General features: G+C 43.5%; 238 protein-coding genes and 6 tRNA genes (2 of these 244 running past the window's edge). 98 read left to right on the top strand and 146 right to left on the bottom strand.

Translation table 11 applies throughout. The features are described from left to right. From AC4JOV_RS06130 to AC4JOV_RS06145, 4 genes are all read right to left on the bottom strand, one after another. Positions 1–2284 carry the 5' portion of a cation-translocating P-type ATPase gene (locus AC4JOV_RS06130; RefSeq protein ID WP_229936023.1) on the bottom strand. It extends 422 nt beyond the left edge of the window, so 2284 of the gene's 2706 nt are visible here — the first part of the coding sequence; the start codon lies at positions 2282–2284; its stop codon lies off the left edge, out of view. Positions 2285–2418: 134 nt separating this feature from the next. After that, positions 2419–3372, bottom strand: a complete 954-nt coding sequence (locus AC4JOV_RS06135) for a ribonuclease Z (RefSeq protein ID WP_229936022.1) — start codon at positions 3370–3372, stop codon at positions 2419–2421. Position 3373: 1 nt separating this feature from the next. After that, positions 3374–3931 carry a CDP-alcohol phosphatidyltransferase family protein gene (locus tag AC4JOV_RS06140; protein ID WP_229936021.1) on the bottom strand — a complete coding sequence of 186 codons (558 nt, stop codon included), beginning with the start codon at positions 3929–3931 and terminating at the stop codon, positions 3374–3376. A 10-nt stretch (positions 3932–3941) separates the two neighbouring features. Further along, complete coding sequence (locus AC4JOV_RS06145) at positions 3942–4166, bottom strand: DUF2905 domain-containing protein (protein WP_229936020.1); 225 nt, start codon at positions 4164–4166, stop codon at positions 3942–3944. Positions 4167–4352: 186 nt separating this feature from the next. Here AC4JOV_RS06145 and AC4JOV_RS06150 point away from each other — a divergent pair, with 186 nt between their 5' ends. Next, positions 4353–5135 (top strand): thioredoxin fold domain-containing protein, encoded by a 783-nt coding sequence (locus tag AC4JOV_RS06150; protein WP_229936019.1) that lies wholly within the window; start codon positions 4353–4355, stop codon positions 5133–5135. Between the two features lie 15 nt (positions 5136–5150). Here the strand turns inward: AC4JOV_RS06150 and AC4JOV_RS06155 are convergent, their stop codons facing one another. From AC4JOV_RS06155 to AC4JOV_RS06165, 3 genes are read right to left on the bottom strand one after another with little or no spacing between them, the layout of a single operon-like run. Then, the gene (locus tag AC4JOV_RS06155; protein ID WP_229936018.1) at positions 5151–5609 is read right to left on the bottom strand and encodes a hypothetical protein; all 459 of its coding nucleotides are present in this window, start codon (positions 5607–5609) and stop codon (positions 5151–5153) included. Between the two features lie 23 nt (positions 5610–5632). After that, entirely contained in the window at positions 5633–5944 is a 312-nt protein-coding gene (locus AC4JOV_RS06160; RefSeq protein ID WP_229936017.1) for a YqfO family protein, read from the bottom strand. Next, positions 5945–6565, bottom strand: coding sequence for a DUF2238 domain-containing protein (locus tag AC4JOV_RS06165; protein ID WP_229936016.1), 621 nt, complete (start codon positions 6563–6565; stop codon positions 5945–5947). An 81-nt stretch (positions 6566–6646) separates the two neighbouring features. Between AC4JOV_RS06165 and AC4JOV_RS06170 the strand changes: the two genes are divergently transcribed. Both AC4JOV_RS06170 and AC4JOV_RS06175 read left to right on the top strand, forming a co-directional pair. Then, positions 6647–7834: a cation:proton antiporter gene (locus AC4JOV_RS06170; RefSeq protein ID WP_229936015.1), complete on the top strand. Its 1188-nt coding sequence runs from the start codon at positions 6647–6649 to the stop codon at positions 7832–7834. Next, positions 7827–8354 (top strand): O-acetyl-ADP-ribose deacetylase, encoded by a 528-nt coding sequence (locus tag AC4JOV_RS06175; RefSeq protein WP_229936014.1) that lies wholly within the window; start codon positions 7827–7829, stop codon positions 8352–8354. Before AC4JOV_RS06170 ends, AC4JOV_RS06175 begins: the two co-directional genes overlap by 8 nt. Here the strand turns inward: AC4JOV_RS06175 and AC4JOV_RS06180 are convergent. The 5 genes from AC4JOV_RS06180 to AC4JOV_RS06200 all read right to left on the bottom strand — a co-directional run bounded on the left by AC4JOV_RS06180 (position 8351) and on the right by AC4JOV_RS06200 (position 12789). After that, positions 8351–9106 (bottom strand): NYN domain-containing protein, encoded by a 756-nt coding sequence (locus AC4JOV_RS06180; protein ID WP_229936013.1) that lies wholly within the window; start codon positions 9104–9106, stop codon positions 8351–8353. The two genes, AC4JOV_RS06175 and AC4JOV_RS06180, sit on opposite strands and share 4 nt — an antisense overlap. A 2-nt stretch (positions 9107–9108) precedes the next feature. Then, a complete protein-coding gene (locus AC4JOV_RS06185; protein WP_229936012.1) occupies positions 9109–9549 on the bottom strand; it encodes a rhodanese-like domain-containing protein in 441 nt (146 codons plus the stop codon). A gap of 125 nt (positions 9550–9674) precedes the next feature. Further along, the gene (rsmD, locus tag AC4JOV_RS06190; protein ID WP_229936011.1) at positions 9675–10277 is read right to left on the bottom strand and encodes a 16S rRNA (guanine(966)-N(2))-methyltransferase RsmD; all 603 of its coding nucleotides are present in this window, start codon (positions 10275–10277) and stop codon (positions 9675–9677) included. A 24-nt stretch (positions 10278–10301) separates the two neighbouring features. Continuing rightward, on the bottom strand, positions 10302–11624 hold the full coding sequence (locus AC4JOV_RS06195; protein ID WP_229936010.1) for a C40 family peptidase: 1323 nt from the start codon (positions 11622–11624) through the stop codon (positions 10302–10304). 91 nt (positions 11625–11715) lie between these two features. After that, positions 11716–12789, bottom strand: a complete 1074-nt coding sequence (locus AC4JOV_RS06200; RefSeq protein WP_229936009.1) for a mandelate racemase/muconate lactonizing enzyme family protein — start codon at positions 12787–12789, stop codon at positions 11716–11718. A 114-nt stretch (positions 12790–12903) separates the two neighbouring features. Between AC4JOV_RS06200 and AC4JOV_RS06205 the strand changes: the two genes are divergently transcribed. Next, positions 12904–14238 (top strand): BamA/TamA family outer membrane protein, encoded by a 1335-nt coding sequence (locus AC4JOV_RS06205; protein WP_229936008.1) that lies wholly within the window; start codon positions 12904–12906, stop codon positions 14236–14238. Between the two features lie 333 nt (positions 14239–14571). On the opposite strand, the gene AC4JOV_RS06210 is transcribed toward AC4JOV_RS06205, so the two are convergent. Then, positions 14572–15699 carry an IS481 family transposase gene (locus AC4JOV_RS06210; protein ID WP_229936007.1) on the bottom strand — a complete coding sequence of 376 codons (1128 nt, stop codon included), beginning with the start codon at positions 15697–15699 and terminating at the stop codon, positions 14572–14574. A gap of 359 nt (positions 15700–16058) precedes the next feature. On the opposite strand from AC4JOV_RS06210, the gene AC4JOV_RS06215 reads away from it, so the two are divergent. Then, positions 16059–16661, top strand: a complete 603-nt coding sequence (locus AC4JOV_RS06215) for a YfbM family protein (protein ID WP_229936006.1) — start codon at positions 16059–16061, stop codon at positions 16659–16661. 240 nt (positions 16662–16901) lie between these two features. Here the strand turns inward: AC4JOV_RS06215 and AC4JOV_RS06220 are convergent, their stop codons facing one another. Beyond that, positions 16902–17189, bottom strand: a complete 288-nt coding sequence (locus AC4JOV_RS06220) for a hypothetical protein (RefSeq protein WP_491522203.1) — start codon at positions 17187–17189, stop codon at positions 16902–16904. Between the two features lie 52 nt (positions 17190–17241). Between AC4JOV_RS06220 and AC4JOV_RS06225 the strand changes: the two genes are divergently transcribed. From AC4JOV_RS06225 to AC4JOV_RS06245, 5 genes are all read left to right on the top strand, one after another. After that, positions 17242–18042, top strand: a complete 801-nt coding sequence (locus AC4JOV_RS06225; RefSeq protein ID WP_229936005.1) for a DODA-type extradiol aromatic ring-opening family dioxygenase — start codon at positions 17242–17244, stop codon at positions 18040–18042. A gap of 292 nt (positions 18043–18334) precedes the next feature. Then, positions 18335–18640 carry a hypothetical protein gene (locus AC4JOV_RS06230; RefSeq protein ID WP_229936004.1) on the top strand — a complete coding sequence of 102 codons (306 nt, stop codon included), beginning with the start codon at positions 18335–18337 and terminating at the stop codon, positions 18638–18640. A 74-nt stretch (positions 18641–18714) separates the two neighbouring features. Further along, positions 18715–19221, top strand: coding sequence for a DUF1007 family protein (locus tag AC4JOV_RS06235; protein WP_229936003.1), 507 nt, complete (start codon positions 18715–18717; stop codon positions 19219–19221). Beyond that, positions 19218–19982, top strand: a complete 765-nt coding sequence (locus AC4JOV_RS06240; RefSeq protein WP_229936002.1) for a nickel/cobalt transporter — start codon at positions 19218–19220, stop codon at positions 19980–19982. Before AC4JOV_RS06235 ends, AC4JOV_RS06240 begins: the two co-directional genes overlap by 4 nt. A gap of 134 nt (positions 19983–20116) precedes the next feature. After that, entirely contained in the window at positions 20117–20959 is an 843-nt protein-coding gene (locus AC4JOV_RS06245) for a hypothetical protein (RefSeq protein WP_229936001.1), read from the top strand. 167 nt (positions 20960–21126) lie between these two features. On the opposite strand, the gene AC4JOV_RS06250 is transcribed toward AC4JOV_RS06245, so the two are convergent. After that, a complete protein-coding gene (locus AC4JOV_RS06250; RefSeq protein WP_229936000.1) occupies positions 21127–22287 on the bottom strand; it encodes a DUF819 family protein in 1161 nt (386 codons plus the stop codon). Between the two features lie 106 nt (positions 22288–22393). On the opposite strand from AC4JOV_RS06250, the gene AC4JOV_RS06255 reads away from it, so the two are divergent. Then, on the top strand, positions 22394–23071 hold the full coding sequence (locus AC4JOV_RS06255) for an Hsp20 family protein (protein ID WP_229935999.1): 678 nt from the start codon (positions 22394–22396) through the stop codon (positions 23069–23071). A 52-nt stretch (positions 23072–23123) separates the two neighbouring features. Here the strand turns inward: AC4JOV_RS06255 and AC4JOV_RS06260 are convergent, their stop codons facing one another. From AC4JOV_RS06260 to AC4JOV_RS06275, 4 genes are all read right to left on the bottom strand, one after another. Then, a complete protein-coding gene (locus AC4JOV_RS06260) occupies positions 23124–23912 on the bottom strand; it encodes a patatin-like phospholipase family protein (protein ID WP_229935998.1) in 789 nt (262 codons plus the stop codon). Between the two features lies 1 nt (position 23913). Then, positions 23914–24147 (bottom strand): hypothetical protein, encoded by a 234-nt coding sequence (locus tag AC4JOV_RS06265; RefSeq protein WP_229935997.1) that lies wholly within the window; start codon positions 24145–24147, stop codon positions 23914–23916. Positions 24148–24233: 86 nt separating this feature from the next. Next, complete coding sequence (locus AC4JOV_RS06270) at positions 24234–27053, bottom strand: helicase-related protein (RefSeq protein ID WP_229935996.1); 2820 nt, start codon at positions 27051–27053, stop codon at positions 24234–24236. A 45-nt stretch (positions 27054–27098) separates the two neighbouring features. Further along, positions 27099–27425 carry a hypothetical protein gene (locus AC4JOV_RS06275; protein ID WP_229935995.1) on the bottom strand — a complete coding sequence of 109 codons (327 nt, stop codon included), beginning with the start codon at positions 27423–27425 and terminating at the stop codon, positions 27099–27101. Between the two features lie 215 nt (positions 27426–27640). On the opposite strand from AC4JOV_RS06275, the gene AC4JOV_RS06280 reads away from it, so the two are divergent. The 5 genes from AC4JOV_RS06280 to AC4JOV_RS06300 all read left to right on the top strand — a co-directional run bounded on the left by AC4JOV_RS06280 (position 27641) and on the right by AC4JOV_RS06300 (position 30768). Beyond that, complete coding sequence (locus AC4JOV_RS06280; RefSeq protein ID WP_229935994.1) at positions 27641–28957, top strand: DEAD/DEAH box helicase; 1317 nt, start codon at positions 27641–27643, stop codon at positions 28955–28957. Further along, positions 28954–29286 carry a DUF6172 family protein gene (locus AC4JOV_RS06285; RefSeq protein ID WP_229935993.1) on the top strand — a complete coding sequence of 111 codons (333 nt, stop codon included), beginning with the start codon at positions 28954–28956 and terminating at the stop codon, positions 29284–29286. Before AC4JOV_RS06280 ends, AC4JOV_RS06285 begins: the two co-directional genes overlap by 4 nt. Positions 29287–29327: 41 nt before the next feature. Beyond that, a complete protein-coding gene (locus AC4JOV_RS06290; RefSeq protein WP_229935992.1) occupies positions 29328–29462 on the top strand; it encodes an entericidin EcnAB in 135 nt (44 codons plus the stop codon). Positions 29463–29471: 9 nt separating this feature from the next. Further along, positions 29472–30239: a hypothetical protein gene (locus tag AC4JOV_RS06295; protein WP_229935991.1), complete on the top strand. Its 768-nt coding sequence runs from the start codon at positions 29472–29474 to the stop codon at positions 30237–30239. Positions 30240–30324: 85 nt separating this feature from the next. Then, on the top strand, positions 30325–30768 hold the full coding sequence (locus tag AC4JOV_RS06300; RefSeq protein WP_229935990.1) for a hypothetical protein: 444 nt from the start codon (positions 30325–30327) through the stop codon (positions 30766–30768). Positions 30769–30980: 212 nt separating this feature from the next. On the opposite strand, the gene AC4JOV_RS06305 is transcribed toward AC4JOV_RS06300, so the two are convergent. Further along, positions 30981–31865: a sulfurtransferase gene (locus tag AC4JOV_RS06305; protein WP_229935989.1), complete on the bottom strand. Its 885-nt coding sequence runs from the start codon at positions 31863–31865 to the stop codon at positions 30981–30983. Positions 31866–32335: 470 nt separating this feature from the next. On the opposite strand from AC4JOV_RS06305, the gene AC4JOV_RS06310 reads away from it, so the two are divergent. Both AC4JOV_RS06310 and AC4JOV_RS06315 read left to right on the top strand, forming a co-directional pair. After that, positions 32336–32989: a TetR/AcrR family transcriptional regulator gene (locus AC4JOV_RS06310; protein WP_229935988.1), complete on the top strand. Its 654-nt coding sequence runs from the start codon at positions 32336–32338 to the stop codon at positions 32987–32989. Positions 32990–33019: 30 nt separating this feature from the next. Then, positions 33020–33625 (top strand): class I SAM-dependent DNA methyltransferase, encoded by a 606-nt coding sequence (locus AC4JOV_RS06315; protein WP_229935987.1) that lies wholly within the window; start codon positions 33020–33022, stop codon positions 33623–33625. 31 nt (positions 33626–33656) lie between these two features. On the opposite strand, the gene AC4JOV_RS06320 is transcribed toward AC4JOV_RS06315, so the two are convergent. The 3 genes from AC4JOV_RS06320 to AC4JOV_RS06330 all read right to left on the bottom strand — a co-directional run bounded on the left by AC4JOV_RS06320 (position 33657) and on the right by AC4JOV_RS06330 (position 36097). After that, the gene (locus tag AC4JOV_RS06320; RefSeq protein WP_229935986.1) at positions 33657–34241 is read right to left on the bottom strand and encodes a Tll0287-like domain-containing protein; all 585 of its coding nucleotides are present in this window, start codon (positions 34239–34241) and stop codon (positions 33657–33659) included. 66 nt (positions 34242–34307) lie between these two features. Further along, a complete protein-coding gene (locus AC4JOV_RS06325) occupies positions 34308–35258 on the bottom strand; it encodes a methyltransferase domain-containing protein (protein WP_229935985.1) in 951 nt (316 codons plus the stop codon). 53 nt (positions 35259–35311) lie between these two features. After that, complete coding sequence (locus AC4JOV_RS06330) at positions 35312–36097, bottom strand: EF-hand domain-containing protein (RefSeq protein ID WP_229935984.1); 786 nt, start codon at positions 36095–36097, stop codon at positions 35312–35314. 126 nt (positions 36098–36223) lie between these two features. Here AC4JOV_RS06330 and AC4JOV_RS06335 point away from each other — a divergent pair, with 126 nt between their 5' ends. Continuing rightward, positions 36224–37462: a BaiN/RdsA family NAD(P)/FAD-dependent oxidoreductase gene (locus AC4JOV_RS06335; protein ID WP_229935983.1), complete on the top strand. Its 1239-nt coding sequence runs from the start codon at positions 36224–36226 to the stop codon at positions 37460–37462. 21 nt (positions 37463–37483) lie between these two features. Here the strand turns inward: AC4JOV_RS06335 and murU are convergent, their stop codons facing one another. Beyond that, positions 37484–38152, bottom strand: a complete 669-nt coding sequence (gene murU, locus AC4JOV_RS06340; protein WP_229935982.1) for an N-acetylmuramate alpha-1-phosphate uridylyltransferase MurU — start codon at positions 38150–38152, stop codon at positions 37484–37486. 172 nt (positions 38153–38324) lie between these two features. On the opposite strand from murU, the gene AC4JOV_RS06345 reads away from it, so the two are divergent. Then, entirely contained in the window at positions 38325–39299 is a 975-nt protein-coding gene (locus AC4JOV_RS06345; RefSeq protein WP_491522204.1) for a hypothetical protein, read from the top strand. Between the two features lie 125 nt (positions 39300–39424). Next, positions 39425–39898 (top strand): REP-associated tyrosine transposase, encoded by a 474-nt coding sequence (locus AC4JOV_RS06350; protein ID WP_229935980.1) that lies wholly within the window; start codon positions 39425–39427, stop codon positions 39896–39898. 137 nt (positions 39899–40035) lie between these two features. On the opposite strand, the gene AC4JOV_RS06355 is transcribed toward AC4JOV_RS06350, so the two are convergent. Together AC4JOV_RS06355 and AC4JOV_RS06360 are read right to left on the bottom strand one after the other, a co-directional pair. Next, positions 40036–40962 (bottom strand): aminoglycoside phosphotransferase family protein, encoded by a 927-nt coding sequence (locus tag AC4JOV_RS06355; RefSeq protein ID WP_229935979.1) that lies wholly within the window; start codon positions 40960–40962, stop codon positions 40036–40038. Positions 40963–41064: 102 nt separating this feature from the next. Continuing rightward, on the bottom strand, positions 41065–42138 hold the full coding sequence (locus tag AC4JOV_RS06360) for an anhydro-N-acetylmuramic acid kinase (RefSeq protein WP_229935978.1): 1074 nt from the start codon (positions 42136–42138) through the stop codon (positions 41065–41067). A gap of 103 nt (positions 42139–42241) precedes the next feature. On the opposite strand from AC4JOV_RS06360, the gene AC4JOV_RS06365 reads away from it, so the two are divergent. Continuing rightward, entirely contained in the window at positions 42242–42706 is a 465-nt protein-coding gene (locus AC4JOV_RS06365; RefSeq protein WP_229935977.1) for a cupin domain-containing protein, read from the top strand. 5 nt (positions 42707–42711) lie between these two features. Here AC4JOV_RS06365 and AC4JOV_RS06370 read toward each other — a convergent pair whose 3' ends face one another. The 5 genes from AC4JOV_RS06370 to AC4JOV_RS06390 form a co-directional block, all read right to left on the bottom strand. Continuing rightward, positions 42712–43356: an HAD family hydrolase gene (locus AC4JOV_RS06370; protein WP_229935976.1), complete on the bottom strand. Its 645-nt coding sequence runs from the start codon at positions 43354–43356 to the stop codon at positions 42712–42714. A 3-nt stretch (positions 43357–43359) separates the two neighbouring features. Next, on the bottom strand, positions 43360–44124 hold the full coding sequence (locus AC4JOV_RS06375; protein ID WP_229935975.1) for a TIGR01458 family HAD-type hydrolase: 765 nt from the start codon (positions 44122–44124) through the stop codon (positions 43360–43362). A 111-nt stretch (positions 44125–44235) separates the two neighbouring features. Further along, positions 44236–44580 (bottom strand): zinc ribbon domain-containing protein YjdM, encoded by a 345-nt coding sequence (locus AC4JOV_RS06380; RefSeq protein WP_229935974.1) that lies wholly within the window; start codon positions 44578–44580, stop codon positions 44236–44238. Positions 44581–44595: 15 nt separating this feature from the next. Beyond that, complete coding sequence (locus tag AC4JOV_RS06385; RefSeq protein WP_229935973.1) at positions 44596–45216, bottom strand: DUF2238 domain-containing protein; 621 nt, start codon at positions 45214–45216, stop codon at positions 44596–44598. 90 nt (positions 45217–45306) lie between these two features. Continuing rightward, complete coding sequence (locus AC4JOV_RS06390) at positions 45307–45648, bottom strand: hypothetical protein (RefSeq protein WP_229935972.1); 342 nt, start codon at positions 45646–45648, stop codon at positions 45307–45309. A 197-nt stretch (positions 45649–45845) separates the two neighbouring features. Between AC4JOV_RS06390 and AC4JOV_RS06395 the strand changes: the two genes are divergently transcribed. The 4 genes from AC4JOV_RS06395 (at position 45846) to AC4JOV_RS06410 (ending at position 49068) form a co-directional block, all read left to right on the top strand. Next, on the top strand, positions 45846–47426 hold the full coding sequence (locus tag AC4JOV_RS06395) for an FMN-binding glutamate synthase family protein (RefSeq protein WP_229935971.1): 1581 nt from the start codon (positions 45846–45848) through the stop codon (positions 47424–47426). 163 nt (positions 47427–47589) lie between these two features. Continuing rightward, a complete protein-coding gene (locus AC4JOV_RS06400) occupies positions 47590–47880 on the top strand; it encodes a hypothetical protein (protein ID WP_229935970.1) in 291 nt (96 codons plus the stop codon). A 102-nt stretch (positions 47881–47982) separates the two neighbouring features. Further along, complete coding sequence (locus tag AC4JOV_RS06405; RefSeq protein WP_229935969.1) at positions 47983–48396, top strand: hypothetical protein; 414 nt, start codon at positions 47983–47985, stop codon at positions 48394–48396. A gap of 219 nt (positions 48397–48615) precedes the next feature. Further along, positions 48616–49068, top strand: coding sequence for a hypothetical protein (locus AC4JOV_RS06410; protein WP_229935968.1), 453 nt, complete (start codon positions 48616–48618; stop codon positions 49066–49068). A gap of 62 nt (positions 49069–49130) precedes the next feature. Here AC4JOV_RS06410 and AC4JOV_RS06415 read toward each other — a convergent pair whose 3' ends face one another. Next, complete coding sequence (locus tag AC4JOV_RS06415) at positions 49131–49523, bottom strand: NifB/NifX family molybdenum-iron cluster-binding protein (protein WP_229935967.1); 393 nt, start codon at positions 49521–49523, stop codon at positions 49131–49133. Between the two features lie 113 nt (positions 49524–49636). Then, complete coding sequence (locus AC4JOV_RS06420) at positions 49637–50719, bottom strand: PQQ-dependent sugar dehydrogenase (protein WP_229935966.1); 1083 nt, start codon at positions 50717–50719, stop codon at positions 49637–49639. 132 nt (positions 50720–50851) lie between these two features. Here AC4JOV_RS06420 and AC4JOV_RS06425 point away from each other — a divergent pair, with 132 nt between their 5' ends. Further along, complete coding sequence (locus AC4JOV_RS06425) at positions 50852–51127, top strand: DUF4389 domain-containing protein (RefSeq protein ID WP_229935965.1); 276 nt, start codon at positions 50852–50854, stop codon at positions 51125–51127. A gap of 61 nt (positions 51128–51188) precedes the next feature. On the opposite strand, the gene AC4JOV_RS06430 is transcribed toward AC4JOV_RS06425, so the two are convergent. The 10 genes from AC4JOV_RS06430 to AC4JOV_RS06475 all read right to left on the bottom strand — a co-directional run bounded on the left by AC4JOV_RS06430 (position 51189) and on the right by AC4JOV_RS06475 (position 63957). Then, positions 51189–52121 (bottom strand): AEC family transporter, encoded by a 933-nt coding sequence (locus tag AC4JOV_RS06430; protein WP_229935964.1) that lies wholly within the window; start codon positions 52119–52121, stop codon positions 51189–51191. A gap of 310 nt (positions 52122–52431) precedes the next feature. Further along, a complete protein-coding gene (gene acs / locus AC4JOV_RS06435; protein WP_229935963.1) occupies positions 52432–54387 on the bottom strand; it encodes an acetate--CoA ligase in 1956 nt (651 codons plus the stop codon). A 37-nt stretch (positions 54388–54424) separates the two neighbouring features. Further along, on the bottom strand, positions 54425–55036 hold the full coding sequence (locus AC4JOV_RS06440) for a 3'-5' exonuclease (protein ID WP_229935962.1): 612 nt from the start codon (positions 55034–55036) through the stop codon (positions 54425–54427). Positions 55037–55039: 3 nt separating this feature from the next. Beyond that, positions 55040–56866: a putative nucleotidyltransferase substrate binding domain-containing protein gene (locus AC4JOV_RS06445; protein WP_229935961.1), complete on the bottom strand. Its 1827-nt coding sequence runs from the start codon at positions 56864–56866 to the stop codon at positions 55040–55042. A 48-nt stretch (positions 56867–56914) separates the two neighbouring features. Continuing rightward, positions 56915–58582 (bottom strand): cation acetate symporter, encoded by a 1668-nt coding sequence (locus AC4JOV_RS06450; protein ID WP_229935960.1) that lies wholly within the window; start codon positions 58580–58582, stop codon positions 56915–56917. Between the two features lie 11 nt (positions 58583–58593). After that, positions 58594–58899, bottom strand: coding sequence for a DUF485 domain-containing protein (locus AC4JOV_RS06455; protein ID WP_229935959.1), 306 nt, complete (start codon positions 58897–58899; stop codon positions 58594–58596). Positions 58900–58962: 63 nt separating this feature from the next. Further along, positions 58963–60324 carry an OprD family outer membrane porin gene (locus tag AC4JOV_RS06460; protein WP_229935958.1) on the bottom strand — a complete coding sequence of 454 codons (1362 nt, stop codon included), beginning with the start codon at positions 60322–60324 and terminating at the stop codon, positions 58963–58965. A gap of 314 nt (positions 60325–60638) precedes the next feature. Next, the gene (locus AC4JOV_RS06465) at positions 60639–61298 is read right to left on the bottom strand and encodes a response regulator transcription factor (protein ID WP_229935957.1); all 660 of its coding nucleotides are present in this window, start codon (positions 61296–61298) and stop codon (positions 60639–60641) included. Continuing rightward, the gene (locus AC4JOV_RS06470; RefSeq protein ID WP_229935956.1) at positions 61279–62895 is read right to left on the bottom strand and encodes a sensor histidine kinase; all 1617 of its coding nucleotides are present in this window, start codon (positions 62893–62895) and stop codon (positions 61279–61281) included. Before AC4JOV_RS06470 ends, AC4JOV_RS06465 begins: the two co-directional genes overlap by 20 nt. Before the next feature lie 15 nt (positions 62896–62910). Beyond that, the gene (locus AC4JOV_RS06475) at positions 62911–63957 is read right to left on the bottom strand and encodes a bifunctional 3,4-dihydroxy-2-butanone 4-phosphate synthase/GTP cyclohydrolase II (RefSeq protein ID WP_491522205.1); all 1047 of its coding nucleotides are present in this window, start codon (positions 63955–63957) and stop codon (positions 62911–62913) included. A gap of 193 nt (positions 63958–64150) precedes the next feature. Between AC4JOV_RS06475 and AC4JOV_RS06480 the strand changes: the two genes are divergently transcribed. The 3 genes from AC4JOV_RS06480 (at position 64151) to AC4JOV_RS06490 (ending at position 64457) form a co-directional block, all read left to right on the top strand. Further along, positions 64151–64225: transfer RNA gene (locus tag AC4JOV_RS06480), tRNA-Gln, on the top strand. A 33-nt stretch (positions 64226–64258) separates the two neighbouring features. Continuing rightward, positions 64259–64335: transfer RNA gene (locus AC4JOV_RS06485), tRNA-Met, on the top strand. A gap of 45 nt (positions 64336–64380) precedes the next feature. After that, positions 64381–64457 (top strand) — tRNA-Met (locus AC4JOV_RS06490). A gap of 247 nt (positions 64458–64704) precedes the next feature. Here AC4JOV_RS06490 and AC4JOV_RS06495 read toward each other — a convergent pair. The 11 genes from AC4JOV_RS06495 to AC4JOV_RS06545 form a co-directional block, all read right to left on the bottom strand. Continuing rightward, the gene (locus AC4JOV_RS06495) at positions 64705–65061 is read right to left on the bottom strand and encodes a hypothetical protein (RefSeq protein WP_229935954.1); all 357 of its coding nucleotides are present in this window, start codon (positions 65059–65061) and stop codon (positions 64705–64707) included. Between the two features lie 145 nt (positions 65062–65206). Further along, on the bottom strand, positions 65207–65620 hold the full coding sequence (locus tag AC4JOV_RS06500) for a hypothetical protein (RefSeq protein WP_229935953.1): 414 nt from the start codon (positions 65618–65620) through the stop codon (positions 65207–65209). Beyond that, the gene (locus tag AC4JOV_RS06505; RefSeq protein ID WP_229935952.1) at positions 65610–66026 is read right to left on the bottom strand and encodes a transposase; all 417 of its coding nucleotides are present in this window, start codon (positions 66024–66026) and stop codon (positions 65610–65612) included. Before AC4JOV_RS06505 ends, AC4JOV_RS06500 begins: the two co-directional genes overlap by 11 nt. A gap of 146 nt (positions 66027–66172) precedes the next feature. After that, positions 66173–66526, bottom strand: a complete 354-nt coding sequence (locus AC4JOV_RS06510) for a hypothetical protein (RefSeq protein ID WP_229935951.1) — start codon at positions 66524–66526, stop codon at positions 66173–66175. A gap of 406 nt (positions 66527–66932) precedes the next feature. Further along, positions 66933–67307 (bottom strand): hemagglutinin repeat-containing protein, encoded by a 375-nt coding sequence (locus tag AC4JOV_RS06515; RefSeq protein ID WP_229935950.1) that lies wholly within the window; start codon positions 67305–67307, stop codon positions 66933–66935. Between the two features lie 124 nt (positions 67308–67431). Further along, a complete protein-coding gene (locus tag AC4JOV_RS06520; RefSeq protein WP_229935949.1) occupies positions 67432–67782 on the bottom strand; it encodes a hypothetical protein in 351 nt (116 codons plus the stop codon). Further along, positions 67766–68839 carry a hypothetical protein gene (locus tag AC4JOV_RS06525; RefSeq protein ID WP_229935948.1) on the bottom strand — a complete coding sequence of 358 codons (1074 nt, stop codon included), beginning with the start codon at positions 68837–68839 and terminating at the stop codon, positions 67766–67768. Before AC4JOV_RS06525 ends, AC4JOV_RS06520 begins: the two co-directional genes overlap by 17 nt. A 326-nt stretch (positions 68840–69165) precedes the next feature. Beyond that, a complete protein-coding gene (locus tag AC4JOV_RS06530) occupies positions 69166–69300 on the bottom strand; it encodes a helix-turn-helix domain-containing protein (protein ID WP_229935947.1) in 135 nt (44 codons plus the stop codon). A 401-nt stretch (positions 69301–69701) separates the two neighbouring features. Then, entirely contained in the window at positions 69702–70046 is a 345-nt protein-coding gene (locus AC4JOV_RS06535) for a hypothetical protein (RefSeq protein ID WP_229935946.1), read from the bottom strand. Positions 70047–70084: 38 nt separating this feature from the next. Next, entirely contained in the window at positions 70085–71047 is a 963-nt protein-coding gene (locus AC4JOV_RS06540; RefSeq protein ID WP_229935945.1) for an IS30 family transposase, read from the bottom strand. Positions 71048–71087: 40 nt separating this feature from the next. Next, positions 71088–71378: a hypothetical protein gene (locus AC4JOV_RS06545; protein ID WP_229935944.1), complete on the bottom strand. Its 291-nt coding sequence runs from the start codon at positions 71376–71378 to the stop codon at positions 71088–71090. A gap of 632 nt (positions 71379–72010) precedes the next feature. Between AC4JOV_RS06545 and AC4JOV_RS06550 the strand changes: the two genes are divergently transcribed. After that, positions 72011–72085: transfer RNA gene (locus tag AC4JOV_RS06550), tRNA-Gln, on the top strand. 31 nt (positions 72086–72116) lie between these two features. Continuing rightward, positions 72117–72193, top strand: a tRNA-Met gene (locus tag AC4JOV_RS06555). 285 nt (positions 72194–72478) lie between these two features. Here the strand turns inward: AC4JOV_RS06555 and AC4JOV_RS06560 are convergent. From AC4JOV_RS06560 to AC4JOV_RS06710, 31 genes are all read right to left on the bottom strand, one after another. Then, positions 72479–72733 (bottom strand): DUF3862 domain-containing protein, encoded by a 255-nt coding sequence (locus AC4JOV_RS06560; RefSeq protein ID WP_229935943.1) that lies wholly within the window; start codon positions 72731–72733, stop codon positions 72479–72481. A gap of 54 nt (positions 72734–72787) precedes the next feature. Next, entirely contained in the window at positions 72788–73375 is a 588-nt protein-coding gene (locus tag AC4JOV_RS06565) for a cytochrome b/b6 domain-containing protein (protein ID WP_229935942.1), read from the bottom strand. A 121-nt stretch (positions 73376–73496) separates the two neighbouring features. Then, entirely contained in the window at positions 73497–73682 is a 186-nt protein-coding gene (locus AC4JOV_RS06570; protein WP_229935941.1) for a hypothetical protein, read from the bottom strand. Between the two features lie 58 nt (positions 73683–73740). Next, positions 73741–74262: a molybdopterin-dependent oxidoreductase gene (locus tag AC4JOV_RS06575; protein ID WP_229935940.1), complete on the bottom strand. Its 522-nt coding sequence runs from the start codon at positions 74260–74262 to the stop codon at positions 73741–73743. Further along, positions 74259–75065, bottom strand: a complete 807-nt coding sequence (locus AC4JOV_RS06580; protein WP_229935939.1) for a class I SAM-dependent methyltransferase — start codon at positions 75063–75065, stop codon at positions 74259–74261. Before AC4JOV_RS06580 ends, AC4JOV_RS06575 begins: the two co-directional genes overlap by 4 nt. Positions 75066–75248: 183 nt before the next feature. Further along, positions 75249–76298, bottom strand: a complete 1050-nt coding sequence (locus AC4JOV_RS06585) for an ABC transporter substrate-binding protein (RefSeq protein WP_229935938.1) — start codon at positions 76296–76298, stop codon at positions 75249–75251. Further along, positions 76295–77104 (bottom strand): substrate-binding domain-containing protein, encoded by an 810-nt coding sequence (locus tag AC4JOV_RS06590; RefSeq protein ID WP_229935937.1) that lies wholly within the window; start codon positions 77102–77104, stop codon positions 76295–76297. Before AC4JOV_RS06590 ends, AC4JOV_RS06585 begins: the two co-directional genes overlap by 4 nt. After that, the gene (locus AC4JOV_RS06595) at positions 77104–79101 is read right to left on the bottom strand and encodes a TonB-dependent receptor plug domain-containing protein (RefSeq protein WP_229935936.1); all 1998 of its coding nucleotides are present in this window, start codon (positions 79099–79101) and stop codon (positions 77104–77106) included. Before AC4JOV_RS06595 ends, AC4JOV_RS06590 begins: the two co-directional genes overlap by 1 nt. 250 nt (positions 79102–79351) lie before the next feature. Continuing rightward, on the bottom strand, positions 79352–79744 hold the full coding sequence (gene exbD / locus AC4JOV_RS06600; protein WP_229935935.1) for a TonB system transport protein ExbD: 393 nt from the start codon (positions 79742–79744) through the stop codon (positions 79352–79354). Further along, a complete protein-coding gene (gene exbB / locus AC4JOV_RS06605) occupies positions 79737–80177 on the bottom strand; it encodes a TonB-system energizer ExbB (protein ID WP_229935934.1) in 441 nt (146 codons plus the stop codon). The genes exbD and exbB overlap by 8 nt, the downstream gene beginning before the upstream one ends. A gap of 18 nt (positions 80178–80195) precedes the next feature. After that, positions 80196–81167, bottom strand: coding sequence for an LLM class flavin-dependent oxidoreductase (locus AC4JOV_RS06610; RefSeq protein WP_229935933.1), 972 nt, complete (start codon positions 81165–81167; stop codon positions 80196–80198). After that, the gene (locus AC4JOV_RS06615; RefSeq protein WP_229935932.1) at positions 81164–82177 is read right to left on the bottom strand and encodes an ABC transporter substrate-binding protein; all 1014 of its coding nucleotides are present in this window, start codon (positions 82175–82177) and stop codon (positions 81164–81166) included. Before AC4JOV_RS06615 ends, AC4JOV_RS06610 begins: the two co-directional genes overlap by 4 nt. Before the next feature lie 2 nt (positions 82178–82179). Further along, complete coding sequence (locus AC4JOV_RS06620) at positions 82180–84366, bottom strand: TonB-dependent receptor (RefSeq protein ID WP_229935931.1); 2187 nt, start codon at positions 84364–84366, stop codon at positions 82180–82182. Next, positions 84367–84975, bottom strand: a complete 609-nt coding sequence (locus AC4JOV_RS06625; RefSeq protein ID WP_229935930.1) for a globin domain-containing protein — start codon at positions 84973–84975, stop codon at positions 84367–84369. Positions 84976–84985: 10 nt separating this feature from the next. After that, positions 84986–85618, bottom strand: coding sequence for a class I SAM-dependent methyltransferase (locus tag AC4JOV_RS06630; protein ID WP_229935929.1), 633 nt, complete (start codon positions 85616–85618; stop codon positions 84986–84988). A 10-nt stretch (positions 85619–85628) separates the two neighbouring features. Next, positions 85629–87692 (bottom strand): TonB-dependent receptor plug domain-containing protein, encoded by a 2064-nt coding sequence (locus AC4JOV_RS06635; RefSeq protein ID WP_491522119.1) that lies wholly within the window; start codon positions 87690–87692, stop codon positions 85629–85631. A 38-nt stretch (positions 87693–87730) separates the two neighbouring features. Beyond that, entirely contained in the window at positions 87731–88507 is a 777-nt protein-coding gene (locus AC4JOV_RS06640) for an ABC transporter ATP-binding protein (protein ID WP_229935927.1), read from the bottom strand. After that, complete coding sequence (locus tag AC4JOV_RS06645; RefSeq protein WP_229935926.1) at positions 88498–89520, bottom strand: FecCD family ABC transporter permease; 1023 nt, start codon at positions 89518–89520, stop codon at positions 88498–88500. Before AC4JOV_RS06645 ends, AC4JOV_RS06640 begins: the two co-directional genes overlap by 10 nt. Positions 89521–89583: 63 nt before the next feature. Further along, entirely contained in the window at positions 89584–90573 is a 990-nt protein-coding gene (locus AC4JOV_RS06650; RefSeq protein WP_229935925.1) for an ABC transporter substrate-binding protein, read from the bottom strand. Positions 90574–90583: 10 nt separating this feature from the next. Further along, complete coding sequence (locus AC4JOV_RS06655) at positions 90584–91300, bottom strand: energy transducer TonB (protein WP_491522120.1); 717 nt, start codon at positions 91298–91300, stop codon at positions 90584–90586. Between the two features lie 349 nt (positions 91301–91649). Beyond that, positions 91650–93452: a penicillin-binding protein 2 gene (mrdA, locus tag AC4JOV_RS06660; protein WP_229935923.1), complete on the bottom strand. Its 1803-nt coding sequence runs from the start codon at positions 93450–93452 to the stop codon at positions 91650–91652. Next, complete coding sequence (locus AC4JOV_RS06665; RefSeq protein WP_491522121.1) at positions 93449–93829, bottom strand: hypothetical protein; 381 nt, start codon at positions 93827–93829, stop codon at positions 93449–93451. The genes mrdA and AC4JOV_RS06665 overlap by 4 nt, the downstream gene beginning before the upstream one ends. 70 nt (positions 93830–93899) lie before the next feature. After that, positions 93900–94382: an N-acetyltransferase gene (locus AC4JOV_RS06670; protein ID WP_229935921.1), complete on the bottom strand. Its 483-nt coding sequence runs from the start codon at positions 94380–94382 to the stop codon at positions 93900–93902. Next, entirely contained in the window at positions 94379–95002 is a 624-nt protein-coding gene (yihA, locus tag AC4JOV_RS06675) for a ribosome biogenesis GTP-binding protein YihA/YsxC (protein WP_404820129.1), read from the bottom strand. Before yihA ends, AC4JOV_RS06670 begins: the two co-directional genes overlap by 4 nt. A gap of 19 nt (positions 95003–95021) precedes the next feature. Continuing rightward, entirely contained in the window at positions 95022–95486 is a 465-nt protein-coding gene (gene lptA / locus AC4JOV_RS06680) for a lipopolysaccharide transport periplasmic protein LptA (protein ID WP_229935920.1), read from the bottom strand. A gap of 31 nt (positions 95487–95517) precedes the next feature. Beyond that, on the bottom strand, positions 95518–96030 hold the full coding sequence (locus AC4JOV_RS06685; protein WP_229935919.1) for a hypothetical protein: 513 nt from the start codon (positions 96028–96030) through the stop codon (positions 95518–95520). Further along, positions 96021–96518, bottom strand: coding sequence for a KdsC family phosphatase (locus tag AC4JOV_RS06690; protein WP_229935918.1), 498 nt, complete (start codon positions 96516–96518; stop codon positions 96021–96023). Before AC4JOV_RS06690 ends, AC4JOV_RS06685 begins: the two co-directional genes overlap by 10 nt. Then, complete coding sequence (gene hisB, locus AC4JOV_RS06695; protein WP_229935917.1) at positions 96515–97087, bottom strand: imidazoleglycerol-phosphate dehydratase HisB; 573 nt, start codon at positions 97085–97087, stop codon at positions 96515–96517. The genes AC4JOV_RS06690 and hisB overlap by 4 nt, the downstream gene beginning before the upstream one ends. A gap of 22 nt (positions 97088–97109) precedes the next feature. Then, entirely contained in the window at positions 97110–97892 is a 783-nt protein-coding gene (locus tag AC4JOV_RS06700; RefSeq protein ID WP_229935916.1) for a septal ring lytic transglycosylase RlpA family protein, read from the bottom strand. Between the two features lie 109 nt (positions 97893–98001). Next, complete coding sequence (locus AC4JOV_RS06705; protein ID WP_229938357.1) at positions 98002–99099, bottom strand: lytic transglycosylase domain-containing protein; 1098 nt, start codon at positions 99097–99099, stop codon at positions 98002–98004. 1 nt (position 99100) lies between these two features. Next, complete coding sequence (locus AC4JOV_RS06710; protein WP_229938356.1) at positions 99101–99871, bottom strand: TatD family hydrolase; 771 nt, start codon at positions 99869–99871, stop codon at positions 99101–99103. Positions 99872–100071: 200 nt separating this feature from the next. Here AC4JOV_RS06710 and AC4JOV_RS06715 point away from each other — a divergent pair, with 200 nt between their 5' ends. Next, on the top strand, positions 100072–100290 hold the full coding sequence (locus AC4JOV_RS06715) for a cold-shock protein (RefSeq protein WP_229938355.1): 219 nt from the start codon (positions 100072–100074) through the stop codon (positions 100288–100290). Positions 100291–100319: 29 nt separating this feature from the next. Here the strand turns inward: AC4JOV_RS06715 and AC4JOV_RS06720 are convergent, their stop codons facing one another. The 3 genes from AC4JOV_RS06720 to AC4JOV_RS06730 form a co-directional block, all read right to left on the bottom strand. Beyond that, positions 100320–102356, bottom strand: a complete 2037-nt coding sequence (locus AC4JOV_RS06720; protein WP_229938354.1) for an ATP-dependent helicase — start codon at positions 102354–102356, stop codon at positions 100320–100322. A gap of 3 nt (positions 102357–102359) precedes the next feature. After that, the gene (locus AC4JOV_RS06725; protein WP_229938353.1) at positions 102360–102698 is read right to left on the bottom strand and encodes a hypothetical protein; all 339 of its coding nucleotides are present in this window, start codon (positions 102696–102698) and stop codon (positions 102360–102362) included. 75 nt (positions 102699–102773) lie between these two features. After that, positions 102774–103325, bottom strand: a complete 552-nt coding sequence (locus tag AC4JOV_RS06730) for a hypothetical protein (RefSeq protein ID WP_229938352.1) — start codon at positions 103323–103325, stop codon at positions 102774–102776. Between the two features lie 244 nt (positions 103326–103569). On the opposite strand from AC4JOV_RS06730, the gene murA reads away from it, so the two are divergent. Together murA and AC4JOV_RS06740 are read left to right on the top strand one after the other, a co-directional pair. Next, positions 103570–104838 (top strand): UDP-N-acetylglucosamine 1-carboxyvinyltransferase, encoded by a 1269-nt coding sequence (murA, locus tag AC4JOV_RS06735; protein ID WP_229938351.1) that lies wholly within the window; start codon positions 103570–103572, stop codon positions 104836–104838. Between the two features lie 156 nt (positions 104839–104994). After that, the gene (locus AC4JOV_RS06740) at positions 104995–105456 is read left to right on the top strand and encodes a CZB domain-containing protein (protein WP_229938350.1); all 462 of its coding nucleotides are present in this window, start codon (positions 104995–104997) and stop codon (positions 105454–105456) included. A 25-nt stretch (positions 105457–105481) separates the two neighbouring features. Here AC4JOV_RS06740 and truD read toward each other — a convergent pair whose 3' ends face one another. Next, on the bottom strand, positions 105482–106555 hold the full coding sequence (truD, locus tag AC4JOV_RS06745; protein ID WP_229938349.1) for a tRNA pseudouridine(13) synthase TruD: 1074 nt from the start codon (positions 106553–106555) through the stop codon (positions 105482–105484). Positions 106556–106746: 191 nt separating this feature from the next. Between truD and AC4JOV_RS06750 the strand changes: the two genes are divergently transcribed. Both AC4JOV_RS06750 and AC4JOV_RS06755 read left to right on the top strand, forming a co-directional pair. After that, a complete protein-coding gene (locus AC4JOV_RS06750) occupies positions 106747–107679 on the top strand; it encodes a sensor domain-containing diguanylate cyclase (protein WP_229938348.1) in 933 nt (310 codons plus the stop codon). Positions 107680–107806: 127 nt separating this feature from the next. Further along, a complete protein-coding gene (locus AC4JOV_RS06755; RefSeq protein WP_229938347.1) occupies positions 107807–108271 on the top strand; it encodes an FKBP-type peptidyl-prolyl cis-trans isomerase in 465 nt (154 codons plus the stop codon). Between the two features lie 718 nt (positions 108272–108989). On the opposite strand, the gene AC4JOV_RS06760 is transcribed toward AC4JOV_RS06755, so the two are convergent. The 6 genes from AC4JOV_RS06760 to AC4JOV_RS06785 all read right to left on the bottom strand — a co-directional run bounded on the left by AC4JOV_RS06760 (position 108990) and on the right by AC4JOV_RS06785 (position 116637). Continuing rightward, positions 108990–110168 carry a YbfB/YjiJ family MFS transporter gene (locus AC4JOV_RS06760; protein ID WP_229938346.1) on the bottom strand — a complete coding sequence of 393 codons (1179 nt, stop codon included), beginning with the start codon at positions 110166–110168 and terminating at the stop codon, positions 108990–108992. Between the two features lie 435 nt (positions 110169–110603). Then, on the bottom strand, positions 110604–110885 hold the full coding sequence (locus tag AC4JOV_RS06765; RefSeq protein WP_229938345.1) for a hypothetical protein: 282 nt from the start codon (positions 110883–110885) through the stop codon (positions 110604–110606). A 463-nt stretch (positions 110886–111348) separates the two neighbouring features. Beyond that, positions 111349–113007, bottom strand: a complete 1659-nt coding sequence (locus AC4JOV_RS06770; RefSeq protein WP_229938344.1) for a hypothetical protein — start codon at positions 113005–113007, stop codon at positions 111349–111351. A 553-nt stretch (positions 113008–113560) separates the two neighbouring features. Further along, complete coding sequence (locus tag AC4JOV_RS06775; RefSeq protein WP_229938343.1) at positions 113561–114322, bottom strand: glutamine amidotransferase; 762 nt, start codon at positions 114320–114322, stop codon at positions 113561–113563. A gap of 156 nt (positions 114323–114478) precedes the next feature. Next, positions 114479–115627, bottom strand: coding sequence for an iron-containing alcohol dehydrogenase (locus AC4JOV_RS06780; RefSeq protein WP_229938371.1), 1149 nt, complete (start codon positions 115625–115627; stop codon positions 114479–114481). 266 nt (positions 115628–115893) lie between these two features. Continuing rightward, positions 115894–116637, bottom strand: a complete 744-nt coding sequence (locus AC4JOV_RS06785; RefSeq protein WP_229938342.1) for an SDR family NAD(P)-dependent oxidoreductase — start codon at positions 116635–116637, stop codon at positions 115894–115896. Between the two features lie 106 nt (positions 116638–116743). Between AC4JOV_RS06785 and AC4JOV_RS06790 the strand changes: the two genes are divergently transcribed. After that, positions 116744–117184 (top strand): MarR family winged helix-turn-helix transcriptional regulator, encoded by a 441-nt coding sequence (locus AC4JOV_RS06790; RefSeq protein WP_229938341.1) that lies wholly within the window; start codon positions 116744–116746, stop codon positions 117182–117184. On the opposite strand, the gene AC4JOV_RS06795 is transcribed toward AC4JOV_RS06790, so the two are convergent. Genes AC4JOV_RS06795 through AC4JOV_RS06820 form a run of 6 tightly spaced genes read right to left on the bottom strand, consistent with a single transcriptional unit; the run spans position 117178 to position 120726 of the window. Beyond that, complete coding sequence (locus AC4JOV_RS06795; RefSeq protein WP_229938340.1) at positions 117178–117594, bottom strand: cyclophilin-like fold protein; 417 nt, start codon at positions 117592–117594, stop codon at positions 117178–117180. The genes AC4JOV_RS06790 and AC4JOV_RS06795 overlap by 7 nt on opposite strands. 20 nt (positions 117595–117614) lie before the next feature. Next, a complete protein-coding gene (locus AC4JOV_RS06800) occupies positions 117615–118061 on the bottom strand; it encodes a carboxymuconolactone decarboxylase family protein (protein ID WP_229938339.1) in 447 nt (148 codons plus the stop codon). A 51-nt stretch (positions 118062–118112) separates the two neighbouring features. Continuing rightward, complete coding sequence (locus AC4JOV_RS06805) at positions 118113–118349, bottom strand: carboxymuconolactone decarboxylase family protein (protein WP_229938338.1); 237 nt, start codon at positions 118347–118349, stop codon at positions 118113–118115. Between the two features lie 3 nt (positions 118350–118352). Then, the gene (locus tag AC4JOV_RS06810; RefSeq protein ID WP_229938337.1) at positions 118353–118799 is read right to left on the bottom strand and encodes a cupin domain-containing protein; all 447 of its coding nucleotides are present in this window, start codon (positions 118797–118799) and stop codon (positions 118353–118355) included. A gap of 22 nt (positions 118800–118821) precedes the next feature. Beyond that, complete coding sequence (locus AC4JOV_RS06815) at positions 118822–119550, bottom strand: SDR family NAD(P)-dependent oxidoreductase (RefSeq protein WP_229938336.1); 729 nt, start codon at positions 119548–119550, stop codon at positions 118822–118824. 12 nt (positions 119551–119562) lie between these two features. Next, a complete protein-coding gene (locus tag AC4JOV_RS06820; RefSeq protein WP_229938335.1) occupies positions 119563–120726 on the bottom strand; it encodes an NAD(P)-dependent alcohol dehydrogenase in 1164 nt (387 codons plus the stop codon). Positions 120727–120874: 148 nt separating this feature from the next. Between AC4JOV_RS06820 and AC4JOV_RS06825 the strand changes: the two genes are divergently transcribed. The 3 genes from AC4JOV_RS06825 (at position 120875) to AC4JOV_RS06835 (ending at position 123269) form a co-directional block, all read left to right on the top strand. Beyond that, complete coding sequence (locus AC4JOV_RS06825) at positions 120875–121774, top strand: AraC family transcriptional regulator (RefSeq protein WP_229938334.1); 900 nt, start codon at positions 120875–120877, stop codon at positions 121772–121774. A 260-nt stretch (positions 121775–122034) separates the two neighbouring features. After that, the gene (locus AC4JOV_RS06830; RefSeq protein WP_229938333.1) at positions 122035–122676 is read left to right on the top strand and encodes a hypothetical protein; all 642 of its coding nucleotides are present in this window, start codon (positions 122035–122037) and stop codon (positions 122674–122676) included. Positions 122677–123065: 389 nt separating this feature from the next. After that, a complete protein-coding gene (locus AC4JOV_RS06835; RefSeq protein WP_229938332.1) occupies positions 123066–123269 on the top strand; it encodes a hypothetical protein in 204 nt (67 codons plus the stop codon). A 101-nt stretch (positions 123270–123370) separates the two neighbouring features. Here the strand turns inward: AC4JOV_RS06835 and AC4JOV_RS06840 are convergent, their stop codons facing one another. The 3 genes from AC4JOV_RS06840 to AC4JOV_RS06850 form a co-directional block, all read right to left on the bottom strand. Beyond that, a complete protein-coding gene (locus tag AC4JOV_RS06840) occupies positions 123371–125104 on the bottom strand; it encodes a protein adenylyltransferase SelO (protein WP_229938331.1) in 1734 nt (577 codons plus the stop codon). A gap of 426 nt (positions 125105–125530) precedes the next feature. Next, positions 125531–126283 (bottom strand): nucleotidyl transferase AbiEii/AbiGii toxin family protein, encoded by a 753-nt coding sequence (locus tag AC4JOV_RS06845; protein WP_491522122.1) that lies wholly within the window; start codon positions 126281–126283, stop codon positions 125531–125533. Beyond that, positions 126276–126806, bottom strand: a complete 531-nt coding sequence (locus AC4JOV_RS06850; protein ID WP_229938329.1) for a hypothetical protein — start codon at positions 126804–126806, stop codon at positions 126276–126278. Before AC4JOV_RS06850 ends, AC4JOV_RS06845 begins: the two co-directional genes overlap by 8 nt. A 481-nt stretch (positions 126807–127287) precedes the next feature. Between AC4JOV_RS06850 and AC4JOV_RS06855 the strand changes: the two genes are divergently transcribed. The 5 genes from AC4JOV_RS06855 to AC4JOV_RS06875 all read left to right on the top strand — a co-directional run bounded on the left by AC4JOV_RS06855 (position 127288) and on the right by AC4JOV_RS06875 (position 131277). Continuing rightward, positions 127288–128385: a tyrosine-type recombinase/integrase gene (locus AC4JOV_RS06855; protein ID WP_229938328.1), complete on the top strand. Its 1098-nt coding sequence runs from the start codon at positions 127288–127290 to the stop codon at positions 128383–128385. Further along, positions 128382–129590 (top strand): hypothetical protein, encoded by a 1209-nt coding sequence (locus AC4JOV_RS06860; protein ID WP_229938327.1) that lies wholly within the window; start codon positions 128382–128384, stop codon positions 129588–129590. Before AC4JOV_RS06855 ends, AC4JOV_RS06860 begins: the two co-directional genes overlap by 4 nt. Before the next feature lie 98 nt (positions 129591–129688). Continuing rightward, the gene (locus tag AC4JOV_RS06865; RefSeq protein ID WP_229938326.1) at positions 129689–129928 is read left to right on the top strand and encodes a helix-turn-helix transcriptional regulator; all 240 of its coding nucleotides are present in this window, start codon (positions 129689–129691) and stop codon (positions 129926–129928) included. A gap of 226 nt (positions 129929–130154) precedes the next feature. Next, a complete protein-coding gene (locus tag AC4JOV_RS06870) occupies positions 130155–130574 on the top strand; it encodes a hypothetical protein (RefSeq protein ID WP_229938325.1) in 420 nt (139 codons plus the stop codon). Further along, positions 130567–131277, top strand: coding sequence for a hypothetical protein (locus AC4JOV_RS06875; RefSeq protein ID WP_229938324.1), 711 nt, complete (start codon positions 130567–130569; stop codon positions 131275–131277). The genes AC4JOV_RS06870 and AC4JOV_RS06875 overlap by 8 nt, the downstream gene beginning before the upstream one ends. Positions 131278–131595: 318 nt before the next feature. Here AC4JOV_RS06875 and AC4JOV_RS06880 read toward each other — a convergent pair whose 3' ends face one another. Continuing rightward, positions 131596–132675: a DUF4236 domain-containing protein gene (locus tag AC4JOV_RS06880; protein ID WP_229938323.1), complete on the bottom strand. Its 1080-nt coding sequence runs from the start codon at positions 132673–132675 to the stop codon at positions 131596–131598. 107 nt (positions 132676–132782) lie between these two features. Between AC4JOV_RS06880 and AC4JOV_RS06885 the strand changes: the two genes are divergently transcribed. Together AC4JOV_RS06885 and AC4JOV_RS06890 are read left to right on the top strand one after the other, a co-directional pair. After that, complete coding sequence (locus tag AC4JOV_RS06885; protein ID WP_229938322.1) at positions 132783–133052, top strand: hypothetical protein; 270 nt, start codon at positions 132783–132785, stop codon at positions 133050–133052. 93 nt (positions 133053–133145) lie between these two features. Continuing rightward, positions 133146–133976, top strand: coding sequence for a hypothetical protein (locus tag AC4JOV_RS06890; RefSeq protein ID WP_229938321.1), 831 nt, complete (start codon positions 133146–133148; stop codon positions 133974–133976). Between the two features lie 46 nt (positions 133977–134022). Here the strand turns inward: AC4JOV_RS06890 and AC4JOV_RS06895 are convergent, their stop codons facing one another. The 4 genes from AC4JOV_RS06895 to AC4JOV_RS06910 form a co-directional block, all read right to left on the bottom strand. Further along, complete coding sequence (locus AC4JOV_RS06895) at positions 134023–134262, bottom strand: hypothetical protein (RefSeq protein WP_229938320.1); 240 nt, start codon at positions 134260–134262, stop codon at positions 134023–134025. A 75-nt stretch (positions 134263–134337) separates the two neighbouring features. Beyond that, on the bottom strand, positions 134338–135624 hold the full coding sequence (locus tag AC4JOV_RS06900; protein WP_229938319.1) for a PBSX family phage terminase large subunit: 1287 nt from the start codon (positions 135622–135624) through the stop codon (positions 134338–134340). After that, positions 135614–135970, bottom strand: coding sequence for a terminase small subunit (locus tag AC4JOV_RS06905; protein ID WP_229938318.1), 357 nt, complete (start codon positions 135968–135970; stop codon positions 135614–135616). The genes AC4JOV_RS06900 and AC4JOV_RS06905 overlap by 11 nt, the downstream gene beginning before the upstream one ends. A gap of 17 nt (positions 135971–135987) precedes the next feature. Continuing rightward, entirely contained in the window at positions 135988–136539 is a 552-nt protein-coding gene (locus AC4JOV_RS06910; RefSeq protein ID WP_229938317.1) for a hypothetical protein, read from the bottom strand. 402 nt (positions 136540–136941) lie between these two features. Between AC4JOV_RS06910 and AC4JOV_RS06915 the strand changes: the two genes are divergently transcribed. Together AC4JOV_RS06915 and AC4JOV_RS06920 are read left to right on the top strand one after the other, a co-directional pair. Beyond that, positions 136942–137865, top strand: coding sequence for a hypothetical protein (locus AC4JOV_RS06915; protein WP_229938316.1), 924 nt, complete (start codon positions 136942–136944; stop codon positions 137863–137865). Next, positions 137858–138484: a hypothetical protein gene (locus AC4JOV_RS06920; RefSeq protein WP_229938315.1), complete on the top strand. Its 627-nt coding sequence runs from the start codon at positions 137858–137860 to the stop codon at positions 138482–138484. Before AC4JOV_RS06915 ends, AC4JOV_RS06920 begins: the two co-directional genes overlap by 8 nt. A 154-nt stretch (positions 138485–138638) precedes the next feature. On the opposite strand, the gene AC4JOV_RS06925 is transcribed toward AC4JOV_RS06920, so the two are convergent. Beyond that, positions 138639–138729, bottom strand: a tRNA-Ser gene (locus AC4JOV_RS06925). Positions 138730–138885: 156 nt separating this feature from the next. Between AC4JOV_RS06925 and AC4JOV_RS06930 the strand changes: the two genes are divergently transcribed. Further along, the gene (locus AC4JOV_RS06930; RefSeq protein ID WP_256444121.1) at positions 138886–139011 is read left to right on the top strand and encodes a hypothetical protein; all 126 of its coding nucleotides are present in this window, start codon (positions 138886–138888) and stop codon (positions 139009–139011) included. A gap of 33 nt (positions 139012–139044) precedes the next feature. Here AC4JOV_RS06930 and pyrF read toward each other — a convergent pair whose 3' ends face one another. Continuing rightward, a complete protein-coding gene (gene pyrF, locus AC4JOV_RS06935) occupies positions 139045–139737 on the bottom strand; it encodes an orotidine-5'-phosphate decarboxylase (RefSeq protein ID WP_229938314.1) in 693 nt (230 codons plus the stop codon). A 207-nt stretch (positions 139738–139944) separates the two neighbouring features. Here pyrF and AC4JOV_RS06940 point away from each other — a divergent pair, with 207 nt between their 5' ends. The 10 genes from AC4JOV_RS06940 to carB all read left to right on the top strand — a co-directional run bounded on the left by AC4JOV_RS06940 (position 139945) and on the right by carB (position 152032). After that, positions 139945–140478 carry a peptidylprolyl isomerase gene (locus AC4JOV_RS06940; RefSeq protein WP_229938313.1) on the top strand — a complete coding sequence of 178 codons (534 nt, stop codon included), beginning with the start codon at positions 139945–139947 and terminating at the stop codon, positions 140476–140478. Between the two features lie 143 nt (positions 140479–140621). Next, on the top strand, positions 140622–142517 hold the full coding sequence (locus AC4JOV_RS06945; RefSeq protein ID WP_229938312.1) for an NAD(+) synthase: 1896 nt from the start codon (positions 140622–140624) through the stop codon (positions 142515–142517). Next, entirely contained in the window at positions 142496–143098 is a 603-nt protein-coding gene (locus tag AC4JOV_RS06950) for a hypothetical protein (protein ID WP_229938311.1), read from the top strand. The genes AC4JOV_RS06945 and AC4JOV_RS06950 overlap by 22 nt, the downstream gene beginning before the upstream one ends. Positions 143099–143108: 10 nt before the next feature. Then, complete coding sequence (locus tag AC4JOV_RS06955) at positions 143109–143771, top strand: DUF502 domain-containing protein (protein WP_229938310.1); 663 nt, start codon at positions 143109–143111, stop codon at positions 143769–143771. Positions 143772–143861: 90 nt separating this feature from the next. Continuing rightward, positions 143862–144311, top strand: a complete 450-nt coding sequence (gene fabZ / locus AC4JOV_RS06960; RefSeq protein WP_229938309.1) for a 3-hydroxyacyl-ACP dehydratase FabZ — start codon at positions 143862–143864, stop codon at positions 144309–144311. A gap of 11 nt (positions 144312–144322) precedes the next feature. Continuing rightward, positions 144323–145114, top strand: a complete 792-nt coding sequence (lpxA, locus tag AC4JOV_RS06965; RefSeq protein ID WP_229938308.1) for an acyl-ACP--UDP-N-acetylglucosamine O-acyltransferase — start codon at positions 144323–144325, stop codon at positions 145112–145114. Then, positions 145104–146330: an ATP-dependent Clp protease ATP-binding subunit ClpX gene (gene clpX / locus AC4JOV_RS06970; RefSeq protein ID WP_305799971.1), complete on the top strand. Its 1227-nt coding sequence runs from the start codon at positions 145104–145106 to the stop codon at positions 146328–146330. Before lpxA ends, clpX begins: the two co-directional genes overlap by 11 nt. A 21-nt stretch (positions 146331–146351) precedes the next feature. Then, entirely contained in the window at positions 146352–147386 is a 1035-nt protein-coding gene (locus AC4JOV_RS06975) for a rod shape-determining protein (RefSeq protein ID WP_229938306.1), read from the top strand. Continuing rightward, the gene (mreC, locus tag AC4JOV_RS06980) at positions 147376–148422 is read left to right on the top strand and encodes a rod shape-determining protein MreC (RefSeq protein ID WP_229938305.1); all 1047 of its coding nucleotides are present in this window, start codon (positions 147376–147378) and stop codon (positions 148420–148422) included. Before AC4JOV_RS06975 ends, mreC begins: the two co-directional genes overlap by 11 nt. A 349-nt stretch (positions 148423–148771) precedes the next feature. After that, complete coding sequence (carB, locus tag AC4JOV_RS06985; protein WP_229938304.1) at positions 148772–152032, top strand: carbamoyl-phosphate synthase large subunit; 3261 nt, start codon at positions 148772–148774, stop codon at positions 152030–152032. Positions 152033–152174: 142 nt separating this feature from the next. On the opposite strand, the gene AC4JOV_RS06990 is transcribed toward carB, so the two are convergent. Beyond that, positions 152175–152816, bottom strand: coding sequence for a hypothetical protein (locus tag AC4JOV_RS06990; RefSeq protein WP_229938303.1), 642 nt, complete (start codon positions 152814–152816; stop codon positions 152175–152177). A gap of 154 nt (positions 152817–152970) precedes the next feature. Here AC4JOV_RS06990 and AC4JOV_RS06995 point away from each other — a divergent pair, with 154 nt between their 5' ends. Both AC4JOV_RS06995 and AC4JOV_RS07000 read left to right on the top strand, forming a co-directional pair. After that, positions 152971–155385 carry an EAL domain-containing protein gene (locus tag AC4JOV_RS06995; RefSeq protein ID WP_491522123.1) on the top strand — a complete coding sequence of 805 codons (2415 nt, stop codon included), beginning with the start codon at positions 152971–152973 and terminating at the stop codon, positions 155383–155385. A 108-nt stretch (positions 155386–155493) separates the two neighbouring features. Beyond that, complete coding sequence (locus AC4JOV_RS07000; RefSeq protein ID WP_491522124.1) at positions 155494–156111, top strand: class I SAM-dependent methyltransferase; 618 nt, start codon at positions 155494–155496, stop codon at positions 156109–156111. 47 nt (positions 156112–156158) lie between these two features. Here AC4JOV_RS07000 and AC4JOV_RS07005 read toward each other — a convergent pair whose 3' ends face one another. After that, a complete protein-coding gene (locus tag AC4JOV_RS07005) occupies positions 156159–157727 on the bottom strand; it encodes a SulP family inorganic anion transporter (protein ID WP_229938300.1) in 1569 nt (522 codons plus the stop codon). A 166-nt stretch (positions 157728–157893) separates the two neighbouring features. On the opposite strand from AC4JOV_RS07005, the gene AC4JOV_RS07010 reads away from it, so the two are divergent. The 3 genes from AC4JOV_RS07010 to AC4JOV_RS07020 all read left to right on the top strand — a co-directional run bounded on the left by AC4JOV_RS07010 (position 157894) and on the right by AC4JOV_RS07020 (position 159561). Further along, on the top strand, positions 157894–158316 hold the full coding sequence (locus AC4JOV_RS07010) for a DsrE family protein (RefSeq protein ID WP_229938299.1): 423 nt from the start codon (positions 157894–157896) through the stop codon (positions 158314–158316). A gap of 415 nt (positions 158317–158731) precedes the next feature. Further along, the gene (locus AC4JOV_RS07015; protein ID WP_229938298.1) at positions 158732–159166 is read left to right on the top strand and encodes a Sua5 YciO YrdC YwlC family protein; all 435 of its coding nucleotides are present in this window, start codon (positions 158732–158734) and stop codon (positions 159164–159166) included. Continuing rightward, positions 159166–159561 (top strand): HIT family protein, encoded by a 396-nt coding sequence (locus tag AC4JOV_RS07020; RefSeq protein ID WP_229938297.1) that lies wholly within the window; start codon positions 159166–159168, stop codon positions 159559–159561. The genes AC4JOV_RS07015 and AC4JOV_RS07020 overlap by 1 nt, the downstream gene beginning before the upstream one ends. Positions 159562–160085: 524 nt before the next feature. On the opposite strand, the gene AC4JOV_RS07025 is transcribed toward AC4JOV_RS07020, so the two are convergent. Continuing rightward, positions 160086–160811 (bottom strand): hypothetical protein, encoded by a 726-nt coding sequence (locus tag AC4JOV_RS07025; RefSeq protein ID WP_229938296.1) that lies wholly within the window; start codon positions 160809–160811, stop codon positions 160086–160088. Between the two features lie 25 nt (positions 160812–160836). Then, the gene (locus AC4JOV_RS07030; protein WP_229938295.1) at positions 160837–161202 is read right to left on the bottom strand and encodes a hypothetical protein; all 366 of its coding nucleotides are present in this window, start codon (positions 161200–161202) and stop codon (positions 160837–160839) included. Between the two features lie 245 nt (positions 161203–161447). On the opposite strand from AC4JOV_RS07030, the gene AC4JOV_RS07035 reads away from it, so the two are divergent. Both AC4JOV_RS07035 and AC4JOV_RS07040 read left to right on the top strand, forming a co-directional pair. Continuing rightward, complete coding sequence (locus AC4JOV_RS07035) at positions 161448–162653, top strand: molybdopterin-dependent oxidoreductase (protein ID WP_229938294.1); 1206 nt, start codon at positions 161448–161450, stop codon at positions 162651–162653. An 18-nt stretch (positions 162654–162671) separates the two neighbouring features. Then, on the top strand, positions 162672–162995 hold the full coding sequence (locus AC4JOV_RS07040) for a sulfite:cytochrome C oxidoreductase subunit B (protein ID WP_229938293.1): 324 nt from the start codon (positions 162672–162674) through the stop codon (positions 162993–162995). A gap of 62 nt (positions 162996–163057) precedes the next feature. Here AC4JOV_RS07040 and AC4JOV_RS07045 read toward each other — a convergent pair whose 3' ends face one another. Genes AC4JOV_RS07045 through AC4JOV_RS07055 form a run of 3 tightly spaced genes read right to left on the bottom strand, consistent with a single transcriptional unit; the run spans position 163058 to position 167625 of the window. Next, positions 163058–163702, bottom strand: coding sequence for a TrmH family RNA methyltransferase (locus AC4JOV_RS07045; RefSeq protein WP_229938292.1), 645 nt, complete (start codon positions 163700–163702; stop codon positions 163058–163060). Beyond that, the gene (locus AC4JOV_RS07050) at positions 163699–165048 is read right to left on the bottom strand and encodes an AAA family ATPase (RefSeq protein WP_229938291.1); all 1350 of its coding nucleotides are present in this window, start codon (positions 165046–165048) and stop codon (positions 163699–163701) included. The genes AC4JOV_RS07045 and AC4JOV_RS07050 overlap by 4 nt, the downstream gene beginning before the upstream one ends. Positions 165049–165090: 42 nt before the next feature. Continuing rightward, on the bottom strand, positions 165091–167625 hold the full coding sequence (locus AC4JOV_RS07055; protein ID WP_229938290.1) for a cation-translocating P-type ATPase: 2535 nt from the start codon (positions 167623–167625) through the stop codon (positions 165091–165093). Positions 167626–167750: 125 nt separating this feature from the next. Here AC4JOV_RS07055 and AC4JOV_RS07060 point away from each other — a divergent pair, with 125 nt between their 5' ends. The 4 genes from AC4JOV_RS07060 to AC4JOV_RS07075 all read left to right on the top strand — a co-directional run bounded on the left by AC4JOV_RS07060 (position 167751) and on the right by AC4JOV_RS07075 (position 171376). Further along, the gene (locus AC4JOV_RS07060; protein ID WP_229938289.1) at positions 167751–168386 is read left to right on the top strand and encodes a hypothetical protein; all 636 of its coding nucleotides are present in this window, start codon (positions 167751–167753) and stop codon (positions 168384–168386) included. 61 nt (positions 168387–168447) lie between these two features. Further along, on the top strand, positions 168448–168966 hold the full coding sequence (locus AC4JOV_RS07065; protein ID WP_229938288.1) for a hypothetical protein: 519 nt from the start codon (positions 168448–168450) through the stop codon (positions 168964–168966). A gap of 72 nt (positions 168967–169038) precedes the next feature. After that, entirely contained in the window at positions 169039–170166 is a 1128-nt protein-coding gene (locus tag AC4JOV_RS07070; RefSeq protein WP_229938287.1) for a site-2 protease family protein, read from the top strand. Between the two features lie 250 nt (positions 170167–170416). Further along, a complete protein-coding gene (locus AC4JOV_RS07075) occupies positions 170417–171376 on the top strand; it encodes a tetratricopeptide repeat protein (RefSeq protein WP_229938286.1) in 960 nt (319 codons plus the stop codon). Between the two features lie 386 nt (positions 171377–171762). Here AC4JOV_RS07075 and AC4JOV_RS07080 read toward each other — a convergent pair whose 3' ends face one another. Beyond that, positions 171763–172590: a thiamine-phosphate kinase gene (locus tag AC4JOV_RS07080; protein WP_229938285.1), complete on the bottom strand. Its 828-nt coding sequence runs from the start codon at positions 172588–172590 to the stop codon at positions 171763–171765. Positions 172591–172778: 188 nt separating this feature from the next. On the opposite strand from AC4JOV_RS07080, the gene AC4JOV_RS07085 reads away from it, so the two are divergent. The 7 genes from AC4JOV_RS07085 (at position 172779) to AC4JOV_RS07115 (ending at position 180398) form a co-directional block, all read left to right on the top strand. Then, a complete protein-coding gene (locus AC4JOV_RS07085) occupies positions 172779–173846 on the top strand; it encodes a DUF5644 domain-containing protein (protein WP_229938284.1) in 1068 nt (355 codons plus the stop codon). Between the two features lie 157 nt (positions 173847–174003). Then, the gene (locus tag AC4JOV_RS07090; protein ID WP_229938283.1) at positions 174004–175719 is read left to right on the top strand and encodes an FAD-binding protein; all 1716 of its coding nucleotides are present in this window, start codon (positions 174004–174006) and stop codon (positions 175717–175719) included. A 12-nt stretch (positions 175720–175731) separates the two neighbouring features. Continuing rightward, a complete protein-coding gene (locus tag AC4JOV_RS07095; RefSeq protein WP_229938282.1) occupies positions 175732–176727 on the top strand; it encodes a succinate dehydrogenase/fumarate reductase iron-sulfur subunit in 996 nt (331 codons plus the stop codon). Between the two features lie 9 nt (positions 176728–176736). After that, the gene (locus AC4JOV_RS07100; RefSeq protein ID WP_229938281.1) at positions 176737–177624 is read left to right on the top strand and encodes a CoB--CoM heterodisulfide reductase iron-sulfur subunit B family protein; all 888 of its coding nucleotides are present in this window, start codon (positions 176737–176739) and stop codon (positions 177622–177624) included. 103 nt (positions 177625–177727) lie between these two features. Continuing rightward, a complete protein-coding gene (locus AC4JOV_RS07105; protein ID WP_229938280.1) occupies positions 177728–178159 on the top strand; it encodes a heme-binding domain-containing protein in 432 nt (143 codons plus the stop codon). An 80-nt stretch (positions 178160–178239) separates the two neighbouring features. Continuing rightward, positions 178240–178626, top strand: a complete 387-nt coding sequence (locus tag AC4JOV_RS07110; RefSeq protein ID WP_229938279.1) for a class II SORL domain-containing protein — start codon at positions 178240–178242, stop codon at positions 178624–178626. A gap of 809 nt (positions 178627–179435) precedes the next feature. Further along, entirely contained in the window at positions 179436–180398 is a 963-nt protein-coding gene (locus AC4JOV_RS07115; protein WP_229935945.1) for an IS30 family transposase, read from the top strand. Between the two features lie 59 nt (positions 180399–180457). On the opposite strand, the gene AC4JOV_RS07120 is transcribed toward AC4JOV_RS07115, so the two are convergent. Next, positions 180458–180886 carry a Fur family transcriptional regulator gene (locus tag AC4JOV_RS07120; protein ID WP_229938278.1) on the bottom strand — a complete coding sequence of 143 codons (429 nt, stop codon included), beginning with the start codon at positions 180884–180886 and terminating at the stop codon, positions 180458–180460. 43 nt (positions 180887–180929) lie between these two features. Further along, positions 180930–181547 (bottom strand): GTP cyclohydrolase II, encoded by a 618-nt coding sequence (gene ribA / locus AC4JOV_RS07125; RefSeq protein WP_229938277.1) that lies wholly within the window; start codon positions 181545–181547, stop codon positions 180930–180932. Positions 181548–181833: 286 nt separating this feature from the next. On the opposite strand from ribA, the gene AC4JOV_RS07130 reads away from it, so the two are divergent. Further along, positions 181834–182214 (top strand): PaaI family thioesterase, encoded by a 381-nt coding sequence (locus AC4JOV_RS07130; protein ID WP_229938276.1) that lies wholly within the window; start codon positions 181834–181836, stop codon positions 182212–182214. A gap of 84 nt (positions 182215–182298) precedes the next feature. Continuing rightward, positions 182299–183102 carry an ion transporter gene (locus tag AC4JOV_RS07135; protein WP_229938275.1) on the top strand — a complete coding sequence of 268 codons (804 nt, stop codon included), beginning with the start codon at positions 182299–182301 and terminating at the stop codon, positions 183100–183102. 87 nt (positions 183103–183189) lie between these two features. Here the strand turns inward: AC4JOV_RS07135 and AC4JOV_RS07140 are convergent, their stop codons facing one another. The 3 genes from AC4JOV_RS07140 to AC4JOV_RS07150 all read right to left on the bottom strand — a co-directional run bounded on the left by AC4JOV_RS07140 (position 183190) and on the right by AC4JOV_RS07150 (position 185249). After that, positions 183190–183981: an ABC transporter ATP-binding protein gene (locus AC4JOV_RS07140; protein ID WP_229938274.1), complete on the bottom strand. Its 792-nt coding sequence runs from the start codon at positions 183979–183981 to the stop codon at positions 183190–183192. A gap of 283 nt (positions 183982–184264) precedes the next feature. Next, on the bottom strand, positions 184265–184717 hold the full coding sequence (locus AC4JOV_RS07145; protein WP_229938273.1) for a DsrE family protein: 453 nt from the start codon (positions 184715–184717) through the stop codon (positions 184265–184267). A 1-nt stretch (position 184718) separates the two neighbouring features. Next, a complete protein-coding gene (locus tag AC4JOV_RS07150; RefSeq protein WP_229938272.1) occupies positions 184719–185249 on the bottom strand; it encodes a carboxymuconolactone decarboxylase family protein in 531 nt (176 codons plus the stop codon). 82 nt (positions 185250–185331) lie between these two features. Here AC4JOV_RS07150 and AC4JOV_RS07155 point away from each other — a divergent pair, with 82 nt between their 5' ends. The 3 genes from AC4JOV_RS07155 (at position 185332) to AC4JOV_RS07165 (ending at position 186987) form a co-directional block, all read left to right on the top strand. Then, a complete protein-coding gene (locus AC4JOV_RS07155) occupies positions 185332–186009 on the top strand; it encodes a MerR family transcriptional regulator (protein ID WP_229938271.1) in 678 nt (225 codons plus the stop codon). 211 nt (positions 186010–186220) lie between these two features. Further along, positions 186221–186577, top strand: coding sequence for a hypothetical protein (locus tag AC4JOV_RS07160; RefSeq protein WP_229938270.1), 357 nt, complete (start codon positions 186221–186223; stop codon positions 186575–186577). Positions 186578–186657: 80 nt separating this feature from the next. Continuing rightward, a complete protein-coding gene (locus AC4JOV_RS07165) occupies positions 186658–186987 on the top strand; it encodes a hypothetical protein (protein WP_229938269.1) in 330 nt (109 codons plus the stop codon). Between the two features lie 42 nt (positions 186988–187029). On the opposite strand, the gene AC4JOV_RS07170 is transcribed toward AC4JOV_RS07165, so the two are convergent. The 4 genes from AC4JOV_RS07170 to AC4JOV_RS07185 form a co-directional block, all read right to left on the bottom strand. Continuing rightward, positions 187030–188034 (bottom strand): AAA family ATPase, encoded by a 1005-nt coding sequence (locus AC4JOV_RS07170; protein WP_229938268.1) that lies wholly within the window; start codon positions 188032–188034, stop codon positions 187030–187032. A gap of 100 nt (positions 188035–188134) precedes the next feature. Beyond that, the gene (locus AC4JOV_RS07175; protein WP_229938267.1) at positions 188135–189517 is read right to left on the bottom strand and encodes a hypothetical protein; all 1383 of its coding nucleotides are present in this window, start codon (positions 189515–189517) and stop codon (positions 188135–188137) included. 167 nt (positions 189518–189684) lie between these two features. After that, complete coding sequence (locus AC4JOV_RS07180; RefSeq protein WP_229938266.1) at positions 189685–190158, bottom strand: ComF family protein; 474 nt, start codon at positions 190156–190158, stop codon at positions 189685–189687. 101 nt (positions 190159–190259) lie between these two features. After that, a complete protein-coding gene (locus AC4JOV_RS07185; RefSeq protein WP_491522125.1) occupies positions 190260–191081 on the bottom strand; it encodes an SIR2 family NAD-dependent protein deacylase in 822 nt (273 codons plus the stop codon). 68 nt (positions 191082–191149) lie between these two features. Here AC4JOV_RS07185 and AC4JOV_RS07190 point away from each other — a divergent pair, with 68 nt between their 5' ends. Further along, positions 191150–191617 carry a DsrE family protein gene (locus AC4JOV_RS07190; RefSeq protein ID WP_229938264.1) on the top strand — a complete coding sequence of 156 codons (468 nt, stop codon included), beginning with the start codon at positions 191150–191152 and terminating at the stop codon, positions 191615–191617. 80 nt (positions 191618–191697) lie between these two features. After that, positions 191698–192522: a peptidoglycan-binding domain-containing protein gene (locus tag AC4JOV_RS07195; protein WP_229938263.1), complete on the top strand. Its 825-nt coding sequence runs from the start codon at positions 191698–191700 to the stop codon at positions 192520–192522. 46 nt (positions 192523–192568) lie between these two features. On the opposite strand, the gene AC4JOV_RS07200 is transcribed toward AC4JOV_RS07195, so the two are convergent. From AC4JOV_RS07200 to AC4JOV_RS07210, 3 genes are all read right to left on the bottom strand, one after another. Continuing rightward, on the bottom strand, positions 192569–194962 hold the full coding sequence (locus AC4JOV_RS07200) for a Lon protease family protein (RefSeq protein ID WP_229938262.1): 2394 nt from the start codon (positions 194960–194962) through the stop codon (positions 192569–192571). Positions 194963–195040: 78 nt separating this feature from the next. Continuing rightward, the gene (locus AC4JOV_RS07205) at positions 195041–195385 is read right to left on the bottom strand and encodes a hypothetical protein (protein WP_229938261.1); all 345 of its coding nucleotides are present in this window, start codon (positions 195383–195385) and stop codon (positions 195041–195043) included. Between the two features lie 88 nt (positions 195386–195473). After that, positions 195474–196112, bottom strand: a complete 639-nt coding sequence (locus AC4JOV_RS07210; RefSeq protein WP_229938260.1) for a class I SAM-dependent methyltransferase — start codon at positions 196110–196112, stop codon at positions 195474–195476. Positions 196113–196176: 64 nt separating this feature from the next. Between AC4JOV_RS07210 and AC4JOV_RS07215 the strand changes: the two genes are divergently transcribed. Next, on the top strand, positions 196177–197277 hold the full coding sequence (locus tag AC4JOV_RS07215; RefSeq protein WP_229938259.1) for a TRAP transporter substrate-binding protein: 1101 nt from the start codon (positions 196177–196179) through the stop codon (positions 197275–197277). Between the two features lie 3 nt (positions 197278–197280). Here AC4JOV_RS07215 and rlmB read toward each other — a convergent pair whose 3' ends face one another. From rlmB to fabI, 3 genes are read right to left on the bottom strand one after another with little or no spacing between them, the layout of a single operon-like run. Beyond that, positions 197281–198078 (bottom strand): 23S rRNA (guanosine(2251)-2'-O)-methyltransferase RlmB, encoded by a 798-nt coding sequence (gene rlmB, locus AC4JOV_RS07220; protein WP_229938258.1) that lies wholly within the window; start codon positions 198076–198078, stop codon positions 197281–197283. Further along, a complete protein-coding gene (locus AC4JOV_RS07225) occupies positions 198062–198409 on the bottom strand; it encodes a four helix bundle protein (protein ID WP_229938257.1) in 348 nt (115 codons plus the stop codon). Before AC4JOV_RS07225 ends, rlmB begins: the two co-directional genes overlap by 17 nt. Positions 198410–198459: 50 nt before the next feature. Then, the gene (gene fabI, locus AC4JOV_RS07230; RefSeq protein WP_229938256.1) at positions 198460–199284 is read right to left on the bottom strand and encodes an enoyl-ACP reductase FabI; all 825 of its coding nucleotides are present in this window, start codon (positions 199282–199284) and stop codon (positions 198460–198462) included. A gap of 85 nt (positions 199285–199369) precedes the next feature. Between fabI and AC4JOV_RS07235 the strand changes: the two genes are divergently transcribed. After that, positions 199370–199864 carry an asparaginase domain-containing protein gene (locus tag AC4JOV_RS07235; RefSeq protein ID WP_229938255.1) on the top strand — a complete coding sequence of 165 codons (495 nt, stop codon included), beginning with the start codon at positions 199370–199372 and terminating at the stop codon, positions 199862–199864. 26 nt (positions 199865–199890) lie between these two features. On the opposite strand, the gene AC4JOV_RS07240 is transcribed toward AC4JOV_RS07235, so the two are convergent. Then, positions 199891–200925: a coproporphyrinogen III oxidase gene (locus AC4JOV_RS07240; RefSeq protein WP_229938254.1), complete on the bottom strand. Its 1035-nt coding sequence runs from the start codon at positions 200923–200925 to the stop codon at positions 199891–199893. A 174-nt stretch (positions 200926–201099) separates the two neighbouring features. Here AC4JOV_RS07240 and AC4JOV_RS07245 point away from each other — a divergent pair, with 174 nt between their 5' ends. Then, on the top strand, positions 201100–201450 hold the full coding sequence (locus AC4JOV_RS07245) for a hypothetical protein (RefSeq protein ID WP_229938253.1): 351 nt from the start codon (positions 201100–201102) through the stop codon (positions 201448–201450). Here the strand turns inward: AC4JOV_RS07245 and queC are convergent. After that, positions 201434–202126, bottom strand: coding sequence for a 7-cyano-7-deazaguanine synthase QueC (queC, locus tag AC4JOV_RS07250; RefSeq protein WP_229938252.1), 693 nt, complete (start codon positions 202124–202126; stop codon positions 201434–201436). The two genes, AC4JOV_RS07245 and queC, sit on opposite strands and share 17 nt — an antisense overlap. 329 nt (positions 202127–202455) lie before the next feature. Between queC and ybeY the strand changes: the two genes are divergently transcribed. Further along, positions 202456–202881 carry an rRNA maturation RNase YbeY gene (gene ybeY, locus AC4JOV_RS07255; protein ID WP_229938251.1) on the top strand — a complete coding sequence of 142 codons (426 nt, stop codon included), beginning with the start codon at positions 202456–202458 and terminating at the stop codon, positions 202879–202881. 315 nt (positions 202882–203196) lie between these two features. After that, on the top strand, positions 203197–204132 hold the full coding sequence (locus AC4JOV_RS07260; RefSeq protein WP_229938250.1) for a calcium/sodium antiporter: 936 nt from the start codon (positions 203197–203199) through the stop codon (positions 204130–204132). Positions 204133–204452: 320 nt separating this feature from the next. Here the strand turns inward: AC4JOV_RS07260 and AC4JOV_RS07265 are convergent, their stop codons facing one another. After that, a complete protein-coding gene (locus tag AC4JOV_RS07265; RefSeq protein WP_229938249.1) occupies positions 204453–205037 on the bottom strand; it encodes a transglutaminase-like domain-containing protein in 585 nt (194 codons plus the stop codon). A gap of 212 nt (positions 205038–205249) precedes the next feature. On the opposite strand from AC4JOV_RS07265, the gene AC4JOV_RS07270 reads away from it, so the two are divergent. Continuing rightward, positions 205250–205684, top strand: a complete 435-nt coding sequence (locus AC4JOV_RS07270) for a hypothetical protein (RefSeq protein WP_229938248.1) — start codon at positions 205250–205252, stop codon at positions 205682–205684. A gap of 73 nt (positions 205685–205757) precedes the next feature. Here AC4JOV_RS07270 and AC4JOV_RS07275 read toward each other — a convergent pair whose 3' ends face one another. The 4 genes from AC4JOV_RS07275 to AC4JOV_RS07290 all read right to left on the bottom strand — a co-directional run bounded on the left by AC4JOV_RS07275 (position 205758) and on the right by AC4JOV_RS07290 (position 211981). After that, positions 205758–206282 (bottom strand): hypothetical protein, encoded by a 525-nt coding sequence (locus AC4JOV_RS07275; protein WP_229938247.1) that lies wholly within the window; start codon positions 206280–206282, stop codon positions 205758–205760. Between the two features lie 99 nt (positions 206283–206381). After that, complete coding sequence (locus tag AC4JOV_RS07280) at positions 206382–208094, bottom strand: Aq_1262 family (lipo)protein (RefSeq protein ID WP_229938246.1); 1713 nt, start codon at positions 208092–208094, stop codon at positions 206382–206384. A gap of 125 nt (positions 208095–208219) precedes the next feature. Continuing rightward, the gene (locus AC4JOV_RS07285) at positions 208220–209989 is read right to left on the bottom strand and encodes an Aq_1262 family (lipo)protein (protein ID WP_229938245.1); all 1770 of its coding nucleotides are present in this window, start codon (positions 209987–209989) and stop codon (positions 208220–208222) included. Positions 209990–210100: 111 nt separating this feature from the next. Beyond that, entirely contained in the window at positions 210101–211981 is a 1881-nt protein-coding gene (locus AC4JOV_RS07290; RefSeq protein ID WP_229938244.1) for a PhoX family protein, read from the bottom strand. Positions 211982–212199: 218 nt separating this feature from the next. Here AC4JOV_RS07290 and AC4JOV_RS07295 point away from each other — a divergent pair, with 218 nt between their 5' ends. Continuing rightward, on the top strand, positions 212200–212367 hold the full coding sequence (locus AC4JOV_RS07295; RefSeq protein WP_229938243.1) for a hypothetical protein: 168 nt from the start codon (positions 212200–212202) through the stop codon (positions 212365–212367). 7 nt (positions 212368–212374) lie between these two features. Here the strand turns inward: AC4JOV_RS07295 and ppsA are convergent, their stop codons facing one another. Then, complete coding sequence (gene ppsA, locus AC4JOV_RS07300) at positions 212375–214774, bottom strand: phosphoenolpyruvate synthase (RefSeq protein WP_229938242.1); 2400 nt, start codon at positions 214772–214774, stop codon at positions 212375–212377. Positions 214775–214886: 112 nt separating this feature from the next. On the opposite strand from ppsA, the gene AC4JOV_RS07305 reads away from it, so the two are divergent. From AC4JOV_RS07305 to thiI, 5 genes are all read left to right on the top strand, one after another. Then, positions 214887–216284 (top strand): MBL fold metallo-hydrolase RNA specificity domain-containing protein, encoded by a 1398-nt coding sequence (locus AC4JOV_RS07305; protein ID WP_229938241.1) that lies wholly within the window; start codon positions 214887–214889, stop codon positions 216282–216284. A gap of 1 nt (position 216285) precedes the next feature. Further along, positions 216286–218889 (top strand): cation-translocating P-type ATPase, encoded by a 2604-nt coding sequence (locus AC4JOV_RS07310; protein WP_229938240.1) that lies wholly within the window; start codon positions 216286–216288, stop codon positions 218887–218889. After that, complete coding sequence (locus AC4JOV_RS07315; protein WP_229938239.1) at positions 218886–219818, top strand: NAD(P)-dependent oxidoreductase; 933 nt, start codon at positions 218886–218888, stop codon at positions 219816–219818. The genes AC4JOV_RS07310 and AC4JOV_RS07315 overlap by 4 nt, the downstream gene beginning before the upstream one ends. Then, complete coding sequence (locus AC4JOV_RS07320; protein WP_229938238.1) at positions 219811–220623, top strand: LOG family protein; 813 nt, start codon at positions 219811–219813, stop codon at positions 220621–220623. The genes AC4JOV_RS07315 and AC4JOV_RS07320 overlap by 8 nt, the downstream gene beginning before the upstream one ends. Positions 220624–220768: 145 nt before the next feature. Further along, the gene (thiI, locus tag AC4JOV_RS07325) at positions 220769–222229 is read left to right on the top strand and encodes a tRNA uracil 4-sulfurtransferase ThiI (RefSeq protein ID WP_229938237.1); all 1461 of its coding nucleotides are present in this window, start codon (positions 220769–220771) and stop codon (positions 222227–222229) included. Positions 222230–222285: 56 nt separating this feature from the next. Here thiI and AC4JOV_RS07330 read toward each other — a convergent pair whose 3' ends face one another. The 4 genes in view from AC4JOV_RS07330 to AC4JOV_RS07345 are tightly spaced (at most 4 nt apart) and all read right to left on the bottom strand, a layout consistent with a single transcriptional unit that may run on beyond the window. Further along, positions 222286–223443 carry a Wadjet anti-phage system protein JetD domain-containing protein gene (locus AC4JOV_RS07330; protein WP_229938236.1) on the bottom strand — a complete coding sequence of 386 codons (1158 nt, stop codon included), beginning with the start codon at positions 223441–223443 and terminating at the stop codon, positions 222286–222288. Between the two features lie 4 nt (positions 223444–223447). Continuing rightward, entirely contained in the window at positions 223448–226945 is a 3498-nt protein-coding gene (locus tag AC4JOV_RS07335; protein WP_229938235.1) for an SbcC/MukB-like Walker B domain-containing protein, read from the bottom strand. Continuing rightward, a complete protein-coding gene (locus tag AC4JOV_RS07340; protein ID WP_229938234.1) occupies positions 226945–227649 on the bottom strand; it encodes a DUF4194 domain-containing protein in 705 nt (234 codons plus the stop codon). Before AC4JOV_RS07340 ends, AC4JOV_RS07335 begins: the two co-directional genes overlap by 1 nt. A gap of 4 nt (positions 227650–227653) precedes the next feature. After that, positions 227654–228941: the 3' portion of a Wadjet anti-phage system protein JetA family protein gene (locus tag AC4JOV_RS07345; RefSeq protein WP_229938233.1), read on the bottom strand. It continues 101 nt past the right edge of the window; 1288 of the gene's 1389 nt are visible here — the last part of the coding sequence; its start codon lies off the right edge, out of view; the stop codon is at positions 227654–227656.

Here is a 228941-nt window from a genome sequence, read left to right on the forward strand (position 1 = left end):
GGGGCCGCGGAGCTCTCCGCATCGTATGCTCTTCTGTAGGTTCAAAAGCCAGGGCGATCCCCAGTGTAACTGCCGTGATCATATTGACCCAGAGTATCTGGATCGGTGTGACAGGGAGACTGAGCCCGAGAAGGATCGCAGCAATGATCGTCATCGCCTCGCCTGCATTGGTGGGGAGTGTCCAGCTGATCACCTTTTTCAGATTATCATAGACAGTACGCCCTTCGCGTACGGCAGCGACAATAGAGGCAAAATTATCATCGGTCAATACGATTTCAGCAGCCTCTTTAGCTGCTTCCGTACCGGTTTTTCCCATGGCGATACCGACCCCTGCACGTTTGAGGGCAGGAGCATCGTTGACCCCGTCACCCGTCATCGCTACGGTCATACCGGAGGATTGCATCGCCATCACAAGGCGCAGTTTATCTTCAGGACTTGTACGTGCAAAGATCCCTGTCTCTTTGATCACTGAGGGGAGGGTATCATCATCCAGCTTTTCAAGCTCTATCCCGGTCAGGACCCTGTCACTATGGTGCAACCCCAATTGTCTCCCGATCGCGGATGCAGTCAGGGCATGGTCACCGGTGATCATTTTTACCTCGATACCTGCACGGTGGCACTCTGCAATGGCGTCTATCGCTTCAGCCCTGGGAGGATCGATCAGTCCTGCGAGTCCAAGAAAGATGAGTGAGTCTGTGATGTCATCGTGTTCAAGTACCGTATGGTCCGGCTGGACCGGTTTGAATGCAAATGCCAGCAGCCGCTCTCCCTGTGCGGCAATGGTATCGGCTTCCTTCTGCCAGAAATCCTTATCTATAGGTTCTGTATCCTGCCCGCCGCAGCGCTGCATGGTGCACAGATCAAGTAGTGTTTCGGGTGCGCCTTTGACGAATATAAAGGCATGTTTCTCATGATTATGGTTGAGGGTGGCCATATATTTGTGCCTGGTATCAAAAGGGATCAGATCCGTACGCTGCCAATCATCTCTTGTCTTTTGGAAAGGAATCCCGATTTTGCCAGAAAATGCAAGCAGTGCTCCCTCCATGGGGTCACCTTGCACACTCCAGAGATTGTTCTCATGGAGAAGTTGGGAGTTGTTGCACAAAACGGCTGCTCGTCCGATCTCTTCAAGTTCCGGATAGGTGCTGAGATCAGCCGGTTTTTCATCGGCCAGTACTTCTCCGGAGGGTTCATATCCGGTTCCGCTGATCTCAAACCGATGCCCGCAGGTCACGAAAGAGACGACATTCATCTCATTACGCGTCAATGTCCCTGTCTTGTCTGAGCAGATCACAGAGACAGAACCGAGAGTCTCTATCGCCGGAAGACGCCGTACAATGGCATTTCGCCGTGCCATGGCCTGTACACCGACAGCCAGTGTGATCGTCAGTACCGCAGGCAGGCCTTCCGGTATCGCAGCGACAGAGAGTCCCACAACCGCCATGAAAGTTGTGCTAAAGTCCTGGTGCAGCACTGCATAGCCAAAAAGAAGGATCAATGCCGCTACAGCAAGAATAAAAAGCGTAAGCAGTTTCGCAAAATATGCCATCTGAATGACCAACGGTGTCTGGAGTGTCTCCACAGTCGAGAGCAGGCCGCTGATACGTCCGATCTGCGTCTGTGCGCCTGTCGCGACGACCACCCCTGTGCCTTCACCGCTCGCTACGGTCGTCCCGCTGAATGCCATACTGAAACGGTCCCCGAGAGAAGACTCTGCTGCGACAGCCTCAGCACGCTTCTCTACCGTAGTCGATTCTCCTGTAAGTGCGGCTTCCTGGATCTGAAGTCCATGGGTCGTTAAGAGGCGCAGGTCAGCCGGCACCTTGTCTCCGGCTTCAAGCAGTACGATATCTCCGGGCACCAATGCTTCGGCCATGATATGCTCACGTACCCCTTCGCGGATCACGTTGGCACGCAGTGCCAGCATATCTCTGATGGCATCCATCGCCTTTTCGGCTTTCCCTTCCTGCAGAAAACCGATCAATGCATTGATGATCACCACCGCAACAATGACAGCCGTATCTACAACGTGTCCAAGGAGTGCGGTGATGAGTGCTGCACCCAGAAGTACATAGATCAGGATATTATGAAAGTGAGAGAGAAAACGGAGCAGGGGGTTGGGGCGTGCCGGTTTGGGCAGTTCGTTCGGTCCGAATGTAACTGCTCTCCCTTCAGCACTTTCCCGGCTCAACCCTTTTGTGGTCGTATTGAGTGACGCGAGTGTCTCTTCGGCTGATCTATGGTGCCAGTCATCAACCGATTGAATGAAGTTTTTGTCTATCATGGGGAAATCCTCATATGTTCTCTGAAACTTCTGTATACATTACTAGCTGAACCTAAATCCTCTGAGTATACAATAAATAATGGTTTAAGACAAGCAATCATTCGTCACGCTCTTCATTGAAAGATCAGGAGAGATTAAAGCGGTATGATAATGCCATCCCTGTTGAGCAGATAGGTGTCAAAATCATTTGCAATGAAGAGGTTTCCCTTGTAGTAACGCGCCAGTTCCTTCTCGACCGCTTCGATACCGATCCTGCCGTTTGCGTTATAGCGGGGGTTGATATGCGTTGCGATCAGGTTTTTGACACAGTGATCCTGGGCACATCTACCCAGATCTTTTGCCGTCGTATGCTGTACTTTGACCGGAAGATGGTCATAGGTCTCCTGCAGATAGGTGCACTCATGTACCAAAAGGTCTATCTCTTCGAGGTAATCGCCCATGATCTCGGGTACAGCATTGTCACCGGCTATGATCACTTTTCTGCCGATATGCGGTTCAAGCATAAACGATTCAGGAGAGATGGTCTCACCGTTGACTACGATCTTTTTCCCTCTTTTAAGCTCTCCGAAAAGCGGTGAGGGCTCCACTCCCTTCGCTCTCAGCTTCTCTTCATCAAGGCGGTTGGAGGTATCGTTCTCTTTGATAGAAAAGGCATGACTCTCTACAGAGTGAATCAACGGTAAGACCTTCAGGGTAAATTTATCAAAGGTATATTCATCGTAGGGGGTATACTCTATGATCGTCAGTTCGTAGCCCAGTTTCTCATAGCTGATATCCTTCATGACGCACGCTATGAATTGTCTGATGCCGATCGGCCCGTAAATGGTCAAAGGGTTGAATGCTTTATCGAGCTTTTTGGAGGAGAGAAGCCCAGGCAGCCCATAGTAGTGGTCTCCATGCATATGGGTGATGAAGATCGTACTGAGTTTACCGACCGATAGCCTGCTGCGTAAAAGCTGGTGCTGCGTTCCTTCCCCGCAGTCGAAAAGGTACCATTGGGTATCCTGGTCAAACTCCAGGCCCAGTGCGCTGACATTCCTCTCTCTTGTCGGTTTTCCGGCACTTGTCCCCAAAAATGTAAACTGCATCTTATCTCCTTGATTTCAGTGCATGCCAAAGTGAGTGAATATTGGTTTGTTCTTTTTTCAACAGCAGTGTGATAGCCATGTTCTCTACTGTTTCTATGAGCAAAAAGTAGACAGCCCAGTGAAAGACCATCGGTTCTTTAAAAAGCAGCAGTATCCCCACACCCGCACCCATGAGTATCGCAGAGATCTTCGTGATCCATGTATGATAGGAGGCGAGTTTACCGAACTTGATCAGCGAGAAGAGAGCAGGGACCGCATAGAGTACCGCTGCTGCACCGATATAGGAAAGCTCGTTTCGTATGAGCTCCGGCCAGAGCCACCAGGCTGCTCCGAGTGTCGAGATATAGGTGAGGACATCGCCGTAGGTATCCAGACGTGCACCAAGCGTAGTGGTCTGACGGAGTGCACGGGCGATAAAACCATCCAAGGCATCAGAGAGCAGCATCGCACCCAAAATGGCATAAAAGAGTGTCGGCATACCTAGCCAGCCGCTAAGCAGCAGAAAAGGTGCAGCGATGATACGAAACAGGCTTAAGAGGTTGGGGATATTCCAGGTCATCCACATCTCCTTACTTTAGATATTTTCCAAAAAGATAAAAAAGAAGAGACAAAATCACACTGATGATGATTGATGTAGTGATAGGGAAATAAAAAGTAAATCCCTCCTTTTTGATAGTGATATCACCGGGCAGTCTCCCCAGATTATAGGGGAGTTTGTCACCGAAACTGAGTAAAAAGCCGATGGTGAGAATAACTATCCCCATGATCATTAATACTCTTCCAAACTCTGCCATGTCCGCTCCTTACAGGTATTATAACAAAGTAGGGAGCAATATGGTTACTGTGAAAAGATTTTTGAATGAACTCTTACATCTGAAAAGTAGATCTTTGCTACGTTATAATGTCAGTTTTAAACTGATATTTTATCATCACAAAGGGGGTATCCTCTAAAGAGATGTACCAACGTAAGAGGAGAAAAGATGAAAAGACTCATGATCTGGATGGGAGGTGTGCTCTCCCTGTTTGCCTCAGAGGGGGCAGAAGTTTTTGACAGGCACTGTGCTTCGTGCCACAGTTATTATCTGCCGATGCGTCAAGTGATTGCAAATGCCGAGCAGAATAACACCCTGCTGCAGCTCAAAGCACCCACGCTGAACCAGCTTTCATTCGGTATGAGGTTGAATGTCGGTGACAGAAAGGCCGATGAAGAGTCTCAGCGAATGGAGGTCGAGGAGTATCTCGCATCCTATATCGCTTCACCTGAAAGGGAAAAGAGTGTTCTGCCCAAAGAACTGACATATTTCTACCCGGATATGCCCTCCATGCACGATCTGCTTGATGAAGAGCAGATAGAAGCGCTGAGCAGCTTTATATTTGAGTATGCGGAAGAGATGATCGAAGCACACAGTGCCAAGGTCTATACGTTTGAAGAGGCGGTAGAGAGAGCAAAAGAGCAAAAGAAGGTCATTATGATAAGAGGGGTGCTGCCTTTTTGTAAATGGTGTATCAAAATGGACAGAGAGGTGATGGTGGAACCCGAAGTACGTGCACTCCTGGATGAATCCTTCGTGGTGGTCAAAACCAATGTAGTGACAGAAAAACTTCCGCTCGGTATGAAGTCTCTGGGGACACCCTCTTTTTATTTTATCAAGAGTGACGGAGAGACGATCATAGATCAGTTGAACGGTTATGGCAATAAAGAGGAGTTCTTATCACTGCTCAGGGGGATACTGGAAGCGGCAAAGGAGCAACCCAACCTATAACACGCTTTCGTTGGCTCAGAAGAGTTCTCTCTTCTCCTTTCTTCGTTCATCTCCGCGATAGGTTTCATTGTTGATCTGAGTAAGATCCCTGAAGTCGTTTCGGAGGCTGACGCCTGCCATCTCTTCAAACTCCCGAAACTCTGTAGCCTTGACCCAGAAGGAGACCTCTGTGACATGCACCATATGCCACTTTTCATCAAAAACTTCTTTCTGAAAGACCACGTAGGCTGCAGCAGTCTCTTGCGTATCGTTAGCGTTAAACTTATAGCGCAGAAACTTCGGAAGAAGTTCCAGTGTTTTGATCTGATCTATCTTGTTCTGTTTTGCTTTTGCGATGTTCGCTGTCTCTTCCGGAGGATACTCTCCTTCAAAATATTTACTGGTAGGTACGCGTTTGAACGTTCTACCCGGTGGATCAGGGATAAACTCTTTCTCCTCTTGTGTTCCAAAGAGTTTTTTGATCAGTCCTATCATTCCGGTTACCTCTATTGTTTTTTTTAAAAATCTTCCATTTTGAATACTTCGTAGGCCACCTCTTCATAGGGGTGCGCCTCTTTCAGTGTCTCAATGGCAAGCGTCATGAGCTCATCCCTGCAGATCATCTCTACCTTGTACTCTTCGACTTTTTCGACTTCTCCGAGCGTGCCGATATACGGAGCCGCCTTTTCAATGGGCTTGAATTGCCCCGTACCCAATGTTTCAAAGCTGCACTCTTCATAGTTTTCATATTTTCCTACACCGATCTTGAAAAGTGCCTCTTTCACCGCTTCTTTCGCTTCTACCGGTACAAAAAAGTTCAGTTTATACAATTACGCTTCCTCGCCTTGCTCCTGTTTTTTACGCATCCGGAGTACCTTATCATACTGTTTATAGAAAAAGAAGTTGATCAATGCACCGATGATCGCAACCAGGGTATCTTTCTGTGCATCCCATATATCACCCTGTGTACCCAAAAATGCCAGACCAAGCTCAGGGTGAAAGGTCACCGCAGCCAGCCATTCAAACATCTCATAGACGGTAGCAATGGAAATTACCGTGGTAAGTGTAAAGAAGAGTGCTGTTTTGAGCGAACTGATACTCTGTGTGATCATCTCAAAGAGTATCCTGAAGAGCAACAACCCGAACAGAAAGTGTACGACCCTGTCAAAGTGGTTGCGCTCAAACCCAAAGAACTGGGTGATCGCATCAAAGTGCTCCATCTCGGCATAAGTATAGTGTGATCCCAGAGAGTGCAATGAGGCGAAGATCAGAAGCAGTACGATACTGACCAGGGAGTAGTGGTGTCTGCTGTCCATCCAGATGATAAAAGGGAAAAAGAGAAAGACCAACACATTTTCAAGCAGCCAGTCTGCACGGTACTTGGGATTAATGGCCATGATGATCCACACCATCATATAAATACTATAGACAACCTTATGCGATTTTGGCACCTTTTTACTCCTTGTTACTGTTATTATACCACTAATCATAGATTTGTTATAATGAATAGAGAGAAAGAGAACAGGGAAATAATGCAAACACTTTTATATATAGGGATTATCTTTTTGTTAGGTGCATTGATGCAGTGGGCAAGTCCGAAAGTCGGTCTGCCCAAAGTAGTCGGATATCTTTTTTTGGGATTGTTGATCGGTCCTGAACTGTTGGGGATCATACCCCTCAGTTTTGTGGAGGGGTCACATGTCGTGATCGACCTTGCCCTCTCTTTGATCGCTGTACTGGTCGGGGCGAATCTGAAGTACCAACGGGTCAAGGGGTTGGGAAAACAGATCATGACCATTACACTTTTTGAAGGGCTCTTTGCATTTTTGGCGGTCAGTATCGGGTTTTATCTCTCTTTGAGAGTGCTGGGAGGTTCTGCAGAGTTTGCTATCCTCTTGGGAGGGCTTGCAGCCGCAACGGCTCCCGCTGCAACGATCGCCATCACCCACGAACTGAAAGCCAAAGGAAAATTTACCACTACATTGTTGGGCGTGGTTGCACTGGATGATGCCCTGGCACTGATACTTTTTACCTTCGCTGTCATGCTTGGAGGTGTATTTATCAGTGGGGGTGAGCTTACTTTCAGATATCTGTGGGAAGTCGTCTGGATGATCATCCTGAGTGCCTTGCTGGGAGGGATAGGCGCGTTGATCTCAGTTTTGATCGATAAGCTTTTTGAACATCATAAAGGGATGGAGACCATCTCTACACTGGGGATGGTCTTTATCGTCTATGCATTGAGTGCACAGTGGGAACTTGAACCGCTTTTCAGTGCACTTGTGATGGGGGTGGTTATGACCAATGTCTCGGATGATTTTGACCTGGTAGAAGAGGAGATAGACAATCATCTTGAGGAGATCATCTTTATGCTTTTTTTTATACTCTCAGCGATGCACCTTGACCTCAGTACACTTCTTACGATGCCTTTGGTCGTCATCTCTTATGTCGTTTTTAGATTACTTGGAAAAGTAAGCGGTGTATGGGTGGGTGCAGGAGTGTCCGGTGCCGATAAGCAGGTCAAAAAATACCTGGGGATCGGGTTGATGCCTCAGGCCGGTGTCGCGATAGGATTGGCACTTTCACTCCAAAATGAACCGGCCTTTGCTTCGATCGCACCGACACTGCTTCATGTGGTGATCGCAACCACGGTGATCCATGAGTTTTTGGGACCTATTGTTACACGCTATGTATTGAAAAAGTCAGGAGAGACGCATGCATAAAGCTATCAAGATCAAAACAGGAGACATTACCAAAGAGAAGGTCTGTGCGATCGTCAATGCGGCAAACAGTTCGCTCATGGGAGGCGGCGGTGTGGATGGTGCGATACACCGGGCAGGCGGTCACGCTATCCTGGATGCGTGCAGGGAGATCAGAAACAGCCGTTATCCGGATGGGTTACCTACAGGTCAGGCAGTTGCGACAACTGCCGGGGCTATGGATGCCTCCTATGTCATCCATACGGTCGGACCGGTTTTTGGAAGTTGCGGCAGTGCGTGTGAAACACTGCTGGCATCCTGTTATACCACTTCACTCAACGTTGCACTGGCACTTGGATGCAGAGATATCGCATTTCCTGCGATCTCCACAGGTATCTATGGATATCCTAAAGAGGAAGCAGCACGTATCGCCTATCAAAGTGTCAAGGAGTTTCTGGAAGAGGGGCAGAAGATCACTGTCTATTTTGTTTTTCACAATGAATCGGATAAAACGGTTTTTGAGAAGAGTATCCAGGGAGTTTAAGAGCTGTAGCGCTTATCCCTGATACTCATCTGTTTGCTGTTCTCATCGACGTAGATATCAAAAAGATCGATTTGGTCGATGAGTTGACTCAGCTTTTTATACCCGTAGTTGATCGGGGAGAAGGAGGAGTTGTTGTTGATATACTGACCGATATCGGCAAGATTTGCCCAGCCGTCATCCTCCATCGTCTGTTCTACGGCATTTTTAAGCAGGTTGACCAGCCAGCCGTCCTGACGCATCTCCGCACCGTTTTTGCGTTTTGCAACCTGGACTTTCTCCTCAGGCGTAGGACTTTTGGTGTATGCATTGCTCATCAGGTTTTCAGTAAAGATAAACTGGGAACATGCTGCCATAAAGGGTTTAGGGGTTTTCTTCTCACCGAAACCGTAGACCTTGATTCCTTCAGCCTGTACACGCATCACTACGGGCGTAAAGTCCGAATCACTGGTAGCGAAGGCAAATGCATCGATCTGCTTGGTATGCAGCAGGTCCATCGCATCGATCGTCATCAGGATATCGGTGGCATTTTTGTTTTTGGAGTAGTCAAACTGCTGGATCGGTTTGATCGCAAGTTCCAGAAGCTTATCTTCCCAGTTTTTGAGATTGTCTTTCGTCCAGTTTCCATAGGCCTGGCGGATGTTGACCACACCGTACTTGCTCAGTTCGTTAATGATCCCGTCCAAGGCACGGTGTGAGATATTGTCACTGTCTATAAAGAGGGCGATATGTGACTCTTTGTTTCTTGTGGACACGGTCAGTTACTCTCCATTTTGAAGTAGCCTATATAGTTTTTGATGACTTTTCCTGAGCGTACCCAGCTTTCGATACCGCCTTCCAGGTTGGAAACATTATTAAATCCAAGGTCTTTAAGGGTTTTGGCACCCAGAATTCCCCGGGCCCCCTTGAGACAGTAACAGACGATATGTTGATCACTCAGGTCGACTAACTTATCATCGATGGCAAACTCAAGCTTGCCCCGCGGGATCGTGAAGATGGTCTTGGCAGGAATGACGCCCGAAGCAAACTCATCCGCTTCACGTACATCGATAAGTACCATCTTCTCCAGATCGATCTCATCGGGTGTGACCTGAGGGATCTCCTCCTTGGCTTTCTCCAAAAACTCTTTGAGGTGCCCTTTGATCTGGCTCATATCACAACGTGCGTAATACGCTTCCAGCTTAACGTTTTTTTCCATACTTCTGCTCCTTTTTATGATAGAGATAGTATAGCGATAAAGAGGGGGATTTGTAAAGTGAAAAGAGATGTTAAAGGTGTTATATTTGCAGATATCAGCGTGCCTCTTTGGCACGCTCTGTAGTGTTATAGTGTCGGCTGATAGTAGGTGAGGGTACTGCGCCCGAATTTTTTACGCTTGGTTTGTGTGAGTTGGCCGACCTGTTCGGGCATATCAAGGTTGCTCATATGCTCGACGATCACCATTTCACAGACTTCAGGCTCGATCATTTCGATCAGGTCGATCGTTTTGTCATAGACCTCATCCATCCCGTCACGTGTAGAGAAGGGAGGATCGAAATAGAAATAACTCTTTACCCCTGATCTTTTGACCATATCGTAGATGGTTTCAAACTTCTCAAAGCTGTCTCCGAAGAAGAGATGCGTATGCGCCGGATCGATATTTCTTGCATTGTTCTCAAGGATACGATAGGCGGTTTTGTTATACTCACTGAAGTAGGCATCGCTTGCCCCTCGGCTGAGTGCTTCAAGGCCTACTGAGCCTGAACCGCCGAATACCTCAACAAAATTTTTGTCTATGATATCGAACTGCAGGGTATTAAAAAGGGACTCTTTGAGGATACCCTTGGAGCTTCTGGTGGTGTCTATTGCAGGGATCTCAAGTTTTTTACCCTTGTGTTTTCCTGCATTGATGGTGGTTGTAAATACTTTGATGCGTTCTTTTCTCATAACGGGATTTTAGCGTAACTCCCGTTAAAACGTCACAATATTCTGCAATGTATTGATCAGTTTGCTCTCTTCTCGTACATCAGAACGCTCTTTCCCCGGTTCCAGGGAGGTGATGATAGTCCGCCCCGTGATGAGTTTGGTTCTATCTTTTTTGCGGATCCCCCAGTAGGTATGCATAATGACGGGTTCGCCTTTGTACTCACCCATATAGAGTACGACATGCCCCGGAACATGGAGTAGGGAACGGAAGGGTTCAGCCTCTTTGATGATCTTGCGTTTTTTGAAAGGCTTCTCCAGCCCTCTGATAGAGATTTTCTTTCCGTCCTCAGCCTGTTTACCGGAATTTCTGCGGAGAAATATACCAAAGACTCCCAAGAAGTCACGTGTCGTGGCAGAGCAGTCTCTACACTCATAGCTCCCGCCCCAACCGTAAGGTTCGCCATAAAACTCTTTGGCAAGTTTTGTGACGTTTTCAGGGGTGAAGGCCAGAGGCTTACGCGCAACAGTTTCGGTCTTTTCCGCACGGAGTTTTTCTATATGGGCATGGCCTTTATGGTCACGTGATGCGATCAGATAATGCTTTTGGTCTTTCGAGATCGGGAAGAGGGCACCCAGTTTGACGAGCGAGTATGGTTTTTGATCTTTGAAGATACGCAGGTTATCCTTGATGCTCATGGCGTAGTTGCCGTTTTTGAATGCTCTGATAAAATCATTGCCTACCAGTGCGATATCTTTTACCTTTACCCACCCGAATGCGTAGGCCCCCCGGACAAATGCCCACCGGTTGTCCCTGGAGAAGTGGGAGACATAGAGCGGTACATTGATATGATAGGCTGAGTTTTGGTTATAGTCAAAAGGAAACCCTTCCCCCGTTTTGCTCGGATCGCGGTAAAAAGCTGTTGCAGTAGGCAGTGCCTTTACATCGGTACGACGGATCGTGATCGCTTTATACCCTTTGGTATCAAGTGCATTCATATTGGCATTGTGGATCCACTTTTGATAGGAAGATGGGGGAATGATTTTCCCGTCCTCTTTGTAGATCGGTTTTTTGGTGATAAAACGTATTTCCCATCCGAAATCCTGCTCAGGGATATCGATCTTTTTGAGCTCCCAGGGTTTGAAGTATTTTTCATTGAAAAGTGCATCAAGCTCTTTTTGTTCGTTTTTATTGAATGGTTTGAGCTGATTGGCATAGTATGCCGGGTCCTGAGGGATATGTTTCATGTCGGCAACGACATTTTTGGGCATCTTGTCTATACGTGATTTCTCACGATGACTCTCTTTGAGCATATATTCAGCCTGAATGGTAGTGATCACAAAGAGGCCAAGCAGTATCAGTCGTTTCATCATAGTACTTTTTCTTTTATTCTAATAGGGTTTGATTAATAGATGGTATATAGAGCAGGGAGAAGAGGCAAAATCTCTCTGCTCTGTTACTTTAAGAGATAGCGTCTATCCCCAGACCGATCTCATCAGAGAGCAGAAGGTTACTCTCATCAAACAGGATAGTACCGCTTACAGGATTGTGTGCGAGGAGTGCCGCCCCGTCCAGATCTATCATCGTAATGGTGTCCGCTTTCGCAGAGGCTACATGCAGTGCCCCGGCAATGGCGATCGGTCCTTCGAGCATACACCCAAGCATACACTTCACCCCGTACTTCTTACAGAGGTCTGCCAGTTCAAGGGCTTTGGAGATCCCGCCGCACTTATCGAGCTTGATATTGATATAGTCCACTGCATCGTGCTCCAGCAGTCTTTTGGCATCATTGAGCGAAAAGACCGACTCATCGGCAAGCAGAGGGGTTTTGACGGCATCTTTGATCTGCTTTAGGCCGTCGATGTCGTCTGCTCTGAGCGGCTGCTCGATAAACTCTGCGATGATCCCGTAGGATTCGATCTTCTGGAGCAGTGTGATCGCCTCATCTGCTTCCCATCCCTGGTTGGCATCGAGTCTCAGCCTGATGTTCTTCGGCAGCGCTTCATAGATGGCGATGATACGTTCACTGTCCTTGATGGGATCATCGCCGATCTTTATTTTGAGTGTATCATAGCCGATACTCACGGCATGCAGGGCATCGGAGATCATCTTTTGGGTTTCATCCATACTGATCGTGATATCGGTTTTGAACGTTCTTTTAGACCCGCCGAGTAGTCTGTAGAGCGGTAGATTCCCAGCTTTTGCTCTCAGGTCATACAGTGCGATCTCAAGGGCGGATTTTGCCGTGGTATTGTGCAGAAGCTTAGTGTGTATATTTTTTAATATAGTATCGAGTTCGCTGATCTCTTTCCCGATGATAAACGGTTTGAGATAGTCGATAGCAGCCTTCATCGTATCGATCGTCTCACCGGTGATCACAGGAGTGGGAGCTCCCTCCCCGTAACCTACTGTACCGTCATCACAGGTCATGATGACGACGAGGTCTTCAAGCGTATCTACACGGCGCAGAGAGGTGATAAAGGGGGTCTTGAGCGGGGCGGTGAGAAGGGTGGTTTTGATATCAACGATTTTCATAGAAGTGATGATACAGCAGAGTGACTTAATTATAGTAAGGGCAGATCTTTGAACGCATCATCACTTCTCTGCTTCTAAGGTTTTTAGAGGTGGCCGATAGCTATAATGACTATTATGCAACTTAAAAAACTCTCATGTATTACACTATTGGCATCCTCCTTGGTGGTAGCGGAGTCTACAGAGCATTCGACCTCTCTTGCTGATCTGCTTTTCTACAGGGATGACAATCTGATCCTTCTGCCCTACGGGTTTAGTTCAGAGTCTATGGGTAGGGTAGGAGGTGCAGGTGCGATCATACAGGGGGTATTGCAGCCTCAGACGACATTGGTCCTCAGTGCTTTCGTCAGTTTGAAAGAGGATGTGGTGGTCAATGGTGAGGAGAAGAGTGAGTATACCAGAGGGGGTTTCTATCTGCTGGATAATTTCGGCGTGCCCGGCAGCGACCGTCTCTTTTTCAGCTCTTACGGGTTTCTCACCAAGATGCCGAGACAGAACTTCTACTTTGACAGCAGCCATGACTCCAATGACAAGGATCTCCTTGTAAGCCCGGCTACCAACAACATGATCACGGGGATGTTGAGTTATGTACTCCCCTGGGGTGAGGGGATCGACAATCCGGAGGGGGTGTATGAGATTGAAGAGGGTTTTGCAGTAAAGCGTGAAAATGCGGGTGGTGGTCTCCCTTTTGTGACAGGCAGAACAAGTATAGGGTTCACACTATTCTATCAGCATCAGAGCATCGACAGTTTCTTCGATGCACTGGGTGCAGGGATAGATGCACCTGCAGAGTGGAACAGCAATGGATTAAGGCTCTTTTTGTCCCATGACAATACCGATTATGAAGATAACCCCTCACGTGGTTACAGCTTTTTCCTTCAGTACTCCAGAGACTTCGGCAAGTTTGACAGCCTGCAGAGCTGGGACTTTCTGGAGTTCAAGGCCAGCAACTATGTTGATCTGGATACCTTCTCCTTCACACGTCAAAATGTTCTGGCACTTAACTTCTGGACGGCATACTCCTTCAGCTGGGAAAATGACAGTGAACTTCGTCCCGGTATAGACGCACACCGGCCCCCTATGTGGGACGGGCCGCGACTGGGAGGCTTTATGCGTATGAGAGGATATGACTCGGACAGGTTTGCAGACAAGGCTGCGATCTATGGTACGGCGGAGTACCGTATGATATTGGACTATAACCCCATCAAAGACGGTACGTTTGGTGAGTTGGCTGCCGAGAATATCCCGCTAGACTGGTTCCAGGTCGTCGGCTTCGTAGAAGCAGGGCGCGTACACGACCGCTACAACACCGAACTGCTGAGTGATATGAAGGTTGACGTGGGGATCTCACTGCGCTCCATGGTTGCCGAGATTCCTGTACGTGTAGATGTAGCATACGGGAATGAAGGGGTAGAGGCATGGCTGATGGTCCATCATCCGTTTGATTTTTAAGTTATCATCTTTTCCTATCAAAATATAGTAGGATAAAATGTCCTCTATTATCGGAATATTCTGTTGTTTTCAAGCCAGAGAGAATACCGTAGGTCGGGATGCCCTCATCCCGACAGAGAGATGAGCGGGCATCCGATGGTAATGTCGGGGTAGGGATACCCCGACCTACAAAAGATGTTTGGCAGTACCAAGCCTACTCTCGCCCCGATGGAGACGAAAAAACTGACAGCTTTATTGCTACTGACTCGTTCCCATCGTGTATAGTCAAGAGACATAGTTTACAACTGTAAAGGGACATCCTTTACACTTTTAACTATTGTAACCAAGAGGGATTTATCTATCTCTTAAATCCAAAGTTTTAATTTTTTGGTGACAGTAATATACATCCAACAGGCCATCGGTTTTTGTAGGACGCAGGGCGACATATTGACTTTCTAATGCTCTGCTAATCGTAAATACGATACCTTGAACACTAAGTTTCCCATCCCTGTTTATTTTTCTTACCGTATCATTATAGTCATACTCAATTGGAGGTAATGTTTCGGGATAGCTTCTTGGACTTACCTGGTATCTGGAAAGAGGCGTATTCATATCAAGGGCTTCATGAGGTCTTTGTGTATTATAGATATTTCTCCACTCTCTAAAAACTTTTGAGACCTCTTCTAAGTTAGAATAGTGTCTATGGTTTAATAGTTCTACTTTGAGTGTTCTATGAAATCGTTCATCTTTCCCCTGTGTTTGCGGATGATAAGGTCTGGAGTGTGAGACCTTAATACCCAAACGGATAAGCCATGCAGTAAGTGCTGTTAGCTGGTTTCTGTCATGACCGGCCCATGGAGCTCCATTATCCATAGTCATTCTTTTAGGCAAACCGTATGCTCTAAAGGCTTCAATCAATGCAGCCTGTACAATATTGGTACGCTCATATAGACAAGCCTTCAATACGATAGAATATCTTGAATGATCATCAAGTACCGTTAATGGATAACATCTTTGCGTATCCATCTTGAACCAACCTTTAAAATCCATCTGCCATAGATCATTAGGATACGGATGTTCAAATCTAATATAGGATTTGGATTTATCTGAAGATACCTGATCGATACATCCGTTGCGTTTTAAAATATTACTTATGGTGGTTGCACTGGGTATATGACAATAACCCATATCTTCTAATCTTCTCTTGAGTTTACGCCCACCCCAGCTAGGGTGTTTTACTCTTAGATCCAAGATTAACTTCTCTATCTCTTTGCAGGTTTTATTATTTGACGTATAAGGTCTTCGGTTCTTATCTTTGAGACTGGATAAATTCCCTTCTTCATATCTCTTTAACCATTTATACCCTGTAGGCCTTGATATGTTAAACCTTTTACACAGTTGTGAAAAATTGCAATTTTCTTTGCGTGCAAGTTCTACAAACTCATATCTCTCTGACATTTTTGTTCTCACTTTCCATGCCATCAGTCTCTCCTATCTTCTTAGATAGAAAAAACTCTAGCTTTTATTTTAAAAAGTGTAAACTATGTCCCTTTACACCTGTAAAGGATGTCCCTTGACTATACACATCGTCTCGATGGGAATGCAGACTAGAATATAAAGTGTCATTAAAGGTTTTATTCTTTCATTCCCAAGCCGGAGAAGATACCGTAGGTCGGGATGCCCTCATCCCGACACAGAGATAAGACGGCATCCGATGGTAATGTCGGGGTAGGGGTACCCCGACCTACGGGTCCGGAGGGATTGTTGTATCTTATTAGGTTATAATGGTTGGATATGCATTACCACGTGAAACGTGTTAACGAAGAAAAAGGAAAATAAAAATGGGCATGTGTTTAGCGCTTCAGAGTGTGTCTGATAATAATATTGAGAAGATTCTTGAGTCTCCGCCATTGATTTGGAGGCTCATAGCACCAGATGATCCTGAAATATATCTCGAAAGTGTGGACAAAGTAAAGAAAGGAATATTTGCGAGGCTATTTGGTAAAAAGAGCGTTGAACCAAGACAGGCGATCCCTAATTTGGAATTTGTCGAAGGTAAAAATATAGATGGTGACCTCGATAAATCATGGCACGGCATACATTACTGTTTAAACAAAACGGATTACGAAGCTGAGGCACCCATGGATTTTATCACGGTTGGTGGACAAACAGCTGGAGAAATTGAAGTAGGTTATGGTCCGGTCAGGTTATTTGACAGCAAAACAGTGAAGGAAATCGATGGGAAGCTCTCTAAAGTTACAACAGAACAGCTGCACAACAATTACGATCCCGGTGATATGGAGAGATTAGACATATATCCGAATATTTGGGAAAGAGATGGCGATGAAGGATTTGAGTACATTTCAGAGTATTTTGAATCTCTAAAGTCATTTATTTCAAATTGCTCAAAACAGAACCTGGGGATGGCACTCTATCTGTGCTAGTTGTTTGCTTCGTTACCACGGTGTCCGTGGTAATGCATATAGCAGATAAATCCAGCTGTAACCTACGAATCCATCGTTAGATGGCAGGATAATATTCAGTGGTCCTTCCCACGCGAAGCATGGGAACGAAACTTCCACTATGATATTGTATAGTCACTCCAAGGGCACTTCCTCCTTTTGGTCAGGGCGCATTCCCGATCAGGAGATCGGGAACGAGTCAGCAATACCCATGAAACCAAGTCATAGTCTCTGCATCTCACCTACGGAGAGGTGAGACGAGGCAAGGATATATTGGATATAGAGATATAGGTGTCTGGTGATAGTAAAGGATATAGGTGTCTGGTGATAGTAATAGTGCTTTTCTCTTGTCCCCAATCCGGAGAGAATACCGTAGGTCGGGATGCCCTCATCCCGACAGAGAGATAAGACGGTATCCGATGGTAATGTCGGGGTAGGGGTACCCCGACCTACAGGTCCGGAGGCATTGTTGTATCTTATTGGGGTATAATGGTTGGTATGCATTGCCACGTGCAACGTGCTAACGAAGAAAAACAGTTTACGATGCAGCAAAGGAACTTTGATGAAAAACAGACCTCAGGTACTCTATCTCTCCCATGGCGGTGGCCCTTTGCCGCTTCTTGGCGACAGAGATCACAAAGAGATGGTTTCCTGTTTAGAGACAATTGCCTCCAAGTTAGTCAAACCTTCAGTTATTTTAGTCGTCAGCGCTCACTGGGAGGAGAAGATACCAACCGTTACATCGGGTAGCGAGCCCTCCCTTATCTATGATTATTACGGCTTTCCGGAAGAGTCATATAGTATCCAATATCCTTGTAAGGGAGAGCCGATACTGGCGGGTAAAGTCCATAAAGCCTTGGAAGATGCCGGGATAAAAGCGGCCCTTGATAATAAACGGGGCTTTGATCATGGCCTCTTTGTCCCTCTAAAAATAATGTATCCAAATGCTGACATCCCATGCATCCAGCTCTCTTTGGTCAACAGCCTTAACCCCTTGGAACATATCAAGATCGGCCGGGCACTTCAGGAGTTGGAATATGATAACCTGCTTGTCATAGGATCAGGCTTTTCATTCCATAATATGAGAGCATTTTTTACTCCTGAGACTCAGAAGTCGAAATATCAGAATGAATCCTTCGAACAATGGCTGATCGAGACCTGCTCCGATCAGAATATAAGTGAAGAGGAAAGAACGCAAAGGCTTATCCACTGGGAAGAAGCACCCTTTGCGCGTTACTGCCAACCGAGAGAAGAGCATCTGTTACCATTGCACGTGTGCTATGGGCTTGCCGCTAGCAGCTGTTCAGAGTATTTCGAATTAACTATACTCAATAAAAGATCAAGTATGTACCTGTGGTTTTAATCACAGGATATTTGACATTCCCGGCCCGGGAGAGAATATGAGGAGGTAGGTACCCGGCGGATTCCCTTATTAGAGAATGTTTTATGCTATTATAAGAGGTGAAAATGCATGACCACGTGCAGTGTGGTAATGAAAAAAGTTCCTTTCGTAGTCAGGTGTAATTGGAGATTGAATGAATGATTCAATGGTTAAGTTGTTTTTGTTTTGCATGATAACACTCTTCTCGTCATCTTTTGTATCTGCCGCAGAGCCCAACCTATCCAATTTTGAGTGTATTTTCGAGAGGCACTATGTGGCTTATCTTGATAAGGATAAAACGGAGCTTTATAACAAAGTACCCACCCAACTCTCTTTTATCGGGGAGATGACCACGACTGCTACGCTGGGCCTGGATGCGACGACACGCGCTACAAACTCAACAACATGGAGTCTGGTCATATCTGATGCTACGGGTGCAAAATACATAGGTAACAGTGGTGATCTCTTAACCATTTTTTATAAACCTGGAGCGGGTTTTGGAGAGTATGAAGCTTCCCTGCAGTGGGCGATCTCCGGGTATGCTTTCTCCTCAATAGGAAGCTGTATAGGCAGGCCGTAAATAGTGAAAAAGTTGATAGATAAAAAACTCCTTTAAAAACGCAATATTTAGCTATTTCGGTTATAATCTTCATCATGAAAATAGTGATATCTCTGCTTGTTTTTACTTTAACGCTTTTCGCCCACCCCCATGTGTTTGTCGATGTCTATCCCAAGATAGGGAAAGATACGATCCAGCTGCGTTGGGTCTTTGACGAGATGACCTCCAATATGCTGATCATGGACTACGATGTTGATCATGACAATGCATTCTCTCCCGCCGAGAGCGAGATGCTGGGGAATGATATCTTTGCTTCTTTGAAAGAGCACGACTACTACACCTACTTTTTCAAAGGGGAAGAGCAGCTCTCCACCGGTGATGCACGGGATTTCAGCGCTTCTATCCAGAGGGCGCAGCTGGTCTTTATCTTCACGTTGCCGCGTCCTGCCGAGGCGGAAACGATCCGCTTCTTTGATATAGACAATATGACCGCTTACCAGGTCACGGAAGCCTTTGTCAAAGAGGCAAACCCGGGGCGTTCCTTTAGGATCTATGAGCATGAATATGAGTACTACTACGCTTATGTATTGGAGTTGAAATGAGTGAACTTTATGCCTCGCTGCTGCACACGATCACCCTTTGGCAGTATGAACTCAACAAACTGGTCTCGGGAAACCTGAAAAACCTTGATTCACCGGAAGGGCTTACCGCCGCGTTGACCGTGATCGGTATCGCTTTCGTATATGGTGTCATCCATGCAGTCGGGCCGGGACACGGCAAGGCACTGGTGGGGCTCTACTTCCTGCGCGAAGGCGGAAGCTACAAGCAGGCGCTGAAAATGGGGTATCTGATCGCCACTGTCCACGCGCTCTCGGCACTGACGCTGACATTGGTGATCTACTACCTGATAGATGCACTCTTTTCCAGGAGTTTCCGCGAGTTCAGCGGCTACTCCATGATCGCCTCGGGGGTACTGATCATCCTGGTGGGATGCTACCTTGTCTACGAGAGCTGGAAAGATCGCAATGAAAAAGAACAGGCAAAGATTTCAAATCGCAGCAGCTATGCGGTAGCCTTTTCGGCAGGGATCGTACCCTGTCCAGGCGTTATGACGATCACGCTCTTCGCTCTCTCGATGGGACATGTTGCTGTTGGAGTGGTGAGTGCATTGGTGATGAGTATCGGTATGGGACTGACGATCTCACTTGCAGGTATCGCTTCCGTTGCCGTGCGGAACAGAGGGAAACGGTTCCTGGGAGGATACGGCTGGCTGCTTCAGCTTGCTTCGGCACTGCTTGTGATCACTCTTGGAGCGCTGCTGCTTCTGGCAAACCTCCAGCCGGCAAGCCCTTTCGGGCGGTAGCAAGCGGCCGGCTTTTTCCCCATCTTTATTTTTTGTGAACTTTTTTTACTGATTTATAGAAAATAACACTTATATCACGTTCTATCGATATAATTATTTTTCAATTTTATTCTTTATAAAACAGGGGGAAGAGAATGAAAAAAAATTGGATCAGTACGTCTGTCATTGTAGCAGGTGTCTTATTTTCAATCAATGGCTGTGGTGGTGGAGGTGGCGAAAGCGACCCTATAATAATAGAGCAGAGTGACTCTGAAGTCAATACCGAATTCAATGCACTAGGCGAAAATGAACTGGGCTTTTATGGCAAAGATGTCATCTTGGGAAACAATGCACTCGGTGACGCAACAACTTGGAATATTACTTTTGATGACGAGATGTTGGATCCTGAAGGGATCCAAATGAAATTTGACGAAGATACCATTCTATTTAAGAATGCAAGTGATGTTTCATGGTATGATTCAGGTATATACGGGGTCAGTTCGGATGGAAGTCTGATGAAATTTGATCAGGGATATTATATAGAAATCCTGACTGCATACACAAACGGATGTTATGATGCCCAGTTTTATGCTATAGAAGATATGGATGAATTTGCTATTACGCTGTGTGCACCAAATCGGCAAATCTATCAGGAGGTGCCGGTGACCGGTGAAGCAGCATCGATTCTTGTGGGTAAAAGCTTCTACTATACAGATGCATGCCAGGATGATGAGGATGGATACTCTATGAACACTTTTGAGGAGAGCAGAGTGTTAGATATAGAGTACACGTCTGACGGTGAAGTGCTTTATACTGATGAAGCTTCAGTAGGGTATTCGGGAAGTACATTTATTTTTCTGCACGACGGTAAGGTCGGAAAATGTGAAGTAACCCGCCTAGAGAAATCAGTAGAGCTTGATTGTAATTACAATTCGGGACCGATCTATCTTTGGGATACGATCGCAGATGCAAAAGCAAACCCAATGCCTGATGTATAAAATATCAGCTCACCCGAGTCAGAGGGGTTTCCTTCTGACTCGGGAAACGTAAATCTGATGGTGTAAATTCTAAAAAGTCGATTTATGCCAATACCAGATGCGAAGATTTAATGCTTTTAAGCGCATTTTCTTATCTTAGATAAAGTTTTCATAGTTTCTTTAAAACCTTATCTGCCTATCATCTCCAACACTTTTCCCACCATCAGACCGCCGAAGGTCCCCAGGATATATCCCATCATCGCCATTAGTATACCGATAGGGATCAGGGCTTTGGAGTAGGCTGAAGCGAGTATGGGTACAGAGGCGACGCCTCCGATGTTTGCCAGGGATGCGACTCCGAGGCTGAAGAGGTCCAGTCTGAAAAGTTTGGCGAAGAGTACCATGACCGTAGCATGGACCGCTATGATGAGAAATCCTGCCATGATATAGAGCGGCGCCTCGGTGAGTTCGGCAAAGTTCGCCCGGCTGGCAATGAGTGCTACAAGCAGATAGAGCATCATATTGCCCAGTCTCATCGAACCGGAGAGCTTTGCCAGCGGGGTCATCGCCACTCCTATCCCGGCAAGTGTCGCAAGGATCACGATCCAGGTGGTCTGGGTCAGGAAGTCCGTGGTCGGAAGCAGGACAGCCAACCACTGTGATGTCACAGAGATAAGCCCCGCGGCACTGAGCAGGGTAAAGAGTGAGAGGGGCGTACTCTTTTCTTCTGTGTGGTTGAGCGAGAGTTTCTCTCCTATTTCATCGATCACCGAGGTATCTGACCTGCTCCATCGGTTGAAGTGCTTTGCAAAGGGTACAAGGGCAAGGAGGATCATCACCCATACCGCATAGTCGATAGAGTCGATAAGCAGGGCATATCCCATCTTGCTGTCTGGTACATCCAGTGCCCCCTGAATCGCCACCATATTACCCGTACCGCCCATCCATGAACCGCTGAGTGCTGCAAACGCCCTCCAGGAGTCAGGTTCAAAGTAGGTATGCAAAAGGGCAAACATGGCGATAAACCCTATGCCGATACTGAGTGAGGCGAGCAGGAAAGTGAGTATCATCTTTTTGCCGAGTTTGGCGATATGGCGGATATCGGCAGAGAGAAGCAGCAGAAAGATCATGGCCGGAAGCAGGTTGGCTTTGAGTGTTTTATAGGTGGCGGTGATCTCGGTTGTCTTTTGCCAGACACCCAGTGTAGAGAGAAGCATCACCGTAAAGTAGAGGATCACGATAGAGGGGAGGTACTCAAAAAGCTTTGCCTCTGTCTTCTTTTCTATCAGTACGATAGATGATGCCACCACTACCAGTAGTACAATATACTCCAATCCACTCTCTATCACGGTATTCCTTTCTGCGCTTTAGAGCTATTATAGCGTGTGTCATCTCATTTAAAAAAGATTAACCTAACTTTTTTATAATTTTTGAAACGACAGTAAGGAGTATCAGATGTTAAAAAACAAAATTTCACTCTTACTTTTACCGGTGTTGAGTGCAGTGACTTTGCAGGCAAGTGACCCTTTCCATAATGAGCCTTTTTTTGATGACCCGTTCGGTGATGACCTCTTTAAAGAGATGTATGAGATGCAAAAAGAGATGGACAAGGTCTTTGAACGTATGCATCAGCGGATGGAGAAACGTTCACAACAGCTCAACCAGCCCAATATGCAGTTTCATCTGCCTTCGATGACACCCTCAAACGGGAGTATCTTCGTAGATAAAGGGACACACTACCTCTATAATACAGGGGTAGAAGCCGATAAAGAGAATGAGATCAACCTCTCTGTCAGAGACGGGATCCTCACATTCAGGGCCAAGGTGACACATCGATCAAAGAGCCAGCAGCAGGGAGTGCAGTCACAACAACGCTACACCTCTGTGATGCAGCGTTCTCAGAGTCTTCCCGCAGATGCGGATGAGCACAGTATCAAGATGGAGGAAGAGAAGGGGATGATCGTTGTAAAAATCCGGAAGAAAAAATCATTGCAGAAACCAACACCTGCATCTAAAAAAGCACCTAAAGCTGCAGAAGAGAAGAGGGCAACCGATCCGAAGAAACCTACATTGATGCCTTTGGACAAGAACAAAACGTACCATAAGGTACCCCATACGGCGACAGAAGTCTAAATCATTAACGCATACCGGTTACCTGAAGATCATCCCTTCGGGTAGGCGTGCTTCAGCCTTCTAAAAGTCCCATTCCAAGGGCTCTTATCTCCGAAGTTTTATGAAAATGAAAAGTTTTATATTTTTTAGTATCAGGCTCTATAAGGATACACTTTTTCTCTAGATTTCTCAGGTGTACCTGTGTTTGGTTGTAGATAAGCAGTCTCATGGACTTTTCAAACATCTCCAACACATTATTGGTTTTAAAAAAGTTATCGGGAAGATCGTGACGAAATGAGTGTTTCCCAAGTACGTCAACCGCAAGTATCATCTCATGCGTTGCTTCATTGACCCCCAGGTTTTCGCATAAAAACCCATCGGCATAGGCAGTCTCTCCGATGATATGTTCATCAAATATCCCCGGAATTGCCATCGTACAGAGCAGGGCATCTCTGATCAAAAGATCATCACTGCTTGTGAAGACTCTCTTCTCGCCTGTATGGAGGTTGGTAGCGATCAGTTTGAGTGGTATAGCAGTATCGCACATCTTTTTATCTCCGAAGATGTCGGCAAAGATGCGTTTTATCTTACCATTGGAGACGACGGCATTGCCGTTCCATGAGAACTTGACCCAGTTGAGAAGTCCGGAAAAGTTTTCTATATGCCGATAGATCTCTGCTTCACTCAAGCCTATGGCTGCACATGCACCGATGATCCCGCCCATACTTGTACCGATAATCTCTGCTGGTTTGATTCCCTTGGACTCGAGGTCATGAAGTACACCTAAGTGTGCGATGCCCAGTGCACCGCCACCGGCAAGCACTAGAGAGAAAGGGGTATCATGAAGCGTGTTACTCATCATCTTATGCCTGGCTCTCCCAACTTTCAATCTCTCTGATCTGTTGACCCAGTGTTCTGATCTGCGTTGCCAGTTTTTCTCTTTTATTTTCGATCAAACTCTCTTCAAAGTTATCTGCTGCATATTCAAGATCATTTTGATAACTTTTATACTCTTTCAGAAGTGTGGCCTTTTGGGCAATGAAGCTCTCTTTTTGTGTTATGAGCTCTTTCTGTTCTTCAGTAAGCGGTGTATGCAAACGTTACTCCTTATTTATATTTTTGGAGAGAGGCAAAGCCGGTCTCTCAATGTATCCTTAATGGACGGTTTAAATGTTTAGTTGTTTTATTTTCTGCGGCGGCTTCGGTAACTACCGCGTTTGGATGAACCGTAACCGCCTCTGCTTCCCTTGCTGTGACACTCGTCACAGATGGAGAATCGGTAAGAGAAGTCTAGCACTTTTCCGCACTTTCTACATGTTTTGGTGAAGCTCCCTTTCTGCAGGGATTTCTCAATGAACTGGTTGAGCCTTGCTCTTGCATCGATCGCTTTTTGCGTATCTTCGAAGAGATCAGGGAATTTGAAACTCAGCCATAGATAGAGAGATATCTCGCGCACACGGTCTTCCGCATTGAGCAGCATATCATTGGTCTGTGCAAATGCAGGCAGGTCTCTTGGCGGAATGTAAAGCACCTTCCTGCCTGCTTCGATCTGTCTGATATAGCGGTGAAAGACCGACTCTATATAGGGTGAGGAGATACTTGCCGGTGCACAGGAGAGATAGAAACGTGTTTTAAGATCCAGTTCATATTCGCTGACGATGGATGCGATCTCCAGCATAGAGTCGATATTGGCAGCGACAAACGGTCCTTCAAACTCCATATTGTCTGCAAAGAAGCCCAGGATTTCGAGGATATTATCCGTCTCCAGGATCTCTCCGATCAAGAGAACATGCTCCAGGCTGGCCATCACAGAAAACGGGAGTTTGAGATCGGGCAGGGGAGCGTGAAAAGCCTCCTCTATCGTATAGAGTATCGACTCATCGAGCGCTCCGACATACCCCTTCTCTTCGATACCGTAGCGACCTGCACGTCCGGCGATCTGCTTGACCTCTGTTGGAAGAAGTTCACGTCTCCGCAGCCCGTCAAACTTATTGTCTTTGGCAAAAAGGATCGTCTTGATAGGGAGGTTAAGCCCCATAGCGATCGCATCGGTTGCGACCAGGATATCACTCTCTCCCTCCCTGAAACGTCTTGCCTCTTCACGTCTGACTTCCGGTGAGAGGTTTCCGTATACGACAGAGACACGGTAGCGTTCACTGAGCCTTTGCTTGAGCGAGAGCACCTCTTTTCTGGAGAAGGCGACAATGGCGGTTTTGGGTTCGATCTGCTTGATGGAAGTAGGTTGCTTCATCACTGCCAGTTCGTTTTTGCGTTCAAAATGTTTAACAACAAGCTCCTCTTCCAAGTATTCGCATATCTCTGTTACCGCTTCAAGTGCGTCAGACGAACCGGTCAGGATCACTGTTTTAGCCGGGGCACCGATCAGCGCATTGGCCCATGCCCACCCTCGGTCACGGTCTGCGATCATCTGGATCTCATCGATCACACAGACATCCACATCCACGCTGCTGTTCATCATCTCAATCGTGGAGGAGATATGGGTTGAGGCTTCATCGATGATCTCCTCTTCTCCCGTGATGAGGGAAGCGTGTACCCCTTCTGCTTTGAGACTTTCATACCCTTCCAGTGCAAGCAGACGCAGCGGAGCGAGGTAGTAGCCGGTTGTTGACTCTTTGAGTGCCTGAAGCGCACTATAGGTTTTCCCCGAGTTGGTAGGACCTACATGGAAGATGATCTTTCGTTTCAATTCACGCGCAAGCGGGAAGAGCCTCTTAAAATCACGGATCGTTTTTGCCAGTAACTCTTCTCGTTTCTGTCTGGCAAGCAGGGGTTTGAGATACTCTCCGAAGTGGAAAAGGATACGGCGTTTGGACTTCTCTTTGAACTTCAATGTCCGTGATGAGAGCACCTGTGCTTCTATATAGCGAACGATGAATCCCTCGATCACCTCCTCATCCACCTTGAGGGTACCGCACATGTCACGCATCTCTTCATAGGTCTCTTCGACGGCAAGTTTAAAGTGTTCAAGGAGTCTGTCGTTGACATCATTGAGCTCATCTTTGACAGGAAGCTCTTCCCCACGCCAGATAAAGTTATAGAGCAGCGTCTTCTCATAAGAGACAGAGGTCATATAATAGAGTGTTGTACCAAAGAGCGCATAGTTCTTCTCTTTTTCTATCACGATATGATCGATACTTTCGAAAATATGGTACTTGTCACTTATATTATTTAATATCTCTTCAACGGTTTCGAACGCTATCGGTGCATGGTAGAGGTTCTCTTCAGGTGCCAGACCTTTTAAGGCTTTGGTCATCTCCTCCTCAGTGAGGTAGGGGTGATGATAGGCTTTGAGATGGGTAAGAAAGATATCAAGAGAGGCTTTTTTCTCCGCGTAGACCTTCTCTTTTATTTCGTTTAGTATCGTTTTGATCTCCTCATCACTCTTTTCCCATATCTTCTCCATAGGGATAGGATCAGAGATACAGAGCAGCTTCTTGGTAAAGTCATGCTCTTTCAGACAGAAGGTAAAACTTTCATAGAATGTCATTTCATTGAGACTGTTGAACTGCACGTCCAGGGCTTTTTCGAATGAATGCAAACGTCCCTTGAGACGAAGATAGCCGAGCTTTGCGATCACCTTCTCTTTCGTGATCTTTGCAGGACGGGCATCAATAAACGCATCAAGTATCCTGTTCTCTTCATCCTTGGTATGTTCAACCCCTTCAAGCAGTTGGAGTATCTTCTCAACCTTATCTATATGGGCAGGGGCATTGTTCCCCTTCGGTACAGCCCTGTATGGCTGGGTCAGATAGGAGACGATCTGTTCTCTGGTCTTGTATCCCTCTTCGCTCCAGACACGTCTCAGTGCCCGGATCATCTCTTCGCGTTCGAGTTTCACCATCGGTATCTCCAAAAACATCACCAGTTCGATAAGTTTGTCATCATCAAGCATGGTAACACCCTCGTCAAAAGGGAGCCCCTGAAAATAGTTTCTGATTTTATTGTTGAGTTTTATAAAGTGTTTTTTCTTTTTTTTGGCCATCAATAGTCTTAGTAAATAGTTTTTATTAAGTATAACATAGATGCGTTAGTCTAACGTAACGATATCTACCAATTCTACCCCTTCACACTCTTTTTTGATACGTTTATGTTTACGTGCATCCTCTTCTGCCAAAACAAGGATATCGGCAAAATCATTTTTACTGACAGTGAACTCATAGACCTCTTTTTCAGTTTTGATATAGAGTGACGCCTCTTCATTTGAGGTAAGTGTCAGGTTTCTCATCCCTTTTGCAAATTCACTTTTGATTGCTTTGGCTACTTTTTCATTTGATAGAAGCTTTGAGAGGGTTACCTCAAGATTGACGTCGTTGTTGCACATAACGGTATAGCTGACTTTCATAGATCCTTCCACCTTAGACTCCTTGGTATACGTTTATTGGATATGCGATCATATCGTATATTGTACGGTGAGTTGCAAAATATGTCAAATCGTCATATTTCAAGTAAGGATATACTTACATTATATAGCTACTTTTAAAGATCACGGGAGAGCAACGCCAAGGCAGTTGAAAACTTATGCTATAATCCCGTCATTATATGGGCGATGCCCAACAAAGGCGACACTGCATGTCATTTTCTACCTTGGGACTCTCCCAATCTCTACTTAAAGCCATCAAAGAGACAGGATATACGAAACCTACTCCGATACAGGCCCAGGCTATTCCGCTTATCATCCAAAAGAGGGATGTATTGGCTGCTGCACAGACCGGTACGGGGAAAACCGCCGGTTTTACGCTGCCTTTGCTTGAAAGACTGAGCCAAAGCAAACCTAATATGAATAAATATCAAATACGTGCTTTGGTGCTGACCCCGACGCGTGAGCTTGCTGCACAGGTGCATGAATCCGTCAAGACCTACGGAAAACATCTGCCGTACCGATCGGCAGTGATCTATGGCGGGGTGGGGATCAACCCACAGCTTGCCACGATACGAAAAGGGGTGGATATCGTCATCGCCACACCGGGAAGACTGCTGGATATTGCCGGAAAAAAAGGGATAGACTTTTCTAAACTGGAATGTTTGATCCTTGATGAAGCAGACCGCATGCTTGATATGGGGTTTATCCATGATATCAAGCGCCTGATCAAGATGATGCCATCAGAGAGACAGACGCTTCTCTTCTCTGCTACATTTTCTCCCGAGATTAAAAAGCTTGCTTCCGGACTGCTTAAAGAGCCGGCAGTTGTAGAAGTGGCACGTGAAAACAGTACGGGGGAACAGATATCTCAAGTGGTACACTATGTGGACAAACACCGAAAAAGAGAACTGCTTACTCAGCTGATCAAGACGAAAAAGTGGGAGCAGGTACTGGTATTTACCCGTACAAAACACGGTGCGAACAGACTCAGCAAGCAGCTTGAAGAGTCCGGTATCAAAGCTGCTGCCATCCACGGTAACAAAAGTCAGGGAGCAAGAACAAAAGCATTGGCAAGCTTCAAGGCAAAAGAGATACGGGTGCTTGTGGCAACAGACATAGCAGCGCGCGGGCTTGATATAGACCAACTGCCTCATGTCGTCAATTTTGAACTGCCGAATGTACCTGAGGACTATGTTCACCGTATCGGAAGAACAGGACGGGCAGGGAATGTCGGGGAGGCAGTCTCACTGGTTTGTATCGATGAGCTGGATCTTTTGGCCAATATAGAAAAGCTGATCAAAAAAGAGATCAAAAAGGTGGATATCCCAGCTTTCGCTCCTGATCCGAATATCAAAGCCGAACCGATACAAAAAGGCAGATCCCAAAAACCAAAGAGGGATCAGCATAAAAGCGGGTCCCGTTCAAACCGCTCGGAGAAAAAAGAGAAGAGTGAGAGTAAAGAGGGACGAAGAGGCAACAGCCGGAACAGAAAGAGTAATAAAAATAATAGAGGAAACAGATCATGAAAAAAATATTTAAACTGCAAGATGAGAAACGACACCCGGACCGTATCGTAGAAGCGATCAAACACGAGATAAGAAAATATGTCAAAAGAGAACGCAGAAAAAAACTTCCTGATGCAGAGAAAATGTTCTGGGATTTTGACTGCAAGTTCGGAGAGAATGCCCAGAGTGCAGAGGTTGTTACGTTCAATGACATCATTGCAGGTCTGGATGGTGCTGCCAAAGCAGGGTGGAGTGAATGTTATATCGAGATCTTGAGCAGAGCCGAAGTAAAACCTCCGAGAGCTGTGACTCCTACTACATCAGGGGATGAAGGATCAGATACGCTATAATACTGCGAAAAATCATGAGGAGATCGATGATGAATAAACTTATGTTAACTATTTTAGCACTTTTTATCGTTGGCGTATTCAGCGGCTGTTCAAAAACATGGTCAGGTATCAAAAGTGACAGCAAATCAGCATGGAAAAATACAAAATCTACCATACATGAAGCAACTGCAGACTAGGGTGTATAGGTGCAGGATAGATACGTTGCGGATGTAGGAGACTTTGGAAAGTTCCAACTCTTTCGTTACCTCTTCAATCATCAAGAGAGCCCGCTTGACGGAAAAGCCCTGGCTCAGATCTGGTTCATGCATCAGGGAGAGGATGAGAAGAACAATGACGGCAGGCATATCGACTACTTTGAACGTATGATGGGGAGTGATGAGTACCTGGAGTACTCACTGATGGATATACTGATGCGCGACAAGCGTGAAGTGACTGAACTCGAAGAGATGAAACTGCTGAAAAATGCGATCTTCTACTATGATGAAGTCCCCAAAGCCCTGGAGGATAGATACCTCTGGCTCAATAAAGCACTGACCTTTGCTTCAAAATCACAGATCGTAGCGGTCGCTCCCGATAATGGTATGGCACTCAAGTGTAATAGGGCAGAGCGGTGTTTCGAATATCTCACTCTCAGTGATCATTATAGACAAAAGGTCTATCCTCATAAATATATCTTTACCGATGAAGTAAGTTACTTCTACAGACTTCCTCACCTTGAGATATGTATCGTCTATCAGCACCTGAGCCGCTGTTTTGCGCATGATGAGCAGATTGAGAGTCTGCTTGGTTCCCTGAAATCAGAGTATAGACATGTGATCGCGATCAAGCATAAGCCGTATTCGCCGAGAGTCTTTTTCTTTTTATGTAAATCCGGGATCATACTGGAAGCACTACAGATGAGACTGAAAGCGTTTGAAAAAAGTTTCAGTGAATTCTGGCAGGTGTTTGAATAAAAATAAATTTACGGATCTTAATTGTTGGTTAACCTTATTTATCTATGATATAGATAATAGTTGATTTCATAGAAAGGGGACCAAGATGCACAAACACAACATTTTAACAATCACACTGATCATTTCCGGGTTGGCACTCAATCCTGTAATGGGTGAAAATACAGATCATCGCAAAATTACCTACAGCAAAGTGAACCATACGTTTATCATAGCAGGCATTGCAGATGTTTTGCAGAGTCGCGGCGTGGAAGGAAAAGCTGCCGAGTCATTGGCCAAGGCACTGGTAGATGAAAAAGATGGAATGTTACTGATGGCAATCGCATATAGTCTTGAACATCACGGCATTGTGACAAAAGAGGAAGTAATGACCTATCTGAGTCAAGCGGCACTGCATAAACGGAAACTGGACTTTAACAGTTATGATCAGTTGATCGGTATGGTTGAAAAGATCAAACAAAAACCGATAGATGAGCATACACGTAAGAAGTTAAGAGAACTGGCAGAAGTAAATCAAAAGTTATTTGTGTAGAGATACACAGATAACCGGCCCGGTTTGGTCAATAATATCTATTGGTTAACATAATATAAAATATATTAAAAAAATAAAAACACTCTTTCCATATATAATGATAGGATGATTTTAGATTTAGATAGATCAAAAAATTTTGCAGTTATGAAAAATGAAAGCTGAGAAAAAAATAAGTGTTACTACTATATATATTGTAGTCTCCAAAAAGGAGCCTACTTTTGAAATACCTCATAGGAGTACTGGATCATTGGCGTATCTTCAAGGTTTCCCCACTCTTTCATGGAAGCATCATAGAGCCTGACATGTTTGTATCCAAGTACGCCGCTTAAAACGAAATAGTTGAATGAGGTCTCAAGTCCACCGGTACAATAGACAATGACTTCATTCTCCTTATCAAGCTGATACCCTTGTGTAAAAAGCTTCTCTAACTTTTTAATATTTTTTAATTTGTAATCATTGTCTACCGAGTAGTTCCATGAGTAGCTCATCGCTCCTTTGATATGTCCATCCCTGGCTACAGTAGCTGTCGGTGTGATCCCCAGGTATTTGTCACTCGGTCTGGCATCCAGCATAGGAAGTTTTCCGATATGGTTTTCCACATAGACTCTATCGGCAATGCGTGCCGGATCTGTTTTTACCGTATAGTTACTGCTTTCTGTTTGGGCAGTATATCTATCAAGTACTGCACCCTCTTTTATCCATGCCTGTTTACCACCATCCAGTAGTGCTACATTTTCAATCCCATGATAATGCAGTGCCCAGAAGATATAACTGGCTTTGAGAAAATCTTTTGGTGTCTGGATATCTGCATAGAGAACAACATCAGAGGATCTGTTTATCCCCAGACTTTGGATCTCGTTTTGGATCTCCTGCGGAGTTCTGACACTGATAAACGTACCGTTGTTCATTCTCCATCTGTCGATCGTGGTATGCAGCGCATGTTTGATATGTCCCGATTCATAGCTTTTTTTACTGGAGACTTCTACAATGGTTAGATTTTTATCATCCAGGTGTTGTTGAAGCCATGTTGTATTGATCAATGGTTCGATTGCAAATGCAGCAACAGAACCGAGAAGGGATAGTAGAAGAGTTTTCATTTGTCACCTTTGTAATTTGTTTTATGTATTCTAGGAAAGAGATACTTAAAGATAGATATTCTCAAATGATAAAATTTATCTTTATGTCTATTTAGTAAAAATTCTATCCCTTCAGTCTAAATATATTTAAAAATATTAAACATATCGATACGCTAATGAATAAAATTGGAACGATAGTAGATCGATCGGTCTCATGAGGTAGCAAAATTGTATTAAAAGAGTGGGAGAATGTGCTTTTATTCGGAGAGGTAAAAAAATAATCCCCTTCAAAGCCCCTAATATAGGGAATAGATAAGGATTTAATGAACAGTTGTTCAGATAATAAACTGTAGGGAAAAAAGAATATGAACGTTTGTTCATAAAACAATCTTGGAGTATTTTTAAATATGAACAGTTGTTCATATACAGAAAAGGTGATACCCTTGACAAATGAACAGTTGTTCACTATAATGCTGTCCAAAGGAGCCAGAATGTCCGAACAGAACGTGAATACAGCCCTATCTAGGGGTAGTAAAACCAAGAGTAAAATACTGAAAACATCACTTAAACTCTTCTCTTCCAAGGGGTACAAAGCAACTACGGTAAGAGATATAGCCGGAGCTATGGGAGTAAAGCAAAGCGCCCTCTATAATCACTTTAAAAACAAAGATGAGATACTGGAAACACTGGTTTCTGAGTTAACCTCTTCCGCTATTGTGCAGATATTTGCCGATAAAGAGGCTCAGGAGCTTCATAAACAGGGAAAATCGCTTTTAATGAGTATTGCCACTACTTTTAAGCTTATTGGCTTTGACGGGCAAAATGAGGCCCTTTTCAAGCTTTTGATGCAGGAGATATACCGTAATGAGCGTATCAGAGAGATCTATAACGAACATTTTTACCAGGAAAACGTCAAAAAGCTCTCAGGACTCTTCTTTGCTATGATGCAGGAGGAGATGATCAAGTCCGGTGATCCTCTATTATTGGCCAATGAGTTCTTTTCACCCCTCTTTTTCTACCAAATGCAGGTTTCTTTGCTAAAATTAGATAAAAAATCGACCTCTTCGGTAGTTTCAATGTTCGAAAAACATGTTGATCTCTTCTGGGAGAATATTAAAATCGAGAAACAAGAGACACTATTTTAGGTAGATACTAATTAATATTAAGGAATATAGATGGAAAATAATGATCTTTTTGCACATAAATCAAAGAGTTGGGATATGAATAGCAAGCGAGTCAAGAATGCAAAGGCGATCGGCGATCTTATAGTAAAAAATATTAAACTGGACAAATCCATGAATGTGATGGATATGGGTGCCGGAACCGGTCTTCTGAGCTATTTTATCGCCCCTTTTGTAGATAAGATCGTTGCCGTGGACAGTTCTCCTTCCATGTTGAAGGAGTTTGAGAGCAAATGTGATGAGTTTGCCTGTAAAACAGAGGTGAAACATATTGATATTTCCGAATATGATGAACCGGAATCCTATGATGGGGTGATCTCATCGATGACGATCCACCATATAGAGGATACCCCTGCTCTTCTAAAAAAGCTTTATGGAATGCTCAATGATGGTGGATTTATCGCTTTGGCAGATCTTGATACTGAAGACGGAAGTTTCCATAGTGATAATACCGGAGTGTTTCATTACGGATTTGACAGACATAAATTGGCAGAGTATGCATCTGAGGCCGGATTTAGTGAAGTGGCTTTCTCTACGGCCAGTACGATCAGTAAGCCGCATGGAGATTTTACGGTTTTTTTAATGACCGCGATAAAATAATATTTTAAAATATAAAAATAAGGGGTATCCCTTATTTTTCTGCAGTTTTCTTGATCTCCGCGACGATCACACCTCTTAAATCACCTGCCTTAAAGCCCATTGCCTGATCTTTCGGATAGCTGACAGTGATCATCTCTTGAATCTCTTTACTGACATTCTGACCATGACATTTCAGACAAACCCCATTTGTTACCAGCGGTTTATAGACTCTTGTCGTATTGCCCTCTTCTACGACTTTGATATCCTGTGGGGTAAATGTTTTCGCTTCTATCGCTGTGATGTAGCTTTCCATCACAGCGATATCCGTTGCATCCGCTATATTCTTTTCATTACGCGTTTTGAGTGCAGTTCTTCTGACTTTTGCATAATCCGGGAGCGCTTTGTTCACCTCTTCTGTGATCTCCATCGCTTTTGCGGTACAAAAACCAAAAGCAGCAACAGCTGTCGGGTCTACTGTCATATGTTCTTGAAGTTCACTCTTCAGCGTGCCGCCAAGTTTCTTGATGTAACTTACACCCTCCATTTTGATGTCTGCTGGTGTGATAGAAGCATTTTGATCCGCTGCATAAATAGAAGTAGCAAGCAGAGATGAGAGTAATAACGTTGGTAATTTCATTGTATGATCCTTAGGTTTATCAATTAATTTTATCTGAATTATAAGTACCGTTTCTTAAAATAAAATTTAACGGTTTGTTTTTGGGGTAATTTTGGTTGCTGTAAGGAAGATATACTCTTTTCCTGTTAATGTGACCCGAAATTTATGCTGCTGCAGATATTTTTTGGCAAAAATGACATCATTGAAGAGCAGTGAGAGCTCACTCATTGCATAGTTTGGTGCTTTTGCACCATAGAGCATCTCTCCGCCGATCCATCTACAGTTTGGAAAACCCAGGATCATAGCACCCTGCTCTTTCTCCAGAAAGTTTTGTACCAGCTCCATCAAAAAGGGCTTGAAGTTAATCGAAGGACTTTGCAACGTGCCAATGGAGATGATCAGATCAAACGACCCGAGATTTAAACTCTCCAGTGCGTTGATATCTTCGGCATAAAGTTCGACATTTTCTTCAGGCAGCAATGATTTGGCATAGGTGATGGCACTTTGAGAGTGGTCGATACCTACCAGGTTTATCTTTTTATAAACGGCATCATCCAGGTGTGCTTTGATCGCTAGAAACTCATCCCCCCGGTTGATCCCGAGGTTTAAAATCCGATTTTTCTCTGCCACTTTCACATTGTTTAACGCTTGAAGATAGTAGTAGAGGAATGCGGGCTCCTCCATTTTGTTGATATTGAAAAACAGAGAATCAGTGCCGTACTTCTCTTTTTTGTCCTCATTGTCAGTAGTATGAAAGGTGTCTCTCTGCAGTTTTTCAAAGTGCAGTGTGATAAAGGGGTAGCTGCTGCTGTGAGGTGTCAGCATCTTGCAGTGAAGCAGTTGAGCAAGATCTGCCCAGCTTTTATATCCATGATAGAAGTATTCTCTCTCTTCTATCACGATCTTTTCTCCGGCGTATCTACCGCCTTCATCGGGGTCAAGTACATCAAATGAGATCACATCACCCGGTTGAAGTGATCTGATCTCCTGGTGCAACTCTGCAAATATCTCTTGCATCGTCTGGTTGGTAAATTTCAAATTTATGCCTTATTGAGTAGAGTAATTATAATGTATGATTCACTTTATACTCTCTATCTACCACACTTTCCATTGGCGCATTTTCCATTCGCACCTTTGTTTTTCATCCTCATTTGCTGCTGATGTGCCTGAAACTCATCCTGGGTGATTTTCCCGTCTTTATTGGTATCGATCTCTCCGAAAGAGGGAGCATCTCCTGCATTTTGAAGCATTCTACCCTCTTCGGCACGTTGATTCATACGTTTTTCACGCGCTTCCTGAAACTCTTTTTCGAGGATCACACCGTCATTATTAAGGTCACTGTCTGCAAACTGAGACATCTGCATCATACGTCTAGGTTTCGTTTTTCCCATACCGTTTCCGCATTTACCCATTTTCCCTTGCGGGCCTTTGTTTTTCATTCTCATTTGCTGTTGATGTGCCTGGAACTCATCCTGGGTGATTTTCCCGTCTTTATTGGTATCGACATCCGCAAACATCGGTGCTTTGCCTGCGTTTTGAAGCATTCTGCCCTCTTCGGCACGTTGGTTCATACGTTTTGCACGCGCTTCCTGAAACTCTTTTTCGAGGATCACACCGTCATTATTAAGGTCACAATCTGAAAACTTGGACATCTGCATCATGCGTTTGGGCTTCATTTTTCCCATGCCGTTTCCGCATTTACCCATTTGTCCCATACCCATCATACCAGCACCTCTATACTGCTGTCGTTCCTGTGGAGTCATAGACTGCATACGCTTTTGCATCTCTTGAGCAAGCTCATCCGTTGAGACCTGCGAGAGGTCGGCACCGAAGCCGCTGGACACCAAGAGTGACGTGATCATAATAAATTTTTTCATAGTATGCTCCTTTATATAATGATATTTAAAATATTATAGTTTCTTATCCTTAAAAGGCAGCTATAAAGAGTCCCGTATACAACTTTTCGGTATCATTCCCGTAATACTTTTTGAAGGATCTTTATCGTGGCCTCTTCTTATGATCTTATCGTTATCGGTTCGGGTGCAGCAGGTATGATCGCTGCGATCACTGCGGCACGTGAGGGGAAAAAGGTCTTGCTTCTGGAAAAACTCTCCCAGGTCGGTGCCAAGCTCAAAGCGACAGGCGGAGGACGCTGCAACCTGACCAATACCTTGGACAACGAAACTTTTATGAACCGTTTTGGCCGTGACGGACGTTTCATGATGCCCGCACTTGAGCAGTTTGATCACCATGCCCTGATCGAATTTTTTAAAGAGATCGGCGTAGAGAGTCATGCCCCCGATGGTTTCAGGGTATTCCCTGTGACGCACAGCTCCGGCACGATCATCAATGCTTTGAAGAGTGAAATGGAGCGTCTTGGCGTAGAAGTCAGGTGTTCACAAAAGGTAGAAACACTCGAGCATGACGGGTTAAAGGTCATCGGAGTGCATACAGGGGATACACACTATCTCGCTCCACATGTGATCGTCGCTACAGGCGGTATGGGATATCCGATGCTGGGTGCGGAGGGGGATGGCTATCTGTTGGCAGAGTCTACCGGACATAAGGTGACAGAACTTTATCCTGCGATGATGCCGCTCAAAACAAAAGAGCACTGGGTTGCTGAATGCAGGGCGGATACCATCGCCAAGGTGACGATGCATGTAGCATTGAAAAAGTATAAAAAGCTCAAAGCCACAGGTGATCTTATCTTTACCAAAAACGGGATACGGGGTCCTGTAGTACTGGACTTCTCCCGTGAGATCACTCCGCTTCTGCAAAAGTTTGAGGAGGTACCGCTTCTGATGAATCTCACAAAAGGGATGAACGAAGAGGAGATACGCGCCCACTTCAAAAAAGCGCTGGAGAAGAATCCGCATCAAAATACACTTGATCTGGTGAAGACGTTGCTTCCCGAGTCTGTCAGTCTCGAACTATGCAAAATGGCGGAGATCGATCCCGACCTTGCGCTTTCCAAGCAAAAGGGTGCTGCAAGAGACACGCTTTTCAAACTTTTGGCCTGGACACCGCTTACGGTAACGGGGCATGACGGTTTTAAGATGGCGATGATCACGCGTGGCGGCGTCAGTCTCAAGGAGATCGACCCCTACACCATGCAGAGCCGCAGACTCGAAGGGCTCTACTTCTGCGGTGAAGTGATGAACCTGGACGGGCCGTGCGGCGGGTATAACCTGCAGTGGTCATTTTCCAGCGGTTATTTGGCAGGGAAACTGTTGGGATAATTTTTCAGAGGCACACTTGGATCAGCTTCTGCTGAAAAGCTCGGCGTTCAGAAGTTCCAGGCGTTCCGGAGTACCGATATCCAGCCACTCTCCCTCATAGAGCTCACCTGTGACTTTCCCCTCTTTCATCGTTTTTCTCAGTAAAGGGGCAAGTGCTGCTTTGCCGTAAGGAAGTCCTTCAAAAAGTTTGGGAGAGTAGTACCCTATCCCTGAAAAAGTATACTGTTTTGCATCGACCACCTTCATCCCCTCCAGTGCAAAGTCCCCTTCAGGATTGTGTGCGGGGTTGGGTACGAGGATAAGATGCGCCAGTGTATTTTCGGCCAAGCTGATGATATGGTCAAACGCGTAATCGCACCAGATATCGCCGTTAACGACCAGAAAAGGCTCATCTCCAAGCAGCGGTAAAGCCTTGATGATCCCCCCTGCACTCTCCAGTGGACCTTCATCCTGTTCATCCGAATAGGTGATCTTCGCACCCCATTCGCTCCCATTCCCCAATGCTTCAGGGATCTGGTAACCCAGGTGTGCGATATTGATCACGATATCAGTGATCCCTTCATGCACCAGACGTTCTATGTGCCATACGATAAGAGGGATACCACCTACTTCAAGAAGCGGTTTTGGGGTTTTATCTGTAAGAGGACGCATACGGGTACCCAGACCCGCGGCAAGGATCATCGCTTTCATATTAATGTCTCCTTTATCTCACTTCTGAGGTCAAAACGTGATACAGGGAAATCACTCAATGATTTCTCGTAAAAGCACTGCCCTTGGCGAGATAGTAAACTTTAGTGAATTAAGTTTAGTGATCCGGTATTGTAACATTTTAGACTCAAACTATAGATGTTATAATCCTACGATGACACTTTTAGCGTATGAAAACCGACTGACACTTACGATGGATGAGCTTCGAAGACTGCCGCTTCACAGAGTTGATGCTGAGAGCAGCAGGCTCAAAGAGGCATTTGAGATCGCCTACAAGCATGATATCTTCAGGGTTGTGGATCTACCTGACTTTGAACAGGGTGATGCGCGCTTTAAACTTTTCAGTGCACTCACAAGATATTCAGGTTCACTGGTTTTCCTGGGTATACAGATATTGGCAGCTAACAACATTATGAATGCCAATGACTTCTCTCTTAAGCAGGAGTACTTCAACAAAAGGTGCGGTATCGCGATCAATCATCTCAGGGCACCTGTGACCGTAGTCAGTGCCCAAGAAAATGAAGATGGGTTCAGGCTCACAGGTACGCTGACCTGGGCGAGCGGTTACGGGATCTTCGATACGCTTTTGGTTGGGTTCCACTGTGCAGGTGCAGAGTATGTGGCGGTCGTTCCGTTTACGGAAGCTGAAGGATTTAAGATCGGAGATCCTGCAGAGAGCTTTGTCGGTGAATCTATGGCTACAGTAGATATCGCACTGGATAACTTTTTGGTCCCTGCTGATCATATCGTAGCCTCCTTTCCGCTGGGCAGCTACAGTGCAGCAAAATCTATCTCCAAGACAGTACATATCGCGATCTACAGCCTGGGGCTGGGTGCGATCGAACAGCTCAAAGATGAAACGGTCAAAAAAGATGCCGCTATGAAACTCGAAGCGATCAAAGATGCGTTTATGGAGACACAGAACGGCGAGATCATGGACCGGCTCCGTATCGAACTCTTCAGACTCGTCCAGGATATCATCACTACAGGGATGGTACTTGTGGGCGGCAAGTTTGTTCTCTCTATAGAGACGCTTCAGCGGTATTACCGAGAATTGATCATGTTCAATTCCAATGGGTTGAACGATACGATCAAAGGGCTTTTTAAAGAGAAGTTTCTCAGCTCGTAAAATTGCAATTATCTTTTTCTGTAGGTCGGGGTGCCCTCACCCCGACTCAAAAATACAATTTTCTTAAAATATTACATTTTGAAATATTTTTAATATACAATATTTTTTCATCATAAAATAATGTTATGCAATATAGACGAATATATCAAGATGGATTCAGTTATTTTATAACAATGGTTACATATAAGCGTAAACCTATACTGATAGAAAACATCAATCTACTACGAGACTCCTTTGAAAGAAGTAAACAACATTATGATTACCACATTGATGCTATCGTCATACTACCTGATCATATTCACATGATTATTACACCTAAAAATGCACAAGAATACTCTAAAATCATAGCTCATATTAAGAGAAGTTTTGTGTATGGAATTGGATCAAACTTAAGAAATCAATCGAAGCTTGCGACTACACCATCACAACACAAAAGAGGTCATGCCGGTATATGGCAGGAACGTTTTTATGAACAAACCATTAGAGGTGAAAAAGATTGGTTGGAAAAGATTAATTATATGAAAAACAATCCAGTGAAACATGGTCATGTTGATAATATAAAGGATTGGAAATATTCATCTTTTTATAAACACCTGTAGGTCGGGATACCCTTATCCCGACACAAACTGAAGTATTTAGGCAATATTGTGTCGGGATAAGGGTATCCCGACCTACGGGAATTTAGTTTTAGAATACATTGATTTTAGGGTTAGATTAGCCGTGACATTTATTTAATTTATGTCAAGATATCTACAAGCCCTTTTGTCTCTTCATATTTACCCGCTACATCAAGCACATATTTAAGTGTCAACGGTATATCTTTGAGATATCCCTCTTTCCCGTCACGGAGATAGAGGCGGCTGAAGATACCCAGTACCTTGATATGGCGCTGCAGTCCCATGAAATCGAACCACCGGATAAAGGTTGCATTATCGACATCCAGTCCCCGTTTGTCGCGGAAACTCAGTGCCAATGCTTCGATCTTTTGAGGATCAAAGGAGACATAGCAGTCACGCAGCAGTGAGACGAGGTCATAGGTGACAGCCCCTACTCTGGCATCCTGAAAGTCTATGACGACGATCTCATCATGCGGGTTCAGCATGATGTTGCGTGAGTGGAAGTCTCTGTGTACAAAGTAGCCCTGCGGCTGCGCCAGGACCTCTTGCGTGATATTATTTAATATCTCATCAAGCGTTTGCTGCTCCTCTTCGCTCAAGGATTTACCCAGGTATTTCTCCAGATACCACTCCTGCATCAGATCCATCTCTGCACGCAGGAATCCCTCATCATATGCCGGCAGCGCTTCGGTCACGGCACCCTGCATCTTGACGATGGTATCGATCGCCTTGTCGTAAAAGTGTACGAAGTTACGCTCATCGATCGTTTCAAGAAGGTGCCTGCTTCCCATATCTTCGAGCATCAAAAAGCCCTCTTCTCTGTTTTGTACAAGGATTTTCGGTACAGTGACCTTTGCATCCCTTAGACGAAATGCGATATCTACAAAGGGTTCGATGGACTCTTTTTGAAGGGAGGCATCCATGATAATACTGCTTTGTATGCCGTCATTGAGACGGTAGTATTTACGGAAGCTTGCATCACTCGATGCAGGTTCAAGTTTTCCTTCGCAGTAGATATCTTCCAGCCATGCTTCTATCTTTTCCATTGTGATTTATCCCTTTGTATCTCATTCCTAACAGAGAGGAGTCTATGGTTTTTGGGGCAGTATGCCACGTTTTGACCACTCTGTCAAGCGTAGAGAGGGGAATTATCTGTAGACGCCTCCAAGGATACCGTTTTCTCGTGCACCGGTAACATCCTTGAGATTGACATGCTCATTATGGATCCGTTTGTAGGCAAGCCATGCCATCATCATCGCTTCAATTTCGTCCGCATTCTCTGCAATGATCACCGTGATATTTGGCATGACGGCTTTGATGCGTTCTACAAGGAAGCTGTTCTTTGCTCCGCCTCCGCTGAGTACGGCGATATCCCTTTGAAACTTGAGAAGCTCATTGCAGATCGTGATCGCGGTCAGTTCAAGAAGCGTACGCTGCACATCTTCACTTTTGGGTGGCACTTCTCCTATAAAATGGTTGATCCACCCTTCATTGAATTTTTCTCTGCCTGTGCTTTTTGGATGGGGTTGATGAAAGTAGCGATCATTGAGCATATCCTCCAGCAGTGTGAAATTGACTTTCCCTTCTCTTGCCCATGCACCGTCTTTGTCATACATTTCTCCCGTATGGGTCTGGCACCAGTGGTCCATCAGTACATTTCCCGGTCCCGTATCATATCCTGTCAGCTCTCTGCCCGGTATCGTGATATTGGCCATACCTCCGATATTGACCACTGCGATACTCTCATGCACCTCCTGGAACAAGAACTGGTGAAATGCCGGTGCCAAAGGTGCTCCCTGCCCGCCTAAAGCGATATCTTTGGCTCTGAAATCAGCCACGACCGGTATACGTGTACGCACCGCCAGTGTACTGGGATCACCCAGCTGCATACTGAAAGGATACGCGCCGTTTGGTTCATGCCACAGTGTCTGACCGTGTGAGCCGACGGCCGTTACGGTTTTAGGATCGATTGCGTAAGTTTCAAGCAGCGCATTGACTGCATCGGCAAAGTGTTCCGCCAGTTCTATATGCAGTCTTCCTATCTGGGCCAACGTTTTCTTACCCTTGATCGTTTGCAGGAGTTTTTCTTTTAGCTCTGCGGGGAAAGGATACTCTGTGGCATGGATCAGTTGACATGCATATTTGTCGATCTGGCAGAGTACAACGTCAATCCCATCCATCGAAGTTCCCGACATGAGTCCGATATAGTGTTCTTTTTTCATTGGATCATTATAACGTAAAGGGTATTACCCTTTGCACACTATCTGCACAGATAATGAGTATAGATATAAATATGAGAGATCACAAACGAAAAGGAGTGATATCATGTTAAGAAAAACGTTATTGCGTCTATTGGTTTCTACCCTGTTTTTTGTAAGCCAAGGGTTTGCTGAAGAGAAGGCACTTGCCTTTACTTATGAGACCGAGTCTTTACAATGGGGACCCTGTCCGGCATTTCTCGGTGATGGGTGCAAGATCGCTGTATTGCATGGTGATCCGGCCAAAGAGAATCTGGATGTTTTCTTCAAAGTACCTGCTGATTATGCGATCCCGCATCACTGGCATACCTCTGCAGAACGTATGGTACTGGTATCAGGCAAGATGACAGTAACGTACGATAACCAGGAGAGTGAACTGCTCACAAAAGGGATGTATGCTTACGGGCCATCCAAACATCCGCATAGAGCCTACTGCGAGAAAGGGGATGAACCCTGTGTTCTTTTCATTGCGTTTGAAGAACCTATCGATGCATTCGAAGTGGTGAGTGAAACACCTCCGGTAAAGGAGTAACGCCTTTAGAGGGAGTAGTGCTCCAGTAGTGGGATAAGCTCCTCCAGATCTTGAATGCGGTGCGTAGCAGTGCTGAAATCATGGTCGGCAGTGAAGTGATTCTCAACAATCGCACACTCTATACCCGCATTGACCGCTGAACGCAGTCCCCGCTCGGAGTCTTCGACGATAAGCGCTTCATGTTTTTCCCCTCCAAAAAGGGAGAGCCCTTGAAGATAGGGGTCCGGATGAGGCTTGCTTCGCGCATACTCTCCGCTGCAAAGTACAAACTCCATAGGGTCGACAATACCGCGTCCCTCATGGATAAGTTCAAAGTCTTCACGCCGTGCAGAGGTGATAATCCCCATTCGGTACTTTTCACGTAAAGCGGCAAGCACCTCATGCACACCGGGTATCGTGATATCTTCGGTACGCAGGTAATGTTGGTAAAGTGCATTGCGTTTTGCGCGTTCATGCTCTACCCGCTCTTTGCCGTATCCCTGTTCCTCGGCTAACAAGAGGGCACTTTGTCCATGGACCATGATCTCTTTGTAGCGTTCTTCTTCCAGCGTGATGCCCATCGCCTTGAGTATCTCGTAATTGGCCCTGAAGTACCACTGCTCTGTCTCTACGAGTACACCGTCATTATCAAAGAGAAGATACTTTTTCATGGGTTAGTCCAGGAGTTGCGATACAAGTTCAGTGAAGCTCTCAACGACGATATCGGGTTTGATCTCACGCTTTAGGTCACTCTCTTTAAATTTACCTGTTTTGACCAGTGCGGTTCTAAAACCGGCCTTCTGTGCACCACCGATGTCTGAGAGGATATCATCACCGACCATCAGTATTTCATTCGGTTCCATTCCCAGGGATTCTGCCACCAGATGAAAAAATGAGGCGCTTGGCTTGCCGATGATGGTTGCCTCTTTGCCACTGGCAAATTCCAGTGCAGCGATCCAACTCCCTGTACCGATCGTAAGCTTCCCGTCACTGTCTTTAAAGTAGCGGCTTTTTGCGGCACCGATAAGTTCGGCCCCCTCTTCAAGATGACGGAATGCCTGGTTCATACTTTCAAAATGGAAGTTTGTATGGGCATCGGCAACCACCACACAGTCGGGTTCGTCACCTCTTAGGTCGGCAAAATAGTCACTGGCTTCATCGGTAAGGAGTGTATAGGCTTTATACTCTTTGTCTCTGAGATAGTCTCTTGTCGCGGCAAGTGCGGTATACATCTCCTCTTCATCTATAGTGAATCCAAGTTTTCTAAGGTGCGCAGCGATCGTTGCAGGAGTGTTTCGTGTAGTGTTGCTGATGAGCTTCAGCGGGTAGTGTTTTCGGAGTCTGTCAAGTGCTTCAGGTGTTCCCTCTATTGCTTCATTTCCAACATAGAGTACCCCACCGATGTCACTCATGACCGCTTTTATATTTCTTAGTATCATATTCTTCCTTTTTGGCCTTCTTCTAGGTGATAGGCGAAAAATGCAGTAATGTATGTAGATACTACTATACCGAAAGAGATACTCTTTCAGTATAGAAGATGTATGAGTCGGTTATGCCTTTTTCACAAACTCTTGTTTAAGTTTGATCGCTCCGACACCAGGCACTTTACAGTCGATATTGTGTCCATCGTTTCCTTCAACAAGGCGGATACCCTTGATCTTGGTCCCTACTTTGATCCCGTCGCTGCTTCCTTTAACCTTAAGGTCCTTGATAACAGTCACCGTATCACCCTCTTGAAGAATGTTGCCATTGGCATCTTTGACGACTAAGCCTGCCTCTTCTTCCGCCTGAGCCTCTTTACTCCACTCATAGGCACACTCAGGACAGACGTAAAGCTCTCCGTCTTCATACGTATATTCGCTTCCACACTTTGGACAGTTTGGTAGTTGTTCCATGATTTTTCCTCTCTTTCAGTTCTTATGGTCTTTTGGAACCGTGATTATAGCTAAAAAGCCAAAAAGTACCGCACCGCACATATCCAGGAGCATATCTTTCTGTGCATCCCATATATCTCCCTGGGAGCCTAAAAAGAGTGATCCGGAGGTACCTCCCTCTATGACGGCATAGTACATCTCTATGATCTCATAGCTTGCCGCCCAGAACCCTATCGCAAAGATCGCAAACAAAAAAGCGACAAAGCGGTTTGCAACCAAAGAGCTTCTGACTAAAAACTCCACGATAGGATAAGCAAACACCCCAACAAAAAAGTGCCCCACTCTATCAAAGTTGTTACGTCCCTCAGGCAAGATAAAATCCAGCCCAAGTGAGGAGAGAAGCTGGTTACCATACGCAAAAGGTACCCGCTCGAAGCTCCAGTGTCCGCCTATCGTATGATAAGAGAGGAATGTCCACATCAGTATATACGCCGTGCCGGAAAAGAGAAAGCTTCTATGCCATACGACCAGAATACCTACAGCGATAAGGACGGGTATATTCTCTACCAGCCAGGTTGCCCGGTCATAGGGCTCAATTGCCAGTATGCTGAAGAGTATGATATATAAAACAAGGAGTATCTTTGGGAGGTGTTGCATAAGCGCTCTTTATCGGTTTAACATTTTGAAAGACAGTATAACATGAAGAGAGATCCCGTTTCACTAAAGTGCATAACGGGAACGTAGTGATTAGGCTTTAGGATCCTTGAGGAAAGCCAGGGTCAAAGCATCCTTGCCTTCGATCACTTTTTTACCGACGAAGAGTTTCACACTGTGGAACAAGAAAAGTTCACCGGAGTAATTGACACCGAGGATAAAGGTGTATTCACCAAATGCAAATTTTCTCAATCCCATCGCTTCAGGTTGTTTCGTCGGGTTCTCGACAGCAAAACAGACTTCGTTTGGAAAGTCGACTGTACGACGCTCATCACTGACAAGGTGTACTTCACCAAGATCAGATGTAACCTGTACAGAGAGTTTGTTTTCGAGTGAATGTACTCTTAGCTTATAGTCGCCAAATGTAAAATGCATTCATAGTTCCTTTTATAGTTGTTATTAAGTGGAACATTATACCTTGATTTTGTAATGAAACTATTACACCCTTGTATAAATTTTGATCTTCTGTAGCCATCCATTGTATATTTCTATCTCTAGGTTATTTGATAACATTTTCAGCATCTCAGCTTACTTCAGCTTGGTATAATATGAAAAACCGATTAGGATCTTATATGCGTAAACAGTTTGTCTACTACTCCCTCTTTACTCTTTCACTCTTGTTCATTCTCTCCTTTTTTTACCCTTTTTTTCTCTGGTTGCTGCTGCTCACATCGGTGCTTGTAGGGATCGGTATATATGACATGTATCAGACCAAGCATTCACTCAGACGCAACTATCCTCTTATCGGGCGTGCCAGATGGATGCTTGAAGCGATGCGCCCGCCGATTCGCCAGTACTTCATCGAGTCGGACATAGACGGTGTACCTATCAATAGAATGCTCAGAGGGTTGGTATACCGCAGGGCCAAAAAAGAGGTCAATACACTTCCCTTCGGTACCAAAATGGATACCTATGAACCCGGTTATGAGTGGATAGGACACTCCTTGAAGGCATTGGATGCCGCTGCGCTGCCTGACGATTTTCGTATACGTATCGGCTCTTCACAGTGCAAACAGCCCTATGATTCCAGCCTGCTCAATATCTCGGCCATGAGCTTCGGGGCACTGAGTCAAAATGCCATCCTGGCATTGGGGTATGGTGCAAAACTGGGTCACTTTGCCCACAATACCGGTGAAGGCGGGTTAAGCCCTTATCACCTGCAGACAGGTGCCGATCTTATCTGGCAGATCGGTACAGGGTACTTTTCGTGCCGGGATGAAGACGGTCATTTCTCTCCGGAACTTTTTGCCGAGAAAGCAAAATACCCCCAGGTAAAAATGATAGAGATCAAGCTCTCCCAAGGTGCCAAGCCGGGACACGGAGGGATACTCCCCGCAGACAAAAACAGCGAAGAGATCGCTGCGATACGCGGAGTAGAAGCGCATACCCGCGTAGACTCGCCTCCTACACACAGTACGTTCAGTACTCCGCTTGAATTACTTGCGTTCGTGCAGCAGTTGCGTGACCTTTCGGAGGGAAAACCCGTAGGCTTCAAGTTGGCTATAGGACAGAAAAACGAGTTTATCGCGATCTGTAAAGCGATGATAGAGACAGGTATCTGCCCGGACTTTATCACCGTAGACGGCGGAGAAGGCGGTACGGGGGCAGCACCGCTTGAACATACCAATTCTGTAGGAATGCCGCTGCGCGAGGCGCTTGCCTTTGTGAGTGATGTACTGACGGGGTATGATCTGAAAAAGGAGATCAAGATCATTGTCTCAGGTAAGATGATCACAGGGATGGATATCGTCAAAGCCCTGGCGCTTGGGGCTGATCTCTGTGCGAGTGCACGCTCTTTCATGCTCTCTTTGGGATGTATACAGGCACTGCAGTGCCATAAGAATACCTGTCCCTCAGGGATAGCAACGCAGGATAAAAGCCTCAGTAAAGGAGTGGTAGTGACAGATAAGAAGCAGCGTGTAGCCAACTACCACAGCGAAACGCTCCATAGTTTCAAAGAACTTCTCGCCTCAGCCGGTCTCTCCCATCCCGATCAGCTCTCAAGGGTACATATCTACCAGAGGGTAGACCGTACCGAGTATCACCGCTATGATGAGTTCTTCCCGCCATTGGCACCGGGAGAACTTCTCGCTCCGCCCTATCCTCCCAAGCTGGAGCGGTATATAGTGCAAAGCAGCCCCAATCACTTTTAGAGACCCATCGCTTCATCTGAGCATTCCCATCAGATTTCGATTGGAATGTTCACCAATATTTAAAGTAGGTAACCCAGACTGATGTGTTACCTAAACTACACTCAAATATTTTAGTAGATAGAAACTATTGACATCTTAATATGAGTATGCTAGTATCCGGCCCATGAAATTACATAGGTTTTATCTTTTATCACTCATTGTCGTTATGTTGACTGTGGTCTCTTTCGACCTCTCTTCACCTCAGTTTATTGATAATACAGCAGAAACAAAAGTTGAAGTTTCATTAGAAGAGAAAGAGGCAGAAAAAAAATCGGATGAAAATCTGCTTGCCACTATTTCGGCGCGCCATTTCAAGGAAATAGAACTATTTTCAGGCTTTTATTTCTCCTTACCTATTGTAAATCAACGCTATCTTGATACTATCTTCAAACCTCCTATAGCCCTAAATGCTTAACTGACAATCATACTCCTTGCATTGTGCAGAGATAAAAGTCTGATTGTTGACATATACACATCTAACCAAAAGAAAAATATATAAATTCAGGAGAAAATAGTCATGAAAAAATTATTAGTGATCACAGCGCTTTTAGGGTTATTTATCGGTACCAACGGATATGCAGCGTCATCTGCGACACTCAAAGAAGAGAAAGTTATCCATGCGATTCAAAAGGGTGCACAAAAAGATGCGTGGAGCCAATATACCCCATCAATGCGATGTGGTACACAGACACTCTATTTCAAAAAGAGACTCAAGAATAGAAAGTACTACTCATACAGATATCAAAACAGACATAGAAACAAACATACAACGGTTTATGCCAAAGTAGACTATACAAAAAATGGTTTTACCGTCCAGTTTGTAGATAAGGTCGGGATGAACCTTGGAATGCTGGGGATTGACAGTAAGATAGACAAAAGTCTGGATGAACTGAAAAATGCAATAAACCGTGAACTGGCTGTCCGTTCATAGAAAGTTCCTGATAGGAGGTGGAAACGCTTTATCCCTTTCTATCAGAGTTATGATACGTTCCTTCTCCCGCTTATGCGGGGGAGAACTTCTCTCTCCTCCATCTTATCCTTCAAAATAATCCGATTCATTTCTAGATCATTCAAGATTTAATGTTAAAAAATATAATTTAAGCTAAGAGAGTATAAAATTTGCCGTTTAAAACTAAGAGAAAAGAGATACGTGAAAGAGATAAAACCGCACGAAGAGAGATATTTTAAAGACATTGTTTTAAGGAGTATCCTAAAGGAGATCTCAAACGAACAGGGAGCTAAACCACTGGATGACCTGATACCTTCCAAAACCCCAATGGGTAGAAATAAACAGATTGCCTGGTTCTTTTTGGCCTCTCTTTCGATCGTTGTACTGGCTGCTTTTTTTACCCCTGCCGCTGAGAAAACAGATCAACCTGCTCCGCGGGGTATACTCACGAAACAAGATACGCCACATCAGACTAAAAAACCAAAAGAGATGGCGAAGATCCGGGAAGAGCTCCCATCAAAACTTAAGATAGAAACAAAGGAAGATGCCCTAATTATCGTATCAAAACACTCTGCAAAGGCTTGCATAGAACCCATGCAACAGAGTGAACGTGAACTAGCAAAAGCACAACTCCTTAAACAGATGAAAAACTAACTCTTCTCTCTTCCCCATGCGATAAGATACATGATAAGAGAAATTGTTTAACCGTTTGAAACCTATATAAACTCCGATGAGAGTTCCTGCAGGATCTGTTTTGCTTCGATACCTTGGCCGTTGTACTTTTTGATCTTGATATCATGTTCTGCCATTGATTTCGCAGTATTTTTACAGGCACGTCTGACGACCATATAGTCACAGTCCCCAAGGGCATCGCCCATTTTAAGGTGCTCTTTTACATGCGCTTCGTCCTCTGCATCGTGCGAACAGTGATGCTCCTCATCATGTTCATGCTCATCTAAATCGCCTCTGGGATTCTTTCTTACATCTTCAAGATCAAATGACCTGAACATGCCGTTTCCTTTGAGGGTGAAGACAGCAAAGTACGGTGTATGCCCTGCATTTCCGAAAAACTGAAGGTTTTTATCTTTTACCGGTACGGCTACTTTCATAGTCGCTCCTTTCATGTTAAATATAGAACATTATAGCGTAGAAGAGAATTGATCTTTATCTTTTTTCAGATTTTAACGATGCTTTCTCTTTAGGCTGTTACTCTGTGAGTAGCTTAGCCAGGCGAGAGTTTAAATATCTCTCCGTTATCCGTAGAAAAATAGATAAAGCCTCTGCTGTCCTGTGTCACGCACCGTATCCTCTTTCCCAGTTCCTCCAGTATCCTCTCTTCACTTGTAAGCTTGCCGTTTTTATCGACTCCGATGATATTGATATGTTTGAGTACCAATGCCCCTGCAAAGAGCTTGCCTCTCCATCGGGGGAAGAGGTTCCCCTCGTAGATCATTAGAGAACTTGGCGCGATAGAGGGGATGTAGACCTTGTGCGGCTGCATCATCCCTTTTTTGTGCGTCCCTTCGCCCACCGCTATGGGAGCCCAGTACTCTTTGCCGTAGGAGATAACAGGCCAACCGTAGTTTTGCCCCTTTTTGATCAGGTTGATCTCATCCCCGCCCCGTGGACCGTGCTCGATAGCCCATAGCCTTTGGGTCGATCTGTCATAGTAGATACCCTGAGGGTTTCGATGCCCATAACTGTAGATCTCATTAAGGGCAATGGAGTTGTGTATAAAAGGATTGTCTTTGGGTACGGAGCCGTCCATGTTCAAGCGCAAAATGGAACCCGCATGGTTATGAAGATTCTGCGCATTTTCTCTCACGCCCCTATCCCCTACACTAAAGAAGAGATGCCCACCCTCATCAAATGCGATTCTACTCCCAAAGTGCCGGTTGTATGAGGTCGTAGAGTGTGTGACCAGAAGGTCCTGCCATGCTATCAATCGGTTTTTACCCAGTTTTGCCCGTGCAAGTGTCGTAGCACCTTTTGATCCTACTTCTTTGACATAGGTGAAGTAGATCCAGCCCTCTTTGTTAAAGTCCGTCGTGAGTGCCACATCCAGCAGGCCGCCCTGCCCTTTGGCCCTGACTTTTGGCAGCCCCCGGATCATCTTGACCGTTTTACTATTATTATCCAAAATACCCGCCTTTCCCTCTCTCTGGGTAAAGAGTATCTTCTTATCATCGATAAATACCATTCCCCAGATCACGCCATGACCGCTTGTAAGCTTTTCAAGCCTGTAGCCTGAATCGGCACTGAGTAAGGAAACAAACAGGGTGAGCAGTAATACATATATCTTCATATCTATGCCTTTATACGCTATCTTGATCATTATAACGTATGGACTCTCAGCGTATAGATTCCATCAGAAATTTTGTAACCACTCTGACCATACAGTATTGCCAACATGCTATAATCAAAAAAAGGAGATACCATGAATAAAGTTAAAGAAGAAGTTAAAAAAGCAACGGGTGAAAGAGTCCTCTATACGATCTTTTTCGCAGTGATTGCAAATATTGTTTCCTGGATAGTATGTCTTATAGTAATAGCACAGTTTTTATACAGCTGGATCGGTGGCAGCCTCAATGGAAAACTGCTCTCATTCTCAGCGTCAATATCAGAGTATATTAAACAGTTGATCGCCTATATCTCTTTTAATAGTGATGAAAAACCCTGGCCTATGGGAGAGTGGCCTCAAGAGGGAAAATAAACATTTTATCTCTTCCATATCAAAAGATACGGAAGGAGAAATGGGAGGGGAAAGACGCTTTTTATAAAAATCCACCGTACCAAAATATATAAAGTGGAATCGTAATGATAGATACAACCGTACTTATAAACACAGCTAAACTTGCTTTTTCAGGTTTTGTATTTAATAAAACGGCTAAAGTAACCGTATTTCCGGCAAGTGGAACAATCGAGAACAAAAACAAGACTTTGTACAGATCAGTATTGAGTAACTGAAAGAAGGTTTTGTCTAGATATATACATCCCAAAATTGCCAAAGGCCAAAATACAAACTTGACAAAAAATGCGATAGATAGAAACCTGACATCGAAATGACCTTCAGAGTTTTTAAGTCCTATCAAGCCCATACCGAGCATCATCATACCCAAGATTCCATAAGCACCTTTGAATTGCGTTGTATAAGAATGAATTGCTGCAGGTATTTCAAATCCTGCAATATTTAAAACAATTCCTAAAATAAATGCATATAAAATAGGAAGCCTGGAAATCTTTTTAAGCGCTTCTCCCACTGTAAAGTTACCCATAGCTGTAACGTAAAACCCTGTCGTGCTTTCGTATAAAAGTGAAGCTAAAACAGTAAAAATAAAAATATCTGCCAAAGACGGTTCAAAAAATATAATAGCCAATGGAATACCAAAATACCCCGTATTCCCAGTTCCTGCAGAAAAGGATAGAATATTTCCAGTTGGGTCATTCCACTTGTTCTTAAATAAAGCCAAGGAGGTAAAAGCGATCAGCGAACCAAAGATATATAAGAATACCGGTAAAAAAGCTACTGCAAAGTTGATTTTAACACTTACCGTTGCTGAGAATACAACAATTGGACCTAAGATATAGATTAATAAAGCTGCGACAGATTCTCTTTGTACTTTTAAAAATTTTGAAGATAGATAGCCTAAAACAACATTAATGTAGATGGGAAAAACCTTTAAAAGGATTAGTGTAAATAAACTCATTTTTTAGTAACCTTTCTTCCATTTTCTTTGATGGTGTCGTAATTTGAGAGATTAAATGTGTTAAAGAAAGTGGGATTAAAGCATTGAACTTAGATTTATGGAAATGCCGAGCTCAAGTTTCATTGATCGCGGCTCACTGTGTTCTAACCTGCCTTCAATGGTGCATTTCTGCAGATCACTTCCGGTTCCGAAGCTACAAAGGCAAACTGCACTCTCTGTGAGAAAGCAGTTTGCCTTTGCTTTACACTTCTCATCCTTCGACAGGCTCAGGACGAACGGAGAGAAGTAATCTTGTCGCAAGGGGGCGTTATTACGCTCCCTTTACCATATTTTCGATCTTCTCTACGACTGAAGGATCTTCCAGCGTAGAGATATCCTGAGTGATCTCCTCGCCTTTAGCGATAGAACGGAGGATACGTCTCATGATCTTACCTGAACGTGTCTTCGGCAGACCCGGAGCAAAGACCATATCATCACATACAGCGATATTACCGATCTCTTTTTTGATAATGTTGTTGATCGTTTTTACCTCTTCTACTTCATCTGCGATACCTTCATCGGATTTGAGAACGATATAGGCAAAGATCCCCTCACCTTTGAGCTCGTGCGGCTTACCTACAACTGCTACTTCAGCAACGTTCCAGTGTTTTTTGATCGCTGCTTCTACTTCCGCTGTACCCATACGGTGTCCCGATACGTTGATGACATCATCTGTACGGCCGGTGATCGTGATATACCCGTTCTCCCCGTAAACAGCACCGTCTCCAGTGAAGTAAACTGCTTTACCGTCTTTTTTGACATCACCAAAGTAGGATTTGATAAATCTTTCCGGATCACCCCATACACCACGGATCATACTTGGCCAAGGTTTTGTTACACACATATATCCGCTCTCACCTTCTCCTACCTTCTCGCCTGTTTCAGGATCAAGGATCTCACCAATGATACCTGGTAGTGGAAGTGTTGCACAAGCCGGTTTGATCGGAGTTGCACCAGGAAGCGGAGATACGATATGCCCCCCTGTCTCAGTCTGCCAATAGGTATCTACGATCGCACATTTGCTTTGTCCAACTTGCTCGTAGTACCATTTCCATGCCGGTGGATCGATAGGCTCACCTACTGTTCCGAGTACTTTTAGACTGGAGAGGTCGTATTTAGCCGGCTCATCTTCACCTGTTTTGTGAAGTACACGGATCGCAGTCGGTGCTGTATAGAACTGGTTGATCTTGTACTCTTCCACCATCTGCCATGGACGTCCTGCATCCGGATAAGTGATCACACCCTCAAACATCACTGTTGTCGCACCCATCGCAAGCGGTCCGTATACGATGTAGGTATGTCCTGTGATCCAACCGATATCAGCAGTACACCAGTAAGTATCGTTCTCTTTCACGTCAAATACCCACTCCATCGTCATTTGTGCCCAGAGGATATATCCTGCCTGGTTATGCTGTACCCCTTTTGGTTTACCCGTACTTCCTGAAGTATAAAGAAGGAAAAGCGGATCTTCACTCTCCATCGGCTCTGCTTCACATACGGATGATTTGTCTTTGATCAGTTCATTGTATGAGTAGTCACGACCTGCAACCCACTCAACATCTTCATTGTTACGTTCAACCACAAGTACTTTCTCTACCGGGCTCTCACCTTCAGCAAGCGCTGCATCAACAACAGGTTTAAGCATATACGGTTTAGTCTTTCTGTACGCACCATCTGCAGTGATCACTACTTTTGCTTCCGCATCATCGATACGGTCTCTGAGTGCTTCAGCACTAAATCCGCCAAATACGATCGAGTGGATCGCACCGATTCTTGCACATGCGAGCATCGCGAATGCCGCTTCTGGGATCATCGGCATATAGATAACAACTCTGTCACCTTTTTGAACACCGAAATCCTCTTTAAGAAGGTTTGCAAATCTGTTTACCTGGTAGTAGAGCTCAAGATAAGTGATGATCTGCTTATCTCCTCTGTCCCCTTCGAAGATGATCGCTGCTTTGTTTTTACGCGTCTCGATATGACGGTCGATACATTGATATGCGACATTCATCTTACCGCCATCGAACCATTTTACAAACGGCGCGTTGCTCTCATCAAGTACTTTTGTAAAAGGCTCGAACCAATCGATCTTCTCAGAAGCATATGCACCCCAGAATCCTTCGTAATCCTCGTTAGCCGCATCTACAAGTTCCTTATATTCACACATATTTTTGATTCTTGCATCTTTAGCAAACGCCTTATTTGGTTGATATAGTTCTTCTAACATTTTTACTCCTATTTAATTAATTGAAATGTATTTGTCATTACAGACTTTTAATATTTTTTAATTTTAAGTACATCATGGCTGTCATTACAGCATCATTGAGCGCATTATGCGCCTTTAACCTCGGTAAAGAGAGATCTTTCAGAATAGTATCGAATCTTAGGTCTATATTACCTTGAGGGATCCTCTTTAACTTTTTGTCATAGTAGAGTGCTGAGACCTCTACCTGCCGGTTTGGCAGTGTGATTCCCAGCATCTTCTTCGTATACTTATTGATCATCGCTACATCAAACTCCAGATAGTATCCTGCAAGTTTTCTGTTACCGATATAGTATAGAAATCTCTCTACAGCCTCTTCAACTGTCACTGCACCCTCCAGATCACAGTTACGAATCTTGTGCACGGTGATACTTTTAGCTGAGATATCCCTCTTTTGCTCAATGTAAAGATGGATCGCCTCATCTGTAAGTATTTTGTTCTTTTTTACTTTGACCGCACCGATGGAGATGATCTCATCTCTTTTTGGATCAAGCCCTGTTGTCTCACAGTCAAAGACCACGATCTCATCCTCTCTCGGTTCATCAAACAAAAAAGCAAAACGCTCATCCGTCAGTTTTTTGCGACACCAGCTGCGTTTTAGACCGTCAAACATCATCTATCCTACGATACCCAGATGAAAGTGGTGTACCACGAGCTTTCTGAACATATCTACACTCTTCAGTGCATCTTTCAGAAGATCACGTTCCAGCTTGCTTAACTTCTCAACAGTGATATAGTTATCTACCGTCACCTCTTTATGTGATTTCTCGATCTGAGCATGCAGACGGAATGTATTGAGTACTTCCAGGGCCTCCATCAGCTCTGTAGCACTCTCTTTATCGATAAAGCCTGCATTGTTCAGCTCTTTGATACGCAAAGTGGTATTGGTCGCCTTGATCCCGTATTCGAGTGCCAGTGCCCTGCATCCATGCACAAGTGCGAAAAGTGCACCTTTTTTAATATCGATCTCTCCCATGTGGTCTCTGTCTTTACTGACAAAGCGCGAGAAGAGCCCCAAAGGAGACTCGAATGTCTCGATCGCTCTGGCAAAGTGTGTAAGGATCGAATGATTGCTTGCAATACCCTTCATCAGGTAGGTTTTCACCTCCTCATGCAGTAGAGTGTTTCCCGCGACTGCAACAGAGTCAAAGAGGATCGCCAGATCCATCAACCCCTCATAGTCGGGATGCTCCAAGCATCTCTCTATATCACTTTTATAAGCACTGAGAGATTTTCTCCACTTTTCATTGAGGATCATGACACCGCCATTGCATCGCGGAAAGCCTATCTCATCGAGTACTTCTATGAAACGTTCCGTTACCTCTTGGGCATCTTCCGGTTCAAAGCCCTCTTCAAAGATCAGTGCATTATCCTGATCAGTACGCATGATCTGCTCATTTCGTCCTTCACTGCCGAGAAGGATCAATGCGGATTTCTCGTGCCATGATCGGGGTACCACCAAATCAAAGATTTTTTGGTACATTTTTTTGTTGATCTCAGAGACCAGTTTGACAATATATCGGCTCTTGACTCCTTTGGTATGCAGTGCTTCGATCATCATAGGTACTCTTTTGGCAGATGCGATCACACCCTCCAGGTCATGTGCTTTATCCATCTGAACTGAGATAAGGTATGACTGGTTGGAGAAGTAGCTAAGAAGGTCTGTAAGCTCAACCACACCGGCAAATGTTCCCTGGTTATCCAGGAGAGGCAAATGCTTGATAGAGTGTTCTGTCATCTTGAGCAGGATATTGAAAAGCAGTTCGGTTTTTCCGGCAGTTATGATCGGATAGGTTTGTATCTGGCTGACAAGCTCCAGCTCCTCATCCTCTTTATGCAGGATAAAGTGTCTGAGATCCGCATCTGTGATGATGCCGTATCCTTCCGCATTGTCTACGATCAAACAGGATGATTTTTCCTCTTCCATCCGATGAAGTGCTTCTGTGATATCCATCTGTGATGAGACGCGAGTCCCTTGACGGATGATATTTTCATCTACTCTTGCAACCATGATATCACTCATAAGCGTAAACTCTCTCTTCTCTCTCAGCAGATCGATACGTTCCACAATAGAAGAGAAAAAATAGTGTTTGAATGCTTCATTTCTCTCAGCGATATCTATAAAAGTCTCTTCAGGTATCTCATAACAGATCAGCTCTTCGGTGACCTTGTAGTCGTACTCAGGTGCACGATTTTCCAGAAGCTCTATACCGCCAAAGCTGTCATTGGAGTGGTAGAAATCGATCATCTCATCTTCACTGGCTGCTTCTACGGTACCTTTGATGATAAAGTAAAGCACTTCAGGCTTTTTCGAAGAGGAGATCAGTATCGTATCATTAGGGTAGTATGCTACCTGTGCAGATTTCTCTATACGCTTAAATGATATCTCATCCAGATAACTGAAAGGCGGATGTGATTTAAGGGTTTCTAGTAGTTCTACCACTTCTGTTTACTCCATGATATCTCAAAGCCCGAAGACTTTGAGTCTATTTTAGTGTGCTGATGCACCTTCTGCACCGATACCTGTTTGAGATCTGATATTTTGCGCATCAAATGCTTCCATCTCATCCTGAGCCGTTTGTGACTTATCTGTGATCGAGAAGAACCAGATCGCTGCAAATGCAACGGTCACAGAGAAGAGTGCCGGATATTTATATGGGAATACCGCCTCGGCATTACCAAGGATATCCACCCATACGATCGGTCCGAGAACAACAAGCAGGATCGCCGTAGCAAGTCCAAGGCTACCCCCGATCGCTGCACCTCTTGTCGTCAATCTCTTCCAGAACATTGAAAGGAAGAGTACCGGGAAGTTCGCTGAAGCAGCAATAGCAAATGCCAGACCGACAACGAATGCAATGTTTTGCTTCTCAAATGCGATACCAAGGAAGATAGCCACGATACCAAGGATAATCGTTGCGATCTTAGATACCTTGATCTCTTGCGCTTCTGTTGCATTTTTGTTAAATACATTCGCATAGAGGTCATGTGATACCGCTGAGGCACCCGCAAGTGTCAATCCTGACACAACCGCCAGGATCGTAGCAAATGCCACTGCCGAGATAAATCCTAGGAAGAAGTTCCCGCCTACTGCATGAGACAAGTGGATCGCTGCCATGTTCTTACCGCCGATGATCGGAGAACCGCCTTCGATCGCCTGTTTTGCCACATCAAGGTATTGCGGGTTATTGAGTACCATTACGATCGCACCGAAACCGATGATGAAGGTAAGGATATAGAAATACCCGATAAAGCCTGTTGCAAAAAATACCGACTTTCTAGCCTCTTTTGCATCAGCAACCGTAAAGAATCTCATCAGGATATGAGGAAGACCTGCCGTACCGAACATCAATGCAATACCGAGTGAGATCGCTGAGATTGGATCAGATACCAATCCACCCGGTGCCATGATCGCATCACCTTTCTCATGTACCTCTACCGCTTTTGCAAAAAGTGCCTCTGCGCTGAACCCGAAGTGACTCAATACCGCGATCGCCATAAACGTCGCACCTGAAAGAAGCAGGATCGCTTTAATGATCTGTACCCATGTTGTCGCCAGCATTCCGCCGAATGTTACATAAAGGATCATCAATGCACCGACCAGTACCACCGCATATTCATACGGGAGACCGAAAAGCAACTGGATAAGTTTTCCCGAACCGACCATTTGTGCGATAAGGTAAAGGATCACCGTAGCGATCGAACCGAACGCAGCAAGTGTTCTGATCGGTGTCTGTTTAAGTCTATAGGCTGCTACATCCGCAAAAGTATACTTACCGAGGTTTCTCAGTCTTTCAGATACCAGGAAAAGGATGATAGGCCACCCCACAAGGAAACCGATCGAATAGATCAATCCGTCAAATCCCGCAAGATATACCAATCCTGAAATACCAAGGAATGATGCTGCAGACATATAGTCACCTGCAATTGCCATACCGTTTTGGAAACCTGTGATCCCTCCACCGGCCGTATAGAAGTCTTTTGCTGTTTTTGTTCTTCTTGCTGCCCAGTAGGTGATGCCGAGTGTACCACCCACAAAAAGCAAGAACATAATGATCGCTGAGACATTGAGAGGCTGTTTCTCTACTTCACCCTCTAATGCACCTGCGGCAAATAACCCTGCACTAAGAAGTAGTGCCATCCATAAAATTCTACTCATTACCCTACTCCTTATTTAAGCTCATCTTTTACTTGCTGAGCCAATTCGTCAAACTCTCCGTTTGCTCTTCTTACATAGATCCCGGTAAGGGCAAATGCGATAATGATGATCGCAATACCTACAGGAATACCGACTGTCATTACACCTTCACCTGTTTTTGCACCCAAAATTTCAGGGTTAAATGCAATAATCATAATAAATGCATAGTAGATCACCAGCATGATAACAGAGAGTGTCCAGGCAAATGAACTTCTCTTCGTTACCAACTCCTGATACTTCGGGTTGTTTTTTATCTGTTCCACTTGTTCATGTGTCATTGTTGTTCCTTCAATCTATAAGGTATGGTTGTATCTCAAACCATACTGTAAAAAAACTTATTGTTAAAAGTTATAGTTTACTATAAATCTATATTCATCCCAGTCATATGAAGCGGATGGTGTACCGCCAAACTCATTCGGGAAGTTTCCTCTGAATCTGTACTGAAGATTTTCAGTCGCTTGATAAATGATATCGAAGCCGCTTTCTGTTGACTCGAGACCTGCTGCATAGGTAGCACTTTCACCTACATCAAAGGATGCAAAATATGCTGATGCCTTGACATTCAGGTCACTGAAGTTATAGGTAGCCGCAACTTTATACGTATCAGTATCAGAGAAGAACTGGTGTCTTGTCACCATTCCCTGTGTAAATGCCGGCATTCCACCCCATGGAGTAATGATACCACCATTTTCAGCACCGTCGCTGTCGGCAGTTTGTGAGTATGCAACATATCCGCTCAAGTTACCATACGCAGCACCGAGTTTCGCACCCCAGTAGTTACTGTCCACTTTGCCCGCAAGTGCATCACCTACATCGCTCTGGTTGATATACTGGAGTGAAGCATTCATTTTTACTTCATCATTCAGCATACAGTTCCAGCCAAAGTCTGCCTGGAGGTAAAGGGCATTAAGGATATCATGCGCATAGTAGTCCCATGCCTGAAGGGTTACACCCTCCATACCTTTATAGATCGCTGCTACGGCACTTACTCCTGCAGTATCGTTTCCTGCACCCAACGCGATCTCACCCATATCGGCAAAATCACCGTTTGTACCGAGTTTGTAACCATACCCGTACCCGCTTTGGATAGCAAGAGAGAGTAAGCTTGGTGTAGTTGTAGGATATACGTTACCGAATGTCCCCACACTCTCTCGTGTGATATGCGCTGCGATCAATGTGGTATCTTTGATATCTGTATTGGTTACCACTGCCGCTTCAAAGAGGTTTGGAAGCATTCTCGCATCATCTGCACCGGCAAGCGGTGTATTCAGCTTTTGACGACCGACTTTGATAGTGGTATTCTCATAGACATAGTTTAGGTACGCCTCACCGAGAAACATATAGTTTTTGCAACCATCACCATAAAGTGCCGGATCATAACTTAAACCGCACGCATCCTTTGCATCCTCATTATGAATGTCAAAACCATAGACACCATAAAGCACAGCTGCCGCACTCAACCCGTTGTATTCAGGTGTCTTATATCCTATATATCCACCTGTAGCCAGTGAGTTACGGTTGTTCTCTATAGATCCTGTGTAGGTTCTGTCTATATAGAAAGTACGTGATTGTCCGAACACGGTACCGTAATCTACTTCACTTTCAACAGCGGGTGCTGCTTCTTCAACCGGTGCGATATTCCCACCGGCTACTGCCATACTTGCCGCAACTGCAGCAGCAAGACTCATCTTAATCAATTTCATAATTCTTCCTATTTTGGAACCCTCTGCATGACCTTCAATCGACATAAAGGGTTCGCAAAAGTAAACTATTTTGCAAGAGGGTTTTGGGTTCATCCACTTTGTAGATGTTATGTATGTGAAAGCCATACAAAGGGTTCCTTATTTCTTGCAGTTTTATCATAGAAACTGAACATAGCATTAACATAGCATGAAAATTTTTAAATCAATAAAGCGGACAAAAAAGTCGTAAATGTATAAAATCGTTACATAATTGTCAGGATGATAGAAGCATCTAAAAGAAAATAAAAGAACTACGCTTCTTTAGTTGTGTAAGATCAGTGTTTGGTCAGTTTGTATCCTATCCCCTTGATACTGACGATCAAATCCTCTTTGAGCGCCTGGCGTACTCTATGCATCTCAGCCCTGATGGTCGCTGCATCCACATGGATATCATCCCACACATAGTGCCTGAGCATATCAAAATCCACAACACGCTCCAGATTTGAGGCCAGCAGGCGCATGATCTGCTGATGTTTGGGTTTGAGTTCCTGTTCGACATTATCAAAAAGCAGGCGGTCTTTTTCAAGGTCATAACTGTACATTTTACTCAGTTTGACCATACTTTTTGACTGGATATCGGCCATTTTAAGCAGTCTCTCTATATGTAATGTAAGCTCTTTAAGGTGAAACGGTTTTTTAAGGTAGTCATAGCATCCAAGCTCGTAGGCTTTGGAGATCTGTTCGATCTGGGTAATAGCGGAGATAAAAACCGTAGGGATATGGATCTTCTCTTTTTGAAGTTTTTCAAGCAGACTCAGACCATCGATAGAGGGGGTGTTGATATCAAAGATAAAAAGATCATAAGAGGTTTTATGGATCTGTTCGTAAGCCTCTTCTCCATCTTCAAAGGCATCGACGATATATCCGGTTGTTGTCAGATACTCAACAATGGCATTTTGAAGCATCAGCTCATCTTCAAGTAAGAGTATTCTCATCTTTTTCTCCTCGTTTAAACCGATAACTGAAGACCGTTATCTCTTCATTTGATTCTACATCAATGGATATATCCTCTTTTTGACAGATCTCGCCCACGATCTCGAGTCCGAGACCAAACCCGGACTTGACCTTGTCTTCTCTGTGGAAAGCCTCAAAGATCTTGTGGGTATCCTGGATCATCTTTGAATGGGTGATAAAGCGTATGATGAGATATTTCTCTTTTTCATAGAGCTCGATCTTGATATCCGTACCTCTCTTTGCATATTTTATAGCATTTGAGAGATTATTGTCAATGATACGCTGAAGTTCGAGTTCACTGAACCATATCTTTCCGCAATCATCCAAATGTACTCCTATCCGATGGTCGTTTCCGTGGGCGATCTCCTCAAAAAACGTTGTGCGAGAAAGCAGATATGCCTTGATATCGATCCACTCTTTTTCATAGGCCAGTCTGTCTTTTTTCACCATATAGCTCAGATCTTCATAGATGGTAGAGATCATTTTTGCTGCTGCTTCGATCTTTGTGAGATATCGGTTCTCACCATACTTCATCTTATAGATATCGATATGGGTCATGATCACGGCCAAAGGTGTATTGACCTCGTGGATTGAGTGTTTGATAAAGCTGTCCTGTGCTGCAACCAACTGTTCGTTATACTGCATCTGATCCTGAAGTTTGGCGGTTTTTTGCAGCACCTTCTCTTCCAGAGATACATTGAGCTCCTGGAGTTCCCTGTTTTTTTCATGGATAGCACTCACCATTTCGTTGACATATGCAACCAGTACCTGAAACTCTTTGATCTTGATCTGCCGCTTATCGATCACAATGTTATAGAGTACGGATTTCTGGAAAAAATCCCTAAAGGTAGAGATCTCCTTTTGTATCACACCGTTGATCAATTTGATACCTCCCCATGCGATCCAGAAAAGGATAGCAGAGAGGGTCAGGACCTCCATAACGTATTTGATCAGACGCTCTTTCATCTTCTCTTTTTTCTCACTGATCATCGCATCGATCTCATCGAGATAGACTCCGGTTCCGACCAGCCAGTTCCATGGTCTATAGGCTGCACCGTAAGAGACCTTGGGTGAGAGTTTGGCACTTGCAGGGTTGACCCAGACATACTCGACATACCCGCCGCCGCTTTTGGCCTTCCCGATCAACTCTTTGAGGACATATTTACCATCAATATCCTGAAGGTCTATCATATTTTTGCCGCGGTTATGAGGTTTGATGGGATCAGAGATATTCGTACCCTCCAGCGTATAGATGAAGATATAACTGCTACCGCTTTTGCGATCAAAGAGGTGCTCTATGGAATTTATGACATGCTCTTTGAGCTGATCACTGTTCACTTGCCCTATCATTGAGCTATAGGAGTAGTTGATATACTCTATGACTCTTTCGGTATCTTCTTTGGCTTTGGTTTTCTGCGAGTCGAGATAGGTATTGCGAAGGTGTATCGACTCTTGTTCGAACTCCCGGTACTCTTCAAATATCACGAGGAAAGTAAAAAGCAGTGCGAAGAGGAAAAGTACAATGATCCCTAAAAAGTTGATAGAGTGGAGACTTAGGTTACTTAAAAGTTTTTTCATTGTACCGATAGAAAGCTATGAGATGACGATCTTCTCTGCTACATCGAGTCCAAATCCGGCCAGGCCGACAAACTCGGTATCCTTATGTGTCGTAAGCAGGTTGATATTTTTGATACCAAGGTCTTTCAGTATCTGTGCCCCTACTCCAAACTCTTTTGCCTGTTCATGAGAGATCACTTTGCTATCAAGGAAGATCAGTACTCCTCCGTTCTTTTTGAGATAGTCGATGGCATTGCCAAGTGTTTGGTAACGTCTGTCATCAAGTACCAGGTCGATATCCTGTCCGATATTATGGAACTTCACATTGGCCGTTTCATGTGACTTGTAGAACTGGATCACGGTATGTGTACGCTTCAAATGGTCGCTGTAGGTGATCTTCTCTACCTTCACCCCTCTAAGCGTAGACTCTTCTTCTTTTACACGCTTGACCAGTTTCTCATTTGCCAGACGATACTCTACGATATCCGAGATATAGACGATCGGCATCTTATGTTTTTCCGAAAAAACTTCCAGGTCATCCATACGCGCCATCGTACCGTCATCCTTGATGATCTCGCAGATCACTGCCGCGGGTACAAGTCCTGCCAGTTTACAAAGATCTACGGAACCCTCCGTATGTCCGGTTCTGACTAGTGTTCCCCCGTCTTTAGCGATCAAAGGGAAGATATGCCCCGGACGTACAAAGTCCTCTGAGACCGTAAGCGGGTTGGCCAGTTTGCTGATACAGTCATCTCTCTCGGCAGCAGAGATACCTGTCGATGCAGTCGCTGAATCTATAGAGATGGTAAATGCTGTTTCATGTGCTGATACGTTTTTGTCCACCATCGGTACGAGATCAAGTTTGGCCGCGATCTCTTTGGTAACTGGTGCACAGATTAGTCCTCTGGCCTCTTTGGCCATGAAGTTTACAAGCTCCGGTGTCGAAAAAGTAGCAGCATAGACAAGGTCACCCTCATTTTCTCTATCCTCGTCATCCATCATAATGACCATTTTACCGCTTTTGATCTCTTTGATCGCTCTCTCTACTCTTGCTATCGCTTCAACTGGCATTGCATCTCCCATTTGTTTATAGATTCTATATAGTGTTATTAACTAAGTAGGGGTATTATACCTTTTCCTACTTCATCTATCAACTCGAAAAAAAGGAAATTTTAAAAAAATTTAAAGAATTCCCCCAAAACCCCTTGACAACATCGTTCGTTTGGGCTATAATGCCGTCCACATAAGCAACAGAGCCTTATGAGAAACACTTTGTTGGGGTATCGCCAAGCGGTAAGGCCTCGGTTTTTGGTACCGATATTCGGGGGTTCGAATCCCTCTACCCCATCCACTTTAGGATTGTAAGATCCTGATTTTTAACTGTCGCGGGATAGAGCAGCTTGGTAGCTCGTCGGGCTCATAACCCGAAGGTCGTTGGTTCAAATCCTTCTCCCGCAACCAATCTTCAATATATAATGTTTAATCACTTTATATACATTTAACTGTCGCGGAATAGAGCAGCTTGGTAGCTCGTCGGGCTCATAACCCGAAGGTCATTGGTTCAAATCCTTTTTCCGCAACCAATTTTATCCCATAAAACTCGATGTTTCAAAATATTTCAACAAAATTGCAATTTTTTAGTGTCACCATGCAGGTCACTACCATTTTCGAACGGATTGAATGACCTTCGAATTTTCAAATGTTCACCTTTGATAAATCGTGCATCATTCTCAAATATCATCTTAGAGTTAGTATGTCCAACGATCTGAGTGATCTCCAATACACTCAGCTCTCCAGACTTCAACATAGCCGTTATAAACGTATGCCAATTTAAAGCGGTGGAAATGCAGGTGGCATCTCTAACTCTAAAGCTTCTAAATATTCAAATATTTCATCTAATTTATCTTCATATTCTTTTATATTTAGTTCAGGATATCGGCTTCTTCGATACAATAAAAAGTCAATTCGATCGAGTATCAATTCTTTTACTTTCTCATATTTTGCACGATCAACGAGTTTAGTCAATGTCAAGTATTCAAAAATCCAATCTGCACCGACATCGGGAAACTCTTTTTTACCCTCCAGTACAGGTACGATCAATGCTGCATATAAGTTCTCTAAAGATCTATATTTGTTAAAAAATTTCTCTCGTTCCCATCGTCCCCGATGGGAATGCATACTGACCATATATCATCACCAAAACCTCTCAATCTTAACAAGTCCATCCATCCCCTCATAATCTCTCTGGCACTGTATCTTCCCCAAATTTTTAATGCTTCATTATATCTTATTTGATAAAAATAGCATTAGCATCACCTGACCCCTTTACTGTTTACCCTTTACCCTTATTTAGATACGCTTTGACCTCCTGTCTGGTCGTATCGAAGGCTTGTGTGACCCTTGTCTGTACATCCAGTTCTTTTTGAACTTCTGCTGCATCGAAGTTGTTGACCAGTGCACCGCTGTCGGCTTCAATTGTATCGGTCGAGGTATCGATATGTACCTGTGCGATGATCTCTTCGGTGCCTGTACCCGTAGCCTTTTGAGCTTTCTGGTCGGTGACCTTGATATTGGAGGTATTGATCGCTGACTTGGTTATAGATGTCTGGCTCTCGCCCTCACTTCCGTAACCTACTGATTTGTTTGCACTTGAGCTATCAGGGTTATAATATTTACTGTCCTGGGCATCGCCATTGTTATAGCTTACCCCTCCGCTTATACCGATACTGTCACCTTCATAATGCAAGAATTAAGGGGTCTATCATTGTTTGTATCAGTTTGGGTTGACTGCCTTCCTGCCATATTTGATAAGTTGTAGTTGTTTTATGTGCTTTTTTATAGAATGCAAGTTGGTCTAGGATCGTTGTAACACTTTCTTTTTGAAGCAGTTTCAATATCTCTTTGGCTGTAAAGGATTTGAAGTGTCTCATACTTTTAGCGATATCTTCACTACTTGCCACCAAATGGATATGGTTTTCAAGTATCACATAGGCATAGAGTTTCAGATTTTCTTCTCTTTGTAGATGTTTTAGACTATCAAGGACGATATCTACACTGTCCTGACGTGTAAATATCGGAAGCCAGTTTAGTATCGTGCAAGTAAAAAAGTGCGGATGTGTAGATTCATAGATTTTATAACGACTTCTTCCCATCAGATATTGTAGCGACTTTATACTTGCTGGTTTATTGACGGTTTGATATGCATTCCCATCGGGACGATGGGAACGAGAGAACTGATCTCTTGAGTGGTGATTTCATTATACAAGCGAGTTAAGGTGGCGACTGACCCCTTTTCTTCTTATTCTTCTTTTAGTTGGGGTAAATCCTTAAAATATGTTCCATTTAAATATTTCTTTCCACAAGCTTGATACAATACATTATCTTCCAATTCATCTTTTAACTGATAAAACTCTTTTAAGCCCCATTCAAAAGCATTTTTATTTTCAAATTGTTTACAGAACCATTCACCCAAGATCCTATCTTCTTCATTCCTCATAATCTTTAATGAAAAATTATGCAAACTACAATATGATCTTTTTAAAGAGCCTATTTCCAAATCTTCATTAAATTTATAATAAATGCAATAATTACAGGTTAAACCTATTGCACCATGTCCATAAGAGTAACTAAATATATCTCTAATTACCTTCATTTGAAAACTCCTTAACCTCATAGTTCTTAATTTCTGTATTGGTTATAGCCTGAGTTGCTTGACCTTTACCATAATTTAGTTTATCGGGATTACTTGGGCCAAAATATACTGCAAACGGTTCAGGATTCGTTCCTGTATTCCAATTTTCTTTGGGAAAAGGGGTCAGGAAAAGGGGTCAGGTGATGCTAATGCTATTTTTGTTCGCTCCCATGTTGTACGTGGGAGTGTATATCCCATGTTATTTGATCTTAGAATCTGCATTCCTACTTTTAGAGTGGGAACGAAGAAAGTTTCTACTATTTAATTTTTGGGTATCTGCACTCATACCGTGAGTATCACCACATACAAATATTCTACCGCTCATATCTTTCCTTTCGCCACATAAGGGATTGTATCATCTTGAGTTTTAATGATATGTGTCATTTACAAGAACAAATGTAAATTTTATAATAGGTTCAATAGCATTACTTCTAGAGTGAATAATGTTTATATCCTGATGTGTCATGTAAAGGTTTACTGATGCATTTTCCCTCTCTCCCAAGACCTGTCCACCCTTGATCGTGATTGTATCACCGGTTTGTACCAGCGTAGTACCGGAGAGTGTCCCTACATGAGAGTTGGTATAGGTCGTGCTTTGGCCATCCGTATTGCCTTTGCCTGCATGTGCACCTAACGTGACACCAGGGCCATTCTGATCTAAAACGGCACCGACATTCCATCCGCTTGATTTATCGGTGGAGGTAGGTTTGAGTGAGAAGAAAGGAGTATGGCGGTGGCTCATGGGATGGCTGCTCCTTTCTTTTGAGTTGTGTTATTTATCTTTGGTTGTTTTTGGTGGGATGATTATATAGCATTAGCATCACCTGACACCTCTATCCCATCGTCCTCGATGAGATAGAGTTATATCAGGAGATATGAAACAAGTCTAGATATTGATCCAAAAGTTTAAGATTTTGTTCTACCGCTTCAGTAGTACTATTCTTACTAAAACGTTCACCTTCATTAAATCCAAATAAAGTGTGTGGACTAACAAAACATGGTCCAATGCCTAAAAAAACCATTGCAAAACAATTCCTCGTATCTAAAGGTATTGAATATCTAATAATTTGTTTTCTATCAATTAAAAAATCAACTGTATAATTATCCTTATTGACAGTTCTAATTATAAAACTACACAATCTATTTTGCTTTTTATAATATTGTTCAATACATTCTATCAATTCAAATGAACTGGATTCATCATTTTTTAATTGCACGATATATATCTCCTTCTTTGTTTAAAGAATAACCTTGTGATTTTAAGTAATCGTATTCCATTCTAGTAAATTTACCTTCAGGTATATCTGTTGGATTTACAGTAAATATAAATTCCTTCCCTTCATTTATCTGATTGTCTAGGAATTGTTTATTGATTTCCCACATATTATCATAATCATATTTTGAAACAGCATCATCCCAAGAGCTACCTGGCAATTCAAAATAAGTTGCGTCCATAGAATCAGCAATTTTTTCATAAGATTGATCGCTATCAGGTATATATTTACCCAAAACTACCGTATCCGCATCAGGATTATGAGTTGCATCATTTGCTAATTTTTCAATATCTGAAATTATAGCCCCTCCTGAACCATCACCGTCTACATACTTTGCATCAATATTTACTCCATCCTCAACAGCATTATTCAAACCTTTTTTAAGTGCTTTAGTTCCTTCAACTGCCCCTGGCATAAGAACAGAAGCTGTTATACTTGCAGCTTCACCATAGTGTTGAGCTGCACTTACATCATCGTTTAGAAGAGTATCAAGATCTCCTTTGGCTTTAAGCTCTGCTATTTGCATACCCACATCTTGAAGCCCATCAATAGGATTCATTGCAAAATCCAATAGCCCTTCACCCACTGCTCCTATTGTACCAAATGGATCCTTTTCAAATGTATATGCCAACTGGGTAAACGGATTGAAGGCACCCTCTCCATAATCAAGTATGGACGCATCATTTGAACCATCGGATAGGTTCAGGTATTGAACATAAAAGTCCTTATTTTCATAAAACCCTTGTAAGTTTGCATAACGATTTTCATACTCGTAAGAATCAGGGCTGAAACCATGAGTCAAATAAGTACCTGTCGGACTGTTAGGATCATTATATTCCAGTGTTGATGTATCTGTGTAGTTTTGTTGGATAAAATCTCTTGCATCATCATAATCAAAGTTATCATCTACTCCCAGAGCATCATAGTAACTCTTGTCTACTAGCGAGGCACCGCCTCTCTCTCGTTCCCATCGTCCCCGATGGGAATGCATACTGACCATATATCATCACCAAAACCTCTCAATCTTAACAAGTCCATCCATCCCCTCATAATCTCTGGCACTGTATCTTCCCCAAATTTTTAATGCTTCATTATATCTTATTTGATAAAAATAGCATTAGCATCACCTGACCCCTTTACCCATTGTAAACCTTATATCGCCTATACCAACATGTTCTACTATATCATAGTGCAATATCTCATCTAAACTAATCATTTGTCTCCTTTTTAATATTAAATATTAGTTTACCTTTAGAGGTAGTTTCTCCGGTATCTTGAAGAAAAGGAAGAAAAGAAGAAAAGGGGTCAGGTGATGCTAATGCTATTTTACCTTGTCCTTTTTATGATTCTCTGGACTGTTGCCTGATTTAATCCTAATACTTTAGCGATCATATGCTGAGAATATCCTTCCCGGTATGCTTGGAGAATAAGAGTGTTTCTCTCTTTCTTCTTCGTTCCCATCGTCCCCGATGGGAATCTCTATAGGTTTTTGAAATCTCATGAGAGTTTGACATAGTGATATTCCCCTTTTTGAACTAGAATTATGATACAGAAAAAAGATAAAAAGTCATAGGAGTCGGAAGAATCTGCTGTGAGTGTATGTAGCGCTTCTCATCTACCATTATTAAGTAGGAGACGAGGAAAGAGTGGAGATGTCTTTTACTTTTCTACCATCTAGCGATGGATTTCACCGTTACTGTTTGCCTGAGTTTTGTATACACTCCCATCGGGGACGAATGGGAGCGAGGTAAAAAATTATAGTATAACACTCCATTATTTTGCTCCTGTAACTTCCGTTGAGACTACCCCCCCTTAATCTGAGTATGGGTTAGTATCGAGGACGATTGGAACCAATGAACCTCTTATTCTTTACTTGCTATAAAATCCGTTAAAAATAATTTCAATCCTTCTAGTTCATCTAGACTATGACCTGAAATGGTATGAAATACATTGGATGGTCTGCTATGTATTTGTATCTCGTCACACATTTTAATCAATGACTCAATCTCTTCTCTGCTTGCATTACGCAAAATCTCTAATTGTTCTTTTTCATCCAAAATATCATCAAGTGAAATTTTATCAATGATATTTTTTGCATAATTAAATTTTTTATCATAAGTCCAAAAATAAAGAACCAAAGCATCCAAGCGCGCCCTTTTTTTATTACCCAACATTACTTTAACCTTTTTACCCACATTTAAATTCATAGTGCAATTTCGCCTCTAAAAATTCTATCTAAAACCTCCTATGAAACTTTCAAATTTTCATGAAATACCTCATAAGGAGTTCTCCAACCTAGAGATTTTCTAGGTCTATGATTGAGTCTATTTTCAATTCTTCTGATCTCTTTTTGGGTCAGATGTTCAAAGCTGCTACCTTTAGGGATATATTGCCTGATCAATCCATTGATATTTTCATTCAATCCTCTCTCCCAAGAACTGTAAGGATGACAGAAGTAGTAGTCACACTTTAGTTTTTTAGAGATGGTTCTATGCCCGGCAAACTCCAATCCATTATCCGTAGTGATCGTATGCACCTTTTTCTTGAAAGGAGCAAGTAATCGAACCATCTCATTAGCCACAACATGTGACCTTTTGTTTACGGGCAAAGAGAGTTTTAGATACATTGATTTTCTATCTACAATAGTGACAATAGCTCCTTGTCTTCCTTTACCTATAATGGTATCTGCTTCAAAGTCTCCTACCCTTACTTTATCATCAACAAGGGAGGGTCTCTCTTCTATGGAAACCCTCTCTTTGATACGGTTCTTCCGTGATTGTCCATACTTCTTCCGTCTTCTGCCTTGTTGTCTCAGGTGGGTATGCAGTGTACCATTACCTAGCTTATCTACATGAATATATGTGTAGATAGTTACATAGCTGACAGAGATACTATGCTTCATCTCCAATGTGGCTGCAATCTGCTCTGGGGAGAACTCTTTTTTGAGGTATTTTTTGATCAGTTCTTTTGTCTCTTTTGTTAGCTTTAGATTCGCTTTTTTTGACTTCTCTATCTGTACTTCTGTTGCTCTGTTATGTGAAGCTATCACCCAGTACTCTTTCCCTATTTTCCCTCTACCTCTTTTTAACTCTCTTGATATGGTTGAGGGATGTACTCCAACAATTTTAGCAATCTCTTTTTGTGTCTTTGTATTTCTATAAGCATTAATCAGGTATCTTTCCTTCAGGGTTAGATGTTTATACGACATTTTACTTCCTTTATCTTTGGTCGGATTTGGAAGTTTGATTTTAGCATCTAACCTCTTCAAATCTCAAAATTACAAAAAATTGCACTTTGGATTTAAATTCGGGATCTGTATTCTTATAAATTAAATTGTGAATAATAAGATTTTTACTACAGTCTTTAAAGGCCAACACATAGTTTGATAAATCATTAACAATTACTTCACACTCATCTGATGAAACAGGGAACAAGGCATGATTAATTTTTGATAATAGTATAAAATAGCATTTTTCATCAACCCAGTATATTGCAAAAACGTTATGGTACTCATCATTTTCCTTAAAAAAAACTATCATTTTTAATTTTCCTTTATGCTTATACCTGGTTGTATAGGATTTGGCTCAGGAGAGTCAAATTTAATATCATATACTTTTCCAGTATCTTTTGTTCGCTCCCACGTTGTACGTGGGAGTGTATATCTCATGTTATATGATCTTAGAATCTGCGTTCCTACTTTTAGAGTGGGAACGCAGAAAAGTTTTTACTATTTAATTTTTGGGTATCTGCACTCATACCGTGAGTATCACCACATACAAATATTCTACCGCTCATATCTTTCCTTTCGCCACATAAGGGATTGTATCATCTTGAGTTTTAATGATATGTGTCATTTACAAGAACAAATGTAAATTTTATAATAGGTTCAATAGCATTACTTCTAGAGTGAATAATGTTTATATCCTGATGTGTCATGTAAAGGTTTACTGATGCATTTTCCCTCTCTCCCATCTAGCGATGGATTTTAACGTTACTGTTTGCCTGACTTCCGTATGCACTCCCATCGGGGACGAATGGGAGCGAGGTAAAAATAAATCCATTAAAAATCTAGATCAATATTGTTTTTATTAGCAATTTTATTGACAATCTCTTTCATTTAAGCTATAATGCCGTCCACATAAGCAATAGCGCCTTATGGGAAACAACTTGTTGGGGTATCGCCAAGCGGTAAGGCCTCGGTTTTTGGTACCGATATTCGGGGGTTCGAATCCCTCTACCCCATCCACTTTAGGATATAAATCTTAACTTTTTACTGTCGCGGGATAGAGCAGCTTGGTAGCTCGTCGGGCTCATAACCCGAAGGTCGTTGGTTCAAATCCTTCTCCCGCAACCAATTTACTCCATTTAACAAATAGATCGATACTTTTTTCATTTTCTTCCCCTACCCTAGGAAGTCTAATACAATTAGAACAAAAACATACCAATGAGAGTACATAACCGTTCATACCCTTCTTCAGGCATTCATCAGAAAACACTACCCTGTTATAGATTAAGTGTAAAATTTCAACAGGAGAATGGTATTAGCGGGAGAAAATATATAAAAAAGATAGAAGAGCAGCGACGTGAGGCAAGAAAAAGAGCTCTGAAGAGATAATAGGTTTAAAAGTGCCAGAGGGTCTTATTTAAGACCGTCGGCAATTGAAATCGTCACTTCATTCGATATAAACGTGATAGAAATTTTGGCTTCACCATCTTTCCATGTACAGTTACTGATCCCAAGTGTTTCAGAACACCCTTCAGGTTCGCCTAGAAGCGTAACAACCTCTTCGTATGTCATACCGCTCTTAATTTTATTGTAATTTTCTTTCGTCACTTTGCTGCATCCATTTAATAATAGGAGTAAGGCAGCGATGATGATGTACCGTTTTTTCAAGTCATTCCTTTTTCGATTCATTTGGAAGATTATAGCAAAAGTTAAAGAAATCACTTATGAAGATACTTTTCCGCCATTGATCATCTCAGAGATGATCCCTTTTTCATCCCGGTTTTCTGCGATCACCACACCGATGATATGCAATGGGACAAAGATCAGTATCGCATTGTAGACCAGTTCGTGAATCTCTTTGATCGTATGGGCTCCCTCTTTTGTAAGGCCGAGTGTTTCATAGAAATGGATCATCAATCCGCTGACCGCCATAAAGAGAAGAATCGCATAGATCACAAGGTACCCTACCTTGACCATCTTTTTGTGGAGGTTTTCCTCTTTGAGATTTTGATAGTTCTGTTTTCCGCTCTCAGTAAAGAAAAGAAATATCCTCCAGAGAAGTAATGCGGCAAATGCATATCCAAGGAGTATATGCCACTCCCACATCGGTGCACGGATAGCTTTCGCAACTGCTGTTGCCTGATCTGCTGTAATCTCCAGGTTGATCTCAGAGAGTTTTTGAGTCAAAAGTTCACTGTTCGTTCTCCAGCTTAAAAATGTTTTTCTCAGGAACACAGTCCCTAGTAACCCTAAAACAACTGCGGCATGTACCCAATGCCATACTCTAAAATCTAGACGCCATTTCTTCATCTCTTCTTCCTCCATCTATTATATTTATAGATAATTATATCTATTAAATTTAAATAACTATATAAAACTTCTAACCTTTTACCGGTTGTCACTACGGCACACTATTCCCCCCTCTTTAAGCTTACTGCTCAATCAAGATACACTCCCGCGCAACAACAACCATTTTACCCTTTATCATCGCCTCTTTGACATATGCTGATTTGTGATACTTCTCAACACCTCCCGGTCTTGGACACAGATAATCGACCCATCCATGATTTCTGCTTTTGGCAACCTCAATAACTTTTTGACATAACAGTGAGGCCATCCATAGCCTCCTTAGATAAATTTACTTTGAAGTATTGAGGTTGCAGGAGAATACGCTTTCACTGATCACTTTTTATAATGATCTTTTCAAGCCACTTGACATCTCTTGGCCCGTTTTTCTTATCGTTCAGGCTGATCAGAGCAAAATCACCCTCCGTTTTGTCCAAGGGTTTGCCATCCTTTTCATAATAGACGACAATTTTTTCTCCTATCGCTGTATTGTAGATCTCGTGATAGGAGAAGAGCGCCTTGTATCCATCACGTGCCTGAGCAATCACATAGATTGTATTCATCTCTTTTTGATGCTCTATTTTGATCTTTGCAAGGTCCAGGATATCTTTGAGCAGTACACCGCTAAAAGATGTTGGCTCTGCTTTGGTCTCACCGCTCATGCAGACAACTGCACTTTTTTTAGAGTGAAATTGCGGCAATTGCCTGATCTTCTCTCTATCAAGTATCACATTCTGAAGTACCTTTCCTTCAACCCTAAGCTGTTTGGTAACAAACCGCTCAGTATCGTTGAACGGTGGTTTTGCAAATATCAATGTCGTGAGCAGTGCGATATATAAGATGGATTTCATTGATTGACCTCCCATGAGATCAGTGCCCACTCAGTCACACTTTGATCCTGTTTGGCATGATAAACGTTCTGAAAATAACGCTTCAGTTCTTCCTCTTCAGAGGCGCTAAGTTCTCCGAGGCTCCATTGTACCTTCCTGACAAAACCTTCACTCTCCCTGCTTTTGAATTTGTTGTTTTTAACCCGGATAAAGTCAACTTTGGCATAGATACCCATCTGATGAAGGGTATTGACCAGATAGATATAGTCCGGTCTAGGTATGACCTTACGTTGTATCTGCTCCAATATCTCCTCATCGACGAAACTTCCGCCGACCTTGAAGGTAAGATAGACCTTCTGTTTTGCTTTTGATGCCATCTTTTTCAATGCCTTTTCGATATCCTTGACCTCCAGGGACCTGGAGGCGATCACGATATCAGCTTCGGGAATATCACTCCACTCCTCCTCCCATGAACGATGGAAAGGGACAATGTTCTTCACGCCTTCGCTTTCGCACTCCTCTTCAAGCGTCTTTAGCATTCCCGTGGAGTAATCCAGGGCGAAAACATGCTCCAGCCTTTTTGCCAGTGGGAGAGAGAGGCTCCCCGGACCGCAGCCGATATCGAGCAGTGTCTCAGCATCAGTTAGATCGATTCTCTCCACCAATGCGTCTATATAGTCACTCTCTCTCACCGATTCGAGATAATTTTTTGATTTTTCATCCCAATCTGCTACGCTTTTCCCCTGAAATGTCGAGTTTGCCATTTGCCGGCTGTAGAGCGTGGGGAAATCCACCTCTGAAAGATTTGTTTTCTCTATTCCCATAATATTCCTCTTATCATATTTTTAACTCAATTTCACACATACGTCATCCTCGGGCTTCGACCCGGGGATCCATAAACCCAATATGCTGTACAGTATCGCATCTCAAGTCAACATAAAAAACTTTTAGATCCCTGGTGCCCCCAGGAAATGCTCTTGGAGTGCGAAAGTTGAGATCGTTCATACTCAGCGTTCGCCGGTATCCGGTTCAAACCCCGCTCCCATGATCGCATCAAGCTGGACATCCGTTAAAGCTATCCCTAAGAAAAGCCGGTAAAAGTCTTTTGCCTCCTCTCTGATATCAACCGGGTAGGCTTCAGGATGAAAAACAGTGAGCAGCCACTTCAGTCCCAGCAGTTTCATAAACGAAGGCGGCCTGTCGAACCAGCTGAAAGGCCCTTTAGGGATCAAATAGACCTTTTTCTCTTTCACTGCATCAATAAACTGCCATTTTTTATCCTGATAGATCTTTTGGTAAAAGTCTTTATTGAATACCAAAATGATCTCAGGGTTGTACTGAAGAAGCTGTTCAAAACCGATGCGCTGCCTACCAAACGCGCTTTGGATGGCACAATGGTGTACATTTTCTCCACCCGCCAGTGTGATCAGTTCCGAATGCCAGGAACCGTCACACTCTGTCTGCAGACCGTCGATCCCCTCGGCATAGTAGACTCTGGGCTTTCGGGCAGCCGATACAACTACTTTTCCAGCCTCTTCGAGCGTATCCCGACCATACCTATAAAGTCTTGCCGCCCTTTCTTCATTCCCCGTGATCTTCCCCAGGTAGGGAAAAGTTTCGACCAGCTCTTCCAGAGTGTCCGACTTCAGATAGAAAAGCGGAATCTCCGTATGTCCCAACGCTGCTTTGATTTTTGATTCACCCATCTGCTTTTGGAACTCCGACAGCAGTATAAGGTCAGGTGCCGTTGCCAGGATCATTTCGCTGTTAGGGGTGCGTCCCTGTCCGAACCATCCGCCAAGTACTGGCAGGTTCACAGTTTCCTTATCAAGATACGCTGCTTCGCCCTGCTGAAACGGAAAATTCAATCCGGCAATTTTACTTCTGTCAATGGCAATCAATGAGTATAAAAGAATCGGACTGGAAGCATAGATCTTGTTGATCTTGTCCGGAATTATCACTGTTCTGCCCAGCATATCTTCCACACTCTTGGCATGAAGCTGGACTCCGGAGAAGACCACTGTCATGGCCAGCAGCTTTACTATAACCTTCCTCATCGCGACACCTCCTTCATCTTAAGCGGGAAAAATACCGGGACCTTAGGGAAGTCATTGAGCCTAAAATTCCGGATAAGCGTTTGCACTTCGTGTGAGACCAAGAACTGCACCAAAAGCTTGGCACTTCGGTAGCGTTCTTTTCCGATCCGGTCAATGGTACCTGCCGCCGCAAGATAGGGTCTGTGCAGCGCTTCTGCATCAATCATATACCCTTTGATCTCAGGATTGGAGTGTTTTTTCATAAGAAAAGGGATCACACCGAAGAGCGTATAGGCCTGATGGGAGACGACATCCTCCAAAAAGCCCTGCTTTTTTTCTGTCAAAACGACTTTTGGATGGAACCCGTATCGACTGCCCAACCCATGAAAGACCTCAAAGGTTCCGCCGCTCAGGTGTATCATAAACGTACTGTTGGAATCCACGATTTTATTCAGCGCAGCCTCCAGAGTATCGCTATCGCTGATTTTGGCAGGATTTGATTGTTCGGAGAGAAGCATCTGGGCATTGTGTATCCAGGGGGTCAGCCCTTCGATCATTCCGTCCGATGCCAGATTTGAGATCGTATCGCTGGAGTGCATCGTAATAAAGTCGACAGGATCCTTTCGCGTATAGGCGTTTAATACCCCTTTGGGTCCGGTAACGACCAGTTCGGTTTGAATCCCGTATCTCTTTTCAAAAGCAGTAGAGATCTCTTCCCACAAACCGCTCATGGTGATACCGCCGATCACTGCAACACGCAGTGGTTTGGCATCGGCATACAGATTTACCGAAAGCAATAAGGTAAAAATTAAAATGATCTTTTTCATTAGAATTTATATTGCATAGTGACAAAGAATTCTCTGCCAGGCATCGGGAATGCACTGTCATAGGCATAATATTTATCCGTAAGATTCTTGACACCCAATTCAGCAGTAAGATCTTTCGACGGTCTGTAGATCACTTTTGCATCCAAGGTAGTAAATGTCGGATTGATCACATAGGTACGGTCCATTTTTTGCTCATATGCCCCTTTTCTCATTTTGATATTTCCATAGAGTGACAGGTTTGATGTAAGATCTTTTTGCGCATAGGCAAAGAGCTGATGTTTTGGTACATCGGTGAGTTTTGCACCGTTATTACTTTTGTTGACCAGAGAGAGGTAGGTATAGTTACCCCCTACCTTGAAATCATCGTTTTGATAGTTTATATCCAGTTCGATACCACGGTGTTCGAACTCACCGATATTTTGATTTTGGGAGAGATCATCCCTGGTATCCGTCGTACCGTTATCGTCGACCACTACACTTTGTATCGCATCATCCACGCTTGCGATGAATCCGGTAATACCTATATCTGTATTTTGCATCTTTTTATGATAGCTGAGTTCATAATGTGTAGATTTTTCCGACTTCAAGTCCGGATTCGGTATTGCTGAGCCGAGTCTTCTACTGTATCTGTCCTTCATGGAGGTGAGATAGGTTTTTCGTGCGATGCTCGCTCTGAAGATAGTGCTTCCGTCCGGTTTATAGAGCAATGCAATTTGCGGGTTGAAGGTGTCCTGTGACCCTAATGGAATCCCCTCTATAGCAGAGTCTTCGTCATAGGCATACTCCCCCTCTTTCCGGTCATAACTGATACCAGCCAGTAGCTCCATCTTCTCAGAGATCTTGTAGACATCTTCGATACCCAAAGAAAGTGTGTTGTCTTCATACTTTTCTGTCAGTGTTGTCGTCGAGTCAGTTTTACTGATGTCGTATCCGCGGTGTACATCGGTTTTATAATTTGCAGACAATGTCAGCATATGTTTCCCGATCTCCGTTCCATAGGAGAGCCGTGCACCATAACTATAGTCATCATATTTGCTTTTGAAAGTGAATCCTTTGTTATTGAAGGTACTGTAGGTATCATCTGCATAAGAGTATAGAGAGTTCTTAAACTTGTCATAATAGAGTACAGCTTTCAGATAGCTGTCATCGAAGATTTTTTGACCATTGAGATAGATAGTCTCTTTATCCCAGTAAGGCCAGTCCCAATACTTCTCCTTGCTGAAGTCGGTATCTGTTGCAGGCGGTTGCTGTTTCTCCCCTTGCTGATTGATATATCCCAATGCTACCTCTGCAGTCTCATCTATGAGATATCCTGCTTTCAGGTTGATCTTCTGATCTTGTGTTTCAGAACGCAGACGGTCTCCTGAGGGCTGATAGGCAGTTGGTTCAAAATCATCACTCAGTCTGAAATGGTCCTGGTTGGCATAATTCGCACCCAACTGGATATAGTATTTATCCTGCAGTGTCCCCACATTTAACGCACTTACCTGTCGTGCAAAGTTAACATTACTGTCAAACACAACATGGCTTTTGAGAGAGCCTTCCAGCGCTTTGGTAGGTTTTTTGGAAATGATATTGATCACCCCGCCCATCGTATTGGCACCATAGGCAACAGGTGAATACCCTTTTGAGACGTCGATCTCTGCGATATCTGTAGTCAGGAAACGATCATAGTCAAAGTTCCCATCGTAAGGTACATAGACCGGCACTCCGTCGATAAATACCCCTATTCTTCTTGCATCAAACCCTCTGATATAGAGCGTTGACTCTGCTCTCCCTCCCTGTATCTCCTGGGTAATCCCGCTGACATTGTCCAGTGCTTCGCTTACGCTTAACGCATTATCACGTTCTATGGATTCTTCGGTAGTTGTTTGTTCAAATACTATGTTTTCATCCAATTCACTGGTAACAGTGACCTTCCCCAGATCAAATGCCTCTGCATGGAGGTTTGGTGCCAATAGAGCGGCAACAATTCCCGATAAGACGATTTTTTTCATTCATACTCCTTGGAATGTACAACCATTATATATTTAATTATATAACGGTAGTCAAAAAAATATTTTTCCCGTATGGATTATAGCATTATATAATAAAATATATAACGTTACGGATTAAAATAATTGATTAATTATTAATCTCTTTTCCTTTTCTTGTATCATGCGGAGAGCGAAGTGAAGCATATGAAAAAGTTTTAAAAAACCTATATAGTCAAGAGTACTACACTACACTTCTCTATTTGCCTTTCCTCTACTTTTGGGTCACAATATACAGTTTCTCATGTTTTAATGCTTTTAAGATATCCATCACAGTCACAAAGTCCTGAAACCGTGACGCTTTATCACTGCGAAGTACGACTGCCTGCTCTTTGCTGAGTGTAGAGAGTTTCTCTTCCAGATTTTTCAGATCCACTTTTTCTTTTTCAAAAAAAAGTTCGCCTTTGGCATTCACATAGATACTTACCTCTTTTTTCTTCTCTTCCTTGTCGGCTTTTTGTGCTTGCGGCAGATCGACAGGGATAATCCCCTGTTTGATAAAGGTAGCTGTGGTGAGTACCATCACTAAGAGTACCAGCATAATATCAATAAAAGGGATCACATTGATCTGATCAAATCGTTTAGGCGCTTTTTTACATTTAGCCATAATAGACATCGAACCTTGTTAGTATTTTCTCTATCTTTCGTAGTGCGATGGTATAAAAGAGGATCGACGGGATTGCTACCACCAGCCCCATTGCCGTTGCTTTCAGAGCAAGTGCCAAGCCCGTCATGATCGCCTTGGTATCCACCGCACCGGTATCACCCAAAGTATAGAAGGTGAGCATAATCCCGAATACGGTTCCCAGAAGTCCCACATAGGGTGCATTCGAACCGATAGCACTGATAATACTGATATTATCGGTGAGATCTATCTCCAGAAGATCTCTATGCTCATACTCCTCCATACGCACCCTTTTGAAAAATATCATTCTCTCAATAAAGAGCGACAGGGAGATGATACTCATCAAAATAAGCGCTCCCATCACGCCATAGTCGACCGCATGTTCACCGTACATTAAAAAGTTGATATTGTCCATACTCTCTTCTCCTTTCTTTTATTTGATGTGTGGTTGTATCTCTTGGCTAAATCTCTTTAGCATCTCTCGTGTCTGCGTCGTATCCGATGAAGCGACTTTCAGTACCAGATGGAGGTTTTTTATCTCCCCGCTTATCTTCTCTATCTCTGCTTGACACTCCTCCCTGTTTCCCAAAATGGCATTGTCCAAGAAGTTTTTCCCGTCAAAAAACTGAAATCGTTGATCCCGCAGAGCGCTGTAGTTTTCCTGATGAAAATTCGGGCGTTTCTCTTTGGATTTTACCGCACGCATCGACTTGATAAAATGGTCCGTAGCCGGCAGTGCATTTTGATAGGCACTCTGATAGTCCTCATCCATATAAAATACACGCATCAAGACAACTTCGGGATACTCTCCGGCAATCTGTCTGTATAGCTCCTGCGCATCACTACACTGCTGAAGCGTTGCCCCCTGGGAAAACATCAGACCATACCCCTCTTTTGCGGCATACTCGATGGTTTCATTCGTAGAAAACGTAGCGATATAAAAAGGGATGCTCTTTTGCAGGGGTTTGGGCTCCAGGATCGGATTGCCATAGAGCGTATCGCCTATCTTGTCAACACTATCAAACATCTCTTGACGCAGATCCTGGGGAGATTTCTCAAAGAGATCGATATCATAGGCAAAACCGCCTTTGGCAAAGCCTGCGTCAATACGTCCCGAAGAGAGGTTATCAAGCGTTGCGATCTCCTCTGCCAGACGGATGCTCTGATAGAAAGGTGCCAGGAGTGCTGCACTTCCGATGCGGATACGTGTGGTTCTTGCCGCGAGTGCAGCCATCATCAATGTAGGGTTGGGGATCACGCTGAAACCGTTAAAATGGTGTTCGGCGAACCATACTTCATCAAAGCCCAGTTCCTCCGCATAGACGCCCAGTTCTATATCGTTTGCTATGGTTGTACGGGCGGAACCTCCGTAGTTCTCTGTCAATAAAAAAATTCCTAATCTCATCGTATATCCTTTGTTCTGGCAAAAAAGCTTTGATATGCTTTCTCTTGAAGTGTGTAGTTGTAGAAGTCTTTAAAAAAGTCTTCGGCTTCTGCTTTCAGGTCGATCGTCTGCATCTCTTCGGGATAGAGCACTTTTGCCAGCCATAAAATTCCCAGGATCGACTCAGGCGAAGGACGGTCCCACCAGAATCCACCTACCGGAGAGAGGTAGACCTCCCCGTTTCGAACGGCGGTGAGATTCTTGTACATCGGGTTTAAACGCAATGATTCGGGGGATGTTCTGAAGTTTTTATTGTTTGAGATGATGATCACGTCCGGGTTAAATGCCAAAAGCAACTCTGAGGAGATATCCCCTTTTACCTTCAACCCTTCGGCGATATTGATACCGCCTGCATGCGTAATAAAATCATCCCCCCACCATCCTTTGCCTTCACTCGATATGATATGTGAACCGTTGACATAAAGCACTTTTTTTCTCTGCGCTTTCGGAGGCAGTTTCTCTTCTACACTTTGCAGTTTCTCTCTCCAGTAGGCGATAAGCCCGTCTGCTTTTTTTTCTCTGCCTAGAAAGATCCCTACCTGATGAAACTCATGCAACAGAGTGTCTACCGTATGGCGCCCTATCCCCAGGGTAAAGAGGGGAATACCGAGCGCTTCTATCCTCTTATTGGTTTTTAGCGATGTTACACCGGCGAAGACAAGATCGGGTTTCGCCTTTATAAGTGTTTCAAAATTGACATCGTTAAATGTACCGATCGTCGGCTTTTGGGCCAATTTGGGATAGATCTTTTCAAAAAACGGAAACCGTTCTGCTCCGGGGTATGCCATAATGGCGTCTTCTCCCAGAAAGAGTGCTACCTGTTGTACCGCACCGCCATAGCAGGTGATCGCGATCTTCTCTTTTGTCTTGGCAGGCGTTACCCGTTTATGGGTAAAATCCTCTGTTTTTGGAACTCTGTTCTCACCCCAGACAAAAGCGAAGAAGAGAGTAACGACAATAAACAAACGCATGATCAGTACTTATAGCTCAGTGATATAAACACGGTTCGAGGAGCGCCGACGGTATAGGTCGTTTCAGGTTTTACATTGATCTCTGAAGCACTGAAGGTTGAGATATACGCCTCATCCAAAAGGTTGGTACATGCCAAAGAGAGACTCAGTGTATGTTTTTCATCTATTTTGAACTCTTTATTGACCGAAAGATCTACGACATAGTGAGAATCGACACTATACTGATGCTCCACATCAACATAACGTTTGCCCAGATAACGCACAATCGGTACGATGGTATACCCGCCCAGTTCATACTCTGCTGCGAGATTTGCATAAAAGAGCGGTACATCCGGAAGTTGATTGTCTTTTGATGCTATAAAGGCACCGGCTGAAGACTCTATATCGGTTGTAAACGCATAATGGTTATAGGTTGCAGCCCCTTTGACGAAAAGATTGGAGAGCAGTTGATACCCTGCACTCAACTCTATCCCGTAAGACTCGGCTTCTGCTGTGTTTTGCTGATAAGTGTAATCGAGTACCGGATCATAAAACGTTCCCCCGACATTTTTCACTTTTGAATAAAAAAGTGTAGCAGTGACGGAGAAGTCTGATCCCTCATAGGTATACCCTATATCAACATTATCTGACTCTTCAGGCTTAAGGTCACTCCACATCTTTTGCAGGAGTGCTTCATCTTCTCCGATTGCGGAGTAGTACTTGAGCATACTTCCGCCGAACCCATAACTCGGTGTGTTGTAGTTACGTCCGTAGCTTGCTTTGAGATAAGCGCTCTCATTGAGATAGTGTATGATTCCGATATTCGGTAAAAATATCTTATGGGTTTGTGAAGGGAGTATAAAATCAACGTCCGAAACCTGGGAGAGTGCACGCTCATAACTGACATCCCCGATACCTGCCGTGTCGTAACTTACAAGCTCCGGGGCACCCATCCAGAGATATTTCAACCCCGCATTCAAGATCGTCCTCTCAAACCGTTGTTCATAGGTAAGGTATGGTGCGTTAAATGTATGATTTTCATTGACTTTGATAATGCGTTCCCATTTTATAAAATCCATCGTTGCCGCATCGCGCAGCTTTCTACTTGTCGGTGGTCCCGGAGGCTCATCCTCCTGGTACCAGTAGCCTACTTTTATTTTTGCATTGTCAAAGGTGTGTGCATATTCCAACACTGCGCCATAAGTATCATGGTCTACCAACCAGTCAATCACTTTTGTTCCGCTTCCCGAATAACGATACCCTTTGTCATTTAAAAAATAGGGGCGAAAAGTGATCGTATCTTCTTGAGATAATGGAACTTTTAGTTTCCCCAGGAGTGTATAGGTTTGAAAATCCTGTTTGTTTCGATCGTAGTATCTGCTGTCCTGTGCAGGATCGCCTGTCAATTCCGTATTGTAATCATACTTCCTGTAGCGGGAGAGATCCTTGCTCTGCTCATAGGTCAATCCCCTATAGTTATGTTTTTTTTCATCATTGTAGATCGTGTACACTTCCCACTCAATCTCCTGATTTGAGCTGCTTGCCACTCCGGCAGCAAAGTTTTTACGGTTCGGAGATTCCCCTTTGCCTTTAAACTTATCTGCTTTCGTCAATGATCCGGAGACAAAAAACTTTGCACTGTCTGCTATCTCGCCACTGTCTACACGCAGATAGGTTTTTCTGAAATCATAGCTTCCCAATGCCTGTTTGAACTCAGTAGAAAACGTGCTTGAGGGTTTTTGCATTTTCATATCAACCATCCCATTGTCACTCCCGTACCCGAAACCGCTGTCCGCCTTGATAGGGCCTTTTTCCAGAGTGACGCTCTGCACATTCTCGATATCCACCATCGTGGAAAGCCCACCACCGGGACCGATCCCTTTGAGCGGTAAGCCTTCAAGCGTTTCTCCGATATTTCTGTCACCCTTTCCTCTGATTTTATGGGAGATATCCATACCAAAAGGGTCCTTCGTCCGTATATCAACACCTGCTTCGAGAGAGATGGCTTTATAGGGATTGAGCAGTTCAGCACTGCTGGTCACCTCGATCTCTTTTGCATCGACAACCGATCCTGTACCGATACTTGATTCTTCCTGCACCTCTGCCTCAACATTTACCTCGTCTACATCATACGCTTTGGGCTCTGCATAGAGCACAGTGCATAGCAGTGATGAGGTCAATAGAGACAATACAATCCTTCTTTTCTCCATTTAATTCCCTTCCCTTGTCATAAACTCATGTTTCACTTCCTGCCAGTGATGCCGCTTGATCGCCTCCATATTGGTGCGGCGGTTGATCATACGGATAGAGAGAGGTTCGATCCAGTTCCAGAACTCCTCGAGATGCGCTTTCGGAAAGTTGATCATTTTGAGTGTCTTTTTATACATGGCCAGCCAGATCTCCCTGTCCTGTTCATCGATAGGCACCTTGAAATGTCTCATTCTCAGATGAGGCTCTCCATGTACAGAGGTAAAGATATCCCCGCCACCCAGCGCTTCAACAAAAAAGTCGGCACTTTTATCGATCACCATCTTCAACGCCTCTTCATTGGCAGGAAAGAGTTTTCCCACCTTTGTTTTCAGTAACAGTGTATGGTGATGCTCCACCATCTCCCTGATCTTCATCTCCCCGATAGTATTGAAAATTCTGTTTGAAGGAAAGGGAACGGGAGGATAGATAATATCGATCATAGAGTCAACCACCCGTACTTCATCTCCTCCAAAGCCTCTTTTATCTCCTCTCTGCTGCATCTGGTTTACCTGTGTAAACGAATTGATCCTACCGTTTTGGCAGCTGTTATTTTCTATCTTAGTATTCATCTCTTCCCCTTTATTTAATAATATGTACCCAAAAACCGCTCTCATCATCGATAACCTCGGAGTGGGCTGCGTTGAGCGCACTCAAGATATCCGGCAACAGAACTTTTTTACGCTCAAACGCCTCCTTTGGCGGACGTTTAGCCCCTTCCCTATCCATTTTTTGAGCAATCTCCTTACGCAGCGTTGCATTACCGAAGCCTCCTCCGATATAGGCGTGGCCGCCCTTTTTCAAAACACGAAAGATCTCGCTAAAAGCCCTCTCCCAATCCTCCCAGAACGGGGCAGAACCGCGACTGACCACCAGATCCATCGTGTTGTCACTGAATTGGAGTCGGTGGATGTCCCCTATTTCGAACTCGCTGCGATCGAGTAACTTCTCTTCACTGACATACCCTATTGTAAGGTCAATCATCTCGGGAGATTGGTCAAAAAAGGTGATATCAAGATCTGTCCGGTTTGCCAACGCACGCCCCAGTGCCCCCGTACCGCATCCGACATCAAGACAATACCCATTAACCATCCCTGTTCTCTCGATGATCTGCTCAGCGATCACCGGATAGATAGGCGCGAAGAGCTCCCGGGAGATACGGTCAAATCCTTTAGGGTCACTGCCGCCTCTATGTACTTTTTGATTACTCTGCATCTTCTCTCCTTTAAAATTGAAGCGTTACTTCCAAACCGAGTGTACGGCCACGGTCATAGTAATACCCTGTAGTATATTTTGTTGCGTAATGGTTGTTTGTAAGGTTGCGTCCGTAGAGTTTCGCAGTAGCTAGCATCCCGTTATACTCAAACGATCTGGCCACATTGGCATCAAAACGCGTATAGTCGCCCAAATCGGCATCCGAAAGGCCCATCGGGCTTTTGGAACTGGTATAACCGCTTACCTTTTTCCCCGAGAGACTAAAAAGATAATCCTCCCATTTATGCGAGACCATGACGGTAAACGTATCTTCCGGGACGATGACCCCCACTTCATCCTTTACATCGGCAAAATCTTCAGTCTTTTTAGAGAGGATTCTTGTCCATGAAAACTTGTAGTTTGTAGATGTTGCGATATTCCCTTTGAGAGTCACTTCAACCCCTTTTGTGTGGGAGTTTACCTGTTGGTAGTAGTAGTACTCTTCTCCGTCAATGAGGTAGGTATTGGATGTTGCACGTTTCTCATTTTCTATATTTGTATCAAAGTAGGTAATGAGTGAATGAAACGCGCGGTCAAACTTTGACTCGAGTGAGATCTCATAACGTGTCTGTTTTTCAGGATCAAGTCTGCTTCCGTCCTGGGTCTGCAGGGTAAAATCACCCGACACACCCTGGTCGCCGTAAAAGTAACGGGCACTCAATATCTGTGTATCCAGGATGTTGTAAACGGCACCAAGGGTAATGATGGATGCGGGTGCCAAATCTACATCGTTGTTCGCTTCAGGGCTTGCTAACGCTTCGGACTTAGCCGCAGTAGAGTCTTTTATGTGTTTTTGGTCCCATCTGTATCCTGCATCGACGACAAGATCACCATCAAGTAGACTCTGTTCTACAGAGGCAGAAGCTCCCATAATGGATGTATCGTATTTTTTATATGGGTTATAAAGGTCCGATCCAACCCCGTCACTTGTTACATATTGTCCGCCGAACCGGAATGTTGTATCTCCGAATGTCGCGTTGTGACGTAGACTGTAAGATTGTGTTTTCTCCTCATACTCACGTGTTGACGCTGCATCAGAGGCAAAGTTTTCATTATGTTCCAACTGCTCATACTCTGTATGTGCAAGAGAGAAAAGTGTCACTTGCCCTTCACTCCAGATCATACTACCATCAAGTGAAAGAAGTGTAGTTTTGACAGGATCGTAGTACCACTTTGCATTATCAAGCGTTCCGTCATGCTTTACACCCCTTTGCATCTCCAAACGGCCGCTGTCCTTATAGGCCATAAAATTCAGGTTGAATCTTCCGTTATTGACTCCTCCGTTTACCATACCTGAATTGCTGTCTGTCCCGTCAAACCAGGTTGATTTGCTTTTTCGGTCAAAACGCGAGACCATGGCTCCCAGATATCCGTTCCACGAATCACTCTCTCCAAATCGTGTCCCCGCATAAAGTGTCTGCCCGTTCGCAGTGGGCTGACTCACTGCTTTTTCGATAAAAGCACTGAAGATACCCTCTGTCTTTTTGGGTTGTTTGGTACGTATAATGATATAGCCTATATTGACACCGGAGCTGCTGTTGGAAGCACCCACATTGATAGAGGGAGCGATCGATAGTGCGGTTGCACTTCTAACGATCTGGATCTCCTCTATGGCAATGAGCGGAAACTTGTAGAGCATACGCGTTGCTGCAGGGGGAAGGATCGCCCCGTCTACGATATAGGTGATATTGCTGCTGCCGCGCATTTTGAGATCAAATGGGCTACGGCGTCCATGGTAGCTGAGATCGATCCCCGTTGCTTTGTTCAAAAGATCGATCAGATCTTTCGGGTTGTACGCTTCGATCTCTTTCTGTGTAAGAACCTCCGTCCCTGCTTTTGTACTTTTCTGTATCTTATAGAGATTGGTACTGCTTTCCAGCTTCAGATCATCCCGTGCAGAGATGTCGGCTTCGACATCGACAGCATCAAGTTCTGTTGTTTGTGCATCCAATGCCGATGTAAGCAAGGTTGCTGTTATTAGACTTAAATATTTTATTTTCACTTTTTCCCCTTTGGTTGATTTCTGTTTTTTCATTATATTTACAACTATATAACGGTAATGAAATTTTTTTCTTATCTAAAGATCGGTACACATCTTCGCTGCGCATCATGTGTGATGATCTCTGCCTGGATCCCATAGACTTCTGCGATCATATCGCTGTGGATCACCTCTTCCGGAGTGCCGTTTTCAATAATTTTCCCTCCATTCATCACGACTACACGACTGGATACCAAGAGTGCATGGTCGGGGTAGTGTGTCGTCTTTAAAAAGGTATACCCCTCTTTGGCTAAAGAGTTTATCAGTTCCAGCAGACGGATCTGATTTCCGTAGTCCAGCCCGTTGACAGGCTCATCCATGATAAAAAGATTGACCTCCTGGGCAATCGCCCTCGCCAGAAGTACCAGCTGTTTCTGTCCGCCGCTCAGCTGTCCGAAGGGACGCTCTTTTAATTCAGCTATCCCTACACGATCCAGTGCCTTTTCTGCGATCTCATAGTCTTTTGCAGAAGGAGATGCAAAAAAACCAAGCTTTGAGATACGCCCCATCACGACCATCTCCACTACCGAATAGTTAAACGGCACATTATGGTACTGAGGGATATAGGCGATATGTTCTGCGATCTCCTTATGGGAGTAGTGATCTAAAAGTTTGTCGTGAATTTTGATCGTCCCTTTCGAATCCAGAAGTTTCAGTATCAGGCGGATCAGGGTACTCTTCCCGCAGCCGTTGGGTCCAAGCAGTGAGACCACTTCTCCCCTGTAGAGCTCAAAGTCTATTCCTTTAAGCACCTGATGTTTTTTATAGGAGAAATGAAGATTTTCTATCTCGATCATCGGTGTTAATTCCATGCTGCCCTCGCATTTTTAAGTACTATGATAAAGATCGGTATTCCGATCAGTGAAGTAAGGATCCCTATAGGGATCTCTACACTGAGTGCCAGACGTGACACCGCATCGGCTGCAAGCAGAAAGAGACCCCCGACGATCGCACTCAGCGGAACCAGCAGCTTATGGGAAGGTCCTATCGCCATGCGGATGATGTGCGGGATGATCAGTCCTACCCAGCCGATGATCCCTGCCATGACCACAGCCAGTGAGCTTGCAAGCGTTGCCAGAATGATCGCAATAATGCGGATCAGTGTGACATTGACACCCAACGCTTTTGCCTCTTCATCCCCCAGGCTTAAGAGATCAAAATATTTACTCATAAAGATCATCCCCGCAATACTCATCAGGATCGGTACCGCAACAAGCAGGACTTCATAGAGCTGTGCCATGGAGAGCGAGCCCATCAGCCAGTAGACGATCGCAGGGAGTGTCGAGTAGGGATCGGCCACATATTTCAGTACAGAGAGCAAAGCCGTAAAGAGTGAGCCGCTGATCACCCCGCCAAGTACCAGCATCACTGTAGAGCGTGAGCTGGTCACCATGGAGCCGACAAAGACAGCAAATCCGACTGCGATAAACCCGAAACTGAAGGAGAGTACCTGTACCACAAGCCAGTTCTCACTGATAAGCATCCCCAGGGCTGCACCGAACGATGCACCACCCAGAACCCCCAATATACCCGGAGAGACCAGCGGGTTGACAAACATTGCCTGGAATACTGCACCGCTGGTCGCAAGAGCCGCTCCGATCAGGATCGCCAAAATAATACGCGGCAGACGAATCTCTACAATAATGTTGTGGATCAGTTCTATATTGTATGTTTCATTCCCGGGTCTATCGAACAGAAGGTGCTCAATATAGGCCTGGAACACCTCCAGTGTAATCGGGTACTGCCCCCACAAGAGTGAAAAAACGGCAAAGAAGCTGAGCAGTACAACTCCGCCGATAATATATCTTCCCTCTCTCAAATGCATCTAATAGCCTTATGGTGTGAAGCAGCTAGTATCAATAGAAAGCTTCTGTATTTTTCTCTCATCCTATTTCTCCCCTATGATCTGTTTGATCTCTTCTTCGGTAGGTTCAACCCCCAAAAAGAGCTTGTAGAACTTTGCTATCTGGGCATGAAGATCCACCCCATATACCTCAGGGTGGAACATCTTTGCCACCCACTCTATCCCGATAATACGCATAAAAGAGGGAGGTCTGTCGATCCAGTTAAACGGAGTGTCAGGAACAAGGTGTACCCTATGGTTCTTCACCGCTTTCAGATGCTTCCAGAGCGGATTGGAGTGGATCTCCCTGTATACCATTCTGTTTTGGGCAATGATCACTTCAGGGTCATATCCTATCAGTGTCTCGAAACTGATACGTTCCAGCCCGCGCAGATTACTCTGCATACACTTATGGACATTCTCGCCGCCGGCATAGTTGAGTGCTTCAACATGGATCGACCGGTCACACTCTGTTGCCAGCCCGTCGTTACCCTCGGCATAATAGTATCTTACAGGCCTGGTCCCCTCCAATGACCTTTTCAGATACGCCAAGCGCTCTTTGGTATACCGGGCCAACGCCTCTCCCCTCTCCTCTTCGCCGATCGCGCGTGCGACCAAAAGGATAGAGGATGGCATCGCATCGATCTTGCGGAACGGGACGGTAAGCGTAGGAATATTGGTTTTTTTGAGCTCCTCTGAAAACTTGGTAAGGAAAGGGAGGTCTTCCCAGATCAGGATCAGATCAGGAGAGTATTTTAAAATGGACTCCAGGTTCGTCCCTGAAGTTGCTGACGGGAAGGAACCGATCACCGGCAGCTTCAGAAACTCTTTACGCAGGAACTTCTCACTGGCATTGTTATTCATGTTTTTTGCACTGAAATTTACTCCTATCATTTTGTCCGGATTCAGTGCATATAACAGGTAGGTCATAGGCGGGGAGGAACCAAACACCTTTTGTGGTACTTCCTCAGACACTTTTGCATGCAGTGTCAGACTCAAAACGAACAGCAAAAACAGTATTCTCTTATGTAACATCTTTTTCTCCTTATGATTTTTTCAAAGAGAATACAATCGGTATCTTCAACTGCATCTCTCTTGAGAGTCGCGGATACTCTCCGCTGAGATCCTTCACTGTCTCCAGGGCTCGTTTATCCAGCAAAGCACTTCCGCTTTTTTGTACTATGTGTGCTTCCTTGACATACCCCTCTTGGGTTAATACAAAGGTAATATATACGACACCTTCCACTCTCAGGCGTTTTGCCATAGAAGGATAGATAAGTGATCTTTGAATCATTGCTCTTATCTTTCCCAATATACTGGGATCAATGCTTGATGATTGCGCTTCTTTTGGTGCATTCTTATCTATGGAAAGCGATTTTTTTTTCGAATGTATAGGCGATATTTTCTTCTTTTCTTTTTTGGAAACTTTGGGTTTGGAGACCTTTTGAGGTTTTTTGATTTGCTTCTTTTTTTCTATCTTCTTCCTGGGTGCATCCTCTTTTTTACGTTCAGTTTCTTTTTCTTTGATCTCAGGTTTCTTCTTGACTACCTTTTTTTTCTCAACTACCTCTTCCCTGATCGTTTCTTTTTCGGGAGGTTGCTTTTCTATCCTCTCTTCTGTCGGTTTAGGTTCGGGATCTACTTTTTCTTGTTTTAGAGGGTCACTCTCCTCCACTGCTGTATAACTGGAAAGTGAGATAGTAAGCCTCTGTTCAAGCTGTTTGTTCTTTTCTTCTGTTGAGACAAATAGGGTTGCTGCCACTAGAGTGGTATGAATCAACAGAGAGAGTAACAGCGGTAAATATTTCTTAAAACGGTCAATAAACAAACGAATCCCTCCTCTCTATATATCTATTTATATAACGATATGCAGATAAACAACACTGATCTATATCGTTATACTTTATTGTATATAACGATATGCAAAAAATACTCCAACAATTTTGTACGTTATGTTTGTCTATATATAGCGAAGAGTGAATTGTATTCTATTATGCTTAAATTTTATTGAGTCACTATCTCAATTATAATAAGAAAACGGAAATGAAAAACGAGAGTTATCTGCTCTCTTTCCTCAGAGTCAGGGCTTTAAGAACAGAAAAAGGAGAAGATTAAAACTCATCCTCCAATGATTTTTCAAAATAACCGTTCTTATAAAGCCACTTGTAGATATCTGCTGCGATAGGACCTGACGTACTCCCTCCGTGCCCCCCATGTTCCACCAGGACAGTAACGACATATTGGGGATTTTTGTAGGGAGCATAGGTAGTGATCCAGGCATGTGACCTATGGTAATACTCCAGCTCTTCTTCTTTGAGACGCTTTATCGTAGATTGCGGGATAGAAGTGACCTGAGATGTACCGGTTTTCCCCGCGATCACAACAGGAAGTTTGCTGAGCGTACGGTATGCTGTACCTTTGCGTGTGTTACACACTTCATACATCCCCTCTCTGATAATATTCAGATAGCGTTGATGAAAGGTAATCGGTTTACTCTCTTTCTCTACCTCTTGACCGTCAATTACCTGTGCAAGTTTAGGCGTCACCAGCTTCCCGGTCGCAAGCAGAGCAGTATAGCGGGCGACCTGAAGAGGCGTCACAAGATCATACCCCTGGCCTATCGAGGCGATCACCGTCTCTCCCATATACCACGGCTGATTATAACGTTTTTTCTTCCATTCTTTATCCGGGATAATCCCTGCATACTCTTTGGGCAGGTCAATACCGGTCTTTACACCCAGCCCAAACTCTCTGAGGTATTTCGCCATCGCATTGATCCCTACTTTGAGACTTTTGTTGTAGAAGTAGACATCACAACTCTCTCTGATCGCCTTTTTGAGATCGACATTTCCATGTCCCCAACGTGACCAGCATCTGAACTTGTGCTTGCTCTTTCCAAGAGTGATATGTCCTGCACAATACTCTTCGCTCTCCAGTATCCCCTCTTTGGACTTGGCAAATGCCAGTGCCATTCCCATTTTGATGGTTGACCCGGGAGGATAGGCACCGTGAATTACCTTATTGGTGAAGGGTTTATCCACATCCTCCTGGAGTTTACGCCACGCTTTATGGCTGATGCCCCCTACAAACAGATTGGGATCATAAGAGGGATAGCTTACTGCGGCAAGTACCTCTCCGTTTGTACGCATGACTATGGCCACACCGGCATCTTCACCGAAACGCTCATGGATCATCTTTTGAAGGTTGATGTCGATATTGAGCTGTATGTTTTTGTTATCCTTGGGAGGCACTTTCTCCAGTACGTCGATTGCTTTGTTTGTTGCAGTCACTTTACTGACTGTATGCCCTAGTTCCCCCTGCAATACGCGGTTGTACTCTCTCTCAAGGCCGCTTTTCCCTATCTTCCCTATCTCTTTGACTACCGTATCTTTCTCATTCTCTTTCTTGTTTGACTTTCCGGTATAGCCGACGATATGGGCAGAGTACTCTCCGTAAGGATAGTAACGCTTTGTCTCCGCTTCGATCTTGATCTCGGGGTGCAGACTCAATGAAGGGTACGCCCCCATCATATCCGGATAGTGGATAAAATCTACCACCTTGATATACTCATGGTTGTAGGGAGAGTCGGATTTGTTATAGACTTTCATCATCACTGTTTTGTTTAGATCAGGGAACGTCTCCACGATCTTATCGACAATATCTTCCAGCTTTTCGGGTTTTCTTTTCAAATGGGGAAGGATAGAGACTGAAAATCCCATCTGGTTCATCGCCAACAGGTTTCCATGTCTGTCACTGATCTCCCCCCTTACCGGCTTGATAAACTGTTTACGTTCGATATTCTCCTGCGCCAGTTCCTCATAGTAGTAGTTTGATTTGATACTGAGATGGTAGAGTCTGGCGATCATCACTGCCCATATCGCCACAAAAACCAGAAGTATGAATTTATATCTCATAAGACCACCACGATAAGCAGGTCGATCACCAAAGAGTAAAGCAGTATATTATCCAGCATGATCGTAGTATCCTGAAAGATAAAATCATAAGCTAAAAGTGAACCGAGGTAGAAAAAGTCTAAAAGTATCACGGTAATGATCGGTGTACACAATTTGCATTTTCGAAAATGCAGCAGGGAGTGGAAAAAGAGTACATAGATGAGTAATGATGAGATGATCGTCAGAAAAAAAGGCAGAGAAAGGTTGATCTCAAGATTGATAAAATAGACCAATGCAGCAAACACATAGGACTTTTTCTCTTTTTCTATCCCCAGTATCAAAAGGTATCCCATGACACCGATCAATAGCGGTAAAAAGACATAGATAGAGATCAACATCGGGTAAAAAATTATAAAAATGACCGTAAAGGTCCATAATAGAAACGGGAGTTTGAGTGTCCGGTTGTGCTTACGCATCATTCTCCCATTCTGAGAGTTTATAGATCAATGCAACCTCATTACACACCGGAAAGTGGATACACTTGATACAGTCAGCCCATATCTTATGTTCAGGGATCACCTCTTTGTTGATCTCTCTGAAACCGAGTTTTTCAAAAAATACCGGAAGGTAGGTTAATACCAGTACATCTTCCTCCACACCAAGCAATTTCGCTTCATCAAGCGTATACTCAACCATTTGTTGTCCGACATGCTGTCCTCTGTAAGCCTCGTCTACGATAAGGCTTCGAATCTCGGCAAGCCTTTTGGAGTGAATATGCAGTGCGGTGTACCCTACAATCCTCTCACCCTCTTTGGCAAGTACATAGGAGCGGATATTGGTGGCGACTTCATCTTCGCTTCGATTCAGAATCGTCCCCTCTTTTACCTCTTTGGCTACAAGAGATTGCATTTGGGGGATATCACTGAGCTTGGCCTTGACTAACTCTATCACGATTCATCCTCTGCTTCTTTGATATCAAAGATCGTTGTCAATATCTCTTTGTGTACCCTGTCTTGTCCGCTCTTTTTGAGATTGGAGATGGTGATCGCACCCGGAAATTCTCTCTTGAGCTTATTGCGCTCTTTTTGATTCAGTTTGTCTATCTTTGTAAAAACGGTCAGGTAACGTTGATCAGGACGGATAAAATCAGAAATATACGCCTCTACATCATCATCGATCTTCGCATGGGGATGTCTTGCATCCCTTAGGTGTATAAAGAGACGTATCGATACTCTCTCCTTGATGAACTCCACAAGGTTCTTCTGCCAGATCTGTTTCAGGGATTTGGAGACTTTTGCATACCCGAATCCCGGAAGGTCCACAAAACGTACCGGGTAGCGCGCTTCACCATACTTATAGGTCGTCTCAAAGAAGTTGATCAGCTGAGTCTTACCTGGTGTCGCAGAACTTTTCGCCAGGTTTTTACGATTGGTCAGCAGATTCAATGTTGAACTTTTCCCGACATTCGAGCGCCCCAGGAATACCACCTCACTCATATCTTCAGGCAGAGAGTCCTGGATACTCTGTGCTGATTTGATAAACTCTGCTTCTATGATTCTTGGTGCTTCCACTACTTCTCTATCCTTTTTACTATTTTGTCTCTTCTGTTTCAAAAATGAACTTCACCGGTTCTTTTTTATTTCCAACCACGTTTGCTACACCTGAAGTGAGGTCAAGTTTGATATGTTCCCCATTGATGTGACGTTGATTGACCATATCATCTATCTTGGCATTCCCTTTCAAGATATATTTTGACTCCAGTGGGGCATAGACCACTTTGTTGGCACTCCCCTTGTAGAAACGGTTCTCTTCTTTGAACTCAAATGTCACACGGCCGATCGCTTCATACCTTTTGGTCTGATTATTTTCGTCAAAATAGATGATCACTCTATCTCCGTGTATCCAGTTTTTAAGTTGTTTTATCTTCACATTACCGATAAAATGTACCTCTTTTTTCAACCCTTCAGCCTGCATTGCATCTGAAGTGATCTCGACTTTGTCAGCGATCATCAATACCGACAACACGAAAAAAAGAAAGAACTTTATTTTTACCATACTATCGCCTTTCAAGTTTTGTTATTATACATTATTTTTCCAGGGTGTAGACTACTGCTTTGATCTTTTGGGCTGTAACCTTCTTCTTTGTCATATCATAGACCAGGTTTTCTCCGGAAATGACGTTTTCATTTAAATAGGCCTCAAAAGGTGAATCAATTGTGAGAAGCTCCCGTTTTTTGTTGTAGGTGGCCTTCTGTGCCTTGTAGTAAAACCCCTCTTTTTGATTTAACGTAACATTCCCTTCCAACTGAATATAATCCCCTATATAGGTACCTTTTTTTGCCCTTAAAAGATTTACGGTATCAGAATGATAGACGATATCACTGAGTGTCAAGATCTTCTTTTCTACCTCTCCATAGCGGCTATGCGCCAACCCCAATATCTTTTGCGTATCCACCTCTATCAGTCTGGTGTCCCTGAAGGTAAGTTCTTTGGTAAACTCACTCTTTTTCAGCGACTTCTGTTCTATGTTGATCAAGAAAAAACTTACCAATATCAATGTTATGATACCGGCAATGATATGTTCTAGTCTTATGCCCATAACTGCAGATACTTCTCTTCAAGCCCCTCTTGGATGATCAAGCGCTCTATCATCTCTCGTACGGCCCCGTCTCCGCCTTTTTTACTGAGTACCACATCCGCTTCTTTGTCCACATACCTGGATGCATCACTCGGAACAAAAGAGAGTTGTACCGCTTTTAACATCTTGAGATCATTAAGATCATCGCCGATCGCTGCAACATTCTCCATCTTCAGGTCCAGCTTCTCAAGCAGTGACTCCAACACTTCCCTTTTGTTGTGTACCCCTTGATAGAAGTGCTCTATATGCAGCTCCTTGGCACGTCTCTCAACGATCTTGGAGCTTCTCCCCGTAATGATCGCTACCTGTCTGCCCAATTTACGCCATGAGGCGATAGCAAGTCCGTCTTTAACGTTGAATGACTTGATCTCATCCCCCTCTTCACTGTATGTGATACGGCTGTCAGTCATCGTACCGTCAACATCCAAAACGATCAGCTTGATACTCATAGCACACCCTTAGTACTTGGGATACCCGCATTTTCATTGATCGTCACCGCTCTACGCAACGCAACTGCCAATGCTTTAAAGGCACCTTCGATGATATGGTGTTTGTTTTTACCGCGATTGTAGATCAGATGCAGTGTCAGAGGGAGATTAAAGGTAAAGGCTCTGAAAAACTCCTCTACAAGCTCCACATCAAAGTTCCCGACCTTTCCGCCTATAGGCAATTCAAAGACCAAAAAGCCTCTGTTGGAGATATCCAGGTCACAGGTGATACTTGCCTCATCCATCACTACGGTTGCATTACCGTAACGCTCAATGCTTTGAACCGGATAGATCGCTTTATGCAGCGCCTGCCCGATAGCGATCCCTACATCTTCCACCGAGTGATGGTCATCTATATGGGTATCACCCACACACTTCACTTCAAGGTCGATATGCGAATGTTTTGCAAATGCCTCAAGCATATGATCAAAAAATCCGACGCCCGTATCGATCTTTGCTTCACCTTTACCGTAAAGATTCAGCTTGACACTGATCTGTGTCTCTTTTGTCTCTCTGTTTACTTCAATCATTATTTCTCCTCAAACTACAACACTATTTTCTGATGATAAATGCACCCGGCAGATGGAACTTCTCGATAAAATCTCTTGCTTCCTCTTCAGATCTGAACCCCATGAGCCAGACCCGGTATAGCGGTGCTCCGTCTACATTTTCAAAACGTTTAATGACAGGCCGGTAGTGTCTATCCAGCACTCCATACTGCTTCTTGTAGACCTGAGCACCCTGATAACGTCTGAATGCCCCTACCTGCACACCGAAATCCGAGATCATCACACGTTCCTGTGTATGCGTTCTTTGCTGTTTGGCTATGAGTTCCTGCGGTGTGATCTTTCCTGCAAATCCAACCACCTGAATCTCAACACGGGCGATCCCCGAGCGATCCAGTCCCAGTTTTTTACCTGCCGTATAACTACAGTCGATAATACGCCCTTTTACAAACGGACCTCTATCATTAATTCGGACGATCGTACTCTTGCCGTTATCAAGGTTTTTTACCTTCACCATCGTATCCATCGGCCAGGTTTTGTGTGCAGCGGTTTGTCCGTTCATGTTATAACGTTCACCGTTACTTGTCTGTTTCCCATGGAAGTTCGGGCCGTACCAGCTGGAGATCCCTTTCATCTTATCCCCAACCTCTACGAAGGTCGGATGATAACGTTTGCCCAGAACCGTATAGGAGCGCATCGTTGCTTTATGACGGGCTTTGCTCGTATATTTTGTTGCTTTATAGGTACCGCTTCTCTGGGAACACCCTGTAGAGAAGAAGGTGAGCGACACTAAGAGAACGATAGATAAGAAAGAGATGGTTTTTCGCATAGTAATCCCGCTGCCAAATAGTAGTTATCACCGTACCAGGTAAGATGATGATATTATCTCTACATTTGACTTTATCTTAGCTTTTCGCCTATAAAAAGCATCTGTCACTTTAGCGCTGATGGGCTACAGATTCGAATTTTGCTTCTGTCACGGGGATGATCAGAAGCCTCCCTTCTTCCACGTCGGCATTTTGCAGATGATTCACACGTTTGATCTCAGAGACAGTTGCATGATAGTCATCGGCGATTATCTTCAGCGTCTCCCCTCTACTGACGATGTGGGAAACAAAATGATCTTTAGGCGTTTTAACCTCTTCTTCTGCTGGAGGATAGTTCAGATAAAAAAGGATCATTTTTTCATAAGGGATCGTGATCTTGTATTGCTTTGAAGTATCCGGCAATATACGCTCTTGGTATTGGCTGTTCAACCTGAGAAGCGTAGCAGGTTCCATACTGAGCAGTGAAGCGATCTCCTTAAGATTTGTATCCCCTTTGACCTCTACCTGGACGATCCCTTTGGTCTGTACTTCCTTTACAGGTCCGAAGTCGATCACCTCACTCTCTCCTATCATCGCAATCAGAAGGATACGCCGGATATACTCCCTGGTCTCCCCGGGAAGATATTTCGCCCGATCATCTATCAGTATCGCCAGATCGTCGGAACCCGCCTCCCTGATCGCCTGGGAAAGCCTTCCCTCCCCGCAATTATAGGCCATGAGAGCCAGATACCCTTTTCCGAATTTTCTGTAAAGTCTTTGCAGATGGAATACAGCCGCTGTAGTCGCATTGACAGGGTCACATCTTTCATCCCGGCTGTAGGAGACGGTAAGATTGTACTCTTTTGCCGTTGAAGGCATAAACTGCCACAGGCCTTTTGCCTTTTTGGGAGATTCTATATCAGTGAGATAGCCTGATTCTATCATAGGCAGATAGGCCAGAAGATCAGAGAGTTCTGCTTCGATCAGTTGTTTTTGCACCATTGGCAGCAGAAATTCCCCTCTCTGAAGAGAACGCCTGTAGAGAGCGCTGAATTGGGTGCCATGTTCTTCTATATAGTTTTCAAACTCCCGGTTATAGGCATAGGATTCATCGATATCAAACTCGGAGAGAACATAGGCATAAGAGGGATATTTTTGTGGGACAGATATACCGTAAAGAGAGAGCGTAGCCAACCAAAGGGAAATGATAAAGGAGGCTGCGCTTCTCATTTTACAACGTAAAGAGCCTGAGACTGTTCTCAGTCGTGAGCTGTTCTATCTCCACTCTGGAGATAGCGGAGAGCTCTGCCATCTTCTCTGCGACCAGTGTGGTAAAAGAGGGTTCATTTCTCTCTCCACGGTGGGGGTGCGGCGTAAGGTACGGCGCATCCGTTTCGATAATGAGCTTATCGGTCGGGATTTTGGGATAGACATTGATCAGTTTGCGTGCATTTTTGAAAGTAAGCACTCCCCCGATCCCGTAGTAGAAATTTTTCTCTGCCAGTTTCAGCAACTGTTCATCGGCATTGTAACAGTGCAGTACACCGCCCTTCTCTCCTGCATACTCCTGCAGGATCTCCAAAGAATCGGCACTGGCTTCACGGATATGCACGATCAGCGGCTTCTCCAATGCTTTTGCCCACTCTATCTGATCGATAAAGACCTCTTTTTGCAGCTTTTTTTCCGATTCGATCGCTTCAGGAGTTTCAGGCAGACGGAAGTAGTCCAGTCCGCACTCTCCGATCGCAACACATTTGGGGTGAGTCACATAGGGTTCGAGCAGAGCCCTGTCATACGCGGCAGCATCATAAGGGTGTACACCAACGGCAAAATAGATATCTTCGTACTTTTCGGAAATCTCCACCGCTCTGGGCAGAGTTTGGGGATCAGCACCGGGAATGATAAACTTCTCTACGCCCTTTGCTTTAGCATTGGCGATCACACTCTCCAGGTCTTCATTGTATCGGACATCATCAAGGTGACAATGAGTATCGATGATCATACATACTCCATATAGGTTAAAATTACCTGTAATTGTATCAAAATAATGTTAGCGAAAGGAAAAGAGGATACAATGCTTATAGATGAAAGATGAGGATAGAGATCATCATTCGTGTTTTATGTGTTACGTTAGACTATGCTAGACCCCGAAAGACTCCCCCTGTTTTGATTCAACAACAAAAAATAACAAAAGGTATAACTATGGCAGAATTAGTCAATGGTACAGTAAAATGGTTTAACGATGAGAAAGGTTATGGATTCATAGCACAAGAGAATGGTGGTGCGGATGTATTCGTACACTTCCGTCAGGTAAATAACCCACAAGGTGGTCGTGTATCACTTCAAGAGGGGCAAGCGGTTACATTTGAGATCGGTGAAGGACAAAAAGGTCCACAAGCTGAGAATGTAACACCTCTTTAATCGCTTACCGGCCGGTTTAGCCGGCCAATCTATTTTTTATCCTCCACAAACTCACCCTTTATCAGTCCTGCTTCATGTAAAAACTGGGACGGTTTATAATCAGCTTTTTTCATCTTGTCATGTTTTGCCAGTGAGAGGTAAAGTTTATCTTTTGCACGTGTTACGGCCACATAGAAAAGTCTTCTCTCCTCTTCGACAGAGCTCATCATCCTTCTATTCGGGAAACGTCCGTCCACCAGATCCACCACATAGACTTCGGGAAACTCAAGCCCCTTGCTTGCGTGTACCGTCAGCAGATTGACCCCCTCGCCTTCGCTCAGCTCATTGCCTCCAAGTACCATGGCATTGACAAACCGGCTGAGTTCTCTATACTGTCTGGCCAGTTCCAAAAGGAGTCTTGCCTTCCGCTCTATACGCTCTTTGGCCTGGGTCTTTTTATCCGGGTCCACCTCTCCGGACTTGAGTCTCGCACGTTGATTGGAGAGGATATCAATCACCTTCTCATAGAGCTTGGAGCGCATCGCCTGAGTCAGTATCTGTGAAGGGTTCTCCATCCCTTCGACATTCAGGATATATCGGTAAAACTCCTGAAAGAACTTGACTCCCTCCTGGGTGAGCTTCGGATGTTTGAGCAGCGGATGTGCCATGATCTCTCTATCCAGTCCCAAGTGAGCAAAGCGTGCTGCACTTCCTATCTCCAGATCATCATCAAAAAGGCCAAGCTGTACATTTTTGTTGGGTTTCAGCTTTGGCAGTTCGGATACCTTTGGCTGAAGAATCCCCTGCATCACACTTCCCGCTCCAAAGTGAAGAAAACACTGAAAGAACTCCTTGGAAAGTGCAGAACCTACACCCGAAGCATACTCAAAGACATGGATAAAGGCCATCATATCTTTGGGGTTAAGCTGCAGGGAGAGAAGATCCAAAAGAAACTTTACCTCTTTGGTCTCGAAAAAACTGGTACCCCCTTTACGTTTACAGGTGATCCCGTACTCACGAAGACTCGCCTCTATCCCGTCCGCGCTCGAGTTGTTACGGAAGATCACTGCGATCTGATCATTGGGGACATGTGTCGTCTTGATAGAGTGCGCGATCGACTGGTACTGCTCAAAAAGGTCATTATACATCAAGAGTCTGGGAGGGTGTGTCTTTCCCTGACGCCCTACTTCCAGTTTTTTGGGGTAAATGCGTTCATTACGTTCTATGACACGGTTTGCCAGGGAGAGGATCGGCGCAGTCGAACGGTAATTGGTCTTCAGGGTATAGACCTGCGAGTCCTTATAACGTGTCGAGAAGGTAGCGATATTCTCGATATTCGCCCCGTTAAAAGCATAGATGCTCTGGTCATAATCACCTACACAAAAGAGTGATTTGGGTTTAAGCTCATCGATCAATGCACTCTGCAGGGTATTGGTATCCTGGTACTCATCGACCAGAACCTCTTCAAAACCCATATCATTGCTTTGAAGGTATTCTCTCATACGAAGCAGCAGGTCATTAAATGAGGCAAATCCATACTCTTTTTTTTCTCGTTCAAACTCCTCTACGATATCCATATAGGCATCCATCACACACTCATGCTCGGGATACTTCTCCAGAAACCAGACATCAAAAGGCTCCAGCGAAGCGTTCTGGTAAAGGCTGTACATCTCGTAAAGATAGGTAGCAGAGAAGGGCTGCACCTCGAGTGCCATACGTGCAAACTGGCGTTTCTCATAGACACTTCTAAAAAGCGTTTTGAGTTCACCCGGCTGTTTCAAGGCAAGATTGGGATAGATCTGTTTCAGCCATCGATAACTTACAGCATGAAAGGTACCCGACTCCACTTTGGAGACAACACTGCTTGGGAAGTACTGTCCAAGCCGTGAGAGCATTTCACCCGCAGCTTTATTGGTAAATGTAAGAAGAAGTATTTTAGAGGGGTCGACACCGGTCGTCAGCAGATGGCCGATGCGTCCTACAATGGTAGAGGTTTTCCCTGTACCTGCAGATGCAATGATGAGATTGTGCCCCAACGGTGCAGTCGCAGCACTGAGCTGCTCATCATTGAGTGTACTGAGCGGCATCTATTACTTATGCCCAAGAATATAGTAGGTATGTTTACCCTCTACTTTTTCCAGTGCGATACTATGTTTGTCTGCCCAGTGTTCTACCATATCTGTAAATGCAGAGAGGTTATCTGCACTCGGATCTTCATCACATTTGATTTTGAAATACTCTTTTGAGTTTGACATAGCGATATAGCCTTTTTCTACAGCCAACGCATCATTAAAAGTGATCAAATGTTTAGAGATATGGTCAAAATCATCTGTATTTGCAATGATCTTTGTGATCTGTTCTAACGTATGTTCGTTTTGAGAATAACCGAGTTGTCCAAGTAGTGCTTCAGGCGTCAAGTCTAAATGCATTTTGTTTGAATCCTTTCCAATGTTTAAGAAAAGGATTGTATCAAATTTTACATTACAAAAACGCCTTGATTCGCACTAGAAAAGCGTATCCGGAGACTTTACTTTTGCAATCAGATCTTTATAGTGTTCAAGATTTTGAAAAGCCTTTTCATACCGCCATCTTAAGACAAATTCTATGATATGGTTTTTACGCTCAGGCTCCAGTGCATCTGCCTTACCGAAATATCCAAGTGAGATATTCTTTGCTTTTTTCTTACCGTTTTTATCAGGTTCATAGGTGATAGCGATGATCTGGATATACTTCCCTTCACGCACCTCTCCAAAATCTTCCTCTTTTAATCCTATACCACTCAGGTTCATCGCTTTATAGATAAAGATCTTATCGAAATCCGGTGATTTTTCCGAGATACCTAACATTGTATATAACTCTTTGACACGCTTGATGTTTTCTCTGCGTACCGAGTCGCCGCTGATGATTTGTGCTGATTGTTGAAGCTCTTTTTTTTCTAGAAGCTTTTTAATAGATTCACTGCTCTCCGCCATTACATCAGCCGAAGATTGCTTTTCTCGATTTTTTTCTTCCAGTTTACTGCTTAATGCTTTAAGCCTGTCCAAACTATTTAACATTGATTCCCTCCCATGGGCATATCTGTTTAGTCTATACCTTCCCTATTCCAGTATATTAACTAATATACTAACTCATATTAGTTAATAGAGAGATTAAATTTTCATAAAAAAATAAATTTTTTAAGAAAATGATAATTATCAGTTATATATTACATAATATACACTTAGGTTTTTTAGGACTCTCCTGAGTAGCTTTTAACCAAATTTTGGTTATGATTACGTAAATTTACATGGAAGAAGAAGTATGGATTATTTGGAAATAAAAGGTGGGAAATCGCTCTCTGGAGAAGTCACTATCAGCGGAGCTAAAAATGCGGCTTTGCCTATCATCGCGGCTACGATTCTCAGTGAAAAAGAGGTTACCCTTACCAATCTGCCTAACGTGGTGGATATAAGAACGCTGCTAAAGCTCTTGACGATGCTTGGCGGCACGGTTGAGTACCATGATAATGTAGCCAAGATCAATAACGGTTCAATCTCATCCACAAAAGCTGTCTATGAAATCGTCTCAAAAATGAGAGCTTCTATTTTGGTACTTGGTCCTCTTTTGGCACGATTCGGCGAATGTGATGTCTCTCTACCCGGAGGATGCGCGATCGGACAGCGTCCTATAGACCTGCATCTTAAGGCGCTTGAAGCAATGGGTGCCCAGATAGAGATCAAGGGTGGATACGTGCATGCCAATGCACCCGAGGGATTGAAAGGTGCGAAGATCATCTTCGACAAGATCACGGTCGGAGGTACCGAAAATATCGTAATGGCCGCTGCGTTGGCACACGGTACGACTACGATCGTTAATGCTGCAAGAGAACCTGAAGTAGTGCAACTCTGCGAAATGATCTCAAAAGCAGGAGTGAAGATCGACGGGATAGGAAGTGATGAACTTACGATTGAGGGTACAGGCGGCAAAGTACTTGAGTTTGAAGAGACTGAAGTGATCCCTGACCGTATCGAGGCGGGGACCTATCTCTGTGCAGCGGCAATCACCCACTCCACAATCACGCTCAATAAGGTCAATCCCGAACATATCCAAACCTCCATCGATAAACTTGAGTCGATGGGGTGTCGTTTTGACATAGAGAACGATCGTATTACGATCCACTCACCTGAAGCGTTAAAACCGGTGAACCTCACCACCTTGGAATATCCGGGTTTCCCTACGGATATGCAGGCACAGTTTATGGCACTTGCCGTATTTGCAAAAGGGGAGAGTATCATCGAGGAGCGTCTTTTTGAGAATCGATTTATGCATGTCAGCGAATTGAACCGTTTGGGTGCAGATATCTGGCTCAAAGGTAATATCGCCGCAGTAAAAGGTGTAGAGCGTTTGAATGGCGCAGATGTGATGGCAACAGACCTTAGAGCCAGTTCGGCACTCGTACTTGCCGGGCTGGTCGCAGAAGGTACAACCAATATACACCGTATCTACCACCTTGACAGAGGATATGATGATTTGGAAGGTAAACTCTCTGCTTTAGGTGCAGATATCACCAGAAAAAAAGAACAGAGTTAACGCTCTGCTCTACCCTGATAGCTTTATTGATATATTTTTACGTCATTTTCTACACACTTTAGACATTTTATTTCACATTTGAACCAATAGGACTCACATTTTATCTCAAGAGTGATACTATCATATAAATAATATTTATATTCAAGGATAGATAAAATGGAAAAAAGTGAAATATTAGATCAGCTACGTGCTGCCAAAGCTGCTCATATTAACTGGGTACAACGTGCAAAGTTACTGATATCGGGTTTTCAGATCGATGAGGGTTCGATCCCTGTAAACTCTACGCAATGTCAATTTGGCAAATGGTTCTATACCGATGCACAAAAGCTCAATGCCATGCAAAATAATCCTATGGAGTGTATGAATACCATCGAACAACTGCATTTCGATCTGCATGATATCTATCTGAACATCTATAAGATCTACTATGAGACAGAGTCCAAAGGCTTTTTTAGCAAAATTTTCGGGAAAAAGAAAAAAATTACCGAGGATGCGAAAGTATTAGCAAAAAAATACTTCCAGAATATGGAAGAGGTTTCAAAAAAACTGGTTGCGGAGATCAATAGAATGGAGAGAAGGATCGTAGCAATCTCGGAAAAAGAGTTTGTATCCCTCTGATCCATCATACACCCGGAGGTCTGCTTCAGTTTTCCAAAGACTTACCGCGCAATACATCAAGCACATTCGTCGCATACGATCCCTTCGGGAGCGTAAAACTCAATTCGTAATGTGCTTTCTCTTCAATATATTTTCCTTTCACATCCGTGACCTGTATCCATGCATACCTTCTGGCACCGTAAAGGTTCATCTCCTCATCAAACTGGGATTCGATCATTCCGGCTGCACCTGAAGCCCTTTTGGTTTTACTTCCGGGTACCAGTCCCGTCGGTGCGATATCTTTGCTCATAAAACGTTCCGCCTCTTCCTGCAGATTTTCTACTTCGAAGAGACGTCCGTAAGGATAGTGCATCATCACATCCCCTTCAAGCAGCTTGTAGAAATGAGGTTGTTGTTTCGCCCCCTTCAGTGATCCTTCAGGAAGGTTCATAAAGGTTTCTGTCTCCTCTTCACTGAACTTCTCAAGCATCAGGTTCAGCTCCATCCGTTTAGAGAGCCAATTGTTAAAGAGATAGGATTGGTAAGAACCGATCAGAAATTCACGCGTTTTCCTATCTCTGATCTTGAGTTTACCGTCCAGGATCTTTTTACCGTCGATCCAGTTCGTACCGTCTGTACCGAAGCGTTGATTTCCAAAGTAGTTTGGTACACCGTTCGCTTTGATCCATTTCAGTCCGGAATCAAGCTTCTCTTTCTGAAGCCCCAAGACCTTTTTGAGACGTATCTGAAAACGGTTGCCCTTGAGATGCCCTACTCTGATCTTATTGTTGTGCTTTATCGTCTCAAGGATCTTGATCTGAGGATGTTCAAATGCAGCAATCTTCTCTTCAAACTTGGCTGGCAGAGAAACAGACTGTATGGTCATTGCATGTTTATCTTTGAGTCCTGCATATCCGATCTCTTTGCGTTTAATTCCTACATAACCCGAGAGGATATCGATCATCTCCCAGGTAGTCAGCTCTTTTTTTCTTACTTTCAGGATTAGGTGTTCTCCTTCTCCTGTAAACTCATAGAGAGGTATCTCCTCAACCGTAAAGTCTCGGGGAGATGAGTTGAATACAAATTCATTTTGGATATTAAGTGGATATAACAGTTTCATACTACTCTTTTTAATCAATATACGAAATAATAGCCTAACCTACCTCACAACCCGTTTTCAGTTCTTTTTTTCCTAAATTATTTCAAAACCATGCAGTTAAATAAGATCAAATTTATGGTATATTACTTAATATGGTCTAAAGTTGGGATAAGCGAAAATCTTAACAAGAGGAACAGACAAGGGAGAAGGACTTGGAACAGGATCTAGCGTTATGTTATCAAATATTGAATGGTTCGGATGACCAGATCGCAGTGATCGATACAAAATATCACTATATCTTTGCAAATGAAGCCTACCTGAGTGCGTATCATACACAGAGCGAGGAGATCATAAACCGACATCTTGAGGATATCATAGGAAGTGATACCTTCAACACTGTACTCAAACCGCAGCTTGTGGAGTGTTATGCGGGTAAAGAGATATCGTATGAGAGATGGATCAAGTTTAATGACAAAGCTTTCAGATTTATGCGTGTAAGCTACAGTGCTCTGCGTGATAAAGAGAATCAAGTCCAAGCGATTACGGTCTTCTACCGTGACCTTACCGAGCAGAAGCAGTTGGAAGTAGCACTTACGGAGAGTAAACAGATCATTGAGCAGATCAGTATCACCGACTGGATGACCGAACTGCATAGCAGAGTCTATTTCGATGATGTTTTTCCCAAGATGATCAATATCTCCAAGAGGAATAACCAGCTGCTCTCATTCGGGTTGATAGATATTGACCATTTCACAGAGTACAATGAAACATACGGTGAAAATGCAGGCGATGACGCTCTGAAAAAAATCGCCCATATGATAAAAAACGCCTTCAATCGTCCGAATGATTATACCTTTAGACTTGATGGCAATACGTTTGCCATGCTCTTCAATGTTACCAAAAGTAATGACGTCATCTTTCTTGCGAAAAGGATACGTCAGTGCGTGGAATCACTGAATATAGAACACATTAACTCTCCGGTCACTCCTTACCTGACTGTCTCTATGGGGATCACTGTTTTAGAGCCGGATCAAGAGGATTCTGCAGATGTGGTCTATAGAAAAGCACAAAAACTTTTAGATACCGCCAAGCAAAAAGGGAAAAACAGAATCAACTGTGATCTATCTCTCCAAGATAAACGATAGTGATCCAGGATTTTCTTCTTCACTGTCACTTCCTCTTCTCAACAAACAAAAACACCACAAATACCCTATTTGGCTTCTTTCAGAGGTAAAAATCTGCTACAATGTGCAAAAAATGGAGCACTGAATTATGAAGATCACAAAGGATGTTCTGGTCTGTCTGGACTATCGTATCACGGATGAAGAGGGGAAATGCCTGAACCCTGAGGATAATGAGCTTATCTATCTCCATGGCGGCTACAACCATGTGTTCAGCGCACTGGAAGAGTCTTTGGAGGGGAAAAAAGAAGGTGACCTTTTTAAGGCAACCTTTGCTCCCGATGAAGCATTTGGAGTCTACCGGGATGAGTTGGTTGAAGAAGTTCCGTTGAGTGACCTTCCTGAAGATATTTTCGTGGGGATGGAGATGGAAACAGAAGAGGAGGATGAGGGAGAGAAGCGTATCTATCTGGTGACAGAGATCGGGGAGGAGTATGCCATTCTTGATGCGAACCATCCCTTTGCAGGACTCACACTCACCTTCGAAGGAGAGGTGACCGAACTTCAGGCACTGGAGAAAGAAGCGATCGAAGAGATCCTTGCCCACGTGCATTGAAGCATAGCATCTCCACGCATTTTCGGATTCCGGATGGGCTCCGGACAAGAACCACTGATAGAGAGATATAAAATCACGTTCATCGTGAGGCTGTCGAAAACCACCCTACTCTCTCGCCAAGCCAGTATATACGGCATACAATAAAAAACAGTGAGCCGTTGGCAAACAATTGACATACAAATCTGGTAGAGGCTACCAAAATAATAACCTTATAACCTTATAAACTTATATATTTTATAAGGTTTTTAACTGTCGATAATTCAATATTAAACTTTTGTTTAAACCCTATTGGTATATCCACAATTTGAGCATTTATAAAAATGCCTTCTGCCTGTAAAAATAAAGTATATTCCTAATACAAATATTGAGAAACTTGGTAATAAAGCTGAAGATGTTCCAAAAAGGTAATAAAAAAATAAACTAATGAGTGGATTCACAATAAAAATAAGGCCCAATCCTATATATCTTAAATTTGTATAGCTGAGTTTACTATTGCATTCAGGACAAACAATACTTTCCAAACTATTCTCCCTTTTAGTCTAGAGATATTATAACAAAAGAAAAAATTGATTACTAGAAAACTGTAAACCTTTCTCTCGTTCCCGATCTTGTATAGTCAAGAGTAGTAAAAAATTTCATGTAACTTCATATTCTATACGTGTTATTACGATGGGCACCAGTGTAACGAGAGAAACCCCTTTAAAACCCTACTACCTGATCACACCTTTGCGGGTTCGATCCTTTTTGCACAGAGCAGAAGCACTATCCCGGCAAAGACGATCGATGCCGTGACATAGAGCGTCGCATTATAATCACCGAAATGATCGATCAGAGCGACACTGTAGAGCGGTGCACCCACCTGCCCTATCCCGTAAGCTGCTGTCATGGCTCCCATCAGGACGACCGGATTTTTCCCGGCGAGTTGACCGCCGAGATTTAAAAAGAGTGCGACAAGACCGATGAAGGTACTGCCGTAAAGCGCGCCACTGAGTAGGTTCAGTATGATATTCGTACTGAATGCCGGTATAAGGATACCTACGATCTGCAGTGCCATAGCGATGATGATGACATTGACACTGCCATAACTGTGCGCCCATCTCATCCAGAGTATCGAAGAGGGAATCCCTGCAATGCCTACAATAAGCCACCCAAGGTTCCCGTACCCTTCCAGTCCTTCAAGAGAGTTGATAATATCGGGCAGAAAAGTCCCCTGTACCACAAACCCCACACCTTCGGTAAAGTAAGCCAGGATCAGAAGGATCACATAGGTAGAGAAGATGGATCTGGAGAGAGGATGTTTGACAGACTCTTTTTTGAGCGCTTTATCAAACGATAATATATGCAGAGAGTAAAAAGTAACGATAAAAGCAAATAGAGATAGCGCAAGCCAGGCTTCATGCCACGTGCTCTCTTTGAGAACCGTCTGGCTGATGAGCTCGGATATCACGATAGAAAAACCGATACCGCTGAAGTGTATACCCATTGCTTTTGTTTTACTCTCAAAATTCAACTTCACCATCACGATCGCACCGCCGACGATGAGAACCATCGCAGAGCCGAAACCGGCGATCACCCTGGAGACAAGCCACAGTGTTTCATTCGTGCTCAACGCCAGTACCAGTGTACTGAGGATACTGAGCACCATACCTATCCTGAAGTACTTGACTTTGGCGTTGATATCTTTGATAAAGATAGAAAAGATAGCACCTGCCAGATAACCTGCAAAATTCAATGAGGCCAAAACCCCTGCATAGGAGAGCGTCAAGAAGTCCTCAAGCATAAAAGGAAGAAGTGAAGTAAAAGCGAACCGTGCCACGCCGATACCTACCACGATAGCCAGTATACCGGCGAGAAGTATGGAAGTGTTGTTGTTTTTGTCGAGGAGAATTTTTATCATGCTGTTTTTTCCCGGGATTATAGTGACAGTAGACTTAATAGTGAGCGGTAAAACAGATGCAATGCATGGATTTAAGAGTCATTTTATGCGAATTAAATAGAGAACGCACGAGGACAGGGATCGTATGCAGAGAATTTTAAGTAATAGTATAAAATAAGAGTTTGACTTAAGGCCCAGTAAAAGGAAAAGAAAATGAATGTAAGAAGAACCTAAAAGATCAAACTCGTACAGATATTAACAAAGAAGTATAAATAAAAAATAAACTCCTCACCTGGCTCCTATCACGAAAGAGAGTTTCATCAAGTTTGAGAGTATCCTGCTGCTTGAAGCCTACAGCATGCCCTCTCCACCTTTCTGCAGAGATCATAGAACATCTGTGCTTTTATACCACATACGCCGCACAACAGGAGTCAATAAGAACCGGGAAGCGATGTTTTATTCTTCTAGTTCTTCCATACTTTCTTCCAGCTCATCATATGGTTTATTTTTTTCTATTGCATCCATGATCAGGTTTATCAGTGTTTCATGGTCACGTAAATGTGAGTCAACAATAACAGGCTCTTTTCCGAATTTCTTAGTGTGTTCTTCTATTACTATATCAAGTATCATCTTTTTTTTATGTTTTAGCTCTTCATTTCTTTTATTCTTATCGTATAAGCCATTTATATACTCTTGAAGTAAATGAATGGCTCCAAAGAGTATTGGACTCTGATCCAAGACAATTCCTGATCATCGATAAAATTATTTCAACTGAAGAACCCCAAAACATACCCCCTTTTTTGTAGTTATGCTTTGATTTTAGCATATATGTCAATAAGTTTAACTTATTTCTATCATCCCAGTGATAATATAAGTTTTCATAACGTGATAATACATGATCCTGTCAAATAGTGGATAGAGGACCATCTCATGATAGGCGTATTCTTTCCACATGAAGATTGAAACCAGTGAATGCTTATCTCTCTTCTGAATGAGATACCTTATGTTAAAAAGTGATTTTATAGGTTTCAATCGAAGGAAGCATATGAGTTAAAGCTCAAGTAAAAGGAAAATAAAAATGGAGATGACCCGGCAAGCAGTAAACTCATATCACGTCAAACCTACAGTCTATATGAACCTCTGGAAAACCAGGTACCATTTCGTACCTGGCTATTTCTGATAGTACTTAATCTCTCTGAGGCTACGGAGTCTGTTCCGTACAGTTTTCATCATCACAAAGCTTACATGTTGCTGTAGCCATATCCATCACCGGGCTACCCGTCAGGGCTTCATTACCCGTTGCTGTAACCGTATTGGTATGACTGCTGTTTACTGCACACGCCTTGGTAGTAGAAGAGGGATAATAAAAACCGGAGTACTCTTCACATCGCTTACGTGTATTACTGAGATTGGCATCATCTGCGGGATAGAGATCGAATGGACCAAACGTTTCTCCTGAAACATCATCTGTCACATTCACATCCACCAGTTTAGTACCATTTTTGTCATTACATACGATACCGTTATAATCTATACGTACCACGACATACCCTATCGTTGCATTTGATTCATCGGTGGATGTGAGTGATTGGACACACTCTTTTGTCACAGAGATGTTCGCATCTATATCAACAGGATCACAGGTAGCCTCTGCCCACACTGCTGCCATCTTATAATCCCCGATATGTCCTGTCGCATAGATTCTATTGGTTGGCGGATTCTTACTATTGATATTGGTATACGGATCACCGATATATGTCTCACCTATAGCCAATGGGCCGGATGCAGGTAAATCGAAGTCATCACTTGTATCATTTGGTGTTCCGGCATCATCACTAAATGTCACATCATCAATGGTTCCAAACCCACTATTGGTTACATTATATTCATAGGTATGTATCAACGAAGTATAGTCCGCTGTATTGATTTCAGAGGATACACAGACCTTCGCGACCTCAAGTTTACACGTATTCAACTCACCCAGTACAAAATCTTTAAGCTGGGCATTCGCACGGTGGGAAGAACGTGTCTCCATGAGAAAGCTGCTAAAACATGGAAGTGTTTCATCATCAAAAATCCAACTCAGGTTAATTCCCCCTTCAAAAAAGGAATTCGGAGGATAGATTCCGGGTGTACCGCTTTTTGGCGTATAGGTACTCCATGCCGGTGTATTTTCTCCATTTGAGAGAGCATAGAAGTAAGTATCAGGGTCTCCCTGCCCTTCCCAGAAGAGGAATAGATTGTTCTTTTGGGTATCATCCCATTTATATAGTTTGATATTTGCCTGTACACCCCCTTGCGTAAACTCTGCCAACATCAAGACATCTCCATTTTGGTGTTTCCCGATAAACGTGCCATCATCATGATTGAGACGTACATTTTCCTGAAAAAACCAGACACCCATCTGCGCTGAACCGTCTGTTGAATAGCGGTCACCCATGAGGTAGATGATCAATTCATTATCGCTCCCATTGACCTCTACATTATATGCTGCAGCTGCGGCATGCAGGATCTCATCTTTATCCGGCACGGACCCCTGAGTCCATTTCCATAGTGGAATATCACGAATATCTTTAGATCCGCCACCGGTAAAGATACTCAGACTTAATCCATCCTCCAAAATACCATCAGTCGTAGCAAATGCACCCGATGTACCATTCTTAACATTCGTCCAGTCATCACCGGGAGTCGTATCGTCTGTGATATTTCCATCCAGTTCAAACAGGTTAGTACTGTAGTCAGGGTGTACCCATGCTGTTGCCTGTGTTCCAAATCCCAGTACCAAAAATACGGCGAAAAGTGAACTTTTGATCAACGCTATAGATCTATATAGCCATCTATCTTCTTTATATTTTTTCATATCAATTCCTTTTGAATCATCAATATATGGGAAAGAGACAGGCCTCTATTTGAGTGGGCGGGAATCTTCCAACGCTTGTTGTAAATTTCCTACATGATTCTTCTACAAACACTCTATGAAAGAAGTATCTTCTGCAGAACAATTCATAGATTACTGGTGAAAAGAGACAGGCCTTTATTTGAGCGGGCGGGAATCTTAAACTTTTGCTGCAATTTCCTACACTCTATTTCTATCGATACTCTACTAAGCAGTATCCTGGATAGAAAATAATGTATGATTAGCTAAAAGAGACAGGCCTTTATTTGAGTGGGCGGGAATCTTTCAACTAAATGTTGTAAAGTCCCACTGAATACTTTTATTTATCCAGGTATTCAGTTATCTTACACTTCCAATATAAAATATTTTTACTTTATTTTATATAAAATTCAAATCTTTTTATATTATATTAATCATAAGTATTGGGGTTGAGACAGAAGTCATGGCATAAGTATAGAACGGGGATACTCCCTGCCGACGGGATCTATCTCCTCACGATGACAGGAAAGATACCATTCTATCCAAACAGCTCTTTATCCGATAATACTCTTATAAATTGATCGATAAGAGTATTGGAGTATGCTGTTTCAGTGACCTTTTCTCTTAATATTTCAGGACTGAAACCCAGTTGAATAAGATCTTCTCTCTGTTCTTCAATGTATGCGTTTATGATCCGAACATCAAATTCAGGGTGAAACTGTACACCCCAGATACCTTGGCCGTATCTGACGATCTGATGACTATCATGGCTGTTGTACCCTAACACTTCCGCACCTTCCGGAAGCGTTAGAACACTCTGCATATGGGTAACATTTGCATTGAAAATCCCAGGAGCGTTGTTAAAAAGAGGATCTTCTTTGGCTTCAAGGGTGGTAACAACCGTTACGCTACCAATCTCTTTGCCATTTGGGTTGAAATCCGACCTGCCGCCTAAAGCCTTTCCTATCAGTTGGTGTCCGTAGCATATGCCAAGTATTCCGACAGGGTGTTTTGTCGCCTGGCGGATCCACTCCTCTACGGCTAGACTCCACGGGTGTTCTTCGGTCACCATGGCATGGGACCCGGTAATCACAACTCCCATGATCGTAGAACTCAGAGAAGGGAGAGGTTCTCCCTTCAAAATATCTACCGTCTTGATCGTGATATCTTCTGCAGTGACACAGTCTCCCACCCAGTCGTCAAAATCACCCAGGTGATCTTTGGTATCTTCAAACGTTTCACCTACTTTAAATATATAGAGCTCTTTCACGTTCTCTCCCACATATATCATTTGTCTCATTCTAGCTTTTTCATAGGCTATCAGCGCTCTTTACCTGCCTATTAATTGTGCATTTGAGAAGAGAAAGGGGGAAGGAAAATACAAGATAGGGATGAAAACCTTATAAAGTGATATATTTATAAGGTTTCAATCATGAGATATGTTTGGTTTTACCGCTTACAACGCTTTTTCCAAAATCTCTTTTAAGACCTCTTTCGTATAGATTTCAGCCAGTCCGAAAGCGCCTGCATGCTCGCATGCATTCTCCACGATCGCATCCAGGTCACTCTCTTTGATAGAGAGTTGTGAAAGTTTGGTCGGTGTACCGACTTTGTTGAACCATGCCTCCAAGGCTTCTATCCCTTCCACTGCACCGGAAAGTCCGAACAGGTTTTGTGCAAAACGTTTGAACTGACCTTCATTTGGTGAAACATACCATTTCATCCAGGCAGGCATAATAACCGAAAGTCCAGCACCGTGTGGTACATTGAAAAGTGCAGAAAGAGTATGCTCGATCATGTGGTTTGGAAAGCTATATCCTTCAACTCCCAGATAGGTCGTGCCATTTAGGGCCTGTGTCGCTGCCCAAGCAAACTCTCCACGTGCATCATAATCATCCTCATCTGATAAAAGTGTCTCCGTGGTTTTCATGACCGTAGCAATGTTCGCTTCGATATACGTAGCAATGATATCCGGATGTGACGAGGCGGTAAAGTACCCCTCGATAGAGTGTGCGATAATGTCCGCTGCAGAGTAGACCAGATATTCTTTAGAGACAGACTTTTGAAGCTCAGGATTGATGACGGAAACCTTTGGATAAAGGTGTGGTGAAGCGATAGAGTATTTTTGTTTCGTTGCTTCGTTCGTGACCACGGCAAACGTGTTCATTTCACTACCGGTTGCTGCAAGGGTGATGATGTCATATACCGGCAGTGCCTTTTGGATCACACCTTTCCCGATAAAGAAGTCCCACACATCACCGTCATAAAGCGTACCGGCCGCTATAGCCTTTGAACTGTCCAGCACAGAACCGCCGCCGACACTGAGTATCGCTTCAACACACTCTTCTTTCGCCAGCTCTACTGCCTCGTACACTTTTGAGAGTACCGGGTTGCTGACGATTCCTCCCAGCTCAACGTATTCGATACCATTTGCTTCAAGGCTTTTGACAACGACATCGAACAGGCCGTCTCTTTTGATACGGTCACTACCGTAGGTAAGAAGCACTTTTTTTACCTTCTCTTCAGCGATATACGCACCGATCTCGTTTTCTTTGCCTCTTCCAAACTCTATTCTTGTTGGGTTTCTATAGCTAAAATTGACCATTTTCATCTCCATATTCTTATAGATGGTATTATAGCCCATCCTTACAGAACGCGCTATAAAGATAATCCATCAGGATTGCCTGATTCTCCAAATATATGAAACGAATGGCAAAACCGGGGAAGTGAGAGCGTATAAACTCTATCTATGGGATGCCGGCCTCAGGGCCGGAAGAGGAAAAGGCGGATCAACCTGTAGTATGTTTCAAACACCGCATGGTGATTGATCCGGATAGGATCCCCTATGTGTTTCTTCGGTGTGTACCAAATCTAAGAGAGATAAGCACCTCCGCTGACAGACAGATAGGTCCCTGTGATCTGACTACTCTCCTCTTTTACCAGAAAGCCGATGGCATTCGCCACATCTTCAGGTTTTGAAATCGTTTGTGTAGGGGTCATTGATCTGATGAACTCCTTAAACTCTTCAGGGGCACCCTCTGTTGCATCTGTCAAAACCAGCCCCGGTGCGATGATGTTTGAGGTAATCCCATAAGCACCCAACTCCTGTGCCAGATATTTGCTGAAGGTATCAAGCGCTCCTTTGGCAGACCCATGGGCGATGAAACCCGGTGCAGGGCTCTCAGATAACGTACTTGATATAAAGATAAGACGGCCAAACCTTTTTTCGATCATTGACTCTGCCGCATATTTGGCACACACATAAGAGGCATGCATCTCATCATTCAGCTTTTGGGAAAATTCACTCCATGTCTGATCGACAAAAGGCTTTTGTGTAAAGTGCATATTGGCATTGGAAACGAGTATATCGACACCGCCATGCTCATTTTTGATTGTTTCAAACATCGCTTTGATCTGTGACTCATCTCTTACATCGGCCTGGAGAGTATAGGCTTCTCCTCCCCTCTCATTGATCTCTTTCGCCAGTTCATCTGCTACCTGTGTACTATTGACATAATTGATAAACACCCTGTAACCGTTTTGACCCAACGCTTTAGCTGCTGCCGCACCGATACCTCTTGCTCCGCCTGTGATAAGAACATTTCTTTTTGACATTTTTAACTCCTGGATAATTTAATTACTTGTTAAATACAAGTATATTGATCGGAAACTTAAAAACTTGTTAATAGCAAGTAATTTATTTAACATGCTATAATAAGGTATGGGAAAAGAAGAATTTAACTTTCAAGAGTCTTATGGCTATCACTTTATCAGTATATCTGTTGTGATCAAAAGACTGATCGAGTCCAGAATTCAGGAATACGATCTGACACATTTACAATTCAGTATTCTTATGAATCTCTATAAAAACACTACCACAACGCAAAAAGAACTGCTGAAATACGTTTACGGGGATGAAGCGAGTGTTACAAGACTCATAGACAGACTCGAATCAAAGGGATATCTGAAAAGAGTACAATCCCAAGAGGATAAACGAAAGAAAAATATCTTACTTACACAAGAGGGGCTCTCTTTAGTCAAAAAACTTACCCGTTTTGCAAAAGAGGTCAATCAGGAACTCATCAAAGAGTTAGACAAAGATGAAGCGGATCAGTTTTTAACGTTACTTCAAAAAGTCAATACCTCTTTGGATGATCATTGATCTTTTTTGATTTCTATACTCCCGGAGATATCTTGAATATGTTCAACACCTGATACCGCATCACCCAGTTCGTAGAGACCGCTGGCCTTTCCGAAATCTTTGTAAAACATCACAACATTCCCCCACGGGGCATAGTATGCAAGTGTTCCGCTCTTCGCGTCTGCCAAGGGTGTGTTACTTGTATCAAGTAGTTTAGGTGGGTAAAAGATCTTCTCATTATGACTATAGTCTTCAACCTCAATACGCAAGGGCAATTGATCGTAAAGCGCTTTTGCCGCCGGACTATTGTTCAGTCGAAAGACCGTGATATTTCCATTTGCGTGAACAGTGATTTGCATTTTTTCTCCATCTGTAGCGAACAAGGGAATCATCAGTAAAACAAAAATGATCCCTGAGATCAATGGTTTCATTTATCACTCCCTCATGTCAATTATTTTCTATGTTTCAAGAGCTCAGAGAAGACCTGCTTCGCTATATCTGCTTCATCCTGGCCTACTTTTTCTTCCACTACGGCAATGAATGCATACATCTTCGGAATCGTAACTCCTAAATTCATCGCTGCACCCAGGTGAAACATCAACTGCCCTTCTGTGCCACTCATCGCTGCCAATGCCGAGATGGTCACCAGCTCCCGCTCTTGGTGGCTCAGTACATCACGGGCAAAGATATCGGCAAAAAGATGCTCTTTGAGGTAGCTGTCCATCACAGGAGTAAAGAGCTGATAACCTTGTGCAGGAGGCTCCTCGCTCCATCCGGCTAATTTCCGTCGGACTTCAGCGCCATATGCATCTCTGTTCATATCTTTTGGGAGCGGTGAGGCCTCTTTGCCAAGAGTGTCTTTGATCCCTTTGGCTTCTCGCTCTTGCATCACTGCCATAAAAGCATTGATCGCATTGAGGCTTCGGGGGAAACCTGCATAGGCGTAGAGTTATATCAGTATCTCTTTGATCTCGTTGACGCTCAGTCCCGCTTCAAGCCCTGCAACCAAAGCGGGTTTAAGTCTCTCTATATCGCCGTTTGCCGTAAAGGCTGAGATGGTAATAATAGCCTGCTCTCTTGCATCCAATGCTTCGGCTCCTTTTATGTTAGAAGTACCTGTTTGGGCTGCAAAACTGCAAGTGACACTAAAGAGGGAAAACAAAAAAGTGATAAATCCGGTTCTCATTATTTATCCTTTGTCCTTGAGATTGTTATAGTACGCATCAGAGACAGGCTCAAGCCACTCATTACTTGTTTCACTGCCCGGTATTTCAACAGAGATATGACTGAACCAACTGTCAGCCTTGGCACCGTGCCAATGCTTTACGCTGGTCGGGATATAAGCGACAGAACCCTCCTTAAGACTGACAGGCTCTTCTCCCTCCTGCTGATACCACCCTTCTCCGGCCGTGCAGATCAGTATCTGCCCTCCTCCGCTTTTGGCATGGTGGATATGCCAGTTGTTTCGGCATCCCGGTTCAAACGTGACATTCGCCATGATCAGCGGGGACTCCCCCGGTTTCAGTAAGAAGTTAAGAAAGGAGTCTCCCACAAAATACTGGGCATAGTTCTCATTGGGAACGCCTGTTCCAAACATATTGGCTTTTTCAAACGCTTTTTTATCCATATATTTCATCACTAAATTCTCCTTTTACTCTTTAGTAGGCAGGAAGCTTGATACCACTTATCTCTTCACAACGTGCGATCAGTTGTTCCTGTAGATCTTCATCATCTGCCCGGGAATCATAAGGTACCTCTCTCCTATGAAAGAGATACCGTCCGCTGCATAGTGCATCTTCGCTTGATGCCAGCCAAACCTGTGTTCCGGCACCTTCATCCAGATCGTCTCTTGCAGCGGAGCCGCCCATTTTGGTCGGTACCCATCCCGGGTCTACCGTATTAACATAGATACCCGGCCATTTGCGTGCCACGGCTTTTGCCAGTGTCAGTACCTGCAGCTTGGAATCAGAATAGCTGACGCCCGTCTCCAACGAGAGAGCATTCGTCACCACACTGCCCTGCGGATGCATATTTGAACCGATATAGATCAGCCTTTGGGGTCTGGTGATCATAGCCGTAAGGATATAGGGGGCAAGGACGTTAACCGCAAAAATAGTGGGCCTATCTGCCTGATAGACACCGGCATTATGAATGATCGCATCACATGGACCCAGTGCATTGAGCTCTTCGGCAAGCTGTTTCGTCTCCTCCATATCTGAGAGATCAGCGATCAGTACACACTTGGCTTCAGGCAGCAGCATTTTTGCATCCTTTGCCCGCTCTGTGTTGCGGGCGTGAAGGATGACTTCGTGCCCCTGCTCCATGAGCATTTTGGCAGCTAAAAGTCCAAGTCCATCCGAGGATCCGGTGATGAATATTTTTGCCATCTCGCTACTCTATCAAATGGTCGCAGAATCGATAACGTATCGATATCTAGCCTCTCTGTTTTCCACTTTTTTCCATGCCTCTGTGATCTCTTTGGCTTCGATCATCTCGATTTGAGGGTAGATCTTGTTTGCAGCACAATAATCCACCACTTCCTGTGTCTCTTTCATTCCGCCGATCAGTGACGCATTGAAATTGACCCTGCTTGCAGCTAATCCGAGATTACTCAAGAGTATCTCAAATTTTTCAGGCATACCTACATAGGTAAAGAAACCCTTTGGTTTGACCGTAGCGACATAGGGAGCTACATCAAACTGATAAGGGATCGTACAGATCATAAAATCCAGCTTACCTGCATGCTCATAGAGCTTTTTCGTATCCTCTACGACGATCACCTCTTTGGCACCAAAACCTTTGATATCCTCTACTTTATCTGCTGTTGTCGTAAAGGCATAAACTTCCGCCCCTTTGGAAACAGCGAGCTTGATCGCCATATGTCCAAGACCACCGATCCCTGCTACACCGACCTTGTCTCCTTTTTTGAGATCAAACTTCATGATCGGCGAATAGGTAGTGATCCCTGCACACAGAAGCGGTGCGGCTACTTTGAAGTCAAGATTCTCAGGGATATGTACGACAAAGTGATCTCTCACAACGATACTTTGGGAGTATCCGCCCTGTGAGATCCCTGTCGGTTCCCTCTTATCAGGGTAGCCGTAGGTAAAGAGTGTATCGCTCTGATACTGCTCTTCATTCTCACACGTCGTACATCCATCGACCATACATCCCACACCTGCCCTGTCACCTACTTTGAACCTGGTGACATTCTTACCTACTGCTTTGACAATCCCCACGATCTCGTGCCCAGGAACCTGCGGGTACTGCTGTGGTCCCCAGTGGCCTTTCATCTGGTGGATGTCAGAGTGACAGATCGACGCATATTTGATATCGATCAACACATCATTATCCCCCACAGGCCGCCGCTCGAACTCCCAGGGTTTGAACACACCACTGGTATCAAATACTGCATATCCTTTTGTCTTAATAGTACCGTTCATCATTTCTCCTTTATTATCTGCAAAGAGTGCAGTCGGGTCGATAAAGACCAAACCTGCCCCCAGGGCTGCCGATCTTTTGATAAAATCTCTGCGTGACTCGTCATTGGTTAGCGTATCCATCGTGAGCTCCTCACTTTTTATTTACTGTTGATCACAGCACCGATATAGTCATATAATAACACAATATAAATATTTGTGATAGAACGATTCTTCTTCATAATTGCCTAATTCTGCAAATAGTGTATAATGTCAAAAAAAAGAGTATGTTATGTCCAATCAAGCACTTAAAAGCTATCAAGAAGAGATTAAAAACAAGATCGAAGCAGCCTACCATGATGAGAACCTGATCTATACTCCCATGGAGCAGCTCTGCTTTTATTACAAAACCGAGCCGACAGATATGCTTGCGACTGTCTATGAACCCTCTCTCTGTATCATCGTCCAGGGGGCCAAAGAGGTAGGAGTCGGTGAGGAGCTCATCCCCTATGATCCCGACAAATACCTGCTTGCATCAGTACATATGCCGGCACGTGTGCGTATCACAGAAGCATCGCCTCAAAAGCCCTATGCAGGACTTACCATTACTTTTACCATGGAACAGATATTCGATGTACTCAAAGATATACCCTCCAGGCCAAACCATACCGGCACTGCGAAAAGCGGGCTCTATTTTGGAGAGATGAACAAACGGTTGATTGAAGCTGTCTCCCGTCTTGTCAGCTTGCTTGATTCCACAGAAGACATTCCTGTACTTTCACCCTTGATCATCAAAGAGATCCTCTATACGGTCATGTGTGATGATGGTGGGTATATTTTCCGACAGTACGTGAGAGACGGCAGTGTGGAACAACGTGTTGTAGAGGCCATTACGAAGATAAAGGACGGGTATAAATCACCCCTTAATGTCAAAGAACTTGCACGTTCAGTGAGCATGAGTGAATCATCACTCTATCATAACTTCAAAAAGATCACTGCCATGAGTCCGTTACAGTTTCAAAAAAATCTCCGCCTGCAGGAGGCAAGACAGCTTTTGATCTCCCAAAATATCGAGGCGGCACAGGTTGCTTTCGAAGTAGGATATGAGAGCCCTTCACAATTCAGCAGGGAGTATGCAAGGATGTTCGGCTTACCGCCTATAGCCGATACACAAATGAACCGTCAGTTGTAATGGTTACTCGCTCTTGTTATCACGGCTACAATGGTAACAAGAAAGTATCCTTTAAAACTTTGCATAAAAAATCATCATAAATTATATTATTTTTTAATCTTTATCTAATAGTCATATGTTAAAATTTTTTAACGTTCGAAGTCTAAAAGCTACGCTTATCCTGAGATAAAGCCATGGGCATGGGCTCCTTATCTCTATAGGAAATGAAAATTTCCCAATGAGCATCCGGCCAGGGCTGAAACTGCGAAAAGGTTATATAAATGAAAACTGATCTAAAAGCTGAAATCGAAAAACCGAAGAGAAGAAGAGAATGGATCAAAGAGGATGCTACAACATTTGATCAGAAGAAAACGTTGGTGTTAAAACCCATTCATGAGATCACCGGCAGGCGGATAGATGACAGCGACACCTTTGAGATCAGAAATGAGGCTGAGTTAGGTGCGGTTCAGTCCGTTCTTGTCTATGTTTACAGTTTTCATCAATTTATTTATGAAGAGATAGACTCAAACCAAACGATAGATAGAGAGTATGAAAGGTATGAAGAACTACAGGAAACCTATATAGAACAAGCCAGGCTTATGTCGGCAAGAACGGGAAAAGTCTTACCCGATACCATCGTTGAGATCATGAGTGTCCCCTATACACCGCCGCAGACAAAAGCAAAAGGATTGAAGGTCATTAGAGAATTCTTCACGACCTGTCTACTGGATGCCGGTATGGAGGAGATACGTGCTGATGTGATCGCCGGAGAACTCATGGATATTTTCAATTGTCATGCCGAGGAGTTAACTATTGACCATACTCTTCAAGCTTTATTTGAGTTTGATATCCTTGCTCCGCTACTCATTCGTGAAAAAGAGTTTGGGATCAACCTGACCAAATACTACCCCTTTAAATCGTAAAAATTTACTCTTTTTCTTCGTTACCACGTACAACGTAGGAACAAAAAAAGCAGATAGAACAGTTCATGCATATTACTATGATAGGATCACCAGTAAACCTGTAGTAAGCTAAAAAAGGAGTCCTTATGAAGATCAAAGTTTATCTGGAAAAAGGCTATAAAATAGTAAATCTTTCTGTAGATGATGATATGAAAAAGATCAGCGAGATGTTTAAACAATGGGAGTATGTTTTATAGACATACACTCTACATTTCTCTCATTTTATATCAAGAGATATGGAACCAGTTAAATTACTAATCAAACCATAATATCTCAATATGACATATTATCTTCAAGTAATCGACCAAGATGCTACAATCATTATAATCTGTTGTATCAGGAGGGTAGCTATGAAGTTATTATACACATTCATATTCATTGGAGCGATCGCTGTAGTGTGGATCGGTTTTCACGAACATTTCACTGAATACCTGGTCAGTCTTATTGTGATCAGCACGATAGTGCTGGCTCTCCTTCTATGCTTTAAAATGTATGCAAGAAATTCCAAAGCAATGCGTCGCAGCAATATCAGAATACAACTGCTTGAGGATTGAAGTTCGGGTAAGCGTTTTTATAACGTCCCCGTTTGTCAAGAGATCTATTTGGGCATCTCTTATCCCCCAGAGATACTCCTCATTTTGCTATTTTTTTATAATCACGACGAACAGCTGACGTGGGATATGCCGGCAATGTCAAAGAGCTCAGAGGGCTTGGCTCTATAGTATCTCTCCTCTATCTCTTTGGATTGCTCCGCATAGGGGTTTGTCATCACTTCCTGCAACTCTTTGATAAGCGTATAGTCTCCATTGGCAGCTTGTTGATAGGCAGGGACGAGGAACCACTCCCGCAACGTGTATTTTGGGTTAACAGCTTTCATTTTGTTTGAAAGCTTTTCACGTGATTCATCCGAAGTGGCATTGATGTCGGCAGGGTTTGTAGTATGGATAAGTGATCTCCATTGTTCCAGCCACTCCGACCAACTTTTTAAAATCTTTTCATCCGATACGGAGTCACCGTAGAAGCTTTTAGTGAGTGGAGAGATATCCTCAGGTACCGTAGAGAGCTCGCGGAAGAAGATCGTATAGTCGACAGAGGTCTCTATCATCAGCGTTACAAGTCTATTGAAGAGTGATGCATTCAACGTTTGTAGTCCAAGCTTGGAAGCCCACATCTTTATCATCTGTCCCTGCATGACCTGAGGGAATCCCTCTCTTATCTCATCCAACTGATCCAGCGCATCCTGACTCGACTCCAGCAGCGGTTTCAACGCCAGGCAGAACATATGAAAGTTACGCTCGGCAGCTTGCGGTTGGTTGAGAAATGAGAAGTGAACCCCGCCGCCCGTCCACGGCTGATACCTCGGGTCAAACATATCGATAAACCCGAATGGCCCATAATCAAGGGTGAAGCCGCCTGCGGCACAGTTGTCACTGTTGAAATTTCCCTGACAGTAGCCGACACGGATCCAGTTTGCTACCAGCGAGGTGAGCCGTTTTCGAAACTCACGTGCCAGCAGGAGGACTTTTTCCTGTATAGGCAGATCTGCATCGATGACGTCACTGTACTCACGGTCAATGAGGTGCAGCACGATCTGCTCAAGCTCCTCCATCGCTTTTGGATGCTCATTTTTACGGGCACGCCGGCCGAAAAGTTCGAGTTGCCCTACCCGAAGAAACGAAGGTGCAACCCGTGTGGTGATAGCAACGGCCTCATCGATCATGACTTCTGGGTCTCTTGAGTATGACCCATTGGTAAACCATGGCCGCTTTACCGTCTCTGTGTTGGAGGTGTAGAGGGTCAAAGAGCGTGATGTCGGCACACCCAGGGCATGCATATGCTCTTGTGCCAGAAACTCGCGAATACTCGAACGCAGGACGGCACGACCATCCGCACCCCGGCAATAAGGTGTTCTACCGCCACCTTTGAGCTGCATCTCCCAGCGCTGTCCATTGATCACCGCTTCAAGGATGGAGATGGCACGACCGTCACCATACCCGTTTCCCGTTCGAAACGGACACTGCTCATAGTATTCAGACCCGTAGATGGAGAGTGCATACCCTGTTGCCCAACTATGCCGACGCATCGGCGCGGGAAGTTGCGAGCTATCGCCGGAGAACATTTTCATAAAATTCTCTGATGTTGCCAAAGCGTCGCTAAATCCGAGTTCACGAAAGAAGTTCTCACTGTGAGCGATATAGACGGGGTCTTCAATCGGTGTAGGGTTGACGGGAACAAAATGTCCGCTGAAGACCTGTCGCGGCGCATGATCCACTCCGTCTGAAGTCGCCTCCGGGTCAGCGCTCAGTCTGTCCATGAGTGAATAATCTGCCAGTCTCGCAAGGTCGCTGAGCGTCTCTACCCTTGCAGAGGTTTTGTTTGTCTTTTCCATAGAGTTTCCTTATCTTAAAAACGTGCACACATTTGAATATGACAACAACTAACTCTCTATATCAACCGTCTGCCTATGCGTACTCAAATCTTCATATTTGTTCGCCACTATATCAGATAAAACAAAATAACAAATGACCAAAGGCACATTTACCCACCCTATTCAACAGCAACTGTTACTTTTTCTCTACCAAGTCTAAGAGAGGATGCACGACCTCCAATGAGCGGACGGTACTTAATTTCCGGCAAAAACCGGGATAAATTTGGGGAGAGTCAAAAATTGGTTAGTCTGGAAGTATCTGTTTTAGGAATTGATGTGGTAGTGGATGAGGGATTCAAAAATTCGGTACTCTCTAAAAAAACAGTTAGCTGTTGGCGAACAAATGACGTACAAATCTGGCAGACTCTGCCAAACATAATTGATCTATTACTTTTTATAACTATACTCTTTTAGTTCTTCACAATACTCTTCCATTGTTGGTATATTCATCTCAAGCCCTGAAATATAATTTTCTAAAAACGTTTTCAAATACATAATGCCATTTCTAGCTATATCAATATACTCTTCCACAGGCTTCATCATCTCTATTTCTAATTTGTAGATCTCCATGAGCTCTTCATTTTCAAATATTGTAGCAACACTATCATATAGTCTCTCCAATTTCTCTTTTTTTACATTGATTGAGATTAGAATAGTAGGATCTTTATAGATGGCAACGGCTAGATCAAATAGATCTCTCGAGTTGGCATCTCCACACCTGTAGTAAACTTTTTTTGCAATAATCTCCTCAATACTTTCAATAAGTATCTCTTTACCCCATAATCTAACCTGTGAATATGGGGTAGCGGTAAAACCATTGACTGTAAAAAACTGCATCTTGCTATTATTATCAATAGCTATTTCTGTATATATTGGGTGTTTTTTAAGATCATCCTTATAATTGATTCTGGAAAGCCTTGCTTTGATATCCTGATCTGTATTTCTTGGATCAATTTTATTAAGAACATTTTTTTCATTACTGTATATAAAAATATCTATATCTGTAGAGAAACGATGTTGCCAATAGAAGGCACTAAGTGCAGTTCCTCCACCGAGAGCTGCCGGTGCATCTATACCAACATCTCTAAGCAGTTCCAAAGAGATATCAAGCATCTCCTCTTGAAGCTGAAAATCATACATTCTCTAATGTACTTTTTTTATTTAAATATTGCTTTGCAAAATCTGTATGAACTGCTTTTTTGAGAGTACTTGCATTTGGTGCTTTACTACTTAATCTAAATCTTCTATCCCATACTTTAGCAACACCAGGTAAGGCACGTTCAGGCATATCTTTATAGATACGTTTGATATCTCTTTTAGAAACATTCAAATTTTCCACCAGATCATTTAGATCTTCCTCGTCACACTCTTTAAAAAACTTTGAATATATAATCTTCTCTCTCTGTGTTACAAGGCTATACTCATCTTTTGAAAATGCTTTTTTTACTTCCTCGATCGTATATTTATAGTTATCTGCAATATTTCTGTTCAAGATATGTAAAATACGGTGTGTACTTCTCTTATTCAGAATCTTTGTAGCAACACTTTTACTTGTATTGGAGAGATACCTGTAAAGTTTATTTCTAGGGTGATCTTCTTTTTCCCAATCGTACAGTGTTGTAAGTGGAATATCTAGGATATTGCTTATTTCACTTTTAGTCACAATTCTCTCCTTTTTATTACATTATATACGATATTCGTAATAATGTCAACTTAACTTTTATCATTTAAAGGCAGTGGGATGGATATAAAGAAGCTTCTCTCGTTCCACTTCTCCTGAGGTGGAATGCATATAGAACATTAGAACAAAACTAGATTATTTATTATGCAACGTCTTTTTCAGCATATCAACTTTTATACTATAAATTAAAATGGATAAGATCTGGAAATCAGTCAATAGAGTAAATGAAATATAAAATCTATATTTAGATTAAAAAGTTTGTTTTGGGAAGTTTATTTTGAATGGCGGACAGTGAGGGATTCTATTTATACAATTCTACATACTTCCTTAAAGTTTTACAAATTACCTCTATAGCCCCTATATAAAGGGATATATATAAATCTTTCATTAACCAAACTTTCATATAATAGTCTCATGTATCACAATAAATGGTAACCAATAGGTAACCAATATAAGGGCTAAAATGTCACGTATAAAGTCAAAAAAATATACAGGTGTTTATCTCAATCAATTAGTGGATGGAGATATAAGCTACTCCATTACTTACAAAGATAATACAGGTAAACTTATACGCTATACCGTTGGTAAAAAATCCAATGGAATCACCGAAACATTCGCTTACAATCAACGTGCTACATTCATCAATAAAATCAAACATGGTGTTGACCCCCAAGAACATAGAAAAAAGAAGCATATCACTACCCTTGATAATCTTGCAGATGTTTACTTCAAAGATAAAGCGCATGAGAACAAAGCCAACACGAAACAAGAGGGTCGTTACAATCTCCATATAAAGCCCTCTTTAGGTTCTAAGGACATAAACAGTATTACAAAGGCAGATATAACTAATCTTCAAAAAGCACTTAAAGCAAAAATGAAAGCACCAAAGACCATTAACGGGATAATACAGCTCTTAAGTGCCATCATTAACCACAGTATTAAAGAAAAGGATTTAAAGCTCATAAATCCATGTACGGGTGTTAAGAAGCTAAAGACTGATGATAAGAGGGAAAGATATCTTACTCTTGATGAAGTGAAGAAATTAACTAATGAGATAAAAGACGATGATGTGTTATATCACTTTGTAAAGTTAGCACTCATGACAGGAGCAAGACTTGAGGGTGTACTGAATATTCAAAAGAAAGATATTAAACTCGATACTAATAGCGTAACTATAAAAGACCTTAAGAGCGGGGGTACATACACAGGCTTTTATGATGACGAGTATAAACAAGTATTAGAAGTCCATATAAAATCTTTAAAAGCAAATGACTATGTTGTGGGTGGAAGTGAAGAGAAAACTGCTTCAAGAACGATACAAAGGCATTTAAAAAAGATACTTGATAGACTCTTTAACAAAGGACTTGAGATTAGGGATTTTAAAAACCGTGTAGTGATACATACACTTAGACACACATTCGCTTCACAGTTAGCCATAGCAGGTGTACCAATACTTACTATCAAGAACTTAATGAACCATGCAGACATCGCCCAAACGATGAGATATGCAAAGCTAGCACCAGACCAAGGGATAGAAGCTGTGAAAGGACTCTATAGATGAAATCAATTATAGACGAAGAACTTGAAGAACTTTTTGCTTTTAAGTGGAATATAGATAAATGGACGAATGAAGAACTCGAACAACTGACAACTAAGGAAGATACTACTGAAGAAGTAATAATTTCTCTAAAAGTCAATATTCCTAGAGACAAGGGAGGTGTCAGCTATTATCTTATCCCACTAGTTAGGGTTCCAGTTATTAGTTTTTTAAACGAGTTCATGGATGAAGATGGTATAACTGATGACCTATCAGACATGATTGAACTTATGATGATGAGCACAATGTCATTTCTTAGCAGAACAACATGGTATTTATTGGAGCATGAAGGTGTAAAAGAAGTTTTATCGGATATGCTCAGTAAACAAAGTTTTGAACATAGACATGATTTAATAATGGATTTTGCTAAAAACTATTTAGTAAAAACTATGTGTGAAATATGTAAAAAAGTACCTATGTTTAGTGAAGAGTTTATGTATGAAGAAATGGAATATGCACATGAGTCCGGCATATATGAAAACTATATTAACTCAATTAACTCAATAATTGATAAAATTTATTTGAGCGAAGCCTTGCAAAACAACATTGAATCACTGCAGACAGTTCTTAATAATACTTTTGAAGAAGCTACTTTGCAAATAGAAAATATTGATTTGTCACTTTATGAAAGTATTATTAATAAAAAAGTTCCTTTACAAGATATGTTAAACACTATAATGCATATAAAAGATTTATTTTTAAAAGTATCAGATAGCAATAAAGCACTAGGACAGTTTAAGACAAAAAATCATCCATTATCTTTTCTTTATGATGATAGGGTTGTAGACTCGAAATACACAAACAAACCAATATTTGAAAGACTTCTTGTAGGATTAATTAACGCTTCTGTATCTGAAGGCATATTGTCTATAATCGATAAAACAGACAAAAAAAAGTATGAGGAAAACCTAGAGACTCTTAAAAAGTTCAAAGTAGGTATTGAGAAAATAGAGTTGGCAGAAGAACTAATATATTTATGTGACTCAATAAAGTATCGTTCACACATACCAACGATTGCAATATCCAATGCATACTTTGGACTTAGTGTAAAGCAAACATTATCTTTATCAAAATTTTTATTGCCAAGTATAAATAAGAATACAGTATTTAAGCACTACCCAGACTTATTTCATTTACAAGTAAATAATCAAATAGTTTTTGCTGATTAAGGTAGGTATTTTTTTACGTAAATTTATAAAAAAAATATCTATGCAACATTCCTAGAAAGCTTTATAATTGCCTTTATAAACCCAAACAAAGGCAAACTATGACACTTCAACAACAATTAATCTATAACGACCTTAAAGACCGTTATGGAAAAGCTACGCTCTCTAAAGCCGAGATGGCTAAAGAGCTTGGTATTTCCTATAGTACGATTGACTCCTATATTTCTAAAGGTTACGGCATACCCAACTATAAAAAATTGGGGAAAAGCAAAAATGCCAAAGTTGTGTTTAACATCATTGATGTAGCAGAGTTTCTTTCTCAAACAATAAAGACCGCATAATGATAATTTTCTTAAGGAGGTGTGATATGTAGGATACTTCCATCATAACTTTAACAGTGTAAAGAGGTGATGGGGTATCTTGAATATGAGAACTCAATTATACCACACATCACTCTCAAATCTCTCTTAAAGTTTCGACCTTTAGCCCAAGTTCGTAGGGCAAGATTACCCATAAAAAGGGAAGGATACACCCTACTCAAAACTACGAAATTTCAAAGGATGAATTATGGTATTTCCAGCTAATAGAACAATAATAACTCAACATCTACCAATACCACAAGAACAATTAGAACTGAAGATTAGAGAGCTACGTGCTAATGTAGCCACTATCGAAGAGATGGATATAAGTGATGAGTGGAAATCACTTGCTACAAACATCACTATAAATCGAGGGTGGAGAAAGATAGACGATGCCAAAAAGAGTAGCCTACTCACAATCGCTCACTCAAACAGTAAAGCATTAGCAACAATCGTCTACCAGACCCATACTAAACTCAGTCTTGAAAAGATGGAGACAATAGCTACCATTGTCACCAATGAAGCAGACAGGATAAAGATAATGGAGCTTTTACTCAATAACAGTTGGGAAAAAGTAAAGAAGAGCATTTATCTCATTATTGCTTCTTATGGAAATAAAGATGAGTAGCTTACTTCCTACCACCGATAAGGTGCTACCTGTAGTGATACATGATGACATCATGTCAAAAATCTTCAACTATTTCAAAGATAGTGAAGAGAAAAACTATACAGGCTATACCTATGCAGTGTATGCGTTTTTATATCACACTGCAAGGCGACAAAAGAACATTAGGGTATATGCAACAGATACTTTTATTATGAAAGGTACAGGGATAGGTCAATCCCTGCTACCAAAAATCAAGAAGTTTCTTGCAGAATTAGACCTTATAGAGGTTATCCAAGACCGCTCAGGAAGCGGTACATTTGCAAAACGATATATCGAAGTGAAGTTTGTTTGGAAGCCAGAGACATTAGACAAGCTATTTTATCAGGAGGATAATTTGTCAACACAGTACAAAATAGCCAAAGAACTTCTTTGGAACAACTCACACCCCTATGAAGAGCTTGAAGCCAATAAGATGTTTGAATTCGATGCAATGGTCAATGGACAGGATGCGACACTCTGTGCAGAGATATTCTATTTTAATGAAGATAGACACCTTATCGCAAAGGCAATGGCAGATAGAGGAGAGTATGAGCTTGACTATACTGTGACCACAGATAATGTGCATGAGGTCATTATGAGTTTGGCTGATAACTACAAGTATAGTTTTAGTGCCGTACTAAAAACACTCCAAACTAAAACTGAGAATATTTTCACCACTCCTTAGTTTATCCGTAAGCGGTTTGCACCGTGAGCGGTAAATCTACAACAAATACCCAGTAGATAAAATATAAATACCCCATAGATAAATACAAATACCCAAAAAGAGATAGATGCTTTTCCAAAGAAAAAGCACCGCATTTTTTTATAATAATTGATTTAAGTTTAAAGCCTGACGAAAAAACTACCTCCCCTATTTTAGGGGTCTCTAGAGTCATTTAAGGTTTCAAAATTGACGATAAAATTCAAGTTTACAGTGTAGACGTGATTTAATGGTTAACATAAGAGTGGATATATAAAAACTAACAAATATTACTTTATCTAGTTAAATACCCTTAGCCAATAATGTAATAGCATCTACAAAGTCATCACCAAAACCAACTTTTGAGACTTCAATACGTTCATTTAGTCCTGTATCACTTGTAAAGTGTATATCTTCATATAGAGCAATTGGTAATTCTCGGTTATCCTTAAATCGCTTATCAGGTCCTCCACGTTTATTAACATATTTCCAAGTTGTATCAACTACTTTTGCATCCTTGGGTACACTTTCTTCTTCTATAAATCTTGTATTTTCTACCAATATATTTAAATGTGGATAACTGACTGCACCAACTTTATTAGACTCAAATACTAAAACCTTATCTGGAAAAAAATATAAAGTCTGATTCCCTACAGGAATAGATGGGATAGCAATATTGGTTTTTACATAAGGTGGGTTCCCTCTTTCTAAAGATATTGATGTTCTTTTAATAACACTTGTAGCACCTGCATTACGTTTTCTGTCCTTCACCCCACCCTCTGCCTCAATATGCCACTTTCTTGATGATGATGAAATCTTATTAAATGCATCATGTAATTTTTGAAACAGAGATTCAATATCTGGTTCTAGTTCATAAAAAATAACTGTCGTTTTTCTAAGACTATCTTTGATGGAAGCTAGATAGGTTAATACTGTAGTAAGAATCGCAAAGATTATTGCAGGAGTTGCCGAATCTGATTTATTCAAAGTAAACAATGTAACTAAAAGACCAAATCCTGCAACAAAGGGCCATATCCGTACCTTTTTTCTCTTTTCATTCATTTCAGCAACTAGTCCTGCTGAAGAAGAATCAACCATCTTAGCAATGTCACCACTTTCAATCTCGGTTAGTGGTTCATGTTCAAGCTCTTCATATCTTTCGTGTAACTCTGGATGACTAGAATTCCCATCAGAAGTATTGCTTCCCGATGATGGTAATGTTTGCCTATAATATAAGCCTCCACGCCCCATATGAACATAATTACCACGTGGACCAGTTCCTACACGAAACCCAGTAATACCAGCAGATACCCCTATACCTGATTTTGATAGATTAAATCTAAACGGACCAACACTAATAGCTTTTCGAATGTAAAAACCCATCTTCAAACCCCCTTTTTTATTCTTATGTCTATTCTAGCCTAAAACTATTTAACTATTTTGTTTATCTTTACTCTTTGTGATAAACTAAAAAAAAGAAAGGGGTAGAAATGAAAAAACTTAGTAGCCTATTAATAATGTTGAGTGTTATTGTATTCGCAAATACAACTTTTCCAGATACGAATAAAATGAATAATCCAATACAACAAGCATCTCATAAACAAGTTGAGGACAAAAAACTTGCTAAACGTGGATGTTGTTCTCATCATGGTGGGGTGTGTGGATGTAATGACAGTGGAAGGCAAGTATGTTGTGATGGAACATTGAGTCCTACGTGTACATGTAATCATAGTACACCTCTTCCTGAACAAATACATTAATCTTTTCAAGCTTAAATAGTGAGGGCAAGTGTGCTCTTATTATTTTAAGCATTTAACTACATACAAACGACTAAAAAATTAAAAGAGTACATTATGTATAGTCTCAAAAAACCTAAATTAGGAACAGACCCTAAAAAGGGATGGCCTTTTTATGCAATGCAAATGACTAGCTCATTTATTATCAAAGACTTCTTCCTTATATCAAATTATAGAAAGTGTATAAGACATTCATCTAATTATTATGATATTCAAAATAATTTAATTCATTTGATGGAAAATAAAACAGGTGAAGTAGTTCCTCAAAAAGATATGATTTTAGCAAATGCAAAAGAACTATCAAATTGGACTAAAAAAATGGAGTCAGAAGGCTTTCATGAACTATATCTTCATTCATTTATTGGTATATGGTCTTCATTCGAGGCTGGACTAGAAAATTGTTTTTCTGATTTTATTGAAAATGACCGTACTAGTGCCGAAGTTATATTAACAAAATTTAAAAAAACACCATATAGTATTGAAGAATGGCCATGGACCAAATCAATATGTTTTGAGTTAGCATCAAAATTGGAGTTGAAGGCTAAACAACTTACAGAAAATACTGGTATAGATTATTTTCTAAGATTAAAAACTATATTTGCATGGTTTGGTGTTCAAATTGATATAGAAGAAATTCATATCAATAATCTTGCTGAAGCAAATAGAGTAAGAAATATTATTTTACATCGTAATGGTGAAATTGATTCTAAAGATGCATCAGATTTTCCTTCTTTATCTGAATGGGAAGGTGAAGTCATGCCTTTTACTGAGAAAATATTTAAGAATTATTATGATGCAATTATTAAGACATTATTTGCTATCAATAAAGGAACCATTGAAAAAGTTAAACGAGAAAAACTCATTGATGGATTTGCTGATGGAAAGTAAGTATTTAGATGAGACCATTCAGAGGTTATTCCTCTGAATTTTTTAGTTAAGTAGTAATAAAGTCTGCATAATCAAAAGTAACTGTTCCATTTGCTCCAGTAGAAGCAATAGACCTAATTTCAGATGCCGTGTATTTATGTGGGTTTCTAACCGTTATCTGTGTATTATTTGCTTTAGCAAGTGAAACAAAAGTTCTCATCTCACTAGGAGTATACCTTCTTGCATCTAATATTAAATTACCGCCAACCGAAATAACTGTTCTTAACTCTGAAGGTGTTAGTAACATTATTTTTCCCCTTTTTTAATAAATATTCCAAAAAAGTATATCCTATTAAGATAATTTTATACTTTGAATTATGAGTTAAAACCCTCTCATATTTCCAGAGTCATATCCGCTGAATCCTCCAGCACTTCCATATTCTTTGAAACTATCATGCTTTCTCCTTCCTGCTTGGGCTATGGATATCTTTATCTTTTCACCTGTAAAGACTGCATAACGTAAAGCATCCAGTGCATCATCAAAAAGCTTGGCTGGTACTTCCATTGCTTCACCGTTTTTATCAAGCTTCCATGAGTAGGATTCAAGCTCTTTGATAAGGTTTATACTATCAGCGGTCACATAGAGCTTTTTGCTCTTGATATGGTCAATCCCTGCAAGTACATCTTTTTTAGCTGGTTTACATCGTCTATACCCTGCATTAACTATCGTTTGTATCTTATCTGGGTTTGCTGAGTCAGCATAGATGATGCTATCTGTTTTGATACCATCACGCTTCATAAAACTTATCAGGTCAGTAACTAGGGTTTGACTCTTATAGAACAGCTCTTTTACATAGATTGTATCTTTGGTAACTCTTGCTTCAACAAGTGCTTGTGGGTGATTGAACCCAAAGTCAATACCATAGGTCTTAAACTCATAATCCTCTGGTAGCTCTTCAATAAGTTCATACTCTGGATAGATAAGCCCCGTTCTATCACCCCAGATACCTTTTGTATAGATATCATGAAGGTTCTTATTCTGTCCTATAAGGTCATGAAGCACCTGCTTGTATCTCTCATCTAAAAAAGGGTTATCAAGGTAAGTACTATGAATGATAGTTGCATCTTTATCGATATTATCAAAGAAACGGGCTTTTAACCACGATTTAGAGCTGGTAGGGTTGAAGGTCATGATAATCTGTTTATAGTGCTCTGTATGCCCTCTAAGCCTCAAATCTAGCTGGATAAAGTCCTCTTGTGTTATCTCACTGGCTTCTTCTATCCAAATGGATGTAATACCAGTAATAGACTTTAGCTTTTCAACATCATCCAAACCACTCATGATGAGTTGATTTTGATTTGCCTTACAAGTAATGGAAAGGTCTGAAAGATTTATTATAAAGAGGTCACTTAACCCCCATTTACTGATAATATCCCTAAAGAGCTGGAATACTGAACGCTTTAGGCTTCTGGCTGTTTTTCTAGCTATCAAGAATCTATGACCATTTTCAGTGAGGATTCTAAAGAGTACCTTTTGAGCAGTGCTGTAGGATTTACCAGAACCAGCACCACCGTAAGAGATAAGATATCTTGTTTTGATACTGAGTGCTTCATACCCCTTAGGGGTCATAGCACTTTGTAGGTCTGAGAGGTCAATATCATAAACCATCAGGTAATTTCACTTTGATTTCAATTGTTCCAGACTCAGCACTTTCATCAGCTATTCCAGCCATTGAAAGAGCATACTTGATTGCATTGAGTTGTGTTGCTCTATTTGTATCATCACCAATGATATCTTTGAGGTTTTTCACGCTATCAAGTGCTAGGTCTTTGAACTGCTCTTGGTAGTAGGATTTCTCAAGGTAAGCGATTTTATCCATGATTTCAGGCTCTTTGAGAAGGTTGTAAGCTTTAGTAGAGGCATAGGATTCACTATACCCAGCCTTCAAAGCGGATTCTTTCACGCTTCTGGTCTCTACAAAGGCTATACAGAAGTCATGTTGCTGTTTGGTCATAATCACTTACCTTTTACTTACTCTGGGGCTGGAGAAAAAAGCTCTTTCATAGCTTTATGTTTACGTTCAATGATTTGTTCTAAAAGGTCGGCTCTCACTCTTGCTTCAAACAAAACTTTGAGGTCATCATCTAAGATAGAATCGCTTTTCTTTTGAGGTATTCTTTGATTATCAATGCTCACAAAGCTGTCTGGTTTGATAGTCGATAACTTTTCAGCAAAAGTACGTCCATATCCCAAATGAATTGGAACACTATCAAACGATACTCCATGCTTCCTACATAGTTCTGAGAATTCACTGGTAAACTCATTCCATGTAGCAAGGTCTTTATCCCTTTGCTTATTGTTTTTAGTGAATCGTGCCTTTTGTTGTTTGATGAACGTCTCTTTACTGCTGATATCTTCTCTATACTGTTTACGTAGTCTCAAAAGCTCTTCAGGGTCTTGGATATCCTCCAGCTCTTTTACTGAGCGTTTAATGATTTCATCTTTCATATACTTTACTGATTCAACTGTTCTACCTTCACTGAGTATCAATTCAAAATGGTCTATTTTTAGTTCTTTTTTCATTACATTCCTTTTTATAAACAGAGAGAAGGTGTACTTCTCTCATAGAGGAGACGTGAGAACGTGGTACAAATGATAAGAAGAAGTCTCCCACGTTCATCGTGCTTAACCTCTGTTATTTTCGTAGTGGTCTATAATGACCAAAAGTTGTTGACTGGGATTTCTCTGCTCTTTTTTAGCGAGTGCTTTTAGCTTCTCTTGTGCTTCAGATGATAAGTACATATCAATCCTTTTTATGAATGTTTATATACTAATTATAAATCAAATATGGGGATTTGCAGTGAGTGTGATTTCAACAGACAATATTATTAAAATGTAATATTAAACAGCACCTTTATACTTCTTATCGTTAGTAATGAATATTAGCTATAATAAATTACTTTTTATGGAAGAAGGGGAATTAATATGCAAAAAATATTAGAAAAAGAACATTATAAGCGTCCATTTTTTACAACAGTTATATTGTTACTAATAGTTGTCATTCTGGTACGTTTATTTTTACTTCCTTTGGCTGACCCAAACTTATCATTAGAATGGCCTAAGTTTATAGCTTCTTTATTGGATAAATTTTCTACATCTTTAATAGTTACAATTTTTATTGGTATATTTATTTTTTGGTTCACTCCCAAGATTGTTAAAAAGTCGAAAATGGAAGTTTTAGAACCAAAAGAAATCTCAAAACTATTAAAAAACGCTACCCAAGATTCTAGAAGTTGGATTTTTAAGGGGGCGACAGGTAGATATACTCGTTCTTCTACTTTACCTTTAATGGCTGAGGCAGCAAGACATGAAAGTATTGGTAGAGATATTCGTATATGCTTGATTAATCCTGACAATACAAAACTATGTGAAGAGTATGCTACATATAGAAGAAGTTTAAAGTCTGCAAGTAAATCAAAACCATGGGATTCTAAAAGAGTCCAAAATGAAGTAATTGCAACCATTGTGAGTGCCCTTATTACACAGCATGACGAGCCCTTATTAAGAATAACAATACATTTAATAGATACTTTTTCATCTTTTAGGCTGGATATATCTGACTTTTATGTAGTGATTACCAAGGAAGATAAAGAGGCAACTGCATTAAGAGCAGACATAGGAACTTATTTTTATGATTCTTATAAAGATGAGGTAAGATTAATTGAAAGACAATCAAAAAAAGTAACTATAGATGAAGAAATTTCTAGTTTAGATAAAGTAAAATTTACTGAAAATGAATTAAAAGAGTATTTACAACATATTAATATTTTACCTTCAAATGATATTGAAAATCTAGATTTAAAAACAATATCTAATCTTATAAAAAATCCTGAGAACCCTTATGCATAATAAATCAGTTTCTACAGAGATAAAAGACTTTTGTAGTCAACTTGATACAGGAACTATTAATGCTAAAACACTTTTAAATAAAGTTCAAATAGCCCAAATAGATTTTTTTTGGCATCCCTTAGGTTTTATTATAGGTACTTATTTAAATAATGGCAGAGAAAAAATAAGGATTCATATTTGGCCAAAAGATGGTGGGAAAAAGCAATTACCATATTGGAATATACATGACCACATCTTTGATTTAAAAAGTTGGGTTTTAAAAGGAGAAATAACAAATATAGAATATGATGTTATTAATGATAATTCATCAACAAAATGTTTTTACGATGTAAAATACATCGAAAACCAATCCTTAATGACAAAATCAGAACAGCATATTAGTTACAAAATTTCAAAAAAAGAAACATATGCAGAAGGTGAAATATATACAATTGATGCAGGTATATTTCATACATCTGAAAAAACAAATATTGGTAATGCTCTTACAGTGGTATTAAGTATTAACACTGATATTAAAACTCCTAAAGTCATTGGTGAGGAAGAAGGTGAAAATTCATATCAATATAATAGAAATAAGGTTGACTCTTCATATATAAAAGAACTAATAAACGAATTTTAATTCAATGATTTGAATGGATGCTTTTAAAGTATAAAGTTTTTCTTTAGATTTTTAAAATGGTTACCAATAGGTTGCCAAAGCATAAAATTACCAAACCTTAAAAAGTCTGTCAAATGCCTATAATACGTTGTTTGTTGGAATTTTTGTGAATAAATGGCGGACAGTGAGGGATTCGAACCCTCGGTACCCGTAAAGGTACGCACCCTTAGCAGGGGTGTGGTTTCAGCCAACTCACCCAACTGTCCATGCGTTTTGTGGGTGAGATTATAGTCCATGAAACTTAAAGTAAAGCTTAAAAAAATCTTTTTTCTCTCTTTTTTTCATATATTTTTAAAACTTGATTGATGTAATGATTTATATAGTATGATTACAGAGAAAAATTTATCAATTCAGGTGTAACAATGTTAAAGAAATTTATTCCGCTTATTATCTTGGCACTTTTTGCTATCGGTGCGTATTTTATGAAGTTGGGTATGGACCAGGCCGTCAATATGGCAAATCCACAGAAGGTGCAGAAGTCCGAGTAGGACTTCTGTCAGTATTTAATGTATAAAAGCAGACTAGAAGTTTGAGATCACTTCAAGAATCTGCTCTACTTTTGCCTGAGGGTTACTCTCTTTATAGATAGGACGCCCCACTACAGGATAGTCAACCCCCTCCTCATTTGCCAGTTCCAGTGTTGCAACACGCTGCTGATCCCCTGCATCTTCACCAAACGGTCTGATCCCGGGACATAAAGTCAAGAACGTATCTGATGTAGCCTTTTTGATCGCCCTGCTCTCAAATGTACTGCACACCACACCGTCAAGCCCGTTCTCATAACTCATCTTCGCAAACTGTTCAGCCTTCTCATCGATACTTTTCTCATAGATCGTCTGAAAGTTCTCTTCATCAAACGAAGTGAGTGCAGTCACAGCCAGTACCAGAGGACGGTTCTCATAGCTTGATAGTCTCTCCATCACTGTTTTCATCGCTATTGGTCCTGCACTTGCATGGATGTTGAACATATCTACACCGATCTTTGCGATCTCTTCTGCCGCATCTGCCATCGTATTGGGGATATCATAGAGTTTAAGGTCCAAAAATATCTTGAAGTCAGGGTTGATCGCTTTAAGCGCTTCGATAAACGGCTTTCCGTCACGGATATACGATCTGAAACCTACTTTCATCCAGACATCATACGATTTGAGAGACTCTGCCAGAGCCAGGTTTTCCTCAGCTGAAGGGAGGTCAAGTGCCACACATAGTTCCATTATTTTCCTTTTTGTATCCCGCTTACACTGCCATCATTCCCATGGAAACGAGCACCTGAAAGTAACCAGACTTTAACGTGTAGATTCCCGATCGGAGTCGGGAATGACAGGAGGTCATGGTCTGCACCATTCGTAACCTCTGAAACGGGGTTAAATAATTAGTGCTATAATTATACTTTAAAATTCATAACTAAGGACTAAACGACTATGTTTGGAAGAAGAAGCGAAACAAAGAGATATGATATCCCTCAAGATGTAATGGAGACATATAACTATGCGAAGATCACAACAAGCAAAGGTGTAATCTGGGTAAAACTATACGGTGAAGATGCACCGAACACCGTAGCAAACTTTGCACACCTTGCAAATGAAGGGTTCTACAACAACCTTAAATTCCACAGAGTGATCCCTGGATTTATGGCTCAGGGAGGATGTCCGCACTCTGGACCTGGCGGTAACCCTGCTATGGCCGGAACAGGCGGTCCGGACTGGTGTATCGACTGTGAGACTGACATAAGTACACATGCACACAGACGTGGTGCACTCTCTATGGCACACGCAGGACCAAATACAGGCGGTAGCCAGTTCTTCATCACTTTCGTACCGACGCCACACCTTGACGGTGTTCACACGGTATTCGGCGGTATCGAAGAAAATGACACTGAGAGCTTCATGGTGCTTGACAAGATCGAACAAAATGATGCGATCGAATCTATCGAGATCTTTGCTGAAAGAGCATAACCACTTTAATAATGGGGTTGACCCCTCATATCACTTTTGTCATCCTCGGACTTGATCCGGGGATCTTAACTCTAGATTCCCGATGCCCGCAGGTAATACCCTTGCGGTGCAAGTCGGGAATGACACTTATTTAAAGGACACTCATGTTCGGATACTACCGTGTTGCATCTGCAGTCAATCAAACTACCGTAGCAAATCCTGCCAAAAATGCCAAAGAGGTGATCTCACTTATAAAAGAGGCACATCAAAAAGAGGTTTCTGTCATTGTATTTCCGGAGCTCACACTCACAGGATACACTGCCAGTGATCTTTTACTCAACCAGACCCTGCTGCAGTCCCAAGAGGATGCGCTGAATGAGATATTAGATAATATAAAAGAGATCGATACTGTTGCAATCCTCGGATATGCGCACCTTGAAGCCGATAGGCTCTATAACTGTGCGATCGTAATGCAAAACGGCAAGATTCTCGGACTCGTTCCCAAAAGCTACCTGCCGAACAAAAAAGAGTTCTATGAAAAACGCCAATTTGTAAGCGGTAGGGATATCGTACGCTCTACTACTACAGTGATAAATGAAGAGGTGCCGTTCGGTGTCGATCTTCTCTTCAGTGACGGCAAAGAGATGACCTTCGGCGTAGAGATCTGTGAAGACCTCTGGGCCGTGACTCCTCCGAGTAACCACATGGCAAGTAACGGAGCCAACCTGATCTTCAACCTCTCGGCAAGCAATGAACTGATAGGGAAACACGAGTACCGTGAAGAGTTGGTCCGTACACAGAGTGGACGCTGTATGGCTGCCTATGTCTATAGCTCGGCAGGTGTGGGAGAGTCAACGACAGATACCGTCTTCGGCGGACATGCGATCATCAGCGAATACGGTACGACCGTTAAACAAAATGAACGTTTCAGGATGGATAGCCACCTGATCACGGCAGATGTCGACCTGGAGCGTCTCAGATGGCTCAGGCTCAATGAGACAAGTTTCAGTGACGGCAGACGCAAGCCTGTACGCACCATCAAAGTAGCCCCTACTCCTGCGATCCGCGACATAGAACGTGAGATCAACCCTATGCCGTTCGTACCTTCTCAGTATGCTGACAAGCAGGCACGGTGCGATGAGATCGTACAGATACAGGCACACGGGCTTATCAAACGTATGACACATGCCCATATCCAAAAAGCCGTGATCGGGATCTCAGGTGGACTGGACTCCACCCTTGCCCTGCTCTCTACCCACAGAGCCTTTGCGATCATGGGATGGGACCATAAAGATATCGTAGCGATCACCATGCCGGGTTTCGGTACCACCACACGAACCAAGAGCAATGCAGAGAAGCTTTGTGAAGCTTTGGGTGTGACACTCAAAACCGTTAATATCACCGACCTTTCGCTCAATGAATTCGAAGCGATAGGACATGACCCCGATGAACATACCGTGACCTATGAGAATGTTCAGGCAAGGGCTCGAACCTCTATCCTGATGAACACAGCCAACAAGATCGGAGGACTCGTCATAGGTACGGGGGACCTCAGTGAAGTGGCCCTTGGATGGTCGACCTATAACGGCGATCATATGAGTATGTACTCACTCAACGCAAGTATCCCGAAAACACTGGTGCAGTATGTGATCGAGTACTTCAAATCCGAAGAGAAAATCGCAGCGATCATCGATGATATCCTCGCTACCCCTATCAGCCCGGAACTCCTTCCGCACAAAGAGGATGAGATCGTACAGCACACAGAGTCTATCGTGGGGCCTTACGAGCTTCACGACTTCTTCTTGTACCACTTTATCAAGTACGGAGCAAAGCCTGAAAAGATTCTCTACCTGGCGAAAAAAGCGTTTGATACTAAATACGATGAAGAGCATATCAAAGAGTGGCTGGTAATGTTCCTCAGACGATTCTTCACCCAGCAGTTCAAACGCTCATGCATTCCTGACGGCCCCAAAGTCGGTACGATCAGCCTCTCTCCAAGGGCTGACTGGAGGATGCCGAGTGATGCGGATTTTAAGGCGTGGGTGGAGAGATTGGATTGATCTTTCAATATAAGTATCTTTATTATATACCTGCAATATACGTTGTATCTGTTATTCTTAGACGATTAACAGATAAGACGTTTTATATCGGTACCTGGTATCCAATACTGATTGTTTTTTCGTTTGTAATTGCAGGGGTTATTACCAGACCTATTAAACAATTTTTAGAAAAAAAATATAATCAACCTGAAAAGAACAGCATCACCTATTTACTCTTCTTCTTTGCATTTTGGTTTTTTTTCATGTATGACCTTCCTCAAATATTCCATTCAATGAATAGAGAGCAAACTGATATTAATATTTCAATTATTCAAAAAAAAGCTTATATGAGTGGTGGTAGAAATAGTTATAAAAAACACTACGATTTTACTGTTTCCTCAGATAATAAAACTTTTGATAATACAACTATGAAAGCTTTAGACGATACTAAATACGCTTATTTACGTGAGAAAGATAAAATTATTCTAAAAGGAGATATTTCTCCTTTTATGTTCAAATTACAAGATGTAGATCTAGTTTTTTCGCCATTAACAGAAGAAGAGAATAGACATCCTCCTACTCCATCTATAATATACAATTAAGGATATCATTATGAAAAACTACAAACCGCTAAAACACTTCACACATACCGTACTGCAGGGGCTATTTGGACTGCTCCCCATTACGATCTTCGTCGTCTTGATCCTCTGGATGTACAGCAAGGTCGATACACTGGTCGGCTGGATGTTTACCACGGTCGGGTTTACCCCTGAACACCACAAGTTTTTATGGTTTCTGCTGGCTCTGGGGATCTTCGTACTTCTTCTCTACTTGATGGGGCTCCTAATAAAGACAAGGCTGGTCGGTTACTTCGAGTCACTGATGACCAGACTGCCGGGCTATAAGACGATCAAAGACCTGATCAACATCTTCAACTCCTCCAAAGAGGGAGAGAACCGCGTACTTGTCGTCGTCATAAAGGGATTTGCCAAGGAGGGGTACAATATCGGGCTGATGTATTCGCAAAAAGAGAGCATCATCAAAGACCACTACACGGTCACCCTCTCCATGTCCCCTATCCCCAACGGCGGATATATGTTTGAAGTGCACAAAGAGAACATCTATGTGATCGAAGAGGCGACCTTCGATGATAACCTTCAGTACCTTCTCTCTATGGGGGTTAAAAGCTTTGCAGAGGTGATCAAAAGTGAGCCAAAACCGCTCGACACTCTCCCCTCTCTTGAGAGTTGGCTTGTTACGCATAAAAACAGCTAAACCTTAGCTGTTTAGAGCCTCTGCTACCTAATAGACCTTTTAGCATTACTTAGATAAAATATTACAAAATTTAATATCCTGAGGTTTATTTTGCTATATAACGTAACAGACATTCAAAACATTTTACCACACAGATACCCTTTCCTACTCGTTGACAGAATCACAGAGCTGGAAGCGGGACAATCTATCGTGGGATATAAAAACATCACTATCGCTGAGCCTGTATTTCAAGGGCACTTCCCTGATCACCCTATCTTTCCCGGTGTGATGATCATCGAAGGTATGGCGCAAGCCGGTGGTGTACTTGCATTTGAAAGTATGAGCGATGAAGAAAAAGCAAGCAATACTGAAAAAGTGGTTTATTTTATGAGTATTGACAAAGCAAAATTCCGTGCGCCTGTAACGCCGGGAGACCAACTTGTATACAAGCTTGACGTCATCAAGAACAAAGGTGCCATCTGGAACCTAGACGGGAAAGCTTATGTTGATGATAAGTTGGTGGCTCAAGCTGAGCTTAAAGCTATGATCGTAGACAAATAGGACCGATCTATATGTCAATTATCCATCCAACAGCCATTATCGAAGATGGTGCACAACTTGGAGAAGATGTCACGATAGGCGCTTTTGCCTACATCGGACCGAAAGTCAAGATCGGTGACGGTACATCAGTTGCATCACATACCGTGATAGAGGGAGATACGACGATAGGTAAAAATAACCGTATCTTCTCCCATGCAGCGATAGGTACTATCCCGCAAGACCTGAAATTCAAAGGAGAAGAGGTACAACTCATTATCGGTGACAACAATACGATCCGTGAGTTTACCCTTTTCAACCCGGGAACGGAAGGCGGCGGTTCTGTCACAAAAGTAGGAAACGGTAACCTCTTTATGGGGTATGTACACCTGGGACACGATGTGATCATCGGTGACAACTGTATCCTCGCGAACGGCGCAACGCTGGCAGGCCATGTTGAACTGGGCAATCATGTCGTGATCGGCGGACTTACACCGATCCATCAGTTTGTACATATCGGTGATTTTGCCATGATCGGCGGCGCTTCTGCACTGTCACAGGATATACCGCCGTTCTGTCTGGCTGAAGGTAATCGTGCAACGCTTCGCGGACTGAACCTGACAGGACTGAGACGTGCCATGGATCGTAAAGAGATCAATGCACTCAAATCAGCCTACAGAGAACTCTTTGAACAGGGTAAACCGCTTCAGGAAACAGCGGCAGCCCTTTTGGACAATACCGACTCAGCAAAAGTCAGACAGTTGTGTGAGTTTATCCAAACCTCTAAAAGAGGTATCCCTTTTGTAAGGAATGAAAATGTCAAATAAACAAGAATGTAGTTTTTGTCACGCGACAGAGAGTATAGAAAACCCCTTGATCGCAGGTGAAGGGGTCTATATCTGTTCAAACTGTGTGATTTCTGCTTACAAGATACTCTTCGGTGAAGAAGAGCAGGAAGAGATAAGCACTGCAGAGATCGCGCATACGCTCTACACACCTAAAGAGATGTATGCGATGCTCAGTGATTATGTCATTGGTCAGGAAGAGGCGAAGAAGACCCTCTCCGTAGCTGTCTATAACCACTATAAACGTATTTTTAGAGAGTTCGAAGAGGAAGATGAGACACAGATCTCCAAGTCCAATGTACTGCTTATCGGACCGACAGGATCAGGTAAAACGCTTCTGGCTCAGACGATCGCAAAGTTCCTCAATGTACCTATCGCTATCGCCGATGCGACCAACCTCACTGAGGCAGGATATGTCGGAGAAGATGTGGAGAACATCCTTACAAAGCTTCTTATGGCAGCAGACGGAGATGTGGAACGTGCCGAGCAGGGAATCGTATTTATCGATGAGATCGACAAGATCGCACGTATGGGAGAGAACAGATCCATCACCCGTGACGTATCAGGTGAAGGGGTACAACAGGCCCTGCTTAAACTGATCGAAGGTTCAGTCGTCAATATCCCGCCAAAAGGCGGCCGTAAACACCCGAATCAGGACTTCATCCAGATAGATACTACGAATATCCTTTTTGTGTGCGGCGGTGCATTTGACGGCTTGAGCGATATCGTTAAGAGAAGAATGGGCAGTAATACCTTGGGGTTTGGTCAGGAAAAACGTTCAAAGATGGAGAGTGAAGATCTTCTTCCTCTTATAGAGTCTGATGACCTGGTATCCTACGGGCTCATTCCTGAACTCATCGGTCGTCTGCATATCTTTGCTACACTTGGCAAAATCACCAAAGAGGCGATGGTGCGTATCCTGGTAGAACCGAAAAACTCATTGGTCAACCAGTATCAGAAACTCTTTGCGATCGATGATGTGAAACTGACGTTTGAAGAGGAAGCTCTGGAGCAGATTGCTCAGAAAGCGATCGACAGAAAAACCGGTGCACGCGGACTTCGCTCGATCATGGAAGAGATACTGCTTGATATCATGTATGAGCTCCCCGAGCTTGAAGGCTATGAAGTCGTGATCACAGAAGATGTGGTAAATGAAGGTGCAAAGCCTGTCTATATCAAACATAAAAAAACTGCATAAAAAACCAGAAGGGAAGAATAGATGTTTAAAAAATTACTAGGTATGTTTTCCAATGACCTGGCGATAGACTTGGGAACAGCAAATACACTTGTGCTTGTAAAAGGACAAGGAATCGCGATCAACGAACCTTCAGTTGTGGCGATCCAATATGATAAACATGGTCAGGAGCGTATCCTGGCTGTAGGACAGGAAGCAAAAGATATGGTGGGTAAAACACCGGGCAATATCAAAGCGATCCGTCCTATGAAAGACGGGGTTATCGCGGATTTCGAAGTGACCGAGATGATGATCCGCTATTTCATTGAAAAAGCACATAAAAGAAAAGGCTTCTTCTCCCCTCGTATTATCATCTGTGTACCCTACGGACTCACCCAGGTTGAGAGACGTGCGGTAAAGGACTCGGCTGAGAATGCGGGTGCGAGATATGTCTACCTGATCGAAGAGCCTATGGCTGCTGCGATCGGTGCAGGACTTCCGGTAAAAGACCCGAACGGTAACCTTGTGGTGGATATCGGTGGTGGTACGACTGAGATCGGTGTTACTTCTCTTGGTGGTCTGGTTCTCAGTAAGTCTATCCGTGTGGCGGGTGACAATCTGGATCAGGCGATCGTTGATTACGTCAAAAAGAACTTCAACCTGCTTATCGGTGAGCGTGTCGCTGAAGACCTTAAGATCAAGATCGGTACGGCGATCCCTCTGGATGAGGAGCTTACGACTGCCGTCAGAGGTAGAGATCAGGTAGATGGAAGCCTCACGGCTATTGATATCACTTCTGAGCATATCAGAACCGCGATCAAACCATCTCTTGAAGAGATCGCCGATGCACTCAAGTCTGTGCTAGAAGAGACTCCGCCTGAACTTGCGGGAGATATCGTAGAGAACGGTATCGTACTTACAGGAGGCGGTGCACTGATCAGGGGACTGGACAAATACCTCTCTGATGCGGTAAAACTCCCGGTATTTATCGCCGAAGAACCACTATTGGCAGTGGCAAAAGGAACAGGAAAAGCACTCGAAGAGATCGACCTACTACAACAAACAGCTTATGAAGACTAGACTTGTTATCATTGTCATACTGTTACTGATCCTGACAGTACTTCTTACAAGAAACGATGAGCGTATCACCAATACGCTTATCACCATTATCAATCCTCTAAAACAACACTATAAGAACTTCACACAGGATATAGAAGATAAAAGTCAAAGCTATATTTTTCAAAAAGAGTCGATCGAGAAATTAGCCAGAGAAAACAGGGTACTCAGACAACGTCTCCTGGAACAGACACACTATATCAGACAGGTCAAAGATATCTACAGTGTACTTCCTCAGCTCGAACGCTATCCGGTTCACAATATCTCGATCACAGATACCATCTCCTATGTAAAACTCAACAGTTTTTCCCAGATACTGCTTACAAAACCAAAAAACCTCAGAGAAAAAAAGCTCTACGGTCTGATACAGAAAAATGTAGTAGCCGGTATCTCGCAGGTAAAAAACAATCAACTTTTCGGATACCTTACCTCTGATAAACAGTGCCGTTTTTCAGTCTTTGTGGGCCCAAATAAAGCACCTGGGATTGCTGAAGGACTGCAACAAAATGAGATGCAGATCAAATTTATCCCCAAATGGTATGAGATCAATGAAGGGGATAAAGTGGTCACCTCAGGGTTAGATGCCATCTTTTTTGAGAATATTCCTGTAGGGATCGTCACGAAAACAGAACTTCACAGTTCTTATAAAGTGGCCTATATCAAGACATACAGCGATATTTTCCATCCAAAAACATTTTTCCTGATCAATGATGCAAGAGCAACGCTCGTTGAAGGCTTTGAGAGCAATGAAACACGTTTGAGCCCTACCTACTATACCGTGCCTAAAACGATAGAGAATAATGCTTCAGAACCATTGGCTGAAACGCTCGATGAAAAGAAAAGGGTTATCTCCAGTATACCTAAACGTATCGACCAGACCCAGGAAGATGTGGTAGAACCCGAGACCCCTACTGAAGAGAAAGAGATAGAGAAAAAGATCAAAAAACAGAAAGAACGTTATATTCCGGAGCCGAACAACGATCAACTCGACCTTTTTTAAAAGGGGATTTCTCCATTATAAATACTATTAATAATGGAGAAAGAAAAGTGCAAAATTTTACAAGAGGTGTTCAACGCCTAGCCTTAGCCAGGATAACCTAAGCATCTTGTGAAATATTGTGCTTTTATTCGCACCTTTTGGCATCACTTACTTTCCCTTCTACCTTCTTATAGACGCTTGAATTAACTACGGCCAGTCCGATAAGTGTGGCCTATCCCAAGAAAAAGCCGGAGATGTTGTAAAAGTTGCTTAGAGTTAGGGTTTCCTTAAGCCCTTATTTTGGCTCTTTGGATATAATATTATTCTAAAAAATAGGGTCTAAAAGCCCTGCCAATAAGGTGATCTTTCCATGCCAAAACGCAATGATATCAATACTATTTTACTTATCGGTTCAGGACCAATCGTAATTGGTCAAGCATGTGAGTTTGACTACTCCGGTACACAAGCAGCTAAAACGCTTAAAGAACTTGGATATAGAGTTGTACTGATCAACTCAAACCCTGCTACGATTATGACAGACCCTGAGTTTGCAGACAGAACTTATATCGAACCTATCACTGAAGAGGTGGTTAATAAGATTATCAAGCAAGAAAACGTAGATGCGATACTCCCGACAATGGGTGGTCAAACAGCACTTAACGTTGCTATGAGTATGTACGAAAAAGGTATGCTGGATAATGTAGAGTTCCTTGGTGCGAACCCTGAAGCGATCAAAAAAGGTGAAGATAGACACCTTTTCAATGAAGCAATGGTCAAGATCGGTATGGATCTACCGAAAAGTGCCAATGCCTACAGTGTTGATGAAGCGATCAAAGTAGCGAAAGAGATCGGTTTCCCGGTCATCAGTAGAGCCTCTTTTACACTTGCCGGCGGCGGTTCAGGTGTAGCTTACAATATGGAAGAGTTCAAAGAGCTTGCAAAAACAGGTATCGAGGCAAGTCCGATTAATGAGATCGAGATCATGGAATCGATGCTTGGATGGAAAGAGTATGAGATGGAAGTTATCCGTGACAGAGCAGATAACTGTATTATCGTATGTTCTATCGAAAACTTCGATCCAATGGGTGTACACACAGGAGATAGTATCACTGTAGCACCGGCGCTGACATTGACGGACAAAGAGTATCAGAATATGAGAGACGCCTCTTTCAAGATCTTGCGTGAGATCGGAGTGGATACCGGTGGATCAAACGTTCAGTTCTCTATCAACCCTGATACAGGACGTATGATCGTTATCGAGATGAACCCGAGAGTTTCTAGATCTTCTGCCCTGGCTTCAAAAGCGACAGGTTACCCTATCGCAAAAGTAGCGACACTTCTTGCAGTCGGATTTACCCTCGATGAGATCACCAACGATATCACCGGGACGCCTGCAAGTTTCGAACCGGTCATTGACTACGTTGTAACCAAAGTTCCAAGATTTACTTTTGAAAAGTTCCCTAATGCCAACTCAACTTTGACTACAGGTATGAAATCTGTCGGTGAAGCAATGTCTATAGGTAGAACGTTCAAAGAGTCATTCCAAAAAGCACTCTGTTCACTCGAAACGGGTCTTACAGGGTTCCAAAAGATCGATTGTGACGGTGAAACACTTGTACGTGAGATCAGAAGACCGAACGCTGAGCGTATGCTTTACGTCTATGAAGGGCTTAGACGCGGAATGAGTGTCGATGCGATCTTTGACCTTTGTCAGATCGACAGATGGTTCCTCTACCAATTAGAAGAGATGGTAGAGACAGAGAAAGCGATGGATATCGCGATGCTAAGTGATGCGGGGAGACTAAGAGCTGCAAAAGCAGAAGGATTCTCAGATGCCATGATCGCAGAGATCATTAACAAAAAAGAGGGTCTGACGCTTACAGAGAACGATATCTACAATGCCAGAGAAAAAATGGGTACATGTCTCGAGTATAATGAAGTAGATACCTGTGGAGCAGAGTTCAAGGCGCTTACTCCATACCTTTATTCGACAACAAACATTACAAAGCTTCCAAAAGCAGAAGCTCCTGCAAGTGAAGATAAAAAGGTACTGGTCATCGGTGGTGGGCCAAACCGTATCGGTCAAGGTATCGAGTTTGACTACTGTTGTGTACACGCAGCATTTGCTATCGAAGATATGGGTATGAAGTCGATCATGTATAACTGTAACCCGGAGACAGTATCTACTGACTACGATACTTCGGATATCCTCTACTTCGAACCGATTGACTTTGAACATGTAAGAAATGTGATCGAAGTAGAAAAACCGGACGGTGTGATCGTACACTTCGGTGGTCAGACACCGCTAAAATTGGCGAAAAACCTTACGGCGATCGGTGCGAACATCTCCGGTACACCGGCAAAAGTGATCGACCTTGCAGAAGACAGAGAGCAGTTCTCTACCTTTATCAATGAGCTTGGTCTCAGACAACCGGACAACGGTACGGCTTTTGCCAAAGATGAGGCTATGGCGATCGCCAACCGTATCGGTTACCCGGTCCTAGTACGCCCTAGTTTCGTACTCGGTGGACGTGGTATGCGTACAGTATACTCTGATAATGAGCTAAGACAATATATGGATGAAGCGGTCAGTGTATCCAATGATGCACCGGTACTGATCGACAAGTTCCTTGACAGTGCGATAGAGCTTGATGTTGACGCGATCTGTGACGGTACAGATGTCTATATCGGTTCCGTCATGCAGCACATCGAAGAGGCAGGTATCCACTCAGGTGACTCGGCATGTTCACTTCCTCCTGTAAGTATCTCAGAGGAGCTTCAGGAGAAGGTAAAAGAGCAGACAGCTGAGATCGCACTCGGTCTAGGGGTTATCGGTCTACTGAATATCCAGTATGCGATCCACAAAGGTGAGATCTACCTGATCGAGGTAAACCCGAGAGCATCGAGAACCGTGCCGTTCGTCTCTAAAGCGACAGGTGTTCCTTTGGCAAAAGTGGCAACAAGAGTGATGCTGCAAGGTGACCTGAAAGAAGCACTCAAGTATTATGATACGTTTAACGTCGTGAACTTCGACAAGAAGATCATGGAGCCAAACCTCAAAAACCACGTAGCGGTAAAAGAGGCGGTATTCCCGTTCAACAAACTTCCGGGATCAGACCTGATCCTTGGGCCTGAGATGAAGTCTACGGGTGAGGTTATGGGTATCTCTGACAACTTCGGTATGTCATTTGCAAAAAGCCAGTTTGCAAGTAAGAACAACATCCCTCTGGAGGGGAAACTCTTTATTTCATTGACAGAGATCGATAAGCCGCAGGCAGGTGAGATCGGTAAGATGTTTGTTGATCTTGGATTTGAGATCGTTGCAACTTCAGGAACACATACGGCACTTGAAGCGGCAGGTGTACCGTCAACAAAAGTACTCAAGATCTCTGAGGGACGTCCGAATGTTGATGATATGATCAAAAACGGTGAGATTGCGCTTGCGATCAACACCAGTGACAACAAGTCAAGTAAAGATGATGCAAAGACGATCAGACAGTCTGTACTAAGCAACAATGTTGCTTACTTCACGACGATCGCAGCAGCACGTGCTACGGCACTTGCGATCAAAGAGCTTAAAGAGCACGGAGGTGATCTTGAACCTAAAGCGATCCAGGATTACCTGGCATAAGTTTGCTCTCTCTTCAGGTTTCCATCTAAGGATGGAAACCTGACACATACTTCTTTACACATTTTATTTTCAATATACCATTAGAGATAAAATAGCTAGTGAAGCAGGCTTCTTCTATAGATTCTAGAAGCCTGTTACACCGTTAATGATTCTTATGCTCTTTATATTTTTTTTCTTGCTTGTATCTCTTATCCTGCTTTTTAGAGGCCTTCTCATGCTCTCTCTCTTTATACCTCTTCTCTTCACGATAACGTTTTTCATCATAGTAATCATGTTGATGTTCACCCAGGTAGTGTTTGTTATGTTGGTAATAACCTTTTTTATGATTTGGATGCTTACGGTCCCTTCCAAAATGCTCTTGATATCCTTTTTTGTAGTAGCGTCCACCGATTAATCTTCTACCGTCATAGTAGTAGTAACCATCTCTCCAGTCACCGCCATAATAATATTTGTTGTTATAGAAATAATAAGGTCTCTCATCCTGATACTTCGGTTTACTATAGAGCCTATAACTTCTTTGGTACTGATCATAATATCCTCTTTCATAATAGCGGCCGCCATCGAGTCTACTCCCCTTATAGTAGTAGTATCCATTTCTCCACTCTCCGCCATAGTAGTATCTGTTATTATAATAATAGTATGGTCTCTGATCCTGATAGCGCGGTTTATCAAATGCACCCATGATCACCTCGGTCACCACTCTCTCCACGAGAGATTCTGCAGAGAGTTGCATCGGTAGAGACAGACTCATACCTACCATCGCGCTCATTATTACTTTTTTCATTATTTCTCCTGTTGTTAACGCTTTCATAGTATAAAATAAAATTGTGAAATTATTGCACTCATGTGGTAATATCTTTATAAAAGATAAAAATCATAGTATAATGAGCCGTATGGGAAGAGTACTATTATTATATCTAAGCATTTATAGCTTTTTTTTGACGTATAGTGTCAATGCAGAAGAAGCCATCCGTATTACATCCGACAAGAAAACATACCCTCTTACCGCCTCCACCCTGCTCTGCATCGATACACTGAACTCATACTCTATCGACATGTTTTTAGAGGATAATGACCCCTCTATATGCAAAACGGTCAATCAAAACGGCCTGCCCCATGGATACTCAGATGCGACGATTTGGGTGAGGTCAAAGATTCACACCCCTGCCCCTGTGAATCAACAGTGGATAGCAGAACTGGACAATGCCCTGATTGACTATGTTGACCTCTATGTGATTAAGAACGGCAAGGCTATTCAACACTTTGAGAGCGGAGACAGGCGGCCCTTTGCATCACGATCCATAAAAGCCAGAACCTATCGCTTTCCGGTTGAACTGACGCCCGGGACAACAGAGTTGCTCTGGAAGATCCGTTCCCAATCGGGTATCAATCTTCCCTTAGTACTTTATGACAAAGAAAAATTGGAAGAGAAGGACCTGAGCGAGTATCTGCTTTCCGGTATTTTTTACGGTATTTTGATCATTCTGGCCATCTATAATTTTGTCTTTTTTATCGTTGTAAGAAAGATTATCTACTTCTATTATGTCGCTTTTATCGTCTCATACGGGATCATGACTTTATCTTTTCACGGTTTTACACCGCTGCTGATATGGTTTGATTTTCCCTGGCTCTATAATGATGGCGTCTTGTTCTTTGTCAGCATGTGTGTGCTCTTTTCCGTACTTTTCGGACAACGGTTTCTGGAGACTGCAATCAATGCACCAAGAGTACATACGTTTCTCAATGCCTTGATCATCTTCAATATGATTCCTGTTATCTTAAGCTTTTGTGACCTTTATGCTATCACTACCAGGTTGGCTGCATTCCTGGGTGTCATTACACCGATCATACTTGTCTTTGTGGGGCTTTCCGTTTTAAAAAAAAATGAAAGAAGGGCTAAACTCTACCTTTTGGCGTGGAGCCTCTTTTTCTTCGGAACGACGGTTTTTTCTCTCCATAAATTCGGACTTTTTCAAGGTTCATGGTTTATCATGCATGCCCAACAGTTCGGGGTGCTGTTCAAGATCATGGTCCTCTCCTATGCCTTAAGCGATCAGCTGCAGTCACTCCTTTATCTCGATCAGCTTACAGGAGTGGCAAACCGTGAATCGATCAAACGACTGTTTGCTTCAGCAGTACGCAATGCCGACAAAAACCAATACGCTTTTGCCGTTTTAACACTCAATATCGATGATTTTAAAACGATCAATGACTCACTGACACATAAGGCAGGGGATGAACTGCTGAAAAAGCTTACGGATCGTCTCATATCATCCCTGCCAAAACATAATACGATCATCCGAATGGGGGAAGATGAGTTTCTTATTCTCTTTGAACATATCGAGAACACCACTACTCTTGCCCGCCATGCCGACAATATCCTGATGTTGATACGAAAACCCTTTACGCTTGATAAAGAGCTGATCCATATCACAGCAAGCATGGGTATTGCGCTCTACCCCAACGACGGGCAGGCGTATGATATCCTGATAAAAAACAGTGGAACTGCCCTTCACAAAGCAAAACAGCTTGGAAAGAACAGAGCTTACTTCTTCAATACGGAGTTGGACAACTATGCCATTGATCACTTAAAGCTGCACAATGATCTCTACCGTGCACTGGATAAGAAGGAACTTTTCCTTTTATACCAACCAAAGATCAATGCCAAGGACCACACGCTTGCAGGGGTAGAGGTTCTCCTTAGGTGGAAACATCCTGAACGGGGGATTATTCCGCCGGATATTTTTATTCAGATCGCCGAAGAGAACAGTGTGATCCTGCAAATCACAAGGTGGATGCTCGAAGAGTCCTTCAAGAAGCTGAAACAGTGGCATGAAATGGGATGGAAAGAGATCTATATCGCAGCCAATATCACCGCCAAAGACCTTGAGGACAAATACTTCCTCAAAGACCTGCTGAACCTTCTAAAACAGTACGATCTCACTACCGATATGCTGGAACTTGAACTGACAGAAAGGATCATTATGCATTCATGTGAGGAGAATATCCATAGAATGGATGCGTTGCATCAAGCCGGGATAAAAGTCTCCATTGATGATTTTGGAACAGGCTACTCTTCCTTTAAGTACCTGAAATCCTACCATGTCAACTCCATAAAGATCGATAAAAGCTTTATCGATCAGATCGAGTCCGATCCCAGAACAGCGAAGATCGTCAAAGCAATGACCGCACTCGGACATGAACTCGGGATGAAAGTCGTAGTTGAGGGGGTAGAAAATAAACAACAGGTAGAGATGTTAACGAAGATGCATTGTGATATCATCCAGGGATACTACTTTGATAAACCGTTGACGGAAGAGGAGCTCACCGCCAAATATTTTCTTAAAAGATGACTCTCTCCTTTCTCAATGCTTTTTATCTGCTAAATCACTTTCTCAAAATCACTTCGATATCCAAGAATATTTATACTTTTCTACTATACTTCCAAAAATCATACACCGATGAAAGGAACTTTAATCATGTGGGATCAACGATACGATCAAGACGAGTTTGTCTACGGAACCAATCCGAATGATTTTTTAAAAGACAATTATCACACTATCCCCCAGGGAGGCAGAGTACTCTGTCTGGCTGAGGGAGAAGGGAGAAATGCCGTTTTTCTTGCCCTGCAGGGCTATCAGGTCACTGCGATGGACCAGTCAAAAGTAGGACTGCAAAAAGCCAAAGCATTGGCTGAGAAAAATGGTGTAGAGATAGAAACCGTTGTTTCAGATCTTGAACATTTTGATCTTGGAGAAAATGTTTGGGACGGTATCGTCTCTATCTTTGCCCATGTTCCTCCTTCCATAAGGATCAAGCTTCATCAACAGGTACGGCGTGCGCTCAAAAAAGAGGGAGTATTTATCTTGGAGGGATTTACACCCCGTCAGCCGAAAATGAGTGGTATGGGTGGACCTCCCCCATCACAAAAAGCGCTTTTTATGTCGCTTGAATCCCTCAAAGAAGAGTTATCCGGCCTAGACTTTAGCACAGCGCTGGAGAGAGAAAGAGAGCTTTCTGAGGGGAAACATCATGAGGGATTATGTTCTGTTGTACAAATTGTGGCGCTAAAGGTATAGACTTTTAGCACCAAGCGCAGCCTATCAACGGGAAAAGGTATAGCGAACTAAACGTGTGCTGCGATTTCCTTTTCTTTGATACGTCTCAAGGCCCTTATCTGTGACTCAACGATCTTCTCGATATCAAGGACCTCTCCGATTCCGAGTTTTATCAACTTCTCTTTTCTTTTCTCATCTGCAACGATATAGACTTCAATGCCGCTGCTTTTCAGCTTCTCGATACTCTCGCTCAAGGCATAGATTGCAGAGAGATCCATAAAGGAGACCAGACTGCAATCCAAAACCACATTTTCGACATTGAACATTTTGTCTACTTTTTCAAGAATATAGGAGGTGGAACCGAAGAAAAAAGGACCTTTGATATTGACGATCCTTACAATTCCGTCTTTGACCATCCTGTCTTCTTTGTTGGCTTCCGTCTCCCCTCCTGAGATATCCACTTCACTCTCCTTGATCAATCTGTGTATAATCAGGAACGACGAGAGTACCACGCCCACACCCACAGCCACGATAAGATCGACAAAAACCGTAAGAATAAATACGATCATCATCACAGAAACATCAAATTTAGGAAGGATCTTCAGTTGGTTTAACATTTTATAATCAAAGATATCCATTCCCACTTTGATCAGGATTCCTGCAAGTACCGGCATCGGTATATTGCTTGCCAGAGGAGCGAATACCAACAGTATAAGCAGTAAAAAGACAGAGTGAAACATTCCGGAGATTTTACTTGTGGCACCGCTTTTTATGTTGGTTACCGTTCTCATCGTCGCACCTGCACCCGGCAGTCCGCCAAAGAGTGAGGCAAGTGCATTTCCTATCCCCTGGCCGATCAGCTCTTTATTTGAATCATGTTTGTCTTTCGTCAGGGAATCAGCAACAAGGGAGGTCAACAGAGAGTCGATCGTTCCCAGTATCGCCAATGTAAATGCCGAGATAAGGATAAAAGAGATCGAAGCACTGTCAAATCCAAACTCCACAACACTCGGCAACCCTGTAGGGATATCACTGACATACGAAACGTCTAAATGCAACAGATAGGCAACAAAAGAGAGCACTACCAATGCAATAAGCGGAGAAGGGAGTTTAGCCGTGATCCTCTTAGGTACAAAATAGATGATCGCAAGTGTTGCCAAAGTCAATAGGAGTGCCTGAAGGTTGAGCCCAGTGATTGCATGAGGTATATCTGCGATCGCTTTGATGATCGATGATTGTCCTTCAGATCCCAAAGCCACATTGATCTGCAATAGAATAATGATCATCCCGATACCGTTCATAAACCCTGAAATGACAGGATAAGGGATGAACCTCACAAATTTACCGACTTTCAAAAGCCCCAGCAGGATCTGAAACAGACCGGCAAGTAAAAATGTGGTAAATACCAAGGCGATATTAGCCCCAAATGCAGCGACGACAGAAGCAGAGATGACTGTCATTGGACCGGTCGGCCCTGAGATCTGGGTTTTCGTACCGCCGAACAGCGAGGCAAAAAAACCTAAGAAGATCGCACCGTATATTCCTGCACTCGCACCCAATCCACTGGATATCCCGAAAGCGATCGCCAAAGGAAGCGCGATAATCGATGCCGTCAATCCGCTTAATATATTGTTCATGTGATCCCCCTACTTTATCTGAACATGATAAAAAATTGTCGAATTATATCATAATGAAATAAGCTTTGATACGCTTCAGCAGGGTACTATAGAGAAGCAATTGTTATAAATATCCCTTATCTATTTTATGCTATACTGATCACTACATCAAAAAAAGGGAAGATCCATGAAAAAACTACTTTTGACACTACTGATAGGGTTAGGATTAATGAGCAGTGCTGCAATAGCTGAGGATAAAAAAAGCATCTTTGTAAATGTCACATCAAGTGATAATATCAAAGCACCGATGGCAGTTATGTTTGCCAACAAAGGGTTGCAACGCGGTCTTGATATGACGATCTTTTTAAATACCGAAGGGGTTCGTCTGGCAGTCAAGGGGTTCAACCCTCCAACCAACGCCCAAAATGGTAAAAATACGCATGAGATGTTAGCCATGTTTGTCAAAAACGGTGGAAAACTGCTGGTATGCCCGATGTGTCTTCAATCGCAGGGGTATGATAAGAGTGACCTGATTCCGGGTGCTGTCATCAGTGATGCCGATAAAACATTCGATGGTATCCTCTCAAATGATAAAGTCATCAGTTTCTAATGCTTACTTAAGATGGGTTCTCTTTTTCAGAGAACCCACAGCTATACATTTCATCTCTTCATCACATTCTACTTTACATCTGACTCGATAAATCTTTTTGCCGGTTCCAAAATCATGAGATTATGAAAGAACTCACGGAAATAGAAGTGTAGGTCGGGGTGCCCTCACCCCAACACCATTGACGTTTTCTCCATATAGAATAGATGATTGTTTTAACATAAAAAAGTAATTGTTTTCAAAGTTTTTTTAGTCAATACGTCAAATTATCCCACTTGTAGGTGGGCCTAAAGCCTCTACTTCCAAATCAATATAAGTTCTTTCACTGTCTCTGGAGCTTGGGGACAAGGGAAACTCACTCGATAAATTTTTCTCCTGTTACGCTATAATGACACTATCAATACACGGAGTAGACCAAGTGCTGACACATAAAGTTTTCCTGACACAGACAGATACTACTATCGGATTCGTCTCACAGGATGCAGAGAGACTCACACAGATCAAACAGCGTCCGCCGTATAAACACTATATCACTGCGGTAAATTCACAGAAGACCCTTCAGCGCTTCACACGTATCCCTTCTCGCCACCGCAACAGGGTAAGAAGAAGCCAAAAAACAACCTTTATTATGCCTGATGGGCACTCTTACCGACTGATACGAGACAGACATCATCTTCTCCTGATGAACCGTCTGGGGTGGGCCTATACCACCTCTGCCAATCTCAGCGGGAATGCATACGATGAAACATTTGCCAAAAGATCTGCCGATGTGATCATCGCACCGTTAGAGGCTACTAAACAGGCTTCTACGATATATAAACTAGGAAAAACCACACTAAAAAGGATACGTTAATGTCTATCATCTATCAAAATGAACTGATCAGAATAGAGACTGAAGAGAGTGAGATCCCTTGGCTGAAGATCTTTACACAGGAACCCTACAAAGAGATGAGTGAACTTCCCCACACTATCAAACTGGAGATCTTTGAACTCCTGGATATTATCGAAAAAGAGATGATCAGATATTATCAGCCGGATAAGATCAATATCGCAAGCTTTGGGAATTATGTCCCGCATCTTCATTGGCATATCATGGCACGTTTCAAAGAAGACAGCTATTTCCCTGAACCGATGTGGGGGACAAGACAGAGAGAAGCTGATCTAAACCTTCCTGACTTTCAAGCCTTTTGCGAAATGATCGCTGCAGAACTTACAACCAAGGTAAGATCCTATGAGTATAGTTTTTAAATGCCATATGCCCTCCTAAAGAATGTAAGTATCTTCAATAAATCCCTGATCATTCACAAAACAGGGCAAGTATGCTCATGGATGTAAATATCATGAGTACCGCTAATGTAGGTGAATTTTATGCCTATAGAGTTGAAATGATGAGAGGGATTGAGTAGAAAGAGAGAAAAGGGATGCAAAAAGAGAGAACCTCATAACCCTCCATGAGAGTCAGAATCCCTGGATATGCAACCGATCGCGGAGATTACTGTTACCCTGATTACCGATACTGCACCAGTAAGATGGTATCTTGCTTTTCCAAAAGAACATCTGAACTGACGGGTTGAAGTGATCCACAGTGAAACGAGACAAACACTTGGGAAAAGTATTGGAAAAGATCTGCTAAATGATCATGCCAAAGATCTATCCTGATTCTTTAAATAAGTGTGTAGCGGAGTGAGCACCCAATAGTTGCGTTGAACTTTTTAATAAGCTCTTAAATTATCAATCAAAAAACATCATAATGAGCGTTAGATCCTAAAGACCTATCGCTCTCTTCTATGTCTCTCTTCTTCAATCTCAGAATTTTCTGTTGTCCGTGTTCTTACTTTCGTACGTGTTTTCTCTTGCGTACGTGTTTTCTCTTGCGTACGTTGGTACTCTTTAGGTCTCACATGGGTTCTTTGGAGTTCACGTGTTCTTGTTCGTTCCCTCGTTACCGTATTTGTTTCTCTTGTCGGTCTTCTTTGTGTATCTTCGATTCTCCGTCTCTCTCTGGGTCTTTGCGTATCATAGGTTCTTGTTCGTTCTCTGGTTACTGTATTGGTCCGTATTGCCGGTACTCTTTGGGTATCATAGGTTCTCGTTCTTTCCCTTATGATACTTCTCTCCCTGACAGGAGTGCTACGGTGATGTCTTCTTTCATACTCTCTACGTGTTTTATAGTATCCGTATTGTCCGCTGACTGCCCTGTAACGTCTGCCATTATAATATCGGTAACCACGGTGATAGTAGTGACCTCCATAGTATCTGCGTCCTTTATAGTAGTAATACCCATTCGTGTATCTACCGCCATAATAATAGGTACCGCCATAGTAATAGTAGGGTCTGTCATAATAGTACGGATAATCATAAGAGATCATACTCCCTACTACTACACCCGTCGCTGCACCCGCTACAAATGCCTCCTCTTGGGGAGTACATCCTGTATTTAAAAGTAGTGCGGAAGAAATCGCTGCTATTGCACCTAGTTTTTTTGCCCTCGTCATCATCTCTGCTCCTTTTTTCCTGTATGATCTATCTACGGTATCTTCTTTCATAGTCTCTACGTGTTTGATAGTATCCGTATTTTCCGTTTACTGCTCTATAACGTCTTCCGTTATGGTATCTATAATGATGGTGATAGTAGTGACCCCCATAATATTTGCGTCCTTTATAGTAGTAATATCCGTTAGCATACCTACCACCATAATAGTAGATACCCCGATAATAATAAAAAGGCCTGTCATAATAGTATGGCCGATCAGAGGTCATTATGGCACCGACCACCACTCCGGTAGCAGCACCCGCTGCAAATGCCTCTTCTTGAGGAGTACATCCTGTATTGAACAACATCGCTGAAGAAATCACCCCAATGAAACCTATTTTTTTTGTCATGGTCATTATCTCACCTCCTTTATTTCTTTATTATAGTATAAAAATTGTGTAGATTTCGTGTAGATTTTTTGTATAATATAAATTAATAATATAACTGTCATTGCTAATAAAATAGACACTATTATAAATATTATCATAAATAATTATTCTAATATGCTTTATTTCAGCATTAATTATGTATGATGAGACATTAATTTATATAATTGATATATTTTAAATATTTAATAAATATTTTTTATAAAGGAATTCTTATGGAAAGAAGATCGTTTATTAAAACAGCACTCTCTGCTGCCGGTGCTGCCGCACTCGGAAGTACGGGTCTGAATGCTGCAACAACACGTCAACCTATCGATAATAGAAAAATATCAGAAGTGGCATTCCCTGAAAAAAGACCGATGATCACCTATTCTGACAGACCGCCGTTGCTTGAGTCTCCAAGAGATGTATTTGCTTACCCTATCACTCAAAATGACCAGTTCTTTGTTCGATGGCACATGCCGGATATCCCAACAAAGATCGATCCGAAAACCTACACGATCCATATCAACGGTCTTGTAGAAAAAGAGCTGCATATTACACTCGATCAGCTTAAGAATGATTTTGAGCAGGTAGAAGTTACAGCAGTACTACAGTGTGGCGGTAACAGCCGTTCAGCATTTCAACCGGTTGCAGGCGGTATCCAGTGGGGTAACGGTGCAATGGGATGTGCAAAATGGAAAGGTGTACGTTTAAGCGATCTTCTGGACCAGGCAGGACTGAAACGTGAAGCTGCATGGATCGGATTTAACGGTCAGGACAATGCAGCCTACTACAAAACACCGAACTTCGTACGTGAACTGCACCTCGATGAACTGGATGATCATGTGATCGTGGCCTATGAGATGAACGGTGAGGATCTTCCATACCTTAACGGATATCCGATCAGACTTGTAATCCCGGGATACTACTCGGACAGCTGGGTAAAAATGCTTAGCAACATCACGGTAACGGACAAATACAAAAGTCTCTTCTTTATGGATGTTGCCTACCGTGTACCGGATAATGCGTGTGAGTGTGAAACACCGGAAAAGAAAGCGAAAAAAACAAAGCCTATCACTAAGATGAATGTAAAATCGGTGATCGGTTACCCTACTCAGGACTCTATCGTAACACACAACTCTCATCTTGTTGTAAGAGGTGTGGCATTTGACAGCGGACATGGTATCAAAGAGGTACTGATCTCACTGGATGAAGGTAAAACATGGGAACAAGCGATCCTGGATGACGGTTCACAGGGACGTTACGGGTTCAGAGCCTTCAGATACAGCTTCAAACCGACCAAATACGGTAAAGTGAAGATCATGTCAAAGGCGATCAACAAGATCGGTGATGAACAGCCATTTGCAAAAGATATCAAGTGGAACCACGGCGGATACAAATACAACGGTATCGATGAAGTTACGGTTGAAGTGGTATAAGGAGTGATGAAAATGACTATGAAACATACAATAAAAAAACTATTACTGGCTGCTGCGATCATCGCTACACCGCTTAGTGCAAAGGTCAATGAAGATGTAGCCGTACCCTATGTTGCCTTCCCTATCAAAATGGGTAAAGGATTTGATACGGTACAGGCACAATGTCTTATGTGCCACTCTTTTGGATATATGATCAACCAGGGAAAACAGTCCAGAGAGTTCTGGAAAAAGAAAGTTGAAAAGATGATCGTTCACTTTAAAGCTGATCTGATCAGCAAAGAGGATCAGAAGATCATTGTAGACTACTTCTTTGAACAATACGGGAACGGAAAACTGAAATAGCCCCTTCCTTCTATCATTTCCGACCACGATCGGGAATGATGGAAAACCTTATCACTATCTTCCTACTCTCCGGGCAACTTAATCTTTCCTTTTGATCTGCGTGCAATAATATCACGGTATAACCACTCCTCTTTAATCTGTTCTTGTTCTTCTGAATCTAACTGTGCAGTCTCATACATCCCTTTATCTTCACGCTGTCTTTGCGCTTCATAAAGGATCAGTGCCGTAGCCACCGAGACATTCAGACTCTGTACCATTCCCTGCATTGGGATAATGATCTTATGATCTGCGAGGGCTAACACCTCTTTGGAAACCCCCTCTTTTTCATTTCCCATCACCAGCAGTGTCGGTTTGGTATAGTCTATCTCTCTAAATGAGACTGCGTTTTCATCAAGATGTGTCACTACGACCTGATACCCTTCTGCCTTTTTTTCTTCCAGGAACGTGACCTTCTCTTCCGTAGCGATATGCTTTCTTCTTAACCACCGGTGTGCCCCTTGGGTAATGGTCTTATGTACTTTCAGGGTATCATTGCAACCTGCAGCATAATAGAGATGCAGTACACCTGCCCCGTCACAGCTTCGTATGATCGCCGAAAGGTTTTGAGAGCTGTTGACATCATCCAGTATCACTTGCAGATCAGGTTGTTTGTGCCTGAGTATCTCTTCAATGCGGGAGATACGCTTTTGGTTGCTCATCTCTCTCATAGGCTCTCTGGTATTTCGTTGGATACCTTGGTCTTTCCTATGATCTTCTCAAGTTCACTGCTCTCTACGATCTCTTCTTCGATCAGTTTCTTTGCCAGCTTATCTATCAGTTTCCAATGTTTGTCAACAAGCTTTTTGGTATGCTCTTGAGCGACACTCATCCAGAGAAGAAAACGTTTCTCTATCTGCTGAGAGAGGAAGTAGTTGTCCATCAGTGCGATCGATTCTATATTGATAAATCCAAGCTCTTTGTCCATCCCCAGGCTGGTGATCGCTGCATATACGTTGATCGATGCCTGGGCAAGATCTTCTATCGCACCGCTGTCCATCTTGCTCTCTCCGGCTTTTTTCATCTTTGCCATCCGTCCTGAGAATAAAACACATACATCGTTGAAAAGCTCTTCTTTGGTAATATTGGTCATCTCATCCTCGGCATTATAGGAGACAAATCCCAGCATCTTGCTTCTTCGGCTTATTGTCACCTGCTCGATCTTGATATTCGGTAAAAGCAGTGCAGAGAGAATCGCATGTGCAGCTTCATGGTAGGCAGTCATTCTCATCTCTTCTTCCAGGTTTTTGACCATCTTTGTCTCTACTTTATGCCCATACTTTATGATATTGATCTGTTCTATGAGGATATCTTCCGTGATCACATCGCCGCCCTGTTCGATCACGCTCAGTGCAGCCATACGCCCCAGTCTCTCCAGGTCCATCGCACTCATACCCGTGATATAGCGTACGATACGTTCCGTGTCTATCTTCGGATCATGCGGTTTTTGCAGGATCTTCTCTATAAAAAATTTTCTTGCATCCCTGTCAAGCTTGGAGACCTCAAGTAAAAAGTCAAGTTTTTGCGGGGCAGTGAGTACCGGGTCTACTCCCTCCAGCGTCTCAGCAGTAGCGATGGTAAATACCATTTTCTCTACAGACTCCAGAACCTTGGAGATATCAGAAAAAGAGACATTGGTGATCGCACCCTGCATCAGTCCCTTGATATCGATATCTTCCAGTATCACGATCGACGGGGCATTTTTGGCCGCTGTCTCATACACCTGTTTGATATGCTCCAGATCAAAGAGTTTTGAACCTGATATCTCTATATACGAGAGGTCTGATTCATAGGCAAATGCTTTTGCCAACATCCTTTTGCCTATACTTACCGGCCCGTAAAGAAGCAACCCTTTGGGTGCAGGGATATCAAATGTTTCAAGCTTTTTTGGATTTTGAAGTATCTCTATAATCGATTTGAGACGCTCTTTAATAGGCGTATGCCCTACCACATCCTCAAAACTGATTTTTGACTTCTGAAGTTTCGGCGTATCTTTTGAGGGTTTTTTTTCCTGCATCGGTTCATTCCTCTTTCATCTGATCTATATGGATTCATTTTATCATAATCCTCTACCTATCTCTCTGGGTTGATCGTTTCTCCACCAATATTCACCCCATTTCCTTATCTCTATCATACCAAATACCCACAGTGACAAGAGCATGATCATCCATACGGAATCTGAAGTGAGAGGCTGCGTATGGAATATATCGGAGAGAAAATAGATCGCTATCAGCTGAAGTACCGACCCTATACCGATACCGTAAAAGATATAGGGGTTGATCTTCAACGACCTTTTCAGATTTTTCAAAAAGGGTTCATGCTCTTTTAGCGACTGCAGTCCGTTGATCCAGGTTGCAATGACAAATCCCGTAAAAAGTGTAGAGATCGCACGCTCTTCGCCATAGTGATCTATCATCCATACATACAAAAAGAGTGATCCCAGACTGATCACCAATGCGGCATACAATACACGTAAAAGCTGTACCCTGTCCAAAAACTGCGCGTGTATCCTGGTCGGCGGCTTTTTCATCACATCCTCTTCCTCCTTTAGGAAGGGGAAGGTTTTATCCAGTGCACTGTCGGCTACCAGGTTGATCCAGAGTATCTGGACCGGGTAGAGAGGCAACGGCAAAGCCATCAGGATCGCACCGGTAATCAGGATCACTTCATCCAGGCTTGTCGCGACAAGAAAATAGATGGACTTGCGTATATTTCCGGCGATCGTACGCCCCTGTTTGATCGCATCGACGATCACGGATAGATTGTTATCCCCCAGTACCATTTTGGCCGTAGACTTGGCTGCATCCGTACCGCTTCCCATCCCGATACCAAGATCGGCTGCTTTGAGCGCAGGGACATCGTTGACACCATCACCGGTCACTGCGACGATCTCCCCTCTTTTCTGCAAGGCTTTTACGATGCGGTATTTGTGCTCGGGAAGCACCCTGGCCCATACACTCACCTGCGGCAAAACTCTTCTCAGTGTCTCATCATCCATACGGTTGAGTTCACTCCCCGTTACAACCCTGTCTCCCTCTTGATAGATACCGACCGACGCTGATATGGCAGAAGCCGTAAGGGGATCATCCCCCGTGATCATCATCACCTTTACACCGGCACTCTGTGCCAACGCTACTGCCTCTTTCACCCCCTCTTTGGGAGGATCGATAAAACCGACCAGCCCTACGATCTCTATCTGCCACGCTTCGATATCATCTGTTCTGTACTCTCCCAATCCCAAAGCGATGACTCTTAATCCCTTTGAGGCCATGGTGTCATGCTCGTGCTGAAGCGTTTCAAAGTCATCATTGTTGCGTGCAAATTCTCTGAGCGATTCAAACGCACCTTTGACAAAGATCTTATGTTCTTTTTGGACCATGTTGGAACTTGCCATCAGCCTGTACTTCGTGTCGAAGGGATAGAGGTTGACACGGGGATATCTCTCCCTGATACGTATATATTCACTGCCGACCCAGCGTGCCAATGCGGTATCTACCGGGTCCCCCTTACCTGCAACAGATTCATTCGCAAGGGCTGAAACCGTCTGGGCAAAGGTCTCATGCAGGGAAAAAACCTCCTCTACTTCAAGCTTCCCCTCTGTGATGGTCCCTGTTTTGTCTGAGGCGATGACCGTTGCACTCCCCAAGGTTTCGACAGAAGGCAGATGCCGGATATAGACCTTTTTCAGACTCAAGGCCATGGCACCGATCGTCAGTACCAACGTCACGACGATCGGCAACCCCTCAGGCACAGCAGATACCAGCTCGGCAATGACCAGGTAGATGATCTCTATGCTCTCTCTTCCCTGCCAAAAAGCCAGTAAGGCAGTGATAAAGATCATCACAAGCAGTAAAGACATATGTTTTTTGCTAAAGTGCTCCAGGGCCTTGCTAAGCGGTGTATCGGGTGACGCTTCTGAAGCTTTTGCCGCGATTGAAGCAAAGTAGGTATACTTTCCCGTAGAGGTCACGACCCCTTCTGCTTTTCCCTTGGTCACTGTCGTACCCGAAAGCGCCATATTGTCCAGCTTGTAGGGGAGTGTATCCGGCGGGAGGATCAGTTCCGCATCTTTTTGTACGGGGAGAGACTCTCCTGTGAGGACAGACTCATCGATGACCACCCCCTCTGTCTTTGTGAGCCGGATATCGGCAGGTACCAGATCTCCCTCATAGAGTATGATCAGATCACCGGGAACAAGTTCCGATGAAGGGAGCGTTACTACACGCTTTTCACGTTTGATCTCTGTTTTGCTCTGAGTCAATTTTTTTAACGCTTTGATCGATGTCAAGGCTTTAAGCTCCTGCCAAAACCCGATCGATGCATTGATCATGATAATGAAAAGTATCAAGACGCCTTCATGCAGGTTATCCAGGATAAAAGAGAGAAGTGCCGCAATGATCAGTATATAGACCAAAGGAGATTTAAACTGTGAGAGGAACAAGACAACATAGTTGTGTCTCTCTTCCTCTATCTCATTGGGACCATAATGTAGAAGACGCGCTTTCGCCTGTTGATGTGACAATCCCTCGGCAGAACTCTCCATCTCTCTCAATAACAACGCAACAGTTTTACTGTGGGGATGTTCAGATATCATGATCTCTCTTCACTCTATTATTAAGTATATAACCGAAGACTCTAAAAGTACCTATAAAGATCATAACGAAGAATCTCCTGCGATGTCAAGCAGCCTATCATGTTATACTCTACTAAGGAGTTGTCATGAAAAAGCACCTTATTGGGTTGGTGGTATGGGGTCTGCTCTTTGGTTACATGGAGGCAGCCATTGTGGTCTATCTGCGCCAGATCTATTACCCTGACGGATTTCTATTTCCTCTGGTAGTGATGGATGGGCATATCATGCTTACAGAACTGCTTCGTGAAGCTGCGACACTGATGCTTATGTGGGCAACAGCGGCATTGACCTACCAAAGGATGCAGAGCCGTATTGCTGCATTCTTTCTGCTCTTCGGGGTGTGGGATATCTTCTATTATATTTTTCTGAAAATGCTGCTGGACTGGCCTGAAGGCCTTGGAACATGGGATATCCTCTTTCTGATCCCTCTTCCCTGGGTCGGACCGGTCTGGGCACCTGTAGTGGTATCGATTGCGTTTATCTTTTCAAGTACTTTTATTCTGACATTGAACCATAGGGACCGTTATCCGGCCTTTGACAGAAGATTTCTACTCCTGGAGCTGTTGGCGGCAGCTATCATCATCCTCTCATTTATCCCGCCCGGCAGTGCAGTGCTCGACCAAAGTATGCCAACTGACTTTCCCCTCTTCCTTTTCCTGGGAGGATTGATGCTTGGTATCGGTGTATTTGTTTACTATATCTACGCCTGCAGGAAAAGATAAACCGGCAAACCCGCGCTTTTGTTATAATAGAACAAAGTGATGAATCGTATAAAGGAAAAAGATGAGAGAACGGGTAGAGATAGGAAAAAACTTTGATAGAGAGCCGGAGTGGAGAGTAAAGAGCGGGGTTCTCTTGATCTATATCCCTCTGCTCGTTACCGTGCCGTTTGTTGCTATTGGCATCCTGTTGGTTAGGGCTCACCTACGGCTGATGGGGGCACAAAATGTTAAACCTTTTAGAAGCTTTCTTCCCCACTGGGCTTCACATCGTTATACCCATGGCAACCAGATCGTTTATAAAGAGAAGAAAAACTGGAAAAACCTGAGTTCTTACCGGTTTTACTGGATATTCAACTGTAAGGTCTACTGTCCTTTCAGTGTCGCGATGTTCAGATATATGGCCTATCTTGTAAGTATCGTCGAGAACTGGTGGTGTCCGTTTGATCATGATCAAAAAGAAGCCTACAGAGATTCGAGTATAGACTACTCCTACTGGCATATCGATGAGAAAGAGAGATCCAAGCTTCATGAGGATGACAGAGAGAACCCTATCTGGAATCAAGACGCATCCAAAGCGTAGATTCTGTTTTGACTACGAACGTTCTCACAAGAGAAGAAAAGTCGCTATAATAGATCCAAAGGTGGTTTCCAAATGCTAAAAAGAAAAACAGAGCTTTTCAAACTGTTAGGTTTTACCGTATCTGTGGATATGAGTTGGGGGATCATTCTCTTTCTGGTCGTATGGTCACTTGCAAAAGGGGCTTTCCCCGCCTACTATCCGAACCTCACTATGCAGGTCTACTGGATCATGGGGATCATCGGAGCCCTTGGACTCTTTATCTCCATTGTCATTCATGAATTCTCCCATTCATTGGTTGCAAGAAAGTACGGACTGAATATCAAGGGGATCACCCTCTTCATCTTTGGTGGTGTCGCCGAGATGAAAGATGAGCCGGAAACTCCCAAAGTAGAGTTTCTCATGGCGATCGCAGGTCCGGTAGCCAGCCTGCTCCTCTCTCTACTCTTCGGTATCCTTTATCAGGCAGCATTGGCGATACAACTCCCTGTGCCGGTCACAGGAACACTCGGATACCTCAGTGCGATCAATATGATCCTGGCTATCTTTAACATGATACCGGCATTCCCGACCGATGGCGGGCGTGTACTCCGCTCTGTTTTGTGGTGGGTCAAAGGGGATATCCGATGGGCAACACGCACGGCTTCGCGTATCAGTGTCATCTTTGCCATGTTCATTATCTTTACAGGGTTTATGCATCTCATACAGGGAAGTCTCATAGGGGGAATCTGGTGGATACTGATCGGCTCCTTTCTTTTCAGCGCTGCAAACTCCTCCTACCAGTCACTCCTGATCAAACAGTCATTTGCAGGGAAAAAGGTAGAGGAGTATATGAATCCGGAACCCGTCACCGTCTCCTCTCATATCACACTGCAGGAGTTTGTTGAGGCGTACCTCTATCCCTACCACCACAAGATGTTTCCGGTGACAGAGAACGGCAGGATCTCGGGACTCATCACACTGCAGGCACTCAAATCCATACCCCCTGAAGCGTGGGAAACGACACAGGTGGCGCAGGTAACACAGGCCTCCACAGAAGAGAATACCCTCTCCAAAAAGACTCCGGTTCAGGATGCAATGATGGCGATGAATGAGAGCGGGATCAGCAGAATGCTTGTACGTCAGGATCATAAGATCGTAGGTATCATCACACTGAAAGACCTGCTGGAGTTCTTTACGTTAAAAGTGGAACTTGAAGCGTAGCATCTATCACAAACTCTGAGCGTGTAAAAAAATTTACGGAAGAGTACGTGTAGGTCGGGGTGCCCTCACCCCGACATAATTCATGATCTCTCCTTTCGCGTAGGGTGCGTAATCACGCACCAAAAGTGATAACTTTTTCTGTTTTACATAGTGCATACAGAGATCCATGCTACATAGCATAGCCTATTACACACTCCACCTTTTCCAACTTGATATAATGTAAGACGATACCATTAAAAAGGTAAAGAAAATGAAAAAGATATTATTGTTATTACTCTTTACGTTTGAACTGTATGCCCCCTATCCATCATCTGAAAGATATGATACCCCTGTACCCTTATTGGTACCGACACCATCCGGATATCTGTTACGTGCTCCATCAGGTGAGGAATTAAGAAGGCCCAGGATCCCAACAGTACCTGAGGTGATCGGACCCTCCGGTCTCTCTATCACGCAATTGGAGAGATCCTGTAACTTAAATGACAGTGTCGGTTGTGCCAAACTTGGTTATCTATACCATACAGGAGAAGGGGTAAAGCAAGACTATACCAAAGCAAAAGCCTATTACAGTAAAGCGTGCCATATGAATGCTTATTCCAATGTAGCATGCAATAACCTTGGTGAACTCTATGAATATGGAGATGGAGTAGAACAGGACTACAGGAAAGCAATAGAGCATTACAGTAAAGCCTGCCTCGATGGTTATAATATCAGCTGTACCAATATTGGTATCTTATATATGGAAGGGAAAGGCGTCAAAAAAGATGCCTCTGAAGCAAAAAAATATTTTAAAAGAGGATGTTTTTTAAATGACAGTGCCGGGTGCATCAATCTCAGTCTATTATCTCCTCATAACTCCCCTGAAGCAGAGAAGTATGCAAGGATGGGATGTGAGTTGAACAGCGGCCCGGCATGCTGGCAGCTTGGTGATATATACCATACTCAAAAGAATTATCTGAAGGCCAAGAGGTATTTTAATCAAGCTTGTGAGTTGAGTAACGGTACAGGGTGCAGAAAGCTGGGTGAGTTATACACCAAGGGTATTGGTGGACTAGTGCAGGATTACGCTGAAGCGAAAAAGTATTACATGAAAGCTTGCGAGTTACAGGATGCTTTGGGATGTAAACACTATAAAGAACTGGAGGAAGTCGGTACATTCAGCATAACAATATCTCCTGATACAGATAAGAATAGTGAAGCAGGTAGATAAAGCGTTATTACCTATCCGTCGTTCCTACTTTTTTCGCTCCCACGATTTCGTGGGAGTGTATACACGAACTTGGCCTATCAAGACCTCATGAAACTCCACCAATAGGTGGATTAAAAGGTTTATGGTATCACACTATTGGGATAGGCATTACCACGTACAACGTGGTAACGAAAAAAATTTACGGAAGAGTACATGTAGGTCGGGGTGCCCTCACCCCGACATCATTGATGGTTTTTCCCTATAAGGTGGATGTCGGGATAAGGGTATCCCGACCTACAAATACCAGAGATGTTCACCTGCTTCTTTTTTATACTCTCAGGAGCGATGAAACGAGGGTAACCTTTCGCGTAGGGTGCGTAACCACGCACCAAAAAGGATATTGCATACTAAAAGTGATGACTTTTACAAGGGTAGCGTTCGCTGTTTTTCGCTGCTTTGGCAAAGATCGTCAATGGTGTTCCGGTCTCTTCTGCGATCTTTTTTACCGCTTCCAGATTTTCCGGGTCAAAACCGACCAGCATCTCATACTCCTCCCCGCTAAGCCCGATATTGTTATCGATAGAGAGAAGATCCTCTTTTCCATATTTGTTGATATCAAGAAGCTTGTTCGTATCACAATAGAGTCCATCAGAGATATCCATACCTACCCGTAGGTAAGGTCTCGCACGCTCGACAAACGCTGCACGGAGTACCGGCTCATAGAACCTTGCATCCTCCGCTATCTCTTCTCCGCGCATCAGTGCCTGAAGATTTGCTCCGCTCTCTCCGAGTACTCCTGTATAGGCGAGCAGGTCTCCCTCTTTGAGCCCGGTACGAAGCAACGGGTTGTCGCTTTTTGAAATGATCGTGATGGAGAGATGAAGCTTGTCTCCCCCGATCGTATCTCCCCCGATGATCTCACACCCGTACGCTCTGGCTGTAGCCTCAAGTGCTTCGGTCAGCAGTTCTATCTCAAAATCCCGGATATCCTTGGGGAGAGAGAGTGTCACGAGTGCATATTGCGGCTTGGCGTTCATTGCGATCGCATCGGAGAGGTTTACCAGCATCGCTTTGCGGGCGATCTGAGTGAGGCTCATCCACTCTCTTTTGAAATGCACATCTTCAAAAAAGGCATCCATACTATAGAGTGTATCACCGATCACTGCTGCATCGTCACCGATATGTTCCGAGGTCAGGGAGTTGATAAGGTACTGTTCTTTGTCTATCTTTTGCATGTGAGATTGTAGCATACTCTATAAGAGAGTATGGGACCCGAAAGTATGCTTATTCCTATATTTCCGGAGTTAAATTGGCTGATTTCTAACAAAATAGTTAAAAATAGGTCCCTACTTAATAATTTTCAAAAGCTTAACTAATAAAAGCTTGGCTATAATCTAGCCACTATCATTAGGAGAAATACGCCATGAAACTACAGATAAAAGCATTCTTTTTTAATGCAAAGACTGACTACCTGCCTTACTACAAGCACTTCAAAGTAGTACTTGATGAAGATGCAAAAGCAAAAGACCTGCTGGTAGCCATCCAGGAACAAAACGACATGTTCGAATTTCCAAAACAGAAACTGATCTTTAAGATCAACGGTCTTGTGGTTACCGCTAACGAAAAAATGTCAAATATCGTAGAGACACTTGGTACTGAACTTCAAGTAGACCCGGTCAACAGCTACCGTGCCAACCATGGTTTCCGTATCAATGACAAAGATTTTATGGAGAGTTACGCGCTTCTTGAGCCATACTGTAATGAGGAAGACCTTACATACTATAAAAGCCTTTATGCCCTCCACTATGCTTCTGAAACATCCAACTTCCAACGTGACTATATCGGTGATGCGGTACTGCTTCTCGCTCACAGGCTCATAGAGAACGGTTCTGAGTACAAAGCAGAGATCTTGAAGGCGATCAGTGATGCTGATTCCGGGCTGTTTGACTGCGAATATGAAAACAACCTTTTTGATCCCGAAGATCATACAGAGACGATCAACGCACTGAAAATCATGGCGAAAGGTACAGATGAGACGCTTCCGTCTATCTTTGAAGTACTTCTCTCAAAATTCATGGGTAAAAAAGAAGAACAGAAGAAACCTGCACTCAAAAAACAGTCCGCTCGAACAATCAGCACTGTCGAAGGGAAGAAGTGTGCCTACTACAGCGGTACAGACGTGATCAACTCTACAATGTTTGAGGACATCCAAAAAGCCGGCGCAACGGTCGTACGTTTCAGTAGAGAGACAAAGGGTTCCGGTGCAACACTCTTTGAAGACCACAGAAGACTCGCGCTTACAAAAGCGGGAACAAACCTGCTTGATGCACTGGATCATGGTGCAGATGTTCTGATCGTAGAAAATGAAGCAGACTACGATCTGTTTAGTAACAATCTCAAAGAGATCGAATCAGTCATGGGGAGAGATATCAACCTTGAGATCGTTCTCGCATCTGATTTCCTGGCATCAAACCAAAGAGCAGCTGCTTAAATTTGTTACTTTAGGTTACGATCTGCGTTTTAGTCCCGCCGCTATGACGTAAATCGTAACAAATTACCCTCCTACTCTACAGACTTTCTGAAAAATTTCTAAACTTAACTTTCTATAAGATATAATTATTTCAACTTCAGAAAAAGGACTAGTCGTTATGGATGTAAAAATCTACGAATATGATGCTGTTATCGTTGGAGCTGGGCTTGCCGGTTTGGCTGCAGCCAAAGAGCTTACGGAAGCAGGCAAGAAAACAGCAGTCATCACAAAACTTCACCCACTGAGATCTCACTCAGGTGCAGCACAAGGGGGAATCAATGCTGCTTTAGGGAAAGAGGATTCGACTGAACTTCACGAATTTGATACGGTCAAAGGTTCAGACTACCTTGCAGATCAGGATGCGGTTGAGCTCATGTGTACCAAAGCACCTGAGACGATCAGATGGGCTGAGCGTATGGGAGCAGCCTTCTCAAGAGATGAGGAAGGGAACATTGCGATCAGACCGTTTGGTGGTCAGAGTAAACCAAGAGCATGTTATGCAAAAGACAGAACAGGTCTTGCAGTGCTTCAGGCGATCTATGAGCAGGCATTCCGTGCAGGTATCGAAGTATTCGATGAGTGGTATGCAGCTGACCTTCTTTATGAAGACGGTAAAGCATATGGAGTTGCGGCATACAATATCCGTAACTCAGAGCCTGCGATCTTCAACGCGAAAGTAGTGATGTTTGCAACAGGCGGTCACGCCAGAGCATACAGATTCAACTCAAATGCACACGCAAACACGGGAGACTCACTCTCAATCGTAGCGCGTCACGGTCTTCCGTTGGAAGATATGGAGTTCGTACAGTTCCACCCGAGCGGACTTGGTGGTTCAGGAGTACTTATCTCTGAAGCAGCACGTGGTGAAGGTGGACGTCTCTTCAACTCAGAGGGCGAAAGATTTATGAGCAAATATGCGCCGAATGCGATGGAGCTTGCTTCACGTGACGTTGTATCAAGAGCGATCATGGAAGAGGTACGCCAAGGTAAAGGTGTAGGTAAAGACGGTCAGTCGGTAAACATCGACCTGACGCACCTTGATCCGGAGATCATCCTTACCAGACTACCTGAACTTCGTGAACTTGCGATCGCATTCCAGGGTCAAGATATGCTTAAAGAGCCTATCCACATCTCAGCAACGGCACACTACTCTATGGGTGGTATCCCGACAACGATCAACTGTGAAGTGCGTAAGAACCCGAAAGAGACGGTAGAAGGTTTCTATGCAGCGGGTGAGTGTTCATGTGTTTCTGTACACGGTGCGAACAGACTCGGTGCAAACTCAGTACTGGAAGCCCTCCTCTTCGGTCGCCATGCGGGTGAGAACATGGTGAAAAAGCTTGATGAAGGTATCGAGCTTAAAAAAGCAACGGTTGAAGATGCAGAGACAATGCTTGAAGAGCTTAACCGTATCAAAACATCAAACGGTACCGAGAGTGTTGCAGGACTCAGGGCTGAACTTCAAGCAGGTATGACAGACAATGCCGGTGTATTTAGAACAAAAGAGTCTCTCGAGAAACAACTTACAAGTATCGATGAGCTTCTGCAAAGATTTAAAAACATCCGTATCGATGACAAATCCAATACCTATAACACTGATCTTCAAGAGGCACTTGAACTCGGTCACATGCTTGAGTTCTCGAAGTTCATTGTATACGGTGCATTGATCCGTGAAGAGAGCCGTGGCGGTCACTTCCGTGAAGACTTCCCTACGCGTGATGATGAGAAGTTCCTTAAGCATACCTATGCATATATGGATAAAGAGTACAATATCACAACCGAATGGGGTGATGTCGTTCTAGGTAAGTTCGAACCAAAAGAAAGATCATACTAAGAGGAGGAAGAGATGCAAAACAACGAAACAAGAAAAGTGACCATCAAAGCGTTTAGATTTAATGCTGAGACGGACTATCTTCCTTATACAAAACAGTATGAGATGGAAGTAGGAAAGGATGAATTGGTCCTTGACATTATGAACCGTATCAAATGGGAACATGACGGATCATTCTCATACCGCCGTTCTTGTAGACACGGTATCTGTGGTGCCTGTGGTATCAAAGTAAACGGTAAACCGGTACTTGCCTGTAAGCAAAATGCACTTGAGCTGCTTGATATGTTCAACAACGATATCACGCTTGAGCCACAGAGTAAAAAGCGTGCGATCAAAGATATGATCATAGACAAAGGCGACTTCTGGCAGAAACATGCGGATGTGCAGCCTTATGTTGTGGCAGATATCGACCCGCACCCTACCCATGAGACAAAACAGTCTGTTGCGCAATTTAACGCAATGCTGGATTCAGACCTCTGTATCCAGTGTGGTAGCTGTCACTATGCCTGTCCTGCACTTGAGGCGAACCCTGACTTCCTTGGGCCTGCAGCACTTACGGCAGCCTATAGATTCAGTATCGATACACGTGACAATGCGGCTGAAGAGAGACTTGAGCTTACTGCACAGCCGGGTGTTGGTGTTTGGGACTGTGTAAAATGTTTTGAATGTGCGCAAGCCTGTCCAAAAGAGATCAACCCTATCGAGAAGATCACAAAACTTCACAATATGCAGTTTGAGCAAGGGATTGCAGAGCGAAATGTTGCAACAAAACACGCCGAAGGTTTCCTCCGTGGTATGAAGAAAACAGGTTACCTGGATGAAGCAGATATCGTACTCTACTCTGAGGGTATTCTCGGTATGCACAAACACTTGAAAACGGCGATGAAGATGATGAAGTCCGGTAAGATCCACTGGCATTCAGGTGTACCGTTCATCAACAGTATCCCGGAGATCAAGAACCTGGATGAAGTTCAAAAACTGATTGAAATTTCACAAACAAACAAGCTATAAGGAGTAAAGATGAGCCAGTTAAAATATGCACTTTTTACAGGATGTACTGCAAAGCAGTCAACACCTGAGCTACTTTCATCTACACTTGCTGTAGCTGACAAGTTGGGTATCGAGATCACGATTCTTGAGGAAGCAAGCTGTTGTGGTGCAAGCCACCTACAGGATTTTGATGAGTTCCTTGCACATGTTCTCAATGCAAGAAACATCTGTTATGCTGAGAAGCACGGTCTGACAATGATCACGATCTGTAACACCTGTCAGCTCAACTCTCAGATGACGAAACATGCCCTTGATACAGACCCGGAACTCAAAGCAAGAGTAAACGAAAAGCTTGCTGAAGTCGGTCTAGAGTACAAAGGGACATCAGAGATCAAACACTTTTTGTATGCATTGATCGATGACTATGGTCTTGATGCGATCAAAGATAAAGTAGTCACACCACTCAGCCAGTTCAATATCGCACCATTCTACGGATGTCACAACATCAGACCTTCTGAGCTTCATGAGCACAGCAATGGTGGTGAAAACCCATATGTGCCTACATCACTCGATAACCTTATCGATGCGCTTGAGGGCCATCCGGTAGACTATGCGAGTAAAAACAAATGTTGTGGTTTCCACGTAGAGCTCCAGGCAAACCACACCTCTGAAATCCTTACAGGAAATGCACTTGTAGATGCGATCGATAACAACGCGGATATGGTCGTAACACCTTGTCCGCTTTGTCACCTTAAAATGGACACCTACCAGGATAGCGTAGGTGAAATAATGGGTCGTGATATTGAGGTCCCTGTACTTCATATGCCGCAGATGGTAGCACTTGCACTGGGCGCATCAGAAGAGGAGATCGGACTCAAGTTCCACGTCTCCAAAGCAAAACACCTCTATACTGCCTAACACTTATTTTGCTACCCTTCGGGGTAGTATTTCATCTTACCTACTCTTTTTATTTATACTTTATCTACTTTCATTATAATACGGTAAAAACGGAAAATTCATCATGCTTAAAACAATTTCACTCTGGGGTGTGGGTGCGCTACTGCTTCTTCAGGCAATCCAGATCGATATCCCTGCGCCACCGTCAACCATTGATAAAAACAATGAGATCAAAGCTTCCCATGAGATCATGGGCATATTGAGAAGTTCATGTTACGACTGTCACTCCTACCAGACCAAAATGCCCTGGTACGGTAATGTTGCGCCGATCTCCTGGGAGGTAAGAGCGCATATCAAAGATGGCAGAAGATGGCTGAATTTCCAGGAGTGGGAAGGATACAGTGAAGAGAAGAAACAGAAGATCTTCAAAGGGATCGTCAAGACGATCAACCACCGTATGCCGCTGCCTATGTATCTTACTATGCATGAAGAGGCAGAATTGACAACAGAACAGCGTGATGAGATCAAAAATTGGGCAGAAAACAATATAAAATAAAAACAAATAAGACAATTTTTATCCCATTTAATTATTTTTATGCTATAATGGCTGTACAAATCAAATAAAAAGGAAAGAATATGCCAAAGATCAACAAATACCAAGACATTTCAGAAATCGATAGAGAAGCGAAAAAAGACCTTATCGATAGACACTCTCCATTTATCCACTGTGCAGATACTGCAAAAGCAGGTGAGCCGTTTGAAGTAACTGTTAAAATGGGTAACGAGTATACTCACCCGGATGATTTTGACCACTATATCGAGTCTGTATCACTTTTCAACGGAGATACACTCCTTGCAAAAGCGACTTACGTACCGGGAACTCTTGGTAACACTAAAGCTCACAACACAACAACATTTACAATCATTCCTACTGGTAAAAAACTTAAACTAGTAGCACACGGTTACTGTACAAAACACGGTATCTGGGAAGGTACTGAGAAAGAAGTTACTGTAGAAGCGTAAGCTCCTGCTCTTCTTAATATATAGGGCTTCAATGCCCTATTTTACTTACTCCCCTATTTTCCAAACATCACTTATTTTGTTATTTTAAAGAACCATTAAAATGGTAATAAAATACCAACACACATTTAATTTTAATAAAATATATCATTCAAAAAATAATTTGACCCACTACTCTTACAAGAAAGAGTAAACCTAATTACTTTACTCTTTCTTATGATTTCTTGGATAACTCTATAAATGTCTCCCCAAAAGAAGGATTGTATTTTTTTGCTTCTTGGATATCAACAAATGGAATTTCCTTTGTGGCAGTATAAGTGTTCCCAAAAACATCATATACACGTATTTTTGAGTGGTTCCACCTGTCCTCAGGTGTAACCCATACTCCAATCCTCTACCCCTATACCCCCTTGAATCCATCATTAGATGGCAAATAATACTCAGTAGTCTATAGATTTATCTTGTTCCCAACGTCCACGTTGGGAATAGATATAGCGCTGTATGGTACGGGAGAAGACGTTATTGCGGATTCAATCTGCAGTATGCATTCCCGATCAGAAGATCGGGAACGAGAGGAACCCTCTATGTTGGTGCGTGATTACGCACCCTACGCGAGAGATCACTCCTATAAATATAAAAATGATAGCTGTTTATCCGGATGTCGGGGTGTCCTCACCACGACCTACACTTTTACTTTATATCTGATAGTCCCGAATTTAAATCCAAAGTGCAATTTTTTGTAATTTTGAGATTTGAAGAGGTTAGATGCTAAAATCAAACTTCCAAATCCGACCAAAGATAAAGGAAGTAAAATGTCGTATAAACATCTAACCCTGAAGGAAAGATACCTGATTAATGCTTATAGAAATACAAAGACACAAAAAGAGATTGCTAAAATTGTTGGAGTACATCCCTCAACCATATCAAGAGAGTTAAAAAGAGGTAGAGGGAAAATAGGGAAAGAGTACTGGGTGATAGCTTCACATAACAGAGCAACAGAAGTACAGATAGAGAAGTCAAAAAAAGCGAATCTAAAGCTAACAAAAGAGACAAAAGAACTGATCAAAAAATACCTCAAAAAAGAGTTCTCCCCAGAGCAGATTGCAGCCACATTGGAGATGAAGCATAGTATCTCTGTCAGCTATGTAACTATCTACACATATATTCATGTAGATAAGCTAGGTAATGGTACACTGCATACCCACCTGAGACAACAAGGCAGAAGACGGAAGAAGTATGGACAATCACGGAAGAACCGTATCAAAGAGAGGGTTTCCATAGAAGAGAGACCCTCCCTTGTTGATGATAAAGTAAGGGTAGGAGACTTTGAAGCAGATACCATTATAGGTAAAGGAAGACAAGGAGCTATTGTCACTATTGTAGATAGAAAATCAATGTATCTAAAACTCTCTTTGCCCGTAAACAAAAGGTCACATGTTGTGGCTAATGAGATGGTTCGATTACTTGCTCCTTTCAAGAAAAAGGTGCATACGATCACTACGGATAATGGATTGGAGTTTGCCGGGCATAGAACCATCTCTAAAAAACTAAAGTGTGACTACTACTTCTGTCATCCTTACAGTTCTTGGGAGAGAGGATTGAATGAAAATATCAATGGATTGATCAGGCAATATATCCCTAAAGGTAGCAGCTTTGAACATCTGACCCAAAAAGAGATCAGAAGAATTGAAAATAGACTCAATCATAGACCTAGAAAATCTCTAGGTTGGAGAACTCCTTATGAGGTATTTCATGAAAATTTGAAAGTTTCATAGGAGGTTTTAGATAGAATTTTTAGAGGCGAAATTGCACTATGAATTTAAATGTGGGTAGTTTATACGTGCTGCAAACACTCTTCACAGATACCGTTGAGTGTGATGTTGATAGAATTGACCTTGTGCTGTTTTGCCATATGGGAGAAGTTGAGGAGATCATCAAATCCCAGCTCTTCCAGACAGAAGACCCTGTTGCACTTCTCACACTGGAAATGCGGATGCGCTGTGGAGCCTTTGGGGATATACTCGTATTGGCTCACACCGTCTTTCCCTACAAACTCCTCTACAAGCCCTTTTTCATGAAACTGCTGGAGTGTACGATAGACGGTTACCAGGTTGACCGAAGTCTCTTTCTGACACGCCAAATGTAAACTGTTTACATCCATCGGTGCTTCAGCATTTTTCAATGTATGCAGCAAGAGACTTTTTGCCCGGGTATTTTTGATCCCTTTTTCTCTCAGCTCTTCTTTTATTTCGTCACTATTCATGCAAGGCATTATAAACAATCATGCTTAATCCGTGTTAAACGTTTCAAAGCATATGCCCCAACTGATTTTTCTTCACCTGCAGATATCTTTCATTGTACTTTTGCACTTCCGTAATGGCAGGGATACGTTGGATGATATCTATACCAAGGCTCTCGATATATGCTATCTTCCTGGGGTTGTTGGTCACAAGGCGCATCTCTGTGACACCCAGGTCTTTTAAGATATGCCCAACAGCCCCATAGTCTCTCTCATCAGCCTTGAAACCCAGTTTGAGGTTGGCTTCGACAGTATTGTAGCCTTCGTCTTGCAGGCTGTAGGCATTGACCTTGTTGACCAGTCCGATATTTCTACCCTCCTGACGGTGATAGATGACCAGGCCGCCCTCTTTGGCGATCAGCTCCAAAGCCAGGTTGAGCTGATTGTTGCAGTCGCACTTCAGACTGCCGAGTGCATCACCCGTAAGGCACTCTGAATGGATACGCACGATAGGATCATGCAGTGTCTCAAACTCTTCGCTCATGATCGCCAGATGCTCCTGGCTGCCATCCTTGTATGCCTTGATCCTGAAACTACCGTGTCTTGTCGGCAGGTTTGCGATACCGGACTCTTCAATCTCTTCTACCTTCAAACCGCTTGATTTATCTATTATTATATTTTTCAAATCACTACCTATAAATTTTTATAATATTTTTTAAAACCGGATAGTAGCATAATTTAGATTATAAATGCAAATGGATTGCATTTATAAAATTCTATTGCACACTTTCAAATCAATACAAGTGTGTTCGAGCTCCCGAAGATACGAAACCAAATGAATCCCCTATTTTGGTGCGTGATTACTCACCCTATACGAAGGGTCATGCCTTTCTGTCACGTATTTTGTGATGCTATAGTAATGCTATGCATCTATGGTAGCCTTTTACCACTATCTATAGAAGGAGAAGAAGTTGAAAGAGATCAAGTTTCCGTTTCTGGAGCATACCGGTGCACAGCTGAAAAGTTTTGAAAAAGGGAGTGCAGAGGTTGAACTCCATACCAAGCCCCACCACCTTCAGCATCTTGGTTTTATCCATGGGGGAGTCATCTCAACCCTGATGGACAATACCGGATGGTATGCGGCGATGTCTAATCTGGATGAGGGGTATACTGCAGTGACGATGGAGATCAAGATCAACTATCTCAAGCCTGCCAAAGGAGCATATCTCGTGGCAAGAGCTGACGTAAAAAGACAAGGGAAATCAACGGCATTTGTCACAATAGAGCTTCTCTGCGAAGAGAAACTTGTTGCCTATGCTACCGGAACCTATGCGATACTCGAAGAGAAGTAGCGATTAGCGCGCTTTTTTTTCAAAAAATACTCCAGTGATTTACCATTCTGCTATAGAATTGCAAAAAAATTTTATGGAGTTTTTATGCAAGGAAAAGTAACTGCTCTGGTAGAGCATAGTAGATTCGGGCAGTTGATCATGCTGCTTATCATGGTCAACGGTATCACGATGGGTATACAGACCATACCTACACTATCAAGCGGAGAACGTTCTCTGTTGGATCTTTTCGACCAGATGGTGATAGCGATCTTTACCGCTGAGATCGTGCTTCGTATCTATGCGCATCGGTTGGCCTTTTTCAAAAGCGGTTGGAGTATTTTTGATTTTGTCATTGTGGCGATTTCACTTGTACCTGCTTCTGCCGGCTTTGAGGTACTCAGGATCCTGCGTGTCTTCAGGCTCTTCCGTCTTATCACCGTCGTACCGCAGATGCGCAAGATCGTTGCTGCACTGCTTGGCACCATTCCCGGTATAGCCTCTATCGCACTGCTGATGACCCTGATCTTCTATGTCTTTGCCATTATGGCTACGAACCTTTATGGAGAGACCTTCCCTCAGTGGTTCGGAACTCTGGGGACGTCGTTTTATACGCTGTTTCAGGTGATGACACTCGAGTCTTGGTCGATGGGTATTGTACGCCCCATCATGGAGGTACACCCTCATGCCTGGGTCTTTTTTGTCCCATTTATCTTTCTTGTCTCATTTATTATGGTCAACCTTGTCGTTGCCATCGTCGTAGATGCGATGAGCACGCTCAAAGATGACACCGAAGAGGTGATCATCGATGAGATGCACCATACCCAGAATGATACAGCCGTACAGTTGCAGGCCCTGCATGATGAGATAAAAGAGCTCAAAACACTGATCAAAAACGGGCGTGAAGCGTAGCCCGCTCTTTGCTCCCGTGATCTAGTATGGGAGCAAAGTAAAATACCTTAAAACAGCGTTTTGAAGCCGAAAACCGGGGAAGAACAACTACTCATCAACTGCCTCTACATAGTATCTATGGTTCTTTTGACTGATTGTCAGTTTTGTTTCAAAAATAGTTGAAAGATTTTCATTTGTAAGTATCTCATCTTTGTATCCGCTTTTGTATATCGTATTGTCATATATCAACGCTATCTTGGTGATATCTTCAAAAATCTCTTCAAGATGGTGAGTCACCAGGATAATCGAACTTCGCCTCGCAAGCTTTTTCAGCATCTTCAAAAAGTTTATCTGAGCTTTGATATCGAGTCCTACAGTCGGTTCATCCAGGATAAAGGCCTGCGGATCATGGATAAGCGCACGGGCGATGATACACTTTCTCAATTCCCCGGTAGACATACTACTTACGCTTTTCTCTTTTAAGTGGCCTATCTCCAAAAATTCCAAAGTTTGCGATACCTTGTGGTGTTGCTCTTCTGTAAAATCCTGGTATTTGAAGATGCTGAAACTGCTGTAAAATCCGCTTTGTACCACCTCATATCCGCTTAAATAAGAAGCTTTGTCAGAGAAGAAGTTATGCAGATCATTGCTGATCACACCTATCTTATCTCTTAGCTCAAATAGAGAGTAGCGAGACTTTCCAAAGAGCTCTTTGGTGGAGTTTTTGTCAAACCGAGGATGAATTTCCGACTGTATCAGTTTCATCAAAGTGGATTTTCCTGAACCGTTTGCACCCAGTATAGCCCAGTGTTCCCCCTGTTTTATCGTCAAATCGAGATCTTTAAGAATAATCTTATCATCATATCCGACAGTGATGTTTTTGAAATGTATAATATTCATAACGGTTACCTTATCAAAATTATTAATTGGTAGTATAAAAGCGGTATGGTAGTGTAAAAAAATTTATCTATCATTCATAAGATCATCTCTGCTGAGTATCCAGAGAGTCAAACCTCTATCGTTCCTCTACAAAGAAGATACGGCAACAGACCTGCCATTGAGCTAAAAACCTCTTTGTATCGCAGGTCAGGGAAGAAAATACTATACCCTATCTCCCCCTCTCTGAAAAACTACATTCTCATCACTACAACACTGACAGGGGGGAGAGTACACAGGGTCTTCTTTATTTGAATGTCATCAGCGCATATCCATCATTCTGATACTTGATCGTCTCGATAAAACTGTTGGCTGACACCTCCACAAACGGTAGAAGGTCATCTTCATCGATATCATTGGCCTGTAGAGACATCGAACAGGCGATCACTTTGACATTCTTACGTTTGCCGAGTTCTATCAGCCATTTCTGTGCCTCTTTGGTATTGGGAATATCCTTGTCATCCACCACTTCATCAAATGCTTTTGATACCATCGGTACACATTTACCATGCAGGGTCAATACGACTGAAGTCGTATCTTCACCCACTTCCATCATATCCATCGTTTGACCAACAAGCCACATACGGCTTTTGATATAGGCAGCGTTACCCGAACTGCAGTCAAAAAGTGCTTTATACTCTTTTGCCTCTGCACTAATGCACAAGAGAGCGGATAGGAACAATGCAGGGAAAAGTCTCATACTACTCTCCCAGACCGAAAACATTGGAAAGGGTATTGATGTAGTTGAAGTATCCTGTGATCGCAACCGCCTCGATGATCTGCGTATCACTCCATCCCATCTCTTTAAGTGCCTCGATCTCCTCTTTGAGGATCTTGTAGTTATCTTTCTGTGCTGCTTTGATACAGAAGTTCAGCAGTGCCTTTTCCTTCTCATCTGTACTGATGGACTCTACACCCTGCAGGATCTCTTCGATCTGTGCTTCAGAAAGACCGAGCATTTTAGCAATATTTTTGTGTACATCCACACACATCTTACAGCCGTTCTCCTTCGAGATGAGCAGTGCGATCGCCTCTTTGATATCATAACTCAGTGTCGTCTCATCCAGCAGATACTTCTGTATCATCTCATCTGTAGCAAAATAGATCTTCTCGTCTATCGCCAACAGTTTGAAGATATCCCCCAGTTTTCCGGTTTTCTCCAAAATCGGTCTTGCCTTCTCCTGGATCGCCGGTGTCATATCCTCAAATTCAGGTAGTGTAATATGTGCCATAATTATCCTTCAATGTATAGTTAAACTTAACGTTTTTAATTATAGGGTATAATTCTTAAATATATACGTCAAAAGGTAAACCGTGGAATACAAGATATCCGAGCTGGTAAAAAAAAGCGGCGTCCCCAAATCTACCATTCTCTACTATATCAAAGAGGGTCTGCTGCCTGAAGCCAAAAAACTCAAAGCCAATGTACATCGCTACAGTGACACTCACCTGGAGCTGCTGCAATATATCAGTTATATGAAAGAGCACTTGGGCAGCAGTAATGAACAGCTCAAGGACATCCTGCAGTTCAAGAACCAATCCTTCTCCACCTCTTCAGGCATGATCGTACCCCTGATGAACACACTCAGTGCCATACCATCTGATAGCACACACTATACAAAGGCCGAGTTTATCAAGCAGTTCAGTGTAGAAGAGAGACTCCTGGAACAGCTTATAGCCGATGAGATCATACTCCCTACCACACAGGATGACTTCACGGAGAAAGAGGCATCCATCATTAAACTGATCGGCTACTTCAAAGAAGCAGGTATAGAGTATGAGATCCTCAAAATGTATGTATTTCATGCCAAAGCATTGAGCCTCCTGGAGCATCAGATGCAGGCAAAACTCTGCGAGATACGCAATGAAAAAAACTTTTCTACCCTATGGAAAATTCTCTTTGAAACACTCTTCAATGCCAAAACCTATATCTTTAACAGGCAAACATATAAAGCCTATTTTTCTACATTAAAAAATGAAATTTTAAAATAGTTCTAAGATCGCTTTGTATATCATAATGTAAAGTTAAGCTTTACATTAATACAATGTTATGCTTGTGGCAACCATCACTATGATCCTGGTAACACTGTGAATAGTTTTATTGCCTTGTTGATCAACAAGGTAAAGTCAAGTTGCGCATTCAGTGCTTACTGATAACAAGCATTAGATACAAAGACAAATCTTTAAACGAATGGAGAACTATATGATGAAATCACCACTATCCCTTATGCTTTTTCTCATCTTATTTGGAAATACGCTGTCTGCTGCCGAAAGGTACGATGTAAAGTCCTTTAGGGTCATTACCAAACTTTGTGGAAAGTGTCACGGGATACCTTTTCATTTTGCAAAACAAAAAGATGAAGATGAGTGGGACGAATATTTCGAAGATGATCAGAACCTTTTACAACTACATCAAAAAGAACCGGAAGCATTGTCAAATCTAAAAAGCAAAAAGTTTAAGTACTATCGAAAAAATATCTTAAAGTTTTTTATAGACAACTCAAAATATGCAGGAAAAGTACACGGTTGTGATGCCAATTTTTGTGGAGCACATTACTAAATAATAGGAGATTCTGATTTATTCAATTAGAGAACTATTTACTTCAAATTATTTAATATTTTCAAACAAAAGGAATTCATATGAAAAAAATAATCACTACATTATCTATCTCAATGCTTCTAGTGAGCTTGTTTCCATCTCAGAGTACGGCAAGTGTCGCATTGGGTAAAAAGACCTATAAAAAGAAGTTTCATAAAAAATGCGGATTTACCAGTGTGAAATTTGCGAGAAACCATACACAGGGTGAATGGGAAGCGATCTATGAAGCCGGTAAACTACCGCAGGAAGCACAAAAAATCTGTCCCAAGCTTGACCTGAAAACCGTTAAGAGCGAACGCTGGGAGGATATCTATCAGTATGTCACAAAGTATGCACTTGACGGAGTAGCACCTAACGGGTGTACGGATTAAGGTGTCCTGTCCTCTTCTAAAGGAGAGGTGTTGACATAAACCCTACGCAAGCAGGTAAGCAAACTTGCTTACCCAGTCACTCCACGCATCTGAGCCTTCAACATCCACTCCGTTGAACTGCATATCTTTCACCAGCATGATCGCAAACTCACCGGGCAGACACATAGAGAAATCCAGTACATTACGGATCGCCTCATCACTTTCATTCTCCCTCAGGGCATTTACCAGACCGATAGAGAGTGCCATCAATACTCTATGGTCATCCTCTTCTACTTCCGTCAAAGAACCATCCAGTATCGTAGAGAGTTCCGGGAGCTCCTGCATCACCTTTTTGAACGAGACATATCCGATAGCTGCTTCACGCCCTACCGCACCGCTGATACTATCTAATATGAGATCATTCTCAATACCTGACTTAACGATACTGTCGACATACTCCCAGGACCTTGGTGTCGCAAAGCTCTTCTCATTGGTCTGCGGGTCAAAAGTAAAAAGCATGGACTTGTCATATGCCAGATAAGCGATGATAGAGGCTTCTACACCTGCTTGATAGGCCCATGCTTTCCAGTCATCGAAATCTACCTCCATCTCAAAGTGTACAAATCGGTTGGCAAGAGGAGCAGGCATTTTGTAGACGACTCCTCGGTCGTTTTCACGGTTACCCGCCGCTACGATACTCCACCCTTCCGGCAGTTCATACTCCCCCACCCGTCTGTCGAGGATCAGCTGATAGGCTGAAGCCTGTACGGCCGGTGGTGCCGTGTTGATCTCATCTAAAAAGAGTATCCCTTTGGAATCTTTATCTTTGGGCAGGAAGCTCGGCTTTGCCCATACCCCCTCCTGATGCTCGGCATCAAAGAACGGTATCCCTTTCAGGTCTGTCGGGTCAAGCAGGCTCAAACGAAGATCTAAAAACTCCAGTGCTTTTGCCTCTGAGATCTGTTTGACGATAGAGGATTTACCTATCCCAGGTGCTCCCCAGATAAACACAGGTAGTTTCCGTTCGATCAGGCTGCCGACGACTTTTGAAATATCGGATGATTTCATATGTTATTCTCCTCGAAAAAAAGCGTGCTATGTCTTATCGTTATTTTACCCATATCTGCACGCTCTTCTTTTAAATTCCTTTCTCCCACACTCTTATAGCTCATATCACTACCTTTGTTGTATTGTGGTGTTCGATAAAAACCTCATTTTGAGTCAATGCGTTACGCAGCCTCATATCGATCTTGAGAACATCAAGTATCTCGATAGGTGTAGAAGGGTTGGCCGCCAGCCCTTTATTGATCTCCAGTACCTCACGTGCATAGAGCGCACGCAGTATCTTTTCAGGCGTATTTGGGTTGGAGGCGACCTGGTGCATCATCCGGATATCATTTTGATAGTCGGCATAAAACTTCTCTATGATATTTACCGCTACATTCGGGTTACCTGCCAATGGGTAAAAGATAGTGTTGATCTGTTTTTCATACAAGGTATTGAGAGTCGTTTCCTCTACTGTCTTGTTGGCTGCCAGTTTCTCCAGAAGGGCTATGTTATCATCCTCTGCAAGTCTGTCAACGATCTTCTGATCCAACTGCTGATTTTTCCCGAGTTCGGCAAGCAGATCCGGATCATTTACCTTCTCAGTGATCATCTTAAAACGCTCCTGACTGATTGGCTGATACCAGAGTAGAAGTTTTACGACATCCTCACCTTTGGCTAACAGTAGTTCAAAAAGCGCATCATCGATCGACTCATTGGCAGCCAATGCTTCATGGATAGCGATATCCTCTCTCGTTATGAACTTTCTGAGCTCTTCCAGCGGTACGACCGGGTTGGCAGCCAGATACATATCAACCTTCGGGTTTCTAAGACTAAGCAGACGCTTGATCACGTCATCATTGAGAGAGTGACTGGTCGCGATCACTTCATAGAGAGAAGTTTTACCCTGATCTTTCTGCTTGAACTCATAGTTTGGAAAGCCTATCAGGGCATTCAGCAGGTCAGGATCGGTTGCTTCACGGACCAGACGTTTGAGCGTCAATGTAGAGTAGAGCTGATCACGTTCAGCAGGCGTGATATCTATATATCTTGTCAATGTAGCGATCACAACGGAGCGGTCGTCATTGTTATCCTCTTCCTCTTCATGCCACGTATACATCTCAAGCAATTTAACGAAGAGCGCATCACTGATATCAGGGTTCTCTATCATACGCAGTACACGTGCCTGATCGTTGGAGAGTTTGATCGCCATAAGCAGTTCATTATCATTGATCCCCTCAGATAAGAGCTGCTCAAACTCGTCAAGTCTGTAGGCAGGTATCTTATCTGCATAGGCATCCTCGGAAATCATCTCCTCTACAGGGTTGAGGCTGTGGTGCTCTACCGTAGCGACTACGCCCTCTTCGATCGCTTTGACTCTGGTGACTTTATACTTCTTGAGAAACCGCTCTGTCTCCTGGACCGTATAGGTCCCCTCTCTCCCTAAAAAGAGTATCTTTTTGCCTTCGGCTTGTTCCAATAGTTCTTTTAAATCCTGCTTTTTCATAGGCTTACTATAGCATACCACTGTTTAATAGGAGTTAATATGTCCTATTTATTTCAGAGTGTTGCAGAGGGATCGATGCTGATATCCCTGCAAGCCCCAAGATTATCAATATCATCAAGTACCCGATAGTTGGCATATTTACAGAGAGTCATTAATAGTATTTAATATCACTCTTTGGCATCAGCCAGTGTGAGAGCAAAAAGTACATTCACCCCATGCTGCAGCAGTACGTTCTGTGCCTCCTGAAGTGTGATGCCTGTAGTGATCGTATCATCTACCAGTATCACATCGATATCTTTTTTCCCTGTATAGTTGAAATTTCGGCGGTTATTCAAACGAAACTGCAGATCTTTACCCGAATAGCTTATTCTGTTTTGGGCCAGAAGCTTTCCATGCATGATCTTGGTATATTTCGTTCCAAGCTCTCTTGTAAGCAGTGCCGTATGCGAATAACCGCTGCCTACATACTCATCCACACCAAGGATATAGACATCGCTCTCCAATGATTCTGCAAACTCTTTGACAAAAGGCTTCATTGTCATTTTGGCAAGCTTCTTATAGATACGGTATCCCTCAGCTTTATGTTTCGTATGCAGCAGTGATTCTATCGCTGAGTAAGGATAGAAACTGATAACATCCAATGTACCTACCCTTCGCGTTTGTACCTGTGGTTTAAAAAGCTTCTCTTGACACTCAGGACAGAGAATCTGAAAACTCAGTTTTGTACAGGCGTAACAGCGCATCAGGGTATGAGACTTTCCAATGCTTCAAGCGCTCCCATCGGAAGCTCGATATCGGCACCGAAACTCTCACGTGGATTGATGCGGATCAGAGGTGTGTTGAACTCTTTTGCGACCTTCTCAGAGGTATTTCGAACGGTCGGGACCGCCGTACCTGCCCCCATCTCTATAATCGCGAGTTTTGCACCTGCATCGGCCAGCTTCGCGATCCATGCTTTCAGTCTCTCCCTCTGTGCATCGGTACGGCTATGGTTCCAGCCCCAATCGCCGAACATAAGGATATTGGGGCGTGCCATACCACTACAGTCGGGACAGGTTGGCAAAGGATCTTCAGCCTTAAACCCCTCACCTATTTCCACGGTAGTGCTATCCGAACTCCAGATGATTTCCCGGCAGTCATCCAGACACTGCAGATGATGGATGGAGCCGTGGCACTCCATGACACGTTCTTCGCTGAATCCTGCTTTCTGGAACTGCCCATCGACATTAGAGGTAAAGACAAATGATCCATATTTTTTAGTATTAGAAAGTGCGATCAGTCTTCTGAAACCCTCATGGGGTACGGTATCACGGTAGAGCTGCAGCCTATGTCCGTAAAATGCCCAAGCCAGTTTCGGATCAGACTCAAACCATTGCGGATTTGCCATCTCTTCAAAACGAAGGTTCAGTTCCCTCGCCTTGGGATAGGCCTTCCAGAACCCCTCTACTCCACGAAAGTCAGGCAGTCCGCTGTCTACCCCCATCCCTGCTCCGGCAGTAATGAAAAGTGCATCCGATTCCGATAACAGCTCTTTTGCTTTTTTGATATTCCCCTCTAACTTCATAACAAGATTATAGCATACTTCATTACCCATGCTATAATATCCCCAAAACCATCTGAAAAAGGCAAAAAATGAAAAAGTTCTCTCTTCTACTCTGTACACTCTTTATCCTGCATGGCACTCTGTTGGCTGCAGAACAAAAAGCTGTTTACGACCTGACAACCGGCGATCCGCAGAAACTGGAGAAGTTTCTGCTCAAAGGGCTTAAGGTTCTGGCAGAGTATTACAAAAAAGAGAAGATCGACTACCATATGGCTGTCGTGATCTCGGGAAATGCCTATCAGTTTTTTGTTGAGGAGCTGAAGGCTTCCCCCTATGCGAACGACAACTCGCTGAAAAAACTGCAGCCCAGTATCGCACCCAGGCTCAGAGAGCTTGCAGAGGTCTATGACATAAACTTCACGATGTGTAAAACAGGGATGGAAGCCAGAGAGATCCCCGAGGCATCACTCTATGACTATGTCGAGGCAAAAAAAATGAAAAATGTCTACCTGATAGAGTTCCAGAATAAAGGATATGCCTATATGCCGATCCATTGAATGACTTTAGAGTACAAAAAGCCGCTTACGTTATAATTGGGTAGTTCTCTTAAACAAAATAAGAAAAGGGGGAAGCGATTATGAAAGTCAGTGATATCAAGATCATCCAGACCTACCTTAAAGAGGAAGGGTTCTACACTGCCAGGATAGACGGCAAACGTGGGCCCATAACAGACGGTGCCGTTAAAACTGCGCTGATCAATCGTGCGGATAGACTCCCGCTGGTATGGCTGGAGTGGCCGCTCAAGAGGAAGGCTGTTGCCTACCTACAGCTGCTCTGTCATGAGCATCAGATTGATGCAGGGCCTATCGACGGTTTCTACGGACCGCAGACATTGAATGCGGCAGACCAGCTTAAGTTACTTACCAAAACCGGAGAACTTCCGAGAGGTTTTGGCGATATCATCCCCATCAGAGAAAATCCTCACAACTTTCCGGTAGAGACCTATGAAAACCTGCTTGAGCACTACGGTGAACCCTGTATAGAAGAGCATTTCGTCAGAGTCACCTGTCCCTGGACACTGCGCCTGGATTGGGACCTCAATAGCACAACAAGCTCGATACGTATCCATGAAAAACTTGCAGACAGCCTGGGTACGGTACTGGAAAAGGTGCATGATCACTACGGGATTGAGGGTATCAAACACCTTGGTTTGGACAGGTACGGCGGAAGCTTCGTCTGCCGTAACAAGCGCGGAAGCCTCGCTGCCAAATCCACCCATGCCTGGGGGATCGCTATCGATTGGTTCCCCTCCAGAAACCAACTAAGATGGGACAGTCAAAATGCCAGCCTGGCACATCCTGATCTGGATGCCTGGTGGGAGTTCTGGGAAAAAGAGGGATGGCTCAGCCTGGGACGCTCCGAGGATCGTGACTGGATGCATGTACAGGCGGCAAAACGGTAAAGGTGATAGGATAAAGCTCTTCCCTGGAAGGGGTGAGCTTCGGCGGTCACTTCTTCCCTTTTGCATACTCCTTCGCCTTCTGGGAAAGATCTTTAAGCCGTGCAAGCACCTTCCCGTTGACTGACTCGGCAGGATACTCTCCTTTATCGTCTTTTTCCCCTGCTTCCACATCGGTAAGGATCGTCATTCCCTCATCAATCGTCTTGACTGCATAGATCGAGAACCTCCCCTCCTTCGCAGCCTCAACCACTTCGCTTTTGAGCATCAGGTGTTTGACATTGGCCGCAGGGATCATCACACCATACGTACCTTTGGGGTCATGGTGCATACAGATATCAAAAAATCCTTCGATCTTTTCATTGATCCCGCCCACAGGCTGTATCTCGCCAAACTGGTTCACCGACCCTGTGACAGCGATATTCTGCTTGATCGGCAGACTTGAGAGTGAAGAAATCAGTGCATAGAGTTCCGTCGATGAGGCACTGTCCCCCTCCACCTTGCCGTAGGTCTGTTCAAATACCAGGGACCCCACAACACTGAGAGGAAGATCATACGCATAGCGTGAGCCAAGATAAGCACTCAGTATCATCACCCCTTTGGAGTGGATAGGACCTCCCATCTCAACTTTTCTCTGGATATCAATGATCTCCCCTTTACCGATGCGGGTCGTGGCAGAGATACGTGTAGGAATACCAAACTCATGTCCGCCCAGAGAGATAAAGGTCAGTGCATTGATCTGCCCGGTTTTTCTGCCGCTCACATCGATCATGATCGTTCCCTCATCGATCTGTTCATAGAGCTTCATCTGTACCCGGTTTACCCGTCTTTTCTGTGCGGCAAGCGTCTCTTCGATATCTTCGGGTTCTATCACCTTATGGCTGTTTTTCTGAGCCCAGAAATCAGCTTCTTTGAGCAGGTCTGCCAGTGTATGCAGGTGGGTAGAGAGTTTATCTGCATCGGAGACGTCCCTTGAGCACTGCTCGATCACCCTGGCCGTTGCCTGAGGTGTCAACGCAAGCAGTTCATGCCTTTTGGCAATCGTACCGATCATTCGGGCATAGAGCAGGTAGTTCTCCTCATCTCTGCGTATCTCATCTTCAAAGTCCGCCGTCACTTTAAAGAGCTCTTTAAACTCCGGGTCATAATGGTAGAGAAGATAGTAGAGATATCTCTCCCCCACCAATACCACCTTGATATCAAGCGGTATCGGCTCCGGTTCAAGTGTCGTAGTACTTACAAAAGCATATTGTTGCGCCAGGGATTCAATACGGAGTTCTTTGGCACGAAGTACCCTTTTGAGCTCTTCATAGGCAAAGGGCTTCATGAGCAGCTTTCTGGCATCCAGTACCAGATAACCGCCATTCGCCTTGTGGAGTGCCCCCGGTTTGATCATACTGAAATTGGTTACCAGTGTCCCCATCTGCGAAGCATGTTCAATACGCCCTATAAGATTTTGATGGACAGGATTATCCTCATAGATGACCGGTGCAGTATCTTCTTTCTCTTGAGAGATAAAGAGATTGACCTTATAACGCTCAAACGGTGATCTGTAAAACTCCATCATAAAAGAGGGAAGCCCCATCTCCTCTGGTTTTACAAGAAAATCCTGTACATGCTTGACGATATCTTTTTCCATATCATCAAGATAGCTTTTGATCTTCTCATACTCCGCATAGCGTTGACGTACTTCATCAATGATCGAATGTACCGCCTCCTGTGTGATCTTTTTGTTAAGCGACTTGAGCTCTTTTTGATGCACTTTATTCAGTTCAGTGACCTTACGCAGTGCCTCTTTCACCAGAGCTTCAAATTCGGACATATGCGCGGCGATCTTCTCTTTTTTCTCACCCCCGATGGCTTTGAACTCTTCAGGAGAGAGTACTTTTCCCTCTATGACCGGGACAAAGGTAATACGGTTTGATGAGGAGATGTTCATCTGCACATCACGTTTGACAGCCTCATCCTGCAGATTCCTGAAAATTTCCGTTTGCTGGTCCATAAATGTTTGATTGAGTGCTTCACGTTCATTATGGTAACCGCTGCTCTCAAAGACAGCCGGAAGCACCGTTTTAAGAAGTTCTACCAGTTCATCGATATGATCCCTGAAAAGCAATGCTTTCCCCGGCGGGAGTTCTATGGCCAGAGGGGTACGCTGATCTTTAAAATTGTTTACATAGCACCAGTCACTCGGCGTAGGTTCGCTGTTGGATTTTTGTTCCAGATAGCGCATGACAACCGAATGTTTGCCGCTTCCTGAAGGTCCCATTGCAAAAATATTATATCCATCCTGGGCAATCTTCGTACCGAAGTCAATCGCATCCAGTGCACGCTCCTGACCCGGGGGCTGTTCCAATGGTTCAAGATCGTCTGTCGTATCAAACCTGAACAGTGAGCTGTCACAACTATGATATAAAGCCGAAATGTCCAGGGGCTCGTGCATCATTCTCTCCTCCCAATTCATATTCTTTTAAGTATAACAAAAAGATCAGAAGTTATCACTGCCTCTTTTTACCGGCAGCTACTCCTTCAACCCGTAAATATCCTCAGTAATGGCGATACAGTAGACTTGATAGATCTGAAGGGGATTCTGTCTTACTGTCACCTCCAAACCTAATGCTTCAGCGGCCTTCTTTAAGGAAAGCACCGTATCTTTCTCCATAGTGGTAAACTCAACCAGCATATCACCCCGGTATCCGGCATAGCTTCTTACATCGATAATATCAAAATCAAGTGCTTTTCGGATCATCTCTCTTCGTGTCTGATCCATCGTATGTTCGGAGGTAGGAAGTTTTGAAACCGATGTTCTATTCGGCTCCCAGATATAATCACTAGATTCTTTTGCGTTTGTATCCTCACCCTGCATAATGCTTATTCTCCTTTTTTTGCTCATCAACCATCAAGTATAGCAAAAAAAGAGAAGAGTTCATAAGTATTTAACATGAAACCAAGTATCACTTTTTTCTTAGCACTACCATATTTTTCCCGTTATCCGCTACAAATTCACAATCCGATATCTCGGATAGAACTTTAAATGTCTGAGGGGTAAAAAAGACGATATGCGTCGGGTCCAGATGGTAGTACCATTTTTTAAAAGCCGCTATATCATTGGGATGAAACTGTGTCTGAAGTGCCAGATATCCCCCCTCTTCAAGCATCTCCAGCAACTGCGAAAAAATGCCTTTGGGATCATGGAGATGTTCAAATACCTCGGTAGATACAATGAGTTGATATTTTTTACTATTATCAAGGTTTTCGGGGTGATAGACAGGATCGTAATAGTCCGTTTCAATCCCCTCTTTACCTAGCATATCTGCCAGAAGCGAACTTCTTCCACAGCCGAAATCCAGTGCGCTTTTCGGTTCACCTACCAGTGGGAGTACAAAGTCCATAAAACGTCTGAAGTAGGCCTGATACCCCTCATCTTCAGGATCATTTTCGTGGAGATCATAACGCTCTTTTTGTTCAGGGATCGGTTTGAAGTGTTCTTCTGACTTGCTGATACATTGGCAATGGGGGCAATAATAGTAGACTATCGTACTCTTTTCATCAATAAATGTTTTTGTATCATAACCACAGATAAGACAGTCCATTTTCATCCTTTTTAAACGTATGCTATGTTACTATTAACCCAGTTAAATTAAGGATAGAAATAAGATGAAAAGACGGGATTTTCTTACCGCTACGGCTGTCGGTGCCACAGCGATCGCACTTCAAGGATGCCACAGGGCTGAGAAAGAGACGGTGAAAGACAAATCAGTCAATATCAACAAAGGCAAAAAGACCACGCTCAAACTGGCAACCTCCTGGCCTGCACACTTCCCTATCATGGGTACGGGTGTGGACAGGTTTGCAGCACGTTGTCAAGAGATGAGCGGCGGGACGCTTGAGATCAAAGTCTTTGCAAAAAATATCCTGGTCCCTGCCCTGCAGGTTTTTGATGCGACCAGTGCCGCGCAGATCGATGCATTCCACTCCGGTGTCTACTACTGGAAGGGCAAAAACCTTGCCTTCTCCATCTTCGGCGGTATGCCGCTTGGATTGACCAGTGAAGAGATGATCACCTGGATGAAATTCGGTGGCGGGTATGAGCTCTGGCGTGAACTCTACGGCAAGTTCAACCTCTATCCTCTGATCGGCGGTACGACCGGTCCCCAGATGGGCGGCTGGTTCAAAAAAGAGATCAATTCACTTGAAGACCTGAAGGGTCTCAAAATGCGTATTCCCGGACTCGGAGGAGAGGTGATGCAGCGTCTTGGCGTCAACCCTGTTCTGCTTCCGGCCGGAGAGATCTATACCTCTCTTGAACGTGGAACCATCGATGCAACCGAATGGGTAGGACCGGCACTGGACAGTATGATGGGCTTTGCCAAAACTGCCCCATACTACTATACAGGGTGGCATGAGCCCGGCTCGATCCTGGAAGTGACATTCAACAAAGCCAGATGGGAAAAACTAAGCTTGGAGCATCAGGCGATCATCACTGCTGCCACAGAAGAGTTGACAAGTACGATGCTTCAGGAGTTTAGATATGAGAATGCCAAAGCACTTCAGGAGCTTCCAAAACATGTAGAGATCAAGTCATTCCCGACAGAAGTGATGGAAGCAGCCAAAACCACACTAAAAGAGGTTCTGGCGGAGCAAAGTGCACAAAGTGAAGACTTCAAACGTGTTTTAAAGAGCTATGAGGATTTTGTCACACTCAACAAACCCTGGGATGATATCAGTACGAAAAACTTCCTGAATATCAGGGGATAAGCACTACAAAAAAGCCAGCAATGAGGCTGTGACCGCTACATTGAGCGACTCCACGCCTCTTTGCATAGGGACGATGATCTGCGCATCACTCAGATGCTCTACCGCTCCGCTTACCCCTTCACTTTCGTTCCCCAGTACAAAGATCGTTTTATCTGTGTACGCCATGCTTTTATAGCTCTCTTTCGCATGCGAAGAGAGCGTATAGACCTTGGCTCCCTCTGTCTGAAAGTTTTTCAACGTTTGGGCAAGGTTTGTTGTCTTGATGATCGGCATTTTAAAAAGCGTTCCCACACTTGCCTTGATCACAAGCGGAGAGATCTGTGCCGCCCCTTTGGTCGGCAGGAGTATCGCATCGATATTCCCCGCTGCACAGGAACGGATGATCATGCCGAGGTTTTGAGGGTTGGTCACCCCATCCAGGGCTATGATACGGTAGTTTTGGTTTGCTTGAAGAAAATGCACTTCATCACCAAAATGTTCCAGCACGATATCGAGTGCCACCCCCTGATCCTGCTTCGCATTTTTGGAGATGCGTGAGAGAGAAGCCTTATCATGATACCTGATCTCGATACCTCTTGCCTCTGCACGTTTCTTCATCTTTTGAAGCTGGTCATTGGGTTTGTTGGATTTGGAGAGATGAAGTTTATGGATAGTGACAGCACTATCTTCAAGTGCTTCCATCACGGCATTACGCCCGTAGATGGTCAGCACCTTGTCAAAAAAGGCTTTTTTTGCCAAATACTCTGGGGAGTCTTTGGAGCATTTAGCGTTGAGCGTTGAGTGTTTAGAGCTTTGTGGCATAATTTTTTTTCAATCCTATGAGCATTTTTGAGATTTCATTGATCTCGTTTACCCAAGATAAACCGATCTCTTTTTCTATATATCCGATCTCTATACCGATATATATTTGCGTGATGAGTTCAGCCGTAGAGCCTCTGGCTATCTCTATAAATCTAAGTGTCTCTTTATTGGAGTCTTTTTCTATACCTTCAGCTATATTACTACCAATAGAGAGTGAACTTCGTGTGATCTGATCTTTGAAGCCAAAATCCCGACATTCAGAAAAATACTTATAAACCTCTACACTAAGTCTACAACTACGCTTCCAAACATCAAGCCTCTCACATCTCACACAAATCCTTTTCTCTAAATGCTAAACGCTGAACGCTAGCTAAGCAGAGCTTAGTTATTACCGTCCCAAGCGATTTTTGGTTTACCCTCATCACTGAACTCTACAGCAGGCATTCCCATGATGTTAAATCCTGCATCCACATAGTGAATCTCACCTGTAACACCCGAACTGAGATCTGAGAGCATATACATACCTGAGTTTCCTACCTGGTCGATCGTTACGTTTTGCTTGAGCGGTGCATGTGCCTGGTTCCATTTAAGCATAAAGCTGAAGTCACCGATACCTGCTGCTGCCAATGTCTTGATCGGTCCGGCAGAGATCGCGTTAACTCTGATACCGTCTTTACCGAGATCTTCAGCAAGGTATTTTGTCGTCATCTCAAGTGCTGCTTTGGCAACACCCATAAGGTTGTAGTTCGGGATGTACTTCACACCGCCGTAGTAGCTGAGTGTCAATACTGATGAATTCTCTGAAAGGATCGGCTTCAACTCTCTTACAACTTCGATCAGAGAGTAAACCGAGATATCCATCGCGATATCAAATGCCTCTTTTGAGATATCATAGAAACGTCCGCTGAGTCCCTCTTTGGGAGCAAATGCGATTGAGTGTACGATAAAGTCGATCTTACCGAAATCTTTTTCCAAAGACTCTCTCAGTGCAACGATCTCTTCAGGCTTACTTACATCACATGGATAAAATCTTCCATCACATCCAAGCTCATCAGCTACAGGAGCAAGCTTTTTCTCAAATCTCTCATTAAGAAATGTGATCGCCATCTCAGCGCCCTGTTCTTGACATGCTTTGGCAATACCATATGCAATAGACTTTTTATTTGCGATGCCGAGAACGACACCTTTCTTACCTTTCATTATCATACTAAATCTCCAGATTAAAAATTGCCGTATTTTATCATAGTTGGAGTAAAATGCCGGACATATTATAGGATGAAAGTTATAAAAAATGAAAAAAATAGTGATAATCAACACCGGCGGAACATTTAACAAGGTGTATAACCCTATAAAAGGATTACTGGATGTGATTCAAGACAGTACTGTTTTGGATGAATTGATGAAAAAATGGCTTTGTGAATTTGAAGTACTGAATATTATCGGAAAAGACAGCCTGGATATGACCACGCAGGACAGAATGGAACTTCTGGCTACGATCAATATGAGTGAGTATGATGACTTTATAGTCGTTCACGGTACCGACACGATGGAGCTCACTGCTGAGTACATTGCTGATGCGGAAGTAGAAAAACGTGTCGTCCTTACCGGCGCGATGGTCCCCTACTCGATAGACCCTACAGAAGCGACTGCAAACCTGGCTTCAGCGATCGGTTATCTCCAAAGACTGGACAATGATGGTGTCTATATCGCAATGAACGGGGTATTTGGCAGTTATAATAAAGTCACAAAAGATAGAAAAGAGGGGAAGTTTATCTATCAATCCTAATGTTAAGCGCTTAACGCTTAACACTTCTATTTATGATTCTCCACCGTAGGCGGTGTAGCATTACCGCTTGCCTGCATATCCAGCGCTTCGGGATGTTTTCTGTAGTGTTCTCTCACCGCATTTGCAAGTTTCTGTTTGACTTCCGGGGTCACCGGTGAAGGTGATTCATCCGGCAGTACATCGATGATCGCCTGAAGCAGCTCATCCTGAGGTTTCGGCATTTTATTTATCCAGCTTTGAAGCAGGGCTCTATCTACATGTGACGGGATCGATCCCATGATACCGATATCATTTTGATCATGTATCAACAATCCTGCCGTCGTACCCCGGTCCAGTGTAAGCACCTGGAAGAGATAAAGCGTATGATACTGAAACTGTAACGCCTTATCTTCAGCATCAAATGTTCTATAGTACCCCAAAGCCTGAAGCACGATACCGATATAGGTATCGATCACACTCTCTCCAAAGCGCTTCGCAAATGCCATATCCTGGTCAAAGTGACCGCTGTTGAAATTCTCCAAATAAAAGTGGCTGACCCCTCTTGTTCTGCCAAGTACCGGGATATCAAAATATCTATCTCCCTGTGCAGTACCCTCTTCATAGTAGTCACCTGAAACTCTGTCCAGCATCATATCAAACTCTCTTTGTGCGACACGGTCCACCATGGAAGGATTGAGGTCAGCCATGATACGCCAATACCCTTTCCCCTCCTTCATCTGTGTCCATGAGATATGCATGTGCATCGACGGAGCATGAGGATTTTGCGGGTGGATGATCGTAGAGATCGCAGTAGCAGAACCCAATTTCTTACTCTCATCATCGTCGTAGTGTACCTGTGAAATGTTGACCGAACCCCTATTGAATATCAGTTCATCTCTTGTCTCATAACGTACACCGCCTCCGTGTCTGCCTTCATCTCTAAGCCACTCTACTGCTTCGCAGCCAAGGTCCTGCCCAAATGTATGACTGAGGTCATCCAACTTTCTTACAAAATAGCTTTGAATATCCTCGACTAGCTGCTTGGCAATCTTGGCTTCAAGGGAGTGTGCAGGTGTCACCATTTATATCCTTTTATTCCCCAAAATCCTCAAAGAGAAAAAGCATTAACCACAAACATTACAGCTGTTGCAAACTTTCTATCTCCGGATTTTAGATTTCAATCTGTGTGGGAGTATAACACACACTATGTTATACTAGAGCAGTTTAAATAGTGAAAAACCTACAGGAGTTTATATATGAAACAACACTTACTCTTTGCCGCACTGTGCGGATATCTGCTGACAGGATGTAGCGTGACATCGGAACCGGCACCATCAAAGCAGCTATATCTTGTCTCAGAGTCCCAAAAAGTTGAAATCTATAACAGTACGATGAAAAGACTGGCACTCAGTACAAAAAATGATCCCAACTATCAAAGAATCGCACTCGATACGGCTGAGAATAAAGCATGGTTTAAAAGCTTAAGCTACAAGCTTTGGGACAGAAAGATCACCAAAAGAGCGTTTATAGCAGAAGGACTCAAACAGTATCCTGACCATCAATACGAATTTGAGTTTATTGCGGAAGGACTCAACCTTCAGCAGTAGACTCATCCGCATAAGCGATCGGGTCTTTCGCCCCTGCTTTTGCAAATCCCTTCAGTCTTAGCCTGCAGCTGTCACATACCCCACATGCCACCTCTTCATTTTGATAACAGCTCCATGTATAGTGTAACGGTACATTACGTTTGAGTGCTTCGGTCACGATCTCTGCCTTGCTCATCGCTACCAAAGGCATCTTGATCTCCAGATTCGTTTCATCTTTTGTCCCCAGATTGATTGCACGTTCCATCTGCTTGATATAGCTTTCACGACAATCGGGATATCCTGAACTGTCCTCTTCAACCACGCCGATATAGAGGGCCTGGGCAGCGTGTTTTTCTGCAACAGCCGTGGCAATAGAGAGAAAGATACCGTTTCTAAACGGTACATAGGTGACAGGTACCCCCTCTTCGAGACCACCGGTAGGCACATCGATGCTTCGATCTGTCAGGGCCGATGCACCGATCTGCTCAAAAAAATCCAGGTCGATCTCATAAGACGCTATCGCTTCGAGTGTCTCAGTGATCTTTCGAAAGGACTCCAACTCTTTTTGCTGTGTACGCTGTCCGTAATTAAAGTGCAATGCAATGATCTCATAACCTTCATCCTTGGCGATCTTTGCACTCAGGGCGCTGTCCATCCCGCCTGAGATAATACATACTGCTTTGGGGGTACTGCTCATATCTTTCCTTCTGCCTAAATGAAAGGGTATCTCTAAAGACCCTATAATGACCATAGAAGGCAAAGTTGGGGTAAGATTTGGGGAGAGATTTTCGAAAGCCTAGCCGTAGCTAAGTCAAGAAAATATCTCACTGAAGATTGCTCCAAATTTACCTTCCCTTTGGGCTTCATGAGCTACACCTTATGCTGCGTTGTACCTCCTTGACTATGCTTCAACATAGACTGCGTCGGCACGCCTTGCCTAAGACGTAGCTCAAGAAGCTATGTCCACTATAGGGTTTTTAGAGGTAACCCTAAAGTATTTTACCAATATTTGGGTAAACTTCGAGCATGATAGAACTAGACAATCAAACAGATTTGGATGTAGATACAGATGCACTGGAGAAGATCGCTTCAGAACTCACCGATGCTCCCATCGAACTGATCATCACAGACAATGACACCATCCGTGAACTCAATGCGCAGTACAGGGACAAAGACAAACCGACCGATGTGCTGAGCTTTCCTATAGAACAGGCCATTCCGGGTATGCCTTTGGGCTCTATCGTGATCTCTGAGGCCTATGTGACGCAAAAAGCTGCAGAGTTCGGGCATAAAAAGAGTGATGAACTTGCACTGCTCTTTATCCATGGTCTGCTGCACCTCATAGGCTATGACCATGAGATCGACAACGGCGAGATGCGTGCAAAAGAAGAATCACTGATCGAACAGTTTGCACTGCCAAAAAGTTTGATCGTAAGAACGAGAGACCAATAAACAACCAAATCGCAATGTAAGCGGGACATGAAAGTCGCGTCGCAGCATTTGTCTAACGGACTTATACAGGAAATCACTCAATGATTTCTCGTACAACCGCGTGGATCAGGACGTGTACAGGTGTGGGTAAAATTTGCTCACAAATTGTACGTTCCGATCCAAATTAGCCAAAAAAGTGCGACCAGTCGCACAAGAGCCGTCCGCTAAGGATTTGTCTAACGGACTTATACAGGAAATCACTAAATGATTTCTCGTACAACCGCGTGCTTAGGGGCTTTGCCTCTAAGCAAATCAGCATAAAAAAGGAAGACAACCGTGGAATTTTTGATATTTATTATCGCAATGGGTGCACTCATATGGGGTGCCGACAAGATCGTAGAACAGAGTGAGAAGATCGCGATCCATCTCAATATCTCGGAGTTTGTGATCGGTGCGACACTGGTAGCACTGGGGACAAGCCTTCCCGAAATGGCAGCCAGTATGGCAGCAAGTGCCAACCACCATCCGGAGATCGCTATCTCCAATGTCATCGGTAGTAATATACTCAACATTACGCTTGTCCTTGCAGTGATATTTTTGATCGTCAAAGAGCTCAACCCGGATCGTGACTTCTTTGCTAAAGACAGTATCTGGGCCCTGATGCCGATCATGATCTTTCTGCTGATGTCTATAGACGGTGTCATTTCACGTTTTGATGCGGCACTGCTTCTACTGCTGATGGTCTCATATGTGATGTTCCTTCTCAAAGATGCCAAAGGTCTGGGAAGTGAAGAGGTCGATGAACTTGCAAGAGAAGAGTTCAGCTGGTTCTCCTCTATTGCCTGGATCATGATAGGGTTTGTACTCGTTGCCGGTGGTGCACACTTTGCTGTAGACAGTGCTTCCGGTATCGCAAGAGGGTTTGGTGTCAGCGAATGGGTGATCGGTATCGTAATGATCTCATTTGGTACCTCTCTTCCTGAGCTTGTCGTCTCTGTTTCTGCAGCGATGAAAAATAAAGTAGAGATGGCCATCGGAAATATCATCGGATCCAACCTTGCCAATACGACCGTGGTACTCGGTGCAGCTTCATTGGTCAGACCTATGGAGTTTACAATGAGCAACTATGCTTTCGATATCTCCACGATGGTCGTGGCAACACTTATGCTCGTCTTTATCGCAGCCAACAGGCTCTACAGCAAACCGGCCGGTATCAGTCTCGTGATCGTTCTGGGGCTCTTCCTGAACAACACCCTGCAAAGCGTCGCTTGATACTTTTTCCATTTCCAACGCTCCCGAGAGTGTGAAAAACTTCACGGACATGGAAGTGTAGGTCGGGGTGCCCTCACCCCGACCTACAGATATCATATAGGTTATCCATGCCTTTTGTTTATATTCTCATGAATGATGAAGTGATATAACCTTTCGCATAGAGTGCGTAACTACACCACCGAAATAGAAGGTTAGGAACACTGTCGGAATCCATGGATGAGCGTGAATCACCTCGTCCTAAAATTCAAACCCCTACTTAATTTATAACTTTAGATCACATATAGATTCCCACGAAATCGTGGAAACCAAATAAAAGATCATCATTTTAATAGATCCACATCCGGTAGATTCTCGAAAACATCCAAATAGGTTTTTGAATGATTCAACAGATCGGTCACAACACGCAAGGGTTCACTCCAGATTTCGGGGAGATCCTTTTCCCCTTCATATCGGATAGGAAAAGCCAGTTTTTCAATCGGCGGGCAGAAGTCTGCTGAGACATTCTCTTTATTGCCTCTTGGGTCCACTCTATACCATCCGATATCCTCAAGATAGACCGCATTGAGTCCATGAAGACTAAAACTGTCACCTGTGCCGTCATCATTGACTGTCAATCTCTGATAGCATAGTCCTGCAGGTATATTGTTGGCCCTAAGCAGTGCAGCCAATAGATGGCTTTTCGCATAACAGTATCCCGTTTTATACAAAAGAACATCAGAGGCTTTTACAGTTACGGGATTGAGTTTATAGTCATTGCTATGTTTTATCTCATCCCTTACAAATTCAAAACAGGATCTGATCGTATCCTTTACAGTCTTGGAAGAGAGCTCCTTTGCTTTTGCAGATACAGATGGCTCTTTCCAGTTGATGTATTGACTTGATTCCAGATATCTATTTATATCCATGCTGAACACCCCTCTTTGATAAATGCTTTACTGGTTCCAAAATTCTATTTAAGATCCAGAGAGTCAGATTGAATATCACAGTAAATGATACACTCTCAAACTAAGTTTCTCTCGTCCTGGGAATAGAGTTCATATATTCTTTTAGGTAATATTACCCATATTGATATTACACAATATATTAGGAGACAAAAATGATACAAAAAGGGAAAAGCATGAAAAAGAGAAGATGGGGTATCGTATCAATACTATTGGTGGTATTGATCTTAAACGGATGTGCAACGCTATACAATGACCTACCATTCAAAGACTCAACATCCACACTGCAATTGAAGGTAGTAACCCGGGACTCCAAACTTTTCAACAGATATAAAGTCTACCTGGGAGATGGTCAGAGAGCGTTAGGATATATCGATGTAGAGAGCGGAAAGAGGAAGATCTCAACAGATAAACCGCTCTACTTAACCATAGAGCACTATCATGCCCTAAGTAAAATAGTCAAACATAAATCATTTATACTCCACCCGGAAAGAGATAGGGACTATGTGGTTCTGATAGAGTTGCGGGAGTATCAAAACTATATACACCTCAAAGAGTTTAGAAGCGGTCGCTTGCAGGATGTGGATATCGATAGGATAGAGCTGCGTTAGTTTTTAAAGCAACGCAGCTGTACAACACGAAGATCCGGATATTATATTAAACAATATGATATCCAGTTAAAGACTACTCTTTCCCCATAAACCCGTGGCATGAGCTGAAGTCACCTTTGACCCATTTTTTGATGGCTCTAGCCTCTCTCATATGCATATCACCCGTGTGGATGGCGAGCTTTGTCTGTTTGGCATTGAGCTTCTCTACAGATGAGGAGATACGGTAGATACCGCCTTTTGGTTGACAGAATGTACACTCTCCTATCATTACACCGCCCATAAAGAGTCTAAAGGCATAGACTGATTTCTTACTGGAAACACGTTCAAATGTATGGTATACAGTATTTCCCGGCATTCTGACAGCACCCGTACCCACTTCAACCAGTGACGGTGTATTGACATTCTCCGCACACATATGCAGACCTTTTTTGAAGTTTTGAACAGCTTTGGTGTAAGGTACATCCACAGTAGAGTAGATATGCTTATATGCTTTTGAAGCCACAACTTCTTGATGTGAAACCGGAACTTTTACATTGGTACATCCTGACAACAGAACCAGACCCGAAATTGCTAATATCGTATTTAAAGTTTTTTTCATACATTCCCCTTAATTTAAAATTAAAGTCTATGATACTTTATCTAAGAAAAAATTAAACTTAATATATCGTTTAATTTTATATGAAACAATATAAACACATTAGAACTCTACCCTCTCTATTCCCGTTGGCTGGCCGCTCTCCACACGCTTATGTACATTGTTTAACGGTTTGATATGGGCATCTCTTCCGTAGATATAGCTCTGCTCATCTACGATCACCTTGTAGGCTTTGTTCAGCTCCAGTGCCCTCTTCGCTGAAGGGTAGAGCAGATAGGAGATATCCTCTTTGATCTTCGCTGCTTCCTCCTCCTTCAGTGCCCCATTTGCATCAAAGAACTTCTCCAAGACCTCATCATTGGCCCTGAACTCATCGCCTGCATGGTTCAGCTCAAGATAGAGCCGGTACTCCCCTCTGCCATCCCGAGTCAACGGTTCAGAGATACCTTTGAGTCCCTCTGGATCCCAGCTCCAGTGGTACCATCCGTTTGGTTCCAGTTTTCTTGGGAAAACAAAGGTACTGTCAACGATCGCGCCGATACCGCTGTGGCAGCCGATACAGAACTGCGTCTCTTCGTAGTTCTGAGGCCTGAGATCACCTTTGGTATCTTCGATAAAACCCTGATAGACCCAGCCAAGCCCGGTCCCAAGACCCTCCTCACTGTTTCCGATGATCGTTCTCAGCCTGTCCGGGAACTGGTCCTTCTCTTTGATCTCGGAAGCAGCAGAATTTTGCATCTGGGCATAACTGTTCCAGTGTCTCTTCTTGCCGTAGCGCAGCTCTTTCATTCTGGGAGCCATCTTGATGGTAGTGTTGTTTTCATCGATATCGATATATCTCACGCTGTGAAGGAACTCCGTCCCTATTGGATAGAGTCCGGGAGCGATCAGATATTCATTGCTCTGCAACAGTGCATTGGCTTTCCCGACATACTCCATTGAGAAACCTGTGATCCTGTTCGTCGCAGGGTCATAGGTCGGTTTGATCCAGTTGAACTTCACCATACTCGATCGGCCGAGTGTTCCGTCCTGATCGAGGTCCACGCCCAGTGCCGTCTCATCCACCTCATCGATGATGATATCCTTCTCTTTGATCAGAGACTCCACGATCGCCAGATTGACCTTGTAGACCGTCAGGTTTTCCTCACCCTCATCATCCTCTCTGAACTCGTGCGGAAGCCGTATCAGTACATCATCCGTACTCCCATTGGTAGGCCAGAAGGTCCCCAGAAACTGATAGTAGGCAAAGGCTCTCCAGCCGGTATAGTGACCCTCTGGATCTCTGTCAAACCCCTCACTATCAAAAGAGAAGTAACAGTCCGGCGTATATCCGTCCCACTTGCCGTTTGCATTGAGATCCCATTCTCTGGGCAGGTGATGTAATTTTTCTGACAGAAGAAGGTGCCCCTTACTATCCCTATAGTTATCTTCTCTGACATAACTGAGAATCTGACTATCCGATATCCGGGCTACTGCCTCTGTACGGTCTTTAAAAAGATTGGTAAACCGGTTGACCTTTGTATATTCGCTGAAGTCATAACGCTCCTGAAGATCAGCATCATTGATATAGTTCGGTGCTTTGGAGTTGATATGGCAGGTAAAGCAGGGATTGTGAACGACTCCGCTGCTCTCTTTGGTTTTTGTATAGCATTGGCTGCTGATATAGGCTGCACGGTTATTGAATGAATCTGTTGATTGGAAATCTATCCTGACCGGGTAGACCTTCGGCGTATTCATTTCCGCACCGACAGACCATTGCGTCACTCCCGCCACACAGACAAAAATGGTTAAAAGAGCACCGGAACGTTTGAACATCTTTACACCTCTCAGCTTCAGGTCATCTACAACCTCTTCAGAAGAGACTTAGCACCCTCTTCTGATCTACTTATCGCATTGTACCAGAAGTGTAAAATGTTCCACAAGAAAATCCTTTTATTCTATCAGCGGTATTCTACATGGTTCTCTATCCCTGTCTCCTCCTCTGCACCTATCTCCTGATAGACATTCTCTACCGGCTTGATATGCGCATCCCTTCCGTAGATATAGCTCTGTTCATCCACGATCACCTTGTAGGCCTTGTTCAGCTGCATCGCTCTTGAAGTAGAAGGGTAAAGCAGATGGGAGATATCTTCATGCATGATCTGCACCTCTGTTTCGTTCAGCTCCCCGTTATCATCAAAAAATCTCTTCATCACCTCGTCATTGGCACGGAACTCATCACCTGCATGGTTCTCTTCAAGGTAAAGCCTATATTCATCCCTCCCGTCACTTGTCCGGGGTTCAGAGATACCTTTGAGCCCTTTTGCATCCTGACTCCAGTGGTACCACCCTTTTTGAAAATGGGTAGTTTCAAACTTTCGTCCGAAAACAAAGGTACTGTCCTTGATCGCACCAATACCGCTGTGACATCCGATACAATACTGCGTCTCCTCGTAGTTTTGCGGTCTGAGCTCACCGTTGGCATCTTCGATAAATCCCTGGTATACCCAGCCAAGACCGGTCTGAAGTCCCTGCTCGCTATTGCCAATGATCGTTCTGAGTCTTTCAGGAAACGCATCTTTCTCTTTGATCTCGGAATCGGTGGCATTAGAGAGCTGAGGATAGCTGTTCCAGTTCACTTTGACACCGTAACGCAGCTCTTTCATCCGCGCAGCCATTTTGATCGTGGTATTGGCCTCATCGATATCTATATAGCGTACAGAGTGCAAAAACTCCGTATATCTCGGATAGAGCCCGGGAGCGATAAGATACTCGTTTGAGACAAGCAGCAACCCGGCCCTCCCCACATAGCTCATTGAAAAGTTTTCTATCTTCCCCGTGGCACTGTTATAAGATGGGGTAACCCACCGGAATACCACCTTTTCGGCCCTGCCAAGCTCCCCGTTCTGATCCAGGTCAACGCCGAAATCTTTTTCATCCACTGCGCTCTCAAGAGCGATATCCTTCTCTTTGATCAATGCTTCGACGATGGCAAGGTTGACTCTGTAGGTTTCCGGATCGAACACCCCCGCTTCATTTTCCCGAAACGCTTTCGGAAGTCTGATCAGCACATCATCGGTCGATCCGTTGGTAGGCCAGAAGGTTCCAAGAAACGGATAGTATCCGAATGCTCTCCATCCTGTATAGTTTCCGCTCCTGTCCCGATCAAACCCTTCACTATCAAAAGAGAAGTAACAGTCTGGGGTATATCCATCCCATTTCCCGTTTTCATTGACATCCCAGACACCCGGAACATGGTTTAGCTTTTGGGCAAGCTTGATCTCTCCGTTTGCATCCTTGTAGTTATCCTCTCTGACATAACCCAGTATCTCTCTATCGCTTATCTCTGCGACCTCAGCCGTCCGGTCCTTAAAGAGGTTTGTAAACCTGTTGCTTCGGGTATAATCTCCGAAATCATTGTTGATCTGAAGGTCCCAGTCATCGACATAGTTCGGTTCGTCGGAGTTGATGTGGCAGCTGAAGCAGGGGTTATGGACATTACCCTTGCCATCGACAGGTTTCGTATAACACTGTGAGGTGACATAGGCTGCTCTATTGTTCAGTGAAACTGACGCCTGAAAATCAATACCGCTTTCATCAATATGAGAGAGCGTTGTTTCCTTCTCATGATCATCGTATGCGTTCGCATCAGAACTGCTACAGCCTGAGAGGTGAACACCCAAAGCAGTGACAACAGCGACAGAGAGTCCCAAATAGAGATTTTTTTTCATTGTGTAGATCCTTATACTATAAAAAATAGCTGTTTATGAAAAGAAAGCAGCTATTGTTTATACTACAGGGGACAAAAAAGGGATAAACCCTTTTTTGAGATGATCTAAAGATTATCTGAGCCCTTTGCCGTCACCTTTGACCAAGTCAAATGGTCCGACAACACCGATCGATGAATCTTTTTCGGCTGTAGCCTCGTTGGCAAGTGCATAGTCGGGATCATTGGAGCTCACCTCACCGAACGGGTGCTGTGTCGTCAGCGTCATATACCCAAATCCGTTCACATCCGGATACCAGAATGGAGAAGTCGTTTCTGAACCGTACGGTGTTGAGATGATTCTAGTCAATGCACCTGTCTGCGTATTCATCGTCCATACAAAGTCGTTTGGATGTGAACTTGTATCTTCACCGATAGCCAGGAGATGTGAACCTTGAAGGTACGTTACGTTATCCGGGCTTGCGATACCGTCTACATCACAGGTATAGGCTACATACGGGGATGACGCATCGTACGTCTTAGGCGTACCGGCGATCAACCCTTTCATGTTGACAACAACCATCTCACTGTTGATCGCATTTCCGTCTCTATCCTTGATAGCCCCTTGCACATCCAAAGCATATACCGCACCGCACTTGTTCTCAGTCAGTTGAATATCGCCTGAAGTATCGCTCATCCCTTTGGCGACCTGACTCATCGCTACATAGAGTTTGTTGTCATCCGCATTGAAAGTGATCCCCTCTTCTTTTCTGAACTCTGTCGTTGCACCTAGCATTGAAGCATATCTTCTTGTCTCCAGGAATGCAGCCGCTTTCTCCTGACCTTCAACCACTTTCAGACACTCGTTACCCGTTGCTGTGTTTGTATGTGTAAATCCTGCAGGACATCCTGCATTGTATTCTGCTGTTTCAAAGATATCACTGAACTTTGGTTGAGCAGTTACGATCGCCTTGATCTCTGCATCTGTAGCACTTCCGAGTTTTACCCAGCTGATAGTTGCTTCACCGCCTTTTGCCGTATCGGCTGTCTGATTCCATTTCGCAGCATAAAGCGTACCGGAACTAAGATCCTGTGCCTTGTCCGCAATATACATATAGAACCCTACGTTTGTACCGTCATCTGAAAGATAGGCCGTTTTTTCATCAGGCATCACATAGGCAAGCTCCCATGCTGCTCTACCCATAGAGAAGTGTTTTGTATAGGTATATGTCGGTGTTGCACTGCTTCCGTCTACTTTCACTTCAGGGATATACCCATAGTAGTACGGGTTGTTATCATAATCTTTATTGGCATTGTTTTCATCCTGCCAGTAATATTTTGTCACTTCATCGAAGTACTTGTCTCCCGAGAGCTTCGTTGCCTCATTCATACCGTTTTCGATTTTTCTTGCATCCGGCTCATACTCTTCCGAGCCAAGGTGGGAGTTCCACGGTGTTGTCATACCTGCACAGTGTACCCAACCGCCGAAATCTTCTTTCTGGCTGATATACTGCATGGAGTCCTCTTTGACGCTCAGCTCACCTGTCGTTTGGTCCTGTTCAAGTTCAAAACCGTACATGGCACCCACTTCACACTCGAACTGTGCTACCATAAATACTCTTCCCTCTTTTTGAAGCAGTGATACATGGTCAAGCCCTGAACCGAGTGCATTACCGTTGGCACCGTCACAGATGAATGGTGATCCGTCACTGTAGGTGATAAGCTTATCCGTATAGTCTTTCAGTAAACCGAAAGTTTCTCCGTTATTGATATCCCTTGCTTTCATCAACTGCGTATAGGAGAGATCCCCCGTTTCTCCATCTGCATACGTTACACTCTCTGAAGTTAAAATTTCCATTTTATCACTCTCTGTCACCGGTGCTTCAACTTCACTCAACTCCGCTACAGCAATGCTTGTCCCCTTTACAGCACCATCTGTGTCGTTGTTATCACTGTTACACCCTGTCAGTGTCCCGATCAATGCTGCAGATGCAGCGATACTTAACCATTTGCTCAAAATATTCTCCTTGTTCTGATATATAGGCAGGGGAATAGTAGAACAGTCCGGTAACAAAGTGGTCACTTTTGGGTAACATGTTTGTTTCTGAATTTTTTCTTTCCTATAACACGCTTCATCCGGTTTAGAGGTTTTCCCTATCAATTTTATGCATGTCAAAGAAAAATTGTTCTATCATAGTTCAAGGTAAATACCTAAAACAATAAAAAGGATGGCATATGTTAGATAAGAAAAAAGCGAAAAAATATATCAAAAAAGAAGTACAGAAGCAGATGGACAGCATGCTCAGAAAAGAGCTGAAACAAGAGGTTAAAAAGAAGATCAAAAACTATAAAGAGGAAGAGAAGGTCTCTAAAGGAAAAAAGACCAAAAAAGCAAAAAAATAGACAGAGGTTATTCCCTCTGTTGTACTTCCAGTCTGCTGACGCGTTGGATCGTTTGAAGTACACTGTCGGGGTTGAGGCTGATTGAGTCTATCCCCATCTTTACAAGCGCTTCAGCGATCTCAGGGTAGTCTGACGGTGCCTGTCCGCAGATACCGCTGTGTTTCCCGTTACGTTTGGCCCCCTCTATCGCCATCTCTATCAGTTTTAACACCCCGCTGTCACGCTCATCATAGTCAAATGCCACGATATCGCTGTCCCGGTCCACGCCCAGTGTCAACTGCGTCAGATCATTACTCCCGATACTGAACCCGTCAAAATAGGCACTGAAGGCATCGATACTGATCACATTGCTTGGCAGTTCACACATCATATAGACCTTGAGGCCGTTCTCACCCCGCTTGAGACCGTACCTCTCCATCGTCTCTATCACCTGCCGGGCCTCCTCTACCCTTCGACAAAACGGGATCATCAGGATCACATTCTCAAACCCCATCTCTTCACGCACTCTTTTCATCGCTGCACACTCCATCGCAAACCCCGCTTCATAATCAGGGTGGCTGTAGCGCGATGCACCGCGGAACCCTATCATCGGGTTCTCTTCACTCGGTTCAAAGAATGCGCCGCCTACAAGCGAAGCATACTCATTGGACTTGAAGTCGCTCATACGTACGACACAGGGCTTGGGATAGACCGATGAAGCGATGGTTGCTACCCCTTCAGAGAGTGTTTTGACAAAAAAGCCCCGGTTATCCTCATAATCCATTGTCAGCTCTGCAAGCGCATTCTTTGTCCTCTCATCCGTTTTCTCAGGATAGAGCAGTGCCATCGGGTGTGCTTTGATGGCGGTATTGATGATAAACTCCATTCGTGCAAGCCCTATGCCCCCTACAGGGAGTGAAGCCAGGGTGAATGCCATCTCAGGATTTCCAAGGTTCATCATGATCCCGGTCTTTGTCTGTGGAAGGTCTCGGAGGTCGGTCTTGGTCACCTCATAATCCAGGATCCCCTCATAGACTTTGCCGCGTTCACCTTCGGCACAACTCACCGTCACCTCTTCTCCCTCTCTTAGAAGGGAAAACGCATCCTGGGCACCGACAACGGCAGGGATACCCAATTCGCGTGAGACGATGGCAGCATGACAGGTACGTCCCCCCGTTTCGGTGATGATCGCCGAGGCGATCTTCATCACCGGTTCCCAATCCGGGCTGGTGGTCTTGGCAACAAGTACATCACCTTCCCTGAATGTATCCAATGCAGAGAGGTCATCCATCTTATGGACCTTCCCGCTTCCGATCTTCTTACCGACTGCCTGCCCCTCAAGCAATACCTTTGCCTCTTCTTCAAGCCTGTAGGTTTCAAGAAGGTGTTTCTGGACTTTTGAATGTACCGTCTCGGGACGTGCCTGTACCATATAGAGTTTACCATCCAGTCCGTCCTTTGCCCACTCCATATCCATCGGACGTTTGACGCCTGCCTGTTTGCTATAGTGCTTCTCCACCTTGATCGCATACTCGGCAAGCTGCACGACATCCTCATCCGTGATACAAAAACGGTGTTGCGCTTCAGGGGTCGTCTCCTCATTACGGATCAACGCTTCAGAATCACTCTCATTAAAAACCATGCGAAGCGCTTTTGTCCCCTTTCTTCGCTTGAGTACAGACCTGTATCCTTTCTCAAATGTAGGCTTATGGACATAGAAGCTGTCCGGTTCGATATTCCCCTGAACGATATTTTCCCCCAGGCCGTATCCTGCATTGATGAAGACTACATCTTCAAATCCGCTCTCTGTGTCGATAGAGAACATCACCCCGCTCTGGCCGATATCACTGCGTACCATTTTCATCACTACGACACTTAAAAAGACTTTGAGGTAGTCAAAACCATGCACATACTTATAGTGGATAGAACGGTCTGTAAAGTTGGAAGCCAGACACCTCTTGTAGCTCTCGATCAGCTCTTCAGGGGTGCGGATATTGAGAAATGTTTCATTCTGCCCTGCAAAGGATGCATCGGGAGAATCCTCCGCAGTCGCGGAACTTCTTACGGCCAGACTTACCTCATCGCCATACTCCGCCTTGAGTGCATCAAAACCTTCTCTGATCTCACGCTCTATCTCTTCAGGCAGTTGGCACTGATAGACGATCTCCCTGCACTTTTTCCCGCTTTTCTGCAGGGAGAGCACATCTTCCGGATTCAGACCTTTCAGTGCTGCTTCAAGTGCGTGCCATGCATGATTCGATGTCAGTATCTCTACATACGCTTCTGCAGTGACGGCAAACCCGTTGGGTACATGTATCCCCTCTGAGGTGAGGTGACGGTACATCTCCCCCAAAGAGGCGTTCTTGCCTCCCACCAGTTCGACATCATCCATCCCCAGTTCATTGAACCACTTGATATATCCGGACATAGTCTATCCTTTCATCTTTTGACTATTGTACTGCTAAAAAAATTAAAAAGAGCTCTTCTTTGACATCCTGTGATCTTTTGGGCTACAATAAATAAAAGCGGAAGGAGTTATTATGGCTATCGTACAATCTTTTGGTGCAGCGGAGACAGTGACCGGATCCTGTCACCTGTTGCAGCTGCAAAACGGCATCAACCTTCTGATTGATTGCGGGATGTTCCAAGGGTCGGTGGAAGCGCACAACCGTAAACCTTTCGGGTTTGATCCTAGTGAGATAGATTTTTTATTGATCACGCATGCTCACCTGGATCATATCGGGCGTATCCCAAAACTTGTCAAAGAGGGTTTCAGCGGTACGATCATCACGCACAACTCCACAATGGACCTGGCTGAAGTTGTTTTGATGGATAGTGCAAAACTTCAAGAAGAAAGCTATAAAACCGCCTACAAAAAAGCCCAGCGTATCGGCGAAGAGAAAAGCGTTCCCAAACCGCTTTATGAGAAAGATGATGTACGTCTGGTCTATCAACTCCCCGTTAGAGAAGCAAGGTATGATGAAACGCTCTCATTAGGTCATGGAATTAGCGTCACTTTCAAAAATGCAGGACATATCCTTGACTCTGCGATCATCCGTATCACCTTTGAAGAGGATGGCGTCTCAAAGAGCGTTGTTTTCAGCGGTGACCTCGGCAACAACAACGACCTGGTTATGCCCTCTCCCGATATCCTCGAGGAAGCAGACGCACTCTTTATCGAGTCCACTTACGGCGACAGGAACCACAAAGGAGTTGAAGAGAGTGATGAGGAGCTTGAGGCAATCATCAAGGAGACGATCAACAATGAAGGGAATGTCCTTATCCCCTCTTTTGCGATCGAACGTACCCAGGAGATTCTCTGCCTGCTTAAACAGATGTATGACCGTGGTGACCTGCCTGTTTGCAAAATCTACCTTGACTCTCCCATGGCGATACGTGCCACGGAGATCTACAAAGCATACCATGAAGAGCTAAGTGAATGCTGTAACGCGTTTTTGGAGCGAGACGGGACGATCTTCGGTTTTCCCTACCTCAACTATACACTGCATGTACATGAATCCATGAAGATCAATGAAGAGGAGTCACGCTGTATCATCATTGCCGGAGCAGGCATGTGCAACGGAGGACGTATCCTTCAGCACTTCAAACACCGGTTATGGAATGAAAAGAATGCCCTGGTCTTTGTAGGCTATCAGGTAGAAGGTACACTGGGAAGAAAGATTGTTGACGGAGAGAGAAAGATCAGGGTCTACAATGAAGATATCATAATCAAAGCTGCAGTGCATACCATTAACGGGTTTTCCGCGCATGCCGATCAGAGTGATCTGATAGAATGGATGCAGAGTTTCAAAAGGTTGGGCAAGATTTTCCTGATTCATGGAGAGCGGGACAAACAGGAGATCTTTCAGAAGGAGATACGCAAACAGATGGATAAGAAAGCCCATATTGTAAAGTATGCTGAAACGATAGGAGTATAGGTTGGACTATCATACGCTGAGCAGAGAGGAGATACTTGACAACCTCGATACCGATGCTTCAGGTCTCAGCAGCGAAGAGGCAAATGAGAGAGAAAAGCGATACGGTCTCAATATCCTTCCAACTGAACCGGAACCGACCGTCCTGGAACATTTTGTCAGGCAGTTTAAAAGCCCTATCATCTATGTACTTCTGGCTGCTATACTCCTCTCCCTCATCATCAAGGAGTATACCGATGCAGGGTTTATCCTCCTTGTACTCTTTCTTAATGCCATGATCGGTACCTACCAGGAGTACACCTCTTCACAAAAGGCCAGACACCTTCAAAACCTCATCCAGACCAGAGCATCGGTCCTCAGAGATGGTCAGTTGCATGAGATAGAGAGCAGCCATATCGTCCCCGGTGATATCCTGCTCTTTGAACCCGGAACCAAGGTCTCGTGTGATATACGGCTTCTCAGCTCGAACCATCTTCTTGTCGATGAGTCGCTGCTGACAGGAGAATCTGTCGATATCTACAAAGATGCAGAATTTCTCAGCGATGATGCATCCCTGATCGTAGCGGAGAGAAAAAATATGCTCTTTGCAGGGACCTTCATCTCCAGTGGACGCGGCCGGGGAGTCGCAGCTGCGACAGGTGCTTACACCCAAACCGGCAAGATCGCAGCACTTTTGAGCAAAAAGAGACAAGCCAGAATACCGCTGCTTGAGAAGATGGAGAAGCTGACCTTTACGATCTCTCTCTTTATAGGGATCACGGTGGTATCTCTTTTTGTTTTCGGTCTGCTCAAAGGGGTGGATCTCTATACGCTCTTTCTCTTCTCTGTAGCACTGGCTGTCTCCACGATACCCGAAGGGCTTCCTGTTGCCATCACCGTGGCACTCACCTCCGCTTCACTGGCCATGTCCAAGCGCAACGTCATTGTACGTAAACTGGCAGCTATCGAAGGTCTGGGTGCCTGCACACTTATAGCCAGCGACAAGACCGGTACCCTCACCCAGAACCGTCTCAGCGTGGAGTATTTTATCTCTCCTACACAGGTCTATGATACCGATATCATGGGAGATGCACAGGAGATGGTCTACCTTGCGTCCATTCTCTGTAATGAGATGCACTACGAGGAGGCCAAAGAGGGGAAAGTGGAGTTCTTCGGAGACCAGGTCGATATCGCCCTGGCACGTTTTGCGGCAGATGCGGATGAGTCCTATATCACTGCGGCAAAAGCCTACAGAAAGATCGATGAGATCCCCTATGAACCTGTCAACAAGTTCTCAGCGGTAATGATAGAGCTTGAGGGGGAGATCATACAGTTCAGCAAAGGCTCTCCCGAGACCGTCCTCGCGCATTGTAAAAACAGCGACGAAGAGAAGAATCGCATTTTGGAGAGTGTTGACGAGTGGGCCATGAGAGGCTACCGTACCATCGCTCTGGCGTATAAAGAGTCCGAAGAGGAAGAGACGATCACGCTCAACAACTTTACCTATCTTGGCTTTGTAGCGATCATAGATCCGGTACGTGATGAAGCACCCGAAGCGGTAAAAAAAGCACAAAATGCCGGCATAAAGGTCGTAATGATCACAGGGGACCACCCCAACACTGCACTCTCCATCGCCAAGGAGCTTGGCATCGCGAAAAGCCACTATGATGTCATGAACGATAAAGCACTTCGGGAGTGGGAAGAGAACGGCGCCAAAGTAGAGGAGATCAAAGAGAAAAGTATCTTTTCCCGGGTCACCCCTTCCCAGAAGATGAAGATCGTACAGGCATTCCAGGAGCTGGGACACTATGTAGCCGTGACAGGTGACGGGGTCAATGACTCGCCTGCCCTTCGCCATGCAAATATCGGTATCGCAATGGGGAAAAGCGGTACCGATATCGCCAAGTCCTCCAGCGACCTGATCATTACTGATGACAATTTCAGCTCTATCGTAGACGGTATCGAAGAGGGACGCCGTGCACACGACAATATACGAAAAGTGATCTATCTGCTTATCTCCACCGGATTTGCCGAGTTAATCCTCGTTATGCTCTCCTTTTTGACGGGTCTACCGCTCCCTCTTCTCCCGGTACAGCTGCTCTGGCTCAACCTTGTCACCAACGGGATAGAGGATGTAATGCTGGGGCTGGAAAAAGCCGAACCCGGCCTCCTTTCACGTCCGCCGCGTTCTCCCAAGGAACCGCTCTTTAATTCCCTCATGCTCAGACGCATTGTCGTAGGCGGGTTCTATATCGGTATCACCTCTTTTCTGCTCTTTTACCTGCTGCTTGAAGACGGCATGAAAGAGGAGAGCGCCAGAAATATCGTACTGCTTCTTGTGGTACTTTTTGAGAATGTCCACGTATTCAATGCCCGTACAGAGACCAACTTCCTTCACCAAATAGGCTACAAAAACAGCCTCTTTCTTATCTACTGGGTACTCTTCACCCAACTGCTGCACCTGGCATCTATGCATATTCCGTTTATGCAGGAGCTACTCTCTATTGAACCGGTCAGTCTCGAGATCTGGGCCATGCTGTTCACGCTTGCCCTCGGGCTGGTACTTGTGATGGAAGCGGATAAGTGGGTACAATTACGTAAAGGTACCCTGCAAAGGAGAGAAGTATGAATATCGCATTCTTTGAGATCAAAGCGGAAGAGAAAAAGTTTTTCGAATCCCGCCTGGATGGCCATAAACTCTTCTTTTTTGAAGGGACGATCCAGGAGGAGATAAGAGAAGAAGCACCATTTGATATTGTCTCACTCTTTATAGATTCCCGTGTAGAGGATCACCTCCTTTTACTCCTCCCCGATCTCAAGTATCTTCAGACCCGTTCCACAGGATTTGAGCATGTAAGGTGTCATGCACTCTACGCCAGACAAATGAAAGTCAGCAATGTCTCAGGCTATGCCGGGCCTGCAGTAGCCGAGTTTGCTTTCTCGCTGCTGCTCAATATCTCCCGTCAAACACATACGGCACTCACACGGTCAGAACAGGGCAACGGAGAGTACCTTGATCTCAAAGGATTTGAACTTCAGCACAAAAGGATCGGGATACTGGGTCTTGGAACGATAGGTACGCAGATGGCAAGGATCGCCAAGGGATTCGGTATGCATCTCATGGGATATACGCGTACCCACAGACCGGTCTATGATGAGATCGGCATCGAATTGACAGGCTTACATGAACTGCTGGAGAAATCTGATGTACTGATGCTGGCACTTCCACTCACACCCGCCACAAAACATATCATCAATGCACACAACGCTTCCTTCATCAGGCCTGAAGCGATCATTATCAATGTTGCACGGTGTGAAGTGATCGAACCCTCTCTCTATATCACACTTCCAAACAGCATTGCTTCAGATGTCTGTAGTGACATTACCCTGGCAAAACAAAAGAACTTCTTCTATACGCCGCATATGGCCTACTATACACGAGAGGCACTGCAGAGGATACTTGAGATCTCACTGCAAAACATGGAACAGTTTATTGCAGGTAAAACCCCGCAAAACTGTCTTAAGTTAGCGTGTAAGAAGGAGTACACTCATGCATGATTCAAAAGTCAACCAAACCAGTTCCAGTTTTCTCTACCACAATGAGGCCAGAGGGGTCAGACTGCAGCTGGACTACCTCAAAGCTGAAGTAAAGATGCGGGAGCACCATATCAAGCACACCATTGTCGTATTCGGGAGTGCACGTATCATAGAACCTGAACGTGCTGCACAGATAGAGAGGGAAGCCCGCAAAGCACTGGAAAAGGACCCTGATTGCCCGGAGCTTCAGTCCACACTGAAAAAAGCCGGGAAGATAGTGGAAAAGAGTATCTATTATGCAGAAGCCCGGGCATTTGGCAGACTGGTCGGACAAAGCGGGAAAGGCCCCGATGATGCCCGGATCACACTGATGACCGGTGGAGGTCCAGGGATTATGGAGGCGGCCAACCGCGGTGCAGAAGATGCAGGTGCCCTCTCCATCGGACTCAATATCGAACTCCCCTTCGAACAGGAACCAAACCCCTATATCACTCCTGATCTGGACTTCTATTTTCACTATTTTGCCATACGTAAACTCCACTTTGTACACCGGGCCAGGGCACTGGTGATCTTCCCCGGAGGATTCGGTACCCTGGATGAACTTTTTGAAATCTTGACACTAATCCAGACCCATAAGAGCAAACCTATACCGGTCATCCTTATAAGTAAAGAGTATTGGGAGAGGCTTATCAACTTTGAAATGCTTGTCGAAGAGGAGATGATCTCTCCCAAGGACCTGGCTCTGATAGAGTTCGCTGGTACGGCCTCGGAAGCATGGAACAAAATCCTGCAGTGGTATATCGACCAGGGTGACCCGCTTTTTTAGTCGTGGCCATGCCATCAATGCGTGAGGAAAATGTATCACGCTCTCTCCTGAACGTTGTTTCAAAATGATCATCAATCCATGCAGTCACAGAAACACCGTTTCCACTATGTTATAATTTCACCAATTTTAATGAAGGGTTAACTTCGTGGACGTATCAGCAAATAAAACACAAAAATTTATTCTTAAACTTTTTCCGGAGATCATGGTCAAAGGTGACTCTGCAAAAAAGCAGATGGTAGGACAGCTCTATAACAACCTCCAGACACTGCTCAACCCCCTCAGTGAAGAGATGCATATCAAGAAATTCAGTGACAAGATCGAAGTGGTGACACCTATCGTATTGGTTGAAGAGGTCAGACAGATCCTCCTGGACACCCCTGGTATCGACCAGGTACTTGAAGCACTGCAGTTTGACGCGATGGAGAGCCTCGATCAGATCAAGACCAAAGTAGGTGAAGTCGTCGCAGAAGGGCTGAAAGGCAAAAGCTTTGTCGTGCGTGCAAAACGTACAGGGAGACACCCGTTCAACTCTTCGGAGATGGAGCGTACGGTCGGCGGTTATGTCCTTGCGCACTCTGAAGCAAAAAAGGTGGACCTGCATCACCCGGAGATCACTGTTCGTATCGAACTGATCAACAACCAGCTCAATATCATCACCGACAAACACCAGGGGCTCGGCGGATACCCTATCGGCACACAGGGGGATATCCTCTCACTGATGTCGGGAGGATTTGACTCCACCGTTGCCAGCTACCTGACGATGAAACGCGGGATCAAAACCCACTTTATCTTCTTCAACCTCGGCGGTGCAGCGCATGAGATCGGGGTCAAACAGGTCGCGCTCTATCTCTGGAACAAGTTCGGTGCCTCCCACCGTGTGAAGTTCGTCTCTGTCCCTTTTGACACGGTAGTAGAGGAGATCTTCCGCTCCACTGCAGAGACCTATATGGGGGTGACCCTCAAACGCCTGATGCTGATGGCAGCAGAAAAGATCGCCGATGAGATGGAGATCGATGCACTCCTTACAGGAGAGAGTGTAGCCCAGGTAAGCAGCCAGACCCTGCGAAACCTTGCACTCATCGACCAGGTGACCAACAAGCTGGTACTGCGTCCTCTCTCAACGATGAACAAACCCGAGATCATCGATATCGCCACTAGGATAGGTACCCGTTATTTCGCTGAAAATATGCCCGAATACTGCGGTGTCATCTCAAAAAACCCGATCACACACGGTTCCTACAAACGTATGGAGAAAGAGGCAAAACGTTTTGACTATACGGTACTCGACAAGGCCGTGGAAAATGCACAGACGATCTGGGTGGATGAGGTCATCGATAATGTGACGCAGAGTGCACCGGTAGAGGTGGTCAACACGCCCGATCCCGAAAAAAATGTGATCATCGATATCCGTTCCGGTGAAGAGTGTATCTCCACACCGTGCGACTGTATCAAGATCCCGTTCCACAAGCTCAAAACCGAGTTCAAAAAGCTTCCGAAGGACAAAGAGTACCTGCTCTACTGCGAGAAGGGTGTCATGAGCCAGCTGCATGCACAGTACCTGCGTGATGAGGACAAAGAGGAGAACGTCAAGGTCTACCGCCCTTAGTTCTCTCCTCCTCAGCTTCCTATCTTGGGAAGTACCGCAAATACAATGTGCGAACGCTACTCTACACTATCAAATAAAATACCTTCTTGATCAAAAAAACCTTTCTCTTCCATTTGCGGTATCAGGAGATCATCGATATAACGCTCAAAGGTCTTTCCCGGTTTTTGTTGATTTGTTTTTTTTGCGGCTGATGCGGTATGACCGTTCGATACCGAAAGCATTTGAATCATTTTGCCATAACCCGGCTCCCACAACACTACACTGCTAAAAAGCTTTTTTAGTGCAAGGTAGATATTGATCCCTTCATAATCCAGATCTCCCCAAAAATAGTAGTGAAACTCTGATTGATGATCAAAGATTGCATGGAGATCTTCATTTGATATACCTATACCACCGGGTGCATTGATATAAAAAGATCTGTATTTTCTATCGATCAGCCTTGAAGCGGTTCCCATAAAGCCGGAGAGATAGATCAATATATACCTATTCGATAAAGATTCATTTCTTTGCAGTGACTCAAAGGTCTGTTTATTTTCAATGAACAATATACTTTTGCAATTTTCATTTTTCAGACTTACAAGTATTTGGATAGGCTGTTGTTCTATCTTCAGCATATCCCAAAATTCAGGCCGGTTATCCAGGATTTTTGAATGTCCCCAAAAGATAAAGGCACTGGCCTCTCTTACAAGATCATTGCTGCGATCCAGTTTCAGATAGTTTTCTATACGATCAATTACATTTTTTGCAGATTTATTCTCCAGTTCTATTGGCTGTGTGTTCAGTAAAACTTCTTTGACATTCTGAGCTAAGTGAGATACCGCGATCGCTTCTTGCCACTGCGCTTTATAATGAGAGATTTTCCTATCCAGTATCTCTCTGCATAGCGCTTCAAATTCAACATTAAAATACAACATCGCCTTTCTCTTATAGAGCGCAAAAGTATTGTGTTTATCTCTATATTCAACCGAGACAACGCCTGCCTCTGCCAATGCACGTATATTTTGTTCCGCGGCTATCTCCCCATTGACCTCAGATGGTTCATAGAGTTTCTTAAGGCACTGTTTGTATGAGACGGGGTTCATACTCAGTTTTAAGGGCTTATCCCTTTGTGTTGAAGGTGTTTTTTCCAAAAGCGTAAGGAAATAGCCTACAAGCTCCCGGTTTATATCATGCGCCAACAGGGTTTTGAGATGATCGGTTTCTATTGTATTCAAAGTGTTAATCAAATAAAGAGACCTCGTTTCTAATTCTGTTTTCCTCATCTTTCATTAAGCGATTCACTTCCTCATTATTGATAATCGTATAATCAACATGCTGATGGACCAGAAAGTTATGATAGGAACTCTCTTCGGTCACCTTGTAGATACCGTATCTGTCACTTGCATACGGCATTAGAACGGATTCATCCTTTGTCGGCATAGCAGCTATCAGCTGAAAACCGAGATCATCTTTGAGGTACTTGATGATATCACTGGTCCTTCCATCATCCACACGGTTAAATGCTTCATCAACCATTAAAAAACCGACTCCCCCGTCCTTGTTTCCTCTGTTTGTCGGGTTGAAGGCTGAGTATGCTGCAATAGATCTGATAATATAGTAGCTTGTCGTAGCCTGTCCGCCGCTATCTGTTGCCAAGTCAGTGAGTGAAACAGAGTTCTCGTCATCATTGTTAAATATTTTATGTATGTCGTACGCTTTATAGTTTCTGTAATCGGAGATGATCTTCAGCTCTTTGTCCGATTCGCTGTTTTCCGTATCGAGCAGCAGTTGTTCAATTTTATTTTTTGTTTCAATATGCTCCTGCGGCAACGCATTTTTGTCAAACCCCAAAGAGTCTCTGTTGGCATTCACAACATACTCAAAATACTCATAGTACTCTTTAAACTGCTGAATAAAAGGCTCTTTGATGATAAATCTTTCATTATCAAATTTGTGTCTTTTCAGGATCAGGTTCAGTCGTTTTACTTTTTCTCTACCGTCAATGATGGAGTTATACACGGTCTTACAGAACTCATCTTTAAAAGTCTGATCAAATGTTCCTTTTGCAGCGGTTAATTCCTCATTCTTTTTTTTGAGAATATTTTCTGATATTTTCTTCTGAGTAGCCTGTTGTTGCTGCAGGTATTGGTGCAGGCGGATAAATGCTTCCGTCGTATCCCTCTTGACCGATTCAAAATTAAAATCTTCTATCTTCGCGATCTCGGCACAATCATCATTGTGACGTATCACCAGGTTTTCATATTTTGTGATGAGATCTTTTACTGCTTTGTCAAAGATCGGCATTAAAGACTTATCCTCAGATGTACGTTGCGCTTCTGCATCCAACTCTGCCAGATATTGAGTGAACGATGCTGAAAGTTCAGGTTGTACAGCACGCAGATTCTCCAGCTGTTTTTTGACCACTTCCTGAAGGCCCGATATCTCACGCTGAAGGGTTTCAATGGCATTTTCCTTCCCTTTGATCTGCGTTTCAAGACTGCCTGTATTCTTGATCGCTCTTTTCTCTTGCTTCTCCTGCTCCGCTTTCTCCTCTGCAAGCATCTTTATCCTAGCCAGTTTCTCCTCTGCATCGCTGATATCGATAGAGTCCATCTGCGCATCCAGACTGCTTATCTCGGTTTCTATTTTTTCGAGCGATTGCAGTTTGGCATTAAAATCATGGAAAGATACACCGATCAGGTCTTTATAGAGTTTATCGGCCTTATCTCTCATGGCTTTTATTTGTGACAGCTTTTGCTCATTTTCATCCAACTGCTTCGTGAGTTCAACATACCTCTCATATCTGGCTGCCTCACCGATGTAGCAATTGGATTTATCTGCCAGACACTCAAACGTCGTGTATCCGCTTGCAGCCAGTCCATCGGACTTTAACCCTCGCCTTGCCTGTGTCAACTCATAGGTTGTACTGCACTGCATCACATTTGCATAGTTCAATTTCATATATGCTTCTGCGATATCGGAGTGAAACGTAACAAGCGATACGATCGAATCGCTTTTGACCTCCTTTGAGAGCTTTGCCATATCGGAAAGAAGTTTCGTACCCTGTATGATCTTAGATTTGAGTCTTCTACTCTTTAACAGATCTGTAGCTTCCGTTTCATACCCCTCTTTCACAACGATGGCAAACCTGTTGTTCCCCATAAAACCTTCAATGGCACCCTGCCATTCCCTATTGGTGATATCCAGGAGTTCACACAGCGGTCTTGGTTCTGCTTCAGGACAGCTCTCCTTTAAAATGGCTATATCTGCCTGGTTCGGATAACTGCTTGTGCCGGTCAGAGAAAAAGCCTCAATATCATCTTTTATGGCATCTGTTTTTTCTTTCAGCGTTTTATATCTGTTGTCAAAGTCGGAAAATTCGGCTTTCAGATCTTCCAAAAGCGGTGAATCTTTATCCAACAGCAACGATAGGTCTGTATGCAGAGAGTGAAATTTTTGTGTCCAAATCTCTATCTCCTTTTTACTTACAGAGTGAACAAGATCCTGCAATCTGCCGAGTATACCCTCCTCAACATAGTTGTTCAAAGGCAGGATCTGGTCCAGACTGCTCAGATGCGCATAAAGGTTTGAAACACCATCGTATATCGTATAGAGCTCATGTATCGTTTCATTTTTTTTCGTTCTGGCATCCTCAAGCCCTTTGCTGAGTCTGTTTCTTCTGGCAATTTGTTCATTATCTTCAAGGTTTTGGTTGAGTTCGTCTATCTCATCCTGGATAAACCTGCTTCGATCTTTTGCTTTCTCTTCCGCTTTTCGTTCTTTCTCAAAGGCTTTATTCAACTTCACAAGATCACTCTTTGACTGATCCAGGTTCCTGAAACTCCGCACTTCCTTTCTTTTTTGCACCAGATACTTTTGAACAAAATGATCTCTCCACTTCTCAAGTGCCTCTTCACCCGATAAGAGTACTTTTTTTAAACTCTCTTCACTTTTCGAAATATCATCTGCTTCTTTTTGTATCCTGCTGAAACTGGCTATGGCCTCCCTTAGACTTTCGATCACAGACGACAGGTCATTCTCTTCCAACAACTCTCTTCTTACAAACTTACCTATGTTATCTGCTTTGGTCGGGAAAATATACTTTACAAACGCTTTTGCCATTTTTTCGGCTTCATTATACGCAACAGCAGATTTTTCATTGAACCTTCCATAAAGCTTCATCAGGTACTCTTTTTTACTCTCACAGATCAATAGGCTGTTTTTATACCCGGATTCCAAATGTTTTTTCAATTGTGACCACTCTTTGATACTGGTCTCATCCATTAAAAAATCATCTGCATGAAGCTCTGTATCAAAACACAATCCCAAATGAAGGTTATCCCCTTTTGCTATTTTTCCTCTTGAACCACCTTCAAGTTCCGCTTCTCCGTAAATCCAGGCAGTAAATTTTGATCCGGCCTGATTTTCAAATACCAAAGCAACAACACCGATAGACTGCTCTCTTGTAAACTTCATCTGTTCTGCGCCAAGGATATAACTTGCAAAAGAACGTTTTTTTTCATTTCTCTTTTTTGTAGAGTCTTCACTCTGCCCGGCATTGTAATTGATAATGTTGTTGATATCGCCTGTCATAACGATCTGAACAAGATCCTGAAAAGTACTTTTCCCCGCACCGTTTTCACCCGATACCAACGTTAATGAACCTCTGAAGTAAAACTCTCTTTGTGTCAGGTTTGCAAAGTTTATCCCTATCGCTTTGTGTAGCTTATAAGACATCAGTTATCCTCCGTAACTACTTCTGAAGTACCCTGCCTGGAGAACTCCTCCAACGTACTTTTCACTATGCTTTGCGGGACCAGGTCCAGGATCAATGGACGGATCACTATCGGATACTGTTCCGCATTGTCAAAAAAATCTTTATGATATTTGATCACCCTTAAACGTTTAAGTTCTCTAAAAAGCTCCTCTTTGGCTTTACTCGTCTTATTGATCTTTTCGGCTATGTTCAGATTTAGCTTTGAACGAAAAGCACTCATAAACTCTACCTGGGAGACAGCAATGGTAAAATCTTCCTCTTTTTCAGCACCATACTGTTCATAAAGCAGATAAAGTATGATCAATGATGCTGCGATCTCCTTACTGATATTAAATCGCAGTAAAGAGGAGGCCGACTCACTCTCTACAACATTATGATTACCGGGAAAATCTGCATCAGGCGGATAGAGCCTTATTGACTCGAACTCTTCATTATGATATACACCCATACCGATCACACTGAGATAGTCAGCTATCTCGTTTTTCACCAAAACAAACTTATCGTACAGTGTTTTTTCTATGACAGGATCATCGCTTGAATGCGTTCCGGCTCTTGGTCTGCATATCACACCGTAGTGCAGCAGGTAGATGATAATATCTCCAAAATCATTCATATCTACATAAGAATCTTCAATATACTTTTCAATATATCTTCTCGTATCCATTGATCTAATCCTTTTTATTAATGATGTACTCATCCGTTGTAAAGTACTTGTTTTTAGATATCGAACCGGTTTTTATCACCTCGAACATACCGCTTGTTGAAGCAACCGAAACGACATTGATCGCAAAGCTCAGGTCCTTGTATGTATCGATCGGTATTAAACCATTGATGATAGAATCTTCTTCTTTGAGCGTTTCGATAATTCTTTTTTGCACATCGGCAGAGAGGTAGGCTCTTGACTCTCTTATAGCGGTTTTTATTTTGTGTTCTATCTGCTCTTCATGTGTAGGCTGACGTGTGATGGTCGCGTTATTGTTTTTAACTCTTTTTTTTGTGATGTTTCTTACTTTGATTTTATACGGGTCAAGATATCGGGACCTGGATACACTTATCTTCTTAGTGATCGCATCAAGGATCTTTTCCTGCTCATTTTCATCGGAATCTTTGATCTGAAGTGCCAGAGTATTCATATGCGATGACCGCTTGATCATCAAGGAACTTACCTGCTTAAGTACCATCTCGGAAAATTTAAAAAGCGATTTAATGGACTCGATAAGTTCCGGCATCCTGTTATCTTTGGCATTTTTCACTCTATCGGATATCGTGATCAGCTGAGTCTCTACAGGGTATTCATCCTCTGTAAGTGTCGGATACCTCTCGACCATTCTTCTGTTTCTCGCCTGCAACGTTTCTGCATCATCCAGGATATCATTGATGACCTCGTTGATCCTGTTCGCATGTTCAGAGATACTGTCTTCATTGAAATAGACGGTAATACTGGATTTGAAATCTTTTTCTATATACTCGATAAAATTTTCTCCGGCCTGCTCCACGTTTTGTGTAGCATCATGGATCATCTTTTTTCTCGCTTCATGGATCTCGTTTATCTGATCCATGAGATCACTCACGATATAATCGCTGGTCTCAAGGGCATCTACCAGATCATAAGGATCACCGTCTCTCTTGTATGACTCGAGTAAGCCCAAAGTAGTTCTTACATTGCGGTGTCTTGTAATAGTATCTTTGTTATTTAACTGATAAAGGGATTGTGCAACTTTTCTTCCAATTCTTGTAAAGTTATAAATATACTCTATCAGGAGATTGTCAAATTTAGATTCTATCCAGCCTGTCTCTTCCAGGCGGTTCAGGATGACAGAGAAGTTTTTATTTTCCTCATCTGTATCAAAATCTCTTTGAACTCTTATGATCATTGATTTCAAGTACGCTTTGTTGGACGTTACTTCTCCCACTGAACCTTTATATATCTCTTCATAAAATGTCATCAGCAGTTTT

Source organism: Sulfurovum sp. MH2-6, from assembly GCF_058374785.1.

What these genes read in the sequence shown, in the direction of transcription:
- AC4JOV_RS06135 (WP_229936022.1), bottom strand. Translation starts at nt 3,372, where the DNA reads ATGCAGTTTACATTTTTGGGGACAAGTGCCGGAAAACCGACAAGAGAG.
- AC4JOV_RS06140 (WP_229936021.1), bottom strand. Translation starts at nt 3,931, where the DNA reads ATGACCTGGAATATCCCCAACCTCTTAAGCCTGTTTCGTATCATCGCT.
- AC4JOV_RS06145 (WP_229936020.1), bottom strand. Translation starts at nt 4,166, where the DNA reads ATGGCAGAGTTTGGAAGAGTATTAATGATCATGGGGATAGTTATTCTC.
- AC4JOV_RS06150 (WP_229936019.1), top strand. Translation starts at nt 4,353, where the DNA reads ATGAAAAGACTCATGATCTGGATGGGAGGTGTGCTCTCCCTGTTTGCC.
- AC4JOV_RS06155 (WP_229936018.1), bottom strand. Translation starts at nt 5,609, where the DNA reads ATGATAGGACTGATCAAAAAACTCTTTGGAACACAAGAGGAGAAAGAG.
- AC4JOV_RS06170 (WP_229936015.1), top strand. Translation starts at nt 6,647, where the DNA reads ATGCAAACACTTTTATATATAGGGATTATCTTTTTGTTAGGTGCATTG.
- AC4JOV_RS06175 (WP_229936014.1), top strand. Translation starts at nt 7,827, where the DNA reads ATGCATAAAGCTATCAAGATCAAAACAGGAGACATTACCAAAGAGAAG.
- AC4JOV_RS06185 (WP_229936012.1), bottom strand. Translation starts at nt 9,549, where the DNA reads ATGGAAAAAAACGTTAAGCTGGAAGCGTATTACGCACGTTGTGATATG.
- rsmD (WP_229936011.1), bottom strand. Translation starts at nt 10,277, where the DNA reads ATGAGAAAAGAACGCATCAAAGTATTTACAACCACCATCAATGCAGGA.
- AC4JOV_RS06195 (WP_229936010.1), bottom strand. Translation starts at nt 11,624, where the DNA reads ATGAAACGACTGATACTGCTTGGCCTCTTTGTGATCACTACCATTCAG.
- AC4JOV_RS06200 (WP_229936009.1), bottom strand. Translation starts at nt 12,789, where the DNA reads ATGAAAATCGTTGATATCAAAACCACCCTTCTCACCGCCCCGCTCAAG.
- AC4JOV_RS06205 (WP_229936008.1), top strand. Translation starts at nt 12,904, where the DNA reads ATGCAACTTAAAAAACTCTCATGTATTACACTATTGGCATCCTCCTTG.
- AC4JOV_RS06210 (WP_229936007.1), bottom strand. Translation starts at nt 15,699, where the DNA reads ATGGCATGGAAAGTGAGAACAAAAATGTCAGAGAGATATGAGTTTGTA.
- AC4JOV_RS06215 (WP_229936006.1), top strand. Translation starts at nt 16,059, where the DNA reads ATGGGCATGTGTTTAGCGCTTCAGAGTGTGTCTGATAATAATATTGAG.
- AC4JOV_RS06225 (WP_229936005.1), top strand. Translation starts at nt 17,242, where the DNA reads ATGAAAAACAGACCTCAGGTACTCTATCTCTCCCATGGCGGTGGCCCT.
- AC4JOV_RS06235 (WP_229936003.1), top strand. Translation starts at nt 18,715, where the DNA reads ATGAAAATAGTGATATCTCTGCTTGTTTTTACTTTAACGCTTTTCGCC.
- AC4JOV_RS06240 (WP_229936002.1), top strand. Translation starts at nt 19,218, where the DNA reads ATGAGTGAACTTTATGCCTCGCTGCTGCACACGATCACCCTTTGGCAG.
- AC4JOV_RS06245 (WP_229936001.1), top strand. Translation starts at nt 20,117, where the DNA reads ATGAAAAAAAATTGGATCAGTACGTCTGTCATTGTAGCAGGTGTCTTA.
- AC4JOV_RS06255 (WP_229935999.1), top strand. Translation starts at nt 22,394, where the DNA reads ATGTTAAAAAACAAAATTTCACTCTTACTTTTACCGGTGTTGAGTGCA.
- AC4JOV_RS06260 (WP_229935998.1), bottom strand. Translation starts at nt 23,912, where the DNA reads ATGATGAGTAACACGCTTCATGATACCCCTTTCTCTCTAGTGCTTGCC.
- AC4JOV_RS06270 (WP_229935996.1), bottom strand. Translation starts at nt 27,053, where the DNA reads ATGGCCAAAAAAAAGAAAAAACACTTTATAAAACTCAACAATAAAATC.
- AC4JOV_RS06280 (WP_229935994.1), top strand. Translation starts at nt 27,641, where the DNA reads ATGTCATTTTCTACCTTGGGACTCTCCCAATCTCTACTTAAAGCCATC.
- AC4JOV_RS06285 (WP_229935993.1), top strand. Translation starts at nt 28,954, where the DNA reads ATGAAAAAAATATTTAAACTGCAAGATGAGAAACGACACCCGGACCGT.
- AC4JOV_RS06290 (WP_229935992.1), top strand. Translation starts at nt 29,328, where the DNA reads ATGTTAACTATTTTAGCACTTTTTATCGTTGGCGTATTCAGCGGCTGT.
- AC4JOV_RS06300 (WP_229935990.1), top strand. Translation starts at nt 30,325, where the DNA reads ATGCACAAACACAACATTTTAACAATCACACTGATCATTTCCGGGTTG.
- AC4JOV_RS06305 (WP_229935989.1), bottom strand. Translation starts at nt 31,865, where the DNA reads ATGAAAACTCTTCTACTATCCCTTCTCGGTTCTGTTGCTGCATTTGCA.
- AC4JOV_RS06310 (WP_229935988.1), top strand. Translation starts at nt 32,336, where the DNA reads ATGTCCGAACAGAACGTGAATACAGCCCTATCTAGGGGTAGTAAAACC.
- AC4JOV_RS06315 (WP_229935987.1), top strand. Translation starts at nt 33,020, where the DNA reads ATGGAAAATAATGATCTTTTTGCACATAAATCAAAGAGTTGGGATATG.
- AC4JOV_RS06320 (WP_229935986.1), bottom strand. Translation starts at nt 34,241, where the DNA reads ATGAAATTACCAACGTTATTACTCTCATCTCTGCTTGCTACTTCTATT.
- AC4JOV_RS06330 (WP_229935984.1), bottom strand. Translation starts at nt 36,097, where the DNA reads ATGAAAAAATTTATTATGATCACGTCACTCTTGGTGTCCAGCGGCTTC.
- murU (WP_229935982.1), bottom strand. Translation starts at nt 38,152, where the DNA reads ATGAAAGCGATGATCCTTGCCGCGGGTCTGGGTACCCGTATGCGTCCT.
- AC4JOV_RS06345 (WP_491522204.1), top strand. Translation starts at nt 38,325, where the DNA reads ATGACACTTTTAGCGTATGAAAACCGACTGACACTTACGATGGATGAG.
- AC4JOV_RS06350 (WP_229935980.1), top strand. Translation starts at nt 39,425, where the DNA reads ATGCAATATAGACGAATATATCAAGATGGATTCAGTTATTTTATAACA.
- AC4JOV_RS06355 (WP_229935979.1), bottom strand. Translation starts at nt 40,962, where the DNA reads ATGGAAAAGATAGAAGCATGGCTGGAAGATATCTACTGCGAAGGAAAA.
- AC4JOV_RS06360 (WP_229935978.1), bottom strand. Translation starts at nt 42,138, where the DNA reads ATGAAAAAAGAACACTATATCGGACTCATGTCGGGAACTTCGATGGAT.
- AC4JOV_RS06365 (WP_229935977.1), top strand. Translation starts at nt 42,242, where the DNA reads ATGTTAAGAAAAACGTTATTGCGTCTATTGGTTTCTACCCTGTTTTTT.
- AC4JOV_RS06370 (WP_229935976.1), bottom strand. Translation starts at nt 43,356, where the DNA reads ATGAAAAAGTATCTTCTCTTTGATAATGACGGTGTACTCGTAGAGACA.
- AC4JOV_RS06375 (WP_229935975.1), bottom strand. Translation starts at nt 44,124, where the DNA reads ATGATACTAAGAAATATAAAAGCGGTCATGAGTGACATCGGTGGGGTA.
- AC4JOV_RS06380 (WP_229935974.1), bottom strand. Translation starts at nt 44,580, where the DNA reads ATGGAACAACTACCAAACTGTCCAAAGTGTGGAAGCGAATATACGTAT.
- AC4JOV_RS06385 (WP_229935973.1), bottom strand. Translation starts at nt 45,216, where the DNA reads ATGCAACACCTCCCAAAGATACTCCTTGTTTTATATATCATACTCTTC.
- AC4JOV_RS06390 (WP_229935972.1), bottom strand. Translation starts at nt 45,648, where the DNA reads ATGCATTTTACATTTGGCGACTATAAGCTAAGAGTACATTCACTCGAA.
- AC4JOV_RS06395 (WP_229935971.1), top strand. Translation starts at nt 45,846, where the DNA reads ATGCGTAAACAGTTTGTCTACTACTCCCTCTTTACTCTTTCACTCTTG.
- AC4JOV_RS06400 (WP_229935970.1), top strand. Translation starts at nt 47,590, where the DNA reads ATGAAATTACATAGGTTTTATCTTTTATCACTCATTGTCGTTATGTTG.
- AC4JOV_RS06405 (WP_229935969.1), top strand. Translation starts at nt 47,983, where the DNA reads ATGAAAAAATTATTAGTGATCACAGCGCTTTTAGGGTTATTTATCGGT.
- AC4JOV_RS06415 (WP_229935967.1), bottom strand. Translation starts at nt 49,523, where the DNA reads ATGAAAGTAGCCGTACCGGTAAAAGATAAAAACCTTCAGTTTTTCGGA.
- AC4JOV_RS06420 (WP_229935966.1), bottom strand. Translation starts at nt 50,719, where the DNA reads ATGAAGATATATGTATTACTGCTCACCCTGTTTGTTTCCTTACTCAGT.
- AC4JOV_RS06425 (WP_229935965.1), top strand. Translation starts at nt 50,852, where the DNA reads ATGAATAAAGTTAAAGAAGAAGTTAAAAAAGCAACGGGTGAAAGAGTC.
- AC4JOV_RS06430 (WP_229935964.1), bottom strand. Translation starts at nt 52,121, where the DNA reads ATGAGTTTATTTACACTAATCCTTTTAAAGGTTTTTCCCATCTACATT.
- acs (WP_229935963.1), bottom strand. Translation starts at nt 54,387, where the DNA reads ATGTTAGAAGAACTATATCAACCAAATAAGGCGTTTGCTAAAGATGCA.
- AC4JOV_RS06440 (WP_229935962.1), bottom strand. Translation starts at nt 55,036, where the DNA reads ATGTTTGACGGTCTAAAACGCAGCTGGTGTCGCAAAAAACTGACGGAT.
- AC4JOV_RS06450 (WP_229935960.1), bottom strand. Translation starts at nt 58,582, where the DNA reads ATGAGTAGAATTTTATGGATGGCACTACTTCTTAGTGCAGGGTTATTT.
- AC4JOV_RS06455 (WP_229935959.1), bottom strand. Translation starts at nt 58,899, where the DNA reads ATGACACATGAACAAGTGGAACAGATAAAAAACAACCCGAAGTATCAG.
- AC4JOV_RS06460 (WP_229935958.1), bottom strand. Translation starts at nt 60,324, where the DNA reads ATGAAATTGATTAAGATGAGTCTTGCTGCTGCAGTTGCGGCAAGTATG.
- AC4JOV_RS06465 (WP_229935957.1), bottom strand. Translation starts at nt 61,298, where the DNA reads ATGAGAATACTCTTACTTGAAGATGAGCTGATGCTTCAAAATGCCATT.
- AC4JOV_RS06470 (WP_229935956.1), bottom strand. Translation starts at nt 62,895, where the DNA reads ATGAAAAAACTTTTAAGTAACCTAAGTCTCCACTCTATCAACTTTTTA.
- AC4JOV_RS06475 (WP_491522205.1), bottom strand. Translation starts at nt 63,957, where the DNA reads ATGGGAGATGCAATGCCAGTTGAAGCGATAGCAAGAGTAGAGAGAGCG.
- AC4JOV_RS06495 (WP_229935954.1), bottom strand. Translation starts at nt 65,061, where the DNA reads ATGGTCAGTATGCATTCCCATCGGGGACGATGGGAACGAGAGAAATTT.
- AC4JOV_RS06505 (WP_229935952.1), bottom strand. Translation starts at nt 66,026, where the DNA reads ATGGGAAGAAGTCGTTATAAAATCTATGAATCTACACATCCGCACTTT.
- AC4JOV_RS06510 (WP_229935951.1), bottom strand. Translation starts at nt 66,526, where the DNA reads ATGAAGGTAATTAGAGATATATTTAGTTACTCTTATGGACATGGTGCA.
- AC4JOV_RS06515 (WP_229935950.1), bottom strand. Translation starts at nt 67,307, where the DNA reads ATGAGCCACCGCCATACTCCTTTCTTCTCACTCAAACCTACCTCCACC.
- AC4JOV_RS06525 (WP_229935948.1), bottom strand. Translation starts at nt 68,839, where the DNA reads ATGGTCAGTATGCATTCCCATCGGGGACGATGGGAACGAGAGAGAGGC.
- AC4JOV_RS06530 (WP_229935947.1), bottom strand. Translation starts at nt 69,300, where the DNA reads ATGGGAACGAAGAAGAAAGAGAGAAACACTCTTATTCTCCAAGCATAC.
- AC4JOV_RS06535 (WP_229935946.1), bottom strand. Translation starts at nt 70,046, where the DNA reads ATGAATTTAAATGTGGGTAAAAAGGTTAAAGTAATGTTGGGTAATAAA.
- AC4JOV_RS06540 (WP_229935945.1), bottom strand. Translation starts at nt 71,047, where the DNA reads ATGTCGTATAAACATCTAACCCTGAAGGAAAGATACCTGATTAATGCT.
- AC4JOV_RS06545 (WP_229935944.1), bottom strand. Translation starts at nt 71,378, where the DNA reads ATGATAGTTTTTTTTAAGGAAAATGATGAGTACCATAACGTTTTTGCA.
- AC4JOV_RS06565 (WP_229935942.1), bottom strand. Translation starts at nt 73,375, where the DNA reads ATGAAGAAATGGCGTCTAGATTTTAGAGTATGGCATTGGGTACATGCC.
- AC4JOV_RS06570 (WP_229935941.1), bottom strand. Translation starts at nt 73,682, where the DNA reads ATGGCCTCACTGTTATGTCAAAAAGTTATTGAGGTTGCCAAAAGCAGA.
- AC4JOV_RS06575 (WP_229935940.1), bottom strand. Translation starts at nt 74,262, where the DNA reads ATGAAATCCATCTTATATATCGCACTGCTCACGACATTGATATTTGCA.
- AC4JOV_RS06580 (WP_229935939.1), bottom strand. Translation starts at nt 75,065, where the DNA reads ATGGGAATAGAGAAAACAAATCTTTCAGAGGTGGATTTCCCCACGCTC.
- AC4JOV_RS06585 (WP_229935938.1), bottom strand. Translation starts at nt 76,298, where the DNA reads ATGAGGAAGGTTATAGTAAAGCTGCTGGCCATGACAGTGGTCTTCTCC.
- AC4JOV_RS06590 (WP_229935937.1), bottom strand. Translation starts at nt 77,104, where the DNA reads ATGAAAAAGATCATTTTAATTTTTACCTTATTGCTTTCGGTAAATCTG.
- AC4JOV_RS06595 (WP_229935936.1), bottom strand. Translation starts at nt 79,101, where the DNA reads ATGAAAAAAATCGTCTTATCGGGAATTGTTGCCGCTCTATTGGCACCA.
- exbD (WP_229935935.1), bottom strand. Translation starts at nt 79,744, where the DNA reads ATGGCTAAATGTAAAAAAGCGCCTAAACGATTTGATCAGATCAATGTG.
- exbB (WP_229935934.1), bottom strand. Translation starts at nt 80,177, where the DNA reads ATGGACAATATCAACTTTTTAATGTACGGTGAACATGCGGTCGACTAT.
- AC4JOV_RS06610 (WP_229935933.1), bottom strand. Translation starts at nt 81,167, where the DNA reads ATGAGATTAGGAATTTTTTTATTGACAGAGAACTACGGAGGTTCCGCC.
- AC4JOV_RS06615 (WP_229935932.1), bottom strand. Translation starts at nt 82,177, where the DNA reads ATGCGTTTGTTTATTGTCGTTACTCTCTTCTTCGCTTTTGTCTGGGGT.
- AC4JOV_RS06620 (WP_229935931.1), bottom strand. Translation starts at nt 84,366, where the DNA reads ATGGAGAAAAGAAGGATTGTATTGTCTCTATTGACCTCATCACTGCTA.
- AC4JOV_RS06625 (WP_229935930.1), bottom strand. Translation starts at nt 84,975, where the DNA reads ATGAATACTAAGATAGAAAATAACAGCTGCCAAAACGGTAGGATCAAT.
- AC4JOV_RS06630 (WP_229935929.1), bottom strand. Translation starts at nt 85,618, where the DNA reads ATGCAGAGTAATCAAAAAGTACATAGAGGCGGCAGTGACCCTAAAGGA.
- AC4JOV_RS06635 (WP_491522119.1), bottom strand. Translation starts at nt 87,692, where the DNA reads ATGAAAAAACAGAAATCAACCAAAGGGGAAAAAGTGAAAATAAAATAT.
- AC4JOV_RS06640 (WP_229935927.1), bottom strand. Translation starts at nt 88,507, where the DNA reads ATGGAATTAACACCGATGATCGAGATAGAAAATCTTCATTTCTCCTAT.
- AC4JOV_RS06645 (WP_229935926.1), bottom strand. Translation starts at nt 89,520, where the DNA reads ATGCATTTGAGAGAGGGAAGATATATTATCGGCGGAGTTGTACTGCTC.
- AC4JOV_RS06650 (WP_229935925.1), bottom strand. Translation starts at nt 90,573, where the DNA reads ATGTTACATAAGAGAATACTGTTTTTGCTGTTCGTTTTGAGTCTGACA.
- mrdA (WP_229935923.1), bottom strand. Translation starts at nt 93,452, where the DNA reads ATGAGATATAAATTCATACTTCTGGTTTTTGTGGCGATATGGGCAGTG.
- AC4JOV_RS06665 (WP_491522121.1), bottom strand. Translation starts at nt 93,829, where the DNA reads ATGTTGATCTCTATCTATGTCTTTTTACCGCTATTGATCGGTGTCATG.
- lptA (WP_229935920.1), bottom strand. Translation starts at nt 95,486, where the DNA reads ATGGTAAAAATAAAGTTCTTTCTTTTTTTCGTGTTGTCGGTATTGATG.
- AC4JOV_RS06685 (WP_229935919.1), bottom strand. Translation starts at nt 96,030, where the DNA reads ATGGGCATAAGACTAGAACATATCATTGCCGGTATCATAACATTGATA.
- AC4JOV_RS06690 (WP_229935918.1), bottom strand. Translation starts at nt 96,518, where the DNA reads ATGAGTATCAAGCTGATCGTTTTGGATGTTGACGGTACGATGACTGAC.
- hisB (WP_229935917.1), bottom strand. Translation starts at nt 97,087, where the DNA reads ATGATTGAAGTAAACAGAGAGACAAAAGAGACACAGATCAGTGTCAAG.
- AC4JOV_RS06700 (WP_229935916.1), bottom strand. Translation starts at nt 97,892, where the DNA reads ATGCGAAAAACCATCTCTTTCTTATCTATCGTTCTCTTAGTGTCGCTC.
- AC4JOV_RS06705 (WP_229938357.1), bottom strand. Translation starts at nt 99,099, where the DNA reads ATGAGAAGCGCAGCCTCCTTTATCATTTCCCTTTGGTTGGCTACGCTC.
- AC4JOV_RS06710 (WP_229938356.1), bottom strand. Translation starts at nt 99,871, where the DNA reads ATGATCATCGATACTCATTGTCACCTTGATGATGTCCGATACAATGAA.
- AC4JOV_RS06715 (WP_229938355.1), top strand. Translation starts at nt 100,072, where the DNA reads ATGGCAGAATTAGTCAATGGTACAGTAAAATGGTTTAACGATGAGAAA.
- AC4JOV_RS06720 (WP_229938354.1), bottom strand. Translation starts at nt 102,356, where the DNA reads ATGCCGCTCAGTACACTCAATGATGAGCAGCTCAGTGCTGCGACTGCA.
- AC4JOV_RS06725 (WP_229938353.1), bottom strand. Translation starts at nt 102,698, where the DNA reads ATGCATTTAGACTTGACGCCTGAAGCACTACTTGGACAACTCGGTTAT.
- AC4JOV_RS06730 (WP_229938352.1), bottom strand. Translation starts at nt 103,325, where the DNA reads ATGTTAAATAGTTTGGACAGGCTTAAAGCATTAAGCAGTAAACTGGAA.
- murA (WP_229938351.1), top strand. Translation starts at nt 103,570, where the DNA reads ATGGATTATTTGGAAATAAAAGGTGGGAAATCGCTCTCTGGAGAAGTC.
- AC4JOV_RS06740 (WP_229938350.1), top strand. Translation starts at nt 104,995, where the DNA reads ATGGAAAAAAGTGAAATATTAGATCAGCTACGTGCTGCCAAAGCTGCT.
- truD (WP_229938349.1), bottom strand. Translation starts at nt 106,555, where the DNA reads ATGAAACTGTTATATCCACTTAATATCCAAAATGAATTTGTATTCAAC.
- AC4JOV_RS06755 (WP_229938347.1), top strand. Translation starts at nt 107,807, where the DNA reads ATGAAGATCACAAAGGATGTTCTGGTCTGTCTGGACTATCGTATCACG.
- AC4JOV_RS06760 (WP_229938346.1), bottom strand. Translation starts at nt 110,168, where the DNA reads ATGATAAAAATTCTCCTCGACAAAAACAACAACACTTCCATACTTCTC.
- AC4JOV_RS06770 (WP_229938344.1), bottom strand. Translation starts at nt 113,007, where the DNA reads ATGAAAAAATATAAAGAAGATAGATGGCTATATAGATCTATAGCGTTG.
- AC4JOV_RS06775 (WP_229938343.1), bottom strand. Translation starts at nt 114,322, where the DNA reads ATGAGACAAATGATATATGTGGGAGAGAACGTGAAAGAGCTCTATATA.
- AC4JOV_RS06780 (WP_229938371.1), bottom strand. Translation starts at nt 115,627, where the DNA reads ATGGTCAATTTTAGCTATAGAAACCCAACAAGAATAGAGTTTGGAAGA.
- AC4JOV_RS06785 (WP_229938342.1), bottom strand. Translation starts at nt 116,637, where the DNA reads ATGTCAAAAAGAAATGTTCTTATCACAGGCGGAGCAAGAGGTATCGGT.
- AC4JOV_RS06790 (WP_229938341.1), top strand. Translation starts at nt 116,744, where the DNA reads ATGGGAAAAGAAGAATTTAACTTTCAAGAGTCTTATGGCTATCACTTT.
- AC4JOV_RS06795 (WP_229938340.1), bottom strand. Translation starts at nt 117,594, where the DNA reads ATGAAACCATTGATCTCAGGGATCATTTTTGTTTTACTGATGATTCCC.
- AC4JOV_RS06800 (WP_229938339.1), bottom strand. Translation starts at nt 118,061, where the DNA reads ATGGCAGTGATGCAAGAGCGAGAAGCCAAAGGGATCAAAGACACTCTT.
- AC4JOV_RS06805 (WP_229938338.1), bottom strand. Translation starts at nt 118,349, where the DNA reads ATGAGAACCGGATTTATCACTTTTTTGTTTTCCCTCTTTAGTGTCACT.
- AC4JOV_RS06810 (WP_229938337.1), bottom strand. Translation starts at nt 118,799, where the DNA reads ATGAAATATATGGATAAAAAAGCGTTTGAAAAAGCCAATATGTTTGGA.
- AC4JOV_RS06815 (WP_229938336.1), bottom strand. Translation starts at nt 119,550, where the DNA reads ATGGCAAAAATATTCATCACCGGATCCTCGGATGGACTTGGACTTTTA.
- AC4JOV_RS06820 (WP_229938335.1), bottom strand. Translation starts at nt 120,726, where the DNA reads ATGGATACGCTAACCAATGACGAGTCACGCAGAGATTTTATCAAAAGA.
- AC4JOV_RS06825 (WP_229938334.1), top strand. Translation starts at nt 120,875, where the DNA reads ATGTCCAATCAAGCACTTAAAAGCTATCAAGAAGAGATTAAAAACAAG.
- AC4JOV_RS06830 (WP_229938333.1), top strand. Translation starts at nt 122,035, where the DNA reads ATGAAAACTGATCTAAAAGCTGAAATCGAAAAACCGAAGAGAAGAAGA.
- AC4JOV_RS06835 (WP_229938332.1), top strand. Translation starts at nt 123,066, where the DNA reads ATGAAGTTATTATACACATTCATATTCATTGGAGCGATCGCTGTAGTG.
- AC4JOV_RS06840 (WP_229938331.1), bottom strand. Translation starts at nt 125,104, where the DNA reads ATGGAAAAGACAAACAAAACCTCTGCAAGGGTAGAGACGCTCAGCGAC.
- AC4JOV_RS06845 (WP_491522122.1), bottom strand. Translation starts at nt 126,283, where the DNA reads ATGTATGATTTTCAGCTTCAAGAGGAGATGCTTGATATCTCTTTGGAA.
- AC4JOV_RS06855 (WP_229938328.1), top strand. Translation starts at nt 127,288, where the DNA reads ATGTCACGTATAAAGTCAAAAAAATATACAGGTGTTTATCTCAATCAA.
- AC4JOV_RS06860 (WP_229938327.1), top strand. Translation starts at nt 128,382, where the DNA reads ATGAAATCAATTATAGACGAAGAACTTGAAGAACTTTTTGCTTTTAAG.
- AC4JOV_RS06865 (WP_229938326.1), top strand. Translation starts at nt 129,689, where the DNA reads ATGACACTTCAACAACAATTAATCTATAACGACCTTAAAGACCGTTAT.
- AC4JOV_RS06870 (WP_229938325.1), top strand. Translation starts at nt 130,155, where the DNA reads ATGGTATTTCCAGCTAATAGAACAATAATAACTCAACATCTACCAATA.
- AC4JOV_RS06875 (WP_229938324.1), top strand. Translation starts at nt 130,567, where the DNA reads ATGAGTAGCTTACTTCCTACCACCGATAAGGTGCTACCTGTAGTGATA.
- AC4JOV_RS06880 (WP_229938323.1), bottom strand. Translation starts at nt 132,675, where the DNA reads ATGGGTTTTTACATTCGAAAAGCTATTAGTGTTGGTCCGTTTAGATTT.
- AC4JOV_RS06885 (WP_229938322.1), top strand. Translation starts at nt 132,783, where the DNA reads ATGAAAAAACTTAGTAGCCTATTAATAATGTTGAGTGTTATTGTATTC.
- AC4JOV_RS06890 (WP_229938321.1), top strand. Translation starts at nt 133,146, where the DNA reads ATGTATAGTCTCAAAAAACCTAAATTAGGAACAGACCCTAAAAAGGGA.
- AC4JOV_RS06895 (WP_229938320.1), bottom strand. Translation starts at nt 134,262, where the DNA reads ATGTTACTAACACCTTCAGAGTTAAGAACAGTTATTTCGGTTGGCGGT.
- AC4JOV_RS06900 (WP_229938319.1), bottom strand. Translation starts at nt 135,624, where the DNA reads ATGGTTTATGATATTGACCTCTCAGACCTACAAAGTGCTATGACCCCT.
- AC4JOV_RS06905 (WP_229938318.1), bottom strand. Translation starts at nt 135,970, where the DNA reads ATGACCAAACAGCAACATGACTTCTGTATAGCCTTTGTAGAGACCAGA.
- AC4JOV_RS06910 (WP_229938317.1), bottom strand. Translation starts at nt 136,539, where the DNA reads ATGAAAAAAGAACTAAAAATAGACCATTTTGAATTGATACTCAGTGAA.
- AC4JOV_RS06915 (WP_229938316.1), top strand. Translation starts at nt 136,942, where the DNA reads ATGCAAAAAATATTAGAAAAAGAACATTATAAGCGTCCATTTTTTACA.
- AC4JOV_RS06920 (WP_229938315.1), top strand. Translation starts at nt 137,858, where the DNA reads ATGCATAATAAATCAGTTTCTACAGAGATAAAAGACTTTTGTAGTCAA.
- AC4JOV_RS06930 (WP_256444121.1), top strand. Translation starts at nt 138,886, where the DNA reads ATGTTAAAGAAATTTATTCCGCTTATTATCTTGGCACTTTTTGCTATC.
- pyrF (WP_229938314.1), bottom strand. Translation starts at nt 139,737, where the DNA reads ATGGAACTATGTGTGGCACTTGACCTCCCTTCAGCTGAGGAAAACCTG.
- AC4JOV_RS06940 (WP_229938313.1), top strand. Translation starts at nt 139,945, where the DNA reads ATGTTTGGAAGAAGAAGCGAAACAAAGAGATATGATATCCCTCAAGAT.
- AC4JOV_RS06945 (WP_229938312.1), top strand. Translation starts at nt 140,622, where the DNA reads ATGTTCGGATACTACCGTGTTGCATCTGCAGTCAATCAAACTACCGTA.
- AC4JOV_RS06955 (WP_229938310.1), top strand. Translation starts at nt 143,109, where the DNA reads ATGAAAAACTACAAACCGCTAAAACACTTCACACATACCGTACTGCAG.
- lpxA (WP_229938308.1), top strand. Translation starts at nt 144,323, where the DNA reads ATGTCAATTATCCATCCAACAGCCATTATCGAAGATGGTGCACAACTT.
- clpX (WP_305799971.1), top strand. Translation starts at nt 145,104, where the DNA reads ATGTCAAATAAACAAGAATGTAGTTTTTGTCACGCGACAGAGAGTATA.
- AC4JOV_RS06975 (WP_229938306.1), top strand. Translation starts at nt 146,352, where the DNA reads ATGTTTAAAAAATTACTAGGTATGTTTTCCAATGACCTGGCGATAGAC.
- mreC (WP_229938305.1), top strand. Translation starts at nt 147,376, where the DNA reads ATGAAGACTAGACTTGTTATCATTGTCATACTGTTACTGATCCTGACA.
- carB (WP_229938304.1), top strand. Translation starts at nt 148,772, where the DNA reads ATGCCAAAACGCAATGATATCAATACTATTTTACTTATCGGTTCAGGA.
- AC4JOV_RS06990 (WP_229938303.1), bottom strand. Translation starts at nt 152,816, where the DNA reads ATGAAAAAAGTAATAATGAGCGCGATGGTAGGTATGAGTCTGTCTCTA.
- AC4JOV_RS07000 (WP_491522124.1), top strand. Translation starts at nt 155,494, where the DNA reads ATGAAAGGAACTTTAATCATGTGGGATCAACGATACGATCAAGACGAG.
- AC4JOV_RS07005 (WP_229938300.1), bottom strand. Translation starts at nt 157,727, where the DNA reads ATGAACAATATATTAAGCGGATTGACGGCATCGATTATCGCGCTTCCT.
- AC4JOV_RS07010 (WP_229938299.1), top strand. Translation starts at nt 157,894, where the DNA reads ATGAAAAAACTACTTTTGACACTACTGATAGGGTTAGGATTAATGAGC.
- AC4JOV_RS07020 (WP_229938297.1), top strand. Translation starts at nt 159,166, where the DNA reads ATGTCTATCATCTATCAAAATGAACTGATCAGAATAGAGACTGAAGAG.
- AC4JOV_RS07025 (WP_229938296.1), bottom strand. Translation starts at nt 160,811, where the DNA reads ATGATGACGAGGGCAAAAAAACTAGGTGCAATAGCAGCGATTTCTTCC.
- AC4JOV_RS07030 (WP_229938295.1), bottom strand. Translation starts at nt 161,202, where the DNA reads ATGACCATGACAAAAAAAATAGGTTTCATTGGGGTGATTTCTTCAGCG.
- AC4JOV_RS07035 (WP_229938294.1), top strand. Translation starts at nt 161,448, where the DNA reads ATGGAAAGAAGATCGTTTATTAAAACAGCACTCTCTGCTGCCGGTGCT.
- AC4JOV_RS07040 (WP_229938293.1), top strand. Translation starts at nt 162,672, where the DNA reads ATGAAACATACAATAAAAAAACTATTACTGGCTGCTGCGATCATCGCT.
- AC4JOV_RS07045 (WP_229938292.1), bottom strand. Translation starts at nt 163,702, where the DNA reads ATGAGAGAGATGAGCAACCAAAAGCGTATCTCCCGCATTGAAGAGATA.
- AC4JOV_RS07050 (WP_229938291.1), bottom strand. Translation starts at nt 165,048, where the DNA reads ATGCAGGAAAAAAAACCCTCAAAAGATACGCCGAAACTTCAGAAGTCA.
- AC4JOV_RS07055 (WP_229938290.1), bottom strand. Translation starts at nt 167,625, where the DNA reads ATGATATCTGAACATCCCCACAGTAAAACTGTTGCGTTGTTATTGAGA.
- AC4JOV_RS07060 (WP_229938289.1), top strand. Translation starts at nt 167,751, where the DNA reads ATGAAAAAGCACCTTATTGGGTTGGTGGTATGGGGTCTGCTCTTTGGT.
- AC4JOV_RS07065 (WP_229938288.1), top strand. Translation starts at nt 168,448, where the DNA reads ATGAGAGAACGGGTAGAGATAGGAAAAAACTTTGATAGAGAGCCGGAG.
- AC4JOV_RS07070 (WP_229938287.1), top strand. Translation starts at nt 169,039, where the DNA reads ATGCTAAAAAGAAAAACAGAGCTTTTCAAACTGTTAGGTTTTACCGTA.
- AC4JOV_RS07075 (WP_229938286.1), top strand. Translation starts at nt 170,417, where the DNA reads ATGAAAAAGATATTATTGTTATTACTCTTTACGTTTGAACTGTATGCC.
- AC4JOV_RS07080 (WP_229938285.1), bottom strand. Translation starts at nt 172,590, where the DNA reads ATGCAAAAGATAGACAAAGAACAGTACCTTATCAACTCCCTGACCTCG.
- AC4JOV_RS07085 (WP_229938284.1), top strand. Translation starts at nt 172,779, where the DNA reads ATGAAACTACAGATAAAAGCATTCTTTTTTAATGCAAAGACTGACTAC.
- AC4JOV_RS07090 (WP_229938283.1), top strand. Translation starts at nt 174,004, where the DNA reads ATGGATGTAAAAATCTACGAATATGATGCTGTTATCGTTGGAGCTGGG.
- AC4JOV_RS07095 (WP_229938282.1), top strand. Translation starts at nt 175,732, where the DNA reads ATGCAAAACAACGAAACAAGAAAAGTGACCATCAAAGCGTTTAGATTT.
- AC4JOV_RS07100 (WP_229938281.1), top strand. Translation starts at nt 176,737, where the DNA reads ATGAGCCAGTTAAAATATGCACTTTTTACAGGATGTACTGCAAAGCAG.
- AC4JOV_RS07105 (WP_229938280.1), top strand. Translation starts at nt 177,728, where the DNA reads ATGCTTAAAACAATTTCACTCTGGGGTGTGGGTGCGCTACTGCTTCTT.
- AC4JOV_RS07110 (WP_229938279.1), top strand. Translation starts at nt 178,240, where the DNA reads ATGCCAAAGATCAACAAATACCAAGACATTTCAGAAATCGATAGAGAA.
- AC4JOV_RS07115 (WP_229935945.1), top strand. Translation starts at nt 179,436, where the DNA reads ATGTCGTATAAACATCTAACCCTGAAGGAAAGATACCTGATTAATGCT.
- AC4JOV_RS07120 (WP_229938278.1), bottom strand. Translation starts at nt 180,886, where the DNA reads ATGAATAGTGACGAAATAAAAGAAGAGCTGAGAGAAAAAGGGATCAAA.
- AC4JOV_RS07135 (WP_229938275.1), top strand. Translation starts at nt 182,299, where the DNA reads ATGCAAGGAAAAGTAACTGCTCTGGTAGAGCATAGTAGATTCGGGCAG.
- AC4JOV_RS07140 (WP_229938274.1), bottom strand. Translation starts at nt 183,981, where the DNA reads ATGAATATTATACATTTCAAAAACATCACTGTCGGATATGATGATAAG.
- AC4JOV_RS07145 (WP_229938273.1), bottom strand. Translation starts at nt 184,717, where the DNA reads ATGAGACTTTTCCCTGCATTGTTCCTATCCGCTCTCTTGTGCATTAGT.
- AC4JOV_RS07150 (WP_229938272.1), bottom strand. Translation starts at nt 185,249, where the DNA reads ATGGCACATATTACACTACCTGAATTTGAGGATATGACACCGGCGATC.
- AC4JOV_RS07160 (WP_229938270.1), top strand. Translation starts at nt 186,221, where the DNA reads ATGATGAAATCACCACTATCCCTTATGCTTTTTCTCATCTTATTTGGA.
- AC4JOV_RS07165 (WP_229938269.1), top strand. Translation starts at nt 186,658, where the DNA reads ATGAAAAAAATAATCACTACATTATCTATCTCAATGCTTCTAGTGAGC.
- AC4JOV_RS07170 (WP_229938268.1), bottom strand. Translation starts at nt 188,034, where the DNA reads ATGAAATCATCCGATATTTCAAAAGTCGTCGGCAGCCTGATCGAACGG.
- AC4JOV_RS07175 (WP_229938267.1), bottom strand. Translation starts at nt 189,517, where the DNA reads ATGAAAAAGCAGGATTTAAAAGAACTATTGGAACAAGCCGAAGGCAAA.
- AC4JOV_RS07185 (WP_491522125.1), bottom strand. Translation starts at nt 191,081, where the DNA reads ATGAAGTTAGAGGGGAATATCAAAAAAGCAAAAGAGCTGTTATCGGAA.
- AC4JOV_RS07190 (WP_229938264.1), top strand. Translation starts at nt 191,150, where the DNA reads ATGAAAAAGTTCTCTCTTCTACTCTGTACACTCTTTATCCTGCATGGC.
- AC4JOV_RS07195 (WP_229938263.1), top strand. Translation starts at nt 191,698, where the DNA reads ATGAAAGTCAGTGATATCAAGATCATCCAGACCTACCTTAAAGAGGAA.
- AC4JOV_RS07200 (WP_229938262.1), bottom strand. Translation starts at nt 194,962, where the DNA reads ATGCACGAGCCCCTGGACATTTCGGCTTTATATCATAGTTGTGACAGC.
- AC4JOV_RS07205 (WP_229938261.1), bottom strand. Translation starts at nt 195,385, where the DNA reads ATGCAGGGTGAGGATACAAACGCAAAAGAATCTAGTGATTATATCTGG.
- AC4JOV_RS07210 (WP_229938260.1), bottom strand. Translation starts at nt 196,112, where the DNA reads ATGGACTGTCTTATCTGTGGTTATGATACAAAAACATTTATTGATGAA.
- AC4JOV_RS07215 (WP_229938259.1), top strand. Translation starts at nt 196,177, where the DNA reads ATGAAAAGACGGGATTTTCTTACCGCTACGGCTGTCGGTGCCACAGCG.
- rlmB (WP_229938258.1), bottom strand. Translation starts at nt 198,078, where the DNA reads ATGCCACAAAGCTCTAAACACTCAACGCTCAACGCTAAATGCTCCAAA.
- fabI (WP_229938256.1), bottom strand. Translation starts at nt 199,284, where the DNA reads ATGATAATGAAAGGTAAGAAAGGTGTCGTTCTCGGCATCGCAAATAAA.
- AC4JOV_RS07235 (WP_229938255.1), top strand. Translation starts at nt 199,370, where the DNA reads ATGAAAAAAATAGTGATAATCAACACCGGCGGAACATTTAACAAGGTG.
- AC4JOV_RS07240 (WP_229938254.1), bottom strand. Translation starts at nt 200,925, where the DNA reads ATGGTGACACCTGCACACTCCCTTGAAGCCAAGATTGCCAAGCAGCTA.
- AC4JOV_RS07245 (WP_229938253.1), top strand. Translation starts at nt 201,100, where the DNA reads ATGAAACAACACTTACTCTTTGCCGCACTGTGCGGATATCTGCTGACA.
- queC (WP_229938252.1), bottom strand. Translation starts at nt 202,126, where the DNA reads ATGAGCAGTACCCCCAAAGCAGTATGTATTATCTCAGGCGGGATGGAC.
- ybeY (WP_229938251.1), top strand. Translation starts at nt 202,456, where the DNA reads ATGATAGAACTAGACAATCAAACAGATTTGGATGTAGATACAGATGCA.
- AC4JOV_RS07265 (WP_229938249.1), bottom strand. Translation starts at nt 205,037, where the DNA reads ATGGATATAAATAGATATCTGGAATCAAGTCAATACATCAACTGGAAA.
- AC4JOV_RS07270 (WP_229938248.1), top strand. Translation starts at nt 205,250, where the DNA reads ATGAAAAAGAGAAGATGGGGTATCGTATCAATACTATTGGTGGTATTG.
- AC4JOV_RS07275 (WP_229938247.1), bottom strand. Translation starts at nt 206,282, where the DNA reads ATGAAAAAAACTTTAAATACGATATTAGCAATTTCGGGTCTGGTTCTG.
- AC4JOV_RS07280 (WP_229938246.1), bottom strand. Translation starts at nt 208,094, where the DNA reads ATGTTCAAACGTTCCGGTGCTCTTTTAACCATTTTTGTCTGTGTGGCG.
- AC4JOV_RS07285 (WP_229938245.1), bottom strand. Translation starts at nt 209,989, where the DNA reads ATGAAAAAAAATCTCTATTTGGGACTCTCTGTCGCTGTTGTCACTGCT.
- AC4JOV_RS07295 (WP_229938243.1), top strand. Translation starts at nt 212,200, where the DNA reads ATGTTAGATAAGAAAAAAGCGAAAAAATATATCAAAAAAGAAGTACAG.
- ppsA (WP_229938242.1), bottom strand. Translation starts at nt 214,774, where the DNA reads ATGTCCGGATATATCAAGTGGTTCAATGAACTGGGGATGGATGATGTC.
- AC4JOV_RS07305 (WP_229938241.1), top strand. Translation starts at nt 214,887, where the DNA reads ATGGCTATCGTACAATCTTTTGGTGCAGCGGAGACAGTGACCGGATCC.
- AC4JOV_RS07315 (WP_229938239.1), top strand. Translation starts at nt 218,886, where the DNA reads ATGAATATCGCATTCTTTGAGATCAAAGCGGAAGAGAAAAAGTTTTTC.
- AC4JOV_RS07320 (WP_229938238.1), top strand. Translation starts at nt 219,811, where the DNA reads ATGCATGATTCAAAAGTCAACCAAACCAGTTCCAGTTTTCTCTACCAC.
- AC4JOV_RS07335 (WP_229938235.1), bottom strand. Translation starts at nt 226,945, where the DNA reads ATGTCTTATAAGCTACACAAAGCGATAGGGATAAACTTTGCAAACCTG.
- AC4JOV_RS07340 (WP_229938234.1), bottom strand. Translation starts at nt 227,649, where the DNA reads ATGGATACGAGAAGATATATTGAAAAGTATATTGAAGATTCTTATGTA.